This is a genomic window from Shewanella sp. Scap07, assembly GCF_013394145.1.
GTDB lineage: Bacteria > Pseudomonadota > Gammaproteobacteria > Enterobacterales > Shewanellaceae > Shewanella > Shewanella waksmanii.
The window spans coordinates 3,124,371-3,355,056 of sequence record NZ_CP041329.1 but is presented as its reverse complement, the minus strand read 5'-3'; the positions used below and the strand labels follow the sequence as shown (position 1 = coordinate 3,355,056).

General features: G+C 43.3%; 194 protein-coding genes and 1 tRNA gene (1 of these 195 running past the window's edge). 140 read left to right on the top strand and 55 right to left on the bottom strand.

Features of this window, described 5'->3' with window-relative positions:
• Window positions 1-239: 239 nt before the first annotated feature.
• The 3 genes from FLM48_RS14660 (at window position 240) to FLM48_RS14650 (ending at window position 1,460) form a co-directional block, all read left to right on the top strand.
• Window positions 240-464: a DUF3820 family protein gene (locus FLM48_RS14660; RefSeq protein WP_028771633.1), complete on the top strand. Its 225-nt coding sequence runs from the start codon at window positions 240-242 to the stop codon at window positions 462-464.
• Window positions 465-596: 132 nt separating this feature from the next.
• Window positions 597-899, top strand: coding sequence for a hypothetical protein (locus tag FLM48_RS14655; protein ID WP_028771634.1), 303 nt, complete (start codon window positions 597-599; stop codon window positions 897-899).
• A 78-nt stretch (window positions 900-977) separates the two neighbouring features.
• Window positions 978-1,460 carry a GNAT family N-acetyltransferase gene (locus FLM48_RS14650; RefSeq protein ID WP_179025143.1) on the top strand — a complete coding sequence of 161 codons (483 nt, stop codon included), beginning with the start codon at window positions 978-980 and terminating at the stop codon, window positions 1,458-1,460.
• A gap of 28 nt (window positions 1,461-1,488) precedes the next feature.
• On the opposite strand, the gene FLM48_RS14645 is transcribed toward FLM48_RS14650, so the two are convergent.
• The gene (locus tag FLM48_RS14645) at window positions 1,489-3,225 is read right to left on the bottom strand and encodes a bifunctional UDP-sugar hydrolase/5'-nucleotidase (RefSeq protein ID WP_179025142.1); all 1,737 of its coding nucleotides are present in this window, start codon (window positions 3,223-3,225) and stop codon (window positions 1,489-1,491) included.
• Between the two features lie 570 nt (window positions 3,226-3,795).
• Entirely contained in the window at window positions 3,796-4,890 is a 1,095-nt protein-coding gene (locus FLM48_RS14640; RefSeq protein WP_028771637.1) for a CNNM domain-containing protein, read from the bottom strand.
• A 285-nt stretch (window positions 4,891-5,175) separates the two neighbouring features.
• On the opposite strand from FLM48_RS14640, the gene FLM48_RS14635 reads away from it, so the two are divergent.
• The 8 genes from FLM48_RS14635 (at window position 5,176) to der (ending at window position 14,051) form a co-directional block, all read left to right on the top strand.
• On the top strand, window positions 5,176-6,297 hold the full coding sequence (locus tag FLM48_RS14635; protein WP_028771638.1) for a bifunctional tRNA (adenosine(37)-C2)-methyltransferase TrmG/ribosomal RNA large subunit methyltransferase RlmN: 1,122 nt from the start codon (window positions 5,176-5,178) through the stop codon (window positions 6,295-6,297).
• A 32-nt stretch (window positions 6,298-6,329) separates the two neighbouring features.
• A complete protein-coding gene (gene pilW, locus FLM48_RS14630) occupies window positions 6,330-7,118 on the top strand; it encodes a type IV pilus biogenesis/stability protein PilW (RefSeq protein WP_028771639.1) in 789 nt (262 codons plus the stop codon).
• The gene (locus FLM48_RS14625; protein ID WP_179025141.1) at window positions 7,118-8,104 is read left to right on the top strand and encodes a RodZ domain-containing protein; all 987 of its coding nucleotides are present in this window, start codon (window positions 7,118-7,120) and stop codon (window positions 8,102-8,104) included. Before pilW ends, FLM48_RS14625 begins: the two co-directional genes overlap by 1 nt.
• 28 nt (window positions 8,105-8,132) lie before the next feature.
• Window positions 8,133-9,248, top strand: coding sequence for a flavodoxin-dependent (E)-4-hydroxy-3-methylbut-2-enyl-diphosphate synthase (ispG, locus tag FLM48_RS14620; RefSeq protein WP_028771641.1), 1,116 nt, complete (start codon window positions 8,133-8,135; stop codon window positions 9,246-9,248).
• 139 nt (window positions 9,249-9,387) lie between these two features.
• Window positions 9,388-10,662 (top strand): histidine--tRNA ligase, encoded by a 1,275-nt coding sequence (gene hisS / locus FLM48_RS14615; RefSeq protein ID WP_179025140.1) that lies wholly within the window; start codon window positions 9,388-9,390, stop codon window positions 10,660-10,662.
• 13 nt (window positions 10,663-10,675) lie between these two features.
• Entirely contained in the window at window positions 10,676-11,287 is a 612-nt protein-coding gene (locus FLM48_RS14610) for a tetratricopeptide repeat protein (RefSeq protein WP_028771643.1), read from the top strand.
• An 11-nt stretch (window positions 11,288-11,298) separates the two neighbouring features.
• Complete coding sequence (gene bamB, locus FLM48_RS14605; protein WP_179025139.1) at window positions 11,299-12,486, top strand: outer membrane protein assembly factor BamB; 1,188 nt, start codon at window positions 11,299-11,301, stop codon at window positions 12,484-12,486.
• Between the two features lie 95 nt (window positions 12,487-12,581).
• Window positions 12,582-14,051 carry a ribosome biogenesis GTPase Der gene (gene der, locus FLM48_RS14600; RefSeq protein WP_028771645.1) on the top strand — a complete coding sequence of 490 codons (1,470 nt, stop codon included), beginning with the start codon at window positions 12,582-12,584 and terminating at the stop codon, window positions 14,049-14,051.
• Window positions 14,052-14,265: 214 nt separating this feature from the next.
• Here der and xseA read toward each other — a convergent pair whose 3' ends face one another.
• The gene (gene xseA, locus FLM48_RS14595; RefSeq protein ID WP_179025138.1) at window positions 14,266-15,594 is read right to left on the bottom strand and encodes an exodeoxyribonuclease VII large subunit; all 1,329 of its coding nucleotides are present in this window, start codon (window positions 15,592-15,594) and stop codon (window positions 14,266-14,268) included.
• Between the two features lie 119 nt (window positions 15,595-15,713).
• Here xseA and guaB point away from each other — a divergent pair, with 119 nt between their 5' ends.
• Both guaB and guaA read left to right on the top strand, forming a co-directional pair.
• Window positions 15,714-17,180 (top strand): IMP dehydrogenase, encoded by a 1,467-nt coding sequence (gene guaB / locus FLM48_RS14590; protein ID WP_028771647.1) that lies wholly within the window; start codon window positions 15,714-15,716, stop codon window positions 17,178-17,180.
• Between the two features lie 102 nt (window positions 17,181-17,282).
• Window positions 17,283-18,860 carry a glutamine-hydrolyzing GMP synthase gene (gene guaA / locus FLM48_RS14585; RefSeq protein ID WP_028771648.1) on the top strand — a complete coding sequence of 526 codons (1,578 nt, stop codon included), beginning with the start codon at window positions 17,283-17,285 and terminating at the stop codon, window positions 18,858-18,860.
• An 80-nt stretch (window positions 18,861-18,940) separates the two neighbouring features.
• Here guaA and FLM48_RS14580 read toward each other — a convergent pair whose 3' ends face one another.
• The gene (locus tag FLM48_RS14580) at window positions 18,941-19,801 is read right to left on the bottom strand and encodes a GGDEF domain-containing protein (RefSeq protein ID WP_179025137.1); all 861 of its coding nucleotides are present in this window, start codon (window positions 19,799-19,801) and stop codon (window positions 18,941-18,943) included.
• Window positions 19,802-19,922: 121 nt separating this feature from the next.
• Between FLM48_RS14580 and tadA the strand changes: the two genes are divergently transcribed.
• A complete protein-coding gene (gene tadA / locus FLM48_RS14575; RefSeq protein ID WP_179025136.1) occupies window positions 19,923-20,450 on the top strand; it encodes a tRNA adenosine(34) deaminase TadA in 528 nt (175 codons plus the stop codon).
• Window positions 20,451-20,969: 519 nt separating this feature from the next.
• On the opposite strand, the gene mltF is transcribed toward tadA, so the two are convergent.
• Window positions 20,970-22,400, bottom strand: coding sequence for a membrane-bound lytic murein transglycosylase MltF (gene mltF / locus FLM48_RS14570; protein ID WP_179025135.1), 1,431 nt, complete (start codon window positions 22,398-22,400; stop codon window positions 20,970-20,972).
• Between the two features lie 328 nt (window positions 22,401-22,728).
• Between mltF and purL the strand changes: the two genes are divergently transcribed.
• The 4 genes from purL (at window position 22,729) to cydX (ending at window position 30,692) form a co-directional block, all read left to right on the top strand.
• A complete protein-coding gene (gene purL / locus FLM48_RS14565; protein ID WP_179026382.1) occupies window positions 22,729-26,610 on the top strand; it encodes a phosphoribosylformylglycinamidine synthase in 3,882 nt (1,293 codons plus the stop codon).
• A gap of 1,238 nt (window positions 26,611-27,848) precedes the next feature.
• Window positions 27,849-29,405, top strand: coding sequence for a cytochrome ubiquinol oxidase subunit I (locus tag FLM48_RS14560; protein WP_028771653.1), 1,557 nt, complete (start codon window positions 27,849-27,851; stop codon window positions 29,403-29,405).
• 15 nt (window positions 29,406-29,420) lie between these two features.
• Window positions 29,421-30,560, top strand: a complete 1,140-nt coding sequence (cydB, locus tag FLM48_RS14555) for a cytochrome d ubiquinol oxidase subunit II (protein ID WP_028771654.1) — start codon at window positions 29,421-29,423, stop codon at window positions 30,558-30,560.
• A 15-nt stretch (window positions 30,561-30,575) separates the two neighbouring features.
• The gene (gene cydX / locus FLM48_RS14550) at window positions 30,576-30,692 is read left to right on the top strand and encodes a cytochrome bd-I oxidase subunit CydX (protein WP_179025134.1); all 117 of its coding nucleotides are present in this window, start codon (window positions 30,576-30,578) and stop codon (window positions 30,690-30,692) included.
• 838 nt (window positions 30,693-31,530) lie between these two features.
• Here cydX and FLM48_RS14545 read toward each other — a convergent pair.
• From FLM48_RS14545 to FLM48_RS14535, 3 genes are all read right to left on the bottom strand, one after another.
• Window positions 31,531-33,534: a methyl-accepting chemotaxis protein gene (locus tag FLM48_RS14545; RefSeq protein WP_179025133.1), complete on the bottom strand. Its 2,004-nt coding sequence runs from the start codon at window positions 33,532-33,534 to the stop codon at window positions 31,531-31,533.
• A gap of 206 nt (window positions 33,535-33,740) precedes the next feature.
• On the bottom strand, window positions 33,741-36,812 hold the full coding sequence (locus FLM48_RS14540) for an efflux RND transporter permease subunit (protein WP_179025132.1): 3,072 nt from the start codon (window positions 36,810-36,812) through the stop codon (window positions 33,741-33,743).
• A gap of 4 nt (window positions 36,813-36,816) precedes the next feature.
• On the bottom strand, window positions 36,817-37,929 hold the full coding sequence (locus FLM48_RS14535; RefSeq protein ID WP_179025131.1) for an efflux RND transporter periplasmic adaptor subunit: 1,113 nt from the start codon (window positions 37,927-37,929) through the stop codon (window positions 36,817-36,819).
• Between the two features lie 137 nt (window positions 37,930-38,066).
• Here FLM48_RS14535 and FLM48_RS14530 point away from each other — a divergent pair, with 137 nt between their 5' ends.
• Together FLM48_RS14530 and FLM48_RS14525 are read left to right on the top strand one after the other, a co-directional pair.
• On the top strand, window positions 38,067-38,687 hold the full coding sequence (locus FLM48_RS14530) for a TetR/AcrR family transcriptional regulator (protein WP_179025130.1): 621 nt from the start codon (window positions 38,067-38,069) through the stop codon (window positions 38,685-38,687).
• Window positions 38,688-38,864: 177 nt separating this feature from the next.
• Entirely contained in the window at window positions 38,865-39,752 is an 888-nt protein-coding gene (locus FLM48_RS14525; protein ID WP_179025129.1) for a DUF6268 family outer membrane beta-barrel protein, read from the top strand.
• Between the two features lie 47 nt (window positions 39,753-39,799).
• Here the strand turns inward: FLM48_RS14525 and FLM48_RS14520 are convergent, their stop codons facing one another.
• The 3 genes from FLM48_RS14520 to FLM48_RS14510 form a co-directional block, all read right to left on the bottom strand.
• Window positions 39,800-40,360 carry a chalcone isomerase family protein gene (locus FLM48_RS14520; protein WP_179025128.1) on the bottom strand — a complete coding sequence of 187 codons (561 nt, stop codon included), beginning with the start codon at window positions 40,358-40,360 and terminating at the stop codon, window positions 39,800-39,802.
• Window positions 40,361-40,384: 24 nt separating this feature from the next.
• Entirely contained in the window at window positions 40,385-40,864 is a 480-nt protein-coding gene (locus tag FLM48_RS14515) for a DUF2947 domain-containing protein (protein ID WP_179025127.1), read from the bottom strand.
• Window positions 40,865-40,990: 126 nt separating this feature from the next.
• Entirely contained in the window at window positions 40,991-43,483 is a 2,493-nt protein-coding gene (locus tag FLM48_RS14510; protein ID WP_179025126.1) for a 6-hydroxymethylpterin diphosphokinase MptE-like protein, read from the bottom strand.
• Between the two features lie 405 nt (window positions 43,484-43,888).
• Between FLM48_RS14510 and pseB the strand changes: the two genes are divergently transcribed.
• Together pseB and pseC are read left to right on the top strand one after the other, a co-directional pair.
• Window positions 43,889-44,890 (top strand): UDP-N-acetylglucosamine 4,6-dehydratase (inverting), encoded by a 1,002-nt coding sequence (gene pseB, locus FLM48_RS14505; RefSeq protein ID WP_179025125.1) that lies wholly within the window; start codon window positions 43,889-43,891, stop codon window positions 44,888-44,890.
• Window positions 44,887-46,038, top strand: a complete 1,152-nt coding sequence (gene pseC / locus FLM48_RS14500) for a UDP-4-amino-4,6-dideoxy-N-acetyl-beta-L-altrosamine transaminase (RefSeq protein ID WP_179025124.1) — start codon at window positions 44,887-44,889, stop codon at window positions 46,036-46,038. The genes pseB and pseC overlap by 4 nt, the downstream gene beginning before the upstream one ends.
• Here pseC and FLM48_RS14495 read toward each other — a convergent pair.
• The 13 genes from FLM48_RS14495 to FLM48_RS14435 form a co-directional block, all read right to left on the bottom strand.
• Window positions 46,025-46,621: a bifunctional 2-polyprenyl-6-hydroxyphenol methylase/3-demethylubiquinol 3-O-methyltransferase UbiG gene (locus FLM48_RS14495; protein ID WP_179025123.1), complete on the bottom strand. Its 597-nt coding sequence runs from the start codon at window positions 46,619-46,621 to the stop codon at window positions 46,025-46,027. The genes pseC and FLM48_RS14495 overlap by 14 nt on opposite strands.
• A complete protein-coding gene (locus tag FLM48_RS14490) occupies window positions 46,618-47,757 on the bottom strand; it encodes an acetyl-CoA carboxylase biotin carboxylase subunit family protein (RefSeq protein ID WP_179025122.1) in 1,140 nt (379 codons plus the stop codon). Before FLM48_RS14490 ends, FLM48_RS14495 begins: the two co-directional genes overlap by 4 nt.
• Before the next feature lie 4 nt (window positions 47,758-47,761).
• Complete coding sequence (locus FLM48_RS14485; protein ID WP_256870946.1) at window positions 47,762-49,483, bottom strand: cytidylyltransferase domain-containing protein; 1,722 nt, start codon at window positions 49,481-49,483, stop codon at window positions 47,762-47,764.
• A 4-nt stretch (window positions 49,484-49,487) separates the two neighbouring features.
• Window positions 49,488-51,416, bottom strand: coding sequence for a glycoside hydrolase (locus FLM48_RS14480; RefSeq protein WP_179025120.1), 1,929 nt, complete (start codon window positions 51,414-51,416; stop codon window positions 49,488-49,490).
• Window positions 51,409-52,635 carry an ATP-grasp domain-containing protein gene (locus FLM48_RS14475; RefSeq protein ID WP_179025119.1) on the bottom strand — a complete coding sequence of 409 codons (1,227 nt, stop codon included), beginning with the start codon at window positions 52,633-52,635 and terminating at the stop codon, window positions 51,409-51,411. Before FLM48_RS14475 ends, FLM48_RS14480 begins: the two co-directional genes overlap by 8 nt.
• A 39-nt stretch (window positions 52,636-52,674) precedes the next feature.
• Window positions 52,675-53,844: a bifunctional 2-polyprenyl-6-hydroxyphenol methylase/3-demethylubiquinol 3-O-methyltransferase UbiG gene (locus FLM48_RS14470; protein ID WP_256870945.1), complete on the bottom strand. Its 1,170-nt coding sequence runs from the start codon at window positions 53,842-53,844 to the stop codon at window positions 52,675-52,677.
• Window positions 53,841-54,944: an FkbM family methyltransferase gene (locus FLM48_RS14465; protein ID WP_179025118.1), complete on the bottom strand. Its 1,104-nt coding sequence runs from the start codon at window positions 54,942-54,944 to the stop codon at window positions 53,841-53,843. The genes FLM48_RS14470 and FLM48_RS14465 overlap by 4 nt, the downstream gene beginning before the upstream one ends.
• An 18-nt stretch (window positions 54,945-54,962) precedes the next feature.
• Window positions 54,963-55,715 (bottom strand): SDR family NAD(P)-dependent oxidoreductase, encoded by a 753-nt coding sequence (locus tag FLM48_RS14460; RefSeq protein ID WP_179025117.1) that lies wholly within the window; start codon window positions 55,713-55,715, stop codon window positions 54,963-54,965.
• The gene (locus tag FLM48_RS14455; RefSeq protein ID WP_179025116.1) at window positions 55,705-56,682 is read right to left on the bottom strand and encodes a transketolase family protein; all 978 of its coding nucleotides are present in this window, start codon (window positions 56,680-56,682) and stop codon (window positions 55,705-55,707) included. The genes FLM48_RS14460 and FLM48_RS14455 overlap by 11 nt, the downstream gene beginning before the upstream one ends.
• Entirely contained in the window at window positions 56,675-57,523 is an 849-nt protein-coding gene (locus tag FLM48_RS14450) for a transketolase (RefSeq protein WP_179025115.1), read from the bottom strand. Before FLM48_RS14450 ends, FLM48_RS14455 begins: the two co-directional genes overlap by 8 nt.
• Window positions 57,520-58,383, bottom strand: coding sequence for an N-acetylneuraminate synthase family protein (locus FLM48_RS14445; RefSeq protein WP_179025114.1), 864 nt, complete (start codon window positions 58,381-58,383; stop codon window positions 57,520-57,522). The genes FLM48_RS14450 and FLM48_RS14445 overlap by 4 nt, the downstream gene beginning before the upstream one ends.
• A gap of 78 nt (window positions 58,384-58,461) precedes the next feature.
• A complete protein-coding gene (locus FLM48_RS14440; RefSeq protein ID WP_179025113.1) occupies window positions 58,462-58,728 on the bottom strand; it encodes a hypothetical protein in 267 nt (88 codons plus the stop codon).
• A complete protein-coding gene (locus FLM48_RS14435; protein WP_179025112.1) occupies window positions 58,728-60,020 on the bottom strand; it encodes a motility associated factor glycosyltransferase family protein in 1,293 nt (430 codons plus the stop codon). Before FLM48_RS14435 ends, FLM48_RS14440 begins: the two co-directional genes overlap by 1 nt.
• A gap of 230 nt (window positions 60,021-60,250) precedes the next feature.
• On the opposite strand from FLM48_RS14435, the gene FLM48_RS14430 reads away from it, so the two are divergent.
• Window positions 60,251-61,249, top strand: a complete 999-nt coding sequence (locus FLM48_RS14430) for an NAD-dependent epimerase (RefSeq protein WP_179025111.1) — start codon at window positions 60,251-60,253, stop codon at window positions 61,247-61,249.
• Between the two features lie 57 nt (window positions 61,250-61,306).
• Here the strand turns inward: FLM48_RS14430 and FLM48_RS14425 are convergent.
• Window positions 61,307-61,382: transfer RNA gene (locus FLM48_RS14425), tRNA-Arg, on the bottom strand.
• Window positions 61,383-61,474: 92 nt separating this feature from the next.
• A complete protein-coding gene (locus tag FLM48_RS14420; RefSeq protein ID WP_179025110.1) occupies window positions 61,475-62,635 on the bottom strand; it encodes a flagellar assembly protein FlgT in 1,161 nt (386 codons plus the stop codon).
• A gap of 343 nt (window positions 62,636-62,978) precedes the next feature.
• On the opposite strand from FLM48_RS14420, the gene FLM48_RS14415 reads away from it, so the two are divergent.
• The gene (locus tag FLM48_RS14415; protein ID WP_028771677.1) at window positions 62,979-63,605 is read left to right on the top strand and encodes a FlgO family outer membrane protein; all 627 of its coding nucleotides are present in this window, start codon (window positions 62,979-62,981) and stop codon (window positions 63,603-63,605) included.
• On the top strand, window positions 63,602-64,048 hold the full coding sequence (locus tag FLM48_RS14410) for an LPP20 family lipoprotein (RefSeq protein WP_179025109.1): 447 nt from the start codon (window positions 63,602-63,604) through the stop codon (window positions 64,046-64,048). The genes FLM48_RS14415 and FLM48_RS14410 overlap by 4 nt, the downstream gene beginning before the upstream one ends.
• 130 nt (window positions 64,049-64,178) lie before the next feature.
• Here FLM48_RS14410 and FLM48_RS14405 read toward each other — a convergent pair whose 3' ends face one another.
• From FLM48_RS14405 to flgA, 3 genes are all read right to left on the bottom strand, one after another.
• Complete coding sequence (locus tag FLM48_RS14405; RefSeq protein WP_179025108.1) at window positions 64,179-64,604, bottom strand: flagella synthesis protein FlgN; 426 nt, start codon at window positions 64,602-64,604, stop codon at window positions 64,179-64,181.
• Between the two features lie 6 nt (window positions 64,605-64,610).
• The gene (flgM, locus tag FLM48_RS14400) at window positions 64,611-64,931 is read right to left on the bottom strand and encodes a flagellar biosynthesis anti-sigma factor FlgM (protein ID WP_028771680.1); all 321 of its coding nucleotides are present in this window, start codon (window positions 64,929-64,931) and stop codon (window positions 64,611-64,613) included.
• A gap of 116 nt (window positions 64,932-65,047) precedes the next feature.
• Entirely contained in the window at window positions 65,048-65,755 is a 708-nt protein-coding gene (gene flgA / locus FLM48_RS14395; protein WP_028771681.1) for a flagellar basal body P-ring formation chaperone FlgA, read from the bottom strand.
• Between the two features lie 222 nt (window positions 65,756-65,977).
• Between flgA and FLM48_RS14390 the strand changes: the two genes are divergently transcribed.
• The 50 genes from FLM48_RS14390 to FLM48_RS14145 all read left to right on the top strand — a co-directional run bounded on the left by FLM48_RS14390 (window position 65,978) and on the right by FLM48_RS14145 (window position 114,332).
• Entirely contained in the window at window positions 65,978-66,898 is a 921-nt protein-coding gene (locus tag FLM48_RS14390; RefSeq protein ID WP_028771682.1) for a chemotaxis protein CheV, read from the top strand.
• Between the two features lie 128 nt (window positions 66,899-67,026).
• Window positions 67,027-67,860 (top strand): protein-glutamate O-methyltransferase CheR, encoded by an 834-nt coding sequence (locus tag FLM48_RS14385; protein ID WP_028771683.1) that lies wholly within the window; start codon window positions 67,027-67,029, stop codon window positions 67,858-67,860.
• A gap of 144 nt (window positions 67,861-68,004) precedes the next feature.
• Window positions 68,005-68,403 (top strand): flagellar basal body rod protein FlgB, encoded by a 399-nt coding sequence (gene flgB / locus FLM48_RS14380; protein WP_179025107.1) that lies wholly within the window; start codon window positions 68,005-68,007, stop codon window positions 68,401-68,403.
• 2 nt (window positions 68,404-68,405) lie between these two features.
• Entirely contained in the window at window positions 68,406-68,825 is a 420-nt protein-coding gene (gene flgC, locus FLM48_RS14375) for a flagellar basal body rod protein FlgC (protein WP_028771685.1), read from the top strand.
• A 10-nt stretch (window positions 68,826-68,835) separates the two neighbouring features.
• Complete coding sequence (flgD, locus tag FLM48_RS14370; RefSeq protein WP_179025106.1) at window positions 68,836-69,642, top strand: flagellar hook assembly protein FlgD; 807 nt, start codon at window positions 68,836-68,838, stop codon at window positions 69,640-69,642.
• A 60-nt stretch (window positions 69,643-69,702) separates the two neighbouring features.
• Window positions 69,703-71,064 (top strand): flagellar hook protein FlgE, encoded by a 1,362-nt coding sequence (gene flgE, locus FLM48_RS14365; protein ID WP_179025105.1) that lies wholly within the window; start codon window positions 69,703-69,705, stop codon window positions 71,062-71,064.
• 196 nt (window positions 71,065-71,260) lie between these two features.
• The gene (gene flgF, locus FLM48_RS14360) at window positions 71,261-72,004 is read left to right on the top strand and encodes a flagellar basal-body rod protein FlgF (RefSeq protein WP_028771688.1); all 744 of its coding nucleotides are present in this window, start codon (window positions 71,261-71,263) and stop codon (window positions 72,002-72,004) included.
• Between the two features lie 10 nt (window positions 72,005-72,014).
• Window positions 72,015-72,803: a flagellar basal-body rod protein FlgG gene (flgG, locus tag FLM48_RS14355; protein ID WP_028771689.1), complete on the top strand. Its 789-nt coding sequence runs from the start codon at window positions 72,015-72,017 to the stop codon at window positions 72,801-72,803.
• A gap of 12 nt (window positions 72,804-72,815) precedes the next feature.
• A complete protein-coding gene (flgH, locus tag FLM48_RS14350) occupies window positions 72,816-73,493 on the top strand; it encodes a flagellar basal body L-ring protein FlgH (RefSeq protein WP_028771690.1) in 678 nt (225 codons plus the stop codon).
• Window positions 73,494-73,502: 9 nt separating this feature from the next.
• A complete protein-coding gene (locus tag FLM48_RS14345; RefSeq protein WP_179025104.1) occupies window positions 73,503-74,594 on the top strand; it encodes a flagellar basal body P-ring protein FlgI in 1,092 nt (363 codons plus the stop codon).
• 17 nt (window positions 74,595-74,611) lie between these two features.
• Complete coding sequence (gene flgJ, locus FLM48_RS14340) at window positions 74,612-75,583, top strand: flagellar assembly peptidoglycan hydrolase FlgJ (protein WP_028771692.1); 972 nt, start codon at window positions 74,612-74,614, stop codon at window positions 75,581-75,583.
• 52 nt (window positions 75,584-75,635) lie between these two features.
• Window positions 75,636-77,552, top strand: a complete 1,917-nt coding sequence (flgK, locus tag FLM48_RS14335; RefSeq protein ID WP_179025103.1) for a flagellar hook-associated protein FlgK — start codon at window positions 75,636-75,638, stop codon at window positions 77,550-77,552.
• Between the two features lie 11 nt (window positions 77,553-77,563).
• The gene (flgL, locus tag FLM48_RS14330) at window positions 77,564-78,754 is read left to right on the top strand and encodes a flagellar hook-associated protein FlgL (protein ID WP_179025102.1); all 1,191 of its coding nucleotides are present in this window, start codon (window positions 77,564-77,566) and stop codon (window positions 78,752-78,754) included.
• A gap of 84 nt (window positions 78,755-78,838) precedes the next feature.
• Window positions 78,839-79,660: a flagellin gene (locus FLM48_RS14325; protein ID WP_028771695.1), complete on the top strand. Its 822-nt coding sequence runs from the start codon at window positions 78,839-78,841 to the stop codon at window positions 79,658-79,660.
• Between the two features lie 219 nt (window positions 79,661-79,879).
• The gene (locus FLM48_RS14320) at window positions 79,880-80,698 is read left to right on the top strand and encodes a flagellin (RefSeq protein ID WP_179025101.1); all 819 of its coding nucleotides are present in this window, start codon (window positions 79,880-79,882) and stop codon (window positions 80,696-80,698) included.
• A gap of 100 nt (window positions 80,699-80,798) precedes the next feature.
• Window positions 80,799-81,194 carry a flagellar protein FlaG gene (locus FLM48_RS14315; RefSeq protein WP_179025100.1) on the top strand — a complete coding sequence of 132 codons (396 nt, stop codon included), beginning with the start codon at window positions 80,799-80,801 and terminating at the stop codon, window positions 81,192-81,194.
• A gap of 41 nt (window positions 81,195-81,235) precedes the next feature.
• Window positions 81,236-82,603, top strand: a complete 1,368-nt coding sequence (gene fliD, locus FLM48_RS14310) for a flagellar filament capping protein FliD (RefSeq protein ID WP_179025099.1) — start codon at window positions 81,236-81,238, stop codon at window positions 82,601-82,603.
• 29 nt (window positions 82,604-82,632) lie between these two features.
• A complete protein-coding gene (locus FLM48_RS14305; protein ID WP_179025098.1) occupies window positions 82,633-82,953 on the top strand; it encodes a hypothetical protein in 321 nt (106 codons plus the stop codon).
• A gap of 6 nt (window positions 82,954-82,959) precedes the next feature.
• Window positions 82,960-83,370: a flagellar export chaperone FliS gene (fliS, locus tag FLM48_RS14300; protein ID WP_179025097.1), complete on the top strand. Its 411-nt coding sequence runs from the start codon at window positions 82,960-82,962 to the stop codon at window positions 83,368-83,370.
• A gap of 257 nt (window positions 83,371-83,627) precedes the next feature.
• Window positions 83,628-85,061: a sigma-54 dependent transcriptional regulator gene (locus FLM48_RS14295; protein ID WP_179025096.1), complete on the top strand. Its 1,434-nt coding sequence runs from the start codon at window positions 83,628-83,630 to the stop codon at window positions 85,059-85,061.
• 174 nt (window positions 85,062-85,235) lie between these two features.
• On the top strand, window positions 85,236-86,315 hold the full coding sequence (locus FLM48_RS14290; protein WP_179025095.1) for a PAS domain-containing sensor histidine kinase: 1,080 nt from the start codon (window positions 85,236-85,238) through the stop codon (window positions 86,313-86,315).
• The gene (locus FLM48_RS14285) at window positions 86,308-87,654 is read left to right on the top strand and encodes a sigma-54 dependent transcriptional regulator (RefSeq protein ID WP_028771702.1); all 1,347 of its coding nucleotides are present in this window, start codon (window positions 86,308-86,310) and stop codon (window positions 87,652-87,654) included. Before FLM48_RS14290 ends, FLM48_RS14285 begins: the two co-directional genes overlap by 8 nt.
• A gap of 229 nt (window positions 87,655-87,883) precedes the next feature.
• Window positions 87,884-88,216: a flagellar hook-basal body complex protein FliE gene (gene fliE, locus FLM48_RS14280; RefSeq protein WP_028771703.1), complete on the top strand. Its 333-nt coding sequence runs from the start codon at window positions 87,884-87,886 to the stop codon at window positions 88,214-88,216.
• 74 nt (window positions 88,217-88,290) lie between these two features.
• Window positions 88,291-89,988 carry a flagellar basal-body MS-ring/collar protein FliF gene (gene fliF, locus FLM48_RS14275; protein WP_028771704.1) on the top strand — a complete coding sequence of 566 codons (1,698 nt, stop codon included), beginning with the start codon at window positions 88,291-88,293 and terminating at the stop codon, window positions 89,986-89,988.
• On the top strand, window positions 89,981-91,024 hold the full coding sequence (gene fliG / locus FLM48_RS14270) for a flagellar motor switch protein FliG (protein ID WP_028771705.1): 1,044 nt from the start codon (window positions 89,981-89,983) through the stop codon (window positions 91,022-91,024). Before fliF ends, fliG begins: the two co-directional genes overlap by 8 nt.
• A 2-nt stretch (window positions 91,025-91,026) precedes the next feature.
• Window positions 91,027-92,013: a flagellar assembly protein FliH gene (fliH, locus tag FLM48_RS14265; RefSeq protein ID WP_179025094.1), complete on the top strand. Its 987-nt coding sequence runs from the start codon at window positions 91,027-91,029 to the stop codon at window positions 92,011-92,013.
• Complete coding sequence (gene fliI, locus FLM48_RS14260; RefSeq protein WP_179025093.1) at window positions 91,994-93,334, top strand: flagellar protein export ATPase FliI; 1,341 nt, start codon at window positions 91,994-91,996, stop codon at window positions 93,332-93,334. Before fliH ends, fliI begins: the two co-directional genes overlap by 20 nt.
• Before the next feature lie 17 nt (window positions 93,335-93,351).
• On the top strand, window positions 93,352-93,798 hold the full coding sequence (gene fliJ, locus FLM48_RS14255; RefSeq protein WP_179025092.1) for a flagellar export protein FliJ: 447 nt from the start codon (window positions 93,352-93,354) through the stop codon (window positions 93,796-93,798).
• Between the two features lie 159 nt (window positions 93,799-93,957).
• Window positions 93,958-95,652, top strand: coding sequence for a flagellar hook-length control protein FliK (locus FLM48_RS14250; RefSeq protein WP_179025091.1), 1,695 nt, complete (start codon window positions 93,958-93,960; stop codon window positions 95,650-95,652).
• Window positions 95,653-95,725: 73 nt separating this feature from the next.
• A complete protein-coding gene (gene fliL / locus FLM48_RS14245; RefSeq protein WP_179025090.1) occupies window positions 95,726-96,247 on the top strand; it encodes a flagellar basal body-associated protein FliL in 522 nt (173 codons plus the stop codon).
• A gap of 37 nt (window positions 96,248-96,284) precedes the next feature.
• Window positions 96,285-97,313, top strand: coding sequence for a flagellar motor switch protein FliM (gene fliM / locus FLM48_RS14240; RefSeq protein ID WP_179025089.1), 1,029 nt, complete (start codon window positions 96,285-96,287; stop codon window positions 97,311-97,313).
• A gap of 53 nt (window positions 97,314-97,366) precedes the next feature.
• Window positions 97,367-97,750, top strand: coding sequence for a flagellar motor switch protein FliN (gene fliN, locus FLM48_RS14235; RefSeq protein WP_028771710.1), 384 nt, complete (start codon window positions 97,367-97,369; stop codon window positions 97,748-97,750).
• Between the two features lie 8 nt (window positions 97,751-97,758).
• On the top strand, window positions 97,759-98,133 hold the full coding sequence (fliO, locus tag FLM48_RS14230; protein WP_028771711.1) for a flagellar biosynthetic protein FliO: 375 nt from the start codon (window positions 97,759-97,761) through the stop codon (window positions 98,131-98,133).
• On the top strand, window positions 98,127-98,876 hold the full coding sequence (fliP, locus tag FLM48_RS14225) for a flagellar type III secretion system pore protein FliP (RefSeq protein ID WP_028771712.1): 750 nt from the start codon (window positions 98,127-98,129) through the stop codon (window positions 98,874-98,876). The genes fliO and fliP overlap by 7 nt, the downstream gene beginning before the upstream one ends.
• Before the next feature lie 8 nt (window positions 98,877-98,884).
• Window positions 98,885-99,154: a flagellar biosynthetic protein FliQ gene (locus FLM48_RS14220; RefSeq protein WP_028771713.1), complete on the top strand. Its 270-nt coding sequence runs from the start codon at window positions 98,885-98,887 to the stop codon at window positions 99,152-99,154.
• A gap of 54 nt (window positions 99,155-99,208) precedes the next feature.
• Window positions 99,209-100,006 carry a flagellar biosynthetic protein FliR gene (fliR, locus tag FLM48_RS14215; protein ID WP_028771714.1) on the top strand — a complete coding sequence of 266 codons (798 nt, stop codon included), beginning with the start codon at window positions 99,209-99,211 and terminating at the stop codon, window positions 100,004-100,006.
• Window positions 100,006-101,139, top strand: coding sequence for a flagellar biosynthesis protein FlhB (flhB, locus tag FLM48_RS14210; protein WP_179025088.1), 1,134 nt, complete (start codon window positions 100,006-100,008; stop codon window positions 101,137-101,139). The genes fliR and flhB overlap by 1 nt, the downstream gene beginning before the upstream one ends.
• A gap of 179 nt (window positions 101,140-101,318) precedes the next feature.
• Window positions 101,319-103,418, top strand: a complete 2,100-nt coding sequence (flhA, locus tag FLM48_RS14205; protein WP_028771716.1) for a flagellar biosynthesis protein FlhA — start codon at window positions 101,319-101,321, stop codon at window positions 103,416-103,418.
• Between the two features lie 11 nt (window positions 103,419-103,429).
• Complete coding sequence (gene flhF, locus FLM48_RS14200; RefSeq protein ID WP_028771717.1) at window positions 103,430-104,815, top strand: flagellar biosynthesis protein FlhF; 1,386 nt, start codon at window positions 103,430-103,432, stop codon at window positions 104,813-104,815.
• Between the two features lie 4 nt (window positions 104,816-104,819).
• A complete protein-coding gene (locus FLM48_RS14195; protein ID WP_028771718.1) occupies window positions 104,820-105,701 on the top strand; it encodes a MinD/ParA family protein in 882 nt (293 codons plus the stop codon).
• Window positions 105,694-106,413, top strand: a complete 720-nt coding sequence (locus FLM48_RS14190) for an RNA polymerase sigma factor FliA (RefSeq protein ID WP_028771719.1) — start codon at window positions 105,694-105,696, stop codon at window positions 106,411-106,413. The genes FLM48_RS14195 and FLM48_RS14190 overlap by 8 nt, the downstream gene beginning before the upstream one ends.
• 42 nt (window positions 106,414-106,455) lie before the next feature.
• Window positions 106,456-106,839 carry a chemotaxis response regulator CheY gene (cheY, locus tag FLM48_RS14185; protein WP_084632447.1) on the top strand — a complete coding sequence of 128 codons (384 nt, stop codon included), beginning with the start codon at window positions 106,456-106,458 and terminating at the stop codon, window positions 106,837-106,839.
• A 13-nt stretch (window positions 106,840-106,852) separates the two neighbouring features.
• A complete protein-coding gene (locus tag FLM48_RS14180; RefSeq protein ID WP_028771721.1) occupies window positions 106,853-107,590 on the top strand; it encodes a protein phosphatase CheZ in 738 nt (245 codons plus the stop codon).
• A gap of 15 nt (window positions 107,591-107,605) precedes the next feature.
• Complete coding sequence (locus FLM48_RS14175; RefSeq protein ID WP_179025087.1) at window positions 107,606-109,777, top strand: chemotaxis protein CheA; 2,172 nt, start codon at window positions 107,606-107,608, stop codon at window positions 109,775-109,777.
• Between the two features lie 74 nt (window positions 109,778-109,851).
• Entirely contained in the window at window positions 109,852-110,958 is a 1,107-nt protein-coding gene (locus FLM48_RS14170; protein WP_179025086.1) for a chemotaxis response regulator protein-glutamate methylesterase, read from the top strand.
• Window positions 110,959-111,058: 100 nt separating this feature from the next.
• A complete protein-coding gene (locus tag FLM48_RS14165) occupies window positions 111,059-111,496 on the top strand; it encodes a hypothetical protein (protein ID WP_179025085.1) in 438 nt (145 codons plus the stop codon).
• 58 nt (window positions 111,497-111,554) lie between these two features.
• Window positions 111,555-112,346 (top strand): ParA family protein, encoded by a 792-nt coding sequence (locus FLM48_RS14160; RefSeq protein ID WP_028771725.1) that lies wholly within the window; start codon window positions 111,555-111,557, stop codon window positions 112,344-112,346.
• Window positions 112,330-113,358 carry a chemotaxis protein CheW gene (locus FLM48_RS14155; protein WP_179025084.1) on the top strand — a complete coding sequence of 343 codons (1,029 nt, stop codon included), beginning with the start codon at window positions 112,330-112,332 and terminating at the stop codon, window positions 113,356-113,358. The genes FLM48_RS14160 and FLM48_RS14155 overlap by 17 nt, the downstream gene beginning before the upstream one ends.
• 7 nt (window positions 113,359-113,365) lie before the next feature.
• Window positions 113,366-113,860 carry a chemotaxis protein CheW gene (locus FLM48_RS14150; RefSeq protein ID WP_028771727.1) on the top strand — a complete coding sequence of 165 codons (495 nt, stop codon included), beginning with the start codon at window positions 113,366-113,368 and terminating at the stop codon, window positions 113,858-113,860.
• 34 nt (window positions 113,861-113,894) lie between these two features.
• The gene (locus FLM48_RS14145; protein WP_256870944.1) at window positions 113,895-114,332 is read left to right on the top strand and encodes a DUF2802 domain-containing protein; all 438 of its coding nucleotides are present in this window, start codon (window positions 113,895-113,897) and stop codon (window positions 114,330-114,332) included.
• A gap of 82 nt (window positions 114,333-114,414) precedes the next feature.
• On the opposite strand, the gene FLM48_RS14140 is transcribed toward FLM48_RS14145, so the two are convergent.
• Together FLM48_RS14140 and FLM48_RS14135 are read right to left on the bottom strand one after the other, a co-directional pair.
• A complete protein-coding gene (locus FLM48_RS14140) occupies window positions 114,415-114,729 on the bottom strand; it encodes an EscU/YscU/HrcU family type III secretion system export apparatus switch protein (RefSeq protein ID WP_028771729.1) in 315 nt (104 codons plus the stop codon).
• A 10-nt stretch (window positions 114,730-114,739) separates the two neighbouring features.
• Window positions 114,740-116,575 (bottom strand): flagellar hook-length control protein FliK, encoded by a 1,836-nt coding sequence (locus FLM48_RS14135; RefSeq protein WP_179025083.1) that lies wholly within the window; start codon window positions 116,573-116,575, stop codon window positions 114,740-114,742.
• A 299-nt stretch (window positions 116,576-116,874) separates the two neighbouring features.
• On the opposite strand from FLM48_RS14135, the gene FLM48_RS14130 reads away from it, so the two are divergent.
• A complete protein-coding gene (locus FLM48_RS14130) occupies window positions 116,875-117,657 on the top strand; it encodes a VacJ family lipoprotein (protein WP_028771731.1) in 783 nt (260 codons plus the stop codon).
• A 93-nt stretch (window positions 117,658-117,750) separates the two neighbouring features.
• Window positions 117,751-118,854, top strand: coding sequence for a response regulator (locus FLM48_RS14125; RefSeq protein ID WP_179025082.1), 1,104 nt, complete (start codon window positions 117,751-117,753; stop codon window positions 118,852-118,854).
• Window positions 118,855-118,987: 133 nt separating this feature from the next.
• On the opposite strand, the gene FLM48_RS14120 is transcribed toward FLM48_RS14125, so the two are convergent.
• On the bottom strand, window positions 118,988-120,457 hold the full coding sequence (locus tag FLM48_RS14120; protein WP_179025081.1) for a peptide MFS transporter: 1,470 nt from the start codon (window positions 120,455-120,457) through the stop codon (window positions 118,988-118,990).
• A gap of 892 nt (window positions 120,458-121,349) precedes the next feature.
• Here FLM48_RS14120 and FLM48_RS14115 point away from each other — a divergent pair.
• From FLM48_RS14115 to FLM48_RS13890, 46 genes are all read left to right on the top strand, one after another.
• The gene (locus FLM48_RS14115) at window positions 121,350-124,109 is read left to right on the top strand and encodes an SLBB domain-containing protein (RefSeq protein WP_179025080.1); all 2,760 of its coding nucleotides are present in this window, start codon (window positions 121,350-121,352) and stop codon (window positions 124,107-124,109) included.
• A gap of 141 nt (window positions 124,110-124,250) precedes the next feature.
• Window positions 124,251-125,234 (top strand): sugar transferase, encoded by a 984-nt coding sequence (locus tag FLM48_RS14110; protein WP_179025079.1) that lies wholly within the window; start codon window positions 124,251-124,253, stop codon window positions 125,232-125,234.
• Window positions 125,235-125,329: 95 nt separating this feature from the next.
• A complete protein-coding gene (locus FLM48_RS14105) occupies window positions 125,330-126,238 on the top strand; it encodes a Wzz/FepE/Etk N-terminal domain-containing protein (RefSeq protein WP_179025078.1) in 909 nt (302 codons plus the stop codon).
• Window positions 126,239-127,570: a hypothetical protein gene (locus FLM48_RS14100; RefSeq protein WP_179025077.1), complete on the top strand. Its 1,332-nt coding sequence runs from the start codon at window positions 126,239-126,241 to the stop codon at window positions 127,568-127,570. It abuts the gene before it with no gap.
• Between the two features lie 2 nt (window positions 127,571-127,572).
• The gene (locus FLM48_RS14095) at window positions 127,573-128,442 is read left to right on the top strand and encodes a glycosyltransferase (protein WP_218645298.1); all 870 of its coding nucleotides are present in this window, start codon (window positions 127,573-127,575) and stop codon (window positions 128,440-128,442) included.
• An 11-nt stretch (window positions 128,443-128,453) separates the two neighbouring features.
• Window positions 128,454-129,269, top strand: coding sequence for a glycosyltransferase (locus FLM48_RS14090; RefSeq protein WP_256870943.1), 816 nt, complete (start codon window positions 128,454-128,456; stop codon window positions 129,267-129,269).
• Window positions 129,270-129,280: 11 nt separating this feature from the next.
• Window positions 129,281-130,033, top strand: coding sequence for a glycosyltransferase family 2 protein (locus FLM48_RS14085; RefSeq protein WP_179025074.1), 753 nt, complete (start codon window positions 129,281-129,283; stop codon window positions 130,031-130,033).
• A 149-nt stretch (window positions 130,034-130,182) separates the two neighbouring features.
• A complete protein-coding gene (gene gspG, locus FLM48_RS14080) occupies window positions 130,183-130,584 on the top strand; it encodes a type II secretion system major pseudopilin GspG (protein WP_179025073.1) in 402 nt (133 codons plus the stop codon).
• Window positions 130,584-132,236: a GspE/PulE family protein gene (locus tag FLM48_RS14075; RefSeq protein ID WP_179026379.1), complete on the top strand. Its 1,653-nt coding sequence runs from the start codon at window positions 130,584-130,586 to the stop codon at window positions 132,234-132,236. The genes gspG and FLM48_RS14075 overlap by 1 nt, the downstream gene beginning before the upstream one ends.
• Window positions 132,236-133,438, top strand: a complete 1,203-nt coding sequence (locus FLM48_RS14070) for a type II secretion system F family protein (RefSeq protein ID WP_179025072.1) — start codon at window positions 132,236-132,238, stop codon at window positions 133,436-133,438. Before FLM48_RS14075 ends, FLM48_RS14070 begins: the two co-directional genes overlap by 1 nt.
• The gene (locus FLM48_RS14065) at window positions 133,422-133,838 is read left to right on the top strand and encodes a Tfp pilus assembly protein FimT/FimU (RefSeq protein WP_179025071.1); all 417 of its coding nucleotides are present in this window, start codon (window positions 133,422-133,424) and stop codon (window positions 133,836-133,838) included. Before FLM48_RS14070 ends, FLM48_RS14065 begins: the two co-directional genes overlap by 17 nt.
• Window positions 133,835-134,281, top strand: a complete 447-nt coding sequence (locus FLM48_RS14060) for a type II secretion system protein (RefSeq protein WP_179025070.1) — start codon at window positions 133,835-133,837, stop codon at window positions 134,279-134,281. Before FLM48_RS14065 ends, FLM48_RS14060 begins: the two co-directional genes overlap by 4 nt.
• Entirely contained in the window at window positions 134,281-134,988 is a 708-nt protein-coding gene (locus FLM48_RS14055; protein ID WP_179025069.1) for a type II secretion system protein J, read from the top strand. Before FLM48_RS14060 ends, FLM48_RS14055 begins: the two co-directional genes overlap by 1 nt.
• 1 nt (window position 134,989) lies before the next feature.
• Window positions 134,990-135,901, top strand: a complete 912-nt coding sequence (locus FLM48_RS14050; protein ID WP_179025068.1) for a general secretion pathway protein GspK — start codon at window positions 134,990-134,992, stop codon at window positions 135,899-135,901.
• A 2-nt stretch (window positions 135,902-135,903) separates the two neighbouring features.
• Entirely contained in the window at window positions 135,904-136,998 is a 1,095-nt protein-coding gene (locus FLM48_RS14045; protein WP_179025067.1) for a hypothetical protein, read from the top strand.
• Window positions 136,998-137,564 carry a hypothetical protein gene (locus FLM48_RS14040; protein WP_179025066.1) on the top strand — a complete coding sequence of 189 codons (567 nt, stop codon included), beginning with the start codon at window positions 136,998-137,000 and terminating at the stop codon, window positions 137,562-137,564. Before FLM48_RS14045 ends, FLM48_RS14040 begins: the two co-directional genes overlap by 1 nt.
• Entirely contained in the window at window positions 137,554-138,123 is a 570-nt protein-coding gene (locus tag FLM48_RS14035; RefSeq protein WP_179025065.1) for a hypothetical protein, read from the top strand. Before FLM48_RS14040 ends, FLM48_RS14035 begins: the two co-directional genes overlap by 11 nt.
• Before the next feature lie 17 nt (window positions 138,124-138,140).
• Entirely contained in the window at window positions 138,141-140,264 is a 2,124-nt protein-coding gene (locus FLM48_RS14030; protein WP_179025064.1) for a secretin N-terminal domain-containing protein, read from the top strand.
• A 403-nt stretch (window positions 140,265-140,667) separates the two neighbouring features.
• Window positions 140,668-142,119, top strand: coding sequence for a hypothetical protein (locus tag FLM48_RS14025; RefSeq protein ID WP_179025063.1), 1,452 nt, complete (start codon window positions 140,668-140,670; stop codon window positions 142,117-142,119).
• A gap of 280 nt (window positions 142,120-142,399) precedes the next feature.
• Window positions 142,400-143,491: a DegT/DnrJ/EryC1/StrS aminotransferase family protein gene (locus tag FLM48_RS14020; RefSeq protein WP_256870942.1), complete on the top strand. Its 1,092-nt coding sequence runs from the start codon at window positions 142,400-142,402 to the stop codon at window positions 143,489-143,491.
• 71 nt (window positions 143,492-143,562) lie between these two features.
• On the top strand, window positions 143,563-145,281 hold the full coding sequence (locus FLM48_RS14015; RefSeq protein WP_179025062.1) for a lipopolysaccharide assembly protein LapB: 1,719 nt from the start codon (window positions 143,563-143,565) through the stop codon (window positions 145,279-145,281).
• A 40-nt stretch (window positions 145,282-145,321) separates the two neighbouring features.
• The gene (locus FLM48_RS14010; protein ID WP_179025061.1) at window positions 145,322-145,768 is read left to right on the top strand and encodes a tetratricopeptide repeat protein; all 447 of its coding nucleotides are present in this window, start codon (window positions 145,322-145,324) and stop codon (window positions 145,766-145,768) included.
• Window positions 145,769-145,919: 151 nt separating this feature from the next.
• On the top strand, window positions 145,920-146,636 hold the full coding sequence (locus FLM48_RS14005; RefSeq protein ID WP_179026377.1) for a glycosyltransferase family 2 protein: 717 nt from the start codon (window positions 145,920-145,922) through the stop codon (window positions 146,634-146,636).
• An 11-nt stretch (window positions 146,637-146,647) separates the two neighbouring features.
• Window positions 146,648-147,010: a DUF2304 domain-containing protein gene (locus FLM48_RS14000; protein WP_179025060.1), complete on the top strand. Its 363-nt coding sequence runs from the start codon at window positions 146,648-146,650 to the stop codon at window positions 147,008-147,010.
• A 47-nt stretch (window positions 147,011-147,057) separates the two neighbouring features.
• On the top strand, window positions 147,058-148,464 hold the full coding sequence (locus tag FLM48_RS13995) for a mannose-1-phosphate guanylyltransferase/mannose-6-phosphate isomerase (RefSeq protein WP_179025059.1): 1,407 nt from the start codon (window positions 147,058-147,060) through the stop codon (window positions 148,462-148,464).
• A gap of 8 nt (window positions 148,465-148,472) precedes the next feature.
• Window positions 148,473-149,249, top strand: a complete 777-nt coding sequence (locus tag FLM48_RS13990; RefSeq protein WP_179025058.1) for an ABC transporter permease — start codon at window positions 148,473-148,475, stop codon at window positions 149,247-149,249.
• The gene (locus FLM48_RS13985; RefSeq protein ID WP_179025057.1) at window positions 149,246-149,956 is read left to right on the top strand and encodes an ABC transporter ATP-binding protein; all 711 of its coding nucleotides are present in this window, start codon (window positions 149,246-149,248) and stop codon (window positions 149,954-149,956) included. The genes FLM48_RS13990 and FLM48_RS13985 overlap by 4 nt, the downstream gene beginning before the upstream one ends.
• 11 nt (window positions 149,957-149,967) lie before the next feature.
• Window positions 149,968-151,329, top strand: a complete 1,362-nt coding sequence (locus FLM48_RS13980) for a hypothetical protein (RefSeq protein WP_179025056.1) — start codon at window positions 149,968-149,970, stop codon at window positions 151,327-151,329.
• Entirely contained in the window at window positions 151,313-152,668 is a 1,356-nt protein-coding gene (locus FLM48_RS13975; protein WP_179025055.1) for an FkbM family methyltransferase, read from the top strand. Before FLM48_RS13980 ends, FLM48_RS13975 begins: the two co-directional genes overlap by 17 nt.
• Before the next feature lie 342 nt (window positions 152,669-153,010).
• Window positions 153,011-155,773: a hypothetical protein gene (locus tag FLM48_RS13970; protein ID WP_179025054.1), complete on the top strand. Its 2,763-nt coding sequence runs from the start codon at window positions 153,011-153,013 to the stop codon at window positions 155,771-155,773.
• A 260-nt stretch (window positions 155,774-156,033) separates the two neighbouring features.
• Window positions 156,034-156,915: a sulfotransferase domain-containing protein gene (locus FLM48_RS13965; RefSeq protein WP_179025053.1), complete on the top strand. Its 882-nt coding sequence runs from the start codon at window positions 156,034-156,036 to the stop codon at window positions 156,913-156,915.
• Complete coding sequence (locus FLM48_RS13960) at window positions 156,908-158,473, top strand: hypothetical protein (protein ID WP_179025052.1); 1,566 nt, start codon at window positions 156,908-156,910, stop codon at window positions 158,471-158,473. The genes FLM48_RS13965 and FLM48_RS13960 overlap by 8 nt, the downstream gene beginning before the upstream one ends.
• 48 nt (window positions 158,474-158,521) lie before the next feature.
• On the top strand, window positions 158,522-159,505 hold the full coding sequence (locus tag FLM48_RS13955) for a hypothetical protein (RefSeq protein WP_179025051.1): 984 nt from the start codon (window positions 158,522-158,524) through the stop codon (window positions 159,503-159,505).
• Window positions 159,506-159,565: 60 nt separating this feature from the next.
• Window positions 159,566-160,174: an HAD-IB family hydrolase gene (locus tag FLM48_RS13950; RefSeq protein WP_179025050.1), complete on the top strand. Its 609-nt coding sequence runs from the start codon at window positions 159,566-159,568 to the stop codon at window positions 160,172-160,174.
• The gene (locus tag FLM48_RS13945; RefSeq protein ID WP_179025049.1) at window positions 160,159-161,028 is read left to right on the top strand and encodes a decaprenyl-phosphate phosphoribosyltransferase; all 870 of its coding nucleotides are present in this window, start codon (window positions 160,159-160,161) and stop codon (window positions 161,026-161,028) included. Before FLM48_RS13950 ends, FLM48_RS13945 begins: the two co-directional genes overlap by 16 nt.
• A 372-nt stretch (window positions 161,029-161,400) precedes the next feature.
• On the top strand, window positions 161,401-161,994 hold the full coding sequence (locus FLM48_RS13940) for a lysylphosphatidylglycerol synthase domain-containing protein (RefSeq protein ID WP_179025048.1): 594 nt from the start codon (window positions 161,401-161,403) through the stop codon (window positions 161,992-161,994).
• 49 nt (window positions 161,995-162,043) lie between these two features.
• Window positions 162,044-163,159, top strand: coding sequence for a GDP-mannose 4,6-dehydratase (gene gmd / locus FLM48_RS13935; protein ID WP_179025047.1), 1,116 nt, complete (start codon window positions 162,044-162,046; stop codon window positions 163,157-163,159).
• A gap of 80 nt (window positions 163,160-163,239) precedes the next feature.
• A complete protein-coding gene (locus FLM48_RS13930; RefSeq protein WP_179025046.1) occupies window positions 163,240-164,073 on the top strand; it encodes a hypothetical protein in 834 nt (277 codons plus the stop codon).
• A 52-nt stretch (window positions 164,074-164,125) separates the two neighbouring features.
• On the top strand, window positions 164,126-165,085 hold the full coding sequence (locus tag FLM48_RS13925; protein WP_179025045.1) for a GDP-L-fucose synthase: 960 nt from the start codon (window positions 164,126-164,128) through the stop codon (window positions 165,083-165,085).
• 13 nt (window positions 165,086-165,098) lie between these two features.
• Window positions 165,099-165,995 carry a hypothetical protein gene (locus FLM48_RS13920; RefSeq protein ID WP_179025044.1) on the top strand — a complete coding sequence of 299 codons (897 nt, stop codon included), beginning with the start codon at window positions 165,099-165,101 and terminating at the stop codon, window positions 165,993-165,995.
• Between the two features lie 112 nt (window positions 165,996-166,107).
• Entirely contained in the window at window positions 166,108-167,532 is a 1,425-nt protein-coding gene (locus FLM48_RS13915; RefSeq protein ID WP_179025043.1) for a phosphomannomutase, read from the top strand.
• A 20-nt stretch (window positions 167,533-167,552) separates the two neighbouring features.
• A complete protein-coding gene (locus tag FLM48_RS13910; protein WP_179025042.1) occupies window positions 167,553-168,014 on the top strand; it encodes a GDP-mannose mannosyl hydrolase in 462 nt (153 codons plus the stop codon).
• Between the two features lie 222 nt (window positions 168,015-168,236).
• Window positions 168,237-168,980: a hypothetical protein gene (locus tag FLM48_RS13905; RefSeq protein WP_179025041.1), complete on the top strand. Its 744-nt coding sequence runs from the start codon at window positions 168,237-168,239 to the stop codon at window positions 168,978-168,980.
• 19 nt (window positions 168,981-168,999) lie between these two features.
• Window positions 169,000-169,887, top strand: a complete 888-nt coding sequence (locus FLM48_RS13900) for a hypothetical protein (RefSeq protein ID WP_179025040.1) — start codon at window positions 169,000-169,002, stop codon at window positions 169,885-169,887.
• Complete coding sequence (locus FLM48_RS13895) at window positions 169,887-172,022, top strand: glycosyltransferase (RefSeq protein ID WP_179025039.1); 2,136 nt, start codon at window positions 169,887-169,889, stop codon at window positions 172,020-172,022. Before FLM48_RS13900 ends, FLM48_RS13895 begins: the two co-directional genes overlap by 1 nt.
• Window position 172,023: 1 nt before the next feature.
• Window positions 172,024-172,866 carry a glycosyltransferase family 2 protein gene (locus FLM48_RS13890; RefSeq protein WP_179025038.1) on the top strand — a complete coding sequence of 281 codons (843 nt, stop codon included), beginning with the start codon at window positions 172,024-172,026 and terminating at the stop codon, window positions 172,864-172,866.
• A 155-nt stretch (window positions 172,867-173,021) separates the two neighbouring features.
• Here the strand turns inward: FLM48_RS13890 and FLM48_RS13885 are convergent, their stop codons facing one another.
• Window positions 173,022-174,317, bottom strand: a complete 1,296-nt coding sequence (locus tag FLM48_RS13885) for a tail fiber domain-containing protein (protein WP_179025037.1) — start codon at window positions 174,315-174,317, stop codon at window positions 173,022-173,024.
• Window positions 174,318-174,375: 58 nt separating this feature from the next.
• A complete protein-coding gene (locus FLM48_RS13880) occupies window positions 174,376-174,819 on the bottom strand; it encodes a hypothetical protein (RefSeq protein ID WP_179025036.1) in 444 nt (147 codons plus the stop codon).
• Between the two features lie 351 nt (window positions 174,820-175,170).
• Between FLM48_RS13880 and FLM48_RS13875 the strand changes: the two genes are divergently transcribed.
• The 13 genes from FLM48_RS13875 (at window position 175,171) to rfbD (ending at window position 198,576) form a co-directional block, all read left to right on the top strand.
• Complete coding sequence (locus FLM48_RS13875) at window positions 175,171-182,493, top strand: putative Ig domain-containing protein (RefSeq protein ID WP_179025035.1); 7,323 nt, start codon at window positions 175,171-175,173, stop codon at window positions 182,491-182,493.
• A 119-nt stretch (window positions 182,494-182,612) separates the two neighbouring features.
• A complete protein-coding gene (locus tag FLM48_RS13870; RefSeq protein ID WP_179025034.1) occupies window positions 182,613-185,804 on the top strand; it encodes a CRTAC1 family protein in 3,192 nt (1,063 codons plus the stop codon).
• A gap of 14 nt (window positions 185,805-185,818) precedes the next feature.
• Entirely contained in the window at window positions 185,819-188,017 is a 2,199-nt protein-coding gene (locus FLM48_RS13865; RefSeq protein WP_179025033.1) for a DUF255 domain-containing protein, read from the top strand.
• A gap of 189 nt (window positions 188,018-188,206) precedes the next feature.
• A complete protein-coding gene (gene cysD / locus FLM48_RS13860) occupies window positions 188,207-189,112 on the top strand; it encodes a sulfate adenylyltransferase subunit CysD (protein WP_028771765.1) in 906 nt (301 codons plus the stop codon).
• A 95-nt stretch (window positions 189,113-189,207) separates the two neighbouring features.
• Window positions 189,208-190,617: a sulfate adenylyltransferase subunit CysN gene (cysN, locus tag FLM48_RS13855; RefSeq protein WP_179025032.1), complete on the top strand. Its 1,410-nt coding sequence runs from the start codon at window positions 189,208-189,210 to the stop codon at window positions 190,615-190,617.
• 154 nt (window positions 190,618-190,771) lie between these two features.
• On the top strand, window positions 190,772-192,499 hold the full coding sequence (locus FLM48_RS13850; RefSeq protein WP_179025031.1) for an SLC13 family permease: 1,728 nt from the start codon (window positions 190,772-190,774) through the stop codon (window positions 192,497-192,499).
• Window positions 192,500-192,517: 18 nt separating this feature from the next.
• Window positions 192,518-193,156 carry an adenylyl-sulfate kinase gene (cysC, locus tag FLM48_RS13845; RefSeq protein ID WP_179025030.1) on the top strand — a complete coding sequence of 213 codons (639 nt, stop codon included), beginning with the start codon at window positions 192,518-192,520 and terminating at the stop codon, window positions 193,154-193,156.
• A 49-nt stretch (window positions 193,157-193,205) separates the two neighbouring features.
• Complete coding sequence (locus FLM48_RS13840; protein ID WP_179025029.1) at window positions 193,206-194,165, top strand: DHH family phosphoesterase; 960 nt, start codon at window positions 193,206-193,208, stop codon at window positions 194,163-194,165.
• Window positions 194,166-194,189: 24 nt separating this feature from the next.
• Window positions 194,190-194,528: a hypothetical protein gene (locus FLM48_RS13835; protein ID WP_179025028.1), complete on the top strand. Its 339-nt coding sequence runs from the start codon at window positions 194,190-194,192 to the stop codon at window positions 194,526-194,528.
• Window positions 194,529-194,545: 17 nt separating this feature from the next.
• A complete protein-coding gene (locus tag FLM48_RS13830; RefSeq protein ID WP_179025027.1) occupies window positions 194,546-195,934 on the top strand; it encodes a phosphomannomutase CpsG in 1,389 nt (462 codons plus the stop codon).
• A 2-nt stretch (window positions 195,935-195,936) separates the two neighbouring features.
• A complete protein-coding gene (locus FLM48_RS13825; protein ID WP_179025026.1) occupies window positions 195,937-197,088 on the top strand; it encodes a glycosyltransferase in 1,152 nt (383 codons plus the stop codon).
• A 37-nt stretch (window positions 197,089-197,125) separates the two neighbouring features.
• Complete coding sequence (gene rfbC, locus FLM48_RS13820) at window positions 197,126-197,677, top strand: dTDP-4-dehydrorhamnose 3,5-epimerase (RefSeq protein WP_179025025.1); 552 nt, start codon at window positions 197,126-197,128, stop codon at window positions 197,675-197,677.
• A complete protein-coding gene (rfbD, locus tag FLM48_RS13815) occupies window positions 197,674-198,576 on the top strand; it encodes a dTDP-4-dehydrorhamnose reductase (RefSeq protein WP_179025024.1) in 903 nt (300 codons plus the stop codon). The genes rfbC and rfbD overlap by 4 nt, the downstream gene beginning before the upstream one ends.
• Window positions 198,577-198,583: 7 nt before the next feature.
• On the opposite strand, the gene FLM48_RS13810 is transcribed toward rfbD, so the two are convergent.
• The 6 genes from FLM48_RS13810 to FLM48_RS13785 form a co-directional block, all read right to left on the bottom strand.
• Entirely contained in the window at window positions 198,584-199,252 is a 669-nt protein-coding gene (locus FLM48_RS13810; protein WP_179025023.1) for an acetyltransferase, read from the bottom strand.
• A complete protein-coding gene (locus FLM48_RS13805) occupies window positions 199,242-201,011 on the bottom strand; it encodes an asparagine synthase-related protein (protein WP_179025022.1) in 1,770 nt (589 codons plus the stop codon). Before FLM48_RS13805 ends, FLM48_RS13810 begins: the two co-directional genes overlap by 11 nt.
• A 2-nt stretch (window positions 201,012-201,013) precedes the next feature.
• Complete coding sequence (locus FLM48_RS13800) at window positions 201,014-202,432, bottom strand: MOP flippase family protein (protein ID WP_179025021.1); 1,419 nt, start codon at window positions 202,430-202,432, stop codon at window positions 201,014-201,016.
• A gap of 3 nt (window positions 202,433-202,435) precedes the next feature.
• Window positions 202,436-203,392 (bottom strand): glucose-1-phosphate thymidylyltransferase RfbA, encoded by a 957-nt coding sequence (rfbA, locus tag FLM48_RS13795; RefSeq protein ID WP_179025020.1) that lies wholly within the window; start codon window positions 203,390-203,392, stop codon window positions 202,436-202,438.
• A gap of 66 nt (window positions 203,393-203,458) precedes the next feature.
• Complete coding sequence (gene rfbB / locus FLM48_RS13790) at window positions 203,459-204,538, bottom strand: dTDP-glucose 4,6-dehydratase (RefSeq protein ID WP_179025019.1); 1,080 nt, start codon at window positions 204,536-204,538, stop codon at window positions 203,459-203,461.
• A gap of 63 nt (window positions 204,539-204,601) precedes the next feature.
• The gene (locus FLM48_RS13785) at window positions 204,602-205,687 is read right to left on the bottom strand and encodes a TDP-N-acetylfucosamine:lipid II N-acetylfucosaminyltransferase (protein WP_179025018.1); all 1,086 of its coding nucleotides are present in this window, start codon (window positions 205,685-205,687) and stop codon (window positions 204,602-204,604) included.
• 237 nt (window positions 205,688-205,924) lie between these two features.
• Between FLM48_RS13785 and FLM48_RS13780 the strand changes: the two genes are divergently transcribed.
• A complete protein-coding gene (locus FLM48_RS13780) occupies window positions 205,925-207,091 on the top strand; it encodes a nucleotide sugar dehydrogenase (protein ID WP_179025017.1) in 1,167 nt (388 codons plus the stop codon).
• 56 nt (window positions 207,092-207,147) lie between these two features.
• Here the strand turns inward: FLM48_RS13780 and FLM48_RS13775 are convergent, their stop codons facing one another.
• From FLM48_RS13775 to FLM48_RS13720, 12 genes are all read right to left on the bottom strand, one after another.
• Window positions 207,148-208,431: a CDP-glycerol glycerophosphotransferase family protein gene (locus tag FLM48_RS13775; RefSeq protein WP_179025016.1), complete on the bottom strand. Its 1,284-nt coding sequence runs from the start codon at window positions 208,429-208,431 to the stop codon at window positions 207,148-207,150.
• 54 nt (window positions 208,432-208,485) lie between these two features.
• Window positions 208,486-208,884, bottom strand: coding sequence for a glycerol-3-phosphate cytidylyltransferase (tagD, locus tag FLM48_RS13770; RefSeq protein WP_179025015.1), 399 nt, complete (start codon window positions 208,882-208,884; stop codon window positions 208,486-208,488).
• 10 nt (window positions 208,885-208,894) lie between these two features.
• The gene (locus tag FLM48_RS13765; protein ID WP_179025014.1) at window positions 208,895-210,322 is read right to left on the bottom strand and encodes a sugar phosphate nucleotidyltransferase; all 1,428 of its coding nucleotides are present in this window, start codon (window positions 210,320-210,322) and stop codon (window positions 208,895-208,897) included.
• Window positions 210,323-210,356: 34 nt separating this feature from the next.
• Entirely contained in the window at window positions 210,357-212,321 is a 1,965-nt protein-coding gene (locus FLM48_RS13760) for an exopolysaccharide biosynthesis polyprenyl glycosylphosphotransferase (protein WP_179025013.1), read from the bottom strand.
• Between the two features lie 461 nt (window positions 212,322-212,782).
• Window positions 212,783-213,823 (bottom strand): glycosyltransferase family 2 protein, encoded by a 1,041-nt coding sequence (locus tag FLM48_RS13755; RefSeq protein ID WP_179025012.1) that lies wholly within the window; start codon window positions 213,821-213,823, stop codon window positions 212,783-212,785.
• On the bottom strand, window positions 213,813-215,141 hold the full coding sequence (locus tag FLM48_RS13750) for an oligosaccharide flippase family protein (protein ID WP_256870941.1): 1,329 nt from the start codon (window positions 215,139-215,141) through the stop codon (window positions 213,813-213,815). Before FLM48_RS13750 ends, FLM48_RS13755 begins: the two co-directional genes overlap by 11 nt.
• 130 nt (window positions 215,142-215,271) lie before the next feature.
• Window positions 215,272-216,543 (bottom strand): O-antigen ligase family protein, encoded by a 1,272-nt coding sequence (locus FLM48_RS13745; protein ID WP_179025010.1) that lies wholly within the window; start codon window positions 216,541-216,543, stop codon window positions 215,272-215,274.
• Window positions 216,498-217,913, bottom strand: a complete 1,416-nt coding sequence (locus FLM48_RS13740; protein WP_179025009.1) for an exopolysaccharide biosynthesis protein — start codon at window positions 217,911-217,913, stop codon at window positions 216,498-216,500. The genes FLM48_RS13745 and FLM48_RS13740 overlap by 46 nt, the downstream gene beginning before the upstream one ends.
• Before the next feature lie 30 nt (window positions 217,914-217,943).
• Entirely contained in the window at window positions 217,944-219,167 is a 1,224-nt protein-coding gene (locus tag FLM48_RS13735; RefSeq protein WP_179025008.1) for a polysaccharide biosynthesis/export family protein, read from the bottom strand.
• A 26-nt stretch (window positions 219,168-219,193) separates the two neighbouring features.
• On the bottom strand, window positions 219,194-219,553 hold the full coding sequence (locus FLM48_RS13730) for an STAS domain-containing protein (RefSeq protein ID WP_179025007.1): 360 nt from the start codon (window positions 219,551-219,553) through the stop codon (window positions 219,194-219,196).
• 431 nt (window positions 219,554-219,984) lie between these two features.
• Entirely contained in the window at window positions 219,985-220,374 is a 390-nt protein-coding gene (locus tag FLM48_RS13725; RefSeq protein WP_179025006.1) for an ATP-binding protein, read from the bottom strand.
• 47 nt (window positions 220,375-220,421) lie between these two features.
• Window positions 220,422-221,621, bottom strand: a complete 1,200-nt coding sequence (locus FLM48_RS13720) for a SpoIIE family protein phosphatase (protein WP_179025005.1) — start codon at window positions 221,619-221,621, stop codon at window positions 220,422-220,424.
• Window positions 221,622-221,912: 291 nt separating this feature from the next.
• Between FLM48_RS13720 and FLM48_RS13715 the strand changes: the two genes are divergently transcribed.
• Genes FLM48_RS13715 through FLM48_RS13705 form a run of 3 tightly spaced genes read left to right on the top strand, consistent with a single transcriptional unit; the run spans window position 221,913 to window position 227,707 of the window.
• Window positions 221,913-222,764, top strand: coding sequence for a phosphate/phosphite/phosphonate ABC transporter substrate-binding protein (locus tag FLM48_RS13715; RefSeq protein WP_179025004.1), 852 nt, complete (start codon window positions 221,913-221,915; stop codon window positions 222,762-222,764).
• 1 nt (window position 222,765) lies between these two features.
• Window positions 222,766-226,212 (top strand): PAS domain S-box protein, encoded by a 3,447-nt coding sequence (locus FLM48_RS13710; RefSeq protein WP_179025003.1) that lies wholly within the window; start codon window positions 222,766-222,768, stop codon window positions 226,210-226,212.
• Window positions 226,213-226,228: 16 nt separating this feature from the next.
• Window positions 226,229-227,707: a sigma-54 dependent transcriptional regulator gene (locus tag FLM48_RS13705; RefSeq protein WP_179025002.1), complete on the top strand. Its 1,479-nt coding sequence runs from the start codon at window positions 226,229-226,231 to the stop codon at window positions 227,705-227,707.
• Between the two features lie 109 nt (window positions 227,708-227,816).
• On the opposite strand, the gene FLM48_RS13700 is transcribed toward FLM48_RS13705, so the two are convergent.
• From FLM48_RS13700 to FLM48_RS13690, 3 genes are all read right to left on the bottom strand, one after another.
• Entirely contained in the window at window positions 227,817-229,283 is a 1,467-nt protein-coding gene (locus tag FLM48_RS13700) for a capsule assembly Wzi family protein (RefSeq protein WP_179025001.1), read from the bottom strand.
• A gap of 226 nt (window positions 229,284-229,509) precedes the next feature.
• Window positions 229,510-230,238, bottom strand: a complete 729-nt coding sequence (locus tag FLM48_RS13695) for a DUF6445 family protein (protein ID WP_179025000.1) — start codon at window positions 230,236-230,238, stop codon at window positions 229,510-229,512.
• Between the two features lie 47 nt (window positions 230,239-230,285).
• A protein-coding gene (locus FLM48_RS13690; protein ID WP_179024999.1) for a tryptophan halogenase family protein crosses the window boundary here: on the bottom strand, window positions 230,286-230,686 show its end. Its footprint extends 1,093 nt past the window's final position; 401 of the gene's 1,494 nt are visible here — the last part of the coding sequence; its start codon lies off the right edge, out of view; the stop codon is at window positions 230,286-230,288.

Here is a 230,686-nt window from a genome sequence, read left to right as displayed (position 1 = left end):
GTTACACCGATGTTACTGCTAAATGCTGGCTGAACTTGCCGGGTGTTTGTCGTGAAATCGCTGCTAATAATCCATTTCTTATAACCATAACCATGGTATGTGAGGTCTTGTTATATATATTTGGTATAGGTCTTAAATCAGAGCTAAGGCGAGCACACGCCAAGTTGCGACTAGCGTCAGTAAGCGCGGTGTGTTCCAATAACCCATGAGCTGATTATTGAATGTTAGGAGAGTGCTGGTTGGACGAGAAACAATTGGTTGAGGCAATCAATCAAACGATGCCCTTTGGTAAATATGCTGGACGAAAACTGCTCACTTTACCTGAACCCTATTTGGTCTGGTTCCACTCAAAAGGCTTCCCAGAAGGTAAGTTAGGTCAGCAATTGGCGTTAATGTACGAGATAAAACTCAATGGCTTGGAGCAGATGTTGCAGCCGTTGTTGAATAAAGTTCCCGACAAATAGGCACGCCTAGCAGCAAATGAGAGCTAAGTCTAAAAGTTTGCAATCAAATAGTAATTAGCTACTTTAGATAGAGATTTATTATCGAGTGCGTGCTTTAATAATTGGCAAATCTAAATCGTTAAGGAAATTGTAATGATAGCTAAATTGGTCAAACTAGCGGCTGTAGCAACGCTTGCGTTGGGTATTTCAAGTGCATGGGCTGCAGGTGTTGTTCATGAAGGTACCGTTGTCGATACCATGAACGGTGGTGGTTATACCTATGTGCAAATTAAAGATTCAGACAAGACTTTTTGGGCTGCAGGCCCACAAGTTGAGATCAGCAAAGGCGATACCGTCGTTGTTCAAGAACAGATGTGGATGAACGACTTCACCAGTAAAACGCTAGATCGTACTTTTGACGAGCTACTGTTTGTTGGTCGTATTGATAAAAAATAATCCCGAATTATTTAAAACGGCGTTAGTAGTTTACTATTAACGCCGTTTTTTTATGTGCGATAGTGACAAGGCGCAGCGATGAATTTTGAGTTAGTGGAGTTTGATAAACAGTACGCAGAGCAGATAGGCCCATTGTATCATCAGGCCGTGCACAGCTATGTGGGCGAGTTTTACACTACAGCGCAACTCAATGCTTGGTCTGCTGCACCGCGCTCAACCTATCACTGGCGCAAGCGCTTAAGCCAAACTCGTAGCTGGCTAGCAATTGTTGCTGGGCGATGCGTGGGCTTTATCAACATGGAAACCCATTTTCATTCTCGCGGTTATATCGATAGTTTGTATGTTCTACCGCAATACCAACACCAAGGCATAGCCACTGCACTTATCGTGCAGGTGCAGCAATGGGCAATTGAGCAAGGGTACCGGCAATTAACTGTCGATGCATCCGCGATGTCTAAGCCGGTGTTTATCCGTCAAGGCTTTCAACTGCATCATAGGCGTTACCAGCAAAAAAACGGTGAAGTGATTGCTGGGTTTGCACTGTATAAAAACTTAACCTGATGCGGTTATAAACCTGGTACTGAGTTAGCTAGTCGGCTAAGGAATGGCTTAAATAGTTAACCTGTGGGCTCAGTGCTTCATCAATATGTTGTTCTTGCATATAGGCGATAAATGCAGATGGCAACGTGACCCCAGCTAGCGTGCGTTGCCAGCAGGCCTTTAGCAATGGGCTATAACCTTCTTTGCCTGAGGTGGTATAGGCAGATGATACGCCATGGTAAAACTGATTGGAGTCAATCGCGAGCCACGTATCAGTTTGTTGATGACTTAGTATTTCTACTTTTACGATACGTTGGCCGATGCCTTGGCGGCCATCATAGAAATAACGCACCCCATAAGTATAAGGAAAGCTACCTGCGCCAGTGCCTGTGACACTATTGTTGGTGGCACTATTAATGGCAGATTCCAGTGCTTCAATTAAATATTGACCTTTAATGCGGTACTTAACCAAAGGCAGATCAAATGGCAAAATTCGACCTAATACATCTGCTAAGGTGAGCTGACCTTTATTTAACGACTGGCGCACGCCGCCAGCATTATGCAGTACGAAGTCGACCTTGCAATGGTGACGATGCACTTGATGGTAAATGCTCTTACAGATCCACGGTGCAATCTCACTGCCATGGGGCAGGGCTTTGCTTGGTAATCGAGTATGGACGAGATTACGTGGAATAAATCCGAGTACCTGATGCTCCATGGCATCAATTGCGGGGCGGTAATGCAGATCAATCACTTGCTGTATGTCATTACAGCTTTCATCTCCTAATAAATTAGCTTTAGCCGCTAAAAGGTCGGCCAGTTGTTGCTGCTCTAACTGGGTGACTCCTTGAGCTGATTCAGCTAAAAAGGTCTTATCCAGCATGAAGTAGTTGTCACCGGTAAGTGAGGTGACTTTGCCTTGGTTGTCAAAAATTATCTCGGCTAATCCGATGGTTTCGGCGTATTTACCCGCCTGCACAATCGGGGTGTGATTGCGTATTTCACCGTAGGGTGAGGCACTTAGGCCAAGCTCACTAAAATCGCCCTGTAGGGTGTGACTATGTCCGCCAACAATTAAGCTTATGCCGTCGACTTGTTCGGCAAGCTCGCGGTCTTGAATAATACCTAAATGGCTGAGCACGACGATGTGCTTGATATCCTGCTGGTGCAGATGCTCAATTGTTTGCCGCACCGTAGCCACGGCATTGACAAACTCGGTATCGGCATCGGGTCGAGCAATCTGTTTCATCTGATCGAGGGTAATACCGACAATCGCGAGTTGCTTATCGTAAAAAGGTTGCACAATATAGTTGGCAATACCTAGCTGCGGATCGTAGTCGTATAAGTTAGGGTGATTAGCGAGTTTATGGGCTTTAGTAGCATCTTCTGCGCTTAAGTCCATATTGCCTGCCAGCAACGGGAATTGAATATTGTTAAGAAAATCGCTTACCGGGGCATTGCCGGCATCAATTTCATGGTTACCTAAAACCATCGCATCAGGGGCCAATAAATTAAGCAGGTGAGCGTTGGCTTTACCTTTAAACTGGTTGAAGTACAAAGTGCCCTGAAAACTGTCACCGCCATGCAGAAATAGAAAGTGTTGTTGCTTCTCTTGGGCCAACTTTCGTACTTGGGCAACTTGATAGGCAATACGCGCGGCACCGCCACTATGACTATAAACTTCAAACTGCTTATCGTTTAGCTGCACATCAAACTGCACATGGTTAGGATCAAAATGTGAGTGGGTATCATTAATGTGGGCCAGTGAAAGCGAGTAAGTAGTCATAAATTGCCTCAAATAACGCGGCCGCAAAGTTTATCATAGCTTTTGGCAGCCAACCTAAGAGTTTTATACCAATCAATATAAACATTTAGTCACTCAGCGAGAATTTAGCGGTTCTGAGGTAAGGTCCTTAAATGCTCCTGCATTAATGACATTCACCACATCCATGTGGTTTGCAACGAGTGAAGAGCATAGTTATTCTACGGTTAAGCTCGTTAACACTGCATCAGAATCGCTAAAACTCGCCATTCTGGCGCGTTTTAGGCTGCCTACTTCTGCGTTGAATAATTTCACAAGGGAACAACCATTGTTTCAATCATTCGCCTTGAATTAGTTTGCCCAAAGCGCGCTGAGTAGATCAAATTCTTATACTGATTGGTATTATACCAAAAAGCATCAGATGCTAACCCAAGCTAGGTTGATTGTGCGACAAGCAAATATAGCGCCTGCAGTGGCTTGCAAAAGCACTGCCTAAACCCGAGCGTTAGCGTTTCATTTTAGCGTGCGGGTAGGGGGGCTATTGCGCTAGCAATAAAAAAGGGAGCCGCAGCTCCCTTGTTGTCAGAATAAAGACTAGCTGTCTTTTTCTGTTTGCGGTGATTCAACGTAAGAGTCAAATTCCCCGTCTGATGATAATCGAATACCTTTATGCTTCATGCGGCGTTTCCATAGCTTACGCGCCAGTTGCTGCATATCTGTCACAGGGTCGTTACTGTCGACAATTTCTAACCCAAGCAAAGATTCAATAATATCTTCTAAGGTGACAATACCTTGACCGCTGCCGTATTCATCAACAACCATTGCCATTTTGGTATTTCGCTTAATCATAAGCTCAAATAAAGGCAGAATTTTTGCCGTTTCAGGTACGACAATCAAACTGCGTTTTAAGTCCAAAATGCGGCTTTGAGGTGTTTGTCGCTCGGCCAATAGAATGTCATTGCGATTAATGAAACCGATGATATCGTCAGGTTCATTATGATAAATAGGAATCCGAGTAAAAGGTTTGGCCTTATGTAAAGTGGCAAATTCTTCCTGAGTCATGTCACTTGGCAGGCTAAACATCACGGTTCGCGGTGTCATAATTGCAGTAACAGGCATTTCTTTAACCGACAACATCTGGGTTAAAATTTGTGACTCCTGCTCATCAAGCTCGCCCGACTCTTGACCAATTTTGGCCATAGCACTCATTTCTTGGCGGATATACTGGCCTTCATCACCTTTACCCATTAATTGCGTCACTTGTTGTGACATCCAAATTAACGGTTTAGTTAGGCGCTCCATCCACATCAGAGCATAAGAGACGGTTGGCGCGAGCGAACGCCAATAGTTGGCGCCCAGTGTTTTTGGGATGATCTCTGAAAAGAATAAAATCAGAAAAGTCAGTACGCCTGAGAATACGCCAAGCATCTCATCACCAAATACTTTCGCAGCTTGCGCACCGGCAACGGCAGCACCTACGGTGTGGGCAATGGTATTGAGGGTCAAGATAGACACTAAAGGCGACTCAACATTGGCTTTTTGTCGATTTAATCGATCAGCCGCAGTGGCATTAGTTTGACCTAATGTCGCAATATAGCTTGGGGTGACAGACAGTAGAACAGCTTCAAAAACACTACAAAGAAATGATATCCCGATAGCAACAAGGATAATAACAATGAGGGTGACCATGTGGGTGGAAGAACAACTCCGAGTATCAAGCCAATATTAGCTTGATCGGATTCTATCACAGTCTCTAAAAAGTACTTAACATATTTATCGATTAAACATTATTCATCAAATGCCAATCAATAGCCCAGCTTTTATAGGCCAATATGGCAGGAAATAATCGGTAAAGCCCTAGCTTAAATATGGCTTTTACTCGGCAACCCATGTTAGCGAGATGCTAGCTATAATGAATGGGAGTCTGTATAATTCGCCGCCCTGTGGCGGGTTTTCGTGTTGAGGTTGTGCAAAATGAGTGAGAAAAAAATCAATTTATTGGATCTTGATCGTAAAGGATTAAGAGCGTTATTTACTGAAATGGGTGAAAAACCTTTTCGTGCCGATCAATTGATGAAGTGGATTTATCATTTTGGTGTTAGCGACTTCGAAGAAATGACTAACATAAACAAAGTGCTACGAGCAAAGCTTGCGGCGCGTTGTGAAATTGTCGCACCGGAAATTTCCAGCTACCAAAAGTCAAACGATGGCACCATCAAGTTTGCTATTAATGTTGGTCAAGGCCAGGAAGTCGAAACGGTTTATATTCCTGAAGAAGACCGAGCGACCTTATGTGTGTCTTCTCAAGTTGGCTGTGCACTAGAATGTACTTTCTGCTCAACTGCGCAGCAAGGTTTCAACCGTAACCTCACCGTCTCAGAAATTGTTGGCCAAGTTTGGCGAGTATCGCACTTTTTAGGTTTTCAAAAAGAGACCGGTGATCGTCCGATCTCAAATGTGGTGATGATGGGAATGGGTGAGCCGCTACTGAACCTAAATAACGTCATACCTGCTATTGATATTATGCTGGATGATTTTGGTTTCAGTTTATCTAAACGCCGCGTGACAGTATCGACCTCCGGTGTGGTGCCAGCACTTGATAAGCTAGGTGACGCGCTAGATGTGGCTTTAGCGGTAAGTATTCATGCACCGAATGACGAGCTGCGTGATGTGTTAGTGCCAGTGAATAAAAAGTATCCATTAGAGGACTTTTTAGCCGGAATTCGCCGCTACTTAGCTAAGTCAAACGCTAATCGAGGTAAAGTGACGGTGGAATATGTCATGCTCGATCATATCAATGATAGCACTGACCAAGCACACGAATTAGCTAAAGTGATGAAAGATACACCTTGTAAGATCAATCTAATTCCGTTTAACCCATACCCAGGTTCGCCTTATGGTCGTTCGTCTAATTCACGTATCGATCGTTTCTCTAAAGTACTGATGGAATACGGCTTAACGGTGATTGTACGTAAAACTCGAGGTGATGATATTGATGCCGCTTGTGGTCAGCTTGCAGGGGACATTCGCGATAGAACCAAACGTTTAGCGAAAAAACGCATGCAAGATAATCAAATATCGGTCACAATAAACTAACTCATTGTATCTTAAGTTAGATAGGCCCACTGATGAACCTAAGTGTGCAAAAATTATCTGTTATTGTTGCCCTGTCATCGGTACTGATGACGGGTTGTGTCACCGAACGCACTTATAGCGGTACTGATGTGCCCGTCACAGAGCGTGAGTTTGATAATTCCGCCGCTGCGAGACAACGGGTACAATTGGGCTTGATGTACCTTCAAAAAGGTAACAGCGAACAGGCTAAGTATAATTTAGATAAAGCCGAAGAGTTTGCTCCTAACCTTGAAGATGTACATGTGGCTATGGCGTATTACTACCAATCTGTCGGAGAACTTGAGCTGACAGAGAAGGCATATCGTCGTGCGATCAATGCCAGTGATGCGACGGGCGACTCAATGAACAACTTTGGCGTATTTTTATGCCAGCAAGAAAAGTATGCCGAGTCAGAACGAATGTTTCTGCGCGCGGTCAAAATGCCTAAGTACACCCGTTCCGCTTCAAGTTATGAAAACTTGGGCATATGTAGTCGAAAATCCGGTGACTTAGACAAAGCACAACAATATTTCGGTATGGCGCTGAAGTACGACCCACGAAGAAGTGTTTCTTTGTTGGAGCTAACCGAGATAGAACTTGAGCTACAGAATTATCAGCAAGCTAAACAGGGACTCGCACGCTACCACCGTGTAATACCTGAGTCCGCAGAGAGTTTAGCTTTAGGAATTGAAATTGAGCATGGCCTAAACGATACGGAAGCCGCGCGTAAATTTGGTATTTTACTCCTGGCAAAATTTCCAGCATCTGAAGAGGCTAAGCAATATCGAGCAAGTATGCACTAATGACAGATAAACAGATCGATATGCTAGATGACAAAGCCGAAGCCACTGATACGTTGACCATCGGCGAGGTGCTGGCGGCTGCACGAAACCAAAAGAGCTTGTCGATAGAGCAAGTTGCTAAATCACTGAATCTTCGACCTGGCATAGTTAAAGGAATCGAAGACAATGACTTTGATGACATGGGATCAACCATTTATGTCAAAGGGTATATTAAAAACTACGCTCGACTAGTTTGCGCAGAGCAAACCGTGGTCGATCAATGTGTCGCCAAGCAGTTCCCGCCTATCGCCGACCCAGAAATGCAAAGCTTTTCTCGCAAAACTAGCCGTCAGGCCCGTGATGGCCGTTTTATGCTGGTGACCTACCTTATCGTTGCCATATTACTGGCACTGCTTGTGCTTTGGTGGGTGCAAAAATCTAATATGCTGTCCGGTATCGATTTCTCCAAGCCAACCGTTGAAGAAGTTGCTGAGATTAATGCCCAAGACACAACTGACCCGCAAATGCCAGCAGAAGGTATGCAGCATGCCAGTATCACGCCTAATGCATTTGACATAGTAGAACAAGTGGCCGCAGGCAGCGACGCCACTGAAGCCGATGATGCAGCAATGTCAAATGACAGCGCAGTGCAAATGGCAACTCAAGATGTTGCCGCTCAGGATGCAGCCCCTTCACAACAAGCGACTCATCAAGATGCTGAGCAATCAGCGGCCAGCCAGATCGCAATGAGTGATAGCTCATTGGGGCAGTTGAGCCTAGTACTTGATGGTGACTGCTGGATCCAGGTAAAAGATGCCCAAGGCAAGGTGCTGATTAACGATTTAAAATTGGCTGGCAGTGAACACAATGTCAGCGGACAAGCGCCATTTAATATTACTTTAGGTGCACCACAAGTTGTGCAGTTAAAATTAAACGATCAGCCGGTAAATTTGGCGCAATATCCAAGTGGGCGTGTCGCGCGCTTAACCTTGCCAAATGTGCAGTAGAGCTTGATTGAAATAGAGTAAATTGATCATGTATAACGAATCCCCCATTATCCGCCGACCATCCACTCGTATATACGTTGGTGACGTCCCTATCGGTGACGGTGCGCCTATTGCTGTGCAGTCGATGACGAACACCCGTACTACCGACGTGGCAGCAACGGTCGCTCAAATTAAGTCTTTAGAGAATGTTGGTGCTGATCTCGTTAGGGTTTCTGTGCCAACGATGGACGCCGCTGAAGCGTTTAAGTTAATCAAGCAGCAAACCAATATTCCATTGATTGCCGATATTCATTTTGATTATCGAATCGCGTTGAAGGTTGCCGAGTATGGCGTTGACTGTTTGCGCATCAATCCCGGTAATATCGGTAATGAAGAGCGTATTCGCAGCGTTGTTGAATGTGCGAGAGACAAAAATATCCCTATTCGTATTGGGGTTAACGGCGGTTCATTAGAGAAAGATCTAATGGACAAGTACAAAGAGCCGACGCCTGAAGCACTGCTTGAATCAGCGATGCGCCATGTGGATATTTTAGATAGGCTCAACTTCGATCAGTTTAAAGTCAGTGTTAAAGCATCCGATGTGTTTTTAGCGGTAGAGTCCTATCGTTTATTGGCAAAACAGATCAAGCAGCCTTTGCATTTAGGTATTACCGAGGCTGGTGGTGCACGCGCAGGTTCGGTGAAGTCTGCTGTTGGTCTCGGGATGTTATTGGCTGAAGGTATAGGTGACACACTGCGTATCTCTCTCGCGGCCGATCCGGTTGAAGAGATTAAAGTGGGTTTTGATATCTTAAAGTCACTGCGTATTCGCTCCCGTGGGATTAACTTTATTGCTTGCCCCTCTTGTTCTCGTCAAGAATTTGATGTGATTGCGACAGTCAATGAATTAGAGCAGCGCCTTGAAGATGTGGTGACGCCGATGGATGTGTCGATTATTGGCTGCGTAGTTAACGGCCCAGGTGAAGCGCTAGTATCAGATATTGGCCTTACTGGTGGTAATCGTAAGAGCGGTTATTACGACGACGGTGTTCGCCAGAAAGAACGTTTTGATAACGACAACATTGTTGATTCGTTAGAAGCAAAGATTCGCGCCAAGGTCGCTATGATCGATGAGCGTATTCCTGCTAAGGATATTTCTAAGTAATACGCCTGCGAGTCACCGCCCAATTATTTGCAGTGGTGGCTAGCGATACTGGCGTACAAGCCAGTTTTGCGTTTAGTATTGAAGCGCCTATAATGCGGGGCGCTTTTTATTTTTTAGTTTAAGTCGGATGAGTCATAACGTGGCAAAACAGATCCAAGCGATTCGCGGAATGAATGACATTCTGCCCACTCAAAGCCCTTTGTGGCAAAAGTTAGAAACAGTATTGCGTGAAACCGTAGCATCTTATGGCTACAGTGAAATTCGCACGCCAATTGTTGAAAGTACCGACCTTTTCAAACGCTCTATTGGTGAAGTGACCGATATTGTCGAAAAAGAGATGTATACCTTTGAAGATCGTAACGGTGACTATTTAACCTTACGCCCAGAAGGTACCGCATCGACCGTGCGTGCCGGTAACGAACATGGCTTGCTTTATAATCAAGAGCAAAGATTATGGTACATGGGCCCCATGTTCCGCCACGAGCGTCCTCAGAAAGGGCGTTACCGCCAGTTCCACCAGTTTGGTGTAGAAATCTACGGTATTCCAAGTGCAGACATGGACGCAGAAGTGCTGATGATGTCCGCGCGGTTATGGCAAACGCTCGGGATCACCGACCATGTGACGCTAGAGCTCAATACTTTGGGCGATCCGCAAGAGCGCAGTGTTTATCGTGATGCATTAATTGCCTTTCTTGAGCAGCATCAAGATGTTCTTGATGAAGATGCTAAGCGTCGTATGTACACTAACCCGCTGCGTGTACTTGATACCAAAAATGCAGAAATTCAAGCAGTGTTGGTAGATGCACCAGCGCTAGATGATTATCTCGGTGAAGAAACCAAAGCGCATTTTGCACATTTATGTGAACTACTTGACGCTGTTGGCATCCAATACAAAATCAATCCACGTCTAGTGCGCGGTTTAGATTACTATAACCGCACGGTATTTGAGTGGGTGACTGACAGTCTGGGTGCTCAAGGTACTGTGTTGGCAGGTGGTCGCTACGATGGCCTTGTTGGCCAGCTTGGTGGTAAAGATACCCCAGCCGTTGGTTTTGCCATGGGGCTTGAGCGCATTGTATTGATGCTTGAGACTCTATCTTTAACTGACGATGTTAAAGGTCCTGTCGATGTTTATGTGACTGCGATGGGTGATGCTTGTAAGGTTGAAGCGATAAAAATTGCTCAAAGCTTGCGTGATGCATTACCAACACTTAAGGTAATGAGCCATTGCGGTGGTGGTAACTTTAAGAAACAGATGAAACGCGCAGATAAAAGCGGTGCCCAGGTGGCATTGGTGATTGGTGAAAACGAATTAGCCAACAACCAAGTCGCACTTAAATACTTGCGTGAAGATAAAGAACAACAATTAGTTGCACGTGATGCGTTGGCAACTCATTTAGCAGAACTGATTTAAAGGGGAAGTATACGTGGAAATTTATAGCACAGAAGAACAACAAGTCGATGCTATCAAACAGTTCTGGAAAGATTATGGCACCTCAATCATTGGTGGTGCGGTCATAGGCTTTGGTGGCCTATATGGCTGGAACTATTATTCAGATCATCAAGTCGCGCAAGCGCAAGCAGCGTCAGAAGCGTTTCAAGCTGCCAGTGTTAACTCAGCTTCTATGCTAACAGCTGCTGAGAGTTTTGCTAAAAATCACTCTCAGCAAGGCTACCAGTCTTTGCTTGACCTATTAGTGGCAAAAGCGGCTGTAGACGCGGGTGAGCTAGGTAAAGCAGAAGAGGCGCTTAAACGTGTGTTAGCTGCCAAACCTGAAGAGAGCTTAGTGATGGTAGCAACACTGCGTCTTGCACGTGTTCAAGCTGAGCAAGGTCAATTGGCGACTGCAATCACCACATTAGACTCAGTATCAGCACCTTCATTTGCGGCTCAACGTGATGAGCTTAAAGGTGACTTTTTAGTGCGTCAGGGTGACGCTGATAAAGCAAAATCTGTCTACCAAGCTGCGATTGATAATGGCGGTTTGACAACTAGCCCAGCATTGCAAATGAAGCTTGATAATCTGAACAAGGCATAAGGAAGCTGCCCATGAAGTCTTGGTGTAAAACGCTGCTTGCCTGCGGATTAAGTATCGGCCTGTTATCGGCTTGTTCTTCAAGTGATGTTGAAGAGGAAGTGGTCAGTGAATTAACGGAAATCGAAGCGACTGTTTTCCCTGAGATAAGTTGGAGCACTCAGGTAGGCGAAGGAGTAGGTGATTATTACTCTAACCTTCGTCCAACCGTACGCTATGACAAACTATATGTTGCCGATCGTTTTGGCGAAATCGTTGCCTTTGATGAGGCCACAGGTGAGAGAGTGTGGAGCAAGGACATTAGCTCTGCATTTAAAGATAACCTGTTAGCTAAAAATAAAGGTGCGCGTTTAGCTGCCGGTGTGACGGTCGCAAGAAACACCGTGTTTATTGGCGGTGAAAGCGGCTTATTTGGCGCACTTGATGCTGAAACCGGTGAAACCAAATGGCATGTGATGGCCAGTGGTGAGCTGCTTTCGCCACCAACAGTGGGTGATGATGTTGTTGTGGTCAATACCGGTTCAGGCAATCTTGAAGCGTTCAATATTGACGATGGCGAGAAGTTATGGACCTATGAAACTAAGCTGCCTACGTTAACCTTACGCGGTACAGGTTCTGCCAGCTACGAAGCGGGTGGGTTCTTTGTTGGTACTGCAGAAGGCAAAATTGCGGTTGTGATCAAAGACAATGGCCAAGCAGCATGGGAGCAAGCGGTATATACCCCAACGGGTGGCAATGAGTTTACGCGCATGGCCGATGTTGATATGCAACCGCTAATCCTAGGTGAGAACCTCTATGCGGTCAGCTATAATGGCAACTTAGTGTCAATGGAGCTTCGTTCAGGCCGTGTAGTTTGGACGCGTAAGTATTCAAGCTTTAATGAGCTAGCAATGTCAGGTTTGAACTTGATTTTAGTTGACGATCATAGCCGAGTTTATGCAGTAGATAGACGTAACGGTCTAGAGTCTTGGAGTAATACTGAGCTGACTAACCGTGGTTTAACGTCAGCTGCGGCTTATAAAGATTATATTGTAGTGGGTGACTTTGAAGGTTACTTACATTTCCTTGAACGCGCTACTGGTAAAATAGTTGGCCGTATTCAAGTAGACAGTTCTGGACTGTTCACCCAGCCGGTTGTTGTAGATGATCGCATCTATTTACAGACGCGGGACGGAAAAGTCGCTAGAATAACGCTCCCTTAAAATAAGCGGATTAGGTTTTAAAACCCCTAGACGTTTGTTCTGGGGGTTTTTTATTTTTGATATTCAGTAAGTTTTGTAGAATTAGAGGCAAGAAAATGATTCCAGTAGTGGCCCTAGTAGGTCGACCAAACGTAGGTAAGTCGACGCTATTTAATCGACTGACACGTACTCGTGATGCACTTGTTGCAGACTACCCAGGACTTACTCGGGATCGTAAGTATGGCCGAGCTCATCTTTCAGGTTATGAGTTTATTGTTGTTGATACTGGTGGTATTGATGGCACAGAAGAAGGCATTGAAACGCGGATGGCGGAGCAATCACTTGCTGCCATTGAAGAAGCGGATGTGGTGTTGTTCTTAACCGATGCACGCGCGGGCCTAACCGCGGCAGATGAAGCTATCGCTGAGCATCTACGCCGCCGCGAGAAAGTCACCTTTGTGGTTGCCAATAAAGTTGATGGCATCGATGCTGATTCAGCCTGTGCTGAGTTTTGGGCGTTAGGCCTAGGTGAAGTCTACCAAATGGCCGCTTCGCAAGGCCGCGGCGTAACCAACATGATTGAGTACGCGCTAACACCTTATGCCGAAGCCATGGGGATTAAGCGTGAAGATGAAGGTGAAGAGCAAGCGGACGAGCGCGAATATACCGAAGAAGAAGCGGAAGCTGAACAGCAGCGCTTGCAAGACTTGCCAATTAAGTTAGCCATTATCGGTAAGCCTAATGTCGGTAAATCAACGCTAACGAATCGTATTTTAGGTGAAGAACGTGTCGTGGTTTATGATGCGCCTGGCACCACCCGTGACAGTATTTATATTCCGCTTGAGCGTGATGGCCAAGAGTACGTCATTATCGATACTGCTGGGGTACGTCGTCGCAGTAAGGTACATGAAACCGTTGAAAAGTTTTCGGTGATTAAAACGCTTAAGGCGGTAGAAGACGCCAACGTGGTACTGCTAATTGTTGATGCCCGTGAAGGCATTGCGGAACAAGATTTAGGATTACTGGGCTTTGCACTTAATGCTGGGCGTGCGTTAGTGATTGCGGTTAACAAGTGGGATGGTATTGACCAAGAGGTTAAAGAGCGTGTTAAGAGCGAACTTGATCGTCGTCTTGGCTTTATCGACTTTGCCCGCATTCACTTTATTTCAGCGCTACACGGCACTGGCGTAGGACACTTATTTGAGTCAGTCCAAGAAGCTTACGAGAGCGCCACTCGCCGCGTGAGCACTTCTATGCTGACCCGTATTATGCAGATGGCGCAAGACGATCATCAGCCACCGCTGGTTAATGGCCGTCGTGTGAAACTCAAATACGCCCATGCGGGGGGTTATAACCCACCCATAGTGGTTGTGCATGGTAACCAAGTTAAGAAGCTACCAGACTCTTACAAGCGCTTTATGATGAATTACTATCGTCGTTCACTAAAAGTGATGGGGACACCTATTCAGGTGCGCTTCCAAGAAGGTGGTAACCCATTTGAAGGGATGAACACCAAAAAGCTGACTGTGAGCCAAGAGCGTCGTCGTAAACGCATGATGAGCCACATCAAGGATAAGAAGAAGTAATTACTTCGCTATTACCATTAAAAAAGCCAGCTATGTAGCTGGCTTTTTGTTGTCTGATGCACGGCGTTTAAATATCGTTCAGTAGCGAGTTGCTTGTCGTTCTATATTGTATTAAAAGTCCATTGCTTGATTGAATTATCCTATGAAAGCGACTCAATCTAGACTCACTTTCTAATTCATTGCGATGAATCCACTACCGTTTGCAGCCCGGCAGCTACTGAACTTTAGATGTCACTTTACCTTTAAGTAATGTGGTGGTGATGATATCGCCACTGACCACCTCGTTACTGTCTTGCAGCACCTTGCCTTGGCTGTCTTGGCTGATACTGTAACCTCGGCTTAGGGTCGCTAGTGGACTGACCGCTTCCAATTGATGTGCCGCTGTTTGGATCTGCAGCTGTTTGTCCTTCATATGCTGAGTCAGCGCTTTATTTAAACGTGTAGATAAAGTCGCTAGCTGTGTTTGTGCTTGATCAAGTTGATAACTTGGGCTCTGGTTATTGAGGCGTAAACTCAAATTTTGCTGCTTAAGGGTTAGGCTATGTATTTGGCTTTGTAAGGCGTTGGTGAGCCTAAGCTGCATTTCATCAAAGGTCTGTTCATATTGCTGCAAGCGCCTTTTTGGGTCCTGCCGCGTAAGTCGATGCTCAAGGGTACTAGCACGCTGGGCTTGGCGCAGTTGATAATGCTGCCAAGCTTGGGCAAGTTGACGTTGTTTGTTGCCTAAGTGTTGGGCTTTGTTATCCGCATCTGCAGACAGTAGCTCTGCACCTGCTGACGGGGTAGGGGCTCGCAAGTCGGCCACAAAGTCGCTAATGGTGTGGTCGACTTCATGACCGACGGCACTGACCACCGGAATACCGCTGTTATAAATAGTGTGAGCGAGGGCTTCACTGTTAAAGCACCATAAATCTTCTAACGAGCCACCGCCGCGGGTAACAAGCAGCACATCAACTTCGTGGCGTTGATTGGCGGTGTTAATAGCGCGGCAAATGTCTTTATCGGCGTCAGCGCCTTGCACAGCAGTTGGGTAGATAATCACTTCAACAGAAGCGTCGCGCCTTGCAAGTACATGTAAAATATCTTTAATTGCGGCGCCCGTGGGTGAGGTGACGACGCCGATACGGGTGATACTGCTGGGCAGGGGGCGTTTGGTGTCCATGGCAAATAAGCCTTCGGCAGCCAGTTTCATTTTCAACGCTTCGTATTGCTGGGCTAACAGACCATCACCTGCTGGCAGCATGGACTCAATGATTAGCTGATAATCGCCGCGGGGCTCGTAAACACTGATAGCCCCTTTAACCAATACTTGCTGACCATTGGCCGGTCTAAAAGTGACGCTTCGATTGCGGCCTTTAAACATGGCTGAGCGTATTTGCGCATGACTATCTTTTAAGGTTAGATACCAATGCCCTGATGCCGGTGATGCAAAATTCGATATTTCAGCTTCTAACCAGACTTTACCCAGCTCACCTTCCAGAAGTTGTCTGACTTCACCATTGAGGCGAGACACGGTGTAAACATTATTTTTCGGCATTTTCATAAGAATTTTGCATCTAAAGCGACTTTTTTCCTATTTTCCATTTACCAAGCCCAATATGCAAGGTATAATCCCGCCGCAATATTTTACCTCTTATCACACCTACATGGGGAGATGTTGCCATGCTACGCCTAAAAAAAGAAGCACTTACCTTTGATGATGTATTGCTTGTCCCTGCACACTCGACTGTACTCCCTAACACTGCTGTTCTTAAGACTCGTTTAACCAAAAAGATCGAACTAAATATGCCTATTGTTTCGGCCGCGATGGATACCGTGACTGAAGCACGCTTAGCTATCGCTATGGCGCAAGAAGGCGGTATTGGTTTTATCCATAAAAACATGAGCATTGAGCAGCAAGCCGAGGAAGTTCGCCAAGTAAAAATCTATGAAGCGGGTATCGTTCAACAGCCAGTGACTGTGACGCCGACAACCACGCTAGAAGATTTAAAAATTCTCACTAAGAAAAATGGCTTTGCCGGCTACCCAGTCGTCAATGAAGCTAATGAACTAGTGGGTATTATTACTGGCCGTGACGTGCGCTTTATCACTGATTGGAGTCGTACTGTTGATCAAGTGATGACCCCAAAAGATCGTTTAGTGACTGTGTCTGAAGGCACGCCATTGGACGAAGTGCAAAAGTTAATGCACGCCCACCGTGTTGAAAAAGTATTGGTTGTAGACGATAACTTTAAGCTTAAAGGGCTTATCACGGTTAAAGATTTCCAAAAAGCCGAGCGTAAACCAAACGCATGTAAAGATGAGTTAGGTCGCTTACGTGTTGGTGCAGCAGTTGGTGCCGGTGCCGGTAATGAAGAACGTGTCGATGCCCTCGTTAAAGCGGGTATTGACGTGTTATTGATTGATTCTTCTCACGGTCACTCAGAAGGTGTATTACAGCGTATTCGTGATACACGTGCTAAATACCCAGAGCTGCAAATTGTTGGCGGTAACGTTGCTACCGCAGAAGGTGCATTAGCGTTGGTAGAAGCCGGTGTTGACGCGGTTAAAGTGGGTATTGGTCCTGGCTCTATTTGTACTACTCGTATTGTCACCGGTGTGGGTGTACCGCAAATTACCGCCGTATCTGATGCCGCAGCAGCGGTAAAAGATTTAGGTATTCCAGTCATTGCCGATGGTGGCATTCGCTTCTCTGGTGATTTAGCCAAAGCTTTGGCGGCTGGCGCATCATGCATTATGGCTGGTTCTATGTTTGCCGGTACCGATGAAGCGCCAGGTGAAACTGAACTTTATAACGGCCGTGCTTACAAATCATACCGTGGTATGGGCTCACTAGGCGCCATGACTCAAGGTTCATCAGACCGCTATTTCCAAAGCGATAATGCGGCTGACAAACTTGTTCCTGAAGGGATTGAAGGTCGCGTACCTTACAAAGGTAAGCTGAAAGAGATCATCCATCAGCATATGGGCGGTTTACGTTCTTGCATGGGCTTGACGGGTTGTCCGACAATCAAAGACCTAAACGAGAAAGCGGAATTTGTTAAAGTGACTTCAGCAGGTATGGGCGAATCCCACGTACATGATGTCACCATCAGCAAAGAAGCGCCTAACTACCGTAGCGGTTCTTAATTTGCATTGGGCGACACTGAGTGTCGCCCAATTTGTATCTTTATGGTGATGACCCATCGCCATAATTGACCAATTAGTAAGACTAAAGATAAAAGGTTATCCATGAGCAATATTCATGATCATAAGATCCTCATTCTTGATTTTGGATCTCAGTACACGCAATTGATTGCCCGCCGAATTCGTGAAATCGGTGTCTACTGTGAATTGTGGGCGTGGGACGTATCTGAAGAACAGATTAAAGGGTTCGCACCTAACGGCATTATTCTTGCCGGCGGACCAGAAAGTGTAACCGCTGCTAATTCACCTCGTGCGCCTGAGTACGTTTTTAATGCAGGCGTACCTGTATTGGGTATCTGTTATGGCATGCAAACCATGTCAGAGCAGTTGGGTGGTAAAGTTATCCAAGGTGTGGGTGAAGGCGAGTTTGGTTACGCTCAAGTTGAGGTACAAACTGAGTCAGCCTTGTTTAAAGCCATTGAAGATGCGGTAAGCCCTGCGGGCAAACCACTACTTGATGTGTGGATGAGCCATGGTGATAAAGTCTCTGAAATTCCAGCGGGCTTTGTGGCAGTTGCCAATACCGATACTTGTCCTTTCGCGGCAATGGCCAATGAAGATAAGCAGTTCTATGGTGTGCAATTCCACCCAGAGGTGACACATACTCGCCAGGGTAAGCGTATGCTTGAGCATTTTGCTTTGGATATTTGTCAATGTGAAGCCAATTGGAAACCCGCTTCAATTATCGATGATGCCATTGAGCGCTTGAAGCAGCAAATTGGCGACGATGAAGTGATTCTAGGTTTGTCAGGTGGCGTCGATTCATCAGTAGTGGCGATGCTATTACATCGTGCTATTGGCGATAAGCTGACCTGTGTGTTTGTCGACAATGGCCTGCTACGCCTGAATGAAGCGGACCAAGTGTTGGAAATGTTCGGTGACCATTTTGGATTGAACATTGTACATGTTGATGCTGAAAATCGCTTCTTAGATGCGTTGGCGGGCGAAGCCGAACCAGAAGCTAAACGTAAGATCATCGGCCATGTATTCGTGGATATCTTCGATGAAGAGTCGAAGAAATGCGTTAATGCTAAATGGCTAGCACAAGGTACAATTTATCCTGATGTGATTGAGTCTGCGGGCAGTGCCACGGGTAAAGCGCATGTTATTAAGTCTCACCATAATGTGGGTGGCTTACCTGATGATATGGAGTTAGGCCTAGTTGAGCCACTACGTGAACTGTTTAAAGATGAAGTACGTAAAATTGGTTTAGAGCTTGGTTTGCCATACAACATGCTTTATCGCCACCCATTCCCAGGACCGGGTCTTGGTGTACGTGTACTTGGTGAAGTGAAAAAAGAGTACTGCGATTTACTTCGCCGTGCTGATGCTATTTTCATTGAAGAGCTTCATAAAGCTGAGCTATACCATAAAGTGAGTCAAGCCTTTACCGTATTCCTACCGGTGCGTTCGGTGGGTGTGATGGGTGATGGCCGTAAGTATGACTGGGTTGTGTCTTTACGTGCTGTTGAAACGATTGACTTCATGACTGCCCATTGGGCGCATCTGCCATATGACTTCCTCGGCAGAGTCTCAAATCGTATCATCAACGAAATCGATGGTATTTCTCGTGTGGTTTACGATATCTCTGGTAAGCCGCCTGCGACCATTGAGTGGGAATAATCATATAAGCAATTAAAAAGGGGCATTAGCCCCTTTTTTTATGAGCGGCATTATTGAGTCTCGATGTCGCACCAACCTAATCAGATGATCGATATTTGATTGTGACCTGATTGCTGCGCATGATAGAGCGCATTTTCTACCAGCTTGATATTGTCTTCTACCGCTAAGTGTTGTCCTGTTGCTGCACCAATACATACCGTTACTGAAATCAGCGTATTCGCCGGGGTAAACACCGATGACTCCATATGTTGGGCAATATGCTGAGCCAATTTGGTGACATGCTGTTTGTCTGTCAGCGGATAGAGCAGTAAAAATTCATCATCACTCCAGCGGCCAATGTCACTGTTATCTGGTTGTAGCGCTTGTAGCTCTTGATAAATCAAACACACCAACTTGTCCCCTAACGCATAGCCATAACTGCGGGTGATCTGTTTGAAGTGGTCGATACTCATCACCATGATAGTAAGAGGGCGCTGCTGTTGTTCAGCGTTGGCTAGTTTCTTTAATATCCCTTGTCGATTGAGCGCCTGGGTTAGTGGGTCTTGCTGTGACTGTTGCTCTAATTTTGATATTTGTTGTTGGTAGTGTTGGGTCCAATTGATGATACCCAGTAACGTCAAAATTAAGCCAAGCGTTATTAGCATATCTTCAGTTAAATCAATCGAGCGATGTTCAATCATCAACAGATCATCTAGTGCATTTAACCAAGTACCATAAAATAGCAAGATGAAACCGAAGAGTAATGGCAAGTAGATAAAGGTTTGCGCTTTTGTGCGTTCGATATAAAACATCAAAATGGCACAGATCAAACTGCGAACTATCTCACTACTGAGTTCAATAGTATGGGGGCTAGTATTGGTGCTAGTAGACAAAATAAGTAAACCAGAAAATAAAGCGGCGACTAATAGCGCCATCAGTTGATTGGCAAATCTTGGTAGCACTATTACGCTCTCTAACGGTGGTTATTATTATCAGTATAGTCACTAAATCATTATCGTAGCCTTTGCTTATGGTAATATTGCCGCAGTATTTGCGAGCCCATTTTAATAGTTACTATCGAATATGAATCAGAGCCCAGTCTTTAGTGAAGAATTCACTCAGATAGAAAAAGATCAATACTTTATGGCGCTGGCCATGGAGCAGGCCAATGAGGCCGAAGCGCGCGGTGAGGTGCCGGTAGGCGCGGTGTTGGTTAAAGATAATGAGGTGATTGCAACGGGATATAACTTGAGCATTAGCCATCATGATCCGTGTGCCCATGCCGAAATTGATTGCATAAAAGCGGCGGGCAAAGTGCTGAGCAATTACCGACTGCTAGACACTACCTTGTATGTCACTTTGGAGCCTTGTGCAATGTGCGCCGGGGCAATGGTACATGCTCGAATTAAGCGATTAGTATTTGGGGCAACGGATCAGAAAACGGGTGCAGCGGGAACAGTATTAGATCTTGTGCGTCAGAGCAATTTTAATCATCAATTGGAAGTCACATCCGGCGTATTGGCTGACGCGTGTGCTGAGCAATTAAGTAGTTTTTTTCGTCGTCGACGCAAAGAGAAAAAAGCCTTAAAGGCGGCAGCTAAAAATGCCTGATTGCGGTGGTCACTTTGGCAACGGTTCTGAGGGGATAACTAGGTAGAGCATGACCCCATCCTTGCCAGATCATATGCTCTACTTGTGTTGCTGGTATTATTCCGAAGGCTTAATAAAAACAAAGAACTGTTTTTGACGATTAAGGGTTCGTTGGTGGCGATTTTTCATCTGGGTTCGGCGACGAGAAGCCATATTATTTAAGGTTTTTCTACGCATATTATCCTCCAATTAAAATACCCTTATAGCTGCACTTATCGCAGCGATTTGCCAGGGTATTCACGGCCGCATTATAGCGACATCCATTGCTAATGATACGTGCTCGGGTTCACAATTTACAGCTAATATAGTGAGTCCATACATATTAGATTGCCGCTACTGGCTAGCTTAGTTGAATCTGATGACGAAATTGTGACGTTGTATCGATTATGTGCAGATTTGACCTTGAGCCAGATCCTGAGCCACATCAAAATCACAAAGCCATTTAGCCCAATACTATGAGCGATGTATGTACTTAGTGAGTTATTGAGGTTGAGCGCCAACTAACTCTGAGTCCGAAGCTGAGTCTGCCGTTTGTGTATCGGTTGCATTAGGTACAGATTCAAGCTGTTGGTTCTGGTTGTCTATCCACACTAAGGTGTCGTAGTAACGGCGAATACTGTCTACGTAATGCACCGCTTCGTTACCTCGAGCATAACCATAGCGGGTTTTTTGATAGTACTTGCGCTTGTGCAATAAAGGCAGCACCTGTTTTAAATCGCGCCAAGCACTGGGGTTTAATCCCATGCCTTGGGCTAGGCGTCGGGCGTCTTCAACATGGCCATAGCCAATATTGTATGAGGCTAAGGCAAACCACATTCGCTGGTTCTCGGGAATTGAATCCGGTAGACGCTTAAGTATATCGTTAAGGTATTTAGCACCACCTTTAATACTTTGCATGGGGTCAAGGCGATTACTAATGCCCACTTGTTTAGCAGTAGGCAGTGTTAGCATCATCAAACCGCGGACGCCAGTGGGCGAACGTGCGTTTGGATTCCAGTGGGATTCTTGATAAGCGGTGGCGGCTAGTTTACGCCAGTCAATATCGCCGGCATATTTGATAAACTGGTCTTTGTATTTTGGTAATTTACTATCAATTGCCCGTAAAAAGGCGCGGGTATCAACATAATCAAACCGCTTAACATGAGCAAAATACTTTTCATTGAGGTGGGCTAAGGTACCGGCTAGGCGCTCTCCATGCCAAAAGCTGAGCAAATCACTCATTAACTTGTCGCTATTTTGTGACGGTAATAACCAGACTACCGGTTGTTTCTCTCTTAGTACGGGGCCGGGGCGTAGTTCCGGCATAAAGCGACGACTGATCTCAAAGGTGGTTGAATCGGCAATGGTATAGCTGATTTCATCGCGGGCTATCATACCCAGTAGTTCTTCACTGTCTTTGTCTGACTCTTGATTCCAAACCAGTTCGGGGTAGAGCTTTTGTAAGTTGGCCAGTGTTTCAACAAAGGATGAGTCGCTGATCACTGTTATGACATCGTCTAACTCGGAGATATCTTTAGGCGCGCGGGTTCCCTGTTTATAGACCAGCAGTTGATTGACATAATATAACGGTGGGCCTAACCGAAAATGTTGGCGACGATGGTCGGTATCGGTTAAACCGGCAGCAAGTAGGTCCACTTCGCCATTGTTCAGCGCAGCGTACAGCTCGCCAATATTACCGTAAGCTTTCATGTTGAGCTCTAAACCAAGATAGTGAGCAAACTTGCTTGCCATCTCATAATCAAAACCCGCTTCACCTTGACCTGTTGTGACAAAAATTTGCGAGCCATATAGGGTGCCGACGTTGAGGTGGGTTTTGATGGCGGGTTCAACTTGCTTTGCTGATTCCACAACCACAGGCTGGCAGGCTGCCAGTAACAAAATGGTGGTGAGAATTAGCAAGAGTTTTTTCATTAAATTAGTGTCTTATCAATGGTTTTTATTGAGCCCAGCGGTGAATTATATCACAGCTTATCGCAACTCAATAATTGCCTATTAGTCCCTGACGCAGCGGCTTATCCTTTGCCTAAGCTGACAACAATCTCAGCTCTAATTATGTGCCATAAATGTTGAGTTAACCGAGATTGTTTGTCAATTGATGGTTTTTTTTATTCGCTGACCTTTTTTTATGACAGGAAACTTTGTTTTGAGGTTAGAACACGGGTGATTTGTCGGTGACATTTCCCTATAATAGCGCCCAGATCTGACCCTGCAATTATAATTTATAAGGTGAATAGACGTGATGGAGATCATCCGCGGAGCCCCAGCATTATCAGCGTTTAGAGTTCAAAAGCTTATGGAAGCATGTAAAAGTGCTGATTTGCCAGTAACTGATATCTACGCTGAGTTTATCCATTTAGCTGATTTAACTGAATCTTTAGAGGAAAATGAGCAGCAACAACTTGCCAAGTTGCTGACTTACGGACCTGCGATTGAAGCTCATGCACCAGCCGGTGCGCTTTATTTCGTGACCCCTCGCCCTGGCACTATCTCTCCTTGGTCGTCAAAAGCTACCGACATCGCCCATAACTGTGGTCTGGACAAAGTAAAACGTCTTGAGCGCGGTGTTGCATACTATGTGCAAGGTGAGGCGTTGAGCGCTGAGCAACAGCAAGTCCTCAATGGATTGCTGCATGACCGCATGGTTGAAGTGATTTTACCTGAGTTTGAACAAGCGGCTGTGCTGTTTGCGCGCACAGAGCCAGCTAAGTTCATCAGCGTGAATGTGTTAGGTGAAGGTAAGCGTGCCTTAGAGCAGGCGAATGTTGAATTGGGTTTAGCGTTAGCACCTGATGAAATCGACTACTTGGTAGAGAACTTTGTTCGCCTTGGTCGTAACCCCAACGATGTTGAATTAATGATGTTCGCTCAGGCTAACTCTGAGCATTGCCGTCACAAAATCTTTAATGCAGATTGGACAATTGATGGTGAAGTACAGCCAAAGTCATTGTTCAAAATGATTAAAAACACCTTTGAGAAAACGCCTGAGCATGTGTTGTCAGCGTATAAAGATAACGCCGCCGTAATGGAAGGTAGTGTCGCAGGGCGCTTCTTCCCAGAGCAAGACGGTGTGTATGCTTATCACACTGAACCCATGCATATTTTGATGAAGGTCGAGACTCATAACCACCCAACGGCTATTAGTCCGTATCCTGGTGCAGCAACCGGTTCAGGCGGTGAAATCCGCGATGAAGGGGCAACAGGTCGTGGTTCTAAACCTAAAGCGGGTTTAACTGGCTTTAGTGTCTCCAATCTAAAAATCCCAGGTTTTGTTCAACCTTGGGAAGGGGATTATGGCAAGCCAGATCGCATTGTTAACGCATTAGATATTATGACCGAAGGCCCACTTGGTGGCGCGGCATTTAACAATGAGTTCGGTCGTCCAGCATTATTAGGTTATTTCCGTACCTATGAGCAGGAAGTCAGCAGCCACAATGGCGTTGAGATGCGCGGTTATCACAAGCCAATCATGTTGGCGGGTGGTTTAGGTAATATTCGCGAAGAGCATGTACAAAAAGGCGAGATTACCGTCGGTGCGAAGCTTATCGTATTAGGCGGCCCTGCCATGAACATCGGTCTAGGTGGCGGCGCGGCTTCTTCTATGGCATCGGGTCAATCAAGCGAAGATTTAGATTTTGCTTCAGTGCAGCGTGAAAATCCAGAGATGGAGCGTCGCTGTCAAGAGGTAATCGATCGCTGTTGGCAGATGGGTGATGATAACCCTATTCAGTTTATCCATGATGTCGGTGCAGGCGGATTATCCAATGCCTTCCCTGAGCTGGTAGACGATGGTGAGCGTGGTGGTAAGTTTGAGCTACGTAATGTGCCTTCTGATGAGCCAGGCATGAGCCCACTAGAGATTTGGTGTAATGAATCACAAGAGCGCTATGTGATGTCAGTAGCACCAGAAAACCTTGATACATTTACTGCTATCTGTGAGCGTGAACGCGCACCATTTGCGGTTGTCGGTGTGGCAACAGAAGAACGTCACCTGTCATTAAGCGATGAGCACTTTGACAACAAGCCGATTGATTTACCACTTGAAGTGCTGTTAGGTAAAGCGCCCAAGATGAGCCGTGATGTTGTGTCTGCTAAAGCACAGTCACCGGCACTTGATCAAACTCAGGTCGATATTAAAGACGCAGTACGCCGAGTGTTACGTCTTCCTACTGTCGCTGAGAAAACCTTCCTTATTACCATTGGCGATCGTAGTGTGACCGGTTTAGTTAACCGCGATCAAATGGTCGGCCCATGGCAAGTCCCTGTTGCAGATTGCGCGGTAACCGCTTCGAGTTTTGACTCGTACACCGGTGAAGCCATGTCGATGGGTGAGCGTACCCCATTAGCACTACTCGATTTCGGTGCATCGGCACGTATGGCGGTGGCAGAATCAATTTTAAACATTGCAGGTACTGACATTGGTGCACTTAAACGCATTAAGTTGTCAGCTAACTGGATGTCAGCAGCAGGTCACCCTGGTGAAGACGCTGGCCTTTACGAGGCTGTAAAAGCCGTCGGTGAAGAGCTATGTCCAGAGCTAGATCTAACCATCCCTGTTGGCAAAGATTCAATGTCGATGAAAACAGCTTGGCAAGACCAATGTGTTGACAAAACGGTGACGTCACCAATGTCATTGGTGATTACTGCATTTGGCGCGGTTCAAGACATTCGTAATACCGTTACCCCTGAGCTTCGCAGCGATAAAGGTGACACTGAACTGCTACTGGTTGACTTAGGCAATGGCAAAAACCGCATGGGTGGCTCGGCACTGGCTCAAGTTTATGGTGAGCTAGGTGATACAGCGCCGGATCTAGATAGCGCAACGCAGTTACGTGGCTTCTTTGAAGTGATGCAGCCGCTAGTCGCTAACCGTGATGTGATTGCTTACCACGACCGCAGTGACGGTGGCTTGTTTACCACTCTAGTGGAAATGGCCTTTGCTGGTAATGTTGGTTTAGATATCAATTTGGCAAGCTTATCAGGCACGGCTGTTGAGCAACTGTTTAACGAAGAGTTAGGCGGTGTGCTGCAAGTATCGAAAGATAAAGCCGCTGCTATTAGTGCATTGTTCAGTGACGCTGGTGTGACTGTTCACCAAATTGGTTCGCTAGTCGCAGGAGACACCATCACTATTAAAGATGGTCAGCAATCTTTATTGTCTGAGTCGCGTACAGAGCTACGTACCATCTGGGCTGAAACGACCTATCGTATGCAAGCGCTACGTGATAACCCAGAATGTGCCAAAGAAGAGTTTGAGTTAAAGCAAGATCCGCAAGAGCCTGGTTTAACGGTTGATTTGACCTTTGACCCGAGTGAGGACATTGCAGCACCTTACATTCTTAAAGGTGCAGCGCCGAAGATGGCGATTTTACGCGAGCAGGGCGTTAACTCTCATTTAGAGATGGCGGCGGCATTTGATCGTGCGGGCTTTGAAAGTCGTGATGTGCACATGAGTGACGTGCTCAGCGGTCGCATTAGCCTCGATGACTTCCAAGGCCTCGCGGCATGTGGTGGTTTCTCTTACGGTGACGTACTTGGCGCTGGTGAAGGTTGGGCTAAATCGATTCTATTTAATGCCCGTGCTCGAGAGCAGTTTACTCGTTTCTTTGAGCGTGAAGACAGCTTCTCTTTGGGTGTGTGTAATGGTTGCCAAATGTTGTCAAACCTTAAAGATATCATTCCAGGTACCGCACATTGGCCACACTTCGTCACTAACCGCTCAGAGCGTTTTGAAGCGCGCTTTAGTTTAGTTGAAGTGCAGAAGAGCCCATCATTGTTCTTCCAAGGCATGGAAGGCTCTAGAATGCCGATTGCTGTTTCTCATGGTGAAGGCCGTGCTGAATTTAGCTCGAGCAGCGCTCAAGCTGCTGCAGAAGCATCTGGTACCATAGCACTGCGATATGTTGATGGTAATGGTCAAATAGCCACTAAGTATCCACAAAACCCCAATGGTTCACCGAATGCATTGAGTGGCATTTGTAGTGAAGATGGTCGAGTGACGATTATGATGCCACACCCGGAGCGTGTTTTCAGAACGGTTGCTAACTCATGGCACCCTGACGAGTGGGGAGAGGATAGCCCATGGATGCGTATGTTCCGCAACGTGCGTGCTAATTTAGGCTAGTTTTAACCTACTAAAACGTTTTGGTTTTGCAACGGGCTTCGAAATTTCGAAGCCCGTTTTTTATTGCCTGAAATTTGTAATTAATTACGCTTTTGAACCAACTAGTTAGCTGGTTCCTTTTTGATTAGTCTTTACTGAAACGAAGCAAAACACGGCTTTTATAGTCATCAGCACTCAAACCAACAATACTGCGGGTTTATTAATGTAAAGAAGTTAGAGCCGCACGCAAGGATTTATTAAGCTATGCTAAATTAGCGTGTTGTTGATAAGTGGTTTTCTAAGGCAATGAGGTAATAAAAAGCCGCTTTAACTGCTAAGAGCTAAAGCGGCGGTTTTGCGCTAACAAAACTTTCAATTGGGTCTATCTTGCTGTTATTACAGCTCGCGAGCGGTATAAAGCTCAACGAAAGTACGCTTGTAACGGTTAACCAGACGATCGAATAAGTTTTTCATAGTATGTCTCCACAAAGTTAAAGGTCATGTAAGCGGAGTGAGGTTGTCCGGGCTACGACACCGGGTTTGTTAAACCGTCTCCTTAACACAGGAGCTATATTAAAGTTTTGTTTGCCAGGTAACAAACGAGAAAAATTGTATGTTGTCATTATTAATTCTAATGCTTTACGTTGGTGTTAAAGTGATCTGCATGTTCAAATTTTAATTAAAGCGCTGTTTTTAATGCTGTTTTTATTTGTTTGTTTTTTGTTGCGTATTAATATAACTAGCCTTGAAAATAGATATGGTTTTATTTTTTGCGTTTGATGAGGCAATTTGTGATTTTAAGGTGACTATTTTAGTTGTTTACCTTGCAAAGGTCGCACCTATCATGAAATGGCTTGCTTTGCAATAAGGTCGTAGGGGGAAGTGTGCCCAATCCCTCAAAACCCATTATCCGCGCGGTGTTTGATTGATTTGAATCAAATTACAATGGTATAAATTGATAGTGAAATTAAAGTTTGTTAACCACAAGCTACTGAGAAATAAAGATTTGTTGTTTTTGTTATGACACGCCGAATGTTAGGTGTCACAGAATTAACAGGTTGTGTGACACAGGTCTCATTGGCGGGTTGTTTTATCACGAATGATGTAATTTCGCGACGAAAGATAGAAAATGTAAATTTAACCGTTTGCTGAATGAAGATGAGGCAAACACTTTAAAAATAAAATTCCTAATTAGGCATTTTTCATAGTTGATGGGGATCTAACTATGAAAAGTGACAGTAGCACCTAAGGAGTCACTGATGATCTTAGAAGAGGTTGTAGAGTTATCGCGCTTGCAGTTTGCGTTGACCGCTATGTATCACTTCCTATTTGTACCCTTAACACTGGGATTGGCCTTTTTGCTTGCCATCATGGAATCGCTCTATGTGATGACAGATAAGCAAATCTATAAGGACATGACCAAGTTTTGGGGTAAGTTGTTTGGTATTAACTTCGCGCTAGGTGTCACCACCGGTTTGGCGATGGAGTTCCAGTTCGGTACAAACTGGTCTTATTATTCTCACTATGTTGGCGACATCTTCGGCGCGCCTCTTGCTATTGAAGGCCTGATGGCATTCTTCTTAGAGTCGACCTTAGTAGGTATGTTCTTCTTCGGTTGGGATCGCTTCAGCAAGCGTCAGCATCTAGCGGTTACTTGGTTAGTTGCCCTAGGCTCTAACATGTCAGCATTGTGGATTCTAGTGGCAAACGGTTGGATGCAAAACCCAATTGGCTCTGTGTTTAACTATGAAACCATGCGTATGGAAATGACTAGCTTCGGTGAGGTGTTATTTAACCCTGTTGCCCAAGTTAAGTTTGTTCATACTGTAGCGTCAGGTTACGTTGCTGGTGCAATGTTCGTGCTATCAATCAGTGCTTACTACATTTTGAAAAAGCGTGACTTACCTTTTGCTCGTCGCTCATTCGCGATTGCAGCAAGTTTTGGTATGGCGTCAATTTTATCCGTTATCGTACTAGGTGATGAGTCAGGCTATAAAGTGGGTGAAGCGCAACGCGTTAAACTGGCTGCAATTGAAGCTGAATGGCATACAGAACCTGCTCCAGCCGGATTTACTGTGGTAGGTATGCCTAACAGTGAAACGATGCACAACGATTATGCAATCAAGATTCCATATGCAATGGGTATTATTGCTACCCGTTCATTGGATGAAGAGGTCACCGGTATTATTGACCTTATCGATGAGCATGAGGTGCGCATTCGTAACGGTATGGAAGCCTATGCGATGTTAACTGAACTACGTGCGGGTAACGAGACTCCTGAATTGCGTGCCGCTTTTGAAGAAGCGAAAGTTGACCTAGGTTACGGCTTGCTACTTAAACGTTATACCTCTGATGTTGTCGATGCGACAGAAGAGCAGATTAAAGCGGCTGCCAAAGACTCTATTCCTTCGGTTGCACCACTATTCTGGTCGTTCCGTGTGATGGTAGGTCTTGGTGTGATTATGCTGTTCGTCTTTGCTGCGGCATTCTGGCAAAGCACACGTCATAAGATTGATGAAAAACCATGGGTATTGAAAGCTGCACTATATAGCTTGCCATTACCGTGGATTGCGATTGAATGTGGTTGGTTTGTGGCCGAGTATGGTCGTCAACCATGGACGATTTCAGAAGTTCTGCCGACATTCATGTCAGCGTCTAGCCTAACTGTTAGCGACTTGTGGTTCAGTATTATCACTATCACGCTGTTCTACTCAGTACTATTGGTTATTGAGCTGTTCCTAATGATTAAGTTTGCTAAGCAAGGTCCAAGTTGCTTGAAGACTGGCCGTTATCATTTTGAAAAGCTAGACGCCTAAACAGGAGATCTGATTATGTTTGATTATGAAGTATTAAGATTTATCTGGTGGGCGCTGATTGGCGTGCTCTTTATCGGCTTTGCCGTGACAGATGGCTTTGATATGGGAGTGGGTGCGCTACTACCGATTATCGGTAAAGATGACACTGAACGCCGTATCATGATTAACTCGATTGCCCCGCACTGGGACGGTAACCAAGTTTGGTTAATCACCGCTGGTGGTGCATTGTTCGCTGCATGGCCAATGGTGTACGCCGTGTCATTCTCGGGCTTTTATGTTGCGATGATGCTGGTACTGTTTGCCTTGTTCTTGCGCCCGGTTGGATTCGACTATCGTTCTAAGATTGAAGATCCAAGATGGCGTAAAGCGTGGGATTGGGCGCTATTTGTCGGTGGCTTTGTGCCTCCACTTATCATCGGTGTTGCATTTGGTAACCTACTTCAAGGTGTGCCGTTTAACTTCGATGAGTACTTACGTGCTTATTACCACGGTGGCCTGATTGGTCTACTGAATCCATTTGGATTATTAGCAGGCCTTGTGAGCGTGAGCATGTTCATCATGCAAGGTGGCGCTTGGCTGCAAATGAAGACCGAAGGTGAGCTGCGCGAACGTGCTGCGATGGCAACTAAAGTTGCTGCTGGTCTATTGTTTGCCTTGTTTGCTGCTGCGGGTGTTTGGTTAGCTAACGGTATTGATGGTTATGTGATCACCTCTGCGATTGATACCGCAGGTGCATCAAACCCAGCGCTTAAGACAGTAGCAGTTGAATCAGGTGCATGGCTTGCTAACTACGACAAGTACCCAATCACTATGCTGTTCCCTGTGATTGGTTTAGCGATGCCATTGCTTGTACTCGCGAGCAGCCAGTTTAACCGTAGTGGTTTTGCATTCTTCTTTAGTTCGCTAGCAGTAGCGGGTGTGATTCTAACTTGTGGTGCAGCAATGTTCCCATTCGTTATGCCTTCATCTCTTGAGCCAAACATCAGTTTGACTATGTGGGATGCAACGGCAAGTCACATGACGCTAACGGTAATGACTTGGGCTGCAATCATCTTTGTACCAATCGTACTTAGCTACACGATTTGGACCTACTTGAAGATGTTTGGTCGCCTAACGCGTAACTACATTGAAAATAACAAGACGTCACTGTACTAATAAGGAGCCCTTACTATGTGGTATTTTGCTTGGATATTAGGTATTTTGCTGGCGTGTTCTTTCGGGATTATCAACGCTCTATGGCTTGAAAATACTGAAAATATGGACCGAGATTCAGAAGCTGATAAGTAATCTGACCTAGTCCGAAAAAGCCCTAACTGGTTCAGTTAGGGCTTTTTTATTGGCACAATGAGTCACTCGTTACACGACTCTCTATGCTGGTGTTGTAGCAGAAACAACAAGCATTGCAGTTATACCAATCAGTATAAGAATTTGATCTACTCAGCGCGCTTTGGGCAAACTAATTCAAGGCGAATGATTGAAACAATGGTTGTTCCCTTGTGAAATTATTCAACGCAGAAGTAGGCAGCCTAAAACGCGCCAGAATGGCGAGTTTTAGCGATTCTGATGCTGTGCTAACGAGCTTAACCGTAGAATAACTATGCTCTTCACTCGTTGCAAACCACATGGATGTGGTGAATGTCATTAATGCAGGAGCATTTAAGGACCTTACCTCAGAACCGCTAAACTCTCGCTGAGTGACTAAATGTTTATACTGATTGGTATTATTCTCACGCCAGTTGCCAGTGTATTTATTGGCGCTAAAAGCGCACATTAAGTAGTTATCATAGCTAAGGTAATTGGCAGATTGATTTGACCTTGTTTCACGCCTAATTATGTTCACGCGCTTCGGCTTTCCTTGAACCACCTTTCCTTGAACCATCTTTCCTTGAACCATCTTTCCTTGAGCCAGACTATCTTTGAACAATGTATCCTTGAACCCCATTTTTCTTGAACCATAGATTGCCTGCAAAGCCATTGCGGCGTTGTGACTAAGATTATTTAGAGAGGTGGGAAAATCATTAGCAGTGGGCTAAAGGCTGCGGAGCGGGTATTAAAAAGGCTTGAAGTCAACTTCAAGCCTTTAAGGGCAAACCTGTAGCAATGCGCATACACATGCGCATATTATCTAGGCTTTAAATACGCTAATTTTCTCTTTTAGCTCTTTGGCTAATTCTGATAGTTCGAGTGCAGCATCCACCGTTGAACCTGCGCGCTGTTCACCGTCTCGGGCGAGCTCGGTGATTTGATGCAAGTTACGGGTAATTTCATCAGCTACGGCGCTTTGCTGTTCAGTCGCACTGGCAATGCTGCTTGAAGAAATAGCAAGTTCGCCAATGCTGTGGGTAATATGATCCAGCTGCTCGCTAGCTTCCTCCCCTTGAGTGGCTGACTCATTGCCCAATTGATGGCTTTGCCCCATCTGATCGGCGGTCACCTTGATTTGCGATTGCAGCTGGGTGATTGTTTGGCCAATTTCTGAAATTGATGTCTGGGTGCGCTGTGCTAACGTGCGTACCTCATCGGCCACCACGGCAAAACCTCTTCCTTGCTCTCCCGCTCGTGCGGCTTCAATCGCTGCGTTGAGGGCCAGTAAGTTGGTTTGCTCGGCAATCGAATTAATCACTTCGGTCACTTGGCTAATTGCTTCACTTTCTTTACTGACATTTTCTACGCTTAGGTGACTATCATTGAGCTGTTGGCTTAGCTTGCCCAGCCCTTCGACCACGAGTGCTAATTGGCTGTGACCTTCACGTGATGCGGTATCAACCTGTTGGCTCTTGTTAGCACCTTCACTGGCGTGGGTGGCGACATCTCGTATCGATGTCGACATCTCTTCAATTGCGGTAGCGATTTGATCAGTTTGTGCCATTAGCGATTGCGCTTCTTCACCGTTAAGCTTGGCAATTTCTTGCGCTTCGCTGGCTCGTTGTTCCAATCTTGTGACAGATTGGCCAAGGGCAGTGATGAGCTGGCGCAGTCCGTCGGCCATTTGTGAGGTGCTGATGGTGATCTTGTCCACCTCATTTTGACTGTTGCTATCGGGTTGCGCAAACTGCTGTGACAAGTCACCGCGACCGAGTTTATCGAGTTGCTGCTGCAATACCCGCAGTGGCCTAAGTGCCTTAAGCAGTACAAAAGACAACATTAATGTAATGATGATAATGCCAAACACCGCGACAGCTGCATTAATACTCAAAAGCTTTAAGCTCTCTTCTTTTAACTCAGCCACTTTAGTTTGACCCACTAATACCCAGTTCCACCCTGGAATAGTGAGGCTATAGGCATACATGTCATCCCCTTGTGGGTTTGGGTATTGCCACGAGCCTTGATTGGTGTTGGCCTGCTGTTGATTAAGGCCGTTAAGTACCTGAGCCGTTACCGGCGTACCAAATTCATATTGAGGGTGAGAGACAATACTTTGATCGATTGCGCGTATAAGCATAAACAACCCAGACTCTTCAAGGGTTAAGCTGTTCATGGATTGTCTTAGTTCAACTAAGGAGTCGGTAATATCAAAGCCGATGTACAAAATACCTATCACATTGCCCTCAGGCCCTGTAATGGGGCGGTAGACGGTCATATAGTCTTTACCGAATAGATGGGCATAGCCTTCGTACACATCGCCTCGCATTAAGGCATTATAACCTGGGTGTTTTTGCCCTAAGTAGGTGCCCAGTGCCCGTTTACCATCGGCCTTTTTCAGTGAGGTTGAGATGCGCAGAAAGTCATCGCCATCTTTAACAAAAACCGTAGCTGTACCACCGGTAATATTTGAGTATCTGTCTACTTTACTTTTTGACGCGTTAATTTGTTCACGTTCATGGGCAAGAGCCGGGGTAGGCTTACCGAGTACTCTAACTGTTTTGTCCGGTAGCCTAAATTGTCCAGGGTACATTCCCCGTAATACGTCGGCATTACGGCGAGCAATGGCCAGCAGACTGCTGTATTGCAGTTCTATCAAGTCAGCAGTGCTTTGCATTTGGTCGTGCATCGCCGAAATGCCTTTTTCCTCAAGCACTTTAGCGGCGGTAAAATAGGAGATACTGCCTAACACACTGAACACGACAATCGTTAGCAGCAGTGAGAGCACACCAATCTGCTTGGCAATTGGCCAGTTTTTATAATTCATTGCGGTTCATCCATTACTCATTTTTATTGTGCGATTAATGTATATCAAATTGTGATTAAATTAATTGATATAGGTCTAAGGTAAGGCGACAAATAAAAGTGAATACTTAGGTCATGTTGATTTGTTGTTTGTGGTCAAACAATATCTTAGCGATGAAAAAATGGTGTCTTGACTGTGATTATGCAGCCAAGACACCGAAGGGTTGATTAGGCTATGTTAGGTTGCTGCTGCTGTTGTGGGCAGCGAGGTTTCATGATGAGTTTGTACATTGTTGGCACCCAAATGAGTGACAGTAAGGTTGTCAGCAACGTTCCTCCGGCAATGGCAATGGCGAAAGGTGGCCAGAAACCACCGCCGGCAATGATTAGTGGTAAGAAACCGCCAATGGTAGTAATGGTAGTGGACCCTATGTGTCTGCCACAACTGCTAACGACATCAACAATGGCTTCAACACTGCTTTGCCGCGCATTGGGCTGATCTTCTAGCTCGGCTAAAATGACAATGGCAGCATTAATGGCTAACCCCATCAGGCCAAGTAAACCGATGATAACGGTAAAACCAAACGGGTAACCGAACACATAGACTGCGAGCAACCCTAAGCCTGTCGATTGGAATGCACTGGCTAGGATGATGGCTGTCAGTCTAAATGAGTTAAATGATAGAACGATGGTGGCCAACAACAGGGTCATTACCAGCACAATGTTTGACAACAAGTTACCTACTGCTTCATCACGTTTTGCGCTTTCACCACCGACCTCAATGTGATATCCCGGCGGCAGTGCTAACGCATTGAGCCTTTCCTGAACATCATTGAGCACAGTTTGTGGTAATACACCGGCAGCAATATAGGCCTCAACGGTATTGACCCGCTGCCCATCACGGCGGGGTATGGCTCCGCGACTCACTTCTATTTGGCTACTCGCGAGCGCGGAAAGCGGAATGCCGTGGCCACTGCTGCTGAGTAAGCTAATGTCGCTCAGGTTGGTTTGTTGCTCGCGAGTGACATCGTCAACCCGCACCCTAATCGGCAGTGACTCAGTTTGTTCTAAAATGCTGCCGCCGTTGACACCTGTGGTCGCCATTTGTATTTGCTGTGCAATATCAGTGAGCGTTAAGCCACTCATCATACTGGCATCTTCATTGACCTGAAACCATACTTTTGGCGCGCCAGCACTGAGGGTGGAGCGAGTATGGATAACATCATTCGTTTGCGCCAGAATGCGCCGCACTTCGTCACCAATGATCCGCAGTTGTTCAAGGTTAGGGCCATAAACACGTAGCTCAACTGGGGCATTAAATGGCGGGCCTTGCTCTAGTTTTCGAACTAAAATTTGCGCGCCGCTGAAGTGCTTATCCAAGGTATTTTGCAGCTGGGGGATCAAGGCATTGGCGCGGTCAAAATCAGTCACTTTCACCATTGCTTGAGCATAGTGGGCCGCACCTTGTTGACGTTGTAACAGGTTGTAGTAAAACGAGGGCGCATTGCCGCCGACCACCCAGTCGATACGTTCAACACCCGCTTGCTCGCGAATGTGTTGGTCGACATCCAGTACCATGTTTTTGGTATTAGTGATGCTGGAGTAGGGGGGTAAATAGACTTCAACCTGAAACATGTCGCGATCGCTTGGCGGGAAAAACTGCTCCGTCATCTGCCCTGAAGCGATAAATCCGGCGATAGGCAGTGTTCCTATGACTAATCCCGCTAAAAGAGGACGCTTTAACGCCAAGGTTAATGAGCGTCTAAACGCGTTGCTCACCACTGGCAGATCAATACCTTTTTGATACCAGTGTTGGCCTTCACCGTCAGAGCCAAAGCGCCCGGCCAGACCGGCAATGAGCGTGTGTGAGATAAGGTAAGAACCGAGTAATGCAAACATCACAGAGATGGCAATGCCACCTACAAACTCACCCGCCGCACCTGGCATTAATACAATAGGCGCAAACGCCAACATTGTGGTGATAGTGGAGCCCGCCAATGGCAACCAGAAATGCTTTAGTGTATCGCCAACGGCTTGTAATTTGTTAAGCCCTTGGGCGCGCCGCTGTGCAATGGCATCAACAATCACAATGGCGTTATCCACCATGATACCTAATGCAACGACAAGACCCGTGACTGACATTTGGTGGATCGGCAAGTTGACGTACTTCATACAGGTGAGCGTAAACAGCGCCGTTAGCGGTAAAGAGATGGCGACGATCACCGCATTTCTTAAGCCTAAGGTCAGCATCAATACTAACAAAATGATAATGAAGCCCATGAGTAGGCTACCGATAAGATCGGTTAAACGCACCGTGGTATAACTTTCTTGGTCAAACAGCCACTGCACTTCGATATTGGCGGGAAAGCTTGCCTGAAGCTCAGTCACAACACTGTCGATACGGGCTAGCCATTTATCAATCCGGGTATCGCTGAGCATGCGCGCCGACACCATCACACCCGGTTCGCGCTCAATGAGGGCGAGGGAGTTGACCGGTGTTTTGGGTTGGCGGCTGACGGCGGCAACATCTGCTAATCTAACGATTTGGCCGCTAGCGTCGACTTTCAGTGGGACCTGACCTACGCGGGTGATGGAGTCGAGTTCACCCGAAACCTCGACTAACGCGCGGAAATGATTATTGCTTAGCTCTCCTGCTGATATTTTTGAATCCGCATTAGCTAGAATTTGTGCAACCGCTGCAGGTGACAGACCGATTTGATTGACTCGCTGCCCATCTAATTGCACGAGGATTTCTTCTTCTGGGGCGCCATATAGCTTGACGAAGTCGGTGCCTGAAACCAACCTTAGCCGGCTCTGCAGCTCTTTGGCGTAGCGGTTTAAGATATCTGTACGTACTTCGCCACCACCTTTCCACACTAAGCCCAGAATGGCAGTATTGGCATAGCCTAATTGATCATCTAATAGGCTATTTTGGGCGCTGGTGGGCAATTGCGCACGGCCGTCGCTGACAAGATCTCTGGCCCGTGACCATACCGAATCCGTGTCGATGATATTATCTTTAAGTTCGAGAGTAATGACTGAAATCCCTGGACGGGAAGTTGACTGCACTAACTTAAGTTCTTCTAAACGTCTAAGTTGCTCTTCAAGCACTTCAGTAACCAATGCTTCAACACGTTCTGCAGAGGCACCAGGATACTGAGTGATCACCGTGGCGAAACGGTTGGTGATCTCAGGATCTTCCATGCGAGGTAAACTAGAGATGGCGCCTAAACCGGCCACAATCAATAGTGCGATGGCTAAGCTGGCAAGGCGAGCGTTTTCGACCAATGACTTTACCATGGGGTTACCTCGCCGCTGTTGCTGTGGTCGTAATGACTTGCTGACCAACCACGAGCTTGTGTAATCCACCACTGACAAATTGTTCGTTGTTATTCACCGCACCGACAATAAATGCTTGATCGTCGCGGGTATAAACAATCTCGACATCGCGTCGCTCAACTACCAATTTACCGTCACTATTAGGTTGCAGTACATACAGATTCCACAACCCCCTTAGACCGTCTGTCAATGCCGAGATTGGCACCCAAAATCCCGCTTGTTCAACGGCCTTTTGGTAGTGTAAATAGGCTAGCTCCCCGTTTATGACTTTTGCATCTTGAGGCAATAACAGCCTTAAGGGGACGGTACGGGTAATGGGGTTAACCTCTGCGCCTATACCGGCAATGGTGGCTTGGAATTGTTGCTTACCAACGGAGATAGGCAATTGGGTACCGTTGCTGAGCGTTTGAGCGATGTTAACCGTCACGCCTACGTTTGCTTGGGGGTTATTGTCTTCTACTAGTACAAATATCGGTGAGCCTGCAGTAACCACCTCGCCAAGGTTGTTGCTGCGCTTGGCAATGGTGCCACTAAATGGGGCTATTAAACGTGATTTTTCGATACGCAGTGTATTAGCTTGTAGCGAAGCATTAAGGCGACTTTTCGCCGCTTTCAAGCTGTTTAACTGACCCTTTAGTTCATCTAAGGTTTGGTCGGATGCGTAACCTTGTTTTTTGAGTTCCAAACTCCGATTTAAGGTACTTTGTGCGAGTTCGAGATCGGCGTCATTCTGATTCAGACTCGCAAGTAGCTCCTGTTTTTCAGCCTCTAAAAGTACGGTGTCGAGCTCGGCGAGTAACTGGCCTTTAGCAACACTATCACCACTGTCAACAGCAAGCCGCTTTATCTTACCCGCAAGCTCAAACCCGACACCGGTAGTGTTACCGGCGCGAATACTACCGGTAAAGGTTTGTGTCGCTTGATAGTGGTCAACTAATTTAAGCGTCTGACTGCTTACGCTAGGGTAGGTTAGCGCACTTGTTTCTGTTGCAACGTCCTGTTGGCATGCACTTAACAAACCCACTAAAACGAGTACGGTCATCGTTTTCTGCATTGGGCCTACTGCGAAAATTGTCATGTGTTGTACTTCCGTTGTTTAAGATAAGTTGTAAAACAGTTAAACTAGACTTGCGAGTCTAGATTAATAAAACTGGACTGTCTAGTCTAGTTTTTGTAAAGTTGTTACGAAAAATAACGATAAAAGAGCTAAACCATATGCCGACAACTGTTCAACCTTTAAGTCGTAGTGAAAAAAAGCGCGCTCAAGTACTTGAGTCTGCAATAGAACTTTTTTGTGCGCAGGGGTTTCCTAATACCAGCATGGATGAAGTGGCTAAACACGCCGGTGTGTCTAAACAAACTGTTTACTCACATTTTGGCAGTAAAGATGATCTGTTTATTGCATCAATCACCTCGAAATGTGTCGTGCATAACATGACCGAAGGTGCGTTTGTTGAGTTAGAAAATCCTGAAGCTGCGTTAATAGATTTTGGTATCCATTTTAACGAGATGATTGTTAGCCCAGAGGCCATTACGGTATTTCGCGCCTGTGTTGCCCAACATGAAACCCACCCAGAAGTCTCAGAACTATTTTATGATGCCGGCCCAGAGAATTTACTGGGCCTGCTTGCAGACTATCTACAACGTATTCAAGCACGAGGCGAGTTTGATTTTGGCAATCATCGTCACGCCGCGGTGAGATTGTGTTTAATGCTCTACGGTGAAATGAGACTAAAACTCGAATTAGGGCTAGATACTGCAGGTTTGGAAAATGAACAATCCGACTATGTTAAGGATACTATTAGGATGTTCTTACGCGCCTACCGTGTGGGTTAATCTGCGCCGGTATCCTCCTTGCTGATACATCAGTGAATAATGTTTAGCAAATTGTCACACAAAGGTGATCGACTTCAACTTGGCTTTCGTACATTATGCAACAATAACAATATCGTCCGTTGTTGATCACTCAATAAGTTAAGCGTCGGACACCTATTTTTCGCTAATGGAGTTAGCATGAACTTTGTTAAATTAAGTACTGTTGTGGTTGCATCGTCTTTGCTGTCAGCTCCTAGTTATGCTGCCGGTAAACCTTACTCTCCTTTCAGTGTGTCAGTATCGCGAATTTCTACCTTTGAAGCAGATGTCGGTGACCAAGGTCAAAATCTGCAGCGGGATACTTGGTTGCTGGGGGCAAAAACCGGTATTCCGATCAATCGTCAATGGTCTATTGGATTGAACGTTAATTACGACAAGCTCAACTTTGACTGGGCACAGAACAATCAAACCTTGTTTGCCAATAATATTGCGCCTTGGGGAGATGTTGACCGTTATGGGGCAGGGCTCTCTTTAATGTATCGACCCAATGCCCAGTGGATGTTCATGCTGGCGCCTAAGCTGCAGTATGCCTATGCCGATGGTGCATCGTCTTCTAATGCGCAAAGCTATGGTGTCGTTGCATCGGGTATGTATCGTTTTGGAAATGGCAACTTGCTGGGTTTGGGGGTGGCTTACCTTAATGATATCTCTGAAGTTCGTACTGTGCCTTACCTCGCCGTGAATTGGCAGATATCTGAACAGTTGAAGCTTAGTAACCCTTTTAGTGCCGGTTTTAGTGGGCCTGCGGGTTTAGAATTGAGTTATCAATTTACCGACACGATCGATATGGGTTTTGGCGCATCTAAACGTACTCAACGCTTTTTAGTCGCCGATGACGAACAGACAATTGAGATAGATGAGTGGGTCAGCTTCTTGCGTGCCGGTTGGGCGGTCACAGATTCGCTAATGTTAAATGGCTATGCAGGTTACTATTTCAACAGTGAAATGGAGCTCAATAGTCCAGAAATCGTGGAAGAGATTGATAATCAGACAGCGCTGGCGCTGGCGTTAGAATACAAATTTTAAACTCGTGCCCCAGTTATTTGGCTGGGGCAGTATTTAAGTTAATTGGCTTATTGACCCAACATTGCCTTTTTAAGGCTCTTCTGCGCAGGTTGGTCACCCAACCAAATTTTCAGTAGTGCTTGACGGAATGCTTCTCCGCTAATGGTGTCTTGTGCCTGGCCGTTCTTATATGCCGTGACTCCAGTTTGCTTTTGTGCCAATAAAGTAAACTGATCATTTTGTTTTATTTCATCGGAAAATAGCGCCATAAAGGCATCAATCTGTGGCTGAATGGCCTGGGTATCACCATCGGTTGCATCATCAAAACCTTCGATGATGGCTGCCTTCATTTTATCACTAGTGATCATACCTGAGGTGATATTGAGCCGCACTGCGACACTGGGCTGTGCCAGAATATCGTCAAGTTGCTGACTTGGCTGCGACAGGTATAGGCTGCCAACATAAAGATCGATAAAAAACTTGCTGCGAACACCCGCACCATTTAACACAAGCGTGTCTTGTGCTGGCTTAATATTATCAGCGATTTCAATACCGCTAACCGTGGTGGCTTGTGCAGGTATTGCTAGCAGACACGCTGCAGCGAATATACTGGTTTTGAGGGACTTCATATAACCTCTTTAAATAATTATGGCTTAACCGCGTGAGCCAACTTGATATTGACCAGACTGATGGAATATCGCCGCCTGTTTCTTCTTTGGCGAGATAAGCAAAGGACCGTCATCAAAAAACAAGAAGCACTTCCAGTTGCGCGCAAATACACCCCAAGTTGTTTCTATGACTTGATACTTTTCATAGCAAAAATAGACCGGTGCTTCTTCTAGCCAGTCAAAATGTAGCTGCAAAATTTCTGGCATGGATGAATCTTCACTGTCCCACGCACTTTGCCAATGGTCTGTTTCACTCCAGGCATCGCCTTTTGCAGCCCAGTCACCCTTAGCAAATTGTTCGCTACGGCTGCTGCGGTTACTAATCCACTTGTTCCAAACTTCCATCGACGATTTTTGATCTAATGGTTTGATGAGTGCCTTATCGGCCTCAGAGACAGGAAGATCTTTGTGATTAAAAATCCATTTGCGTTTGTATTGTTCAAGGGGAAGGTAGGTGTGTGCCACAATGCCTCAAAGGTAAAAAATGAATGACCCGCGCATTATAACCCCAGCCAATATATGAATGCGAGTATTGTCATAAAGGTCAATCAAACAGGGCGAAAGATAGTCCATCTTTCACCCTGATACTGGCTATCCGCCTACCTGTTGTAAATAATTTTTAGCGGCGTAGTTGTCCGGGTCGATATCGAGCACCTGTAGGAAGCAGGACTTAGCGCCATCAATTTGGCCAACCTCGGCTAAGAAAATACCTAACTTCAGTGTTACCGGAATGTCCTGAGGGTATTTGTCCAAATAGTCTAGATAGACCTCGAGCGCTTCTTGGGGTCTTTCTGCCAGTCGTAAACTATGCGCGTATAGTGGCAGGTATTCATCACTGAACTTTGTTAGTGCTGGGTAATGTTGTAATGCGGACTCTAAATCGCTGAGTTTGAGGCTTAATTGCACAATTTGTTTGAGCTCCTCTTCGTGGCGATCTGATTCAGGCGTTTGCATTACCGCTGTCAACGCCTGTGCGTTGTCGCCTTCTAGCGTGTATTGATAACTCAGAGCGAGATTATGCAAGCGTGCCACAAGCAGATCACTATCGATGAAAGGCGCGGTATATTGTGCCATCTTTGAGATGCCTAACAGGTGCTTAGTTAGCATCAAGGTTTGTAGCTTAAACTGGGCTTTATCTAAGGCTCTAACCTGCTTATCTTCTGGTGTATTGATGTACGCTTTAACAATAAACAGGTCTAGATAATCTTGCTGGCACTGCGCCAAATTAGCCTTATCAGTACTTGAGAGTTGCTCATATTTTTCAGGATTACGTTGCTGCCAAATGAGTGCGCGGCCGCAAAGATCATTTTCACGCCAATATTTAATCAATTCATCTAAATTTGGACTGCTTGAGAATTCTGCTGTTCGCATTGCTAATAGGGTTAAAGCTTGCTCGACATGGTCTAGTATTTCATTACCCATATCCTTAAAAGCATTGTAGTAAATGCGGGTTCTAGCGTTAATTTCTTCTTGGGTCCAGTCACTGCCTTCATCCATCGATTTGGTCGACAGAAAGTGACTGAACTCATAGTAACCATAAAACTTTATTAGTGCAGAAAGGCTACTGTATTGGTTATTCAAAGACGCTTCAATTTTCTCAAGTTTGTTAGCAAACTTTGCTACTTTTTCATTACTGTTTATGTTTTTTTCTATTTTATCGATTAGGTGAAGTGCATCAGAGTTTTTCTCAATGAGTGCGTTGAGCTTCTTGCGGGTGGTGATTAGTTGATCGCTAGCGTGACTTAGTGATTGCAGGTATTCTTCGTTACTACAATGGTGCTGGCTAGGACTGAGTAGGGCTCGATGCTCGGTACTAATTCGATTAAGCTTTATGTCCGTTGCAGCTTGATATATTACTCCAGGAATTTTAGCGGCATTTTTTGATAAATTAATATAGGTTGGATTACTATTATCTCTTACCTGTTCGGCGATTGACTCTGCTGCGCCCAGAAGTTGTATCGGGGTTTCTGCCATCTCTCCGGAATAGGTTTCGACCCATTCATACATAGTGCCAATATTGGGGCCTAAACTTGCGCCATAGGTTCCTGATGTATGGCTAACGCCAGCTTGCGAATGACAAAAGTCAGCGCCTAACATCAGAATTTTTTCAAACCCCATTTCAATCGCAATCTCTAACGCGGCGTTGGTCACTGTGGGTCCCATGGAACGAACATTGTCGTTAGCGGCCGAGCTAATCCAAGGGTATTTGGTTCCTGTATACAGCACACTTCCACCCCATTGCCCCAAAATAAGCGGCGTGACATGGTAAGAGCAGATAAGCAAAGATTGCGCAGGAAGGGACATGAGGTCTTTATTGACATCAAAGCTCACCGCTTGCGGATCGACTGATACAATAATGTCTGGCTTAATTGCCAATGTTTGCAATTTTCCAACAATACGCGAAACGGCGATAATGACTAAATTGGCTGCATTTTCTTTCAACCAAGCCACTTCGTCATCTAAAGAGGGGCCCGCTCCTAAAATAAGACAAGTTTTGCCAATAAATTTTTGCTTAAGTACACTTGCGGGTCTGTTGGTTTCCGCCATGTTTTTTAGTTGAGTCTTCACGAAAGACTTTTGAGAGAAGCCAATACTCTGCTCGAAGAACTCTTGCTTAAGCGTATTGTCTACGCTGGCATATAAAATGGTGTAGCTTTCTAGGTGGTTACTCTCAACGGCTAAGGAACGGTGTAATCTAAACTGTTGTTTAACGATATAGAGATTAAATTGGGGTTCTTTGATCAGGTCCGCGAATTCATCAAAGCTAACCACATGAATCATTTCTTGTTGTTCAGCTGGGATATCAATAGTTAACATCGACAAAACAGTATCGGATTCAACAAAAACATATTTGCTATTTTCGGTCGCTAAGCTGTTCATCACAAAGTTGGCAAATAGGCCTGAGTCTAGCCCAACAATGATGTGCAGCGTATCTTCGATTGAGAATGATGTCTTAAATTTGTTGTTGTAGAGAGTGGTAGAGTCGATTTTTTCGAATGTTTTTCGATTTACGCTGGGTAAATAGTATTCGTTAAATTGACTGACAGCGAATGTGCTGGCTATCTCGGTCTGATTGTTTAGCATTTTACCCTCTACGATGGCTTGTCGAAATGTCTGTCAAAAAAATGGCACTGTAAGTACTTATTAGGTTCATTTCTTTTGTATTCAGACAAATGCGATTTTCATGCCATCACTTATAGCATATATCAGTGATTGAGCGAAAAAATGCGCAAATAATCGGGTTCATCGGCTTTCTATACAAATAATGTTAGACATCGAGCATTAAGTTACTAAAATTGAAAGTATTTATAATAATAACCAGCTAGACATTGCCACTGCGTGATATTCAACAAGTTTGATTCAAGCACGAAAGGTCAGTATGGTGTAAAAATTGCTTTAATGTAGAGAGTGCGGCGTTAAAGAGCAAATTATCAACAGCGCTGATTAAGTTTTATTATGCGTTGTAGCGAGTGGGAATATGGAGAGTACATGTTTGACAATAAATCAATTTTAATAACAGGCGGCACCGGTTCGTTTGGTCAAAAATACACCAAGACTATTCTCGCTAGATATAAGCCCAAGCGCTTAATTATCTTATCCAGGGACGAACTAAAGCAATACGAAATGCAGCAAGTTTTTGATGATCCATGCATGCGTTATTTTATCGGTGACGTGCGTGATGGTGACAGGCTAATGCAGGCGTTTAAAGATGTGGATTACGTCATCCATGCTGCGGCAATCAAGCAAGTGCCTGCTGCAGAATACAACCCAATGGAATGTATTAAGACCAATATTCATGGTGCAGAAAACGTTATCAGAGCGGCGATTGCTAATAATGTTGAAAAGGTTATTGCACTCTCTACCGACAAAGCAGCAAACCCAATTAACTTATATGGCGCCACTAAGCTTGCATCGGATAAGCTTTTTGTAGCGGCCAATAATATAGTCGGTTCAGGCAAAACTCGCTTTGCCGCCGTGCGTTACGGCAACGTAGTCGGCTCTAGAGGCTCTGTTGTGCCTCTGTTCAAGCAAATGATAGCCAATGGCGCCACTTCGCTACCTATTACTCACCCTGATATGACCCGCTTTTGGATCACTTTGCAAGATGGAGTTAATTTTGTATTGAAGAATTTTTCTCGCATGCAAGGCGGGGAAATTTTTGTTCCCAAAATTCCATCGGTAAAAATAACCGATATTGCTCAGGCTTACGCCCCCAATCTGCAACAAGAAATTATCGGTATTCGTCCTGGTGAAAAAATGCATGAGATCATGTGCCCAGCAGATGATTCACATCATACTTTAATATTTGACGACCACTTTGTGATTACACCCAGTATCCGATTTTATGGTGGGGATATTGATTACACCACCAATAAACTCGGTGAAAAAGGGCAGCTGGTCAGTGAAGGGTTTGATTTTAACTCAGGCAGCAACACGCATTTTCTAAGTGTCGAAGAGATACTTGCGTTAGATGAGATCCAAGAGCAGTGATTTTGTACGGTCAGCAAGACATTAACCAACTCGATATCGACTCAGTCGTTGATGTGTTGCAGTCTGACTTTTTGACTCAAGGCGCTAAAGTACCGCAATTTGAACAAGCAATTTGTGATTATACTAAGGCGAAATATGCGGTTGCGGTCAATAGCGCGACTTCAGCATTACATATTGCTTGCTTAGCGTTAGGTGTGAGCAATGGCGATAGCGTATGGACCTCGCCGATAACCTTTGTTGCGTCTGCAAATTGTGCACTTTACTGTGGCGCCAGTGTAGATTTTGTCGATATTGATATTAACACCGGCAACCTATGCCCAGATGCGCTTGCCGTTAAACTTGCAGCAGCAAACCAAACAGGAACCTTGCCCAAAGTTGTCATTGCCGTACATCTTGCCGGTCATAGCTGTGATATGGCTAAGTTAGCCTTATTAGCTGACCAGTATGGTTTTGACATTATCGAGGATGCATCACATGCTATTGGTGGTGATTACGGTTCAGAGAAAATTGGCGCGTGTCAGTACAGTAAAGTTTGCATATTCAGTTTTCACCCGGTAAAAATTATCACTACCGCAGAGGGCGGCGTCGCTACCACTCAAGATAGCGATCTTGCAGAGAAAATGGCGATGTTACGCAGTCATGGCGTGACCAAAGAACCTACGCAACTGCTGCGACCTGATGAAGGTGAATGGTATTACGAACAGCATCATTTGGGTTTTAATTACCGGATGACGGAGTTGCAGGCAGCACTAGGGATAACGCAATTGGGGCGCCTAGATGATTTTGTGGCTACCCGTAACCAAATTGCCCAAGCTTATGATGCTGGCCTAGATGCTAAACATATTTTCACCGTAAAACCAATTACCTCATCCCAAAGTGCATATCACTTGCAGATCGTGCGTTTGCTGAATTTTCAACAACGCAAACAGGTGTTCAACAAAATGAGAGAGAAGGGGATACAAGTGCACGTGCATTATTACCCTGTTCACTTGCAGCCCTTTTATTTGAAATTGGGATTTCAAAGCGGTGACTTTCCGCAAGCTGAAGCATTTTATCAGCAGATCCTTACCTTACCACTTCATCCAAATCTCAATGCTTCAGAGGTTGATTTTATTATTGCAGAACTTAATCAGCTCACGTCGATTTAACTGCTCTTAGCCAATAATAAGATTCAGTTTTGTTGTCGCTGATAAATTGATCGGTAACTTTGCCTATTGAGGTAATTTCAAATCCGCTCGCTACCATTAAGCTTTCTACTTGCTGCTGAGTAAAATAGTTTCTCACAGCGTCCACGGTTTCCCTTTTATCATCGTTGGAACTAAAAGAGATGACTATTGAAGCATTATCAGATAACACTCGATTTATCTCTTTAAGGGTGTTTTCTGGCTTAGTGAGGTAGTGCATCAAGCCCCAGCAGACTACCAAATCAAAGTGATTGCTTTTAAGCATAGGCAGGCCGGCAGCAATGTCTGTACAAATGAGGCGTTCAGTAGCGATACCATACAAGTTATGCACTAGTTTTAGTGCATTAGGGCTTTGGTCTATTGCTGTGATATCGCCAAAGCCTAGCTCATGTAACGCCCGCGTATTTCGACCTTCACCACAGCCTAGATCTAGCACTCTCGCTTGCTTAGTCAAAGACGATTTGGATACGAGTCTGACCACATTTATATCAGGCCAAACTAAGGGGGCTTTGGTGCGAACATCTTGGTAGTGAAGATCCCATTTCATATTGATGTGTCTCTGTTGGTAATTGAGATATTTTCTTGTTGTGTCAGACAGGTTAGATATTGACTTAAGGCTTGCTGACTATCAAATTCGATAATTAAGTATTGGTCATTGTCTACTTTAATTACAGATTCAGGCACTGATATAGAAAGCGCATAGTGATTGATTTTTTCTTTGAATATGATCATTGCAGGCTTGGTTACGCCTTTGCAAGGTTTAGGCAGCTGATTGAGAGATAATGAAATATTGTTTTCAAAAATGTCGTAGCCATCGGTGACATAAGGAAGAAAGACATCATTAACTAGGTCACCACCGATTTCTGCGTGGATTTCATATATTTTGGCTGTCTTTTGTACATCATCATATTTCATTGCTGTTTGAAAGAAGCCATGTTGTACATTGAGCTGCTGGTGAAATTTGGAAAATGTTGCTTGAATGATGCTATCTAGACTACTGTCGGGTGTATACCATCCTATACCGTCAAAGTGAGGCGCACCCGTTGATAGCTCCCCTAAAGTCATCACGTGGTGTACTTCTCCATTGAAGACAAAGTCAATAGAGCCCACGTCAGCTCCGATTAAATACTCTTCAACATTAACACTACCATCCACAGAGACATGACTTGCATCGGCAATGGCGGTCTTTAGCTGTTCATGGTCGTGGCATGTTGACATCGCGGCGTGAGATACCGCTGTAAATGCAGGTTTGACAAAGACTGGTAGGGGGATATTGTCTAGTTGTTCAGTGGTAAATAGCTGAGGAGCAGGAATGCCTAACTGGTTACATTTAACCATTAGGCGCTCTTTATGGATCAGAGTCTGGCTGAGTTCAACATTCATCCCTGGTAGCTTATATGCTTGAGCAACTTTGGCGCAGGTTTGCACTGGAATACCTGTCGATCTTGTGAGCACAGCAACAAGCTCAATATCCAGTTGCTGTAATCTATCGACAAGCGCTTTGTCGTCATGGCTACTGATGTTCAAGAAGATATCTGATGCGTACTTACCCTCAGCGTCAGGGTTGTTATCACAAGAAATAACCTTATAACCATAAGCCTTTATGGCATTGATAAGTGGTAGCTGATTTTTACCAGCGCCGATGCTCATAATATAGCTGTTGTGTATGGATGATGTTTTCACTGGTTCACCTACTGACTGAATTATTGACGAGTTTTAGGTGGTGTGCGACATGTTGGCATAAACGTTCGAGTCCAACCTTTGGCTTGAGCAGTTGAACCGCATTTTTACGCATAGCGTCGAATTGCTCAGGGTGTTGAGTCACCGCTGCCATTTGCTGCTCTAGATTATCGAAGTTTGTTGTAATACAGCAATGCTGCTCAGCAAGTTTTGCTAGTTCTTCATCACTGCAAATGTGTTGTACCGGCAAGAGTAATACTGAGTTACCACTGCAGAGGCTTTCGAATAGCGACAAACCATAACAACTAAATATGAATTTTGACTGCGCGATCAGTTCCGGCAGATTTTTGGGGTTTTTATGTATATGCCAACGCGAGTTGCGGTCAATTTTTGGATCAGGTGCTAAGGGGCCCTGCACCCAATGTAGTGCCGTGTCTGTGTTAACGACGGATTCAATCAAGGCGGGCAGATACTCACCATAACCTAAAGCATCGCTTCCGCCAGTAATGACGAGCAATTGATTTTGTGGTGTGACAGTTGCGGGACTCGAAAGCAAAAAATGATCCCAACCAAAGCTTATTTTAGGGTGCGATGATCGGCAATAAAAAGAGGGTATAAACAATTCATCAACATCATCAATAATATCAACGAGTTTATCTATAGCTAAAATGCGAAGGTCAGTGGCTTGCCTACGTGCCTTAAGGGTTAGCTGCAGCTGGTTAATATTGATAAATCCTGGATGAAAATCCAAAATCCATAATGGATTATCATCACAATCCATCTGTTTCAACATTGCGTTTAAGTCTGGATACCAACTTGTATTGCTATTGATTTGAAACCCCGGCATTGGCGAACCGACAATATGCAGCTCGACGCCTAAGCCCAAGTTTTCTTTGAGGGATTCAGCAATTGATTGGCAGCGCTTAAAATGGCCAATACCTATTTCGGCACTGAGGTGGGTGTATATACTGACTTTCTTGTAAGTTATATCTGGCTTTTTCTGTACAACATGTTGATTAATGCTGCTCAATTCTGGGTTCGCAAGTAGCTGGTTTTGTACCCATTTTAAATCGACGATACTGCTTTGGTCATTTTCAGCGTACCAAGCCGTATACACCTGCTGCATAAACTCATAATCAGCTTGGGTATCGACTGATATTCGATGTTTGACACTGGAAAAGTCGTCGCAATCATCGATTGCAAGTCGCTGCAGTACTGGATTGATTTTATCACCGTAGCCAACATGTTCTCGTGACATTGAGCATTGGCTTACCGCCATCAATTTTTGCCAACCTTGTCGGCTGTAAAATCCCATACCTTCATGAATGGTATCGACAGACTCTTTCATTATTAGGCTGTCGGAGTCTGGGGAAGCGGCAAGCAACGACAACGCGTGATCGATAAATCTGGGCTCGACCAATGGACAGTCACCGCAGATATAAGTGATAAAGTCGGGATTGTGCTCAGCAATCACGCGATCAATTCTGCCCATTAAATCATTAACATCGCCATTAAACCTTACCACAGGGACAAGCGATGCGACTGATTCAGCCAAAGGCAAATTGAAGTCATCTGCGGTGGTCGCTAAAACAATCCCATCCAGTGTCTGGCATCTTTGCAAGCGGCTAATCAGTCGATGGATCAGTGGTTCACCAGCAAGAGAGAGTAGGTGTTTTTTCGGCAATCTACTCGAGTTTAGTCTAGCGCCTATTATTGCTATCGATTTCACGTATTCAATCCTCGGCGATATTACTGGTTGGGGAAAGCGTGTAGCTAAAGCTTGGTAAGTAGCCACCAGGCTTTAAGGTTTCATCAGCTTCTATTAGTGAGAACCATAACCGATTTAAGTATTTACCATTAATTTTCTTACTGGAAACCATTGGCAGCGCGGCACACAAACTGGGCTGCCAACAGATGCGGACACCGTTATTGCTGTTACCAAACAACACTTCACCGGTTGTTGCACCAAGCGCACTATTGGATGACACAATCGAGGACACGGGTTTGCCGTGATCGATGTCTTCGGCGGCGATAAAGTGTTCTCTATCCGCGCCCCCATTGTGGGCGGCAAACCAGCATGGTTCTTCGCTATTAAGCAAGGTAATGTAACCCAGGCGTAGCGATGCTTCTGGGCGACTGTTTTGCTCGAAAGCAAACCCACATTGGACTGTTTGGCCCTCGAGTCGGTACCATTTGTTCAAGCGACCATTGGCGGTACCGAGTGATACTCTGATTATCAAAGCGTCGTTATCTGCTTCAAATTGCCATGAGGTTTTTGCTAGATCTGTGACTCTATCGCGCTGCCTAAATCGCTCCAGCACGAGATGATTGGAATAAAAATCTGCGCCGAAACTGATATGGTCGAAGTGTCCATGGGTTAGGGTACCACTGACAGGTATGAAACTATGGTCACTAAAAGCTAAAGACTCAATGGTCATACCGCGATTAGCATTAAAAGTAATATGCAGGTTCGCCGATCTAATCGAGAGTTTGTTTCGCTGTTCATCATGGGATATTTGGTAAAGCTGATGTGAATTCACCGCCGTATATTGCGGTAAGGTATAACTGTTTGCTGCCGGAATACTCGCGATAAGCTGTTCATAGCGCTTGGCGGTAAGGTGAGTTCTGTAGTCGCTGGCCCATAATCGACATAGCGCTCGCCACTGAGCATCACTGCATTGTTGTTGGTCAATAAGCTCATCATATTTTGCGAAGCAGTGGGAGTTTAATCGTAAGTCATCTCTGCCGCTTAAAGCCCAACGTGTCACATTGTATTTTGCTTGTTTTTTTACTGATATGGGGTGGGCTGGCACCGCGATATGCAATTGATTGTTTTTATCACAATCTTCTAAAGTATCGACAGGAAGCACCCAGCGGTATTTTGGGTTTGCTAATAATGAGCAACATAGTGTTTCGATACGTTGCCATTCTTGGTGTGAATGCCGCTCTTCTGTTTTATAGCGGCCTGGACGGTAGTCAAATATCTCCGCATCACTGCCGTATATTGGGAAAGTTTGGCAGTTGGTCGTTATCGCTTGTGCTAAGTAAGCAAGGTAGTCTTCTTCAATCATTTCGCCATGGGCAAAGCGTTGAAACTTTTGAAACGCGATAGCTTGATTCCAAACTACTTTGATTTTCCTGCCTTGTGCGCTGATTGCATGTTGGGGGCGATTTTGCAGTTCTGATGGCCAGTTCGGATTATGAGAATAGGGGTTATCCCACTCCAACACTACCGCATCGAAGCCCGTATCAATGTAAGCATCTAACAAACCCGCCGAGACTGCCTGTTCATTGATATAGGCGAGTTTGGGTGTAACACCTAGTAGTTGCTGATAATATTGTTGACCAAGCCTCAGGTTTTGCTGGTTAACCTCAAAAGGGATCAGCGGCCCAATAATCTGACTATCGCCGCTAGCAATTAATTCACAAATCTGCTCAGCCAATAACTTGCGAAACTTATTGACCCACAACGGATCGATACCATTAATGCGCTCAAGAGTGTACGCCGTCAGCTCAATGCCTATTGGCAGTTGGTACTTTTCTATAAGATTAAGTAACGGCCAATAGCATTGATTAATCACTTCACAGTGTGTGCTTTCATCGAGTGATGAAAAAGCTAAGTTTAAATGGAAGACTGCATAAATTTTACATGGCTTATCCATGGCGATATTCAACCTCTATTTTGGCGAGAGAGGCGTTAGCTCGATGTATCGCTTCATCTTTAGTTGCGCCAGTACTAATCACAAACCCTGACCGCAATGTATGGTTTGCCAGTGCTTGTATTGTGTCGCCAGGTTGAATAAACACTGACAATAGCTCCACGCCATCACTTTGTGCGGCTTCTTCTATGTGATGTACTTGGTTTACAACGCCAGGGTTGAGATCTAAATACCTAATGGCAACTGCACGTTGATGCTTAGGGGTGACATCCTCAGTCTTAAGTCGTTGACCAAGGGCAAGTTTAATTGCTTGCTCGATAAAATTAACTCCGGTCGCCAATGGGATTTGAGTGGTTGAAAAATAGCCGCCAGAAAGGCGCCCTGCAATTTCAATCACTTTGGCTCCCGATGGCGTTAACACCATATCGCCTTTAGCCACACCACTGCTTATCCCTAAGGCTTTTGCTGCCGCTTCAACGGTGGTGGTGATTTGACCTTGTTCATTATCAGAAAGGTGACTCGGGGAATCGCCACCATTTTCTATCATGTAAGGCTTGGTTCTTGGTAACCATTCATAGTTGCGGTCAGAAAAACCTAATGTGTAGCAGGTGCCGTCATCAATTAGGGTCTCTGTGCTGACTTGTGGCCCGGTTAAGTACTCTTCAACCATCACCCGCTGTGTTGGTGACTCTTTTTGAGCTTGATAAAATGCCGAGGCGAGTTGCGTTTCGGACTCAATAAGCTGCACCCCGCGCGCACCACGACTATCTACTGGCTTGATGATAAAAGGGTAACCCCATTTAGCAGCCAGTTCATTCAGGGCCAGCAAAGAGTCAATAGCAGCAAATGCTGGGATGGGGATATCCATTTGTAGCAGGCGTTGTTTCATCAATAACTTATCTGCCACTAAGTGGGCTGACTCGATGCTTAGTCCCGGTAACTTAAGTTTGTCAGCGACACAGGCGACACTAAGCGGTACATCAGAGCACATGGCAATAACGCCATCGATGGTTTTGCCTTTAAGTACGAGTTCAGCGGCTTTTTCTGCGATTTGTGGGCCATCGTATGTACTGATGACGATTGGAGTATCGGCATATTTAAAGCCTGGAGCGGTAGGGTTTCCATCCACTACAATCAGCTCAAGGTTCATCTCCTTGGCAATTTTTATTCCTTCACAGGCTTCTATGCCTGCACCAATTATTAGGAGAGTCTTTTTGCTCATCTATAATCACTTAGTCGTTGTTAACTATTTATCGAAAAATTAGTTTGTTTGATTGTGGAGCCTGAGGGTTTGGACTCCTATGTCTCTTAGCCAGGATAACGCGTTATAAATTTCCCGCTGCGATGCATAAGAGGAAATGATCACCGTATCACCGGCTTGCCAATCGATATCTTTAGGTGCTCGACATGTCCAATCTCCTTGAATCACTCCCCATTTTAATGGTGAGGTATCGGTAAGCCCTGTGATAGAACATGTATCCAGTAGGTTAGTATTTGCTACCAACTGACAAGTATGGATACCTGCGCCCCATAGGTAGACATTACCGGATATTTTAGCTGAGATATTGTCGACGCACTGCTGCCAATAGGCGACCTCTTTCTGACGGTATTCTTGTACTAATTGTTTGTTAGTACGGTACTGATTTTGAAATTCTGGATAGTGCTGCTGTGGTTTTGTACTGGCTAGCACACCTATGACAGGCGCTAAGTTACTATTAAAATGTTCCACGGCAGAAACAGGCCAGTAGCCGATGTCGGTAAGTGATTTGATTAAGTTTTCACGGGTATAGTGATTGATATGTTCAAACGCGAAGAACCCAGGACATAGGCTTGATACGTTAGCCATGTATGGCACTTCGACATAGATGAAACCCTGCGGTAAGTCTTGTTGGATTTCATAGCATTTTTTCAGTACTGCCTGAGGCGTATACAAGTGCTCAAGTACATGAGTCATTAATATAAGTTCATAAGAATCAGTGGTTTCAAAGTCTTCAGCACTCGTATTTATACTATTAATGTCATACAGGCGTTTGGCGATTTCGACCGATGCTTTACCAGGCTCAATGCCCAAGACTTGCTCGACGCCTGCTGCTTCAAACCGAGACAAAGTATAGCCATCAGAACTGCCAATTTGCAGTGCACTCGTGGGAAGCTTGCCGATACCTCTTGTGATGAACTGAATCTGCTCATCGACATCGCGGGTTTTTGACGGTGTAGGTAGTTCTTTTCTGCCAGGGTTAGTATAAACCGCTATCGAATTATAGAAGGTCATCATCTCTTCAAAGCGCACCGTTGGACTTTGACAAACAGAGCCGCAATCTGGGCAGATCGAAAAACCGATTTCCGTAGGAGCTAATCCCGGCAAAGACCAGTTGCTGGTGTATATATTCTCAACTTCCGAGCCACAGAGAAAACAATTCCTAATCATCATCGACCTTCCACACTGGCATAAATGACAGATTCAATCAGCTGCTGTGAGTGATGAGTAAAGTAAAATTGGTAATTAGGGTTAATCTCGCTCACGGCGGCAAGAATTTCCCAAATATGATTAGGTTCGTGATATGCGCTAAATGCTAACTTAGGGCTATGTTCTTTGAGTATATTTTTTGCACCTTCAATAACTTGAAGTTCAGCTCCTTCAACATCCAATTTGATGAATGTTGGCGTAATATTCATTTTTTTACTGTAGCTATCTAAGTCAATGGCATTGACCTTGATTGACTGTTCTGCTTCGGTGACGTCATCACTGACTCTCGACTGCATAGAATGTACCGCATCATTCGAGCATAGGAACTCAAGGGTTTGTTCTTGACTCCAGAGTGCTAACTGATTGGTGAACGCCGCGGTAATCTTATGCTCTTCGATGGCTTGATTGAGCTTGCTAAAGTTGCTCTCATCCGGTTCAAAGCTATGAACTTGAATCTGGTCACCAAACGTGTGCTTGAGAGATAATAAGGTGTCTCCCTGCCAGGCTCCGCCATCGATATAAACTTCACTTTCAGCAGGCAGGGCCTGTGGGCACAAATAGTGGTCGTGCTGCGGCACGCTAAGCTCAAGCGGATCGAACGTTTGTCGATATCTAATACAGCCTAGGTAGGCAATTAAATCGTCACCCGAAAGATGTTGTTTGCCATAATTTAATGCAGCTTGGACATCAAAATGTTTATGGTCGAAATGATTCTTCCAGCGGGGATAGTCAACGCAAAAACTAAAATCAAAGTATTGTAGGTTTTGTGCCTTTAGCTGCTTAGCAATATCTCTCGCCCAATAACTAGCGATTAATACCGTATGCTTATCCTGATAAATTTTGTCTGCAGAATAGACCGGTTTGCCCGAAAATTGAGTGCCATTTTTTGCTGGATCGTTGTCAACATAGTAAAGCACATTGACGTCAAACTGCCGCAGGACTTCGGTCACATAAAGCGCTGCTTGACTGGCGCCAAACACAACCACTTCATCAAATGAGTTCAACAACTCATCAGCATTTGGCCAGCTGTCAGTTTGTACTATTTTTTCGAGCAAAAGATTCATAGTGCTTCCTTGTATCATTTAGCCGAAATACATGCCGCCGTTTACATTTAGTGTTTGTCCCGTTAGATAAGCAGACTTATCGGAGCACAAAAATTCGATAGTCTCGGCGACTTCATTGACTGTGGCTAAGCGCTGCGCCGGAATATTTTTTACCTTCTCTTTGCCAGCATCAGTTTGTAGCTCATTAGCTGACATTTCTGTACCCACCAAGCCGATAGCAACGGCTGTGGTCACTACACCGTCTTTAGAATATATTTTTGCCAACGATTGGGTCAGGTTGATTAGTGCCGCTTTAGACGCTGCATAATGCACTTGGTTAAAGCCACCCCATTGACCACCAATAGAAGTGATATTGATTATTCTTCCCCAGTGGTTTTCTCGCATAGGGGCCAAAACTTCTTGGGCGGCAATAAAAGGGCCTTGTAAGTTAATCGCCATCATCTGTTGCCAATCATCATCGGTAATGGTGTCAAATGGTTTTTCTTGGGCGATAGCCCCATTGTTGATGAGAATAGAAACAGGTTTATCGAAATGGCGAGTGAGTTTATCGATTGCGCCACGTATTTGCTTACGATCTTGATAGTCGAGCTTGACGGTGATTGACTTGCCACCGGCATTTTCAATCTCTGCTTGTACTGTTTTAGCTTTATGTTCATTACTGCAATAGCCAATACCCACTTCGTAGCCAAGTGCTGCCAAATGTTTTGCTGTTGCCGAGCCGACGCCACCGGAGGCACCGGTTATCAAAACGAGCTTATTATTATTTATCATTGTGGCTCAGTAACTCCTCATAAACTGATTTAGCGGACTTGAATATCCCATCGGCATCAATGCCATACTTTGCGGCTAATTCATCAGGCTCACCAGAGCAACCTATGACATCGTTAACCCCTAATCGAGTCAGTGGTGCATTTGGACGCTGACTTAATACCTCTGCAACAGCACTGCCTAAACCGCCATAAATGTTATGGTCTTCGCAGCTAATAATGGCTTTTGTCTCTAATGAGGCTTGCCATATTAGTTCTTTATCAATTGGCTTAATGCTGGGCATGTGTATAACGCGTGTCGATATACCAATATCTTCAAGTGCTTTGGCCGCAGAAAGAGCACGATGAGTCGTTACGCCGCAAGAAATCAGCGTGATGTCATCGCCTGAATTAAGGACTTTTCCTTTACCAATCACAAACTCAGGTTCTGATACATATACGCTTGGGCAAGGGCTTCTACCTGTGCGCATATATGCGGGGCCATCATAATTTGCTAATGCCTTGGTAGCGGCTTCAACTTCTAATGCATCACAAGGAGACAGTACCACCATGCCGGGTAAAGAACGCATACAGGCAATATCTTCTAGACACTGCGCAGATGCACCGTCAGGTCCAACGTCTAAGCCTGGGTGGCTTGCTATGAGCTTTACATTTTTGTTCGAATAGGCGACAGATAGTCTAATTTGTTCAAGTCCGCGTAGCATGAATACGGCAAAGGTAGTGACAAAGGGTTTAAAGCCGCTATGGGCCATTCCTGCCGCGACACTCACCATGTTTTGCTCGGCGATACCGCATTGAACAAACCTATCTGGATGGCTACTTCTAAAGTTATGTGCGCCGGTGCCGCCAGCAACATCGGCATCAAGTACGATAATTTGTGGATCGTTATCGGCAACTTTTGCTATGGCAATGCCGAATGCTTCGCGTAATGAGTCTGATTGTTGTCCGACAAGTGTAGGAGTATTAGACATTTTCATATTCCTTAATCTCTTGTGCAGAACAACCAAGTGCGAGCATGGCATCTTTGTACTGTTTATCAGTTAAGGTAACACTGCCGTGCCACAACGGAATGTCTTCCATAAAATCAACGCCTTTTCCTTTGATTGTATGGGCAATAATGACCATAGGGGATTGAGTTTCATTGTGTTTACTTGCGTGCAAATGCTGCTGTAGGGCATCAATGTCATGGCCATCAACCTCAACGACTTGCCAGCCAAATGCTCGCCACTTATCAGCTAATGGCTCTAAAGCGCAGATGTCATCGTTGCGCGCATCACTTTGCAATTTGTTGTAATCAACAATTGCAGTTAAGTTATTCAATTTATGATGAGCGGCAAACATCGCAGCTTCCCATACTTGGCCTTCTTGCATTTCACCGTCACCAAGTAGTGCGAATACATGTTGCGCGCTGTTTAGTAATTTCTGAGACTTTGCTATACCTGTAGCGACTGAAATACCTTGTCCAAGTGAGCCTGTGCTGACCTCAACCCAAGGCAAGTGGGTCACATCCGGGTGGCCTTGAAAACTAGAATCTATTTTTCTTAGACCCTTAAGTTGCGCACGTTCACATAAACCTTTGCTTGCAGCAACAGCGTACAATGCTGGCGCAGCGTGGCCTTTAGATAAAATGAAAAAGTCATCACTGTAACTGCCAAGTCGTTTCTCTACCGGAGCGAGTACGTCATGAAACAGTACGGTAAGTATATCGACGCATGAAAGTACACCGCCGGGGTGACCTGATTTGGCGTGGTAGATTGACCAAATGGCATCTTTGCGGATTTGACTCGCTAAAGTGTCGAGTTGGTGACTCATGATTTAAATCCTTCTCTTATATTTTTTAGTGGCCTAAGGCCATCAATAGGATCGGCGCGCCAATCTCTATCTGGAGCTTCACTTGGCACAAATTGTTTGTGAGATTCACCGTCAATAATACGACTTAATTTGCTATCGGCAATTATCGGGGCTATTTGTGCTGGCAACCAACAGTGTCCCGCCGCATACTCAGCGCCGGTTTCGTCTAAATCGATATGAAACTCTATGCAATCTGCTTGCCATCTATGAACTGCTCTGTGCAGTACGGCTGGCGATACGCTGTGATCGGACCAACCGACCTTAACGCCATAACGTTGGCGGAAAGTCTCAAGTACCGCTAAATTACAATCTTTAGCCGGTGTGGGATAAGCTGATACGCAATGTAACAGGGTAATGTCTTGGCATCCCGCACGCTTTAACACATCAATGGCATGGTCAATTTCTTCGATTGTGGCCATTCCACTGGAAATCACAACAGGTTTTGATGTCTTTGCACAAGAGATGAGAAGGTCATCCCAAAGTAGCTCGTAAGAGGCAATTTTGAAGAAGCTGACGAATGGCGCTAGCTCTTTTACTGCGTCGAGATAAAAAGGTGTGCAGGCAAACTGAATATTATTCTTATCGCAAGCGGCTTTCAGTTCTGGTAAGAAATCGGTTGGTAGTTCCCAATCTTTGCGCCTTCTGTGCTCTTCGCTTTTTTCTAGAATTTGCGGTGCAAATAGCTGGTCTATTTTAAACAGCTGAAACTTGACAGCTTGGCAACCAATCTTTGCTGCAGTTTCAATAAATTGGATGCACCTTTGCAGATCGCGGTGGTGATTGCTTGAAACTTCAGCAATAAATAGCGGTATTGAATTCATAATGACCTTTGGAGACCTTAGTTTACTTTAACTATCGCCCTGAGTAGGAAAAACTGAACTAAAACTTTTCACGCCTAGCTAGTGTTGTGAGTTTGAGCTAATAAAGGCAGTAAGCTCAAATTCCAATATGTCGGCGAGGCCGAGCCAATCATGATTTTCTTGGGCGGTTATCATTTCTGGCATGATTTGCATTATCTGATCGAAACTGGGATGACCGTTGAGTTGTTCAATAAGGGTTAGGCATTGCTTTAGCTTTCTCGCGCCGTAAGCTTCTTGAGCTAAACGGTAGTGATGCGCGGCTTCAACTAGCAGGGTGGTGAGTTGAGACATTTGGTTGTTGTTCACTATAAGCACTCTCTATATTGACAGCCATTGATGTTAGCGCCGTCTTTACTTGCTTGGTAAAACGTGACGCTGGGTGTAGCGCGAATGTAATGCTCAAGGCCTAATAAGTACGCTCTAAAATTAAGATTGGTGGTAACCTTTTGATTATGACCATTCAATACCCAGTGCTTATGACTTTTGGGGTGAGACCCTAGCTGGCCTTGGTTCCAATAGGTGTGAGTCTTATTATTTGGGAAGCTAAAATCGCAGCCAAATAAAGTCAGTTCGTTAACTTGCATTTTCACCGCTAAATCAATGGCTGGATGGATCACGCTACCATTGGCAAATAGCCGGATTTTTGGCCATTGTTGGCTTATTTCATCATAGGCCACATGCGTAGCATAGGCGGCGTACTTCTCCCCAGGCCAACTCTCAATGATTTCGTTACCAATAGTGGGGAAATAAACTAACTTAACATCATCAGGAAGAGGCTGGGGTAAATGCTGCTTGAGGATATTCTTATCAATACTGACAACAATATCCGGCTTTATTCCGTTGAGTAAAAGCGGTAGCAGTGCGGTATCTACGCAGATAATAAGTTGCTTTGTTAAATGGCGCTGCTCACTTTGCTCTTTTAGGTAGCGAAAGTGTGTTTCGAGTGTTGGGCCTGAACCAATCACTAATGCGCTGTCATATTGTTGCTTTCCAATCAAAACAGCCGCACTTTCATCCCTTGCCAGTACCGATTTATTGGATGCTATACGAGCGGCGAAATCAGGATCGTTCTTATGATTATTACTGGCAAAGTGACGATTTATCTCGTAACTGAGGTAATTTCGCAGTGACGCGTGTTGCTCATCGGCTAAGACAAGATCGGGGGCTAGCGCAATGTGAGGGCTGGCAAGTTTATGTTGGTCTGGACCATGCTCTGTCAATGTGACTTTAGGATGCGACAACCACTCACTTTGATCTGTGTACGACAGCAGTAGCGACAGCAAGGCTAAATTCAATGGATAAATAGTAATGGAGCGAATTTGGTCAATATCGATTAATAGACTCGGGACATCCCCCATTCCGATACCGTAAAGATATAGCTCAGTAGCATCAGCGGGGTATTGGTTTATCAACAGTTCTGCTTCATGAAATCTGTCATGGCGGCTGCTCAGTTGAATATTGTCGACACTGATGGTTTGAGTGTTACCCTCAACAAGGTTTGGGCTGAGATGAGCAACGGAAGTGTTTCTGAGTTTTGCGGCTAGTTGTGGCCACCGCTTATCGATGATGGACAGGTTTAAATCAAAAAGCTCAGTCATCTAGTATCCCTGTAAACTGCGGCACAGCGCCAGCATGGTAGCAGTTAATATACAAGAGTAATAAATAAGTTGAAAGCCAAAATCTGAGCGCTCAAGACTGTACTTTTTTAATTTAAATTTTAAATAGTTATACGGTTGATGCTGATTTGAGCAATGTCAGGTTTAAGATTGATAGATGGAGTTGCTTCTTGTAGCCTACTGACATTAGTTTGGGGTAAATAAAGGTTTGTATGAAATATTTAGTGACTGGAGCGGCGGGTTTTATAGGTAATGCTGTTTGCTTGCGTCTTTGCGAACAGGGTGCTGATGTCATAGGAATTGATAATCTTAATAGCTATTACGACGTATCTTTAAAACTTGACCGATTAAAAAGAGTCGAAAACTATCCCAGTTTTCAATTCCTTAAAGTTGATATTTTTAATCGACAAGAAGTTGCTGAGTTGTTTGAAACCGAGAAATTTGACTACGTTATACACCTTGGTGCGCAAGCTGGCGTGAGGTATTCAATTGATAATCCTCACACTTATGCCGACACAAACCTCATTGGTCATATTAATATATTAGAAGGTTGTCGAAACAATCAAATCAAGCATTTGATCTATGCTTCAAGCAGCTCCGTGTATGGACTCAATGACAAGCAGCCTTTTTTAGAAAGCGACCCCGTGGATCATCCTATTTCCCTGTATGCGGCTTCAAAAAGGGCGAATGAGTTAATCTCACATACTTACTCTCATTTATATAGTCTACCCACTACAGGCTTAAGATTTTTTACTGTCTATGGTCCTTGGGGAAGGCCTGATATGGCACCGTTTAAATTTGCCAAAGCGATTTCAACTGGTAAAACTATTGATGTCTATAACTTCGGTGAGATGTCGAGGGACTTTACTTATATTGATGATATTGTTGAAGGTATTATGAAAGTGCTGGTGTTAGCACCTACTGGCGAAAAAAGTGAAACTGGTCAGCCTAACGTTAGTTCCGCTCCCTATGCGATTTATAATATTGGCAATGGTTCGCCGGTAAAGCTAATGGACTTTATTGCCTGTCTAGAAAAAGAGTTTGGTATTGAAGCGGCGAAGAACTTTATGGAGCAGCAGCCAGGAGATGTGACCGCAACTTGGGCATCAACCGAAGCACTTACAAAAGCGACTGGATACCGACCAAAGACGTCAATAGCGGAAGGCGTTAAACAGTTTGTATCTTGGTACAAGCAATACTACGACCTGTAAATATGGCAGCAGCAAAACCGGATAGAGGTGGTAGCCTGCGAACTAAGCGATTAAAACTGGTCTCCCCACAGGGACTCGAACCCCGATCGATCGCTTAGGAGGCGACTGCTCTATCCTGTTGAGCTATAGGGAGACGCCAGTGATTATACTGGTTTTACTCTAGATGAAAAGAGCTGGTTAAAGCGCTTTAAATAGAGTTGCTTAATTCCTATACGACCTGTTGTGCTATTGCTTGATTGCCAGGTCGTTAATTTGAATATTCAAAGAAGCATTTTGCCCTTGAAGTAATGCAGTAGCACTTTCTTCAGTAACTTGGTCAATGCTAATCGATGCGCGGCTTTGGCCAGCTATCGCACGCATTTTATCAAGTCTGTCAGGCATGTTTTGTTGTAATACCAACTGAAACTCATCGCCAACTTTGATGCCATGGCGGCGGCCCAAATTGATGATAATACGATCATGCTGTTTGGCGACTATTTGACCGAGAAGTGGGCGGCAATTTAGAATTTTATCGATATCTTCACTAGCTTGGACTAAGATGTTTTCAATATTTTTGCCATAACTTGATGACCAAAAAATATTACTATTAGACGGCACTGTAAGCTGTTTTTTAAACTCCCACGGCGCCGGCGAATTGTATAACTCACTCCAGATCATCTCACCACTGATACCATGGTATAGCGACAGCTTGAGTTGGAACTGGCGCTGAGGGTCATCACTTATCATGCCAAACAAACTTGTTTCCGGTGGGGCGGTAGAGATGTCGATGATCTCTGGCAACAATAAGTATTGGCTGTCGGTAATTTCGCTTAACCAAGTGGGCAAGCGATAGCCTCTTATGTCGATTAAAGCCTGTTCGATATCTAGGCGTTCACTGGCATGAACATGGGGGAAACTGGCTTTACCATGACGCTCAATAACTTGGCCGAGTCTTTCTGATAGGTGACGCTCAAAGTGGCCGATATTGCCGTAACGTAGCTGCTCACGATGGTGCAGTTGCGCTTGCGGGACCAATATAGACGCTTTCAGTGACTCGTTAGTGCACTGGCTGCTTGCTCCATTGTTGACGTCTGCGCGTATGTTAACCATTAAGCGGTCACCAACAACACGCTCGCTAACGAGTTCCACTTGAGTAATATTAATCGATTGATCCATCGAGAATTGATCTTTTACTAGCCGACCGTTTTCAATTCGTTGACTGCTAGAAAAGCTACCGCCAGATCGTAAGCTCACATAGCTGAGGGCTTGATGAATGGCCTCTTCTCGTGCTTGAGTCACATTGTTGTTGATGATCTTTGCTTCGCCTTGTGCATCAACCCATGCAGCGAATGTGGGCATTAAACTGCCACTTAGTATCAACAACACGCCCCATATTAATCGATTCATTTGGTTGTCCAGTTAGCCATAATCTGTATTAACGTTAAATCTTGCCAGTGCCACTTTTATGGCGAATTTGGCAATGTTTATTGTTTGCATAAAATAATTAGCAATTATCGTGCCTGCTTTCGAGCTTATCGCTTTTAAAATTTATACTTAGATAATGTCTTGAGGTTAAAGTTCTTCGTTTCTAAGCCGATAATACAAAAGCAAGTGAGTCATTCTGAATCAATTGGCGTAAATTTTGCTCACTTTCCTACTAACTGTCAGTTTTTGGGCTAAATATCCGATAAAAAACGGACGCAACTGTTTAGCATTTATATTTGTTTAATCGAATTTTCAAGGTATTAACATGCGATTAGCAGCGGTATTATCAGTTTTTCTTGTGCTGGGTGGGTGTGCCAGTACAAGTGATGACATGCAGGGGCAACTCGCTGACGGCAACCATTTGCCGTCAACCTCGGCGGTCAATCATTTAGCGTTGCAGATTAGCAATGAGCTGGTTAAGCAAAATGATGCACTATTGCCAACGCAACCTTTACTAGTGGCAACACCAGTGATGTTAGAGAGCTTACAAGGTTCCAATGAGCTAGGTCTGCAGTTACAACAAGGCCTAATTGCGGCAATGCATTCACACCAGTTTAATTTGGTAGATATTAATGTGGCACAGAACATTCGGGTGACCCCTGAAGGGGATTTTTTGCTGACCCGCGATTGGCAGCAATTACCAACTGACTTGCCGGTTGAGCATGTATTGGTGTCGACAATGACGAAAACTACCCAAGGAGTGATCGTCAACAGCCGCATTGTGAATGTAACCAATAATCGTGTGGTGTCAGCCTCGCAAGCCAGTTATGAGCTTGAAGCATTAACGAGCGTTGCTAAACCCTCAGAGAAAGTCTATTCAGAAGGCGGCATGTTGTATCGTCATAGCGAAATGGGTCAAGGCAAAGTCAGCCTGATAGGAGAGCAGCAATGAGAATACTGTTATTGTTGGGCGCCTTGTTGATAGGTGGGTGTGCTCAAAATGATCGCTACATTCAGTGGGAAACCGAAGCGCCGACCAGCTTTCCTAAGATTACTGCCATAGGCTATGCTCCTTTGGCTACTCAGCCTGCGACAGAGCAGTCCCAGAAAGTACTGATGGCGATGCAAGCGTCCAAGATAGCGGCATATAGAGAATTGGCTGAGCAAGTGTATGGTCAGCAACTATCTGCTTCTAGTCAAGTTAACGATTGGATGCTAACGAGCGATGATATCCAGGCCTCTGTTTCTGGGGTGATTCGCGGTGCACGAGTGGTGAAAAGCTACCCGGCAGGTGAACACTACGTTACTGAGCTTGAATTAGATTTTGAGCAAGTTTGGGCCTTGTATCAGCAGCATAACCGCCCTCAAAAAGTGAAAGAAGTGACTTACTTTTAGTTTTATTGAAAGACCTAGGTTCATTAAAAGACGTTGATAAACCGGCATAGACTGCCTGAAAACTGGTGAGAATGGATCAAACACGAAAAAAGCCATCAATGATGGCTTTTTTCGTGGCTGTTGTACAAGATTAGGCTTTTAAGTCATTGCCCAATGTGGCAATAGTCGATGTTTGCCCTTTTCCATCGTAGGTTAAGCTTGATGAGTTTCTTGAGGCATGTAGTGCTTGAGTAAAGCGGCTAACGCTGGCCATACAGTGGTCAATTAACGTCGCATTCTCACTATTAAGTTGTTGACACTCATTTAAACAAGTTTGAGCGGTAGCGACTTTACTCGCTAGCTCGGGATTGCTTTTGAGCTGGGCGACGTCAGGGTGGGCCGATAACGACATATCATTGGCTTTGATCTCATTGAGCAAGTCTGACTTTTTACCTGCTAAGTCCAACAGTTCATCTGCACTTTGGTTGATGAGAGCTTGTTTTTCTTGCTCGGTCACTGCTTTTAAGTTTGCCAATAATGCTAATTGTTTATCAATTAAGTCGTTAATCGGGCTCATAGTATCCTAGCTTAATTCATTGAGTTCGTTCTCGAACTGTTCAATATTACTGGCCAGTTTTTCAGCATCAATCTTATAGCGGCCTTCTGCGATGGCAGCTTTAATCTCTTCTACTTTTTTACTGTCCACTTCTGGAATATCGTTTAATTTAGATTGCACATTTTGCAACTGCTGCGCTTGCGAGGTGATCGACACCGAATCGCTTTTAGTTGCTGCGCCACCATTACTGGCAGTTTGAGGTGCAGAAGTTGCGCCACTTTTACCGCCTGTTGGTGTCGTAATTCGGTTGTTAGTTCCTGTATTTACATGCTTTATATCAATAGCCATTGTGAGTTCCAACTTGTATAAATGAGATCAACATACCTGTCTATCGGCCTGCATTTCTAAAGCTTTAGCTGAAGATGTGCAATTATTATAATTTTTTTGCTAGCAGATTTCACGACTTACATACGTACCTCAACTTCGCCTACACCAATTACCCTCGCATTGACTTTTTTATTGGAATGGCTGTTGCGAATTCTAATCCGGTCGCCCAAATTTCCATCCCTCAGTGCTTCACCCACGGTTTTAATTTCAAAGTTTGCCGTTTTGGCATAGATAGAGACCGTATCGCCTTTGCAGACAAAACATAAGTTATCGGTAAAAAGTGGCTGGTTCATGCTAATACGCCGTTTCACTCGGGTACCGACAACCAGTGCGGTATCGTCAAACTGTTGACCACGAAGCTGACTTTGCTCGATATATTCAATGCCCACTGCACTCGATGAGATCACATCACCAGGGCCTAGTGTTTCGGTGGCTACGACTACAGGGTAGAGAATGTCTACTCTGACAGAAATAAATATTTGCCATGGATACGCCATTTGTGGCGTCTCGCAGCTTATCTTAATGGTGTTATTACGTTTTATGGCGCGAGTGGTCGCGAGTTCAGCATTCACAGGGCCTATACACAGTGGTGGACTTAATCGGGTATCAAGGTTTTGCGGCGTGATGGATACCTTGGCATGGGGCGGAACATCAATATTATCTTCAATTATGCCTATAGCTAATTGGGAAATGGTCGATAGAGAAGGGGTATGCGGTTTTACCTCGGCACTCAGGTGCCAAGGTAACAGTAAAATGATGAAAAAGTACGCTAAATTTACTTTCATAATGAATAGACTAGCTTGATCAGCTAGATTACACCTATACTTTCGTTGTGACCTGATACTGACATCAATTAATAAAACAAAAATAGCGTCAGAAGTTTGACAAAATATCGGTCAGGTTGTCATATAAAGTAGATAAAGCAATTAGTATGCCTATACTCAAGTTACGCGAGAGATTTTTAGGTCAGCATTCACCACGCCGGGAAGGCAACAAGGCAAGGCATTATGTCGAATATTCTTGAATCGGTTAATAAACGTACTCAATTAGTTGGTCAGAACCGCTTAGAGTTACTGCTGTTTAAATTAAACGGTCGCCAACGTTTTGGTATTAACGTCTTTAAAGTTAAAGAAGTATTGCAGTGTCCACCACTGACGGGATTACCTAAACTCAATACTTTTGTTCGTGGTGTGGCTCACATTCGTGGCAAGACGATTTCGGTGATTGATTTGAGTGCTGCTACAGGTGGGCGCCCAATAGAAAACACGGAAGGATGCTTCATCATTATTTCTGAGTATAACCGCAGTGTACAAGGCTTTTTGGTCAGCTCGGTAGAGCGGATCATCAATATGAATTGGGAAGCTATCATGCCGCCGCCACAGGGCGCAGGTCGTTATTCTTACTTAACCGCGGTGACTGAAATTGAAGGTGAGTTGGTCGAGATATTGGATGTTGAAAAAATCCTCGATGAGATCTCGCCGGTGAAAACCCAAATCAGTAAAGAGGTTGATGAGCAGTTAACAATTGATAGAGAGCAGCATTACCATATTATGGTCATTGATGACTCAGCTGTGGCGCGTAAACAGATCATCAGGGCACTTGAGTCTTTGAGTTTGCAAATTGATACAGCAAAAGATGGCCGTGAAGCGTTAGATAAACTGACCGCAGTTGCAGCTGAAATGGATAATGTGGCCACAGAAATCCCACTCATTATCTCTGATATTGAAATGCCCGAAATGGATGGGTACACACTGACCGCTGAGATTCGCGATAACCCAAAACTTAAAGACATTAAAGTGGTTCTACACACGTCGTTAAGTGGGGTATTTAATCAGGCTATGGTTGAAAAAGTGGGTGCTAATGACTTCATTGCCAAATTTAACCCAGATGAACTTGCCGCAGCAGTAAACAAACATTTAAGTTTATAACTGCAAATTGATATAAGATGCACTTTTTATCTTGTATCAGACAGTTAGCTAATGTATAAAGCTGCGCTGCCATTTACTTGCTATAGTGTATGTTGTAGCTGATTTTAATTTAATATTGGGATGCCACGGTGCCGAATAAATCACTCGCTGAAGCGGAATACAATCAATTCAGATTATTTCTGGAGCAACACAGCGGTATTGTGCTGGGTGACAATAAACAATATTTAGTTCGTAGCCGGTTGGCGCCATTGATGGGCAAATATAATTTGCCGTCATTGTCTGAGGTGGTGAAGCATTCAATGAAGCCAACCGAGCGGCAATTGCGTGCAGAAGTGATTGACGCGATGACGACCAATGAAACCTTATGGTTCCGCGATCGTTATCCGTTTGAATTGCTAGGCAACACGCTGTTACCTGAATATAGCCGCCTTGGTCGACCGTTAAAAATATGGTCAGCGGCGTGCTCATCAGGCCAAGAACCGTATTCATTGGCGATGACCATTCTGGAATATCAGCAAAAACGCCCTGGCACTCTGCCGGGAAGCGCATCCATATTAGCAACAGATTTGTCACCTTCTATGCTAGAAAAGTGTAAAAGCGGCGAATACGACAGCTTGGCTTTGGGGCGTGGTTTGTCAGAGGAAAGAAAGCGTCAGTTTTTTGATGCGACAGCCAATAGCACTATGACCATTAAGCCTAACGTCAAGCGCTTGGTGAATTTTCGAGCACATAACTTGCTTGAGAGTTATACCTTGTTAGGCAAGTTTGACATTATTTTTTGCCGTAATGTGCTGATCTATTTTGCACCAGAGGCAAAGGCAAAAATCTTGCGGCAATTTGCTGCCGCTTTAAATCCAAAAGGCATTTTATTTTTGGGCGCATCCGAGTCTATTGCTGGTTTAACTGAAGAATTTGATATGGTGCGGTGCAACCCAGGGATTTATTACCAAAAGCGTAATTAAGCAGACATTTACTGCCATTTCATTGCCTAAAAATGCCAACCATTGTGTTGGCATTTTCGTTTAACTCACTTCTGTTACTCTCCTCTTGTTTTTTTTGGCACAACTATTGCTTTATTTATTGCATCTATTTGAGGAGGCAATTTTATGGCGATCAGTTTTGACAAAGCGTTGGGGGTTCATCAATACACATTGGGAGTGCGCTCTCAACGTGCTCAGGTGATCTCATCAAACATAGCGAATGCCGATACACCTCACTATAAAGCACAAGACATTGACTTTGATAAGGCGATGCAATCAGCACGTTCAAATCAAAGTGGCCTAGCAATGAGCGAAACCAATAGTAAGCACTTTGATTTAAAAGCATTGACCCAACAGCATGTTGCTTATCGAGTGCCTAATCAGCCTGATACAGGTGATGGCAATACCGTTGATGTGCAACAGGAAAAATCTGAATTTATGCAAAATGCTTTGGAATACCAAATGTCGCTTGGATTTCTCGATAGTAAGTTTTCCGGCCTTAAAAAAGCCCTGAGAGGAAGTTAATTATGAGCTTATTCGATATTTTTAATGTGGCCGGCTCAGGCATGTCAGCGCAATCGGTCCGATTGAATACAACGGCAAGTAATATTGCTAATGCTGATGCGGTTTCTAGCAGTGTTGAAGGCACTTACCGAGCAAGACACCCCATTTTTGAAGCAGAGATGGCGAAAGCCACTCACCAGCAACAAGCGACTACTTCAGTGAAAGTCGCAGGCATTGTAGAAAGTGATATGCCGTTGCAAAAAGAATTCTCACCTTCTCACCCTATGGCTGACGCAGATGGTTTTATCTATAAGCCCAATGTCAATGTGATGGAGGAGATGGCGAATATGATTTCAGCGTCACGGTCTTATCAGATGAATGTGCAAGTGGCAGATGCGGCAAAGTCGATGTTGCAACAAACACTACGTATTGGCAAACAGTAGGAGGTAAGCAGTGAGCCTCATTAATCCGTTAACTAATCAACCGCTGTCGAGTCAATCAACGGCAGACAAGACGATAGCGCCGGCACAAGCGACTAGTGATATTGGTAGTGCCAGTGCATCGGCTCAAACTCAGACTGAGCTAACAGGTAATCCATTCCTTGATGGCATTCGACTACCAGAAGAGTCGTCAATTCCAGAAGCCAACAGCCAGGAATTGACCCAAGAAGACTTTTTCTCGTTACTCAGTCAGCAGTTATCGATGCAAGACCCATTTAAGCCAGTTGATAACGATCAGATGATTGCGCAAATGGCCTCATTCTCTACGGTAGATGGTATCAATAACCTTAATGAAGAGATTGTAAACCTTAATACCGTCATGACATCGAGTCAGGCGTTGCAGGCGTCAGGGTTGGTCGGCCAGAAAGTACTGATTCCGTCAGATACTGGTCATATTTCAGCTGAGGATCCAAGCCTAAAAGGTATTGTCAGTACGCCAGAGCCTATAGAAAGTATTACGGTACGAATTGAAGATGAGAAAGGTCAGCTAGTTAAGACTTATACCGTAGATGGCAGTGCCGGCGGCAATATTGATGTGGCTTGGGATGGCCTAGACAAGAATGGTGAGCCTGTTGCTAGTGGTAATTACTCCATTAAAGCGACAGGACGAGTTGATGGCGAGAATCAAGATTTGCCAGTCTCAACCTATGCACACGTAACCAGTGTGTCACTCGGAACAGCAAGCACAGGTGCCATCTTAAATTTAAGAGGTATCGGTGGCATTAAGCTCGGTGATGTTTTGGCAGTGTCTGAAACTTAACATTTGGGCAGATTTGGCTTTAAGCCTAATTTATACAGAATTTTATGATAGGGGTGAACTATGTCGTTTAACATTGCATTGAGTGGGATCGCCGCGGCTCAAAAAGATCTAAATACTACGGCTAATAATATTTCCAACGTTAATACTGTTGGCTTTAAAGAGTCACGTGCTGAGTTTGCAGATGTGTATGCCAACTCAATTTTTGCCAATAGTAAAACGGCTGTGGGTGGCGGTGCAACGACTACACAAGTTGCCCAGCAATTTCATCAAGGCAGTTTGCAGTTTACTAATAACGCACTTGATATGGCCATCAATGGTGGTGGCTTTTTCGTTACCTCATCAGAACTAGGCTCACAAGATCATAGTTACACACGAGCTGGTGCTTTTAAGGTGGACGCGGATAGCTATTTGGTTGACTCTGCGGGTAACTTTTTACAAACCTTCCCGGTTGATGCCGACGGTAACTCTACATCAGTGAGTTTAACGACTACGCAACCCGTCAAAATTCCTGACACTGCAGGTAGTCCACAGATGTCAGAAAATGTTGGCTTGCAAATGAACTTAAATGCCGGCGAAGCGACATTAGACCCAGCAAATTTTGATCCTAACGATCCCGATACCTATAACAATTCTACTTCGGTCACCATGTATGACTCACTTGGCGAGCCGCACATTATGACGACCTATTTTGTGCGTCCGCCAGAAGCGGCCTATACCGGTGAAAGTAACTGGGTGGCATTTTATGCTGTTGATGGCCAACAAGTTGATTTAGCCGGTCCAGCGGGTACTTATCAAACAGATACCAATGGTGATGGCACCCCAGATGGTACTGGCAGTGCGACCAATGCGGGTGGTTGGAAAGGTGCAGTATTAACCTTTAACGACACAGGCGCCTACACCGGTAGTGACCCTGCTGTGATAACCACTGAAGAGCTAGGTGTTAATGGTGCTAACGTATTAGGCCCTGGTGCCGATGGTACGCAAACATTGACGGTTAACTTCAATAATCCAACACAGTATGCATCACCATTTGAAGTCACTGAATTGACTCAGGACGGTACCACAGTTGGACGTTTGACCAATGTGGAAGTGGGCGCTGATGGTCTAATTAATGCCAGTTACAGTAACGGCTCGACCGTGCCGCTAGCACGTGTTGCGCTGGCGCGTTTTTCTAATGAGCAAGGCCTAACCCAAGTCGGTAATACTTCTTGGAAAGCCAGTTTGGATTCAGGCCCTGCACTAGCGGGTGAAGCTAACAGTGGTACATTTGGTAGTATTCGCTCATCGGCACTTGAACAATCCAATGTTGATTTGACGACAGAGTTAGTTGATTTGATTTCAGCGCAGCGCAACTTCCAAGCAAACTCACGTACTTTGGAAGTTAACAATACCCTCCAACAAACCGTGTTGCAGATCCGCTAGATTTTATTAAGGTGTTGCCGATGGCGGCAACACCTTGCCTCCTGCTATTGCCTTCCTTTTTGTGATACCCCTTCAATGGTTTAACCGCTTGATTTTAAAAAACTCGCCAGCGCCAAAATTATGAACATTTATTGGCACGAAGTTTGCTTTTAACTTGTTAATAGAAGTTTAAGTTGAAAGATTGACGGAGCTGCAAGTGGATAAATTACTCTACGTCGCCATGAGTGGCGCTAAGCAGAATATGAATTCGCTCGCTGTGCGAGCTAACAACCTTGCCAATGCAAATACTGATGGCTTTAAAGCTGATCTTGAACAGGCTCGCACTATGCAGGCTTTCGGTGAAGGCTTGCCAACTCGTGTATTTGCGATGACAGAGAACCCTTCTGCCAATTTTGCAAGTGGTCCAATTAAAACCACTGGCCGTGATCTTGACATTGCAGTAGCAGGTGAGGGCTGGATAGCGGTACAAGGTGCTGATGGTGGAGAAGCCTATACCCGCTCCGGTAGCTTAAGTTTTGACTCTACAGGTCTGTTGTCAAACAACCGTGGTAACCCTGTCATGGGGGATGCTGGACCCATAGTGTTGCCACTGCCAATTGAAAAAGTTGAGATTGCCCAAGATGGCACAATCTCGGTCAGACCATTGGGTTCAACTGCTGAGGTTATTGAAGAGGTTGGCCGCATAAAGCTAGTGAGTCCAGGCAACGAGAATTTAATGCGTGGTGAAGACGGATTATTTAGACAGATATCCGGTGAAATCGCGCCCGCTAACCCCTTTGTTTCAGTAGAGAGCGGTGCTATCGAGGGCAGCAATGTCAATGCTGTTGAAGAGATGGTCTCGCTGATTGACATGCAACGTCAATTTGAGATGCAGGTCAAGATGATGAAAACCGCAGAAGAAACCGATCAGGCTTCTTCAACATTAATGCGCATTAGCTAGGAGAAAGAGTATGCATCCCGCGTTATGGATAAGTAAGACTGGTCTTGATGCCCAGCAAACCGATATTTCGGTCATATCAAACAACGTCGCTAATGCCAGCACTGTTGGTTATAAGAAAAGCCGCGCTGTATTTGAAGATTTACTGTACCAAACTGTCAATCAAGCTGGCGGCATAAGTGCCTCAAATACCAAATTGCCGAACGGCCTAAATATTGGCGCCGGCACCAAGGTGGTCGCCACTCAAAAGATGTTTACCCAAGGCAACATGCTGACCACCGATAACTCGCTGGATTTAATGGTAGAAGGCCCAGGCTTTTTTGAAGTGCAGTTACCCGACGGCACAGCCGCTTATACCCGTAATGGCCAGTTTACCCTTGATGACACCGGGCAAATAGTCACGCCAGGTTCAGGGTATGTGGTACAGCCGCCCATTACCATTCCCGATGATGCCATTAGCATCACTGTGTCGGCGGAAGGCGAGGTGTCAGTGAAAACCCCTGGCACTGCAGATAACCAAGTTGTGGGTGAGCTGAGTATGACGGATTTCATCAATCCAAGTGGCTTAGATCCGATGGGACAAAATTTATATTTAGAGACCGGTGCGAGCGGTACGCCAATTCAAGGCACGGCTTCACTGGATGGCATGGGCGCGATTCGTCAAGGTGCGCTAGAAACTTCTAACGTCAATGTAACGGAAGAGCTGGTGAACCTAATTGAAAGTCAACGCATTTACGAGATGAACTCTAAGGTTATCTCTGCCGTTGACCAGATGCTCTCTTATGTTAACCAGAATCTGTAAACGGAGGCATTGATGAATAAATTACTGATATGTCTAACCGCTGCTGCAATTTTGGCAGGTTGCAGTTCATCGAATACTAAGCCTATTCCAGATGACCCGTATTATGCGCCGGTTTACCCGGAAGCACCGCCAACTAAAATCGCAGCCACTGGCTCAGTTTATCAAGATAGCCAAGCTTCAAGCCTGTATTCAGACATTAAAGCACTGAAAGTTGGTGACATCATTACTGTAATTTTGATGGAAGAGACGCAAGCGAGTAAAAGCGCTAACAACGAAATCAAGAAGGGAACTGACCTGACGTTAGACCCCATATATGCGGGCGGTGGCAATATAACGATTGGCGGTCAGCCAATTGATTTGCGTTACAAAGACAGTATGAATACCAAGCGTGAGTCCGACGCCGACCAAAGTAATAGCTTGTCTGGCAGTATTTCAGCCAACGTGATGCAAGTGCTCAATAACGGTAACTTAGTTATTCGTGGCGAAAAATGGATCAGCATCAATAATGGTGACGAATTTGTTCGTCTAACCGGTGTCGTGCGCTCGCAAGATATTCGTCCAGACAACACGATTGACTCTCCGCGCGTAGCTAATGCGCGCATCCAATACAGCGGTACCGGCACATTTGCTGATGTGCAGAAAGTCGGCTGGCTTAGCTCATTCTTTATGGGTAGCTGGTGGCCTTTCTAAGGAGTTCACATGAAGATTAAACTGTTTTTTACCGTCGTCTTACTATTGGTAGCAAATCTTAGCTACGCGCAGCGTATTAAAGATATTGCCAATGTACAGGGCGTGCGTAATAACCAATTGATTGGTTATGGTTTGGTAGTGGGTTTGCCCGGTACAGGGGAAAAAACACGTTATACCGAGCAAACCTTTAAAACGATGTTGAAGAACTTTGGTATCAACCTACCTGACAACTTTCGCCCTAAAATCAAAAATATCGCGGTAGTGGCAGTACATGCTGATATGCCGCCTTTTATCAAGCCGGGTCAAACTCTTGACGTAACGGTATCGAGCTTGGGTGAAGCTAAGAGTTTACGCGGTGGCACACTGCTGCAAACATTCCTAAAAGGGGTAGACGGCAACGTATATGCCATTGCCCAAGGCAGTTTGGTGGTCAGTGGCTTTAGCGCTGAAGGTCTTGATGGCTCGAAGGTGATTCAAAATACCCCAACGGTTGGACGTGTACCTAATGGCGCAATTGTTGAGCGAACCGTTGCTACGCCGTTTTCAACGGGCGACCACTTGACCTTTAATTTACGCCGGGCTGATTTCTCAACCGCGAAAAGGTTGGCCGACGCAATCAATGAGTTACTTGGCCCAGGCATGGCTAGACCACTAGATGCATCATCTGTGCAAGTCAGTGCCCCTCGTGATGTATCTCAGCGTGTTTCGTTTTTAGCGACATTAGAAAACATTCAGGTTGAGCCTGCTGCTGAGTCCGCCAAAGTGATTGTTAACTCTCGTACCGGCACCATTGTCGTCGGTCAAGACGTACGTTTGCTGCCTGCGGCGGTTACCCATGGTGGCTTAACCGTGACCATTGCAGAAGCAACCCAGGTCTCGCAGCCTAATCCGTTTGCTGGTGGTGATACCGTGGTAACCAGTGATACCACGATTGATGTGGCTGAAGAAGATAATCGCATGTTCTTGTTCAATCCTGGCACAACATTAGATGAGTTAGTCAGAGCAGTAAATTTAGTGGGAGCAGCACCGTCAGATGTGCTTGCTATTCTTGAAGCGCTAAAAATGGCAGGCGCTTTGCATGGTGAACTTATCATCATCTAAATTTTGTCGGTATTGAAATGGATAAGCTATCAAACTCATCGCACTTTCTGGACATTGGCGGCCTAGATTCACTGCGCGCCAAAGCCCAGAAGGACGATCAAGCAGCGCTAAAGGAAGTTGCCCAGCAGTTTGAAGGCATATTCGTACAGATGTTGATGAAAAGCATGCGTGATGCCAATGCGGTCTTTGAATCTGACAGTCCGATGAATAGCCAGTACACCAAGTTTTATGAGCAAATGCATGACCAACAAATGTCGGTCAATCTGTCAGATAAGGGCATGCTTGGCTTAGCGGATTTAATGGTTCAACAGTTGTCTCCAGGTACAAGTGATGTTACCCCTGCTTCGGTATTGCGCGGTGATATGGCGTCACCTGTTAGTCAGAGCAAGCCTGCACATCTCAGTCAGCAAATGCAGCAGTCATCGTCGGCAATGCCAACACTGGATGACATTGTTAGCGGCAAGAGTTTGCCTTCTGAAGTGGCGCGTAGCGGGACACACTTTAACGACCAACAAGATTTTATTCGCCAGTTATATCCCCATGCAGAAACAGCGGCAGCCAAGCTGGGAACCACACCAGAAGTACTCATTGCCCAGTCAGCACTTGAAACCGGTTGGGGACAAAAGGTGATTCAGGCCAAAGATGGCCAGCCAAGTAACAACTTATTCAACATTAAAGCGGATAAACGTTGGCAAGGTGATAAAGCGGCAGTGAATACGCTCGAATTTGAACAAGGCATTGCAGTGCAGCAACGGGCTGATTTTCGCGTTTACGATGATATCAAGCAGAGTTTCGATGATTTTGTTTCGTTTATTTCTGATGGGCCGCGTTATCAAAAAGCACTAGAAAAAGCCGCGAACCCGTCAGATTTCATTCAAGGGTTACAAGATGCAGGGTATGCAACAGACCCTAAATATGCCGAAAAAGTGATGCGAGTGATGCAGTCCATAGGTAAGGATGTGTCAGTTAGCTTAGGAGGAGGTCAGTAATGTTAATCAGATGTCGTTGTGACCAACTTGAACATTTAACGAGGGTTAGCTGATGTCGATGGATCTACTAAATATTGCTAGAACTGGCGTATTGGCATCGCAATCGCAGCTGGCCGTCACCAGTAATAACATTACCAATGCCAATACCGAAGGTTATCACCGTCAGGTAGCGCATCAGTCAAGCCTTGATACCCAAAGAATGGGTAACAGTTACTTTGGCGCTGGTACCTACATCTCAGATGTAAAACGTATATATAACGAGTATGCGTCTCGTGAGTTACGTATTGGTCAGACGGCCATGAGTCAAGCGCAAGCTACCGATATTAAGATGAGCGAGATGGACCAGCTATTCTCGCAAATAGGTAAGTCTATCCCACAAGGGTTAAGCGATCTATTTGCTGGGCTTAATAGCTTAGCGGATCTACCTGATGATTTAGGTATCCGTGGTAGCGTATTAGGCAATGCCGATCAAATAGCATCGGCGCTAAATCAGATGCAGTCACACCTTGATGGTCAAATGTCTCAAACTAATGACCAGATAGCGGCAATTACAGACCGAATTAACGAAATTAGCACCGAGCTTGGCCATATCAACCAAGAGTTGATGAAGTCGCAGGGTCAAGATATGGGGTTACTTGATCAACAAGATGCGCTAATTAAAGAGTTGAGTGAATATGGTCAGGTGAATGTGATTCCGCTGGAGTCTGGCGCTAAAAGCATCATGCTAGGTGGCTCGGTGATGTTGGTATCTGGCCAGGTTTCAATGCAAATGAGCACCACAACGGGTGACCCTTATCCCGGTGAGCTGCGGATTCAAACTTCGTCAGGCGCTCAAAACCTCGTTGTTGACCCATCTAAAATGGGGGGCAGTTTAGGGGCTTTATTCCAATTTAGAGATGAGACCTTGATACCCGCCCAGCTTGAGGTGAATCAGCTTGCACTGGGCGTCGCTGATGCATTTAACCAAGCACAGCAAGATGGCTTTGATCTCTATGGTGAAGTGGGAGAAAATATCTTTGTTGACATTAATGACCCCTCAATGGCTAACGGCCGCGTGGGCGCTTATGGCAATAACACCGGCAACGCGGCGTTGAGAGTTAATATAGATGACGTTGGAGCGTTAACAGGTTCAAGTTATGAGCTGTCGTTTACTGCGCCATCGACCTATGAGTTAAAGGACAATGTTTCTGGTGCGGTTACGCCACTGACGTTAGTGGGTAGCGAACTTCAAGGTGGCGATGGTTTCACTTTGCATATTGACTCGGGTGCCTTGGCCTCTGGCGATCGATTTGAAATCCGTCCTACCTCTGGTGCAGCATCAGGTATTGCGGTTGAGATGACCGATGCTAAAAAGCTGGCGGCGGCAGGCCCAACAATTAGCGCTGATGCAGCTAACTCCGGCAATACAGATGTCAAAATGGTTAGCATTGATGATCGTAACGCTGCCAACTTTCCAGTGACAGGTTCTGAGCTGACCTTTGAGATAAATACCACCACCAATACCTTTGAAGTATTCGATGCAAACGGGACATCATTGGGTGCGCCAGCTGCTTATACGCCGCCGAATATCAGTGCTTATGGTTTTACCTTTGAAGTTGAGTCAACCGCAGGTGCTACCGATCGATTTACTTTTGATTTGTCTTTTGCACCTGGTGACAACAGCAATGCTGTTGCCATGGCTGGCCTAAGTGATTCTAAAATAATGAATAACGGCACATCGACGCTCAGTGATGTATATGAGCAGACCAAATTATCCATTGGCGGCAAAGCCAAAGCTGCCCAGGTTGCACTGGGCTCCGCTGAAGCGGTGTACACCCAAGCGTACAACCGTGTACAGAGTGAGTCGGGGGTCAACCTTGATGAAGAAGCAGCCAATCTAATGCGTTTTCAACAAGCCTATCAAGCGTCTGCAAGGATCATGACTACGGCCAATGAAATCTTCAATACTTTATTTAGTTCGGTGCGTTAGGAGTTAGTGGTATGAGAATTTCAACAGCGCAGATGTTTACACAAAATATTAACGGTATTTTGGATAGACAAACCTCAACAAGCAAGATCATCGAACAGATCTCTAGTGGTAAGCGAGTGAATACCGCCGGCGACGATCCTGTCGCGGCAATTGGTATCGACAACCTTAATCAGCAAAATGCGCTAGTTGATCAGTATATGAAGAACATTGACTACGCGACCGGTCGGCTTAGTTTGACTGAAAGCAAGCTTGGTAGTGCGGAAACACTGGCAACTTCAGTGCGCGAACAAGTATTACGGGCAGTAAATGGTGGTCTTTCTGATTCCGAGCGGCAAATGGTTGCCGATGAACTCAAGGGAACCCTTGAAGAGTTACTTGCCATCGCTAATACCAAAGACGAATCAGGTAACTATATGTTTGCCGGTTATGAAACTGGTAAGCAACCCTTTGAGTTCGATGCGGCAGGTCAGATGGTGTATGCCGGTGATAGTGGTGTACGTGATGCGATTATCGCCTCTGGAGTGGTCGTTGGCAACAATGTTCCTGGCGATCAGGCTTTTATGAACGCACCAGGAGGATTGGGTGATTTTCGTGTCAACTATTTGGCATCTCAAGTGGGTGATTTCAATGTAGAAAGCGCTGAGATCGTCGATCCTCTGACTTATGTAGAAGATGATTACACTTTTAACATGGTGGGCACGAGCTTAGAGGTCAGAGATTCCAGTAATGCCTTAGTGACAACAGTACCTGCGTTTGATCCCACTAATCCGGTTAGCTTTAACGGTATTGAAGTCAAACTCGATGGTACGCCCGCTGCTGGCGATAGTTTCAGCATCAGCCCGCAAGATTCGGTCAGCATTTTTGACTCCATCAATGAAGCAATAACCTTACTAGAAGATCCTAATAAGATAAACACGGCTCAAGGTAAAGCGGAACTGGCACAGATATTGAATGATGTTGATAGCGGCATAAATCAGATCAGTATTGCCCGTGGCGTATCAGGAAATAGTTTAAAGAGTCTTGAAAGCCACAGTTCGACACACGTTGAAGAGAAGCTGGTCAATAGCTCTGCGTTATCAATGTTAGAAGACCTTGATTACGCCTCCGCAATCACGGAGCTAGAGAAGCAACAACTGGCACTTAATGCGGTATCAAGTGTGTTTACAAAAGTGGGTTCAACGACCCTGTTTGATTATATCTAACTGATGCTTATCGGTTAACAATTTAACTGTTTAATTTAGCCAAGCTCGAAGTCTTGGCAGTGCAACCAAGAAGAGGAAAACACAATGGCTATTAATGTAAATACCAATGTCACGTCAATGAAGGCGCAAAAGAACTTAAATATGTCAACGCAAAACTTGGCAACGTCAATGGAACGTTTATCAAGTGGTCTACGTATTAATAGTGCTAAAGATGATGCGGCAGGTTTGGCGATTTCTAACCGCCTGAACTCACAGGTTCGTGGTTTAGAAGTGGGTATGCGTAACGCTAACGATGCGATTTCAATTGCACAGATTTCTGAAGGTGCGATGCAAGAGCAAACCAACATGCTACAGCGTATGCGTGACTTGGCGATTCAATCTGAAAACGGTGCCAACAGTACTGCTGATTTACAAGCATTGAAAGATGAGATGGATCAGCTAGCACTTGAGATCACCGCAATTGGTAACAGTACTGCATTTGGTGATACCAAATTGCTAACAGGTGATTTCTCTGCGGGTAAACTATTCCAAGTAGGCCACCAAGATGGTGAGGATGTCACTATTTCGGTCGGTACACTTAATGCGCAAGTTTTATCGGTAGGCGCGCTGACGGTACTCACCAGTGCTGGCCGTAACTCGGCAATTGGTAAGATTGATGACGCCATCAAGGTCATTGACACCCAACGTGCTAAGTTAGGTGCGGTGCAGAACCGTTTAGCACATAACATTAGTAACAGTGCCAACACTCAAGCTAACGTTGCCGACGCGAAAAGCCGAATTGTAGATGTGGATTTTGCCAAAGAGACATCAACAATGACCAAAAACCAGGTACTACAACAGACAGGTTCAGCGATGTTGGCACAGGCGAATCAGTTGCCACAAGTTGCATTATCGTTACTTGGCTAAGAAAATATTGCCTAAAGTTTGTGCGCAACGCTCATGTTGTGCACAAACCCTATTTAAAAATAATATCAAATTCAGTTGGTTAATTGAATTTGATATTTTTTTTAAAAAAAAGCTAAAGATATGAAATCCTCTGCCGTTAAATTTACTGTAACCAATTAGCTCAGCCTGGCTTAAGCAGACAGGCATTAGTTTTAAGTCAGGTATTAAGAGGAACAGATTATGGCTATTACAGTAAACACTAACGTTACTTCTCTAAAAGCACAGAAGAACTTGAACGCATCTAGTAGTAATCTTGCGACTTCTATGGAGCGTCTATCAAGTGGTTTACGTATTAACAGTGCGAAAGACGATGCGGCAGGTCTTGCAATTTCTAACCGCTTGAACTCACAGGTTCGTGGTCTTGAAGTGGGTATGCGTAACGCCAACGATGCGATTTCAATTGCGCAAATCTCTGAAGGTGCGATGCAAGAGCAAACCAACATGCTGCAACGTATGCGTGACTTGACCATTCAGTCAGAAAACGGCGCGAACAGTACTGCAGATTTACAAGCACTTAAAGATGAAATGGATCAGTTAGCGCTAGAAATCACAGCGATTGGTACTAACACTGCATTTGGTGATACTAAATTGCTTAATGGTGATTTCTCTGCGGGTAAGTCTTTCCAAGTAGGTCACCAAAATGGTGAAGACATTAAGGTGTCTGTTGGTAAATCTGATGCTGCTTCATTGTCTGTTGGTTCACTTACCGTATTGACGTCAGCTGGTCGCTCTACAGCACTTGCTAAAATTGATGCTGCGATTTCCACTATTGATACAAGTCGTGCAAAATTAGGTGCAGTACAAAACCGTCTATCGCACAACATTAGTAACAGTGCTAATACGCAAGCAAACGTTGCCGATGCTAAGAGTCGTATTGTGGATGTGGATTTCGCCAAAGAAACTTCTACAATGACCAAGAACCAAGTATTGCAACAAACGGGTTCAGCGATGTTGGCTCAAGCTAACCAGCTCCCTCAAGTGGCGCTATCTTTACTATAATATAGGGTATTGATAAGCTAATTTGACCAAACAAGGGAGGTTCGGCGACGAGTCTCCCTTTGTTGTATTTTAAGGATAATGATTAACGTGGGGGTGTAGTATGGTGACGGATATGAATTTGGTAACTCAATCCAATGCCGCAACTGCTAAGATAGATATAGGAACCACACCTATAAAACCTACAGCAGCAAAGGATGCTGAGCTGGATAGAACATCTGTGATTCAAGCGGTTGAAGAAAGCGAAAAAACAGCCAAAACAGAGGAAGAACCTACTAGCGAACAGATGCAGAAATTAGTTGATGATATGTCAACCATGATGGCTGTGATGCGCAAAGGGTTAGCATTTAAGGTTGATGAAAATTCTGGCACAAATATTGTTAGTGTCATGGACATTGAGTCAGGTGATGTGATTCGTCAAATTCCTAACGAAGAAGCGCTTAAATTAGCGCAAAAACTAACGGAAGTGACGGGTCTGTTAATGAAAACCGAGGCGTAAACACGGTTGTCGGTATTAAAATAGTTTAAGTAGAGGTTTTTATGGCATTAACAGCAACGGGTATAGGTTCAGGGCTCGACATTAACACCATTGTCGGTGTGCTGGTCGATGCTGAAAAAGTCCCTAAAGAAGCTATTTTTGATCAAAAAGAAGCGACTATTGATGCCAAAGTGTCTGCTATTGGGACACTGAAAAGTGTTCTATCGTCATTCCAAGATGCTTTGGAGAAGCTCAAAGATGGTGGCAGCCTTAATCAAAGAACGGTATCAACTGGCGATAGCCTCTATTTAAGCGCTACTGCGGATAAAACGGCGACTACAGGATCGTACAATATCCAAGTTGAACAATTGGCAACAGCACATAAAGTTGCCGGCGCATTTACCGCAGATAAGACCGCTGCGGTAGGAGAAGGTAGCCTAGATTTTACCGTCAATGGTGAGTCATTTACTGTTGATGTTGGTGCGACCGATTCCCTTGAAGATATTGCTAAAAATATTAATGATTCTTCTGAAAATGTGGGTGTTACAGCGACAATTGTTACAACCAACTCGGGAAGCCGCTTAGTACTAAGCTCAGATACCGAAGGCCCAGACAATCAGATTACCGTTGGCGCCACAGATACTGCTGGAACCGGCCTTAACGATATGTTTGGCGGTACCAACTTAACAGAAGTTCAGGCCGCGCAAGAGTCAATTATCCATGTTGACGGCCAACAGCTTAATTCACAAACCAATGAAATTACCGGCGCGATTGCTGGTGTTACCTTGAACCTGACGGACGCCGATGTCAATAAAACCACTACGCTGAAAATTGAACAAGATGATGAAGCGGTAAAAGAGAATGTTCAGGGGTTTGTTGATGCTTACAACAGCTTGATGAGCTCTATTGATAAGCTCTCTTCTTATGATGCTGAAAAAGAAGAGGCTGCAGCTCTGCAAGGCGATTCTATGATTCGCTCTTTAGAATCGCAGATGCGCAATATGATCAGTACTCGTGTCGATGTCGACGGTACTAGTGTTGCGCTTTATGATATTGGTATTGAGGCTGATCGATACGGGAAGTTGAGCGTTGATTCAGCAAAGCTTGATGAAGTGATTAAGAATGACATGGCAAGCATTGAAGGACTGTTTGCTACTGAAACGACTGGCTTGGCCAATCGATTGGACGAGCTCAGTGAGGGCTATGTCAAAACCGGTGGTTTAATTGATTCTCGCAATAACGCGTATACCAGTGACAAAAAACGACTTGATAGCGATCGTGAGGCGTTTGCATTGAAAATGGAAATGCTTGAAGCTAGGCTGTTTAAACAGTTCAATGCGATGGACTTGGTAGTTGGACAATTAAATCAGCAAGCTTCCGGTATAGTAAACGGCTTAAATTCATTACCAGGCGTTATTAGTAACTCATAAGCCTAGGTTGTGAGACAGGAGTTGTATCGTTGCAAACCATAGAACAAGTTAATAATGCAGTATCAGATACCTTGGTTAAGTTAGAAGCCCTACCTGCAGAAGATGAAGCAACTGATAAGTTGGTATCAGATTTGCAAGAGTTGATTGCAAAGCGTCAACTTTTACTCGATGGCTTGTTGTTAGCCCCAAAAGATGAAGACCGAGAGCAATTAGAGCTGCAACTGAAATTGACTCGGGGTTTTGAAGTGCAGGCAAAAGCTGTACTTCAACATCGGCAGGAATTGCTTCACATCGGCCGTAAAAGTAAACGTCAACTTAATGTTTATAAGTCTATAGATTCTAATAGGTAGGTGTGTATGAGAAGGTCATTACAGTCATATCGAAAGGTATCGGTGGAGAGCGAAATATCTGTAGCTTCACCCCATCGTATTATCCAAATGATGTTTGAAGGCGCACTGCAGCGTCTAGCTCAAGGTCGCTATGCTATCGAACAAAATGATGTGACCAACAAAGGTATTTATATTGGTAAAGCCATTGGCATCATTACCGGTTTAAATAACAGCTTGAACATGGATGAAGGTGGAGAAATCGCCAACAACTTAAGCGATTTGTATGACTTTATGCTTCGTAGAATCTCTGAAGCGAATATGAATAATGATGTACAAGCTATTGATGATGTCAGTGAGATTCTCCGTAATATCAAAGAAGGTTGGGATGCGATTCCTAGCGACCAACACCACATGGCGTCTCAGTCTGAGGCTATTTAGCCCCGCAGCAATCACCTTTGGAGTCTTGGCAGGTGTCAAACATTTGGCATCTGCTGCTGCATACGTTGAGATTTTGAGCTAAAATCATGAGAGTTCGGCATAAAATGCAACTGAGGCTTGCTAATAGCTTGCCGATAATACACTATTCCTCATGGTAGTCGTTTATCGGAATGTTTAAGTAAGACTACTTTCAGCTTTTAGGCAACGAACACTAATAATTAATGCGAATAATACTGAGCGCTTTACGGCCTTCTTAAATGATGCAAATAGATCAACGAATTCTCATTGTAGGTAGTCAATCAGAGCGAATAAATCGCTTATCATGTGTATTTGAGTTTCTTGGTGAACAAGTAGACTTAATTGCCGTCGATAAACTTGAAGCGCGATTACAAGATGCTCGTTACCGCGCCTTGGTGATTACCTCTGATGCCCAAACTAAAACTCTGATCCAATCCATTGCTGCGTCTATCCCGTGGCAACCTGTACTGGTTATGGGACCGGCTGAAGATATTGGTGCATCTAATATTCTGGGCTTTATTGAAGAGCCTCTCAATTATCCTCAATTGACTGAACTGCTGCATTTTTGTCAGGTGTTTGGTCAAGCTAAACGACCCGATATCCCGACTAGCGGTAATCAAACAAAGCTGTTTCGCAGTCTAGTTGGTCGCAGTGAGGGGATTGCCAATGTTCGCCACCTTATCAGCCAAGTATCGGCATCTGATGCCACAGTTTTGATTCTAGGTCAGTCTGGAACAGGTAAAGAAGTGGTTGCGCGCAACATGCATTATCTCTCAGAGCGCCGAGAAGGCCCCTTTATTCCTGTTAACTGCGGTGCTATTCCACCAGAGTTACTTGAAAGTGAGCTGTTTGGTCATGAGAAAGGCTCCTTTACCGGTGCAATTAGTGCTCGTAAAGGTCGTTTTGAATTGGCTGAAAAAGGGACACTCTTTTTAGATGAAATAGGTGATATGCCGCTGCAAATGCAGGTTAAGCTATTACGTGTTTTGCAAGAAAGAACCTTTGAGCGCGTCGGGGGCAATCGTTCTATTAGTGCCGATGTACGCGTAGTAGCGGCAACTCATCGCGATTTAGAAGAGATGATTGAAAAAGGAGATTTTAGGGAAGATTTATATTATCGCCTTAATGTCTTCCCAATTGAAATGCCCGCGCTTTGTGAGCGTAAAGATGACATCCCACTGCTGTTGCAAGAGTTAGTTAGCCGAGTTTATAACGAAGGCCGCGGTAAGGTACGATTTACCCAGCGTGCTATTGAATCACTAAAAGAACATGAGTGGTCAGGCAACGTTCGAGAACTGTCTAATTTGGTTGAGCGTTTAACCATTTTATATCCAGGTGGTCTCGTCGACGTTAATGATTTACCGATGAAGTATCGACACATTGATGTACCTGAATATGAAGTGCAGGTCAGTGAAGAAGAGCTCGAGCGCGAAGCGCTGGCGTCAATCTTCAACGATGAAGAGCCGGTAGATATTCCAGAAACACGTTTCCCGAGTGAACTTCCTCCGGAAGGGGTTAATCTAAAAGATCTATTGGCAGAGCTTGAAATCGATATGATTCGTCAGGCGTTAGATCAGCAAGACAATGTTGTCGCCAGAGCTGCAGAAATGCTCGGTATTCGCCGTACAACATTAGTTGAGAAAATGCGTAAGTATGGCATGAGTAAAGATTAGCTGTAACACACCTCAATAAAGCCTCTTGTTGTTTTTACAACTGGAGGCTTTGTCATTTCTAGGGGCTAATTTGTTTAAAAAGCCCTTTTTGACTTATCTCCTTGAATTAGTTTTATAGCATTGGCCTGATATATGCATTAACCCCGTTAGCAGCAATATTTTGACGGAGTTTTTATGTTGGCGACACAATATGTATCAGAGCAGTCCTCCCCTGAGCAATCGGTGGTGCGTGCTGTTGCAAACAGTGACAATGCCAATGCATCCAGTCGAATGGATCATATTTTACAAGCCATGCCATCAGGTGTGGTGATCATTAATGGTGACGGTGTCGTAACACAGGCCAATCCTGTGGCGGTGCAACTGCTTGGCCAACCACTTGAAGGGTTACGCTGGATACAAGTCATCAACCGAGCGTTTTCGCCGCAAGATGATGATGGTCATGAGGTGTCATTAAAAAATGGCCGCCGAGTGAAATTAGCGATTACGCCTCTAACGCCCGAGCCGGGGCAATTGATTGTCCTGACCGACCTGACTGAAACCCGCTTATTGCAGAAGAATGTGTCACACATGCAGCGTTTATCAGCGCTTGGAAAAATGGTGGCGACCTTAGCGCATCAAGTCAGGACGCCATTGTCTGCTGCTTTGTTATACGCATCCAACCTTGGCAGCAATAAACTTGATCAGCGCGGACGTGAGCGCTTTCAAGGCAAATTGGTTGACCGACTCAACGAATTAGAGCAGCAGGTCAACGACATGTTGATGATGGCCAAAGGGCGCCAACAAGAGCAGATGGTCCCTGTGCTAATGAGTGATGTCGTTGCCAGTGTCGTGGCTAATTGTGAACCTATTGCGGAAAAAAAATCTTGTCAGTTGACCTTGCTGGGTGATGGTGAGCATTTGGTGAGCGCCAATGTTTCTACTCTTAGCTCAGCGGTAAATAATCTCGTGATTAATAGCATTGAAGCCGGCGCCAATCGCATTGCTTTGCAAGTTACCCTTGAGAAGCAACATGTCAGTTTACATGTCATAGATAACGGCAAGGGCTTAGATTCTGCCATGCAAAAGCAAGTGTTAGAGCCTTTTTATACGACCAAATCACAAGGTACAGGTTTAGGCCTTGCGGTAGTGCAGTCGGTGGTATCGAATCACGACGGCAAGTTTGATTTTCACTGCGTTAAAGGTAAGGGCTGTAAAGCCAGTATAATTTTACCCTTGCTGAGCAACATAGGTACTGAGGAGGGAGCTCATGTCTGAAGGTAGGATTCTGTTGGTCGAAGACGACTGCGCCTTAAGAGAAGCACTGGTTGACACTTTGTTGTTAGCACAATATCAGTGTGATGACGTTGGCTCTGCAGAAGAAGCCATCGTCGCCCTCAAAGCGCAGTGTTATGATTTAGTGGTCAGTGACGTTCAAATGGAGGGCATTGGCGGCATAGGCTTGCTGCAGTACTTACAGCAGCATCATAGCCAACTGCCGATGTTGTTGATGACGGCTTATGCCACGATTGATAATGCGGTGAATGCTATCAAACAGGGGGCGGTTGACTACCTCGCCAAACCGTTTGCGCCAGAGGTATTACTTAACCAAGTCTCCCGTTATATTAAACCTGCACTGGTGGTTGATAGCCCGGTTGTCGCTGATGAAAAAAGCCTTAACTTGCTTGCCTTAGCGCGCAAGGTTGCTGCATCAGATGCATCAGTGATGATTATGGGGCCCAGTGGGTCAGGTAAAGAGGTCTTAGCACGCTTTATTCATCAAAATAGCCCTCGCCATCAAGCGCCTTTTGTGGCGATAAACTGTGCAGCAATACCTGAAAATATGCTTGAAGCGACCCTTTTTGGCTATGAAAAAGGCGCATTTACAGGCGCTGTGCAAGCTTGCCCTGGTAAATTTGAACAAGCACAAGGCGGCACCTTGTTGCTCGATGAGATATCAGAGATGGATTTGGGCTTACAAGCTAAGCTTTTACGAGTTCTCCAAGAGCGTGAAGTTGAGCGTCTTGGTGGCAGAAAGACCATTAAATTGGATGTTCGAGTACTCGCGACCTCCAATAGGGATCTTAAAGCGGCTGCTGCTAACGGTGAGTTTCGAGAAGATCTGTTTTATCGAATAAATGTGTTTCCACTCACTTGGCCTGCGCTGAATCAGCGACCTGCGGATATTTTACCGTTAGCGCGACATCTGTTACAGCGCCATGCGGAGCGAAGTGGAGTCACCACAGTGCCGCAACTTGATGACGCAGCGAGTCGCCGCTTGTTGACCCATCGCTGGCCGGGTAATGTGCGTGAATTAGATAATGTGATTCAACGGGCATTGATTTTACATAGTGGTGAAGCGATCACTTTGGCCGATATTGTGCTAGATAGCCAAGATAGTGAGCTTGATATTCACTTTGATGCGCCGCACCCAGTGCCCGAGGCTGAAGGATTGGGCGATGAGCTAAAAGCCAAAGAGCACGTCATTATCCTTGAGACATTGACTCAGTGTAATGGTAGTCGTAAAGCGGTGGCGGAAAAACTGGGCATTAGTGCCAGAACGCTGCGCTACAAAATGGCTAAAATGCGCGACATGGGCATTCAAATCCCGGCTTAAAATTGCTATCGACATCATGATGCCCAATACCGAGTCGTAAACTGACGAGGTTAGGTATCATGATGTTTTTGTGTGTCATTAGCGCTTAAATCTACTTTCGCTGTTTTAGTGAACAGTTAAACCTCATTAATCCTACAATTGATTCATTCATTCTAAAGTTGGCAAGCTAATTGCTTTATTGATTACTAACAATCAAGTTTCGTCAAAAACACGACGATGGGAGCTTAGTATGCAGATCGGTGCCAATTCATTATTCCAAGAAATGCAGTCTTTAAGTGGTGAAATTAAACCTTCAGGTATGTCGACAGGCATCACTCAGCAGGTAAACAACACCAGTGGCAGTGACTTTGGGCAGCTGCTATCTCAAGCCGTGGGCACTGTCGGCGAGTTACAATCCAACGCCGCTTCTTTGGCGACTCGGTTAGATATGGGCGACAGTACCGTGACCTTGTCTGATACTGTGATTGCCAGAGAAAAGTCGAGTGTTGCTTTTGAAGCAACAGTACAAGTCAGAAATAAACTTGTTGAAGCCTATAAAGAGATAATGAGTATGCCTGTATAAGGCGGCACTCATTGATTTTCAAAGCATTGCAATAAATTAATTAGAAAGAGCAGGTATCTATCGTGAGTACGGATATGGTGGTAGGCAACAACGCTGGCACAGCAGACACGACCTTGGCTGGTGGCGTTCAAGAAGAGCATAAACCAGGCGGCATTGGCGGCTTTGGTGGCGTAGATATGCTCCGTCAGATCACAATGATTCTAGCGCTTGCTATCTGTTTGGCGCTTGCAGTATTTGTCATGCTCTGGGCTCAGGAGCCTGAATATCGTCCGCTCGGGAAAATGGATACCCAAGAGATGGTTCAAGTACTCGATGTACTGGACAAGAACAAGGTTAAGTACCAAATCGATGTAGATGTGATTAAGGTTGCTGAAGATCGCTATCAAGATGTCAAAATGATGCTCAGCCGAGCAGGACTTGATAACAATGAAGCGGCTAATGACTATTTAAATCAGAATAGTGGTTTTGGTGTATCGCAGCGCATGGAGCAAGCTCGTCTTAAGCATAGCCAAGAACAAAACCTAGCTCGAACGATTGAAGAGTTACGCAGTATTACCCGTGCCAAAGTGATCTTGGCCATTCCAAAAGAAAATGTTTTTGCTAGAAATCGCTCTAAGCCAAGTGCAACTGTGGTTGTGAGCACGCGCCGCGCAGGGCTTGGGCAAGAAGAAGTTGATTCAATTGTTGATATCGTGGCGTCAGCAGTGCAAGGGCTAGAGCCAGCGCGCGTGACGGTCACCGACGCAAACGGCCGCCTATTAAATTCTGGCAGTCAAACTGCCGTATCAGCAAGAGCACGTCGTGAGCTAGAAATTGTTCAGCAAAAAGAAGCGGAATACCGCAACAAAGTTGAATCTATTCTGATGCCCATTTTAGGCCCCGAGAATTTTACCTCGCAAGTTGATGTCAACATGGACTTCACAGCGGTAGAGCAAACAGCCAAGCGTTATAACCCCGATCTGCCAGCGATTCGCAGTGAGATGACCGTTGAGAATAATGCCAACGGCGGCACCATTGGCGGAATTCCTGGCGCGCTGACTAATCAGCCACCTATGGAGTCAAATATTCCACAGGACGCGCTTAATCAAGACCAAGCGGCTGAAAGTACAGGTAGTAGCCATCGAGAAGCAACACGAAATTATGAGCTTGATACCACCATTAGCCATACCCGTCAGCAAGTTGGCGTGGTGCGTCGAGTGAGTGTTTCGGTCGCGGTGGACTTTAAAACCGGCGCTGCGGGTGAAGAAGGACAAGTAAATCGTGTTCCGCGCACAGAGCAAGAGTTGGCAAATATCCGTCGACTGCTAGAAGGCGCGGTTGGGTTTAACGGCCAACGCGGTGACATGATTGAAGTAGTTACGGTACCGTTTATGGACCAGCTTATTGAAGAAGTCCCGGCACCTGAAATGTGGGAGCAGCCATGGTTCTGGCGAGCTGCGCGTCTATTGATGGGGGGCTTGGTGATTCTGGCGCTGATTATCTTTGTCGTTAGACCTATGCTTAAGCGCCTTATTTATCCTGACTCAGAGAAAATGCCTGATGAACCTAGCTTAGGCGACGAGTTAGCAGAAATTGAAGATCAATATGCAGCCGATACACTGGGTATGTTGAACCGTCCAGAAGCGGAGTACAGCTACGCAGATGACGGGTCAATTTTAATACCAGATCTTCATAAAGATGATGATATGATTAAAGCAATACGAGCACTAGTGGCGAATGAGCCTGAACTATCGACGCAAGTCGTGAAAGGTTGGTTACAAGACAATGAGTGAAGAAACGGGTGAACTAACAGTTGCAGCAGGATTTAATACCGACGATTTAACCGGTATTGAAAAGACCGCAATTTTACTGCTGAGCTTGAGCGAAGCTGATGCCGCGTCAATTTTGAAACACTTAGAGCCTAAGCAGGTGCAAAAAGTGGGCATGGCGATGGCGGCGATGCAAGACTTTGGTCAAGAGAAAGTGATTGGCGTTCACAAGCTGTTTCTTGACGAAGTACAAAAGTATTCATCCATTGGTTTCAACAGTGAAGAGTTTGTTAGAAAAGCACTGACTGCTGCACTTGGTGAGGATAAAGCAGGCAACTTAATTGAGCAGATCATCATGGGTGGCGGGGCCAAAGGCCTTGAGTCATTGAAATGGATGGATGCGAGACAGGTTGCCACGATAATCCAGAATGAGCATCCACAAATTCAAACTATCGTACTGTCATACCTAGAACCAGATCAGGCAGCTGAGATTTTTGCTCAAGCGCCAGAAAATACCCGTTTAGACTTAATGATGCGTATAGCCAACCTTGAAGAAGTTCAGCCAGCAGCTTTGCAAGAATTGAATGATATCATGGAGAAACAGTTTGCTGGTCAAGGTGGCGCGCAAGCGGCCAAGATGGGTGGCCTGAAAGCGGCTGCTAATATCATGAACTACTTAGATACTGGCGTAGAAAGTCAATTGATGGAAACCATGCGTGAGTCTGATGAAGAGATGGCGCAACAGATCCAAGACTTGATGTTTGTGTTCGAGAACTTAGCCGATGTTGATGATCTCGGTATTCAAGTCTTGCTGCGTGAAGTACAGCAAGATGTATTAATGAAGGCGCTTAAAGGCGCTGATGATCAGCTTAAAGATAAGATTTTGGGCAACATGTCTAAGCGTGCAGCCGAACTGCTTAAAGATGATTTAGAAGCGATGGGGCCAATCCGTATCAGTGAAGTGGAAGTGGCGCAGAAAGAGATCCTATCGATTGCGCGTCGTCTCAGTGATGCCGGTGAAATCATGCTCGGCGGTGGTGGCGGAGAAGAGTTCTTATAATTATGGCCAATGACGACGATAAAGCAGCTAAATCAGCCAGCGTGTCTCAAGATGATGGTGAGTTTCATCATTGGCATATACCGGATGTTACTCAGCAGATCCCAGCCGATACATTAAATGCTTTTGGGCGCCGCGACGCAGTAAGAGAAGTCGTTGAAGAGCCTGAGGCAATTAAGCCACCGACACTTGCGGAAATAGAACAGATTCGCGCTGAAGCTGAACAAGCTGGCTTTACTGAAGGTGCAGAAAAAGGTCACGCTGAGGGGCTAGAACAAGGCCGTTTAACTGGGCTCGAAGAAGGTCATCAACAAGGCTTTGAGCAAGGCAAAGAGCAAGGCTTGCAGGAAGGACTTAATCAGGCAAGTCAGCTTATCGAGCAGTTTAACCATATTATTGAACAGTTTGCAGCGCCACTGAGTTTGCTTGATACTGAAATTGAGTTAGAGATGGTTAACCTGAGCCGGGCTTTGGCTCGCTCAGTGATTGGACATGAACTAACTACTCACCCTGAACATGTGCTGGCGGCTTTACGTCATGGTGTTGACTCCCTACCGATAAAAGATCAAAACATCAATATCCGCTTACATCCAGATGATCTTGCCATCGTCAATACCCTGTATGAGCAAGCGCAATTAGATAAGAATCGTTGGCAGCTTGAAGCTGATCCAAGCTTATCTGCGGGGGATTGCGTGATTGATAGTCAACGCAGCAGTGTAGATATGCGTTTGCAAACTCGCATGGACTCGGTGCTAAGTGATGTTGATGGCCATTTAGAAAGATTACAAAAAGAGCAACAGGCTAAGCTTGATGCACTTGCAAAACCCAGTGCAGAGCAACATGAAGCTGAAGTAAATCACGCCGAAATGACTGCTCAAGAGCCCGTGCCCGCCGAGCAAACTGAAGTCGACCAAGCGGGTGTTGAGCCGGTGTCAGCCGAATCAGCAACGACTGATACAGTGGAAAATCCTGATGAAAGCCCGTCAGCTTAATCTTCTTAACCAGCTTAAAAACTACACGGCTAAAGTACCACACTTTATGCCGGAGGCAAGTGGTCAGCTAGTCAGAGTTGTGGGGTTAACGCTAGAAGCATCGGGTTGCCGAGCGTCTGTTGGCAGTTTGTGCAGCATAGAAACCATCACTGGTGATCTGGTTGCTGAAGTCATTGGATTTGATGATAAATTGCTCTACTTGATGCCCATTGAGGAACTCAGTGGGGTATTGCCTGGCGCCAAAGTTACCCCACTAGGTGAGCAAGCTGGTATTCCTGTTGGGTTATCGCTACTCGGACGAGTCTTAGATGGCAACGGCCAACCGCTTGATGGCGCCGGTGCACTGCATACAGAGCAGCATGCTCCACGTCAATCTACCGCCATTAATCCGCTCGCGCGGCGGGCGATCACCCAACCGCTGGATGTTGGCGTGCGCGCCATTAATGCGATGCTAACCGTGGGCAAAGGCCAACGTATGGGTCTGTTTGCGGGTTCGGGTGTCGGTAAAAGTGTGCTGCTAGGCATGATGACTCGCGGTACCACCGCAGACATTATTGTGGTTGGCTTAGTAGGTGAACGTGGCCGCGAGGTGAAAGAGTTCATTGAAGAGATTTTGGGGGAACAAGGTCGCGCTCGCTCTGTTGTTGTCGCAGCGCCTGCCGATACCTCGCCGCTGATGCGATTAAGAGCCTGTGAAACCTCAACTCGCATCGCAGAGTACTTTCGTGACCTGGGTTATAACGTGTTATTACTGATGGATAGTTTGACGCGCTACGCCCAGGCGCAACGTGAAATTGCCTTAGCAGTGGGCGAGCCACCTGCGACCAAAGGTTATCCGCCATCGGTTTTTGCAAAACTGCCTAAACTGGTTGAGCGTGCAGGTAACGGCGGTGGCAAGCAGGGCTCCATCACCGCATTTTATACCGTATTAACCGAAGGTGATGATTTGCAAGATCCAATTGCCGATGCCGCAAGGGCAATCTTAGATGGCCATATCGTATTGTCGCGTACTCTAGCTGACTCCGGTCATTATCCAGCCATTGATGTTGAAGCTTCAATTAGTCGTGTTGCGCCGATGGTGATCAGCGCTGAGCATTTAGAAGCGATGCGAAAAGTGAAACAAGTGTATTCACTGTATCAACAGAATAAAGATCTTATCTCAATTGGGGCCTACACTCAGGGAAGTGATCCTCGTATTGATAATGCCATACGTTTACAACCGGCAATGAATGCGTTTCTACGTCAAACTATGAAAGAAGCGATAACCTTTGATAGTAGTGAGTTAATGCTCAACCAACTAGGAGCGCAGTGCCAGGCATAGGGCATTACGAATAATTGATGGCCAAACCCGATCCGCTGCATACGGTATTAAAGCTCGCTAGCGAAGCAGAAGATCAAGCTGCTTTGCAGTTAAAAAGCGCGAGGCTTGATCTACAAAAATCTCAGGCGCAACTAAGCGCTTTGCAAAATTACCGTTTAGATTACATGAAGCAGATGGAAGGTCAGCAGGGTCAGCAAATCAGCGCCAGCTACTATCATCAATTTCATCAGTTTGTTCGTCAAATCGATGATGCCATCACTAAGCAGCACCTTGGGGTGGCTGAGGCCAACAAACAAGTGACCTATCGACAAAATCATTGGCAAGAGAAACAACAGAAACGTAAAGCGGTAGAGCTACTGTTAGAAAAGAAAGCGATGCAGGCCGCAACAAAAGCCCATAAAGCAGAGCAAAAAATGTTTGATGAATTTGCATCTCAGCAATATTTTAGACAATCTCGCCGTTAATCTACTTTTATTTCCCCAGCCTCAATATTCTATCGCCTCTATGCTTTCAAGTGGCACCATAATTGCAATGGTTTATACCAATAACTCCCAATCTGTATGGGTTTTTGACACTGTAAGCTGAACTGCAGTTCGTCATCGTGTAACGTCTGCGGAGGAACCATGACCCAAATGAACAATATTTTGCTGGCTAAATCTGACACCAAAAGCGATGTGGGATCAGACAGCCAATCCATCAAATCTAACAGCCTGCTGAGCAGTGATGCGACGGGAGAGGCCACTAAGCAAACGAAAAATAACGACTTTTCCTTTGCGATGGAACAAGCCGCAAAAGGCGAGAGTAAAATGCCGACTAGGCAAACTGTCACTGCCGTTGAGAGTAAGCAACCTGAATCGACTAAAGCCGAGACAGATGAAGTTGTGGTGGACAATGAGCAATTTAATAGCGATGACTCTGCAGATATTGACCTAGTACTGTCTCAAATTAATTTAGCCAACGCTGTAGCAGAAGAGTCTTTGCCAGATGATAGCGGCGAATCATTGCCGCTTGATGATGGGGAGGATTTGTTTGTGTCGCAGCAGGTTATTGATAGCGGCAAACAATTACAGAGCGATGAGGAATTGCTTACGTTAGTTTCTATGCAAACAGGCATGTCGAAACAAGAGCTTATTGCCCTTCCGCCTAAAGATTTTCTGCAGTTAGTAAGTCAAATAGGGACTGAAGATAAGCCAATTATACAAGCCACTGAGCTGACTAATCTGGTTCAAAATGCAACGGAACCCCAAGCAAAATCGAATTTAACCGTTGAAGAACAACAAAAGCTCCATGCTGCACAACTATTAGCTGTAGAGGAATTAAAGCGACAAGGGCATGCAGCGGATAAAAGCACCTTAGCAGCTGATGTCGATCCCAAGACCAAATCAGATGCAAGCGTGCTTGCACAAGCGACAGGCTTGGCATCAGAAAAAAATGTTGATGCCAAAGTTCTAGACAAGCATGCGGTGAGTCAGGTTAATCAGTCAGCTGTCGGCGTTGAAAAAACTGCCGCTGCCGGGGGGTCTTCTACGGCACCATCAGCATCAATAAAGAATATATTGGGTGAAGATACTAGCAAAGGGGTAACAGCCAGCAATTCTGCTACCTCAAGTAGCGACGATGTGAGCATTAAAAAAGTCGCAGCGTTAAGTAATAGCAATGTATCATCAGGCGAACTTCAAGCTGCAATGCAATTAAAAGATGCCAAGTTAGCCGTCAGTCTGAATGCCAATGGTAGTCTAGACAATAGTGCTATTGCTGAGGCAAAAGATACCACTAGTACTCACTCAATCTCAGCTGAGCAAAAAGCTAACCCATTGTTTACCGCGACCCAGCAGATCAATCGTAATGAAGTGGCGCAAATTCAAGTTTCTATAAGAAGTCAGCATGAAGGCGCCCAGCAGATGCAGGATATGATTCAAAAATTCAGTCCAGTAATGCGCCAGCAGCTAGTGACTATGGTCAGCCAGGGGATTCAGCATGCCGAAATCCGGCTAGATCCGCCCGAGCTTGGGCAAATGATGGTAAGAATTCAGGTTCAGGGCGATCAGACTCAGGTGCAATTCCAGGTGGCTCAGCATCAAACAAGAGATATCGTTGAGCAGGCCTTACCCAGACTAAGAGAGATGCTGGCTGAGCAAGGAATGCAATTAACCGACAGTGATGTATCTCAACAGCAGCAGGGCGAGGAAGGTGCTGATGGCGAGCAAGGTCAAAATGGCTTGCTAGGGAATGAAATGGATGAAAATACAGCAGAAGAAACTCTTTTGGCGGCGAATCAAGCAACTACTTATCAATCGGGTATAGATTATTACGCATAAGCAGGTAACCTATAGAGATTAAGGTTGAGCAATAAGTTCAAACCCGTGAGGGATGATTGATAGGGGAATTGAGATGGCCGAAGAAGAATCACTAGAGTTAGAAGATAGCGAAGCGCCCAAAAGCAAAAAGAAAATTATCATTTTTGCCGTGATAGGATTGGTTTTGGCGCTGGTTATTGCTGGGGCTTTGTGGTTTTTCCTTAGTGGTGATGATGAAGCGGCAGCAGCTGTAGGTAGCGACGAGGCTGTGGAGCAGGTTGAAGAAGTCAATCAAGGCGAAGCGTTCTATGTGGCGATGCCAAGGCCGTTCGTGTTCAATTTACCTGGAAAAACTCGCTCGCGGTTAGTGGAAATCAAAGTGCAGATGATGGTGAGGGGCGCAGATGATGACGTACTCATTAAGAAGCACATTCCACTTATAGAAGATGCGCTGTTAACCACTTTTAGTGGTTCGGATGAACAAAAACTTAGCTCGCTTGCGGGTAAAGATGAATTGCGTCAGTTGGCATTGCTGAATGTGCAAAATACATTGCAACCGGTGACAGGGCGTAAAGTGGTAGAGAAAGTATTATTTACTGGTTTTGTAATGCAGTAATTGATGAATGCATTATGTGGATAAATAAGGCTCTAATGTGAGTGATTTATTAAGTCAAGACGAAATTGATGCGCTGCTGCATGGTGTTGATGACGTAGAAGAGGAAGATACGGGTGATGGCAGTTTAGATGCGCGCTCCTATGATTTCTCTTCCCAAGACCGAATTGTTCGTGGTCGTATGCCTACGTTGGAAATCGTTAACGAACGATTTGCGCGGCATTTGCGCATCAGCATGTTTAATATGATGCGCCGCGCTGCAGAGGTATCGATCAATGGCGTTCAAATGCTCAAGTTCGGCGAATATGTACATACCTTGTTTGTACCGACCAGCCTCAATATGGTTAGATTTAGTCCGTTAAAAGGTACCGCGTTGATCACGATGGAAGCTAGGCTAGTTTTCATTTTAGTGGACAATTTTTTTGGTGGTGACGGGCGTTTTCACGCCAAGATTGAGGGCCGTGAGTTTACCCCTACCGAAAGACGTATTGTGCAACTGCTGCTAAAAATCATCTTTGAAGATTACAAAGATGCATGGGCACCGGTTATGGACGTAGAGTTTGATTATTTAGATTCAGAAGTTAACCCGGCGATGGCGAACATTGTTAGCCCGACAGAAGTTGTTGTTGTCAGCTCATTTCATATTGAAGTTGATGGTGGTGGAGGCGATTTCCATATTACGATGCCGTACTCCATGATTGAACCCATTAGGGAGCTGCTAGATGCCGGTGTGCAAAGTGATACTCAAGATACCGACATGCGCTGGTCACAAGCATTAAAAGATGAAATCATGGATGTCGAAGTCGGTATTGATGCCACTGTGGTAGAGCATGAAATCACGCTTAAACAAGTGATGGAGTTAAAAGCTGGCGATGTCATTCCAGTGGAAATGCCTGAGCATATCGTGATGCGAGTAGAAGATTTACCGACTTATCGGTGTAAGTTAGGCCGAAGTCGAGAAAACTTAGCATTAAGCGTAAGTTCAAAAATCCCACGGCCAGAGACCGTTAAATCTGAGTTACAGTTGGTCACGCGTAAAGGTAAAGCGCGTGAGAGACAAGAAATCTAAATTATAGTATGGCGCTTAAAAATCAGCGACATAAGTAAAAAAGGTAAGTAAACATGAGTACAGAAGATACAGGTGATGATTGGGCTGCTGCAATGGCAGAGCAAGCAATAGAGGAAGCGCAGGCTGTTGAGCTCGATGAGCTTGCTAATGAGTCAGCGCCTTTGTCAGAAGATGATGCTGCTAAGCTCGACGCGATTATGGATATCCCGGTGACTATTTCCATGGAAGTTGGTCGCAGTTTTATTAGCATTCGTAACTTATTGCAGTTAAACCAAGGTTCAGTTGTGGAGCTTGATCGTGTTGCCGGTGAGCCCCTTGATGTGATGGTGAACGGTACATTAATCGCTCATGGTGAAGTGGTGGTTGTGAATGACAAGTTTGGTATCCGACTTACAGATGTGATTAGCCAAACAGAGCGCATTAAAAAATTAAAGTGAGGCGTTAAATGAGTATTTCATCATGGGCTGTGACCACAGTAAGTGCCGCAGCTCCTGCCACACTGGAAAAAGAGCCGGCAATCACCACCATGGCCAATATGCTGGGTGGTTTAATCGTTGTTTTAGTGATAATTTTTGTTTTGGCTTATATTGTAAAGCGCTTGAAGCTGGTACCCACTAGCCACGGTGCATTAAAAACAATTGCGGTAACACCTTTAGGTCAACGAGAAAAAATGGTGTTGGTTGAAGTCGATGGCCAGCAATATTTACTTGGGGTGACGCCGCAACAAGTAAACCTGATTGATAAGTTGGAACATCCTGTACATATTGAGCAAGAATCTTTTGCCAGCCGATTAAGACAAGCGAAGTCATCACAATCATGAAATGGATACTGATAACGTTAGGGATTATAGCATTTAGCCTGTCAGGTCAGGTGAGTGCACAAGAGGGTATTTTGCCTGCAGTGACAGTGACTACCGGTCCTGATGGTTCAGCGCAATACTCGGTGACTATGCAGATATTGTTGCTGATGACCGCACTCAGCTTTTTGCCCGCGATGGTCATTATGCTGACGTCATTCACCCGTATTATTGTCGTGTTATCTATTCTACGCCAAGCAATTGGCTTGCAACAAACCCCTTCAAATCAAGTGCTAATTGGTATGAGTCTCTTTATGACTTTTTTCATCATGGCGCCGGTATTTGATAGGATTTATTCTGAAGCGGTCACGCCTTATATGAATGAATCAATGAATATCGAGCAGGCCTTTGATTCGGGCAAAGGGCCTTTGAAAGAGTTCATGCTGGCACAAACGCGGCTTACCGATTTGGAAACTTTCATTGAAATTTCCGGTTATCAAAATATCAATGAGCCTGAAGATGCGCCTATGAGTGTGCTCATCCCTGCGTTTATTACCAGCGAATTGAAAACGGCGTTTCAAATCGGATTCATGCTTTTCGTGCCGTTTTTGGTATTGGACTTAGTGGTGGCGAGTATTTTGATGGCTATGGGTATGATGATGTTGTCGCCGATGATCGTATCTTTGCCCTTTAAGATCATGCTGTTTGTTCTTGTGGACGGCTGGAGCCTGGTAATGGGCACGCTGGCTAATAGTTTCGGGGTTTAAGGAATGCTATGACACCTGAAGCACTGATTGATATTTTCCGTGAAGCACTATCGGTCATTGTGACCATCGTATCGATGATCATTGTTCCCGGCCTCATTGTCGGGTTAGTGGTTGCGGTATTTCAGGCTGCAACGTCAATTAACGAACAAACATTAAGTTTTTTACCCCGTCTGCTGACGACTTTATTTGCCCTGATGATCCTCGGTCATTTGCTGGTTCAGACCATGATGGAGTTCTTTTTTGAGATGGTCAACATGATACCCATCGTGGTTGGCTAATGCTATGTCTTACATTGGCTTAGCTCGTGTAGTCGCACATGGAGGCAGTGGATAGTGGAAATACTCATGTCTACTATTATGCAAACCATCGCCGGTTATATGTGGCCATTTTTTCGTGTATCGAGCATGCTGATGGTGATGGCGGTTTTTGGAGCGAATACCACTCCGGCGCGAGTGAGACTCTTACTCGCTGTCGCGATTACTTTTGCCATTGCCCCGGTTTTACCACCGGTAGAGAATACCGAACTATTCGCATTGAGCGCCGTGTTTGTTACCGCGCAACAGATCTTGATTGGCGTCGCAATGGGGTTTGTTACTTTATTGGTTATGCAAACGTTCGTGCTAACTGGCCAAATCATTGGTATGCAAACCAGTTTGGGTTTTGCCTCTATGGTTGATCCAGGCTCAGGTCAACAAACACCGGTTATTGGTAACTTTTTTTTGTTATTGACCACCATGATATTTTTGGCGGTCGATGGTCACCTCACTTTAATTAGAATGCTTGTCGCCAGCTTTGATACCATTCCTGTTTCAGCACAAGGAATTGCGGTAAGCAGTTATAGAATGTTGGCTGAATTTGGCGGTTACATGTTTGGCGCGGCGTTAACGATGTCAATTTCCGCTATTGTGGCATTACTGCTGATTAACCTCTCTTTTGGCGTGATGACCAGAGCGTCACCACAACTTAACATTTTTGCCATTGGCTTCCCGGTAACTATGGTTAGCGGATTACTCATTTTATGGCTTACCTTAACGCCAATAATGGCGCATTTCGATGATGTCTGGACCGCAGCACAAATTTTATTGTGCAACTTAGTCGGGCTGCAATGTCGCGTTGATGGGAGTTTCTGATGGCTGAGAACGATAGCAGTCAAGAAAAAACAGAAGAGGCTACCGCCAGGCGACAGCAACAAGCTCGAGAAAAAGGCCAGGTTGCACGCTCAAAAGAATTAGGGACGTCCGCAGTATTGATGGCGGCAGCGGTGGGTTTTGCGATGCTAGGCCCAGGGCTGGCAACCGCGCTACACAGTCTAATGGAAAATCTGTTTATCATGGACCGTGCTGAAATCTATGATACCAACTCAATGTTTTTGGTGTGGGAGCTAGTGGGTCAAGAGCTAGCTGTACCGATGTTGACCTTGATATTGTTTATGGCGTTGGTGGCATTTATTGGCAATATTGTCCTTGGGGGAATTACCTTCTCAGTCAAAGCATTTATGCCAAAAACCAGTAAGATGAATCCGATGTCGGGCTTCAAACGTATGTTTGGTGTGCAAGCACTGGTGGAGCTGACAAAAGGCATTGCCAAGTTTTCTGTTGTGGCAGCAATGGCTTATTTTCTTCTTAGCTATTACTTCAATGATATTTTGACTTTATCTCAGGGATATTTACCCTCCAATGTGTACGATGCCTTAGATTTACTAATATGGATGTTTATTGTTCTTTGCTCCTCTACTGTGATTATTGTGATAATCGATGTGCCTTTTCAGATATGGAATCACAGTAAACAGCTGAGAATGACCAAGCAAGAGGTCAAAGATGAATATAAAGACACCGAAGGTAAGCCCGAAGTAAAAGGCCGTATTAGGCAACTGCAACATGAGATGGCCCAGCGCCGGATGATGGCGGAAGTCCCCAATGCTGATGTGATTGTGGTTAACCCAGAGCATTATGCCGTTGCGGTAAAGTATGATGCAGTAAAAGCGACAGCACCGTTTGTCGTGGCTAAAGGCGTGGATGATGTTGCCTTTAAAATTAGGGAGATCGCTCGAGAGCATGAAGTCGCCATTGTCTCTGCACCGCCTTTAGCCCGAGCTATTTTTCATACCACCAAGATAGATCAAGAAATCCCTGAGGGGTTGTTTACTGCCGTTGCCCAAGTATTGGCGTATGTTTTCCAGCTAAGGCAATTTCAAAAGCATGGTGGTAAGCGACCCACGCCCGTGCCGCTTAATCAACCAATCCCCGACGAACTCAAACACTAGCTCGCCAACTTGTTTTGTACAATTGTTGTTCAAATGTATCTTTATTTTAAAACAGTCACTTATTTGTTTTTTTAAATGTAATTTACCGCAATCAACAGGTATAATTTGCTTCTGTGTCCCCAGGTTGGCTTGAAACTTGCTGAATCAGGGTTAGATGTCAAAGTTTGGACGCTTGGTGAATGGATCTTAAAGCTGGCTTAGGTCAAATAAAACAAATAAAACCCGCAACATTTAAAGGTGTGGGTACACCAATTCTCGTATTAGCTGCGTTGGCAATGATCGTACTGCCAATGCCTGCATTCCTGTTGGATATTCTATTTTCGTTTAATATCGCGCTAGCGTTAGTGGTATTGCTGGTCGCCATTTATACCGATAGACCGTTAGATTTCGCTGCGTTCCCCAGTGTGCTTTTAGTTGCAACGTTATTGCGTCTGGCGCTTAACGTCGCTTCAACCCGTGTCGTGCTACTTGAAGGGCACAATGGCGGTGATGCAGCTGGTAAGGTCATTGAAGCATTTGGTAGTGTGGTTATTGGTGGTAATTATGCCGTTGGTCTCGTGGTGTTTTTAATTCTGATTATTATTAACTTTGCGGTAGTAACCAAAGGTGCCGGTCGTATTTCTGAGGTAAGTGCTCGCTTTACACTCGATGCCATGCCTGGTAAGCAAATGGCAATTGATGCTGACTTGAATGCCGGGATATTAAACCAAGAACAAGCACGAGTACGCCGAGCGGAAGTGACCAAAGAAGCCGATTTCTATGGTGCAATGGATGGTGCGTCAAAGTTTGTAAAAGGGGATGCTATTGCCGGTATTCTTATTCTGGTAATTAACATACTGGGTGGCTTTGTCATCGGTATGGTTCAACATGATTTGGATTTCTCTTCAGCGATTGAGATATACACCTTGCTGACCATTGGTGACGGCTTAGTGGCGCAGATCCCAGGTTTATTGCTATCTATTGCAGCTGCCTTAATGGTGACCCGACAAAATGAATCTGGTGATATGGGCCAGATGATGATGAGTCAGATGTTCGATAATCCTAAGTCTCTGGCGATTGCTGCCGGCGTCCTGTTGATTATGGGTATTGTTCCGGGCATGCCACATTTTGCATTTCTTTCTTTTGGCGTTATCACAGCAGCCGCTGCTTATTACATCTACCGTAAAAAGGAAAAAGAGCGTGAAACTGCCTTAGAGCTGGCCAAAACGGCGCCAGCCACACCAGCAGATGCTAAACCTAAAGAGCTTAGCTGGGATGATGTGCAGCACGTTGACACTATTGGACTTGAAGTTGGCTATCGTTTGATTCCTTTGGTTGATAAGGGTCAAGGTGGCGAACTGCTGAGTCGGATAAAAGGTGTGCGTAAGAAGCTGTCACAAGAGTTGGGCTTCTTGGTGCCTGCTGTACATATTCGCGACAATTTAGACTTAGCACCCAATATGTACCGTATCTCATTGATGGGCGTAGCTTCAGGTGAAGCAGAAATTCGACATGATTGTGAGTTGGCGATTAATCCCGGTCAAGTTTATGGCAGTTTAGATGGTGTAGCGACAACAGATCCCGCCTTTGGTCTAGAAGCCGTGTGGATTGCGCCAGAGCTGCGTGAACATGCGCAGACGCTAGGTTATACCGTAGTTGATGCGGCAACGGTGGTGGCGACACATTTAAGCCAGCTTCTCACTAATAACGCCTCTAAGCTACTGGGTTATGAGGAAGTGCAGCAGTTGATGGATATGTTGGCTAAACACTCGCCCAAATTGGTTGACGGTTTCATCCCTGATGTGATGCCTTTAGGCACCGTGGTCAAGGTGATGCAAAACTTGCTTAATGAAGGTGTGTCCATCCGCGATATGAAGACAATAGTACAAACCTTGTTAGAGTACGGCACTAAGAGTACCGACACTGAAGTACTAACCGCTGCGGTACGCATTGCGTTGAAGCGTATGATTGTTCAAGAAATTAGTGGGCCAGAGGAAGAGATCCCCGTCATAACTTTGGCGCCAGAGTTGGAACAGATGTTGCATCAGTCTATGCAAGCAACGGGCGGCGAAGGTCCAAACATTGAACCTAGCCTGGCGGAGCGGATGCAAAAGTCATTATTAGATGCATCACAGCGCCAAGAAATGGTGGGTCAACCTGCTATTTTGCTCACATCAGGTATGCTGCGTTCAACATTATCGCGCTTTGTAAAGCATACTATTCCAAATCTCAGGGTGATCTCCTATCAAGAGGTACCTGATGAAAAGCAAATACGTATTGTATCTGCGGTTGGTCAGTAGAGGGTTTGTAAGTGAAAATTAAACGATTTCTGGCAAAAGACATGCGCACAGCGCTAGCACAGGTTAAAGAAACACTGGGTTCAGACGCGGTGATCATGTCCAATAAGAAAGTCACTGGCGGCATCGAAATTGTGGCTGCAGTCGACTACGATGAGCCCAAGCCTCAAACGCAAGCCAAACCTGCTGCTCAACCTGCTTTTATGAATCTGGCAGAAGAGAAGGTTTCTATTGGGCAAAAACCTGCGGTCAAAGCTGAGTCTAAAGCGAAACCCACGCCACCGGCAGACTCTTTACAAGCACTATTAGAGCGTCAACAGAGCCGCGTCAATCAGCATGTTGGTAAAATTGACGAAGAGCTGGATATGCCTGAATGGGCTAAGGGATTAAGTGCCGCTGTTGAAGAGACTAAACCGCATCAGCCAAAACTTGATGAAACGCGCTATGTCAGCAAACCCCAGTCTAAAGATAACAGTCAAGAATTTGAATTGATGCGCGAGGAGCTTGCGTCATTGCGAGACTTGCTGACGCACCAAGTGACATCTTTGATGTCTGAGCAGAAAAAACGCACCGACCCTGTTGGCGCAATGCTTGAGAGCCGATTATTAGAGGCGGAGTTTTCCGTTGACGTTGCTAAGAAGCTATCAGCACTCAGTGAGCACTACCAACCGGCTGATCTTGTCCGTACTTTGCCACAAAGTTTAGCAAATATGCTAGACAATCAAGGTGATGATATAGTTAGGCAAGGTGGTGTTGTAGCTTTCGTTGGCCCAACAGGGGTAGGGAAAACTACTAGTGTTGCCAAATTAGCGGCGCGATTCGCTGCAAAACATGGTTCAGATCAAGTCGCATTGATTACAACGGACCATTATCGAATTGGAGCCTTTGAGCAATTGGCAACCTATGGCAAAATAATGGGGTGCCCGGTTAAACAGGCCCACGATCTTAATGAATTAGAACAGATACTTTATCAATATCGTAATCGCAAGCTAGTATTGATAGATACCGCTGGTATGAGTCAACGAGATGTGCGACTTTTTCAGCAACTAGATAATTTAGCAGCAAATAGCAGATTACCTATTCGAAGTTATCTGGTACTGTCGTCTACAAGCCAGCGACGTGTGCTCGAAGACGCTGTAAAACAATTTACGAGAATACCGCTATCAGGAGCGGTATTAACCAAACTCGATGAGTCGGTTTCGCTAGCACCAGCATTAAGCGTATTGATTCAAAGTGGGTTACCATTAAGTTATGTGACAGATGGCCAGCGAGTGCCAGAAGATATGCAAGTGGCCGACACTTTGGCTTTAGCCAATAAAGCACTGTCTGTTTTAGATAAGAAAGAACGACCTGTACAACACATTGAACGGTCTGAAGAAAGGACCTATGCATTTGAGTAAAGCAATGACTCGGGATCAAGCAAGCGGTTTACGTATTATGAATCAACCATATAACGAAAAAGTAAAAGTAATAGCCGTAACCGGTGGTAAAGGCGGCGTGGGTAAAACCAGTGTCTCTATTAATACAGCGGTGTCGTTAGCAGAAAAAGGCAAGCGCGTGCTTGTACTAGATGCTGACTTGGGCCTGGCAAATGTCGATGTCATGTTAGGTTTGAGGGCTGAGCGCAATTTATCCCATGTGTTATCGGGTGATGCTGAGCTAGACGACATTATCGTACGAGGTCCTAAAGGCATTGGCATTGTCCCTGCAACGTCTGGCACGCAAGCCATGGTTGAGCTAACACCTGCTCAGCACGCGGGATTAATCCGAGCATTCAGCGAAATGCGCACTCAATTTGATGTGCTCATAGTTGATACTGCAGCAGGGATCTCAGACATGGTTCTGAGTTTCTCTCGGGCCTCTCAAGATGTGTTAGTCGTGGTGTGCGATGAGCCTACCTCGATTACTGATGCCTATGCGTTGATAAAAATCTTAAGCCGAGAGCATGGTGTATTTAGATTTAAAATTGTTGCCAATATGGTAAGAAGTTTGCGCGAGGGCATGGAACTTTTTGCTAAGCTCAGTAAAGTAACTGATAGATTCTTGGATGTGGCTTTAGAACTGGTCGCCACGATTCCGTTTGATGAAAACTTACGTAAATCAGTGCGGAAACAAAAATTGATTGTCGAAGCTTTTCCTAAGTCACCGGCAGCCATTGCATATCATGGTCTAGCGAACAAAATTATTAGCTGGCCCATTCCGCAACAACCTGGTGGTCATTTAGAGTTTTTCGTTGAGCGATTAGTACAGCGCCCTGAGTACCAAGAGGACCGTGCGAGTGAGTAAAGCCGCTGCGTATACTTGTTTGGATAATAAGACGTCTATCGTAGAACAGTATGCACCGTTGGTTAAGAGAATTGCCCACCATTTGATGGCAAGATTGCCTGCTTCAGTGCAACTCGACGATTTATTGCAAGCAGGCATGATGGGCCTACTTGAAGCTTCGACTAAGTTCGATGGTAGCAAAGGCGCTAAGTTTGAAACGTTTGCTGGCATCCGTATTCGTGGCTCGATGTTAGATGAAATTCGCCGTGGTGATTGGGTTCCTCGGTCTGTACACCGTAATCAACGCCGTGTCGCTCAAGTCATTGATGAGCTAGAACAAGAGCTTGGTCGCGATGCTAAAGATCATGAAATAGCAGAAAGACTTGATATGTCTTTAGATGAATACCATCATATTCTTAATGATGTCTCAGTTGGCAAAGTCGTTGGTATTGAAGATCTAGGTGTATCGGTCGATGTAATATCACAAGAAGATAAAACAGACGATGATGCTTTCGATTCTTTAGCAAAAGAAGAGTTTCATACTGCGCTGGTGGAAGCAATTAAGTTGTTACCCGAAAGAGATGGATTAGTTTTGTCGCTATACTATGACGAAGCGTTAAATTTAAAAGAGATTGGTGCAATTCTAGATGTTAGTGAATCTCGTGTTAGCCAGATACATAGTCAGGCGATGTTGAGATTAAAAGCTAAACTAAAGCATTGGACCAAAACATAATAAATATTAGAGCAATATAATAACCGTTCCGTGGAGGAAACCTTGGACAAGAATATGAAGATTCTCGTCGTTGATGACTTTTCAACAATGAGACGCATCATCAAGAACTTGTTAAGAGACTTGGGGTTTAACAACACCCAGGAAGCAGACGATGGCTCAACAGCATTACCTATGCTGCAAAAGGGCGATTTTGACTTTGTTGTAACAGATTGGAATATGCCTGGTATGCAAGGTATTGATCTTCTAAAAGCCATTCGTGCCGATGAAGAACTGAAAAACATTCCTGTGCTAATGGTTACAGCTGAAGCTAAGCGCGAGCAAATTATTGCTGCGGCTCAAGCGGGTGTGAACGGCTATGTCGTTAAGCCATTTACCGCTGCGACTCTTAAAGAGAAATTAGACAAAATTTTCGAGCGACTTGGTTAAACAAGGTTGAGCTATGCAGGCACAAACGTCGGGGTTAATAACCCTAGAACAAGCTCAAAAACTCGTTGAATTACTTGAGTCTAATGAGCAAGAGCAAGCTGACGAAATTGTCAGGGAGCTAGCAAGTCCGATTCAAAAAGAGTTGTTTGATGAAGTTGGTCGATTAACCCGCCAACTTCACAGCGCGATTGTCGATTTCCAAGTGGATAGTCGTCTGGTAGAACTGGCCAACAGTGAAATTCCAGATGCGAAAGAGCGCTTGAACTATGTCATCGATATGACAGAGCAGGCTGCCAATAAGACGATGGATGCAGTTGAAGAGTCTTTGCCGCTTGCTGATGCGCTAACAAGTAATGTTCAAGCAGTAAAACCTTCATGGGATCGCTTAATGAAGCGTGATTTGGAACTGCATGAATTTAAGGCATTGTGCCACGACGTACAGCAATTTATAGAACGCAGTGAAGCAGATTCTAATCGATTAAAAGAATTGCTGAATAACATTCTATTGGCGCAAGATTTCCAAGATTTGACCGGGCAGATGATTCGTCGAGTCATCGAACTTGTTCGCGAAGTAGAAAATAACTTAGTGTCGATGTTAACTGTATTTGGTGAGCAGCCTGACACCGAAAACGAACAACTAAAAGATAAGAATGTAGAGGCCGAAGGCCCAATAATGAACGCTGAGCAGCGGGATGATGTAGTGACAGGGCAAGATGAAGTCGATGACCTGTTGTCGAGCTTAGGGTTCTAATTAGGAGTCAAGTTAATGTCATTTGATGTTGATGAAGAGATACTGCAGGACTTTTTGATCGAAGCGGGTGAGATACTTGAGCTTCTTTCTGAGCAATTAGTAACACTTGAGAATAACCCTGATGATACTGAATTGCTCAATGCAATCTTCAGGGGGTTCCATACCGTTAAAGGTGGTGCAGGCTTTTTGAGTCTAACCCCTATGGTTGACGTATGCCACGAGGCAGAAAACACCTTTGATTTGCTAAGAACAGGCAAACGTAGCGTTTCTGCGGAATTAATGGACGTCATTCTTCAAGCTGTTGACTCAATCAACTCAATGTTCGCTCAAACGCAGGCGGGAGAGCAACAAGACCCAGCAGAACCTGAGCTATTAGCAAACCTTAAGTTACTCAGTGCTGGCGAGCTATTGCCATCGGAAGGTGGTGCAGTTGAGGCAGCCCTAGTAGAAACTGTTGTAGAAGAGGTTGTAGTTGAGCCTGAAGCGCCCGCAGCGGTTGAGTCTATTGCCGGCGATGGCAGCATTGATGACATTGACGAATCTGAGTTTGAAGCCTTACTTGATGCATTACATGGTAATGGTCAAGGCCCATCGGCTTCGCCAAACACTGCACCTGAACAGCCAAGCACGGCCGCAGCCAGTGATGATATTACTGATGATGAGTTTGAATCGCTACTGGATGAATTGCACGGCTCTGGTCAATTCAAAAGTGCTGCACAATCAGCGCCAGAAGAAAAAGTAGCGCAACCAGCAGTTGATTCTGATGATATTTCAGACGATGAGTTTGAGCGTTTACTTGATGAACTACATGGCTCAGGGGCAGGGCCTGGCGCATCTGCTGAAAAAGCCGCGCCAGCGGTTAAGCCCGCAGCGCCCAAGCCTGCCGCCCCTAAAGCTGCACCAGCTGCGCCATCACCCGCACCAAAACCTGCTGCCAAACCCGTAGCCAAGGCGCCAGCTGCAAAAGAAAAAGCTGCAGGCAAAGCGCCTGCTGCAAATATGCCGCAAGCAGAAACCACAGTGCGTGTTGATACCGCAAGACTTGACCAAATCATGAACATGGTAGGTGAGTTAGTCTTGGTGCGTAATCGATTATTGAGTTTGGGTATTTCTCGTGATGACGAGGATATGTCTAAAGCGCTCGCAAACCTAGATTTAGTGACTGCCGACCTACAAGGTGCGGTAATGAAAACACGTATGCAACCGATCAAAAAAGTATTTGGTCGTTTCCCACGAGTGGTACGTGATTTAGCGAGAAGTTTAAGTAAAGAAATTGACCTACGAATGATTGGTGAAGACACCGATCTAGATAAAAATCTCGTAGAAGCATTAGCCGATCCTTTGGTTCACTTAGTGAGAAACTCTGTGGATCACGGTATCGAAATGCCTGATGAGCGAGAAGCTAACGGTAAAGAACGTACCGGTACTATTACGCTTTCTGCAAGTCAGGAAGGCGATCATATTCTGCTTAAAATCGAAGATGATGGCGCGGGAATGGATCCTGAAAAGCTCAAGCAAATAGCCATCAGCCGCGGTGTGTTAGATGAAGATGCAGCCGCTAGGATGTCAGATGCTGAAGCGTATAACCTTATTTTTGCTCCAGGTTTCTCCACTAAGGTAGAAATTTCGGATATTTCCGGCCGTGGTGTGGGCATGGATGTGGTTAAGACCCGTATTGCTCAGCTTAACGGTACGATTCATATTGACTCGCTTAGAGGGAAAGGCACGCGGTTAGAGATTAAAGTGCCGCTAACATTAGCCATCATGCCAACATTGATGGTTGAAGTCGCCGAGCAAGTATTTGCCTTGCCACTATCTAGTGTGAGTGAGATTTTCCATTTAGATTTAACTAAAACTAACATTGTTGACGGCCAGTTAACCGTGATTGTTCGGGATAAAGCGGTACCGTTATTCTATTTAGAGCATTGGCTAAGCCGCAAGCCCGAGACTTTCGCCCATGGCGAGAAAGCGCATGGACATGTCGTAATCGTCCAGTTGGGCACCATGCAAATAGGGTTTGTTGTTGATTCGCTTATTGGCCAAGAAGAAGTGGTGATCAAACCACTTGGTACATTGCTGCACGGGACTCCAGGTATGGCAGGTGCAACCATAACATCAGATGGTGGTATTGCACTTATTCTTGATGTTCCGGGTTTGCTAAAGCACTACGCAAAAAATAAGAAGTAATTTAATTGGCACCCAGCTTTTAGCTGGGTGGCCCTGAGAAGTCAAAGATTGCGTGGCTTGTTAAAGGATAATTGATGGGTGTAAAAGTATTAGTTGTAGATGATTCGAGCTTTTTTCGACGCCGAGTCAGTGAAATTGTCAGCAAAGACCCAGACCTAGAAGTGATTGGTACGGCAGCTAATGGTGCCGAAGCCGTAAAGCTAGCCGCTCAGTTGAAACCGCAAGTGATTACCATGGATATCGAAATGCCAGTGATGGATGGTATCACTGCAGTTCGAGAAATCATGGCAACCACTCCTACGCCTATCTTAATGTTCTCTTCATTAACGCATGATGGCGCAAAAGCCACATTGGATGCGTTAGAAGCTGGTGCATTAGATTTCTTGCCGAAACGTTTTGAAGATATCGCCACCAATAAAGATGACGCAATAAAGCTGCTTCAACAACGTGTTAAAGCGTTGGGGCGACGTCGAATTTTCAGACCGATAGCACCTCGTACCACAACGCCTAAACCTGTAGCTCCTGCGGCACGTTCCACTATCCCTGAGCGAGAGCGAACTGTTCCTGCAACTCAGCGTTCAAAAGCAGTATTAAGAGCTAGCGGTAAAAAGTACAAACTGCTTGCGATTGGTACTTCCACTGGCGGTCCTGTTGCATTACAGCGAATTTTGACGCAGTTACCAGCAAACTATCCACATCCCATATTGTTAGTACAGCATATGCCCGCAGCTTTTACTCCGGCTTTCGCTGCGCGTTTAAACGGATTGTGCAAAATCAATGTTAAAGAAGCGCAGTCGGGTGATCAGTTGCAAGCTGGATGTGCTTATCTTGCGCCCGGTGGAATGCAGATGATGTTAGATCGCGGTGGCAGTTATGGGCGTATCAAAGTGGTTGCCGGTAGCGCTGATATGAATTACAAGCCTTGCGTCGATATTACCTTTGCATCGGCATCAAAGCTGGTCGGTGGCGATGTATTGGCCGTCGTATTAACCGGAATGGGCGCAGATGGCAGGGAAGGGGCGCGAATGTTAAAGAGCGCCGGGGCGACAATTTGGGCCCAAGATGAAGCCAGTTGTGTGGTGTATGGCATGCCACAAGCAGTGGCATCGGCAGGGTTATCGAGTCAGTCAATTGCCTTGGATGATATGGCTGACGCAATCTTGAGAGAGTCTGGTGGTTAGAGAGCGTCGAAAAAGTAATACTAAATATTTGTTGGTATTATTTTTAATGTGCATTGCGCTGTTTGCTGTGACTAGTTTATATCTTGAGCAGCGCAATTCGATGGCACTATTGAATGCGCAGATTCAAGAGTTGCAAAAGAATCAAGTGTTGCTGATGGTTCCAGAAGAGCACTCACAAGCTTTGGCTAAATGGATGCAAGACAACCCTAATGCGACCGAATTACTGTTAGAACAAGTTAATCCTGGCTCTGAGGCTCGTGTTGCCATTGGACCTGGCGTAACAGAAGTTAAGCATGCAGATCATGAAGTAGGGATTGAAGCCAAAACGATTGACGAGACTGAGGTGGCTTATCCGGCTAGAGTTGCTCCGCAAGCGGTTGAGAAGCAACTTAGTGAACCAGTGGAACAAAAGCCAGCGACAAAAGACAGTGATACTTCCGAAATTGGCACAACCACTTTGTCGGAAGATGATGAAGGGGTAAAAGTGATTAGTCTGCCCCACGGCGGGATTAGAATCACTACCCGAGAAGACAACTAAATTTCTTTAGTCTTTTTGACTAGTTAGATGATTTATATCATCAGGTAAGGGAACATTTTTGAAAATCTGGACTATCGCGAATCAAAAGGGTGGGGTTGGCAAAACAACGACAGTTGCCAGCTTAGCTGGTGCGCTGGCGAAGCGTGGTAAGCGAGTGTTGATGATCGATACTGATCCCCATGCATCGTTAGGTTATTACTTAGGCATAGACTCTGAAGAAGTAACCGGTTCGCTGTATGAATTGTTTTTATCACATAAAACCATGAACAAGGCGCAAGTAGAACAACATATTGTCTCCACTAAGGTAGAAGGTATTGATTTACTTCCCTCTACCATGGCCTTAGCGACGTTAGACCGCTCCCTTGGTCATCAAGATGGCATGGGACTGATACTGACAAAACTATTGGCGTTAGTAGAACAACAGTACGATGTGGCCATTATTGACTGCCCACCCGTATTAGGAGTGTTGATGGTGAATGCATTGGCGGCCAGTCAGCACATTATCGTCCCCGTACAGACAGAGTTCTTGGCGATAAAAGGTTTGGACCGCATGGTGAAAACGATGACGCTGATGGGTCGGTCCAAGAATATTCAATATAGCTATACCATTATTCCAACTATGTATGATCGCCGTACCAAAGCATCATCTGCTGCACTGCAGCAGTTAGGCAAAGATTACCCTCAGGTGTTGTGGCAGGATATTATTCCAGTCGATACAAAATTTCGTGATGCCAGTTTAGCTCACCTCCCAGCATCACATTATGCCCCCCATACACGTGGTGTTAAGGCCTATAATCGATTGCTGGATTACTTGCTAACCAAGGAGTTTGCCCATGTCAAACTCAGTTGATGAGGCAGTTTTTGATTACTTTTCTATACTATTGAATGACAAAGAAGAAAAGCAGCCGAAGAAGCCAGATCCTAGCCATGATTCACAAATTAGTGTAGCAAGCGATAATAATGATAAAAATACTGTCATAGAACAGCCTGTTGGTGAAAAACGCGATGGGCAAATGCGAAGTGACATTGTTGCTGAAAAAGCCGTAGAACATCGTGATATAGCAGCGCCGGTGAAAATTACAGCCCCACAAGTACAGCCTCAACGTAATAGAGACAGTATTTCAGCAAAAGAATATAAAGAGGCGGTCGATACCAAGGCACTGGAGCAATTACTCGCATCGGTTAATAGTGATGACGATAATGCTAAACAAAAAGTGGCGGCGGCCGCTAAAACCATAACAGTCAATGACGTTAAGCCAAAAATTGTTGAGCCTAACGTTGATAAAGTCAAAGAGCCACAGCCAGTTGAAACAGTTTCACCGGTTCAAGAGGTTGTCGTTGAGACCGCACCCGCAACACAAGTCGGTAGTGCGCCGCCGGCAGCGACAGAAGACTTGATTGAAAAGTTAGATGATGAGTTTCAGGTGTTGTTTTTCAAAGTGGCAGGGTTGACCCTTGCAGTGCCATTAGTCAGCTTAGGCGGAATTGTTAAGTTGCAGCGGGTTAATCACATTATGGGACGGCCTAGCTGGTACCATGGTGTACAGGCACACCGAAATTCCCAGCTGAATGTGGTGGATACTTGTGCTTGGGTCATGCCAGAAAAGTATGACGAAAACTTAAAAAACAGTGTAGATTATCAATACGTTGTTGTTTTAGAAGACAGTAATTGGGGGTTAACTTGTGAGTCACTAGTTAACTCCGTGAGAATTCTAAAATCTGAGGTTAACTGGCGGACTAAGCCAGGTAAAAGGCCTTGGTTAGCGGGTGTAGTGAAAGAGCAAATGTGTGGCATACTTCATGTGCAAGCCCTCATTGAGCTATTAAATTTAGGTTTAGGTAGTCAGGACGCGATTGACTGAGGTATTTATGACAGATGCAAGCAACGTAGCAGCAGTAGCTGCAGGCAAAGATGATGAAGTTTTGCAGTGGGTGACATTTAGACTAGACAATGAGACTTATGGTATCAATGTCATGCAGGTGCAAGAGGTACTTCGGTATACTGAAATTGCCCCTGTTCCAGGTGCGCCGCACTATGTACTGGGTATTATTAATTTACGTGGTAATGTGGTCACCGTTATTGATACACGCTCACGCTTTGGTTTGATGTCATCTGAAGTCGATGACTCAACCCGAATTGTTATTATTGAAGCTGAAAAGCAAGTGATCGGTATTTTGGTTGATAGTGTTGCTGAGGTGGTTTACTTACGCGGCTCTGAAATCGACAATGCGCCGAACGTGGGGACAGAGGAAAGTGCTAAGTTTATTCAGGGCGTAAGCAACCGCGATGATGAGCTGTTAATATTAGTTGATTTAGACAAGCTGCTTTCAGACGAAGAGTGGATGGAATTGTCGCAGTTGTAGTCGTGTTGCCCCTTAGACCACTAAGGGGGTCACTGTGGTTAATAGCTTTTATGATTGGACGGGATTGCGCGAAGTGAATGAAATTTTGATTGCCGCGTTACTGTATGTGATTGCTTGTCTTGGCTTGGTGTTATATCAGCAAAAACAAACGGCAAAATTGCGAACTAAAATTGAAGCGTTAACCACGTTAGTTAAAGAAAGTGACCGCCAACGAGAAGCAGTAAAGCGTGAACTACAGGAATTACGTAGTGGCACCATTGGCGTTGGCAGACGTATGCTGGAACTTGAAAAACGAGTGATTAAGCAAGATGCGAGGATTGATGAGTCGAATCAGCAAGACCCTCAAGCTAGGCTTTATTCTCGTGCCATGAAAATGGTTGACTTAGGCGCTGGCGTTGAAGAACTTGTACGTGAATGCGAACTACCAAAAGCTGAAGCTGAATTGTTATTACGTTTGCATGGTAAAAGCTAACCGCGTTAAGACTCCATAACGCGAAGGAAGATTATCCACTAGGTCAGCAATAGCGCTAGGTTCCTTTCGCCGCAGAGGAACCTTAAACTTGCTCGATGATTTTTTGATGTAAATTGTTCCAGTTCTCGGGATACTTACCATCTAACAGATAAGTAAAAGCGATGAGTTCTGCTATTAGCACATAAAGTTGTTTGGGAATCTCTTCTCCTAGCTCGAGTTTTTGTAAAAATGCACTGAGGTTAGCATCTTTATGTATAAATATGCCTGCTTCTTCTGCAAGTGCGATAATTTCATCTGCCAGTAATCCCTCACCCTGCGCAGTTACCTTTGGGGCATTGCTTCCATCATAGCTCAGGGCTGTGGCATGGGTACTTTTCTGATTAGTATGCTCTGTCATTACTATGTTCCTATGCTTTTATTTTCACGAGGTAATGATCACCAGGAAGTAAGGTGACGGGAATTTCAGCCTGTTTCGCAGTTATGTTTGTTTCAGTAAAGCCTACTTGGGTCAGTTTTTCTTCTAACGCTTGAAGGTGTTTTTCAATCTTACTCAACAAGCTTTGGGTGTCTGAATTTATAGTGAGGGTGAGTTTATTGGCCTCGACTTGGGCTTTAATCAACATACCGCCATTTGTTAAGCTAAATTTGAGTTGTAAGCGCCACGCTGCGGCTAAAGAGCCATCTTCATTCTTTTCCTGTTCAAACTGACCTTCTAATTCTTCAAATCGATCATCGATTTTGTAAGGTAGGCTAAACAGCCAACTAGTCGTTTGCGAGGAGTCGGAGCTTGCTTGCTGGAACAAGCTGATATTAGACAGTAACCGTGTGACTAGTTCACTTGATTGACTTCTCTCTAAGATTGACAACAAACTATTAGATAACTGCAATTTAGCACCAAGTAGCTCAACTTGTAGAGCTAACTTTGTGCTTGGTTGAGTTGATGTCGACAAAGCTTTTTGGCCCAACAACAATTTAAATAAGATGCTTAAGGAGCTATTTTGGCTGTTGACGGGCTCGCTCGTAGGCAGGTTTGGCGAAAAAGCCTTTACCCCATCTAATAACTCTGTTTTTAGAGTATTAGGCAGCGCAAGCATAGACAGCGCTCGTGGTGACAACATTGGTAAAAATTTCAGTAGGCTTGGCTGAGTCATTTTCGTTAAAGCGGGTTGTTCCGGTGGCTTATTGAGAGCCACTGTTTCTAGGCTGTGCTTTAAGCCTCTGTGCTGTGGAGTTAACACTGGCTCAGATTTGTTTTGTATTGATGAAGCAATTTCAGGGGCTATAGTTGCTTTTGGGGCGCTTACCGGCGACTTATCAATTCGCACCTCAACTAATTTATCACTTGTGGGAAGCGTTATGTTTTTATTCAACAGTACTGCTGGTTTGTTCAAAAGTGATTCAGCAGTGAATTTTAGCGGCGGCATGGCGACTTTTGATGTGCTAGTTACTAACTGAGTCTGATTCTGTCCATCGGCTTTCCCAGACAACATGATGCCGTCGCCCTTAGGAAGAGTTTTAGGGAGCGGATTGACAGCGCCGGGCTGCAGACTACTCAAAGGCTGACTGAATATTTTTAATAACTGAGTGAATAGGACGGCAGAGTTTGGCTTGGCTATGACTTGTGTGCTGCTAGTATTGTCTGATGCCAGCTTTTCTGTTGGTTGAGTATAAGCTGTTAACTGAATTGGCCGATTAAATAAGATTGGTGATAGCGCAAGTTGCAGCTTATTGTTTTGCGCGATAATAGATACTCGGTATTCGCCATCACGTACCATTTGCTTAGGTAAAGGTAAGCTAACATCACTATTTATTATCAACTTACCGTTAGCTACTGTTGCATCGGCCAGGTAGTAGCCTTTTGGTTGAGCGGCCAAACTTAAAAGCCGATCTAGTGGTAAGTGTTTACTTACTATCAATTGTTTCAGAACCTGGGGTAGGTCTGTGGTAGCTGTTTTGCCGAATATGCTGAGGTCGGCTGAAACCGGTACGGATTTGTTTTGCTGATGCTCTAGACTTTGCGGAGCGGAAAGTAAAAAGCTTAATTGGCTTAAGTTCAGCTTTAACAGGGCTTGAGCCAGCTGCTTATCTTGAATGACATAGCGTTTGTCATTGATCCACAAGCTATCTTTAGTCTGCTGGTCAAAGCGAATATTGCTGGTCGTGACTGTAGATAAGATGTCGCTGCTGGCTTTTACATCTTTGCTTAATGAACGATCGTTTAGATTGTCTAGGTATATTATCAATGTGTTTTATTCGCTTTGGTTAAGAAATAAATCTGGTTTACAAGCGGTCTTATGATCTGACCCTCTAGCTTAATCGTAAAATTGCTAAGCTTAATACTTATGTATCGACAATCAACGCTTAAAGTTAAATCACGCTCGATAGATTATGAATATTTTACAATTATATTATTGACCGGAGGATTTTGCTGAGTATCCTTAGCCCTCTGAAAGGAAAATCAAACTATGCAGTCTAGTATTAGCATCAAGGTTCGCTTCGCTATCATGCGTACTCAGTCACAATACTGGATAGATAAGGTTGTATGAAAATGAAATGGACTGTCGCTGTTTTCACAATGCTGTATTCATCACTAGCGCTCGCTAGCGATGAGGTTAAAAAGCCAGATGTGATTGACACCCACCAAGAAGTTCAAGTTGTCTATAACGATCCAAGAGACCCTTTAGAAGGGTTTAACCGTGCGATGTGGGATTTCAATTACCTTTTTATGGACCGATATTTCTATCGACCGATCGCACATGGGTACAACGATTATATCCCTAGTCCGGTTAAAACCGGTGTCGATAACTTTGTCCATAACTTTGAAGAGCCTAGCGCTATGGTCAATAACACTCTGCAAGGTAAGTGGATGTGGGCAGCGAATGCGGGGGGACGCTTTACCATCAATACTACGCTTGGTTTATTTGGCGTTATTGATGTTGCCAATATGATGGGAATGCCACGTAAACAAGATGACTTTAACGAAGTCCTTGGTTACTACGGTGTGCCTAATGGTCCCTATTTTATGGCACCTTTTTTAGGTCCTTATGTGACTAGGGAGCTAGCATCTGATTGGGTTGATGATCTGTACTTTCCGCTATCAGAGCTTACCTTCTGGCAATCACTTCTAAAATGGGGATTGAAAAATCTGCATAAACGGTCAACAGCAATCGATCAAGAAAGGCTAGTGGATAATGCGTTAGACCCCTACACTTTTGTTAAAGAAGCCTACTTTCAGTATATGGATTACAAAGTGTATGACGGTGATGTCCCCATTGTAGAAGAAGACGATGAGTTATTAGACGAGTACCTTGATGAATTAGACTGATTAGCTGCTATGCTATAAGTAGATTACCCATAGAGCCCATATGCCCTCCAAATCACAAATATAATAAGTAGAGGGCTGCATACAGGAGTCAATATGGCGCTAGAAGGTGTTGATGTTTTACTTGTCGAGGATGACCCCGTTTTTCGTCAAATCGTGGCGGCGTTCTTAGTTAATCGCGGTGCAGAAGTGACTGAGGCCGAAGATGGGCAAAGCGGACTAGATAAGTTTAATCAAGCAAAGTTTGATGTGGTGCTAGCAGATTTGAGCATGCCCATATTGGGTGGGTTGGAGATGCTGCGGCAAATGATGAACCGGGGAGTAAAAGTACCGGCTATTGTCATCTCTGCTAACCATGTCATGGCCGATGTTGTAGAGGCACTGCGATTAGGTGCATCAGATTATTTAGTTAAACCGGTTGGCGATCTTTATCAGATTGAAAACGCCATAGTTCAATGTTTGAATTTTCAAACTCAGCCTGATGTACAGTTGGCTGAATTAGACGAGCTATCCTATCAAGAGTTAGAGCAGAACTTAGTTTTGTTGGAGCAAAATGCAGAGGCTGCAAAAAGTGTGCAGCAGCAGTTGTTTCCCCCTTCAGAAATAACCTATCCCAAAGCGACTGTCGATTACAGTTTGTTCAAAAATGACAATGTGAGTGCTTATTTTATCGATAGCGCCAGTATTGATGAGCAGCATATTGTGGTTTATATGGCGCAATTTCACCCCCATGACAATCGCTGTGCGTTTGCCAGTGTATTGCTTAAGAGCTTTGTTGACCAAAAGATAAGGCTGTACAGGGAAGGGAGCTCTAGTTCTGTTATTGAGCCGTTTAATATGCTCAGTTATCTTAATGATAAAATGAGCAAGTCTGGTTTAGATATCTATGTTGATATTGTCTATATTGTCGTTGAATTGAGCCTGTACCGCGCTTCAATAGCCAAAGCAGGCAAAGGCTTGCGTACCTATGTCCGTAACCAGCAAGGGTTAATGCCGCTCATTTTAGCTGATTCGCTACAGTTAGGCATATTAGAGTGGGGGCAACCGAGTATGCAGCATCGCAACTTAATGCCGGGCGAAAGCCTTTGTATCACTTCAAATACACAGCAGCATAAGGCGATGTTGTTAGCCAATCAGTTTAGTGGGTTAGAGTATCAAACCGAGGTTTCACCAGGTGGGTTTGTACAGCTCTCTTTCTGAAGAGAGTTCAACACTGTATCGAATACTTCGGTAACAGTTAAGTAAAGAGTTGCTCGCGAATTTACTTAAGCAACGGATAGAAAAAAGCCTCTCACTATTGGAGAGGCTTTTTTATTTGCAAAACAGGGAACTACTAGCGCTTAATCGCTTCGTGTTCAGCTGTTACTGCAATTTCTTCTTCAAGCTTTTGCTCTTCAGTATGATGACCATCTTCCGCACCGTGCATCCAGTCAACTAGCTTATCAGCCATGAAGTACAAGATAACACCTGAAATACCGGCGGTGATGGCAATACCAGCGAAAATTGACATCGCATTAGCAAGTTGCTCCTCTTTCGCGCCACCATGACCAATGAATGAGCCAACGATACCACCAATCTTGTTTGCTGCGGCAACAAATAGGAACCAAGCACCCATCATTAGTGATGCAATACGTAGAGGAGCCAGTTTGGTCACCATAGACAGACCGATAGGAGATAAACAAAGCTCACCCATAGTGTGGAAGAAATAAGCACCCACTAACCACCACATGCTTGACTTGGCATTAGCGTCGCCACCCATTTCTAGTACCGCGCCAATCATGAATAGGAAACCAATACCGAGTAAAACTAGACCCATTGCAAATTTAACTGGCGAATTAGGCTCGTTTTTACCTAAGCGAATCCAAATCGAAGCAACTACAGGCGCAAAAATAACAATGAACATCGCGTTCAATGATTGGAACCAAGTCGTTGGTACTTCCCAGCCGCCAATCATACGGTCGGTGAAGTCATTGGTGAATAGGTTCATCAAGCCACCGGCTTGCTCAAAACCAGCCCAGAAAATGATGGTGAATAGACCCATGATCATAATTACTTTAATTCGATCACGTTCAATTTTAGTCAGTGGCTCTTTGCGCACTTCACCTTTCGCTTCAGCTTTTGCTTTTTCGATTTGAGCTGCTGGGGTACGACCAATGTCGCCAAGAAGACGCTGAGCGAACAGGAACTGGATGATTAACGACAGCACCATACCGATACCAGCACAGATGAAGCCAGCTTGGAAGTTACCATCAAAGTAAGCCACCACAGAACCTACGATGATACCCGATAAGAATGCACCAACGTTGATACCCATATAGAAGATAGTAAATGCACCATCACGACGATGATCGCCTTCTTCGTATAAGTCACCCACCATAGTAGAGATGTTTGGCTTGAATAGGCCGTTACCGATAATCAATACACCTAGACCGATGTAGAAAACCTCAGTTTCCATGCCTTGAACCCAGGCGTGTGGTGTACCAAGAATAAACTGGCCAGCCGCCATTAACGCACCACCGATGATGATGGCCTTACGTTGACCTAGGTATGCATCAGCTAGCCAACCACCAATAAGTGGGGTTAAATAGACAAGACCTGTGAATGTACCATATAAAGAAAGGGCATCGGCTTGGGTCCAACCTAGACCGTGACCACCTTGCGATTGAACTGCGTCAACGAGATAAAGCACCAAAATGGCGCGCATCGCGTAGTAACTGAATCGTTCCCATAATTCTGTTGTAAAAAGAAGGAACAATCCCTTCGGATGTCCGAGCATCGTCCCTTGGGGTTTTGCTGCGCTCATTAAGTCTTCCACCTTAAGCTTGTGATTGTCTGCGTGAGATCACGTCAGAAAATATGTTGTGCGAATATTTTTAAGTTTCAACAACCTGTACAAAAAATCATTATGGTGTTGTTTTTTAAGCAACTTTAGCTTGTTTTTTGTTACGCGATTGTTGATTGATTTTGTTATATTTTAATATTTGGCGCAGAAAACACGCCGAAACCCATCTTATATACCTTTTTAATTGGACTAAAGTCAATTCTGGCAGCTTAAATGTTGACAAAATAGCCTGTTTCGGGTGTAAACCATTAGTTGAGGTTTAGTCAAGCAAACGACCGGAGCCCCCTACAGCATGTTGGCTGGGTATCGGTATCGACTATTGGACTGTTTTTGAATTTCATAAGACAACCAAAAGCGCGATATGGATTTACGGGCGTATGTACGGATTGTTTGAATTCTTTCTAGTGAATTAGCGGAACTGTTTTACTCAACAGTGAACAGTGTAAGCACTTCTTTTGGTTTTTTTAATACTTAGTGTCTGTCCAGCCTTTATTGACGAGAGACTAACTTACATTTTGTTTGGTGACTTTCGGTACCGCATTGCTTTGCCTATTAAATTGCATACTCGTTTGTTTTCTATGACTGCCTACTGTTTTGGGGCTTTATCCATATTGTTAATAGGCTGTTATGCTGGCTGAGCCGTTGAATCTTCTACTGTACTGCAAAAAAATAATGCGTATAATCTAGCGATTAAATGTAAGGATGCTGGTCTGTAAAAGATGTTGTTGACCTATATGAGTAATGGAATTAGCTAGTTCTAATATTTTCCAATCGTATTGTGTAGTGATTTTCTTGCCTAATTCAGGTTAGTTATAGTTCTAAAAGTATAAAGTTAAGTCTTGGAGAGTTATCGGTGTTAGTAAAATTCAAACAAGTTATGCTAACGGGGTTAGCATTATTCTGTGTGTTTATAGGCAGCGTCTATGCAGCAACCCCCTCTCCACAAATGATTGAACAATTTAAAAAACTACCAAAAGCTGAACAAGAGCGGGTGGCGAGACAATATGGACTGGATCCAGCTCAAATGAACTCTGGGCAATCTAGCCAAATGGCTTCTGAGCCATTCGTTATCAACCCCAGAGAAGTTGAAGATGAAAAGGCCGAAGAATACCGTCAACAGCAACTGCTTGTAGAAGAGGTAGCTCAATTTTTAAAAGACCAAAAAGCACAGGATACTAAGAAGTTACAACCATATGGGTATGACTTATTTGCCGGTGAGCCTACAACTTTTGCGCCGGTAACAGATATCCCAATCCCAAGCGAATATTTAGTTGGTCCTGGAGACAACATCAAGGTTCAACTCTACGGTAAAGAAAACCGTGAGTATGACTTGGTGATAAGTCGTGATGGTAATATTCAGTTTCCAGAGCTTGGGCCTATTTCTGTGTCTGGATTGAAATTTGAAGATTTGAGAAAGACCCTATCAGACCGTATTCGGCAGCAAATGATTGGTGTTGAATCGAATATCACCATGGGTGAACTCAGATCTATAAGAGTGTTTGTTGCTGGTGATGCATATAAGCCGGGATCATATACGGTCTCAAGTTTATCGACTATTACTCAGGCATTATTTGTTGCTGGTGGAATAGCAGAAATTGGTTCACTGCGTAACATTCAGCTCAAACGTAACGGCAAGCTAATTGGCAGTCTGGATCTATATGATCTGTTAATGCGTGGTGATGCTTCGAAAGATTTACGTCTAAGATCTGGTGATGTTGTCTTCATTCCCTCGGTAGGTGGATTAGTCTCAGTAGATGGAGAAGTAAGACGTCCTGCGATTTATGAACTTAAGGGCTCAGAGACAATTGGTGACGTTGTTGATATGGCTGGTGGGCTCACTGGTGGGGCTTATCCTCAAAGTAGCAGTGTAGAGCGGTTCACCAATCAGGGACTAAAATCAATAAAGACATTAGATCTGTCAAGCTCTACTGGAAGAAATGCGCCAGCAAGAGCTGGTGATATTGTCAAAGTTAAATCTTCATCATTGCAGTTTCAAGATGCGATAACAGTATTAGGAGCCGTAGTTAGGCCTGGTCGTTATCAGTGGCATCAAGGCATCCGCGTAAGTCAATTATTGCCTTCAGTTTGGGGAGACTTAACTTCCTCGGTTGATCTTAACTACGCGATTGTTGTGCGGGAAATTAACCGACATGGTGATATCGAAGTCCACCAGTTCTCACCCAAAAAAGCCATCATTGATAGAGCTGCGAGTGATGATATCGTCCTCGAGCCGCGGGATAACCTGTTATTCTTTAATTTTAGGGATGATGCGCAAAATCGTTTCGAATTAAATTCTCTTGTTAGAGAGCGAGTCGAAAAAGTTGTTCAATTAGTAGGTGATAGCTCATTATCAAAAGATCTTTTCAAGGCGGGTTTTTCTCAATTAGAAAACCAAAGGTTAAAGAACAGAAGTCAACTTGGTGGTGTTGTTGTAGCTAAAGAGCAACAGCAAGATGACGAAGCTTTGGCGATAAAAGGCGAAGTTAATCGCATGATGGCTAATCTATTTGACGATCCTGAACTCATTAAACTGAGTGGATTGATGAATAGAGCAGAGTTACTATATCCAATTATTATGCAGCTTAATCATCAAAGTCGCTCAGGTGACGAAGTAAAAGTTGTTGCAATTAAAGGCCAAGTTTATAACGAAGGGATGTACCCCTTATCCGTAAATGCCAAAGTCAGTGAAATAGTCAGCGCAGCGGGCGGGCTAAAAGAAGGTGCTTATACGGCAAGGGCTGAATTAACCCGTACAGTGACTTTAACTTCTGGTTCAAGTATAAAGCATGAAAATGTCGACTTACAGGCAGCGCTCAATGGTGAAAGTAGCGCCAACCTTAAGCTTCAGGGACGAGATATTTTGACTGTAATGACGACGCCAGAGTGGCAGGAGAACAAATCAGTTGAAATACGTGGAGAGGTGCGTTTCCCTGGTATCTATAACATTCGCCGGGGTGAGACACTAAAAGACGTACTAGAGAGAGCGGGTGGTTTTACTGAATATGCTTATCTACCATCGTCTGTTTTTGTACGTGAATCAGTGAGATTACAAGAACAGCTAGAAATCAAAAAGCTGGCTGACCAGTTACGCAGGGATATTGCCACTCGTGGTGTATCTAAAGACGGCGATGTGGTTAATTATTCCGATGCTCAACTTATGTTGACAGATCTAGAGAATATTGAAGCGGTTGGACGCTTGGTCGTTGATTTGTCAGCAATTTCAGTTGGGATTGAAAAAGCAGACTTACAGTTAGAAGATTCAGACGTGTTATACGTCCCATCTACTAAACAGACTATTGCTGTTATGGGTGAGGTTCAATATGCAGCAACGCATCGATTTAAAGATGGGTTAACGATTGACCAGTATCTAAATATGTCTGGTGGAATGCGTGAAAGGGCCGACGAAGGTAGAACTTATGTTATTAAAGCCAATGGCTCGGTTATGCTGCCAAAGCGCTCAATGTGGTTTAGTAGTGAAGATAGTTTACAGCCAGGTGACACGATTATTGTACCGCTGGATACAGAATATAAAGATAATCTAGCACTTTGGACCCAGGTGACTAGTATTATCTATAACACAGCGGTGGCGTTTGCTACGGTTGCCAACCTTTAACTGGGTTAATCTAGCGACCTTAAACCTAGTAGTTCTCTTTTTTTAGGCCGCAGAATTAAAACATTCTGCGGCAATATCCAAACAAGCAAGGTAATTTATGGCTACGCATTTAACTTTAAAACAATTGACTGTGGTGGCTCAATGGACATGAAGATAGAAGAATCAGTTCAAAGCAACGCATTCGAAGTTAAGCCAGTTAATCGAATTAAGTCGAAAGGTAAAGCACTCACCCAAAATATTATTTATGTCTATTGTCCAGCAGGTAAAGAAGCAGAAATTGCTGATATCGTGAAGGATTATGATTTTGATATTGTTGTAAATGACTATGAACTTGAGAATTACGACAAAAAAGTCATATGCCACTATGAGAGCTCGAGTCTTAATAAGCAACAGCGGGGCTTTTTGGTTAAAGCTACCGAGTTAGGTGCTTGGGTAGAGCCTCTAGTGAGCTATTTAGACACACGCTTGGGGTATACTGAAGTACACCTACTACATAGTGGATACTTTTTACATCAAAAAGCCTTTTCGATCCTTTCAACAAAACGGACTCAATTGGCAAAGCGCGTCATTGATTTACTTGCTGCTGCCATACTAAGCTTAATCGCTTTACCTGTTTGCTTGATTACTGCTATAGCGATTAAAGTTGAAAGCAAGGGACCCATTTTGTATCGTCAAAAAAGAGTTGGTCAGTACAATGATGAGTTTGAAGTGATTAAATTTCGTTCTATGTGTACTGATGCTGAAAAGTCAGGAGCACAGTGGGCAATAAAAAATGATAGTCGTGTGACTAAAGTCGGCAAGTTTATACGCAAAACACGGATAGACGAATTGCCACAGATCATCAATATCCTTAAAGGTGAAATGTCAATTATTGGTCCACGGCCTGAGAGAGAAGTGTTCATTTCTGACCTTGAAAAATCTATCCCATATTACCGATTTCGCCACGCTGTAAAGCCAGGTGTGACGGGGTTAGCGCAGGTAAGTTATCCTTATGGCGCATCAATAGAAGATGCAGTTTGGAAGCACAAGTATGACATCTATTACATTAAACACCATAGTACCTTCCTAGATATCAAAATCCTGTTAAAAACAGTCAAAGTTGTATTGTTTGGTGCAGGACGTTAAGCGATATCATTTAGGTAGAGCATCTATATAGTTTATTGAAAATAAATTGAATTTTCAGCCTGTTCTTATTTAGGTCTTAGTTAGTTGAATAAATAATGCAAAAGCAAGAATTTGAAATCGATATTAAAGAACTTTTCTCTTCACTATTAGCCCAGAAATGGTTGATCGTAATAATTACATCTGCGTTTGCAATTGGGTCAGTTTTATTCGCCTTATCTAAACCAAATGTGTTTAAAGCAGAGGTGTTGCTTGCCCCTGTTTCTGAGGACTCTCAAATTTCGACAGCAGCGTCGCAATTAGGTGGGATAGCCGCGATGGCGGGTTTCAATATTGGCGCTAGTCAAGGAAGCTCACGTTTGGATTTGGCGCTTGAAACTTTGAAGTCGAGAACGTTTACAAAGAACTTTATCGAAAATAGAGAGATTTTAGTCCCGCTAATGGCTATGGAAAAATGGGATAGTAGTAGTGGAACCATTGTGATTAACCCAGATATTTATGATGTCGACGAAATGGTTTGGGTAAGAGAAGTTGATGAAGGTAAGTCTTCGGTACCCACAGCATGGGAAGCATATAAAGAGTTTAATTTACTCGTAGAATATGAAAAAAATCCGTCAAACGGTTTTGTTCGGTTGTCGGTGAGTTCAGAATCTCCAGTTCTTGCTCAGCAATGGGCTAAGTGGCTGGTTGAAGATATTAACACTTGGATCAAAAAAGAAGATGTTCAAGAGTTTGAAGCAAATATCTCGTATATACAGCAAAAAATTAGCGAAACTAAGATTTCCGAAATGCAAAGAGTTTTCTATCAGCTTATTGAGGAACAAACTAAAAAATTGATGCTAGCTGAAGTACAGGAAGAGTATGTCTTCAAAGTTATAGATCCTGCCGTAGTCCCAGAGGAGAAAGCTGCACCGAGTAGAGCATTGATATGTGTTTTAGGGAGCTTTTTAGGTGGTTTCTTAGCTATATTTATCGCTCTAATTAGACACATATTAATTAGAAAGTAAATGCGCTTACCACGTTACCTGTCCAAAAAGAATATCTTGACGGGCTTTATGGTCATGTTCATGGCTATAGGGCCATTTTCCGTTACTGAATTTAATAAGATTAATATTTTATTAATATTTTTTGCCTCAAGTATAACTATTTTTCTTTGTTTACTACTTGGTGGGAAGATTAAGCTGCTCAAATTTTCCACAATACCTAGTTCGCTATATCTTTTTAGTTTTATAGTTTCGCTCTTTGCAATTATCCTTACTCGAGAGCAACTTACCGGCGAGTTTGTTAGTTCTGTTATTTTTGGCAGAATTTTTACTTTTGTTACGGTTATTTTTACGATGATGATTATTAACTCCTGGTTAGCTTATGCTGACGAGTCAGAGTTAATTAGATCACTTAAGGTAGCTTTTTTTACCGGTTTACTATTTGTTTTGCTTGGGCATTGGCAGTTTGTAGGCAATATGCTTGGTTTCCCCTTCTTTATCGAAACACGTGACTGGATGCATGGAGTGCCAAGTGCAATTAGAAGTGTTGTGCCCAAAAGGTTGACATCGATCGCTGAGGAACCTAATTATTTATCTCCATTGTTAATTGAGTTTCTATTGTTAAGTAGTGTTTTAATTGCATCTTCAAAGAAAAAGCTTTTTGCATATTTTTTAGGTGGATTTGTTGTCGTTTTTTCATTTTCTGGCGGGGTTTATGTCAATATGATGCTCATATTGATTATTATCGGCGCTCTCTCCTTGTATAGAAGTTTGGTTAGCGGATATTTAAAAGGTAAAGATATACTCTTTATTATATTGGCATTGCTAGGATTAGGTATTTTACTTTCTGTAGGGGATATTCTACTAGAATTTCTGTATTACAAGTTTCAAGGTGAGGCAGCCGGTAAGTCTGCTAGGAGTCAGTTTCTTTCTTCCTTAGGGATACTTATTTCTCAGAGCAGCTTTTTAGAGTTGTTGGTAGGTCACGGTATGGCAACTATGTCGGTATTACCGGAATTTGGCCTTGCTAAGGAAGAATTTCTTTTTAGAATTACAAATAATTTTTATTTAGATATGATTTGGGAAGGAGGATTTATAGGTCTAGCCTGTATTATATTTTTCCTAGGTTATCTAATTTATTTTGGCCTCAAAAATTATCTTTTTAATAAATATTATGAATTGGGGCTTTTATTAAGCTTGCACCTTTCAATTACGTGCTTGTATCGTTCAGAATATCTCAGCCCTCACTTTCTTTGGGTTGTTTCTTTGATTTTCATTTGCTATCGGATTGGTATGTTTCAAACAGCAAGGGACTATAATTCTAAAGAAGACTCTAAAAATTTTTCAAAGGTCTAATGATGAAATTAGTATCGGTATATATAATTACGCAAAATCGTAGTTCTTTATTGAAGCGAGCAATTGAATCTGTTTTTAGTCAAGACTATTCCGCTTTAGAGGTGATAGTGGTGGATGATGCCTCCACTGATGACACACAAGAATTAGTTGAACAATTACTAAAGAATTATGATTTTAAATATCTTAGGAATGAAATCATATCCGGTGCATGCTTTTCTCGGAATAAAGCTATACAACAGGCTACAGGGCACTATATCACAGGTTTAGATGACGACGATTTTTTTTGCAAAACAAGGGTTTCAGATTTAGTTGCGGCCTATAGAGATGAGTACGCTTTTGTATGTGCTAATGTGCAAGAACTGATGCCAGACGGTAAAAGGATAGATAGAAGTTATGGATTTGAGTCAGGAGAGTTCGGCTTAGAACAGATGTATAACTATAACCTAGCTGGTAACCAGGTATTAACGACAAAAACCAAATTTGAACAGATTGGTGGTTTCGATGTCAACATGCCAGCATTTCAAGACTATGACACTTGGGTTAGATTGTTACTACACACACCTAAAGCCCTGAAAATAGCTGCATGTAATTATGTTTTGGAAAAAGGGCATGGAGGGGAGCGAATATCCTCCAGTAGTAGTAGAAAGCTTTTGGGTTTTAAACGCTTTATAGAAAAAAATAAGAATTCGATGTCAAGTCAGCAGCTTAAATCTATGAACATCATGGAACATAAAATATCAGGGGCTCATTTTGGTTTAAGAACACTATTGAAAAATGTACATTCTAAAAATTATAAGTCAGCTTTAAATTTGTACATCGTAGATAACTTTCCAATTATAAAGAATTTTTATGACAGTCTGAAGAAGAGTTGAGTGAATATTATATGACTTGTGCAACGCTTTCAGTTCTAGTATCGACATATAATGCAAGGTTGTTGATGCTAGATAGTGTGTTATTGGAAGAGAATCCTCTTATTCATTACATAATAGTTCATCAACATACTGATGGTGTTGATTATAGTAATTATGTTAGCAAGTTGAATAGCACTCGGTCAGATGTGACTTATATTCAATCTTTTTCTAAAGGTGTAACAAAAAGCCGAAATATTGCACTTTCAAAAGTTGAAAGTGAATATGGCTTGTTCATGGACGATGATGTAGAACTCCCAATGGATTTATTTAGCACAATAATAGAGAGTTTCAAAGTGCGACCTGAGTGTAGTGTTTTAACCTTTCAGGCCGCAGAGATCGGCAATGTTCAGTTACTTAAAGATTACAGTGAGAAGCAGGCGATACACAACCGTTTGTCTATATTGAAAGTCGGCACAATAGAAGTGGCGTTTAGAGTTAGTGATGTAAGAGCAAGTGATGTTAAGTTTCCTGAGTATCTAGGGGCTGGTACAAATTTACCTGCCTGTGATGAGCCTGTTTTTTTGGCTAGGTTAATGTCAAAAGGATTAAAAATAGGTTACATGCCACTTATAATTGCGCATCACCCTAAACTTTCTTCTGGTAAAGTATTTGAAGATGAAAGCTCGCTGGTTTGTAGAGGGGTTGCATTCAGAGACATTTTTGGCAACATGGCTGCAATTCCTATGCTTTTTTTATTTTACTTGAAAAACCGCAAAAAGTTTAAGTTACGGAACCGATCGGCTTTTTTGTCTTTATATAAAGGGTACTTAAAAACTAACTTTAATTAGTTTGCTTTATTATGAAAAATGAACATCTAGTTTCAATTATTACGCCGTCGTTTAATTGTAGTAAATCTATTGCTAAAACGATTGATTCAGTACTTGGTCAAAGTTATCAAAATTGGGAAATGCTGATTGCCGATGATTGCTCAGGTGATGCTACGTGTGAAGTGATTCAACAGTATGTTGATATGGACACGCGCATTAAGCTGATTAAGAGAGAATGGAATGCAGGGCCAGCCGTAACTAGGAACAGAGCTATTCAAGCTGCAAAAGGCCGTTTTATTGCTTTTTTAGATGCAGACGATACTTGGCACAAAGACAAGTTGGAAAAGCAAATTAAATTTATGCTTGATCGTCAGGTTACGCTGTCTTATACCGGCTACGAGCGAATTCATGAAGATGGACGTAAGCTGGGTACTATGACTGTCCCCTCATCTGTTTGCTATCACGATATTTTGAAAACCAATAGTATTGGCTGTTTAACGGCTTGCTACGATAGTTTGCAGTTGGGTAAAGTTTATATGCCTAACATTGCCAAAAGGCAAGATTTAGCTTTGTGGCTAAGAATTCTCAAAAAGACTGATCGGGCTTATGGTATTCAGGAGAGTTTGGCCGATTATTATGTTGGTGTTTCCTCTGTGTCAGCAAACAAGGTAATCGCAGCTAAATATCAGTGGAGAGTGTATAGAGAAATTGAAAAACTAGGGTTAATTCAGTCGCTATACTACTTTTTTTCATACGCCTTTCAGGCGGTAAAGAACCGACTATAAACTCGTATCAAAAGGTCAACACTTACTGCTGAAATTCATCCAAGTATTTACATAACATATGGTGCAACACATTATATGCCTTCAAGTATTGCCGATGTGCCAACAAGATTGATAGTATCCACAACACTTAAATTTTTGGTGACTAAAAAATGAAGCAAAAAAGCAAACGTGGTTTTACTCTAATTGAACTGCTTATCGTAATCGTCATTATTGGTCTGTTAGCCTCTCTGGTGGCCCCGGCGATGTTTTCTAAGGTCAGCTCATCTCAAAAGAAAACTGCAGCGGCACAGATGCAAATGTTTGAAACAGCACTTGATACTTTTCGTTTAGATAACGGGGATTACCCAGATACGTTAGAAGAGTTACGCAAAAGCGACAAACCAACTTGGGATGGTCCTTATTTACCAAAAGATCTACCCTTAGACCCATGGGGCAACCCTTATGCTTACAAGAAACCTGGAGAAGATGGTAAGGCATATTTTCTAGCTTCTTATGGTAAAGACGGCCAACCTGGTGGTGAGGGCGATAATGAGGATATCGTACATAAATGATGACCTTGCCAGAGTTGCTTTCTACCGAGTTTCAAATTACTGATGGTGACCTAGATAAGTCTTTGAAGTACCAGGCTAAATATGGTGGTCATTTAGAGCAAATACTGGTCAACTTGGGCAGTTTGCCAGAAGATAGTTTACCTGAGGTTTACAGTCGTTATTTTCAACTGCCGGAATTAGATATTACAGAGTGGTTAGAGGCTGAAGTACCAGACATTGAGCCAGAAACGTTTTCGTTGTTAGAAGCAGCATGCTGGAGTTTGTTAGCTGTAGAGGGAGAACGTTGGACTTTTGCCGCTAAATATCCGTTAGATCTGTCTGTTAATGAGTTTATTCGTCGATTTAATATAGAAGCTAATATCATTATTGGTACTGAAGCGGATATACAGACGCTCAACAGAAAGTTCAATTTGAATGCAACAGCAGATAATGATGATGCAATAATTGGTGATGAGGAAGAGCGTCTACGTGAGTTGGCGTCTGAAGCTCCTACAGTAAACTTGCTTAACTCTCTGATTTCAAGGGGGTTAAGGCAAGGTGCATCCGATATGCATTTAGAACCATTTCAAGGAAGATACCGAGTTAGGTATCGAATAGATGGTGTCTTGCATGAAGTCGAACGCCTAGCGCCAAGAATGCAATTACCTATTGTAACCCGTTTGAAAATATTGTCAGGTATGGACATCGCGGAACGTCGTCGTCCTCAAGATGGTAAGATAGCAATGAAAATTGCAAACCAAGAACTTGATATTCGTGTCTCTGCACTCCCTTTGAACGAAGGCGAAAGCGTGGTCATGCGCTTTTTACGTAAAGAGTCGGTTAAATATGACATGGAAGTACTTGGGTTAGCTGATGATGTTCAGAATTACGTTAATCAGGATTTGGCTAAAACTGCCGGAGTTATCTTACTTACTGGCCCTACAGGTAGTGGTAAAACAACGACTTTATATACCTTTCTCAATGAACTGAATGATGATGATGTCAAAATTATCACGTTAGAAGATCCTGTGGAGTACCAGTTAGAAGGTATCAATCAGGTGCAAGTAAACAGTGATATTGGTTTTGATTTTTCTGCCGGTTTGAGAAGCATCGTACGTCAAGATCCCGATATTATTATGTTGGGTGAAATTCGAGATAAAGAAACAGCGCGTATTGCAATGCAGTCTGCATTGACTGGGCACTTGGTTTTTTCGACAGTCCATACAAATGATGCAGCGAGTGCATATACGCGTTTGCTAGATTTAGGTGTAGATGAGTTTTTACTTAACGCAGCTTTGATTTCTATTGTCGCGCAGCGTTTAGCACGACGCACGTGTGAGCATTGCGCTGCGGAAGATCCTGAATCAGCGCAACTGATAGCAAAGTATGATTTAGATAAACTCGCAACAAAGTTTAATTTATCTAAGCCCAGTTTAGTAAAAGGGATGGGTTGTGATGCATGCGGTCATACTGGTTATAAAGGGCGCATAGCAGTAAATGAGTACCTGCGATGCGATGAAGAAATTATGAAGTTACCAAAAGACTCTGATTTTATTGCTAAAGCAAGGCAGCATAATAGTGCCAGTGGCAGGCGAAACCTATTAGAGGACGGTTTTTATAAAGCGTTACTAGGGCAAACCACTGTAGAAGAAGTGTTGCGAGTGGCTGGCTAATGAAAGTGTATACGTACAAGGCTTATGACAAAGCAGGGGCTAGGCTCGATGGTCAGCTGGAAGCCATTGATAAGCAGGCTGCGATTAACCAGATTAAAGCGCTAGGCCTGCTTGCTTCTGAAGTTGTTGAGAATAAAGAGTCTGCAGCGTCGATCTTTTCTTCTTCTAAAAAGGTTTCTTTGGCTGATTTGGAATTCCTGACAGCAGAGTTGAGCTTGTTGCTGTCAAGTGGAGTTAGAATTGACAAAGGGCTAGATATCATTAAGCGCTCTAAAGCCCAACCAGCTTTGGTGAAATTGTTAAGTGATATCAGCAGCTCAATATCTAAAGGGCAAAGTCTTTCGGAAGCTCTTAAGGCCCATGATGATGTTTTTGACCCGCTTTATATCAACTTAGTTGAGCTTGGAGAAGCATCAGGTAATCTTCCTGAAATTTTTGCCAAGTTAGCAGAGGACTTAAAATTTAGGCGTGATTTACAACGAAAAATCATCTCATCTTTGACCTACCCGTTTGTCATTTTAGCCGTTTGTATTTTATGTATTGTATTTATTTTCAACTTTATTGTCCCAAAGCTGTCAGTGTTATTTACAGATCCTGAGACTCTGCCCTGGTATACGCAAGCTCTCTTAGGATTAAGCAACTGGATGCAGGAGTATCAGGTATTCATGGCTATTGGTATAGTAGCCGGCGGGTTTTCATTGGTACACTTATTTAAGCAACCAAACTTTTTGAAAGTTTGGCAAGAGACATTGCTTAAAATTCCAGGGTTGGCTAATTCGGTATTGGTGACCGAACGAATTAGATTTAACAGTGCTTTGGCCATGATGTTGCAGGCTGGCCTACCGATAGATAAAGCGCTTTTTCTCGCAAAAGGTAATATCAAGAACCAGGTGCTACAACGCGAGATGGAAATTGTCCGAAGCAAGGTTAAACATGGACACAGCCTATCACCCTCATTAAAGCAAACCTCGTTATTTCCTGATTTTTACATTTCGCTGCTAGAAGTAGGTGAAGAGTCAGGTAATTTATCAAAAGTTTTTGATGAAATAGCTAACCGAAGTAGACAGGAGTTTGAGTCTTGGACTGAGAAAATGACCACGCTTATTGAGCCACTATTGATTCTGTTTATGGGGGGGATCGTGGGCGGTGTCGTCGTGGTTATGTTGATGAGCATGGTTGCAGTGAATGATGTTGGCTTCTAGACCTAAAACCAACGGTTTTACACTTATAGAGTTGATAGTAGTGTTGGTTATCATGGGTACACTATTAAGCTTGGTTGGCCCTTTAGCGGTTCGAAATGTAGATAAAATGAATGTCCGAACTGAAGAAATGCAGTTCAAAAATTGGCTGGATAAAGTGTCGTATACTGCTTTCAATCGCGGGCAGCCACTTTTGGTATCGCTTGAGGGCAGAATTGCTTCGGCGAACATAGTCGGCGAGAAAGAAGTTATTGTTGACGAAATTCAGTTTGCTTCATTGTTTTTTCAGCCGCAAATGATTGCCTTGAACAAAAATGGCTTCTATTCAAAGACCCAAGCGACGTACCAACTAGGAGCAGAACGCTATGCAATCGAACTTAGTTTTGTAGGGTCTGCTGAGTGAAGAGCTTTAACTTAAATTCCAAGCAACAAGGTTTTACCCTGATGGAGGTGCTTGTTGCTGGCTTTATTATGTTTTTGGTTATTGCAACCACAACCCTAATTTATCGAGGCGCTGTACTTTCAAGTCATAAGGCTGAAAGAAGCATCTATATTAATGGTCTTGTGCCAGTAATCGCTGACACAATACAAGCGGAAATACGTCTGAAAGGGCAAGGGAACGTTGAAGAGTTATCTGGAAACGCTAGTATGGGAGAAGCAGACTACAGTTGGACAGCTAAAATGATAGATTTTCAAGCTGCCCCGCCGCAAATGTTGCCAGAAGCAGGATTATCTGTAGACCAGAACAAGCGTTTCAAGTTGTGGCAAGTCGAATTAGACGCCAGTTATAAGGAATACGAACGTCAATACCGATACGTTGAATTTAGCTGGAACCTAGAGCCTTAATGAAGCCTTATAAACAACTTCAAAGAGGGTTTACCTTAATAGAATTGCTCATTTCAACCGCACTCCTCAGTTTAGTGCTGTTCATCGCAAGTTATAGTTATAGTTTGTTTAGTAACAGGTGGCAAAGTGAGTTGGGTAACTACCAAGAAACTGCTGCTTTCGTAAAGAATGTTGAGCTGAGTAGACGAGTACTTCAAAGCACTATTCCATTGGTAATCAGTAAAGCCGATTCTAAAAAAGGGCTCTACTTTGTTGGTGGTGCTGATAGCATACTAGCGGTAAGTCAATATGGTGTTTTTGGTGATGAAGGGGTTATTTATAGATTATCAATCGAGAAGTCTCCGGAAAACCCTCAAGTAAAGCAATTGGTATACCGAGAGGTGAACGCCAATAGTATAGTCCTGTCCGAACCAAATCAGAGTTTTCAGTTTACTCATAAGATAGTGGTTATTGATAACGTAACTGATGCAGAGTTTCAATATTTTGGATGGGCGACGTTGAATGATAAGACAGTGCAAATGTCTGGTATCGGAAAAGCAGATAAATCGTGGCACAAAACATATGATGCAGTAAGAACTGGTCTGTTTCCAGAAGCCGCGAGATTGGTTGTTCGTTATCAGGCAAAAGATGCTAGAGTGGTTTCGATATCATTTAATGCTAGCTATGCTTCACACCCAGAAAGGGGTTTAGAGATACCTGGACAATAATATGCGTATCAAATCTTCGTTCCGTCAAAAGTTTATAGAATTAAAGCATACTAAACAGAAAGGTATTGCTTTACTTCAGGTATTGTTAATTAGCGCAATTATTTCTATTTTAGCGTTATATCTCACTATTACAGCAAGGCAGCAGGTTTCTGTTGCACAAACAGCTAATGATAGGGTGTTAGCAGGTTTATTAGTTCGTTCAGCTGAATCGAGGGTGTTGTTCGAAATGTTGACTAAAGAGTCCGTAGAGAGCCAACTATATCCGTTACCTGAAGGTTACAATTTTTATGCACACCCTATTGCGATCGATAAGCACACTCAAGTTGAAATACAGGATGTCGCGGGGCTATTGAGTGTAAGGTTTCCAGACCAGACATTACTTAGGCGAACTATCCAAAACCTTGGCGGCACGGCAGATGTTGCTAGTACAGTGACCGATAGCTTACTTGATTGGCAAGACGAAGATGATTTAAAACGACTCAATGGAGCAGAAGCTGGAGACTACGATATTGGGCCTCGAAATTCAGCAATTACATTAAAGTCTGAAGTCCGTTTAGTTAAAGGTGTGGATGATCAATTATGGCGCGAACTTAAACCCTTGTTAACTGTGCCCCGTGTCAGCTATTTTAATCCAATGGTGGCGCCAGAACCCATTTTGTCCGCATTTTTGAATAGCGATGTAAAGGATATTCTTGAATTGCGGAAAAATGGTGCATTAAATCGTGGAGAATTTAGTCAGCTAACTGGAGTGTATGATCAAGAGGGGATTATTTTGTCAAAAAGTGACTTATTTCGTCTCAATATTGAGGTAAACTACGGCGAAGCAAGAATGAGCAAAAAAATGACAGTGAGATTAAGACCATATGCAAAAGCAGATGGAACGGTAGTGGATAGGATAGCTTCAAATTGGTAATAATGAATAGACTTAAAGCACTTTCCAAAAAGTCCCTAGGACTTTTAGGTATAGGGTACCTTGATACTAAACTTTATCGTTTGGTTGATATTGCAGATGGCCAATTTAAGTGGCAGGAAGCGCCTGTAAACTTTAAACCCAACGTATTGATTCTATCTAGGCAGCACTACCAGGAATCTTGCAAGCAATATCCTATTGAGAACAAATCTGAGGTCAAGAAGCTAATTCGGCTTGAGTTATCGGCGAATGAAGGTACATCTCAATTTGTAACTTATAAAGCACAGGACAGCAAAACCGCTAGTAATCAATGGATGCTAAGTGACGTATACTTAGGGGCAAAGTTCGTATTACCTGAATCATTCTTGATCGGTGCCAAACAACCGCACTTTAAAGTTACCGAACTTCAAAATGAAGAAAGTCAGTTTTATATTGTCAATACGCCAAAGGGGATCATATCAACCGTAAAAGGCGGTTTGATAAATAATGTAAATGCTTTCTCAATGGCTTCGGGTGTAAGTGTCGATCAAACTATCAACTCTATGTCATTCGAACAGTTTGCCAATTTCACTGCTGCAGAGTTGCCACAGTTGCTGATTCAATATGGTAGCCAATTCTTTGTTAAACAAGATTCAAATCTTGACGTACAAGATTTGGTTAAACCCGTTTTTTTAACGCTGGGCGCATCGCTTACCCTGTATTTACTGATTGGTAGCGCTTATCTTGAACTTCAATCTTATCGAATTACATCACAAATCGAAAGTAACTCTTCTCAAGTTAATCGAGCGTTGAATATTCAAAATGAATATAACCAGTTAACAGAAAAATTGTTACGTCAACAAGATTTTATTGAATCTCAAGCAGTTAAAACCTCATTTTGGTTGGTGCTGGAGCCTTTATTACAACAAGCAAAGTTCAGAACAATTCGATACAGAAACGATAGATACATTATTAATGGTGAAACTAAGCAAGCAACAAAGCTTCTGGATATGTTGATCCAAGACCCATTAGTGACGGATGCTAAGTTCGATAGTCAAATCCGCAAAAGTCGCAATAATGAGGTGTTTACTATTAGTTTTCGCCTTAGTGGGGCTAGTTAATGGAAATTTTTAAAGAGAAGCCCTATTTATTATTTTTGCTTGCTGGTTTAGTTTTTGCGCGGTTTGTATGTGTGCCAATTATAGAATGGCAAAACGAGCAGAAAGCGTCACTCGTCTTAGAAAGTAAGCGGGTTATGAAAGCAGAACAGGCTATGGCGAATGAGCAGAAAATTGAGCCCCTGTTGCCGAAGTTACGTGCATTAGTTAAGGCCAACAGGGACAGGTTGTATCCGTTTCAGGCAGAGAATCAATTTAAGTTAAAAAATCAACAAGATTTAGAGGCTCTGATCGAGAAGTATGCGCTTAGCGTGACAGGCATCGGCTGGTTGGCTACAAAGCAAGTCAATGAATACAACTTAACGCTTTATCAATTGCAAGTACGCTTCAAGGGTGATGGGGTAAAGTTTCCAAGTCTAATGGCTGAAATCGAGTCTCAAGCACAATGGGTTGAGGTCGATGATTTTGTATTTGCGTTTAGGCGCCAATCAACGACTCGTATTGGTGATGCTAATGGTCAGATTACGCTCAATTATTATATGAACAATGAGGCTGCCAATGCTAACTAAAATAGTCGCACATGCGCACTTCAAGTTTATAATAGCGGCTTTTTCTGTTGCCAGTGTTGGAGCTGCTTATGATTTTTCTGATAGAGTTTGGGTGCCAACTTCGACATCGAATGCAGCCGTAGAGTACGGTTTTGCTAACGACGCAGATCTATTGCCTTCATATACTGAAGAAGAAAAAGCTGTGTTGATTGAAGCGTTCGAAAAATATGATTATCGTGCTAGGGCAAAAGCGGAAGAAGCAGCTAAAGCGTTAAGTAAGGTAGTTGATCAAGGTACCCAGGTAAACGTAGAGATACCTGATATTGACACGCAGCAAGGTGAGCTGTTGAGTCTTTATACCAAAACGTCAAAGTTGAGCTTAAAAGCGGTCATTAATGAAACCACCAATTTTGCGTTGATAAAACAACAGTCTCACGAAGGCAAAAATACCAAGTGGTTAAAACTCGAGCAAGGGCAGAGCTTCGAAGGGTTCACCGTGTCTCAACTAAGTCATACATCAATTAAGTTAACCCGTGGTGAACAGGTTATCCAATTAATGATGTACAAAAGAAATTCATAATTATGGGTGTGTTTGCAATGCGTAAAAATTTCTGTTTATCTATCATCGCAGCGGCTGTTCTGTCGGGCTGTAGCACACTCCCTACCGAGCCATACCCCTATGACACTTCATACCTAGAAGGGGAAGCAACGGAGAAGGAACAGAATGTAGACTATCAACAAGGGCTGAATGAGCCTGATATTGATCAACCATCAATCAGTTATAAAAAACTGCCATCGATGAAAACTGACCGAACAGCAAACACTACAGAGTTGGATTTAACCAAACAGTTTAGTGATACTGAAAAAGTCACCATTTCGGCAGATGCTTTGCCGCTTAATCAGTTTTTGCATTACGTCCTGGGTGAAGTCCTAGAAGTGAGTTATATCTTGGACAATAACTCTAAAGCCGACAGTAAAGGTGTGACGCTTAATATTCGCAAACCCATTACAAAGCGTAAATTGTTTACGCTGGTTGATGAGCTGTTAGTCGATGGAGGCTATCAACTTTATTTTAAGGATGATCTGTTTTACGTAAATAAGCAGGACCAACAAGGTTCAAGCAATAGAATATTCGGCTTTGGTCGTGAGTTAACTGATGTGCCGCGCACATCAGTAGATATCACTCAAATTGTTCCGCTTAACTTTCCGCTTAAATCGGGTTTCCATTTGACTATACAGCAATTGGCCAATGTTCAAGTGGGCGTCGATTATGATCAGAATAGTGTCACTCTAACTGGACGCAGACCAGAAATCCTTAAAGCGATGGAGTTTATTCATTTAGTTGATGCGCCTTTGTTTAGAGATAGGCAAGTGACTTTATATCGCTCAACTTTCGTTCCTGCAGACGAACTTGCAGAAAACCTATCAAATGTACTTAATAATGAAGGCATCACAGTAAAAGGTGATAAGCCAAGTGGCAATGCTGTAACGGTATTGCCAATTGAACGTATTTCGTCGGTGATCCTTTTCGCTAATGATTATAGTTTATTAAAAAGAGCAGGTTTTTGGTTAAGCAAACTAGATCAACCCTCGATGATCGAAGAAAACCAATACTTTACATACATACCACAGTTTGCTCGTGCCAGTGATATTGCAGAAAGTCTTGAACCACTTTTATCAGGTACTTCGGCAAATAGAAGAGAGTCGGTCAATAACACGGTTGGTGAGACATCTGCGCAAACTAAAGGTAAGCCAAATCAAAGTAGCGGTGCAATAGGTAATGATAAAGTCAAATTAGTAGTAGATGTTAGGTCGAACGCATTGATTGCGCAAACCACGGGATTAGAGTACCAGCGTTTACTGCCATTGATTAAGCGCATGGATGTCATGCCTAAGCAAGTCATGCTTGAAGTTATGATTGCAGAAGTGACCTTGACTGATGTATTTAAGCAAGGCGTTGAATTTGCTTTTAGTAGTGGTGACTTAAGTATAAGTACAAAAGGTTCGTTTGGCGTTGAGAAAATTGGTGGCATGTCATTTGGACTTAAAGGGGCTGATGGTGAGATATTAGCTAACTTTTTGGAGACCAACAGTCACGTAAACGTACTTTCACGACCTAGTGTTGTTGTTAGGGATGGTGCAAGTGCCGCAATGAATGTTGGTACCGATATTCCTGTTGTGGGGGAAACTACCTCAGATCCTGACGGCGATAGACAGACGACATCAATTCAATATCGAAAAACCGGTGTGCAGTTAACGGTTACCCCGACAGTGAATAGCCAAGGGGTTGTTATTATGGAAATCAATCAATCTATCAGTAACCAAGCAAATACTGAAACCGTATCTGATTCACCAGCCATCTTTGAACGTATGATTAACACTGAAGTCGTAGCCAATAGTGGTCAAGCCGTTATTTTAGGTGGCCTCATCAGTGAAAATTCAAGTTATTCAGAATCCAAAGTTCCTTGGCTCGGTGATTTACCGTTGCTGGGTGGCTTGTTTAGAAGTAACAATGATGAAGTGGTCAAAACAGAACTAATTGTAATGGTAACTCCTAGAATCATTGAAGCTTCCAATGAGTGGGATGATATTAAGTCTTCATTTACAAGCCAGATGCAAGCACTTGATCCTCGCTCTATTGTCAATGGTGAGCCTACTTCAATGACAAAACTTGAAAGTTCAGCGACAGAAAAACCAATAACAGTTGAAATGAACAATTAACAATTAGGTGTTTTCGCGATTAATAAAGGCGTCGGCAGGGCTGTTTTGCAATCTATTGATACAGTCGGCGCGAAGATGTTTTAACTTGAGTAAATCACTTGGTTGTTTGTTGTCAAAATGTTGCTCTGCTTTGCTGGCTAGATTTGCGTTGGTAATTGTTTGAAAAGCCAGCTTTTAAAGTTCAAAGCCCTTGATGTTGTATGGTTTTGTCATATATTTGACTGTCGGGATTGTAAATGCAATGTAAATTGTCTCGCTTATAATTTGCACAATGTTGACTGTTGTCAACTTTTTCAATCTATTAGGCTTGACACAAATGGTAGCCACCCATAGAATCTTAACTGGTTAGGTCGCTTAGGATTTTAGGCGACGGCCTCTAAAGGCGACCATAATCGGAACACAAATGAAGAGTAAGAAGACTTACCTTCTGTTTCATGAAACTTCAAAGGATATAAAAATGTTGAAAAAAACGCTTATCGCACTAGCAGTAGCTTCTGTTGCAACCGCAGCTTCTGCAGCTGACGTTACAGATACAGCATCAGCTCTTCTTTCTAAGCAAGGCGCTGTAAACACTGCTAACGTTCAAATCGGTAACGCTGCAAGCGTTGGTGATGCAGCTGGTGATGTACTAGTAAGCTTGGAAGCTGAGTACAAGCCAGACGATCTACTATACTTTGATTTCGTTGGTGGTGATGTTGACCTAACAGCTAGCGTTATCACAACTGATGTTCAGTTGTTCGCTGCTCCAGCTGATGGTGGCGCATTGCTTGGTACTATGGTTCTAGGTCTACTACCTAGCTCTACTAAAAACCAACTAGTTATGCGTGTTACTTCTTTGGATTACATCAATTCAAATGACCCTCTAAACACAACTAAATACGGTAAGTTAGTTGTTAATGGTCTTACTTTTAAGACTACTAGCATCCTTTCTTCTGGTAAAACGACTCTAGATTACCGCGCAGAAACTTCTACTGGTATCGAAATCGATGCAGGTAAAGATTCAGCAACTATTATCTTTGAAGCTAAAGACCAGTTTGCTGCTGCTGTAACTCATGACCTAGACGCAACTATTGACGTGAACGAACAGCGTCTTAAGTTTGTTGGTACTGGCGTTACTGCATATGAAGACGTAGTTACTGTTGAAACTACTGAAAATGCGGCTCCAACTGGTAAAGTTTGGGCACTGCCTGCAACTGCTACTAAGTCTGACTACGTTATCCACGGTGACTTCTCTTTCCTAGGCGAAGCTAACGATAGCGGTATCATTACTACTAGCAACGTTACTTCTTCTGCTGATGCAGCTCCAAAAGTATACGCAGACAAGATTGTAACTACTTACGCTGGTTTGACAGCTAACACCATTACTATCGACATTTCTGGCGAAACTTCTGGTGTTGCTGATAAAGCTCTTTCTCCACAAGAGTTCACTGCCACTACTACTGTAGCTTACACAGATTTCTCATCTGCAGCTGGTTCAGTTATCCTTCAGGATAAAGCTGATGCGGGCGCTTGGGGTCTAAATGGTGCAATCATTCACGTACCATTCATGCCTTTCCGTGACGGTTATTCTCCAATCGTTTCAGTATCTAACACTTCTAACCAAGATGGTGACATCGAAGTATTAGTATACGCTAAGAACGATGCAGATTGGGTTGAGCCAACATCTTACATGCTTAACACTACAGCTATCGCTGATGCAATGACTAACATCACTCCTGAGCTTCAAAGCCTAGGTATCAATGGTGACGTAGCATTTGACGTAATCGTTAATGCTCCTAAGCAGTCTATCGCTGTTAACGCATTGTACTTCAACGAAGGCGACCGTGCAGTTCTAGAGACTCACAGCCGTAACTAATATCATTTGATATTATAAAAAAAGCAGGCTACGGTCTGCTTTTTTATTGGCCGTCTGATATGCGGTTACACACCTAAAGGCATGTTCAGGCCATATTTTGTGACTCGGTAAACCTTATTTCTTAAGCACCAACAATCTTTTCCCGCACTTGTTTTTCTGTGGATCTTTAGGCGTGTTGAGCTTTCTGCCGTGATGGATGGCTAGTTTGCCAAAAATATAGATTCTTTTGCTGGGTTTTAATCTGTTAGAATTAACCTATTGCTTTCTACTGTATTTAATCATGGCTATCAGATTTCCTATCGTAAGACCCGTATTACCCGCTATCGACGTTTACCAGAAACATGTTCAAGCGGTTTTTGACTCTAGGTGGTTGACGAATTCTGGTCCTTTGCATCAAAGCCTCGAGCAGCGTCTAGCGGAGTATTTAGGTGTTGAGCACCTTATGTTAGTTGCAAATGGCACATTAGCGCTTCAAGTGGCCTATCAGGCTTTAGGGGTAGCAAATAGCACTAAGCCTGTATTGACGACGCCATTTTCTTTTGCTGCAACGGCTTCATCCATTGCCTGGCATGGACTACAGTGTGAGTTTGTCGATATTAATCAATCTAGTCTTAATATTGCGCCTGAACTGTTGAAACCTGAACAGGTTGATGCCGCCTCCGCAATTGTTGCAACACACGTGTTTGGTAACCCGTGTGAAGTCGAAGCGATTGCGAGTAAGACTGCAGGGCGGGATTTGAAAGTTATTTACGATGCAGCGCACGCTTTTAACTGTCGTTTAAATGATGAATCGATACTTAACTGGGGGGATGCTAGCACCTTAAGTCTGCACGCGACAAAAATTTTCCATTGTGTCGAAGGTGGAGCGATTGTTTTTAAGGAGCTAGATGATTTGCTGCGCGCACGAGAAATGATTAACTTCGGTTTTAATAAGTATCAATATCCAGAACAGCTTGGCATTAATGCCAAAATGAGTGAGATGCACGCAGCTATGGGGTTGAGCTTGCTTGACACTATTGATGATATTCAAGCGCAACGTATTGAAGCCGTGAGCACATATCAAACAGAACTAGCGAATGAATTTGAGTTTCAACATTGGGTCGATGGCAGTTCAAATAATGGTGCTTACATGCCGGTGTTATGTAGGTCAGAGCAACAATTGTTAAAATTGATGGAAAACTTGTTAGCGTCAGGAGTACAAACTCGGCGATATTTCTATCCAAGTTTGTCTGAAGTGGCTTGCTATGGGCATAGAGGTGATACTCCTCTAGCAAACGAAATCAGCCGCAGAGTATTATGTTTACCTTTGTATGGTGATTTGACCGTAGAAGAAGTTAAACAGATTTGTCAGCTAGTAAAAGAAGCGCTGTGAAAAATAGATCTCCAATTTGATCAACGTTGGTCAGATTAGGCATTTAAATTAAAGGTGTTAAAGAGGGCTAAATGGTGCTAAATAGAAATCTAACAGCTTGGCAGTTGTCTAGTTTGTTCTTTTTAACTCTTGTTTGCTATTTTATTACGCTAAAAGTGCCCTTTTATCTAGATGATGCCTCATCAATAAGCGACAACATGCATATACTGGGTTTGCCGGTAGTTGAAGTGTTTAAACTTTATGGAATGCGGGGGGTCGCTTACGCTTCATTTGCGGTTAATTATCAGGCCACAGGTCTTGATGTTAGTGGTTTTCATATCACTAATATTGGGGTTCATTTTTTAAGCGCAAGCTTTGTTTATTTGCTGACTAAAGAGTGTTGTAGAGCTCAACAATTGCCTTCAACTTGGCTACCTTTCATTGTGGCGATGTTTTTTGTTTGCCATCCGTTACATACCCAAGCGGTGACTTACATCGTACAACGCATTGCCTCTTTGGCCGGGCTATTTTATTTTTCTGCATTGTATTTTTATCTTTTGCTAAGACGCAGCTCTATCCGAAGCCAATATATTTGTTATGGTTTTTTAACTTTGGCAGCTATGCTTCTTGCATTTTTTACCAAGCAAAATACCATCGTTTTACCTCTGTCAATCTTATTGCTTGAACTGCTTGTGGTGTGCAGAATACCTAATCGTTACCAGGTGGTTTCGATTGCGGGTTTAGTTAGCGCGGTGGTCTTGGCGTTACTTGCATTGACAAGTGATGACTTTCAGAGTTTTTTAGTTTGGCTCGATGCCTATACCCGAGAAACGGCTGATATCAGCCGATTGGCATATTTTGAAACACAGATAAGAGTCGTTGGAGAATACATACAGCGTTTTTTCGTACCCATTAATCTGCAACTGGAGTACACGACGCCTGTTTATTCAGGAAGTTTTCAGCAGGTTTCAGGTTACCTTTGGCTGCATATTGGTATATTGACCATAGCGCTACTGGCGTCTAGGAAAGTGCCATTAGCGACTTTCGGTATCCTTTTTTATTACAGTGCTCACATTGTAGAGTCTAGCTTTATTCCTATCAGCGATGTGGCTTTTGATCACCGAACTTACATACCTAATTTTGGCCTTATACTTGCTGTCGTTATTGGAAGCTATTACCTGTTAAAGAAAGCTGGGGCGAATAAGCCTGTGTTTGTTGTGCCCGTGGTAATTGTGATGTTGATAGCTACAACTATGACCATTCAAAGAAACCGCTTGTGGCTCGACCCGATGGCCTTTTACAAATATGAATTAGCTATCTCGACAAATAAAGCCCGAGTTCATAATGCCTTGGCCCAGTTGTATATGGATGAAGAGCAGTGGAAAGAGGCAAGTGAACACTTTGAACAAGCCGTGGTTTTGACCGAAGATGATGAAATGCGACCGTTATTTATCAGTAATTATATTGCTGCTGTAAAGAATGACGGTAATGTGGCTCAGGCTATAGCACTTACCGAAAAGTACTTACCCGTCGTTAATAGTAACCAAGCTCGTAAGCAGTTACTAACTAACCTAGGGTTTATGTACATCCAAAAACGAGAAGCTTCGAATGCCTTCAATGCTTTTAAGCGCGTAATGACTATGGACAGGCGGCCACCGCCCAATGAAGCTAATTTGGGTATGGCTCTGGCGTTGTGGGCACTAAAGCGGCAGGACCAAGCTAAAATTTACTTGCAGCGCACTATTTCCAATGATCCCAAAAACGACTATGCTAAGCAGCTCCTTGAAAAGCTCATTGCACAAGGGTTTTAGGTGTATTTTTGTTCGAATTTAATAGGTGAGATTCAGCGTTATGTTTAAAGTTTATGCATTTTTAGTTACTTTGCTACTTACCCTTGTAACTGGCCATGTTAATGCGGCTTCCGAGTATGAACAAGCCATAGCGGCAGCGAATGAGGGAAATTACAAGGCTGCTTACCAAGTAGCATCAATGCTTGATAATGGACGCCATGTAGATGAAGACAAAGTGGCTGCAATCGAATGGTATACAAAATCTGCTAGAATGGGGTATTCACAAGCTCAAAGCATGTTAGGTTTTAAATATGCGATGGGAACAGGCGTTGAAAAAGATATGAAAACCGCTTACGCCTGGTTTAGTGTAGCACTGAGTAACGGCCACGAAATATCTGAGCAGTACCAACAAAAGGCGGCGAAAGATTTATCAGCCAAAGAATTAGAAGTAGCAAAAGATATGGCGGAAAAGTGGTCTGCAGCCTACAAGGTATCTAAAGTGGACTAGCATGGCAGTTTAATGAAAAAAGGGTCAAATTGTTGGCCCTTTTTTTATGAAAAAGTGTTATGTTAGCAATATTAATTTTAATGTAATGCTAATAAGCTTTTGCGATACAAAAAGTAATCAGGTTTAAGCATTCTATAAGTAGGTAGATAACATTAAGCGCGCTATCGTTATACCAGCCTATAATGAGGAAACAACGATAGGCCAAGTCCTAGATTCCTTATTGGACTTTAAGCTGTATCAAATTATTGTCATCGATGATGGCAGCACAGACAATACCGCTACGATCGTGCAGCAGTACCCACATGTCGTCCTTTTATCATTAGCTACTAATTTAGGGGCGTGGAAAGCCATGCAAACAGGTATCAGGTATTGCTATGTCAATGATTATGACCGAGTGATTACTTTCGATGCTGATGGACAGCATTTACCCAACTCGATAACGCAATTAGTTGCAGCGCAGAGCTTAAGCGATGATGATGTGGTAATTGGTTCTTGTATTCAAAGGGGAAGTGGTGCCAGGCACGTTGCTTGGAGATTATTTCGGGCTTTGTCATGTATCGATGTTGCCGATTTAACTTCTGGTTTACGAATATATAGTCGTGCTGCGATTGCTATTCTGAGCAGTAGAGAAGCCACGCTATTAGAGTACCAAGATGTTGGGGTGTTATTGATGCTTAAAACATTCGGCTTGTCACTCAGTGAGGTTCAGGTTGAAATGCTTCCTAGGGAAGATGGTATATCGAGAATATTCCACTCTTGGGGAGCCGTGTGTTATTACATGACACACACAACTTTACTCTGCCTAAGTAAGGTTAAACTAAGTAATGAATTTGCCTATCAAAAGGCATTAAATAACTATAACGACTAGGCCAGATTTCAGTGCAACATTATCAAATTTTCTCCGCTATCATTTCCATCGTTTTTTTCGTAACTGCGATTTATTTAGTAAGAAGGGATACTATTCTTCCTAGTTCAGCGATTCGCTGGACTTTACTTTCAATCATTATTTTGATTATTGGCACTTTTCCTCAACTGACTGATTTAGCAGCAGAACAATTGGGTGTCGGCTATGCCCCTATAATCCCGGTTATCATGGCTTGCATTATTCTTTTGTTAAAGGCGTTACTAAGTGATGTCGCAAGAGCGAAGGACAGGGTAAAACTTGAACGATTAATGCAACGGGTTGCATTGCTTGAGCAAAGAATAAATGAACGTTCGCGCTCTGATATCAATGAAAAATAACAGAATGTTCTACTGTAACTATGTAGATAAAAAATTAAGGTAATTAAATGGACAATAGCGTTTATCCAGTGATACTTTCTGGCGGCTCAGGGACAAGATTGTGGCCTTTATCTCGTAAACATTATCCCAAGCAATTACTGCGCTTAACGAGTGCCTACACTATGCTGCAGGAAACTGCATTGAGACTGACGAAGTTTGCGAGCCCTATAACAGTTTGCAATGAATCTCACCGCTTTATGGTCGCGGAACAGTTACAAGAGGTAGCAATAGAGCCGTCAGCCATTATCTTAGAACCCGTAGCGCGCAATACTGCGCCAGCGATCGCCTTATCAGCGTTTGCTGCCCTGGCTAAAAATGCAGAAGCAGCTTTGGTTGTTTTACCTGCAGATCATGTAATTGAAGATGTCGAGGCATTTCAAGATGCAGTAGACCGAGCCGTTGAAGTCGCGAGGGATGGATCACTAGTTACATTTGGCATTATTCCCACAGCGCCGGAAACGGGTTATGGCTATATCCAAGGAACTAGCGACACAATTGAGCTTTCAGCTATTGCCCAATTTGTAGAGAAACCAGATAGTGCCACCGCAGAAAGGTATGTGAATAGTGGTAAATTTTTCTGGAATAGCGGCATGTTTGTTTTTAAGGCCCGTGCGTTTTTAGATGAATTAAAAAAGTATAATGAACCAATGTATCAAGCAGTAAGTGAAGCTTGGAATAATAGTCAAGGAGATTTAGATTTTGTAAGGGTTGATAAACAAGCCTTCGCTAAATCACCTGATGATTCGATAGACTATGCCGTGATGGAAAAGACCGAAAAGGGAATGGTGCTCCCCATCGATGTAGGTTGGAGTGATGTAGGGTCGTTCTCTGCCCTATGGGAAGTATTAGACAAAGACCAATATGGCAATGTTAGCTTGGGTGACGTAAAGAGCATAGATTCAAGCAACTGCTTAGTGCAGTCAGAAAACCAATTTGTTGCCACCATTGGGGTCAAAGATCTAGTGGTAATAGGCACCAAGGATTCGATTCTAGTTGCCCATAAAGACCATGTTCAGCAGGTTAAAGACGTAGTAGAGCACCTTAAAACTTCGAAACGTTCCGAACACTTGTTACATAGAGAAGTCTATAGACCTTGGGGCAGCTATGATTCAATAGAAGAAGGCCATCGCTTTCAAGTTAAGCGTATTGTGGTTAAACCTGGTGCTTCCCTATCATTGCAAATGCACCATCATCGCGCTGAGCACTGGATTGTCGTTTCTGGTACGGCTTTGGTTGAGGTTAGTGGTAAAGAAATATTATTAGCTGAAAACGAATCTGTATACATACCTTTAGGCGCAACACATCGATTAACCAATCCCGGCAAGATCAAGCTTGAGCTCATTGAGGTTCAAAGTGGATCTTATTTGGGTGAAGATGACATTGTTAGACTAGAAGATAAATTTGGTCGTTGTTAAGGTGTTAAATGGACCGTTCTTATAGACAGTTGTGGGAAGTGTATTTTACTCAACTGGTTTTTAATTTAAAAACTGAAACTCGCAAAACATATCTAAACTACCTTTGGTGGATACTAGAGCCAGCAATGATATCAGGTGTGTTTTACTTGGTTTTTGCGGTGTTTTTGAATCGTGGAACAGATGATTTTTTACTGTTTTTATTATGCGGTAAAATACCTTTTTTGTGGTTTTCTAAAACAGTAAGTAATGCATCCAATGCTATTGTGCAGGGAAAAGGTCTAATACACCAAATGGTAATACCTAAGGCCTATTTTCCATCACTTATCATTGGGCAAGACTTTGTGAAACAGCTATTTGTTTTCCTATTTCTCTTTGTGTTTATCATTATTTTAGGTGGCGAGTTCACGTTGAATTGGTTGTACGTGGTGCCAGTTATAGTGTCTCAGTTATTACTGATCACTGCTTGTGCTTTTGTAGCGGCCGCAATTACACCGTTTATACCAGATTTTAGGTTTATTATATCAACTGGCATGATGATGTTAATGTTTGGTTCTGGTATATTTTATAGTTATGAAGATGTCATTCTAAAAGAGCATCAAGAGCTTTTTTTGTTAAACCCACTGGCAAATTTGCTCAAAAATTATCGTGAAGTGTTATTGGAAAATATTGCGCCCGATTTTGATGCACTTGGGCTAATTTGTCTTGGCAGTGCAGTGATCATAATGTTGATGTTAATGTGGTTTAAAAAGCATGATTCTACTTATGCAAGGGTGATTGTTCAATGAGTAATAACACCTGTGCAATTGAACTTCAAAACGTTTCGCTTTCGTATAGAACACGATTAGCGTTTTTTAAACACGCTGAATTTAAGGCGCTTGACCAAGTTTCATTTACAGTAAAAAAAGGCGAAACCTTTGGGATTATTGGTAACAATGGTAGTGGCAAATCAACGCTGTTAAAAGTGCTTGCAGGTATCTATACCCCTGACGGTGGGCAAGTTGTCCGGCATTGCAAGACAGCCTCCTTGTTATCGTTAGGTTTAGGCTTTAACAACGAGCTTACTGGTCGGGAAAACGCTGTTGTTTCGGCAATGCTCAATGGCGCGTCAAAGCAGCATGCTATGGACTTCATCAAAGAGGTGATTGAATTTTCTGAGTTGAGTGATAGCATCGACAAGCCGGTTAAAACATACTCATCAGGGATGAGAGCGAGGCTAGGTTTTTCAGTCGCTTTACATAACAAAGTTGACTTATTGCTTATTGATGAAGTTTTAGGGGTTGGTGATTCTGAATTTAGGATTAAGGCTGAAGCGGCGATGCTGAGCAAGTTAAATTCAGAGCAAACCGTTATTTTTGTATCGCACAGTGCGGGACAAGTAAAGAAGCTTTGCCAAAACAGTATTTGGTTAGATAAAGGTCGTGTAAGAGCAAGTGGTAATACCAACGATGTATTTGTTCAATATCAAGCAGAAAAAAGATCGAAAACAAATTAAAGGCGTCAAAAATGCAGCGTAGCAACCAAAATACCGAAGCAGAGTTAGAGCTAGCATTATTGCAAATTGCGCAATTGCAAGAAGAACTTGAGTATTACTATATAGAATATAATAGGTTAAAAGAGGTGGGCGGACAGGTTTCACCTTTAATTGAAAGCTCCCCTGCGATGGACCTTTTGCGCAAAGCACGAAACAATGACCATGAATACCTATTATCTTCAGACTGTAGCTTTGCTGATAAATTAAAAGCTAGAATCGCTAACCTTGAAAAAATAAATCGACAACAAGCAAAAGAAATAGATCATTTTGAAATGTCGCTAGAAACTGACAGTCAATGTAATCAAGAACAAAATAGTAAAAATAGTCAGCTTGAAGGGGAGTTTAAGACATCAGAAGTAAGGCTCGATAGCCATAAACCAAAAAGTGGCTCAGATAGAGAAATATTTGAGCAAGAAAAAGCCGGGCTTGCTTCTCAAGTAAGTCAATTACAGTCAGAAAACGAACTAAACCTAATGCATGTAGCGCAGCTGCAAGAAGAATTAGAAACTTTTCGCTGTATGAAGCTTCAAAATAGCGACGTGCTCGAGATTGAGAATAGTAAGTTAGAAGGTGAATTAAAGCGTTTACAATCCAAGCACAATGTACTTGAAGACACAAAGCTGCAACTATTCGAACAGCATAGTGAACTTTCAAATGAAACCAATGAACTAAAGCAAAAAATTGAACAAGTAGAAGCCGAAAGGGCGACCTTTAAGACCCAGTTGAAACAGCAAAAGCAAGAGTGGGAAGAAATGCACCTTACTCTTGAGTCAAACTATTTTCATTTGAAAAAACAATTTGAAAAACTGCAAATAGAGAATAACTCTATTCACTCTTTAAATGCTGCATTGGAAACTGAAGTTGCTACTTATGTTGATGAGTCAGAATCACTTAAAAGTACCATTGTTGGGCTTCAAATAGAACTAGATGAAAATAAGTTAACAGCAGCTAGCATCGCAGAACTAGAATCTCGCTACTCGAATCTAGAATCCGAAAACGCTCAACTAATACAGAAAATGGAATTATTGGAAGAGCAAGCATCAAATCAACAAGCTGAACACCAGCTACAGCTCGGCAAGAGCGCTGAAGAACTCGCAAGCAGTGTTGGCGAAAAAGCTGAATTTGAGCAAAGCTTAGTTAAATTAGAAAGCGAAGTCGTAAGCCTACGAGCGCAAAATAAGGAAATTCAGATCCTCAATGAGAGAAACGCTCAGTTAGAGAAAGACAATCAAGAGTTGAATTATCGTCAAACTGTTCTAGACACTGAAATTACTAAAGCTGAAACCCAACTTGAATTCATTAAAGATGTGGTGATTCGTGAAAAGTCATTCTAAGCCCAATAAGCGTAAGGCTGATAGAGGTCGTAAAAAAACGCCAGTTAAATCTCAAAGTATTTTTGTCGATGCCTCGGCTAATCGAGAGTCAGTGAAAGGGCATACCATTAATGATTATGATCCACATTGTTTGTCGCAGGCCAAAACGCACTGGTATTTTGGGCAATGGCAGGCGTTAGCTGAACTGGACATAGCTCCGTTAGCCAACAACCCTGAACTAGCAACGATTGTTGCGATTAAAGCGGCCGCTTATCAACAGCTTGACGATATTGATAACTGTAAAAAATACATCGCTCTGGCTCGGTCAATGGGGTGTGAAAGCACGTTGATTAACAAACTACTTATTTCAGGAGTAAGTAATACGCTAGGTAAAGTGGCGGCGCTTAACAAGGATGATAAAAAGGCTATTCAATACTTTGAAGCCGCGGTATCACTTCATGGCGCCAATCCAGAACAAAAATTGGCTAGACATGCTCGAATAGTTAAAGAACTCGCAAGCATTGGGTTGATGCCCCAAGCAGCAAAGTTTATAGATGATATGAAATCTGAATTGTCCGCTACCTCACAAAGGCCTGCTGATTATAAAGCTCATGTAAAAGTGCTAGAGTCGGAAATAGAAATTATTAATCATGAATTGACCCTAGCTTATCAAAAGTCGCAACTTTATAACTCTAAAGAGAGAGTTTCACAACTTGATGGCTCAGCAGATTGGCTCGAAAATTTGAAGAGAAAGTCACCATCACAACTAGGGCAAGATTTATGGGTACTAGAGCAAGTCGACTATAAACGTAATGGTTTTTTTGTTGAGTTTGGTGCGACCGATGGTGTATTGCTGAGTAACAGCTTCCTGCTTGAAAAAGAGTTTGGCTGGAATGGTTTGTGTGCTGAACCTAACCCTAAGTATTTTAAACAATTGCAAGTTAATAGAGGCTGTATTGTTAGTAATGATTGTATAGGTGATGTGACAGGCAGTGAGGTTGAGTTTGTTTTAGCAAATGAATATGGAGGGATAGCAAATTTTGCTACAGCTGGTGTGCATAAAGAAAAGGTTGAAGCCTACGAGCAGCAAAGTCAAAAAGTAAGATTGGAAACAATATCTCTTCATGACTTTTTAATCAAACACAACGCGCCTAAGACTATCGACTACATGAGTATTGATACTGAAGGTTCTGAATATTCAATACTTGCTGAATTTCCATTTGATCATTGGAAAGTCAAACTCTTTTCTATAGAGCATAATTTCGAGGCGCAACGCGACCAGATTTATAAACTACTTACCTCAAAAGGTTATAGACGTATTGAAAATCAATGGGATGATTTTTACATTTTAGGCAGATAGTAAATGCAAATGATAAAGAAAGATTAATAAAATTAGTTTGTGAACTAGATTGTCTATGTTTGCTAGTAAGGATAGAAAGTGAAATGGATTGTGTTTAATAGGTAAATTGAGATAATTATAGGGCCGCGAATTATTTGTGATTTTTTAATCATTTAAAACTCTTAATAAAATTAAACATTAAGAGCTTTATAAAAGGTAACTTTGATATCCTGTTGATTTTGCTCGAGTTATTTGTGTTTTATGAATATCACGAACGAATCACCCCTAGATAAAGGTCAAATAGTAAACACGTTGCAGCATTTCATAAACAGTTTTTGAAAATAATTTGATTAGTGGTAAAACATGGAAAAAGATATCAGTGTGATCGTCCTTGGCACACAATGGAATAATCAGGAAATAAAAAAAACACTAGACTCAGTAATGTCGTTAAAGCAACATTCAAATTACAGTTTAGAGTGTTTGCTGGTCGAGGGTCTTGCAAGAAGTGTTGATGTTAATCAATTGAATTTCGAAGCTATCGAGGAGTTGCCCGAGATAGTATCTGAATATCTACAATATGATGACTTTAATTATTATGTAGACCACTTTGCTGTAGGTGATTTCCTTAAACGTGTTCTAAGGGTAGCCCAAGGTAAATACTTTATTTTGTTACGTGAAGGCGATGAAATTGGTTTAAGTAAAACTTTAGAACCAATCGAGTTCAATAGCCCTATTTACCTTATACCTCAAGTAAATAATCCTGACCTGTTCTCTTTGTTTAACCGCACTGTCGAGATGCAAAATAGTGACGAGTTAATAGCAAAAGAAGTCTTAGCTCTTAACTTTTTATCTTATGATGGTGCGTTTGCAATCAACAAAGAATTAGCGGTTAAGCACATTAATAAAGTCCCGCAATTAGAGAACGAATGTTTCTTTTCGATAATTAACCATCTTGTCTGGTTACTAAGCTTAACTCAATCTACTCAGATTAAGCTTTCTCGCTCTATCGCTATTTCACCTGTAACTAACAACTTTGAACAGCATTGGAACGCTATCCAAACATTTGCAGTGGAATACCTCAACTATCTTGTTAATGAACAGAGCATTGAAGCCGAAAGCAAGGCAATAGTACTAAATTATATTCGGAAAATTAACGAAACAGTTAAAAAGGGAATCAAAAACTATTTTGAGAGCGATAACGACCCTGCCGAGCGCGAGCTATATTTCTCGCTTAGAGGTCTAATAGAAGAAGTAAACGCAATTCAAGTTAATTTTCCTTGTAATATTAAAAGTGATTTAAGCAAAAAAATTAAAGTGAGTTTGGTTTCTTCGCTGTTCAGAGGTCAAAAATATCTTTATTCTTTTTTGCTAAACTTGCTTGACTTAGAACAAGGCGAAGAGCAAGAGCTTTTAATTGTTTCGCCAGAGTTGAACTTGCTGCAAGATCTTGTACTTACATCAGCAAGTAATAAATTTAACAAGATCAAAGTTTTTGCATTAAGTGAAGACCCTGGCATTTATAACTGTTGGAATTACGCTATAAAGCAGGCCCAGGGTGAATATGTTTCAAACGCAAACTTGGACGACAGAAGGCACAAGAGCCATGTTGCTGAATTGACCAAGTTGCTGGATGAGACTGCTGCCAAAGTTGCTGGGACCGGGATTGCAGTTACAGAAGACGCTAAACAATTATACCCAACCGAGTACTCTGTTACTGACTTGATAATTCATTTCTCCGGTGAAGTTTGGTACCTTGAAAGTGGTGATACACCGTTTGCCTATAAAAACCTTAATGATTTTTTTGTGATAGAAAATAGTGAACTTAAGCAATGTATGAATTATGCGCACTGTATGCCAATGTGGCGCAAAGACATACATGAACAGTTTGGCTATTTTGATGAAGAACAATTTGGTACGTATGCAGATTTTGCCTTGTGGTTGCAGTTACTAGCAGCGGGTGAAAAATATGTTCACCTTAACAAAAACTTGGGCTTGTACCTAATAGATCAGAATTCTCATAACCGTAGGAATAATAACTCTGAGCAATGGCTATCGATGGTGAAACCACATTTGCCTGAAGGAGTAAAACATGGTGTTCCAGAGCATGTTGGCAAGTGTGAATTTGAATTATCTATTGGACAGTATAACGGTAAATTAAATTTTGGTACTCAGTTTGAAAAAAATTATGGTAACCACCGCTCTGGCTGGAGCTATGCTATCGCCGGTTTGGTACAGCATCACGAAGCTACCGCACCAGTTTACGTTGATACATTTATTGAACGTAAGTTTGTATGGGGGGGGGAGCATGGTGAAGCATGCAGCAATGAGCCTATGCCATACGATAAGCCATGGATAGGTTTTATTCATGTGCCACCGTTTGTACCATCTTGGTTTCAGTTTGAGCAGAGTAACCAGCAAATTTTCTCGACTGATTTATGGAAAAAAAGCCTACCACACTGTAAAGGCTTAATTTGTTTAACGGAATACCATAAAAAGGCGCTTGAAGAGTACTTAAAGCCAGAATTCCCAATTAGCGTATTAAAACACCCGACAGAGTTTCCTGAAAATTCTTTTAGTATTGATAAATATCGAGCTAATGCGACGAAACGAATTGTTCAAATTGGCTGGTGGTTAAGAAAGCTAAATGCAATTGGTTATATTGACGTAAAGGATCATACGCCAACTTTGCTTGGGTCTTCGGATTGGTCAAAGAATATTATTCAATATGCTGAGCGACGCTACTTTGGTTTGAAAGAACCAATTACCTTTAAAAATGTCGATATTATCGATTTTTTAGATAACGACAATTACGATCAGCTTTTAACTGAGAACATAGTCTTTATTGACTTTTATGATACTTCAGCTAATAACGCTGTTATTGAATGTATAGCACGGGCTACACCAATTGTTGTTTGTCGCCATCCTGCAGTAGAAGAGTATTTGGGAGAAGATTACCCACTATTTTATGATTCTCCAAATGAGATTTCGGGTTTAGTTACTGATAATTTAGTGGCAGCAGCTCATGAGCATATGAAAAGTAATCCAATTAGAGAAAAGTTGACCTTAGAGTCATTTATTAAAGATTTTGGGGAATGTGAGGTTGTTAAAAATGCGATTGGTCAATGATGAAAGTAAGCTTGAAAAACTAAGAAAAGATCGAATTTATAATTTGAGAAAAGTATATTTCCGCCATAATGCCAAAAGTGGTTTTAATCAGCTAAAAAGTGCAGCTAGCAAAGTTGACTGGGGTTACTACAATTTGTAGGTCTACAGAAAAATAACGAGCATATAGGTATGACTATTCTAGTCTGGTAGGAATGGCGTTCTGTAAAGGGCGAATCAACCTGTCGTGAAGCAACTTAATTCATAGAGATTATTGAAATAAAATGAAAATTGATTTTTGTATTATTGGAGCACCCAAGTGCGGAACAACATCGCTAGCTTACTTTTTGAGCAAAAATCCACAGGTTGACTTTTGTAAGATAAAAGAGCCTTTTTATTTTAATCAACAGTCGCCTAAATTTAATGGTGTTAAATCAGCAAAAAAATTTGAAAAACTATTTAGAAATGATGGAGGCCTTAAGGGAGAAGGGTCTACATGGTACTTGTATTCCGAGGATGCAATCGAAAATATCTTAAAACACAATCCTAGCGCCAAATTTATTGTTTGTGTAAGAGATATTGTTGATGCTGTTGTATCTTGGCACGGGCATATGAGGCTGGTCGGCGCTGAGCCTGAGCCTGATTTTGTAAAAGCATGGCAACGAGAGCCTTCTGAAATATTAAAAACAAGGGTCTATGGGACTAATGAAGTTCTCAACTATAGAAAGTTATTTAAACTAGGAACTCAGGTATCTAAATTACTGAGCAAGGTAGACTCTACTCAGGTGCATTTTATATCTTTCAATGATTTAGTGCAGAATACTGGGAAATGTTATCAATCAACTTTAGAGTTTTTAGGGCTGGAAGATGACGGAAGAACTGAATTTCCAATTAAGTATCCTAGAGTTGATACTAAAAGCTCGATTGTTCGCTATCTTGGTTCGTCCATTAGTTATCAACAGCGTATTTATTTGACATCGGTTGCTATCAAGGCTGGAGTGGATCTTTATGATCTCTATTTTAAGTTTAATACTTCAGTAGCATCTAGACCATTCATTAATGAAAAGCTCAGGGAAGAATTGAACTCATATTTTAGTGATGAGCTGAAACTATTACATAAATATACTGAGATTGATGTTGTTAGAGGACAGTATAAAAATGTTTGATAAATTAAAACTGTGCAGGGAATTCTCCGTAGAAAACAAGATTTTAATAATGTTGTTATTAGTCCCATTGCTGCTGCATATAACCACGGTGTTTTTTCTATCAATTGAGATACCTATAAAGCACTATGTGTTTTCAATTGCTTGCATTATAGTTATTTTCTTAGGCCGCCTAATGTGGGGGCGGGATAGCTATTTAATTACTTTGATCACTTCATTGCTTTTGACTCTATGCCTAGTGTTCGCTATTTATATTCAAGATTTTAATTTTGATTCACGTGCTTATCACTTACCCGCTTCCATTCAAATACTGGAGGGTTGGAATCCTGTCAAAGAAATTGAAGCCCCTGTGATAAACCTACTACAAATAGAGTCATTCCCAAAAGGTCAGTGGTATGTGAATGCAGCTTCTATAGGTTTTTTTGACTCCATAGAGGCTGGAAAGTTCACCCATGTTTTGTATGTGTTTAGTTGTTTATTCTTTTTGTACTTTGTTTGTAGGAAGTTAGGTCGGGGGATATTTTTTTCTGGTTTTGTTTCTATAGTGGGAGCACTTAACCCTGTGGCTCTAGCACAATTAGGTGCTAATCACGTAGATGGACCAGTGGGATCATTGTTGACGATATTATTAGTTGGAATGTATAGCCAAATAAGAAGTAAAAAAACTTTAGAAGAGTTTTTAATAATGATAATAGCATCAATATTGCTGGCTTCAATTAAGACTACCGCACTAATTTATGTTTGCTTGTTTTGGTTTACGTTTTTTTGTGTTGACCTATTTAGAACTGAGCAAATTAAAAAACATGTGATTACATGGTGTAAGTTGGGTCTACCTCTTGTTGCGTTTGTGATTCTAATTAATTGGAATCCCTATGTGACCAATACAATACTCAAAGGCAACCCTATATTCCCTGTTTTAAGTGAGACAAGTATTCTGAAGAGACCATATTTAGATGAGGTGAATCGTTTTGAATCATTTCTTATTTCACATACATCTGCCCCAGTGATGCTATCAGCGAACAGCGGAAGCATAACAGAGCAGTGGAGAAGTCCTTATCAATGGGAAAATATAAAAAATAATTATTTTAACCCCACATTGGGACGAACAATTGGAGCATTCGGCCCTTTTTGGATAGTTTTATTCCTAGTATCGCTTTCTTGTCTAATTAGGTCATCGTTCGCATTTAAATCAGTAATATTTTTTACTCTATTTATAACATTTATACATTCAGAAGGGTGGCATGCCCGATACGTGCCATTCTTATGGGCGGTCGCCCCTTTGCTAATGCTAGAAAGTAGCTTCTGGAAGAAAAGCCAATATCAATATATTTTTGGGTTTATAGCAACTATTAGCCTAGCCACCTTCTTAGTTAGCTGGCCAAGCCCAGTATCTAAAACGAAAAGTTACCTAAATTCATTTAATTTACTAATGAATGAATCGGAAATTGAAGATAGTCACAAAATTAATAGCTTTAAGTCAAGTTATTATGATAACAGTGGAATTTTGGATAGAAATTTTGAATTTACTGAAGCTAAAAGGATTCAATATTTACGAAAATAAAAAATATTAGTTATTCGTAATGTAAGTGATTTGAGGTTTAGGAATGAAATGAAGGCTATTTTACATATTGGCACGGAAAAAACGGGTACTACCACAATTCAAGGGTATTTGAGCAAAAATATAGAAAAATTTAGAGAAAACGGGATACTTGTGCCTCGTACTGTTGGTTATCCAAATAATCTAATAGTTCCTGTTTTATGCTATAAGGAGTGGAGAAACGACGATCTTTCATCCTTTGCACAAAATATGTTTGAAACCAACAACTATTCTATATTTAGAGAAAAAGTAGTGAAGAGTTTAAGGGAAGAAATAAACAACTCTGGCTGCTCTACTGTTTTGTTTAGTTCTGAGCACTTGCAGTCACGTTTGATTTCTGTTGAAGATGTTTCTGTTTTGAAGGAACTTTTATTTGACCTCGGTTTTCAAGAAATAAAAATATTAATTTACTTAAGAGACCCGGCGCAAATTGGGCAGTCGCTATTCTCTACCGCAATTAAATGCGGGGCAGTTCTTGAACAGCAGCCATTGCCGAACACTCCGTATTTTAAGAACGTTTGTCACCATAAAAATACACTTATTCGTTGGCAAAGCGTATTTGGAAAGGCTTCAATCGATGTGCGTATTTTTGATAAGGCAGAGCTGTACGGTAATGATCTTATTCTAGACTTTTTGCGTGCGTTGGAAATACCTGAATATTTTGATAACGATGTAAGAATAAAAGATAGGAATAGATCTATATCTCGTCATGGGTTGGATGTTCTTTCACGACTAAACCAAACTTATGGTGCTCCATCTAACGAACTTATCGATTTTATGGAGACCTATTTCTCACAGCGTCCATATAGAATGTCTCTAAAAGACTATTTGATATATGTGGATTTTTTTATAGAATCAAATGAGTGGGTTAGAAAACACTATTTCCCTGAAAAAGAAGTACTTTTCCCTAGCAAGACATTACTTAATGAAGATGAAAGTGAGAATAATTATTTTGATGAGTTATGTAGGCTTATACATGAACTTACAAAGGCTTGAGTAAGTCATGCATAGTAATTTAAGTTGTTAAATGGTGATGCTTTTTTAAAGTGGGTACCTATGTCTAAAATAGTATTTTTTGATTTTGATGGGACTATAACCCAGCGAGACACACTAATTCCATTTGTTATCAAATCCTTAGGGTTTAAGGGGGTTGTGTTAACTTGTGCTATTGCAATATTTGTGATTTTAGCGAAGCTTAAGGTGTTAAATGCAGGAAGAGTTAAAGAAAAGTATTTGAATTGGTGTTTTCGTGGCTTTGCTAAAGAGAAATTAGATCGTTTAGCGGAAAGTTATGCTACTGAATTCAGTCATTCGCTATTTAACATGTCAGCTTTAGAACTGATTTCAAGCTTTAAAGCGCAAAATTTTGTGTGTGTAGTTGTTACTGCTTCTCCATCATTTTATGTCGAAAAAGTGATCAAGGAATTTGGTTTTGATACAGTAATTGGAACTAACTTAGACTTTAATGAGCAGGGAATTTTTGAGGGTAGCTTCATAGGTAGAAATTGTAATGGGCAGGAAAAGGTAAGGAGGATTTTGAATGAATATGACCTAAAGGATTTTGACATTGTTTATGCTTATGGAAATAGTAGTGGGGATATTCCTATGCTGAGACTAGCAGATGAAGCTTTTATGAGGGAAGGAAATAAATGGTTAAAGCATTAATAAACATTAGCAGGCCAAAGCAGTGGATAAAAAATATCTTCGTTTTTGTAGGTGTGTTTTTTTCACATTCTTTTAGTAATATTGAATTATTGAAAGATTCTTTATGGATATTTGTGGCCTTTATTTGTGCTTCTATAGCGGTCTACTCGTTGAATGATATAGTTGATATCGAAAAAGATAAAGTTCATCCAAAGAAAAAACTGAGGCCATTACCTTCGGGTGCCTTATCAAAAGAAGTCGCGGGGTTATTTTGTGTCTTCTGTGCTTGCGCAGCGCTGATAATTTCATTCAAAGTGTCAGTTGTTGCATGTGTAATTACCGGCACTTATATGATTTTAAATATAGCTTATTCTTTTTTTCTTAAGTCAGTGGTTATTATCGACGTTATGGTAATTGCTTTTGGTTTTTTACTTAGAGTTTTCTCTGGGACCTATGGATTGGAGATACCGCCCTCATCTTGGTTGTTGATTTGCTCCTTGTCGCTTACACTATTTTTAGGTTTCAATAAAAGATATTCAGAGTTTTGTAGTCAGCCGAATGACAAATCATCTTCAAGACCCGTTTTGGAAAAATATGATCGAAAAATTCTGGAGCACGCTGTAACTATCTGTAGCACATTATCTCTAATGTCTTATGCGTTATATACGTTAGATCAACAGACTATAGAAAAGTTTGGTTCGGATTATTTGTTTTTCACGTTTATACCAGTATTCTACTGCATTATGCGTTATCAGTTGATAGTGGAGAGAGGGAGTGGAGGACAGGACCCATCTTCTATTGTTCTTACCGACAAAGGAATATTACTCGGTGGGATATCGTGGTTAGCTATGTATATCCTGCTCAAGACCATCTGAGTGTAGAGTTAAATGAGTAGATATAAAGTTTTACAGTTTTTACTATTGAGTATTATAACTGCAGGGACAATCTATTTTATATGGGGTTTTCTAAATCAAGTAGATATTAATATGCTTAAAGTCCTACCTCCCTTAAAGTCATTGATTTTAGGAGGGTCTCTGTTGTTATTCATGATTTTTATGCGCTTCATTAAATGGAGAATGTTCTTACCAGAATATATACGGCGAGATAGCATTTCGAAGCTATTTTTAATTTTCCTGTCGGGTTTGGCTTTTACTTTTACGCCTGTCTCTTATACACATCTGACGCTGCCGACGAACTCTAGGGTGTAGATCTCGGATATATTAAAAATATCGTCGGCAGCGTCAGATGTGTATAAGAGACAGCACAAAATAGGTATAAAGATTTTTTTAGCAGACAGGTTTACAGATCTGTTATCTGTTTGCTTTTTAGCATTGATTACTCTTATTTTTGTTTCGCGTTTATCGATTTTACATGTAGGGATAGCCTTAACTTTTTTACTAAGTTTAATGGTTTTGTTTTTGTTTAACAGGCTTAAATTTAAAGCGTTAATAGAATCAAAGTTTGTTAACTATGAATTCTCATTTGATTATTGGGGTAGGGCAATTGTATTAGGCTGTTTTGTATGGTGTCTGCCAGCGGTTTTTATGGCTATCCTCTTGGATAGTTCTGATACTTATAATAAGGTGGTTTCTAGTATTTTCGCTAATAGTATCGCGATAATTTCTGGTCTTTTTAGCATACTTCCAGCTGGCTTTGGAACTTTTGAAGCAGCGATTATTCATTCCATGAAAACACTTGGCTTTAGTCTTGAAGGTGTTTTGCATAGTTTATTGTATATGCGAATAATGTTTGTTGGGGGCAGTACTGTTTTGGGCTTGCTAGCTATTTCAATAATACAGTTTTTTTACAAAAATTTTAATGAAGAACATTCGACAACGTAAATTGTTAGAGTTATATATCTTTATATTAATAATCTTTAGGTAGTTAATTTTGAAAAAAGCATTGATCACCGGCGTTACCGGTCAGGACGGCTCATACTTAGCCGAATTTTTATTGGAAAAAGGGTATGAAGTTCATGGTATTAAACGCCGCGCCTCACTTTTCAATACTGGGCGTATAGACCATATTTATGAAGACCCACATAACGATAATCCTAAGTTTCACCTTCATTATGGTGATTTGACTGATTCATCCAACTTGATTCGTATAATGAAAGAAGTGGAGCCTGATGAAGTTTATAACCTTGGTGCACAGTCTCATGTTGCTGTTTCCTTTGAAGCGCCCGAGTACACAGCCGATGTTGATGCGCTAGGCACCTTGCGTTTACTCGAAGCCATTCGTTTTTTAGGGCTAGAAAAAAAGACCAAGTTTTACCAAGCGTCTACGTCTGAGCTTTATGGCGAAGTAAGAGAAATTCCACAGAAAGAAACTACACCCTTCCATCCCCGTTCTCCTTACGCTGTTGCTAAGATGTATGCTTACTGGATCGCAGTAAATTATCGTGAGTCTTACGGGATTTATGCGTGTAATGGCATTTTGTTTAACCATGAATCTCCGCGCCGTGGTGAAACCTTTGTTACTCGCAAGATTACCCGGGCAATCGCCAATATTGCACAGGGGTTAGAGCCTTGCTTGTATCTAGGTAACATGGATGCGTTGCGAGATTGGGGTCATGCGAAGGACTATGTGCGTATGCAGTGGATGATGCTTCAGCAAGATACACCTGAGGATTTCGTTATTGCTACGGGCAAACAAATTTCTGTACGTGAATTTGTGCGTATGTCTGCGGCTGAGGCGGGTATTACACTCGAATTTAGTGGTGACGGTGTTGAAGAAACTGCGACTGTTACTGCAGTAGAAGGTGACAATGCACCAGGTGTTAAAGTTGGTGATGTGATAGTGAAAGTTGACCCGCGCTACTTCCGTCCTGCTGAAGTTGAAACTTTGCTTGGTGACCCAACTAAGGCGAAAGAAAAGCTTGGCTGGGTACCAGAAATCACCGTGGAAGAAATGTGCGCGGAGATGGTACAACACGACCTAGATAAAGCCAAGCAACATGCCATTTTGAAAAGTCATGGCTACAAGGTTGCAGTTGCAAAAGAATAGAGAGCATCAAGTATTAGCAGAGTATTCTTAAAGGCATATTTGGTAACGACTAACACTTTTTTTGGATGAAGCATAATCATATGGATAAAGCAAAAGCTAACGACTTTTATGGCCGATTTAGAGAGATTGTTTCAGATCCTTTAAACTTGCTAATAGAAAGATGCCCTAATGCAGGCTTTGTAAATGGCGAATACGTTTATCTTCACAATGGCATAAAGGTACCGTTTAAAGGACCTTTATCCTATTATGATGATTTTAGTCAAATCTTAGTGATTAATCGAGGTGTACATGAACCTGTAGAGGAGTATGTATTCCAACAGGTCATGAAGGTTATCAATGTAGCAAAGCCGACTATGTTAGAGCTGGGTGCGTATTGGGGGCACTATTCATTGTGGATGAAGCAGTGCCACCCCAATTCATCTGTATATTTGGTTGAATCTGACGCCAGTAACTTAGCAGCAGGTAAAAACAACTTTATCGCTAATGGACAAGAAGGTCATTTCATTGAGGCTTTTGTGGGTCATGGGCACTTTAATGTTGATGATTATTTGTCTAGTAAAACTGGTCCACTAACTATATTACATAGTGATATACAGGGGTACGAAGTTGAGATGTTGAAAGATGCATCAAGAAGCTTACGAGAGCACTTGGTGGATTACATCTTTCTATCAACTCATAGCCAACAACTGCATCAAGAGTCGTTAAGTTTGCTTGCCGACTATGGTTATCGTATTGAAGTCTCTTCAGACTTTACACATGAAACAACGTCATTTGATGGGTTTATTTTTGCTAGCAGCCCTACAGTTAAAGCGGTTTTTAAGTATCTAAACCCACTTGGTCGGGCTGATATTATTCATAGTGATTCTTGTAGGTTATTAGAGTCTGTTGTTCGTATCAAACAAATCCATCAATAGTTTTATGTTTTTGTCTTAAGTTGGCAAAGATGGTTTAAAAGTAGGGTTGTAAATGAAAAAAGTATATGTAGCTGGTCATAGAGGTATGGTTGGCTCTGCAATCGTCAAACAACTAGAGTTGCAAAACGATGTAGAGTTAATTGTACGTACCAGAGAAGAGCTTGATCTAACCAATCAGCAAGCTGTACGAGCTTTTTTTGAAAAAGAGAGTATTAGTGAAGTATATTTAGCCGCTGCAAAGGTGGGTGGCATTCATGCTAACAACGTTTTTCCTGCAGATTTTATTTATGAAAATCTGATGATTGAATGCAATATTATCCATGCTGCGCATGTATGTGGTGTACAAAAGCTATTGTTTTTAGGCTCATCTTGCATTTACCCTAAGTTGGCAGCACAACCCATGAGCGAATCGACACTATTAACCGGTACGTTAGAGCCGACTAATGAGCCCTACGCGCTGGCTAAAATTGCCGGTATCAAGCTGTGTGAAAGTTATAATCGCCAACATGGACGAGATTATCGTTCTGTAATGCCGACTAATTTGTACGGGCCGCATGATAATTTCCACCCTGAAAACTCTCATGTCATCCCGGCCTTATTACGCCGTTTTCACGAAGCCAAGGTTCGTGGTGATTCAGAGGTGGTGGCGTGGGGGAGCGGTACGCCCATGCGAGAGTTTTTACATGTTGATGATATGGCTGCAGCATCAATTCATGTGATGGAGTTGGATAAAGAGACATATGATGAAAACACTGAGCCAATGCTGAGTCATATTAATGTAGGTACGGGTGTAGATTGCACTATTCGTGAATTGACCGAAACGGTTGCCAAGGTCGTCGGATTTGAAGGTAAAATTATTTGGGATACTTCGAAACCAGATGGAGCACCACGTAAGTTAATGAGTGTTAAGCGACTTGCTGATTTAGGTTGGCAATATAGCTTTTCTTTGCAAGAGGGCTTAGCAGACGCTTATCAATGGTTTTTAGAAAACCAAGATAAGTGTAGGGGTTAAATACAGCGCCGATATGAATGGAATAAGTGGTGAGGCGCGGTTAACGATTCATATCGGCATGCCGAAAACAGCAACAACCAGTATTCAACGTGCGTTGTTTAAAAATAGTGAGTTGTTATTAAGCCAAGGTATAGACTACTGCCCAGAGCTATGCGGTATAGGGATGTTTGATAATGCCGCTGCACATCATGCTATAGCTACCTACTTATGTAACCCCTCGGCTTGGAATTATCAACAAATAGATGAAACATTAATTGAACGCGCGTTCCGCAAACCTGGTGAGTTGTTGATTAGTTCAGAAGGTTTTAGTATTGCGAATGAGAAGCAAATAAATCTACTAACACATAAATGGAAAGCGCCCGAAAGTCGAAGGGTTGTTATCGTTGTTCGTGATGAGTTCAGTTATATTAAGTCGTTGTGGATGCAAGCGATCAAAACGGGTCATCACTTATTAACCTTCAAACAGTTCTACTTAAACTATAAGAAAAGCAGAAAGCCAATATCAACTCGTCTTGGTCCCTGGCGCAACTGCGGGTATGAAATTAAGGCACTAAGGTACGAAAGTTTGATTTCTAAGGAGCAAGATGTCGCATTAGCCTTTGTCTCCGCATTGTATAACATATCACTCGAAGATAATTGGCTGTTAACTAAAAGAGCTAATGTTTCGCCTTCTTTTGCATGCGTTGATAATTATCGTAGTGTGATGGATTTATTGCTCCCCCAAAGTGCAAAGCAATATTTTTGCAATAATTTGCATCCCCATAAGCGTATAAAAATTCATGATTTTTATTGTGGGATAGGTTTACTTAACAAATGGCAATCATACTTTTCAAAAAGCGATGACTTAGCGTTTGTTAAACAGGATTTATCTGCTTTACCCAGTATTTACGATATTGATTTAGAATATTGATTTATTGAGACGAAGAGTATGTGATAGTACTTTTTGCGTTGCTAGGGTTTTGATTCAGTGCCATTTTCTCTAAAGTTAGCGACGTAGTTTGTTAGGAGGTTTTGAGGTAGTTATGTATAACAGTATTAAAGTTATCAGTGAAAGTGGTGTGCAATTTGGTACGAGTGGTGCAAGGGGGTTGGTGACACAATTTTCTTCTCCAGTATGTGCGGCTTTCGCCCACGCATTTATTGATGTAATGAAGCGTAACTTTGAGTTCAAACAACTTGCTTTGGCCATTGATAACCGCCCTAGCAGTTATGCAATGGCCATCGCATGCGCCAATGCATGTTTGCAGGTTGGTATCGAGCCCGTTTATTACGGTGTGATCCCTACACCAGCGCTTGCGTATAAATCGATGCAAGATAATATGCCGTGTATCATGATAACCGGCAGCCATATTCCTTTTGATCGTAACGGCCTTAAGTTTTATCGCCCCGATGGGGAAATATCTAAGGCTGACGAAAAAGCAATTGTATCAGCTGATATCGATTTTGACATTAACAGTCATATAGCTGAGTTGCCCGTTTGTGAGGGGGCAAAGTTAGCTTACATCGAACGGTATACGTCTTTGTTTTCAAAAGACGCGCTTGCAGGCAAAAGCATTGGTATTTATGAGCATTCTAGTGCTGGTCGAGATCTTTACGCTGACATATTTTCGAGCCTTGGGGCTGAGGTTACCTCGTTAGGCCGTACGAACGAATTTATACCGATTGACACCGAAGCGGTAGCAAAAGAAGACGATAAAAGAGCACGTAGTTGGTCAACACAGTATGGTTTTGATGCAATATTTTCAACCGATGGTGATGGTGATAGGCCCCTAATTGCTGATGAAAAAGGACATTGGCTTCGTGGTGATATTTTAGGGTTATTGTGTGCAAAAGCGATTAAGTCCGGTGCAGTTGTCGTCCCAGTTAGTTGTAATACGGCGATAGAAACAAGTCAGTGTTTTAATCATGTCGAGCGGACGCGTATCGGCTCACCCTATGTTATTGCCGAGTTTACTGAGCTTGCTAATAAATTTAACAGTGTTTCAGGCTTTGAAGCAAACGGTGGTTTTTTGTTGGCGAGTGACATTGAAGTAAATGGTCAGTCGTTAAAAGCACTGCCGACAAGAGATGCAGTGTTGCCTGCCATTATGTTATTAGCCTCAGCTAACAAACAACCTGTCTCTGCACTTGTAGGCGAGTTACCTAAACGTTTTACAGCCAGTGATCGTATTCAAAACTTCGCTACCGAGAAAAGCTTGCAAGTATTATCTTATGGCTTATCAAATCCTGAGCAATTAGTTGAACAGCTAGGTTTTGATGGGTACAGCATTAGTAAACTCGACTCTACGGATGGCTTACGTATCACCTTGGATAATGACTCAATTATTCATCTACGACCATCCGGAAATGCGCCCGAACTACGCTGTTATGCTGAAGCTGAAAGTATAATTGAAGCTGAAAGACTCGTTGCTCAAAGTTTGTCTAAAGTACAGCATATACAGCTGTAATATCAAGAAGTGATGACAGTATGTATTTGGACGAGCAGACATTTAAGATGATCATTGATTCTACCCCATTAGTTTCTATTGATTTGTTAATTAAAAATAGTGAAGGAAAGTACTTACTTGGCTACCGCAATAACCGACCTGCAAAAGGGTTTTGGTTTGTACCCGGTGGACGAATTTTAAAGGATGAAAGCATAGATAGTGCTTTTACAAGGCTATGTAAAAATGAGCTGATGATTGATATCGACATGCAGCAAGCACATCTTATTGGCGTGTTTGATCACTTTTACGATGATTGTGTATTTGGTAAGGGTGTGAGCACTCATTATGTTGTTTTAGGTTACCAGTTAGATATTAACCTTGATATCGGTGCTTTACCAAAGGAGCAACATAACCGTTATGCGTGGTTCAGTAAACAAGCAATGTTGAATAGAGAGGATGTTCATATGCACAGCAAATGGTATCTTGAGCCTCTAAGCCGTTAAGTAGGTTCTACTTTAATTCGATCATAATCCATAACGAAAAGCATCAATACTTTTGGTACTTGAATAGGTACAATGACTTGTATTTTATCTCCAAAATTTAGCTGCTAAGTGGAAAACGCTAAGCCTTAATTGTTGAACATTAGTTAGTTGGACAGTGGCTTACTCGTGTTCACTAGCATTTCAATTGGTCTTTAACCGTAATCAACATAGGTTTTATTAGTCATGTCAGTACAACATGAAGAGCATAATGAACTCATAGAAGATATTTGTTACCTAGAGCACCTTATTAGTGCTGAAAAGCAAGATATTAAAGCAAGAATGCTCGCAAGAATTGGCAACGCAGATTCTATAGAAGATAAGGTCGATGTACTTAGCGATGAGATAGCACATACATTGGCTACAATGTCTGCACGAATCCAAATTGTGGAAAAAACACTAGTTTCTGGGACAGGCTTGCAGCCCATCAAGGCTGGGGGTGAAGCTACTGCCGGTTTTAACGTTGAGCCTGGGCGCCCACGGGCTAAGGTAGATTTATTGGAAACGGTTAAGTTATCCATAGCAGATATTGCCAAGCGAAATAACTTGTACGGCTTGCAACATGATTCAAAAGGTCTTCCTTTTTGTGCAATCCGCCCAGATACGGAAATCAATTTTGTACTGCCTGTGGCTCGAAATAAAACGCAGACACTCGCTGTCAATTTGCTTGGTGAGTCAGATGAATCATTGATGAAGAAAGTTGAGTTTTCGATTGATGGTCATCAGCTACCGCATAAACTAAAGATTGTTGAGGGAACTCTTCGCCTTATTTGTTATTTACCTCGTAGTAAAACTAAAAATAAAACCTATGTCTCAATTGTTTTCCCTAAAGCGACTGCCGATGCTGACTATATAGTGAAGCTTTCAGATGTAAATTGTGTGCCCAAATTGTCTGTTGTTGATTACTTGAAAAAACAAGCCAAGCGCTAACGCAAAGGCGAAGAGTATTATGTTAAAAAATGCAGTGAGCTTCATTAAACGTAGAATAACCAAGCAGGAAAGATCACAATATCTAAATTCGTTTATCGAGCAATGCTTGTTGGACGCCAGCGGTAATAGCAGAATGCTTGCTAAAGGCCGAATTGCTGAGGCGGATGCCAATATGTTGATTTCGTTTCCGCGTAGCGGTAATGGTTGGGTGAGAATTGTGTTAGGTGTATACCATGCTATTGCGAGTGATAAGCATTTTAGCCTAGCAGAGCTTTCTCAGTTTAAAACTTATTCTTTGTTTGATAAAACGGGCATTAAAACCAGTGTTTTTGGTTTAAAGGAAGAAAAGGAAATCCCTTTGGATTTCTATATTCCTGATTTATATCAATATGATAGGTTAAAGCGGAAACGACAAGAATTTCTTACACCTTCAATAGTTGATGTTACTACATTACCTATTTATAAAACCCACCATCTTTGCCCCTTCGGTGCATCATATCAATCAATCGGCATAATAGTGCGGGAACCAGAAGCAAGCGTTTTATCGGCATCATTGCTAATGGAGCCGGACTTACTTTCGATGAGTGATGCAGAGATTCACGAAATTGTTAGCTATTATCTCTCTGCATATATTAAGTACTTGGATAATTACCAGCAACTCTATCACGCAGGGAAAGTGAATTTGATATTTCACGACACGGTTGTCGATGATCTAACTGCTTGGATCACTAAAATGTATCCAGCAAGTGATAAAAGAGACGTTAAAAGTACATTGTCGGCTATCGTGACCAAGTTTCCATTAAGATCAGGATTTAACAAAGAGATTAAGTCGAGAGTCGACTTAACATTGTTTGCAGATTACCAGAAGGCAGTGGAGTTGTTTACGACTCTGCAAGGGGAAGGTTAATGGCTATTTTTCAGTGGCCAAAAATTTCGGTAATTACTCCATCATATAATCAAGGTGAGTATATAGAGCAGACTATTTTGTCTGTTTTGGATCAAGAGTATCCAAATTTAGAGTATATCATCATAGATGGTGGTTCTGATGATGAAACCGTATCAGTCATTAGGAAGTATCAATCACAAATAAGCTATTGGGTGAGTGAGCAAGATCGCGGACAAAGCCATGCAATTAACAAAGGCTTTCAACGAGCATCAGGAGATATTTATTGCTGGTTAAATAGCGATGATCAGTTTGCACCGAATGCGCTAAAGACGGTAGCACTGGCTTTTATGGAAAAGCAAGTTGATATGGTCGCGGGCATTTGTGAAGTTTATCAAGATGACAAGCTAGTGCATCGCCACTTTACATCTTGTGCTGACGGGGTATTACCTCTAAATGATATACTTGATTTAGACAACGGCTGGAATGCCGGACAGTTCTTCTATCAGCCAGAAGTGTTTTTTAGCCGTGAAATATGGCTACGTGCTGGGGGGCATGTGAATGAGTCTTGCTATTACAGTATGGACTATGAGTTGTGGTGTCGTTTTGCTCTAAATCGCGCTGAATTGGTGGGTATTGGCGTACCACTTGTTCATTTTAGAACGCATGAGCAACAAAAAACTGCAGATGAGCAGGCATTCAAGCAAGAGTTAGTCAGTGTACGCGATAAATTTATCGATGATAATGATATCGAGTGGAAGGGAAGTAAACGCCCAAGGGTCAATTGGGGTATTAAGTTAAAAGTGGCCTTTGTTAACGATTTAGGCTACAAATTCGGCGCCGGTGTTGCCCAACTTCGCATAGCTGGTGCGTTTGATCTTGCGCAGCAACAAACAGCTGTGTTTGACTTACTAAACTACCAACAAGCTGATGGCAGCTTTACCAATCTATTTGAGAGTATCGAACGCTTCGATCCAGATTTGATTATTTTTGGTAACTTACATGCTGTGACACCTGATAATATCTCCGTACTTCAAGTACTTGAAAAGCTCTACTCATGCTATTGGGTGACTCATGATTTTTGGCTGTTATCTGGTAGGTGTCCGTACCCAATGCAATGTGAACAAATACTTTCAGGCTGCAATCATACTTGTCCAACAAAAGAGCAGTATCCTCAAGTAGCCGAGAGCAACATCTCGAAGTCTTGGTTTGATAAACACCGATTTCTTGAGCAAGCGCAGCACTTTAATATACTTGCTAATTCTAAGTGGGCCCAACAGCAGTTCAAAAAAAGTATCAATAATAGCCAGGTGCCTATTTCTACATTTCGCCTTGGAGCACCCGTAGAAATATTTTTACCGCAAGATAAGTTGGCTGCGAAACAGGAAGTTAGGGGCGCTCCAGAATCATTCACTATAGCTTTTAGCGTATCCTCATTAAGTGATGAGCGAAAAGGCGGATCTATATTGCTCGAAGCGCTTAGTTCTCTTAGTGAGCATGATATAACAGTATTACTTATTGGCAGAATGGACATTGAGTGGCAACTGGATAATGTCAACGTTATCTCTTTAGGTTACGTTGATGATGTTAAAAAGCTCACTACAGCGCTTTGTGCCGCGGATGTATACGTTGGGCCAAGTTCAGCAGAGACGTTTGGGCAGGTGTTTGTTGAGGCGGCTTTGTGTGGGACACCTAGTATTGGCTTTAGTGGCAGTGGTGTTGACGATGCGATCATTGATGGTATTACTGGTTTAAAAGTAAATCATTATGATTATCAATCCTTAGCAGAGGCATTGGTTAAGATTAAAACAGATCACCAGTTAAGAGACACTATAAGCGAATTGGCTCCATTATACGCGCGGGCGTTTTTTTCATTAGAAGCTAGCTATCGTAGTATTTTCAATGTGCTAGACTGCCATGGCCACATAGACCGTACTAAGGCGCCTCATAAAATAAGCTTTTCTGCAACCAGTGAACTAGTGAGCTTTGGAACAAAAGGGTGGGTTTCGTTGCCAATTCTGGCACGTATCAATTGCCAGCTAAAATTATGCTTTAACCTAGGGATAGGTTTGTTTTCACCTAAGTTTACGGCAAAAGTTCGCAAAGCTCTACCTAATTGGTTGGAAAGAAAGCTTATGCAGTGGCTGTTAGGGCGTTAAGATGAGGCCACTAATACATACTCAACTAGCATCACAAGGTGATCAGCGAGGCGAGAAGTACGCAAACCAAGTCACAGAGTTATCCATAGAGCCGGGTCAAGAAGCTCGGCCGCTTATCACTGTTGTTGTGCCGTCTTTTAATCAAGGCCAGTTCCTAGAGGCTGCATTGTTATCAATATTTGAGCAAAACCTTCCAATTGAGGTATTTGTTATGGATGGGGGGTCAACAGACAACTCGATAGAAGTGATTAAGCGTTACGAGGATCAGTTAACCGGCTGGCGTAGCCACAAGGATGATGGCCAATCAGCGGCTATTAATGAAGGTGTTGCGCTAGGTAGCGCGCCTTATGTTTGTTGGCTAAATTCTGATGATTTTTATTACCCAAATGCGCTTCATTCGCTTTATAACCGGATAGCGTTCTCAAATGCGCCTTTTGTATATGGTAAATGTTGGACGACATCAGAGAATGGCACCAAGACAGTGCCGTATTTAACTTTACCCTTTATTGGCTATTTGTTTGCTAATTATTGCTTTGTTTGTCAGCCAGGTACTTTGATTCGGCGCAGTGATTGGGAGCGTGTATCAGGTTTAGATGAGAAGCTGCAAATGGCAATGGATTACCAATTATGGTGGAAGTTAGTTAATCTGGCGGGAAAACCTGATTATTGTAAAGAGTTTGTCGCCGCAACACGCTCACATGAGAATACAAAGACACATAATAACGGTCGACTGCATTACCAAGAGTCGATGACGGTAGTTAAACAGTATTGGGGGCGTGTACCGTTGAAATGGTTCATAACATTGCCCTTAATGAATTTACTGAGAAGATTGAGGGTTATATAAATTAGTTTCAGTATTTATCATCATCACCAAGCGTTTGAATAGGTGAACGGCAGCAATACTGAAGAAAATACTTTTTAATTATTGGTGGTTGCTTTAAATTAATTAGGAGGGGCCTCGCCCCTCCTTTAACCTAGTAAAATTGGCTACCACTTGGCTTACTTTTGCGCCTCCAATTTAGCTAGCCTTGCTTCAAGAGCTTTTATTTGGGCATCTTTTTCCATTGTTAACTCATATAAAGCCTTTGAAGCAGCTAATGATACACCAGCAGAATCGACAGCTGATATATGTTTGTCGCTATCTCCTAAACCAAAGAGTTGGTAAAACTGTTGTGCCATCGGTCCCATATGGACATTATCAGTATTTTGTGACTTGTAATTCCAAGTTGAAATACTTAGCTTAGCGAGAGCCTGTAAAACACTTGATGAGTCCACATTAACGAAGTTTTCTTTCTTATTAACATCGGAAGTTAGCAAAACATTGTTAGCTGTTACGTCACCTTTCATTTTTAGGTTACCTGAACCGTCTACAGTTAGCACAATTTGCGCAGTACCGTCTGCATTGGTTGAAAGTGTAAAGGTGTTATCCGGTGAGCGATTACCTATGTGCCACTGAGTATTATTATCTGTGTTGCTGTAGGTAACAAAGTTGCTGCCTTTATTACTCATAACGATAGGTTGAGCGTGAATGGAGGCTGCATTCGTGTTATTTAATGCTAGTAAAGTATCTGTGCCAGTAGGATCCCAGCCAGCGTGATTGTAATTGGCTGTAATCTTGCCATTAGTTACCAATAAATCACCGCTTTCAATATCCAATGCTGCATCAGGAGAGGCATCACCCAAGCCTATATCCCCGTCAGTATCGATATACAATGAATTTTGAGGCGCACCAGGTCTAATTCGAAATGGCAGGCTTGAGCCGTTAGTCGCATCTCGAATAAAGAAGTTGGTTTCATTACTTGCCACATCCCAAATTTGTGGTGTGAAGCCCGAGCTGCCATCTTGTTCTAAGCGTAAAGTTGGAGAATCACCAGACTTTATATGTAACTCTACAAGCGGGGTATTGGTGCCAAGGCCAACGTTTCCGCTACTATCTAAGTAAAGAGCGTGGTTAGGTGAGCCGGCTTCAACCGTAAATGGGACTCTTCCGCCGTCTATATCGTCAATCGAGAATTTATTTGCGCCACCATTGGAACTATCATTCGCTGTTAACTGCCAATCGTTAGAAGGAAAACTTGCACTGGCACTAGTGTCTTGAAACTTTATACGTACATTGTTTTCTTTCAATCTTATCGTATCAAAACCAAAAGATTCACCATTCACACAATCTTGGCCTACACAATTGCTTCCATTGATAATTAAGTCATCTAGAATCACTTGGTCTGCTAACGTCGTCGAAGAGATTGCAAGAGTAAGTGGCAACAGGGTGAGTGCGCCTAGTTTTATATAATTCATGGTCTGTTACCTTAGTTTTTCTTACTGCTTGGTGAGTTTTATTATTGGTTGCTAACACTTAATGGTTAGCGTTGTTACTGCTTGGGCTAATGAGCTCATTTTCAGCGGTTGTCGCTAGAAACTCATTATCTTTGACATTAAAGTGGCCGCTTTTTACTTCCACTTTACCTAGATTTCTGACGGCATTTTCACGCCCTGTTTTACTATCTGTAATAAATTCAACTCCGCCATTGTTGGCGTATTGAATTTCATACTTGTAGTGACCATCAGCAAGGTCACCTAGTTTGTCAAAATCGAGTTCTGCTTCTTTAGTATCTATCAGCAGTTGGTTTTGGTAACCATTCGGTCCAGAAATTGTTACAGTCGCGATGTCGTATTCAAACTCATAGACATCGATATCGAGTTCACTGGCACTTGCAACAATCGACTTGTCAGCCGCAAATACTGAATGACTAATACAGAGCATTGATATTGCTAAAGCAGCTAATACAGAATTATTCATATTTCTACCTTAAATAGACGAATAGGTTAATTTTAACCAATGTGCAACATATTGCAAAGCTTTGTGTCAAAAAACTGGCATTGGTAAAACCAGTTGAAATATTAATTCTCAAAGTCATTATTGTGGTTTTAATGTCGCCCAACGATGAGCGCAACTTAAGTTGTTGTATTTTCTGAGTTTACACCTTGGTTGCATTGTGGTTCGTTTCACTTATTACCTTAATAACCGCTAATATAATAGTACCATAATCTCTACACACTTTTGAAAAAACTGTTACTATTATGTTTCAGGTGTGTTGGTTAAAATGCGAGCTGAATAAGTACTTTGCAGTATTTTATAAAGGATATTTCGATGATTGGTTTATTTGATAGTGTAAAGTGTGGCCAGGGGTTACCAAGACTAGTGATTAGCTCTGTTTTGCTTTTTTTTGCGACTTCTACTTGGGCTAATTCTGATGACATTAGCTTAAGCTCTGCAGTGACTAATAGCAGTGTCGCTGACGGCAATATAAGTACAGTTACCTACACGGTAACGACTATGAATGGCCAAAATGCCACTGACATCGAATTTTTAGCTAATTTACCAGCAGGCCATTTGATTGCCACAGAGCCTTTTGCAACCACAACATGTACTGATGGTAGCTTCACTGCTGCCGCGGGTACCAGTTCGTTTTCGGCTTCTAATTATCGCTTGGGTTCAGACAGTAGCTGTACGTTCTCATTTAATGTTGAGGTGACGCAAACTGGCAATATTGTCAGCACAGCATTTAATTCAAGTTTAGGGACCTCTGCCGATACTTCTGAAACGATTACAGTAGATACTGACTCGGTAAAAGTGAGTTTATCTGCATCGCCGGCGCTTATCTCTGTCGGTAATATTAGCACCTTACATTTTGACTTCGATAATCCATCAGCGTCCATGGTATTTAGTTTTAGCGCTAAAGTAGACTTGCCGATTGGGTTAACTATCGCTCCTAACCCTAATTTTACCCAAGATTGTTTATCACCATTTACACTTTCTGAGGCTGCCGGAGCGAGCTCTATCTCGCTATCTAGTGGCGCTGTTGGGGCTTCGGCTGCATGTAGACTATCGATCGATGTTCTTGCTGACCGAGCGGGGGATTTTGATATACAAACGGGCGTTATTTCGACATTTACTCCTAACAAAACGATCGGTAAAGCAAGTGCTAACCTCGTTGCCAAACGTGAATTTGTTAATTTAGTCTTTGAACCACTACTTGTGCAGCCTAGTGGTAGTGCTGATTTAAACGTAACAATCACTAACTTCAACCGCAGCTTCGCAGCGTCAGATATTACTTTTACTAATAATCTACTGGTTTCAGATGACCCGGATGCACCGGCTACTACGGTGCAATTATCAGCATCAGCAACGCCTATTGCTGATGTTTGTGGTGCAGGCTCTACGTTGTCTGGGTCGCAAACGATAACATTGTTAGGTGCTCAGCTTGGCGTGGGAGAGTCATGTACGTTTACCGTACCCGTCAGCGTTCCCGCGGACGCTATTAGTGGTTTTTATCTTAATAAGGTCACTGGCGTATCAGCCATGGTTGATGGTCAAGTAGAGATATTTCCAGATGTGACTAATGGTTTGAGTATTTCTAATGCACCAGCACTCAGTATGCAGGTGTTAACCGCGCCGTTTACAGCTAAAGATGATGTGACGCTGCGTTATAATTTGGAGAATATAGACGCGGATAATACCGCATCAGCTATCAGTTTTGCTACTCGTTTAGGCGGAACTGAAGTGATTAACCCCGCTGCAGTAACGCTGCCCGCAAGTGGGTTTTGTGGCGCAGGTTCAAGTGCGTCCTTGTTTATTAATTCTGATATTTGGTATTTGAATGTATCCAATGCAAGTTTAGCTGGAGGCGCAAATTGTAGTTTTGATCTGATTGTTGCTTTAGCTGATGATGTAAGATCTGGTGAATACAGCTATAGTGCTGAAACAATTTCAGCAACCATAAACGCTGATACGGTCACTAGTGGTAATCCGTCAGCGAGCGTAGCCTTTAATGTAGAATCTGCGCCGCGATTATCACTGTCATTTGTCGATGATGTGGTCACACCTGGGGCGGCAGCTGAATTAAAAGTTCGTCTGCATGCGAGTGATGGTAGCAGTGCAGATGCCAGTAACGTTGGTTTTACGCTCGATTTAAACAGTGGCTTTGCAGGTCTTGTTGCGACAGGTTTGCCAAGCAATGATGTATGTGGCTCTGGCTCATCAATTAGCGGCGTAAGCACACTTAGTTTTAGTGGAGGGACGGTGGCTCCAGGCGAGGATTGTGAGTTTACTGTTCCCTTACAATTACCCTCTGATACAGTTGGTTCCTACACGTTAACAAGTTCAGAAGTAGCGGCAACCATTGCTGGCAGCGCAGTAAATTCACCACTATCTTCAACATCACTCACTGTATCCGGTTTGTCATTTACCAAAAGCTTTGTGACCAATCCAGTGAGAGTCGGTACGGCTGGTACCAATGTAGATTTAACCTACCTTCTCACTAATGCGGTAGGAGCTGATGATGCGACTAGTATTAACTTCACCGAATCTTTTAGCAATACCGCCTCTGGAATTACCATAGTTTCAGCCGACCAAAGCGCTTTTTGTGGTGCAGGTTCGTCTGCTGTTGCTGCTGGCTTTTTGTTGGCTGTAAATGATGTGGAAGTGAATAACGGATCTCAATGTGCTTTCACCGTTACGCTTAATATCCCTAATACCGTAGCGTCTGGGAGTTACCTTTCACTTTCTAGCAGTTTAACTGCAAACGTGGGTGGGGGACCTGAAGTGCTGTCCCCCGCGGCAGATTTCCTGCAGGTCGACGAGCTGTCAGTGGCTACCTCTATTGACGTTACTAGCCCAACATCCGCTAGTACTATTAACTATGTAGTGAGCTTTTCTACAGATGTGGCTAATTTCGATATTACAGATATTAGTGTGATTAACGGTTCTCTTGCAAACTTTGCTGGTAGCGGAGCGGACTATAGTGTCGAAGTTACGCCTTTGGCTGATGGTGACGTTACGCTGAGCATCGCAGCAGATGTTGCAGATGATGCGGTTGACGCCACCGTTAAAAATATCGCTTCGCAAGCGACTGTATTTGAATATCAGACAGCACCGCTAATACCAACGCCGAGTTTAACACTAGGTGATCCTTCTGTCATTCTTACTAATGCTGGCCCAGTAACGTTTGATATTAGTTATTTAGACGCTGAACAAGTTAACCTTACAGCTGCAGATGTCACGTTAAATCGCACTGGTGATGCAAACGCTGATGTCTCGATTTTAAATGGTGACTCAACAAGCGCACAAGTTAGTTTATCAAACTTAAGTGGTGAAGGCTCAATTGGGATTTCAATTGCTGAAGGTACCGCGAGGTTTAGTACCAATCAGGCTCCAGCTGCAGGGCCAAGTAATGTCTTTGCTGTTGATACCAGTGCTCCTTCCGTTTCCTTGAGTGCAGCAAGTGGCATTCAGTCAGCAGATTTCGTCGTAGATATAGCATTTAGCGAAAATATGTTGGGGTTTGACCAAAGCGATATTGCAGTCACAAATGGTGCGCTTTCAAACTTTGTGGTTACCGATGCGCAAAATTATCAGGTAACCGTGAGCGCCTCAGGGACATTAGATGTCACGTTAAGTATTGCTGCAAATTCGGCGGCAGATTCGGCTACAAATGGTAATACGGTTTCCAATACATTGGTTGTTAGTTATGACGATGAATACCCATCGGCAACAATTACTGGTCCGGTGGGAACAACTGATGCAGCCTTTACTGCCAATATTATCTTTAGTGAAAATGTCACCGGTTTTGATGTGACAGATATAAACATAGTTAATGCAGGGTTAGGTTCGTTCACAATTAGTGACGCAGCGAATTATAGTGTACTTGTTACGCCAACAACTCAGGGAGATGTCACTCTAAATATTGCTGCAAACTTAGCTGTTGACGGTGCAAATAATGGCAATACTGCTGCAATCGAATACCTAGTTAATTACGATTTTAATGATGCTCCCGTGATTTCAGGTGCCCCTGATGTTTCGGTATTTGAAGATGCGGGCTACAATTTTACGCCCACAGCGAGTGATGCTGATACTTTAGATACATTAACTTTTAGTATCGTAAATAAACCAACTTGGGCGAGTTTTAGTAATACGGACGGTACCTTATCTGGAACGCCTTCCAATGATGATGTAGGTACAACATCCTCTATTGTCATCACAGTTTCAGATGGGGCATTAACTACAGATCTAGCGGCATTTGATATTGAGGTTGTCAATAGTAATGATGCACCTCTTATATCAGGAACGCCAGCATCGACGATTAATCAAGACGTTGCATACAGTTTTACACCGACAAGTAGTGATGATGATGTCGGTGATACTCTAGTGTTTAATGTTGTAAATAAGCCTGATTGGGCCACATTTAGTAGCACAGACGGTACGTTGTCAGGTGTACCTAACAATACCGACGTTGGTATCACTAGTGGAATAGTCATTTCGGTTACTGATGGTACAGTGGTTAGTTCCTTGCCGAGCTTCAACATTACCGTCGTTAACGCTAATGATGCTCCTACAATATCAGGTAACCCAGCAACTTCAGTAAGTCAAGGAAGTGATTATAGCTTTACGCCAGTAGCGACAGATATTGATAGCGCTGATGTGTTGAGCTTTAGTATTGTGAATAAACCTGAATGGGCGACTTTTAGCTCAGCTGATGGAACATTAAGTGGTAGCCCTGGCAATGAGGATATAGGGACGACTTCCGGTATTATTATTTCAGTGTCAGATGGCACGGTTTCCGTACCATTACCCGCCTTTAGCATTATCGTGATTAACGTTAACGATGCTCCAGTGATTTCAGGCTCGCCAAGTACGATGGTGAGCGCGGGCAATAGCTATAGCTTCATGCCAGAGGCGTCTGATGCCGATGCGGGTGATAGCCTGAACTTTAGCATTATTAACAAACCGAGCTGGGCATCATTTGATACAAATAGCGGCGCGTTAACCGGTATGCCGAGTAGCGCAGATATAGGTATCACTAGCGGTATTGTAATTTCAGTTTCCGATGGCGTGGAGAGCACAGCTTTAGCCGCTTTTGATATCGAAGTTGTTAATGTTAACGATGCGCCTGACATATCCGGCGTGCCTGCAAACAGTGTACTAGAAGGAGAACTGTATAGCTTTACTCCTACGGTTACAGATGCTGATGAAAACGAGCAACTAACATTTAGTATTGTCAACAAACCGTTATGGGCGATGTTTGATACCCAGTTAGGGACGTTATCTGGTACACCTAGCAACAATGATGTGGGGCAATCCTCAGATATTCAAATAACAGTGACTGACAAAGCTGGCGAGAGTGACTCTTTAGCACCATTTAGTATTGAAGTGATCAATGTCAATAACGCGCCGATATTTACCTCATCACCGGTCACTGAAATTGTTGCCGAGCAAGCCTATCAATACCAATTGACGGCTGAGGATGTGGATATCGCACATACCTTGAGCTTTAGTTTGGTGTCTGGACCGCAGTGGTTGACGATTAGTAATAGTGGTCTAGTTGAAGGTACTGCCCCAGCCGAAAGTATTGGTGAGAGCTTTGCGGTTGTAGTTGGTGTCACCGACGGTCAAATTGATAGCGCAGTATTACAACAATACACGTTAAGGGTCATTGCACCCGGTAATACCGAATTAACGGCCAGTTTATACTTCTCTCCCGCACCGGTAGCGCCTGAGCAGGCTGTAAGCTTGATTGTTGAACTTAACAATACTGGTCTAGCGGATGCGGAATCAGTGACAGCAAATGTGACTTTGTCTGATGACTTGATAATATCCACTGTTCCTTCTCAGTGTAGCAGTGAGGAGCAAGTTATTAGCTGTCAGTTAACTGAGTCGATAGCATCAACCGAGCAGTTTACTGCAACGATAGCGGTTGTTGCAGGCGGGCAATCGGGCTTTGACAGTGCAGAGCTATTGGCTAGCGCCAGCAACGTCGAGGCAGCGGTTTCAGCACAAGCACAACTATTGGTGGCTGAATCGTTAGCAACGATACCAGGGGAGGTGTTATCCAGTAGTCCGGTGGAAATTGGGTACGCAGTTGATATTAATGCTGACGGACTAACCGACTTAGTGAGCTATAACAAAGTCGCTGGCGACATTGAAATATGGCTAAACAATGGTCTTGGCCAGTTGCTGTTAGATAAGGCAATGGCGGCTGACTCTGCAATTAGCGCTTTGCTTGTAGCAGATATTGACGGAGATGGTCATCGCGACGTGATAACGACGGGTGGCTTATCTGGAAGTAATCTAGTGTATCTTCTTGATGGTAGCCAAGCGCTTATCGGCCAAGAGGTTGTTGATGCTGTTGATGCCGACATCGCGGTGGTTACTGATTTATTTGGTAATGGTGATAAGCAGCTCATTTTGGCTGGCATATATCAAACAGAAATCGCAATTTACTCTGGTATAGGCAGTGGTAATACAAGCGTTGAACTTGTTAACTTTTTCGAGTTGGCTCAATTATCGAGTGAGGTCTCTAGTCAATTCTCTAATCAAGCCTTTAATCAAGTAACAAGTAGTGAAGATGTAGGAGCAGCAATTACTAGTGATATAGAGTCAGCAGCAGATTCACATACCGAATCTACTGAGGCAGTCGGTATATCAAGCATTGATGTGGTTGAGATTAATGGCCAAGCCCAACTGTTATTGTCGAGTACGAGTTCTGAGCCGGTGTTGGTGGCGGCAATGGTAGATGGCTGGCAGGCAACCATGGTCAATGGTTTACCTCAAGGTATTGAGAAGCTGCTGACCGCTGATATTGATGGCAATAGTGCCATTGACGGATTCATCTATCATGATGGAGCCTGGTCATTGGTCATCGACTTGTTATCGGATATGTCACAAGTCAGTACTGTGAATTTACCTCAAGCCAACAAGATACTTGTTGCTGATTTGCAAGGTGACGGCACTATTGAGTTGCTGTTTGTGACGTCTCAAGGCGTGAGCATTTGGCATTACTACAGTGTGAATGATATTCGTGTTAGCCCTAGTGTGATTGGTGGTGCCGATATCGCTGAGGTTTTGTTGGTCGATGTAGATTCAGATGGTGACTTGGATGTGGTGACGTTGGACGCGCAGCAAGGCATGAGTTTATGGTTCTTAACTAGTGAAGCCTATTTTGGCGCGCAAGAAGTTGATGTGAGCCTATTTGCCCAAGCACCTAATTTCCCGCAAACAGATAAAGCCGGGCCAGTAGAGTTCATTGTTAGCAATGTTTCCTTGGGAGATGCTAGCCAAGTTGTATTAACCGTTGCAGCCGATTCTGGTATTACATTGAGCCAGTTGCCCAATGGTTGTAGCTTAGCGAATAACGGCATGGTGTGTAATGTGGGTCAGTTAAACGCAACAGAGCAACATGCGATTACCGTCTGGATCACTACAGCCAATGCTGGGAGCTATACACTCACAGGTATGATTGATTCAGCGGAAGCAGACACTAATTCACAAAATGACAGTGTCACCGTTAATCTTGTTGTTCCTGAGCAAGCTGAACAAAGTAGCAGTAGCGGTGCTTTGGCGTGGTACTTAGTGGTACTACTTAGCTTACTTGCCTTGTATCGTTCCAATCTAGTTAGGCGAGCTAAAATTCGATAGACAGGGCAGATAGATGCCGATATCTTCAAGATATCGGCATTTTTCGATTTGGTAGAGAGTAATTCAGTTTTAAATCAATAAAATAATGATATGTCATAACAATGGCAATGGAGATAGGCATGCGCTTGTTAAACTATGGAATTGGATCCGCTGTTAGTTTTACACCAAAATTAAAGCTAAAGCGCTTAGCGTTAAGTAGTTTACTTATCGCCACTTTTACAAACGGCGCATTGGCCAACACCGAATTTGAATTTGCGCCAATTGACGATGGTATTTTGAAACTAATGGGTCAGTTAGAAACTGACAAAGACCCTAAGTGCCATGCGACGGCAACAAGGTTAGAAGGGCTGATATATGGAACGCCCTTAGCCGAGCAAGCAAGATACAGTAAAACTGAATACCAAAAACAGCTAGTAAAATTCATTTGGACTGAAGCGGCAAAACGCTATCCTCAGCAAGATCCTCTCACAAAATCGTCGGTGTCTGAGGCCACTGCCCAGCTATTTACCACAACCTTAGTTAACGGCTCTGTGCCTCAATGGCAGGTGAAGTTAGGCCAGCAGCAGGTAATTATCACTGAGCGTGATCAGCAACATTATGGCTCAATAGCTTACACATTAAGAGCGATGCTCGCGGTGCAGCAAGATGTTTTATTGGATTTTGACTTAGCACTTCCTGAACTATCAGATGAGGCGGCGAATTATATTACTCAGCAAGTTGATTTAGTCACCTTATCATTACTTAAATTAGCAGATGAAAGTGCTCGTGCTGAGGATCAATACGAAGTAAGTGCTAACCATATTGATCGCAGCTGGTTAGCACTGTTTCCAGATTTAGATGTCTCACAAGATCAGCAAGCAACCTCTCAAATACCGGTACAAAATAACACTAAACGTCAGTCTGGTTTATTGATGCCGTTGGTAGAGCAAAAAATTGCAGCTTTCGCCCAATATAATGATGTTAATCAAACACTATTTATTCGTAACCTACAGGTCTATTTTGCCAAATTAGCAATGCCCGAGAGCGAGCAAGCTAAGGCGAGTTTCAAACAATATTTCATTGAGGCGATGATCGCATTTTCGGGTACGCTTTACTTAAACGCGCAAGCCTATGCTCAGCAAACTAAGGGAATTACCATTAAAGAAGCAGATGTTGCTGCGGCGCTGCACAGTGTTCTGCCCCATGATGTCAATGAATATGAAGACGTGATTTTTTATCCGAAATATGCAAAAGATAAGCAAGTGATCATTGAATCTTATGATATGGATGCATTTCGTGATTCAGGTTTGCATTGGGTCTATTTTAAAGAGGCGCTCAATGATGCCAATGACATGATTAAGTTAGAAGCTGACCCCTTTGCGGCAGAGTTATTAAGCGAAGCAATTGCTCACTATGGCGTTCTATTATTACGTGAAGCTGGTACGATTGGCAAGGCGAACCAGCAACAACACTTGTCTGCAGAGTTGGTTGCACAAAGCTACCAACAGATTGACAGCAATATCACTGCGCATACTAAATATCAGCCAGATGAAAGTTTACAGGCGACCATTGTGTCTGCCGACAATAGCAAGACAAAAGATAAAGGTGATGTTCAGTTTTTTGAAAATGTGTCAGTGCAGCAAAATTTTGAAGTAGAGCATCGTTCCTCTGATTGGTTGAGTCGTCAATTACGCAGCTATTTAGAAAAAGATGTGGATACAGGCATTATCACTATTCCGCCAGCATTTGGTGGCAGTGGCATCGCCGCTGAAGATATTAATGGTGATGGACTCACGGATTTGCTGGTGCTTAGTGGTTTAGGCAACAAGCTATTTTTTAATACGGGTAAAGGGTTAGTCGATGTAACCAAAGAATCAGGCTTAGTAAATGTGAGTCGCCGACAAGGTTCCAGCAACAGTGCTGGAGAGCCTAGGCAGCCGCTGATTGCCGACTGGGACAACGATGGCGACCAAGATATTATCATTACTTATGTTGACGAGTTGCACCATGTATACCGAAATGATGGCACGGGTAAATTTGAAGACATCAGTACTGCGACTAATTTAGGTGGTATAGGCGCTGTTGGGGGCCCGGCAACGACTGTTGATGTAAATAACGATGGCCTATTAGATGTTTATATTCAGTATTTTGGCAATTATTTAAAAGGTGATTTACCAACGCTCAAGCGCCGCAACGATAATGGTGGCGAGAATGTACTGTTTATCAACAAAGGTAATTTCAAGTTTGAGCAAGCAGATAAGGCGTTAGGTGCCAACAATAACGGTTGGGGCCAAGCGGTGACCCACGCAGACTTAAACATGGATGGTTGGCAAGATTTGATTGTCGGCAACGATTTCGGTGTCAATGCCTATTATATCAATCAGCAAGGTAAAGGGTTTAGGGATTATGCCGCCAATATTGGTACTAATAAGCCATCTTATACTATGAATTTGAGTTTAAGTGACTTAAACCGTGATGGTATTGCCGATGTTTATGTCTCTAATATTGTGACAATGAATAAAGATCAAAAATACGTATTGCCGAGTGAAGATACCACTGCCGAGTTTAACCCCGATAAGTTAGCCAATATGCGTGTTGTAGAGGGTAACGATCTATTCTTGTCGGCGAAAAATGAAAAAGGTGCACTAAAGTATCAGCACAGCGATTCGGTTGGACGAGGCTATTCAACGACAGGTTGGGCGTGGGATGCGGATTTTTTTGATGTGGACAATGATGGCGATGACGACCTTTATGTACTAAATGGTATGAACGATTACTATGTCTACTCGAAAAAGAACCCTTATTATACTGACCCTATGAGTGGAGAATCAGTTAGTGTGGACTTTCCTGATGCAGCGAAGGCGAGCAATGTATTTTTTATTAACAGCAATGGCAAACTCAACAATGTTTCGGCATTAAGCGGCCTTGATTTTATTGGTAACTCGCGTGCGGCGACATACTTAGATTTGGACAGCGATGGCGATTTAGATGTAGCGGTAAATAACTATCATGATACCGCGCAACTGTTTGCAAATCAGGCGCAAAAGCTCAGTAACAACTGGCTGAAGATTACCTTAGAAGGTTCTCCTCAAAATGGTGTTAACCGAGACGCAATTGGCGCACAAATTATTGTGACAACTGCAAGTGACGGTTACACATGGCGTCAAGTAAACGGTAGCCAAGGCTATATGTCTGTGCACCCGAAAGAACAGCATATTGGTTTAGGTAAAGCGCATCAGGCTAAGGTCAGTATTATTTGGCCAAATGGTAAGCGTCAGCACTTTGATAATGTGGATGCCAATCAAAGTTACATGATCTCTTACCCTAAATAGCCAGTGATGTAACGATGAAACGACTATTACATTGGGCCAAAGTGGTGTGTTTTGTTACGCTGCTTTTGGTTTCATTTGTAGCAAGTGCTACATCAGCTGAAAAACCAGCAAAACTCGAAGTTTATAATGAACTTAAATCTTGGTTGGTTGAGCAACATGTGATTGACACTGTTAGCGTTGTGCCGCCGTATTTGAACAACCTCATTTATGCAAACTCACCCTATCTCATTAGTCATGCATTACAACCGATCGATTGGCAAGAATGGCGTCCAGCGTTTGAAACCGGAAGCAATGACGATAAGTTACTGTTTATTTCTATTGGCTATTCAACTTGTCATTGGTGCCATGTCATGGCACAAGAGAGTTTCAGTAGTACTGAAGTTGCTGCAGTACTCAATGAAAGTTATGTCAGCGTTAAGGTCGATAGAGAGCAGTGGCCTTTAGTGGATACCCATTTTAAGTCTGCGTTAGAAGCAATGAAAGGTGAGGCTGGCTGGCCTATTAATGCCATTTTAACGCCGGATGGAAAACTAATTTGGATTGACTCCTATTTAGACAAACAATCTTTTACCAAGGTGCTGATTGGTTTAGCTAAGCGCTGGCAAACAAAGCCATCCGCAGTACAGGGGCTTGCTAAACGTGTTGAACAAAAACTTCTGCTTGATAAGCCGCCAGTCTCTAGTCGCAATAGTGTGCAATTGTCATCGAGCCAATGGCGTGAGGTCTTACCCAGGATTCACGCTGACATTAGTTCAGGGTTGGCTAAAGATCAACAAGCTGGTGGACCACGATTTTTCAGGGCTTATTGGCTGTTGGGCCTACTTGAACAGTACTTACGGCAACGAGACCTTGCAATTTTGCATCAAGTTCAAAACCACGTAGATGCAGTTATCGTCAGTCCAACTTATGATGCCATTGAAGGCGGTTTTCACCGCTACGCGGTTGATGGCGATTGGCAAGTGCCTCACTTTGAGAAAATGCTCTACACCCAAGCGAATATGTTGCGAGTATTGGCCAAGCTTTACGCTATCACAAAGCAAGCACGGTATAAGATAGCGATTTTGCAAACGGTTGAATGGACGGAGCGTTGGTTAAACCAACAAGCTGGCATGGGCTCTGCTGTATCGGCGTTATCTGAAGGGCTAGAAGGCACGTATTACCAACTCGCAGCCACTGAGCGTAGCAAAATCAACTATTCTGCTGATTGGCCACAAAGTGCTACTGTAAAAGCCTTACGACAAGCAAGAGCACAAAGAGTTAAGCCAGCTGTTGATGAGAAGGTTATTCTAAGTTGGAACAGTGCATATGTGGTCGCCCTGCTTGAGGCATATCAAGCTACCCAGTTGCAATCATTGTTAGATAAGGCCTTCGTTGTCTCAGATAAACTATGGCGCCATTTTGTCGATGAGGATCAAATCTATCGAAGCTCGTTTGCAGGTAGGGCTGCGATAAAAGCGGAGGCTGAAGATCTCGCCTGGTTCGCTAAGTCACAATTGATGTTGAGTTTCTACTCTCCTTTTATGATAGAAGAGCAAGACACAAGCTCTGCTAAGACAAAAAAAGATAGTCCCTATTATCGAGGGCAATTTTTGCTTAATAGACTGGTAGCAAGTATCGAAACTCCCGCTGCACTAGATAGAGTTATTAATCTCAATCGTGATGGCGAGATGCCTTCTGTACGCTCGGTAGCGTTTTCAGCCTTAACTTTAGGCTATAACCTCAGTCAGAAAAGGCAATACAAACAGTTTGCTAAGTCGGTAGGCGCATTAAGTGTAAATTGGCAGAGACAATTGGTTAATGAATATTCATTTGTGGTTCATCAGGCCAATGTTCTTGATGCCGTAAGTATTGGGCAAGCCAGTTTTGCGCGGGGGAACGGTAGGGTCATTGCAAGTGAAAAATCTAATTCTGTAGTGCTAAATTTTGAAATGGCCGCAGGTTGGCATATTAATGCTCACCAGATTGATAATCGCAGGCTGATCGCTACAGAGGTCAGTATTGAATCTGCAGATGAAATATTGACCTATCCGAATGCTATAGAAAAAAAGCTTGGCTTTGATAATCAAGTTTTACAGCTCTATGAAGGCAATTTCACTATAGCCGCGATGATACTAGAAGGTCAGAACTTTACCGGTGAAGTGAACCTAACTTTGCAAGCATGTTCCGATAAATTGTGTTTGCTTCCAGAAACCATAAAAATTCATGTTTTGTAAATTGGTTATTGAATATTTCTAACTGACTTTTCCTATTAACTAAGACAAAAACCAATTTGTTATCATTTTTTGTTATATATTCCTTAATGATTATAACTTTTAAATGTTTGTGTTGATGGTATGATGTAACGCAAATTTGAGGACTACCTCGAGTCATTGTCTTCGTTTAGTTTGGATACGGAACTCACTATGTCAGTAAATCTTACCCATTTAAAACAGTTAGAAGCTGAATCTATACAGATCATGCGTGAAGTCGCAGCCGAATTTGATAACCCGGTTATGCTCTACTCAGTCGGAAAAGACTCTTCAGTGCTGTTGCACTTAGCTAGAAAAGCATTTTATCCAGGTAAAATCCCTTTTCCATTGATGCATGTCGATACTAACTGGAAATTCAAAGAGATGATTGCTTTTCGCGATCAGATGGCTGAAAAGTACGGGTTTGATCTTATTGTGCATAAGAATCCCCGTGGTTTAGAAATGGGCGTTGGCCCATTTACTCACGGTAGTGCCAAGCATACCGACATAATGAAAACCGAAGGGCTAAAACAAGCGTTAGACAAGTATGGTTTTGATGCCGCATTTGGCGGTGCAAGGCGTGATGAAGAAAAATCGCGTGCAAAAGAGCGAGTGTACTCGTTCAGAGACAGTAAGCATCGTTGGGATCCTAAAAACCAACGCCCAGAGCTTTGGAATATCTACAATGGTAAGGTCGATAAAGGCGAGAGTATTCGTGTATTTCCTTTGTCTAACTGGACGGAGCTAGATATTTGGCAGTACATCTATTTAGAAAACATCGAGATCCCATCGCTTTATCTAGCTAAACCGCGCCCAGTTGTTGAGCGCGATGGTACTTTGATTATGGTAGACGATGAACGTATGCCGATTGAAGCGGATGATGTTGTTGAGCAAAAAATGGTTAGGTTCCGCACTTTAGGTTGTTACCCATTGACCGGCGCAGTTGAATCTGAGGCGACTACACTGCCAGAGATTATTCAGGAAATGCTGCTGTGTACAACATCAGAGCGTCAAGGACGTGTCATTGATAATGACTCAGCGGGTTCGATGGAGAAAAAGAAAATTGAAGGCTATTTCTAGAGCCTGAGGTGTTTCTCAAAACCAAATCATTTCATTCTAAATAATAGTACAAGCTTGCTGGCACTAATTGAGTGCAGCGAGTTAGAGGGATAAACATGAGCGCGAGTGCCAATTTAATAGCATCTGACATTGAAGCTTATTTAAAAGTACATGAAAATAAGGATATGCTGCGGGTTCTTACTTGTGGCAGTGTCGATGATGGTAAGTCTACCTTGATCGGCCGCTTGTTATATGACAGCAAAATGATTTTTGAAGATCAGATGGCTGCGATAGAGAAAGATTCAAAACGATTTAATACCACGGATGAGGCTTTTGATTTAGCTTTGTTGGTTGATGGTCTGCAGTCTGAGCGAGAGCAGGGAATCACCATCGATGTTGCTTATCGTTATTTTGCAACTGAACAGCGCAAATTTATCATCGCTGATACCCCTGGTCACGAGCAATATACTCGCAATATGGCCACCGGTGCTTCAACTTCAGATTTGGCTATTATCCTGATTGATGCTCGCCATGGTGTACAGGTTCAGACTCGACGTCATAGTTTCATCTGCTCGCAACTTGGTATTAAACACGTTGTGATAGCGATCAATAAGATGGATGCGGTTGACTACGATCAATCTGTTTATCAAAAAATCAAGCAAGATTACCGTGAGTTTGCCGAGTCATTGGCATTTGAAGACGTGCGTTTTGTGCCTATTTCAGCGCTAAAAGGCGACAATGTCGTTAATGAAAGCGAAAACATGAAATGGTATCCAGGCAGCACTTTGCTTAAATTGCTCAATACTGTTTCAGTTGCTCAAGATACTAGCGCGTCTTTCCGTTTCCAAGTGCAGTACGTTAATCGTCCGAATCTTGATTTCCGTGGCTTCTGTGGAACCATTGCCTCCGGAGATATTAGGGTCGGTGACACCGTCGTTTCTTTGCCTTCTGGTAAAGAAAGTAAGATCAAGTCAATTGTCACTTTTGACGGTGAGCTTGAAAAAGCCTCTGTCGGCATGGCTGTAACATTGACATTAGCAGACGAGATTGATGTCAGCCGCGGTGATATGTTGGTGAGACCACATGATCAACCCGCGTCGTCGAGCCACCTAGAAGCTGATGTGGTATGGATGGCCGAGGAGCCGCTGCAGTTAGACCGAGAGTACGCAATTAAAGTTGGTAGTAAGGCCGTATATGGTTATGCTGATGCCATCAATCACAAAGTTGATGTTAATACGCTTGAAAAGCATGATGCGCAACAATTAGCACTGAATGAAATGGGCAACTGCCACTTTACGGTAACGGCACCTATTCAATTTGACGCTTATGGTGAGAACCGTGCCACCGGCGCATTTATCATTATCGATCGCCTAACTAATGTGACAGTCGGTGCCGGCATGATACGCGGTGCCATTGATGGTACGACTAAACCTCAGCATGAGTATTCAGAGTTTGAACTTGAAATGAACGCTCTTGTGCGTAAGCACTTCCCACATTGGGGAGCTAAAGATATTTCTAGAACATAACGATTGCTGAGTCTAGAAAGTCACTATGTAGTGTTATTAAACACTATGAAAAACAAAGTCGCTTATAGTAATCTGAGGATCTATTGTAAGCGGCTTTTATTTTGTTACTTTAGTAACTTGTAAGTCATGAACTTTTGTTCTGTTGGTTGGTGCGATGTCTATTGAGACTATCTCTACTGTTGCGATATTTATATTAACGATTATAGGGTTAATACGCTTTCAGCGAAAACCCGCAGCGGTGCTCGGCTGTGCTTTGTTGGCATTATCGGTATTGGGCTTGGTGACACAGCAACAACTGTTGAGTAGTATGGTCAATCCTGGTTTAGTTACCTTGATCCTACTTATATTGTGCTCCTTTGCGCTGGAAAAAACCCGCTTGTTACGAGTGATTGCTGCAAAGGTTATTGTTAAATCCTACCATTCTACGTGGCTGCGTTTATTTGGTATTACGGCAATATGCTCAGCTTTTCTTAACAATACGGCTGTCGTGGCCACGCTAATATCTCCAATACGCAATAATCCGCACCACGGTGCTAGCAAACTACTGTTACCGCTCTCTTATGCAGCCATATTAGGTGGTACGTTAACCCTGATCGGTACCTCGACTAATCTGATCGTAAACAGTCTCTTTATTGATGCCACAGGTGATGGACTTGCCTTTTTCTCATTTACGATATTGGGCTGTTTTTTAGTGGTTGGTTGCGGGTTAACTTTAGCCCTGACTAGTCGTTGGTTACCCAACGTTACAACCAATGAGCTGGATTACAAAGGGTATTTTATTGACGCTAAAGTTAAAGCAGGTTCGGAGCTGATTGGCAGATCCGTTGAATCAAACGGCTTGCGTCATCTTGAGTCATTGTTTTTAGTCGAAGTGGTACGAGAAGGTCGCTTAATCACGCCAGTAAGCCCAAGCGAGATTTTACAAGAAGCTGATAGACTCGTATTTAGTGGCGATATTACCAAGGTTATGCAGATTTCGCAGTTCTCAGGGTTAGAGTTATTTGCGGACAAAAATGGACTGCTCGGCACTAACCTCAATGAAGTTGTCGTTAAAGAAGAGAGTGTGTTGGTGGGTCGAACTCTGAAAACCTCGGGGTTTCGAGCGCTGTTTGATGCCGCTGTTGTGGCTATTAGCCGAGATGGCGCGCAAGTTTCAGGTAAGCTGGGTGAAGTGGTGATCAAAGCGGGCGACTTTTTAGTGCTGGCTGTAGGTGATGACTTTAGTACTCGGCGCAACTTAACTAAGAATTTCATCTTACTCAGTGGTGTCGCGCCAGAAACCCGCATTAGCGGCCCGAAAGCGTGGTTGGCGACAGCCGGCTTCATTGGCGTTATTGCCTTAAGTGCACTTGGGCTCATTGATATGTTACTTGGGCTTTTGGCTTTGTTTGGTGCGCTAATTTTTAGTGGCAGCTTAAATACCAATGAAGTGATTCGACGTTTCCCTGTCGATATCTGGGTGGTAGTCACCTCTGCGATATTGATGTCGCAGGCGTTGGTTAATGCTGGAGTGGATGTTGCCATTGCACAGTGGGTTGCAGGGTTTACCGACTTAGGTCATGTGTATATGGCATTGATCTTGGTGTACCTATTGACTTGGATTTTGACCGAGCTAGTCACTAACAATGCAGCGGCGGCGTTGATGTTTCCTATAGCATACAGTATTGCACTTGGTTTTGGGGTTGATGTGATGCCGTTTGTTATGACCGTAGCTTTTGCGGCGAGCGGTAGTTTTATTAGCCCTTACGGGTATCAAACTAATTTGATGGTGTTTAACGCTGGTCAATATCGATTGATTGATTTTATTAAAGTCGGTGCTCCAGTGAGCTTGGTTTATGCGCTCATTGTGATTATTGGCGTACCGATTCTATTTCCATTTTAAAGCATTATAAGGATTGTTATGGCTGATACGCCTTACAAAGAGGTTGCTGATGTAACGAGCAAATCATCAGATGTGATGTGGCACAAAGCAGATGTCTCATCGACTGATAGACAAGAGCTGAATAAACAAAAGCCCGCAGTTCTTTGGTACACAGGGTTAAGTGGATCGGGCAAATCGACCGTTGCGAATGCCGTTGATCGCAAGTTGTTTGAGCGCGGCTGCCATACCTATGTGCTCGATGGTGACAACGTTCGCCATGGTCTTAATGGTGACTTGGGCTTTAGTGATAAAGATAGAGTTGAGAACATTAGGCGGATTGGCGAAGTCGCTAAGCTGTTTGTCGATGCAGGTCTGATTGTCTCAACTGCCTTTATCTCACCATTTAGAGCTGATAGAGAAATGGTGAGAGAGCTACTTGAGGTCAGTCAGTTTATTGAAGTTTTTATTGATACTCCTATTGAAGTGTGCGAAAGCCGAGATCCGAAAGGCTTGTATAAGAAAGCACGTGCAGGTGAAATAAAGCACTTTACCGGTATTGATTCTGCCTATGAAGCTCCGCAAAATGCGGACATTCATGTTAGAACTGATGATCAGTCAATCGAAGCATGTGCAGATCAAGTGGTGGATTTGCTGTTGTCTAAACACTATATCGCGTAGTCAAACTAAAATTGAGCCGGCATGATTCGCGTACAAAAAAGGAAGTAGCATGATTTTTGATGTATTTAATGGCGACGCTGATGGCATTTTATCGCTGTTACAGCTAAGGAAAGCTAACCCACAAGACTCTAAGCTGATAACTGGGGTCAAGCGGGATATCTCGTTGTTAAAAAAAGTATCACTTGATCAAGCAAGCCATGTCAACGTACTTGATATTTCTATGGAAAAGAATGTCTTAGCATTAACAGAGTTACTTGAGAAAGAGATCCCTGTGTTTTATGCAGACCACCATCGAAGTGGAGACATCCCGGCATCCTCATTGTTGCAGGCCCATATTGACCCACATCCTAATACTTGCACGGCGCTGATTATAGATAACATTTTGTCGGGAGAATATCATTTATGGGCGATAGCGGCCGCTTTTGGCGACAATTTAAATTCCCGTGCTTTTCAACTAGCGAAAGAGCGCGGATTATCTGAGGTACAGGCTAAGTTATTGCAAGAGTTAGGTGTATTGATTAACTACAATGGCTATGGTGCATCGGTTGCAGATTTACATTATGATCCAGCAGAATTATTTCGGCTGTTGATGACATATGATTCACCGTTCGATGTGATTGATGATGACAGTTCACCGTTTAATGTACTTAAAAGTGCCTACAGTGATGACATCACGAGAGCAAGATCGGAGAAACCACAGCATAACTCTGATATTCTTATGGTTACCGAGTTACCAAATAGTGCTTGGGCAAGAAGGGTTAGTGGTGTATTTGGCAATATGCTTGCTAATGAGTCACCCAATAAAGCTCACGCTGTACTTACCAAAAATTTAGACGGTGACACTTATACGGTTTCTTTGCGTGCACCATTAAACAATAAGCAAGGTGCGGGCGATATTTGTGCTTCTTTCGCTACTGGCGGGGGGCGAGCAGCAGCTGCAGGTATTAATGCGCTACCTATTAATCTTCTCTCTGAATTTATCGATACCGTAGAGGGGGGTTATCGTTAAACTGAATTTATTAAATGAGAAAAGATGTTAGCAGATAAGCTTAAATACTTTTTAGAGACTTCTGCGCCGATTTTGTTCCAAGAGTATAACGTCGGTGCCGACTTAAGTCTTATTTCCGAACAATTTGACGAACTGGCAATTGCCTACTTGGCCACCATGGAGGATAGCTACCCTATTCTGACAACAGGTATTGCAAATGAAGAACTGCAGCGTTGGGGGCCGTATTGGGAGCTATTGGGCCCATATGTATGTGCTGATACCAATGAGTTTATTGTTGGTTTAGCGTTGCGTTCTGTTAATACTATATATCTTCATGCCTCCTACATACCTCGAACCCATCAATACATAGTTCAATCGAATTGATTAAAAAGAGAATATACATGTCAGATACCCTTTCTTGTTTTAAAGCTTACGATATTCGTGGTCAATTGGGCTCTGAATTAGATAAAGATATTGCTTATAGAATTGGCCGTGCCTTCGGCGAATTGTTGGTAAAAGAAGGGGGAGCGCCATGTTCCAAAACCGTTGTTGTTGGTGGAGATATCCGCCATAGCTCTGAAGAGTTAAAGCTGGCATTAGCTGATGGTTTGATGGACTCAAGCGTTAATGTAATTGATATAGGTATGACGGGCACTGAGGAGATCTATTTTGCTACTCATCATTTGCAGTTAGCAGGAGGTGTGGAAGTGACCGCGAGCCACAATCCTATCGACTACAATGGTATGAAATTAGTCAGAGAGCATGCAAAGCCCGTTAGTGGTGATACAGGACTTTTTGAAATTAAGCACTTAGCCGAGCTAAATGATTTTAGAAGTGACTTACCAAAAGGTAGCTATGAGCAGTATTCCAACTTGAGCGCGTATGTTGAGCACCTTTTGACCTATATTGATAATGCGAAAATAAAGCCTTTGAGGTTGGTGGTTAATTCCGGTAATGGCGCAGCTGGCCATGTCGTCGATGAGCTTGAATCAGCGTTTAGCAGATTCAATGTGCCTATCGAGTTCATTAAAGTACATCACGATGCCGATGGTGATTTTCCAAATGGCATCCCAAATCCATTACTGCCTGAATGTCGAGCAGATACATCCAAAGCAGTGATTGAATATAGAGCAGATTTTGGTATTGCCTGGGATGGAGATTTTGATCGGTGTTTTTTGTTTGATGAATCGGGCGAATTTATTGAAGGTTATTACATTGTGGGTTTGTTGGCTGAAGCCTTTTTACAGAAAAGACCATCTGAGAAAATTATTCATGATCCAAGATTGACTTGGAATACCATAGATATGGTTGAAGCCAATGGCGGTACAGCGGTAATGTCAAAAACGGGACATGCTTTCATTAAAGAACGCATGCGAAAGGAAGATGCTATATATGGTGGTGAGATGAGCGCTCATCATTATTTTAGGGATTTTGCATACTGCGATAGTGGGATGATTCCTTGGCTACTGATTGCCGAGCTTTTATGTGTTAAAGGCAAACCGCTATCTGAGTTAGTTAAGGAAAGGATTGCAGCATTTCCTTCACCTGGAGAGATTAACTCAATAGTTGATGATGCAGATGTTGCGATTGAGCGCGTGTTGGCGAGATACCGCAATGACGCATGTTTGTTAGATGGAACCGATGGCATAAGCTTAGAGTTTGATATTTGGCGTTTTAATCTGCGAAAGTCGAACACTGAACCTTTGTTGAGACTAAATATTGAATCGCGCGGTGATCGACAACTATTGAAAGCAAAAACCAATGAATTGTTAAGGCTAATTCGTCAGTAATTATGAAATCTATTTTACATATTGGTAAGTTCTATCCGCCATTTTTTGGTGGGATAGAGAACTTTATGGCCGAGCTATTACCTGCTTGTCAACAATTGGGCACCAAACAGTCGGCCTTAGTGCATAATACTGAGCTTATTCGCTCTGTCGAGGAGATAGATGGAGTAACAATTTATCGTTCAGCACGCCTAGGTCTGCTGATGTTCGCACCGATAAGCCCTTGGTTCTTGTCTGATCTTCATAGCGCAATGGATGAACAAACTCCCGATATATTGCATATCCATATGCCTAACTTATCTGCTTTTTGGTTGCTTCTCAGCCATAAAGCCAGAAAAGTCCCTTGGATTGTACATTGGCACGCTGATGTAGTTGGAGATAGGCCTAAGTGGTTTATAAAGTTGTTTTATCCGTTTTATCGTGTTTTTGAAAGAGCGATATTAAAGCGGGCAAAAATGGTTATTTGTACTTCCCCCCACTATAGAGATTCAAGTTCTCCTTTGTTGTCATATTCAGACAAGCTATGCGTGGTTCCTTTAGGTTTACATGCTGTATCGCCTGCTGAGAACAATTCATCAGTGGTATGTAGAGCTGCTAGCCCAATTATTAAGGTGCTTGTGGTCGGCCGATTGTCTTATTACAAAGGGCATAGTGTATTGTTTTCGGCACTGTCTGAATTACCAGTCGAGTTGCGCAAAAAAGTCGAAGTAAAAGTTGTTGGTATTGGTGAGCTCGAACAGCAATTAAGCGATATGTTAAAAAGTCTGGAGTTGGATAATGTTACCATGCTAGGTCAGGTTTCTAGTGAAGAGATTAATCCACTCTATGACTGGTGTGATCTAATTTGTTTACCCTCAATAGAAAGAACTGAAGCTTTTGGTTTAGTTATCTTAGAAGCAGCTAGGCAATCCAAACCTGCGCTAGTAACTGATGTTCACGGTTCTGGTATGAGCTGGGTGGTCGAGGATAAAAGTACAGGCTGGGTTGTTGAATCCAATAATGCTGATGCATTGTCCAGTCAATTGACTGAAATAATTCAGCAGCCAGGGCAGTGTATTACATTTGGAGGCTTAGCATATAAACGGTTTGCGAAAAAGTTTAGTATTAACTCGGTGGCGCAAGAGATCACCGATGTTTATTATTCGTGCTCATTATAAACAACAGATATTTAGTCTATCAGCCAGTTATTAATTTATGAACTTTATCAGTACAGAAATTGAGGATGTAAAACTCATTGAACCCATTGTTCATAGCGATGAGCGTGGGTACTTTATGGAGGTTTTCGATGAAAGTGAGTTTCGTCAACAATGTGGGAATTATATCTTTATTAGAGAAAATCAAAGTTTGTCATCGCAAAATGTCTTGCGCGGATTGCACTATCAGACTCAGCATACTCAAGGAAAGTTGATTAGAGTTGTTCGGGGTCAAGTATTTGATGTTGCAGTAGATATTCGTGATGGTTCTCCCACATATGGGCAATGGGTAGGCCATATTCTATCTGAGGTTAATAAACTGCAACTATGGGTCCCACCTGGTTTTGCTCATGGCTTCTATGTCATGTCGTCTTTAGCCGAGGTTGTGTATAAATGTACAGACAAATACGATCCAAGTTCAGAAGTGTCTATTAGTTGGAAAGACCCTGAAATAGCAATAAAATGGCCGTTTTCTGATGATCATGAGCCTATTCTCTCTGTTAGAGATAGCAACGCTCAGTCTTTCGCTGACGCTAAAAAGTTATTTCTATGATAAAAGTAATGGTAACTGGTAAGTGCGGAATGTTGGCCCGAGAGTTAGCCTATACGCTAATTGGTGATGTTGAAAGTATATTTCTTGATTCTAATAAACTTGATGTTACAGATGTGAAGCAAGTGAGAACACAGATAAAACATCACCAACCAGATATTATTATCAATTGTGCTGCTTATACTTCGGTTGAGAATGCAGAAAAGCAAGCTGAGTTAGCATACACAGTTAATGAGAGAGGGGCGAGCAATCTTGCATACGTATGCGCAGAACAGAATTTATTCTTAATACATATATCTACTGACTATGTATTTTCAGGAGAAAAGGGTAAGCCATATTATCCGAGTGATGAACCTAAGCCTGTCAATGTATATGGAGCCTCTAAATTAGCTGGTGAGCACAGAGTTATTGAACGGATGTCTAAAAATGTGCTCATTATTAGAACTTCTTGGCTGTATTCTGAGTTTGGCAACAACTTTGTTAATACGATGCTTAGTCGAATGCAAAAGTGTCAGTCACTTACTGTAGTTGATGATCAATTTGGTAGCCCAACTTGGGCTCGAGGTTTGGCTGAATTTATATGGACGTATATCAAAACTATTTCAAAACTATCAACCTCAGAGCATTGCAGCTCACAGATTATTCATTGGACTGATTTAGGAGTGACCAGTTGGTATGAATTTGCTTTGGTTATTCAGCAACAAGCTTTATTTCTAGGCTTGATTCATGGGCGGGTTGAGATTAGACCGATAGACTCTGCAAGCAGTCCTTTTAAAGCTCGTAGACCTAAAAACTCGACTCTAGGGCACACCAAAGGAAGTACTCAGCTTTTATTGACTCAGCAGCATTGGCAAGTGCAATTGCAACAGATGTTGAGCGAAATGAAAAATAATCGATCGTAGAATTCGGTCACTTTAAATATTTGCTACCTAATACCCGTTTAGATATGGCTTTTGCCGGTGTGCCTACAGCTAATTGATTGCTCTCGATATTGCTAATGACGGTACTTCCAGCCCCTATCAAACAGTTTTCCCCTATTGTTACCTTCTCGATTATTACAGCTCCTGCACCAACAACAGAGAATTGCTTTACACGTACTGAGCCACAGAGTGTCGCGCCCGGTGATGTACTCGCGAAGTTGTCAATTATACAGTCGTGGTCAATGCTTGAGCCATGGTTTACTACAACGTGCTCCTTAATGACAGCAGAGGGACCGATACAGGCATTTGCCATTATAATACTGCCACTAGCAATATGAGCATGTTTACTTACAGTAGCATTGCGATGAACGATAGATATAAAATTAATATTTATACTAAACTTCTTCAATTTTTCTAATATGTTATAACGGCTATAATTGTCACCGATTGCAAGAAACAGGTTAAGTGGTTGTTGTTGAATAACTAGTGAGGGAATATCATTCACTTTACCGACTATAGGATAATTTAAGCTCATATCATGTTGACTTTTAAAGTCATCAATTAGGCCTGCAATAAGGTATTGCTCAGTTGATTCTATCGCATCAATTACAACTTTTGCATGGCCGCCACTACCGATGATATAAACCTTAGGCTTCATCTAAGTTCCTATATTTTTCAATTTGATTTAGATAAATAGAAAACGTTAGTAAAGCTCCGATGTTTTCTGCATTATTGGGTTTATTTTTATAAAAATTAGCCAATTGGGATCTGATCAGCCCCTCAGGTACATACTTATGGATTGGTGAGTTCTGTTGCAGCAAGAGTTTATCTATTTTATTTTTAAACTCAGGCTTTTGCATCCAATCCGTATAAGCTGTGTAGTTTTTCTTATAGTTGATCTTTCTAAATATGCTGTAAGCGAGTCCAGACAATGGGCTTGACTTAATGAGGTTGATTAGTTTTCTCTTCAACGGTACCTCATGCATACTGCTATCGTTTTGGCGTTCAATAGAGATTGGTTTTCCTGTTTGCTGCCAAGGAATACTCTCAAAGTACTCAGGGTAGTACTTTAACAACATTGCATTGTAAATACAGCTATTGGCTCTGAATGAGTCGGGTAATGAATAGCAAAAATCGAGTAAGTCAGTATCCATAAAAGGCTTTAAGTTATGTAATTGGCTGCTTAATAGATCTGTTCCAGTCGCTATAAAGCGAACCCCACGGTTATAGATTAGTGCAGGATCATGTTTACATTTGCCAAAATAGTTTGGGTTGATGTCAATTAAAGACCCAAGGGCAGGGTAGCGCTCTGTTATAATGGGCTCGGAGATACCTTGGTCTAAATGATTATTGAGTAAGTAACTGCCGCCTAAAACTGCGTCTCCTAGATACCCATTTAACAAATAATTACTATCTAGGGTGATTTCTTTTACCGATCCTAAGGCATGCATATGAAGTACATTGAACATGCCATCGGTTTGCCAGATACCAGACTCTCTTCCTTCGAACCAGTTTTCATGACTGATGGTTCTCAGTGTATTCTCTACTTTTGCTACTTTGGCTACTGTTTTGGCAATGATAGCGTCGTCGCAGTCAGGATTACCAAAAGTAAATGTTGTAATTTGTCCGCTAAAATGCTTTTTTGCTGCAGCTAGGATAACTCTGGAGTCTAAGCCTCCACTTAATGTCACAGCTAAGTTTGGTTGTTTTATGTAGCTTAAGCACCTGCGCATAGCATTATCGAAGTGAAGATATAGTTTATCAGTTGCTTCTTCAAAACTAATCTCATGGTCGATACTGATGGCTGCCCAACTCCAATATTGTGACTTGATTATTTTTCCAGTGTTCAGGTCTACTTCGCAAAGAGTGGCAGGCGGAATGCGCTTAATACCTTCAAACCAAGTCTGTTGATTAAGCATATGGCCTAATTGGCAGAATATTTCTACTGCTTGTGCATCAATAGTAAGTGCGATTTTATTGTTTAATATTAAAGACTTTATCTCCGAAGAAAAGCCTTGAAATTGGCTGTCATGTTCTGCAATGTAAAGTGGCTTTATGCCATAGCGGTCGCATGCAAGTGATAATGACTGTTTTACCTTGTCATAAATAAGAATAGAGAAATAGCCATTTGCCTGTGCTAAACTTTCAGCTAGTTGACCATTTTTGTATGCTTCTAAAAGTACTTGTAGCGGATTATCGCTGTCTTGGTTATTGAACGAAAACAAATCGCCTATAAGTGTAATTAGGTATTGTTCAGTTTCTAGATATTGATAGCCGATGTCTGTTTTGATGGCGCTGATTTGTAATTGTAATTTTTCGTCTTGAAACTCTTTAACTGCTTTATTAGACAGTAAAGTGAAAGAGTTGGCACCAAAAGAAGTTATATGCTCACCGATAAAACCTGTTAGTCCTGGCATAATTATCTATTCCTTATCTCTTGAACTGTCTTTTTAACAATGGGGACCAACATCAGTGTGTACGTGATAACAAGCAGAACTATTTCTGTGATATCCGTGACATTGGGTAACAATAAGTGGCAAATCGACACAAATATGAGTGAAAGGGTACAAAGTACAATAGATTGCTTGAAAGCACTTAAGAACCTTCTAAGTGATAACTTCCCAACTGGCTTAACAAGGACGAGCCAGTGGGCAAAAAATAGAATGACTTGTTGAGCTACCAACGCTTTGACAATCCATTCTAAACCAAACGGAAAGCTAACGATTACGACCGCAGGACGTGTAATGGTGACTACAATATTCCACCAAAATGCCCGTTTTACCTCTCCTGTAGCCCTAAGCATTGCCCCTACAGGGTTAATCAATGAGATAAATAGCATGTACACAGCAAGCCAGCGTAACAATTCGGCATACTCCGCCCATTCTGCTCCAAACACTACTCCTAATATGGTTCCTGGGTATAGCATAAAAGCCAGATAAAGTGGCAAATTCAATAGACTTAAAACTCTAAGAATTTGCCAGTATATATCCGCAATAGCATGTTGATCCTTATAATGAGACATTAATGGGAATGTTACCTTATGTACCACAGGATTAATGAGTTGCATTGCAGGTCTAAATACCAAAGCTTTGATGTAAGAATATACTCCTAAAGACTCGGCTCCCATAAGTTTCCCTATTAAAAGCTGATCAAACTGGGCACTCATAAAGTTGATACATGCTTCACTTGCTTGATAAAAGCCATATTTGATAGGTTCTTTAATCGACTTCCAGTCTAAAGTCGAAAAATTTGGTAACCTAGTTTTGCTCAATGATATAATTAGTAGCCCTAAAACGCTGGCTGCAATCAGTTGGCTAATGACAATTGCTGACATTCGCATATCGTAGTTTAGACATAAGATGAGTGATAAAAAGCCAATAAGTGCGGCAATTGTTTCAGCTTTAGCCAATAAATTAAATTTAAAATTCTGTTGTAATAATGCCATTGGTTGCTGAAACAAGCTTCTTATAAAAAACACGGGAGATAAGGCAATGAGAAGCTGAACTAAGTCAGGCATTTCAAAAAAAATGCTGATCGGTATTGATAGCAACAACACAACTAAAGTGAGCGATAAACCAAACCCGATATTTATCAGATAGAGCGAATTAAGTTGTGTTTTACTTAGATTTTTAAAATAAATAATCGCATTAGATAGGCCCGCATCTCCAAAAATTTGTGCAAAACCAACAACCAAGTTTACGATAGCTAAAACACCTAGTTCAGTTGGCGTTAAGTAACGTGCGACGATAAGAAGTTGGGCAACCTGAAGGACCGCTCTAAATAAAGTTGAACCGGCAGTCCAAGAAACTCCCTTAGCTGCCGTTTTAGCTATGTTCATTGGCTAGTTCACAGGTTGATAGAAAGGGTCATCAATAACCTGTAAAAGGTATTTTCCGTAGCCGCTTTTTAGTTGTTCATTGGCTAGTTTGATTAATTGTTGCTTGTTAATAAAGCCCCTGCGATAAGCAACTTCTTCAGGGCAGGCCACTTTCAAGCCTTGGCTTCTTTCAATTGTAGCTATTAACTGGGTTGCCTCGGCTAAACTATCGTGAGTGCCAGTATCAAGCCAAGCTGTACCACGCCCCATCATTTCCAGGAAAAGTTGATTGTTATTTAGGTAAACTCTATTTAAGTCAGTTATTTCTAGTTCACCGCGCTCAGAAGGTGTCAGTTTTTTAGCATATTCAACAGCATGCTTATCAAAAAAGTATAGTCCAGTGAGAGCATAGTTAGATTTAGGTTTTAGTGGTTTCTCTTCTACTGAAATAACTTTTAGATGAGTGTCAAACTCTACGATTCCATATCGCTCTGGATCGGCGACATGATAACCAAATACAGTTGCTCCTTCTAACCTATCATTGGCACTCTTTAACACATTGGAGAAGTCCCTAGCATAGAAAATGTTATCTCCTAGTATAAGGGCGCAAGGAGATTCCTGTAGGAAATCCTCTCCAATAGTTAATGCTTCCGCTAACCCGTTAGGTTCGGCTTGAATGGCAAACTGTATGTCGATTCCCCATTGATTACCATTGCCGAGCAAGTCGATAAATTGAGGTTGATCTTTAGCCGTAGTGATAATCAGAATTTCATCGATACCTGCAAGCATTAAAGTAGAAAGCGGATAATAAATCATAGGCTTATCATAAACAGGTACTAGTTGTTTACTTATTGCTCTCGTTATTGGATATAGTCTAGTACCTGAACCACCGGCGAGAATGATGCCTTTACGCTTTTCAGTCACGTTATTTAACCTGTTAGTATTATTGCTAGTTTTATAAAAATATTGCTGTAAACTCATCGGATACACTAGGCAAGCTACTTAGTGCAACTGTAGCTAAGTATATACGACATCGGAGTTGATAGCTTAATTTAGACCCAAGCGTTCCCCTTGATATGAGCCATCCAGAATAGCTGTATACCAAGCTTCATTGTCTAAATACCATTGTACAGTTTTTCGAATTCCTGATTCAAATGTCTCTTTCGGCTGCCAATTCAAATCATTGGCAATTTTTGAAGCATCAATCGCGTATCTAACATCATGACCTGGTCGGTCTGCTACATAGGTTATTAAATCAGAAAAATTACCAGTAGCGCCATTCACAACAGATAACGGCTTGTCAGTAATGAGTTCGTCCAGTATTGAACAAATACACTGAACTACTTCTAAATTGGTTTTCTCATTGAACCCGCCAATATTGTAGGTTTCTGCTACCTTGCCTTCACTGACTACTTTATATAGCGCTCTTGCGTGATCTTCCACATACAGCCAGTCACGGATTTGCTGGCCATTACCGTAGATGGGGAGAGGTTTACCTGCTAATGCGTTTATGATGATTAAAGGAATCAGTTTTTCGGGAAAATGAAATGGACCATAGTTATTTGAACAGTTGGTTATAATAACCGGTAAGCCATAGGTACGCTGCCATGCTCTAACCAAATGGTCAGAACTTGCTTTAGACGCAGAATAAGGCGAGCTAGGGTCGTATGATGTCGACTCAGTAAATAGATCGTCGGTGTTACCTAAGTCGCCATAGACTTCATCTGTCGAAATGTGGTGGAAACGAAAATTATTTTTTTGTTCTTCGCTACTTGTTAGCCAATACTGCCTAGCCACTTCGAGTAAAGTGTAGGTTCCGACAATATTGGTTTGAATAAATTCTGACGGCCCATCAATAGAACGATCTACGTGTGACTCCGCTGCTAAATGCATCACGATGTCAGGTTGATGTTCTTTGAACGCCGACTCCATAGCAGACATATCACAGATATCAGCTTGGATAAAAGTGTAGTTTTCTTTATTTTCGATACTTTGTAATGAGCTTAAGTTTCCTGCATAGGTTAACTTATCAACATTAACGACCTTATTATTGGCTTCGTTAACCAAGTAACGTACAAGTGCACTGCCGATAAAGCCTGCACCGCCAGTGATAAGGATTGTTTTCATTTTGTTATCCATATACTTAAATAGCTGAATAAAGTGCGCTGATTATACCACCTATAAAGCAGATTACAGGCGACTTTGTGTCAATTTGTCGAAGAAGTTGCTCCACTTAGGTGCTAAGGCAGCTTCAGTAAAGTTATCAAGCAGTATTTGCTGGTTTTTTAACTGAGTTTTTGGACTAACTTGCCGCAGCTGCTCTACGCTTTGCTGACTAAGATCATCAATAGAGCCAATAGTAAAATGATAGCTTTTGAAGTTCTCATAAGTACTCGTTGAAGACTTAAGGAATAATTGTTTACCATGCAGCATCATATAATAGGCAACATACAAACCTTGTTGACGGTCGTGAGCGAACACAGTGATATCAATACGGGCTAATAGTTTGTCATATTCGGCTTTTGATAACATTGATTGTATCGGTATGAATTTATGGCCGAAAATCGCTTTCCCTTGCTCTATCACCGTTTCTATGTATTCGTCTGTGCCTGCGTAGTTAAGCGGCATGATTAGTTCGATATCCTCATTGCTTAAGTGAGCAACACTGGCTAATAACTCTGAATGGTTATTACTTTTTGCCGCAGAGTTCCCTAACATAATGCTCAATGGACCGTCAGTTTGAACGGGAAGAGTCTCTGGTGGGCTGACTTCTACCAAGGGGTAAGGTAAAGTTTCAACTTTCTTGCGGCCAAAAGTATGTTGTATTAGCTTTCCATCACCGGGATTTAGTGATTTAACAAAATGCATTCGTCGGCAAGCGAGTACATGGGCGCTTTTAGCTATCACTTCTCTAAAGGTGCGGCTTTTACCCAAATATTGATAAGTATCAGCTCCCCAACTAACCCAGCTACAACGTTTAAGTAGCTTGGTGAAGTTTAAATGTAAGCACAGTGTTCGGTTGTGTAGGCTATGAAATATAAACTCTGATTTTGCATTTTCTCGCTGCATTAGTTTAATGAGTTGCTCAGAGTTGCAATAGAATTCCGTGTTGAATCCACACACAGCCAATTGTTCAGCATTTTCGCGATCGCTTGTTTCATTTTTACTGCTTTCAATGAATACCTTATGGTCATTCTTTACACTACAGTAAGCTTTGAAAAAACCCATAAAATTATGATAATGATGAGGAATATTTTCAAAAATATGGATTATCATTGGTTTGCCTATGGGACTGCGAAATCGTTGAGTTTTTCAAAGTGGCGTATAATGCCACAACTAGCACGCTGATGGGTACTGATTTTGTGATAGGGCTTGCGGCAGAACGTGCTAAGTGGTTGAGATTAGGCCACGTTAAAAAATATAATTAATAAGGCTATAATTTTGACATAGTCATCGAAGACTTTGGTGCGAGGTAATGGTAATGTACGCGTTTTTAGTTTTAGAGGAATAACAATGAAAGTCGCGATTGCTGGTACGGGGTACGTTGGATTGTCCAATGCAGTGTTGCTTGCTCAGCATAATACAGTGGTGGCAGTAGATATTGTTGATGATAAAGTAAATCTAATCAATCAAAAGGTTTCTCCCATTTCAGATGATGAAATCGAGCAATTCTTAGTCGAAAAGTCACTAAACCTTATCGCGACCACTGATAAGGCGCTGGCATATAAAGATGCAGATTACGTTGTTATTGCGACACCGACTGATTATGACCCTGAAACTAATTTCTTTAATACGGCCTCAGTAGAGTCAGTCATAGCCGATGTAATTGAGATAAACCCTGATGCGGTAATGGTCATAAAGTCAACAGTACCTGTTGGCTATACTCAGACAGTAATAGATAAGTTTCAAAGTAACAATATTATTTTTAGTCCTGAGTTCTTAAGAGAAGGCCGAGCGTTATACGATAATTTACACCCATCGAGAATCATAATTGGTGAACGTTCTGAACGTGCTCAGGTGTTTGCAAATCTTCTCGCTGAAGCAGCGATTAAACAGGACATTGAGGTGTTATTTACTGACTCGACTGAGGCTGAAGCGATAAAGCTCTTTTCTAATACGTATTTGGCCATGAGAGTTGCTTACTTTAATGAACTTGATACTTACGCTGAAACTCATGGATTAGATACTAAGCAAATAATTCAAGGTGTGGGCCTAGATCCTAGAATAGGTAGCCATTATAACAACCCTTCGTTCGGATATGGGGGTTACTGTTTACCTAAGGACACTAAACAGCTAAGAGCTAACTATGCTGATGTACCTAACAGTTTGATTGGCGCGATTGTTGAAGCGAATACTACCCGTAAGGACTTTATCGCTGATTCTATATTGAAGAAATCGCCTAATGTTGTTGGGATATATCGACTGATTATGAAGTCAGGTTCTGATAATTTTAGAGCGTCTTCTATTCAAGGAATTATGAAGCGAATTAAAGCGAAGGGCATTGAGGTTGTTGTCTATGAACCGGCATTGCAACAAGACGAATTTTTCCATTCAAAGGTGGTTAACAATGTCGATGAGTTTAAAGCAATGGCTGATGTGATAGTTTCTAATCGTATGGTTGATGAGCTTAATGATGTTGCAGATAAAGTTTATACCCGTGATTTATTTGGCAGTGATTAATACATAAAGTTACTCCACTTTACTCGACATTTGCGGTAAAAGCTTTTTGATAGCTTTTACCGCACAGTATTGTATGTTCGATTAACCATTGTAGTTTTAGCGCTGGTAGTTTCTGTTATCCATTGTTCTAATGTATTGAAACTTGGCTTTTCTTGCTTATCCCAGAACCACCGTTTTAACCTCTCATAATCTTGCTTTTCCTGCCAAGACAACGCTGTGAAATCACTGTCCAAGCAGACCTGTAGCTGTTTAAAATTGGTTAATCTCCATCTATTGTCGCTATCGCTAATGAGTGGCAAACTTTGGGCGTAATCATAGTGGCTGCGTTGGCTACTAACGCCTTGTGTTGCTGTTTGTTCATTGTCAAAACAGTAAAACCGAAAAGGGGTGTTGTTGGGCAGGACATCGATGAATAAAGATGAGCTGTCTGTGATCAGCAAATCTATCTGTTTTAGTACATCATAGACATCATCGCGTTCAGATATATCAATGATATTTGCTATCGATTGTAATCCCTTGGCTAAATGGGCTTCATTGGGGTGAAAGCGAATCAATAGTAACTGATTATTACGCTGAAGCTGCGCCGACAATGCTTGCCAGTTAAAGCCTGCATCATAGGGAGAAACATTAGTTTGAGTAGCAGTTAGGCCACTGTCTCTCCATGTGGGCGCATATAGAATCACCTTTTGATATGACCCATTAAATAGCTTTGACAAGTCAGTTTGGCGATGAGGGTAGCAGGCATAAAAATCGCTGCGCGGGTTGCTGCAGAGTAATGTCTCGCTTTTGGTTAGTTTAAATGCCGACGTAAACAGTGATTGTACTTGCTCCGATGGGCACAACATCACATCAGGTTTAATATACTCTTGATAGTACTTTACCGATTTAAGCCATTTTTGCATGGGCTGCTGGCTATGATACACCTCATACAAAGGTCCTTGGTCGATATCAAATTCAATTTTTTTCAGTGGACTACCGTGCCAAAGGTTAGTCTTTATCGCGCCGCCGTGAGTGTAGCGGTTAATGTCACCAACATAACTGCTGTAGAAATAGAACTTAGCGGTTAACGAGTGATAAATCCCTGGTAATGACCATCGATGATAGGCTTCGTAGCCTTTGGCGTTGAGTTGTTCTAGTACTTGATTGTCAGCACTTATCCAGATAGCACGCATAAAGCCATTGAGTTGCCAGTGCAAGAATAAGTACTTACTGTTGTCAGCGAACTTATTCTTATAGCAACCAAATACGGCTTTGTGTTGCCGAGTGAGCAAACCACAGAGCACTTCACAAATCTTGGCGATTAGCCCTTTTATATATGACATTGCGTGTGTTTGCTTCATCGTTTTTCTCCGGTCATTGCCAGCATTTGGCTATTCTGGTTGGATATGAGTTGTCTAGTGATGCTGTTGTTGGCTTAAGTCCACCTTGATGTCAGTGGTCGAAATTTCATCGGTACGGGCAAGGTAAACAACTTGGCAATGTTGCTTTAGATGGTCAAAGTGACCCTGCCAATCATCTCCCATGGCGAATATATCGATATGATGGGTGGCAATATCTGCCACTTTTTGCTGCCAGTGGTTTTCGGCGATGACATGATCAACATATTTGCACGCGTCAACTATTTCGACCCGCTGGGCGTAGCTAAAAAAAGCCGCCTTACCTTTTAAGGCATTAAATTCATCCGTAGACACCGCTACAATTAACTTGTCACCCATTGCGCGTAATCGTTTAAGTAGTCGCACGTGGCCATAATGAAATAGATCAAATGTGCCGTAGGTTATGATAGTTTTCATCTCTTTTCTCCTAGTGAGACAAGCCACTTGTTAGCCCAAAAGATTGTTTAAGCGTACTCATAATCAAATGTGAGTATTTACGAGTATTGGGATCGCGAGTGAATGACATCTCCACTAAACGGCGTTCCTCTTCTGGGGCATTATTTGGCAGTAGCAGCTGCACAGGCCCGAACACGCCGCGAGTTTGAGGTTTGTGTGTTTGTGTATTTTGGCTTGGCGCGTGATGATTGCTGGCGCTGGCACCAAATAGGGCGAGTCTGCCGCTAACGACATGTCGCAATTGAGGTAATATTGATAGCAAGCGATTGTTGAGGTTAAGGCGCCAGCTTAGCAGTGGGTTACCCTGATTATCGGTGAGCTCATCGGCTATAAAGGCACGACCTGGGTGGCGTAACAGACTCGCTATACTCAAGATGAGTGTTAGCAATACAATGATTGGTGCGCTCAATAGTACAGCGAGTCTTAGCCATGGATTGGGTTGGTTAGATTGGGTTGTTGCCTGCAAATCATTAGCAGCCAGCAAACTAGGATCATCAACCTCGATGTGCCCGCCGTTATCAAGGTTAATGAGTAAATTTTTGCTAACAATCACATTGTTAAGTTCCAGCCCTTCACCTACATAGGTGTTAGGCAGTATCACACAATTGTTAAGTATGGAGTTAGCGCCCACTAGGCAGTGGTCACCAATCACCGCGGTGTTGTTGATTACGACGCTAGCATCCAGCCAGCTTTTCGCAGCCACTAACCCCATTGCTGCTCGCATTGATTGCCTATCTAATTGCACTTTTTCACCAAGAAAAAAGCCGCCTAATTGTTGGTTTTCAACAAACAACTCACTTGGAGATATCCCCTTTATTTCACCTTGAACTAGCTTGAGGTTGGCTTGGTGGTAGTTTTGCAGGCTATCTAAATGAAAATTGTGACCGTGTAGAACCAGTGTGACCGCATCGTTATGGCTTTGGTCTTGAGTTAATGGCCAGTTCAGTTCATCAATAAACGGGATAGCGGCTGGCAGCAACATCATGCCAGCGCTAATGCCCTGCATTTTGGCTTGTACATAGGCGTCAGGGAAGCGGGCCGAGAATTCGACAAATTTTTCCACGCAGGGGCTGCGCAGCATATCACCGCGGATTATCAACGTAGGTTGGTCTCGGCTGATTGTCAGGCGGTTAAGTGTGTCGAGCGTGTTCTCTTCTGGCTTTGATAGGAAGTACTCAATGTTTACCCCCCAGCGTAGTCCTTGTTGTAAGTATTGCTCTATCTCCTTGGCGTCTGTAGAGATAATCATTTTGATGTTTTTTATGCCGGCACCGGCAAGATCTTCGAGGGTGTATTCAATCACTCGCTTACTGCCGACATTGAGCATCGCCGGGCTGTAATGGTGATTTAACGGAGTAAGTTCAGATCCGCTTCTATTGGCTAGTATGATGGCTTGCATAATATCGTCCTTATACACGTAGAGTGTTAAACCGTTAGTAAGCACCGCGGGCAGTGAGTACCGCAGGGATCGTTTTTAATAGCAGACTGATATCGGCAGTCAGTGACTGTTGGTAGATATAATCAATGTCTAGCTGTACTTGTTTATCGAATGGGATGTCAGACCGGCCACTGACCTGCCAGATACAGGTAATACCTGGCTTGATATTCAATCGTCTGCGTTGATGTTGGCTATATTGCTCCACTTCAGATAGCAGTGCAGGTCTAGGGCCGACCAGCGACATATCCCCTTTAAGTACATTCCACAGTTGCGGCAATTCATCGATAGACGCCTTACGGATAAAGCGGCCGACACGAGTGATACGCGGGTCCTGTTTCATTTTAAATGTGACGCCACCTTGCATTTCATTTTGCGCTTGCAGCTTTTGTAAGCGCTGCTGCGCGTCGGTGTACATAGAGCGAAATTTCCACATTTTGAATGGCAGGTTATGTTTGCCTGCTCGTTGCTGGCTAAAAAATACCGCCCCTGGTGATTCAATTCTGATGAGCATGAAAACCAGCATGAATAAGGGAGACAGCAGTAATAGTGCGATGCTGGCTACCACAACATCTACAATACGCTTAGCAACAATATTTAGCCTTAGCGCTAATTTATGGGTGACTCGGGTTAATACCGCCTTTTGGTAAGCCAAGTCTTGGCTGGCTAAACGGTGTGCCAACCCTTGTGTCGACAATGCTCTTTGGCTTGGGGGGGTCTGCGCAGCCTTACCAGCACCTTGCTGCTTTAGGTAGCGATTAACCCGATAAAGAAACAGTGGATTACCAATAATATAACGGCGCCACATGCGTTTTGGCTCGGCGAGCAATCTGCATATCCACTCCATTCCCATTTGTCTTACCCACATTGGCGCGCGTTTTATACGATTTGAATAAAAGTCAAATAATCCACCCACGCCCATAGCCACACCGACTTGAAGCTCACTCTGGTGTTTCTGTAACCAAAGTTCCTGCATTGGCGCACCCATGGCGACCAGCAGCACAGCGGCGCCGGATTGGTTAATTTTATCTATCACAGATTGATTGAGTTGCTTATCAGCTAAGTAGCCATGATGAGTGCCTGCAACCTTCAGGTTTGGAAACTGTTGCTGCATATTTTGTGCAGTTTGTTCAGCAATACCCGGGCGGCCACCCAATAAGAATATGGCCAGGCCTTGTTCCGCCATTTGTTGACATAGCAACGGGAACATATCGGTACCGTTAACATTGTCTTTTAAACTGATCCCTGCTTGTTTGGCCGCTAAACGCATTCCTAATCCATCGGCAAATACTTGCTTACATGTTTCAAGTGATGAGCGGTATGTGTCATTGTCAAAGGCGATGTTCATGCAATCAGCATTAACAAAAGCGTAGCGAGAGACGTGGGTGTTGTCAGTCGCAGCGCTCATTACCTGCGTGAGCATGTCATCCATACTGACGTTGTTGATGCGGGCACCAAATAACTCAAAGGTTTCACTTTGCGGCAAATTCGATTGACTGCCTAACGCGGTGATAATCGTTATCCGAGCCAGTGCCAGTAGGTAACTTAACGCGCTGCTGTGGGCGTCAATCAATGCTTGTTGTTGGCATTGGAAATTAAGCCCCATTTTTTGGTGAGCGTCGTTGAAGCTGATGAATCCGGGTTTTAGGGTTACCACGGTGCCAGACTCGAAACTAAAACGCTGCGGTGAGCCTAGGAGGTTTAGCTTGCCACTTACCACCTGCAACAACTCTGGTAGGCGTGAGAATATATTGTCACCAGCTAAGCGGTGCACTATGAGTAATTGTTGCTGCTGATCTAACAGCTCAATACGCTCGAACGCAGCGCGTAGGCGCAATTTTTGGATAAGAGAGAAAATCGCAATGATAGGGGCGCTGAGGATCAGCAGTGATAACGCGATGATAATGTCAATGCAGCGGATCAGCATAGTCGTTGTCGTATGCTTGATTTGGCTTCGATTCATATTCAGCTCCTAGATTAGTTGCGATAGACTTAAACTGTCGTCACGGTTTCTTAAATCTAATAGATACATAGCAGGAGCTGTGCCAATATTTTATTTGTATTAATTACAGTGTCTTATAATAAAGTGGTGGTGAGCAACTAGGGGTAATTTGCAGATTGCAAAGCGGTTTGCATTGTGAAGACGACAACGGAAATTAATCAGGGCAGATGAAGGACAGCCTTGCTTCAACAACCTCATGTGGTGTCAATAAGCTGAGGCGAACAAAGCTCATCCTTATCACTTCTCAAGTTTACTGCTATAACAAATCGTGTATTAAATCGGGCGCAGCGATTGCGCGGTGTCACAGCAGCTAAATACCGCTGGGCGATACGGGTTAATTTAGCTGTTTTTGATGTCAATCGCTGCGGCGACAAACGCTTTAACCTGGTGATTAGCGTTTCTTGCTGGCTTTGGCATAACAATCAGTACTGTGACGCTCGTACACCATCGCGACCAATGACCCATCGCTGTCTTACCCCTATGCAGTACTGGCCGATTTTGGCACAGGTATTAAATACACTTTTAGGCAGTACATAAAGCAGATAAGCGGCGCTAAACGTCACCACAGTGCGACCAGTCTCTTCCATTAGTAATGCTGGGGACTGGGCGATGGCTTTATTTATCATCTCTTTAGCCGTTGTCCCTTGACCACTGCGTACTGCCTGTCTCGCCAAGTACCTAAGTTGATAAGCACGGGCCTTACTCTCATGCTGCTGCAATAATTTAGGCGCGAAAATGCGGGCTTTATCAATCATCTTTTCCCAGGATGCCAGTTGCTTGTTGACGTCTGAGGATAGCCCTTCAGGGTTAAGACGGTAGTAGGTGAGTGGCTGTGGAATACCGGCCATCTGCCATTTTGTGGTCGCTATCATTCTTAACCAACACTCAATATCTTCAGATTGACGGAAGGTCTCATCAAAATAACAGCTATGGTCGCTCGCATGACTATAAGATTGGAAGCGAATATCATTGAGCGCCGCTCGCCTGATCACGGGCGCGGAGCCATTGCCAACAGGATTACGACATAGCAATACTTCAGCGCTGATATTGTTGAGCTGAGGCATCTGGAAAATGGCAGTCATAGTGCCATCATGTTGCATAAAAGCACTGCGAGAAAAGCTAATTCCGACCTTAGGGTTAGCATTCAGGTGATCAACGTGCAGTCGCAGTTTGTCTTGGTGCCATTGATCATCAGAGTCAATAAAGGCGACATAATGGCCGATAGCGTGACGAATACCAGTATTACGCGCTGCCGCTAAGCCCTTATTGTGCTTATGATTGATAATTCTAATGCGACTGTCATGGATAGCTTGGCAAATTGCCAGACTATTATCCGTTGCACAGTCATTTACCAAGATTAGTTCAAAATTGTCGTAACTTTGATTGAGTACTGACTCAATGGCACTTTTTACAAAGTGTTGCACGTTATAAACCGGCATAACTACAGATACTTTAATATTCATAATGTGCCTCCCGAGGCGATTTTTTTACTCGGTTTGCGCGAGTAGGTTGTAGAGTTTGATAGATGTAAAAGCTGAAAAGTGGCATGGCGATTAAATGCAGCAACAGTATGGCGAGCGCAATCATCAATAGGCCAAAGTAGCTGGCAATCACAATGGCGATGGTGAGCGCTGCTGTGAAACCCAAGTTGTAAATCAAGTTGAGTTTACTGCGGCCCATACTAATCAATAGCTGGCTGGTGGCTTCACCCAGCGGGCGAAATAAACCACTTAGGCACAGAAGTATAAAAATGGGTAAAGCACCGGCATCGACCCATTGCGAGCCATAAATAAAGGGCACGTATAACGGCGCTAGCACAGCTTGCAGTCCAATAATTGGTAGGGCTATCATAAAGATAAGTTTCAATGAGCTGACATATTGCTCACTACGTTTGTCAGTGGGCGCTTCGCATAGATTTGAATAAAGCGCCGTACCGTAGCTTTGTACTAAGCCAAGGCTAATGCCTAAACTGGCATTGAATGCAAAAAAGTAAACACCTAGTGCTTCGACTCCTAGCAAGTAGCCAACTAGCAAGTAATCAATATTCTGTCGCATAGCGATACTCAGATCAGCCAATCCGACCTGAATGCCAGGTGTACTCAATCGCCCTAGTGCACGGGCAGATTGTGGTGGGTAATTGATAACGGTTGCACGGCGGTGAATAGCAACCCAAATCAGCACCACAAGCACTTTAGGGATGATGATGGCCCAGATCCCAAGGCCGAGTAATGCCAGTGTCCCCGTGAGTAAACTGTCAAAAATGGTTTGCCATAGCACGGCGCTACCCACTACACGCATATTGTTTTCTTTGAGGTTTTTAGCGGCATGTAACATGCCTAGCGGCAGCAACAGATAGCTAGATGCCATTACCATCATCGGCAGTATTAGCTCACTTTGTTGATAGTAACTGGCAATCGGCACACTCAGTATCGCCATCAGTAAAAAAGCGCCAACGCAGGCTATCCAATTGAGTTGATTCGCACTGCGCTGTGAGGTATTAAACTCGCTATCTGGCATGGCAATCAACATTGCGGAACTTATTCGCTTAGTTGGCGTATGGATGAGTTCAAAGCAAGTGAGAATGATGGCGACTTGGCCAAAGATTTCTGGTGTGAGTAGTCGCGCAATGATGATGCTGGAGCCTAAACGTACTATGCGTCCGAGTACTTGGGCTGAGCCTAGCCAAAAAATACCTTTGCTGAGCTTATGGCTTATGATGGTTTTTAGCGCTTGTTTTAATGCCTGCATAGCACACCCTAAACTGGTTTCAAGCAATGACATATTGCTTGTTTACTGTTTAGTTACAGGAATCGTGCCAATTAATTAGGTTTTTATATGTTATTGTTTGTTATGTTTATTTTTATAAATTAACTATAGGGAGGTTGCATATTCGCATTTTGCAATGACGTAACTAGGCATTTTGCTTTGCGTTGATATTACGTTGGCTTTGTTGTTTCAAAGCAATACCCATCACTAATAGTCCCGGCCAAAACAGGTAGGCTAGAATTTCTAAATTCTCACCAAAGGTATAGAGCATTAACATCAGCAAAATGGCCAAGCCGACACGACTGAGTGGCAAGCTAAAGCTATGCCGTAAGAAGCTTAGCGCTGTCACTAACATTGCGACAGCGAGCGCGACTGCGCCGACAGCGCCTTTGACAAACAGTAGCCCATACCAAGTGTGATGAGAGCCAATGGGCATGTACTCAACTAAGTGAGGGCCACGCTCAACGATACCGTGTCCCCACCAGATGGCCTCATTTGACCAGCGCTCAATCGCAATATGGGCGAGCTCTTCACGCACTCTAGTGGAGCCAGCCCGTGCGGCTTTGATTGCCAATATGCTGTACTCAATTTTATCGATGATCTGGCTACCAAACAGGCTAGCAATAAGTATCACTGGGCTGGCAATGATATATAGCCATGGCTGTTTGTAGTAACGCCAAAAAGTAAAGTAGGCCAACAAAAAGAGGTAGCAGGCGATAGCCAATCTCGATTGCGAGATGAGTATCATCACCAGTGATCCCGCAAGCCCATAGCATTTGAATTTAATGGACCGCTCTTGCAGCGCAAAAATGGTGAATAAATTTCCCAGCATACCTAATGCGGGGGCCCAAGGCGTAAACAGCCGCCACCTTGGCAAACCGCTGCCAGGATCAATTTCATATAAGCTGACACTGAAAAACTCTGGCCCCGGCCCACCTATGATGCTGGTTGGCGACACATACAGTGTTTCCGGTAAACGCAGTAACCACGCGATGAGGAATAAAGGCAGTAAGATTAGTGTATGCTTGCATACCTGACAGCAGGCGCGGTAGATAAGTTCAGCGCGAATGTTAAGCATGCCTAACAGTGGAAAAATCGCTAATAACGCCCAACCCTTCGCCCATCCGATACTCGACTTAATCAGTTTAGCGGTGCCCAATTGGTAATCTAAGTGGGCCACGACAAGTGCAATAAGCATGATAAACATGGCCACACACCAAATTTTAGTGGCCAAATGGGCTTGGTAACTGATGTGATCAAACGTATAGCGTTTGATGGTTTTAAGTAGCAACACCCAAGCGATGACGGGGGCAATAATATAAACCGCCCCCAATAACCAAAATAGGTAGGTACAGCTAATACTGTACCAAACTATTTTTTCGTCACTATTTTGCGCAGTATAGGTTTGCGTATCCATGCGATTCCTAATCCGGTGATCATCATAAACGAGCTCACTAGTCCGCCTAGTATGGCAAGAATGGCAGCCATTTTACTAGGCTGCTCTGCCAAACTTGGCGCAGACAGCAGTTGTACCATAGGGTAAGCAGAATATATGTCAGCTTTACCGACATCCATCTTAGCTAACGCTGAGGTAAATACAGCGGTAGCGACTTGATGTTGGCGGTGTAGGTCTTCTAGCTTCGCTGCATCGTCATTACTGTGTTTTAAGCGTTCATCCCATTGATTAATTTGCAGATCCAATGCTGCTATTTCTTGGGTTAAGCCATTGGTTTGAGCAGCAGTTGCAAGAAGCTGCTGCATGAGCTCCGCCCGCATATCAATGTCATCGGCAGAGAGCTTTAACATGAGATCTTGGTCTGCATAGCCGAGCAAACTTTGGCTGCGCTTGGTCATAGCTGCTAATAGCGTTGCTTGTTGCTGCTTTTGGGTTAGTACCTGCGGGTGTTTAGCACCGTAGCGGCCACTGATTTCGGCCAGTGTCGAGGTTGCATGGCTATAAACAACCAGCAATTGTTGGTACAACTGATCATTTTTTAACTTAAGTGTGTCTGCAGCTTGCTGCGGGCTTAGTGCTAACTGGCTTTGAATCGTCTGTTGACTGGCTTTGATGCCCTGCAGTTTTGCCACCAAGTTGACGCGATTGTGACGCAAGCGCTCTATGGTAAGGGCTAACTCTTTAAACTGATCCAATGACACTAAGCCTATTTTTGACTGAAAAGCTAATATGTTCTTTTGGCTGTGGTTAACCTTATCGGCAAAGCCTTCGATGCCCATTTTGATGCCATTTTCTCGTTGGCGGCTTTCATCGGCTCGTAGTGAGCTCAATAGTGACTGTAAGCTGCGGTATAGTGCCCATGCACGCTCCTGAGCTTTTACAGGGTCATCGCTCTTAAGGCTAAATTGCATAATACCGGTCTGGCTTGGCAGTTTAAGTTTAGGTTTGCCAAGTTCACTGGGCTTAATCTCAAGCGCTTTTGCGGCAAGTGACATGACATTATCGCTGGTGGATAGCGCTTTGTAGTTTTGACGCGGATCGATAGCAGAGCTCGAATAAGGCGAATTGGCAGCACTATTGGCTTGTCCTATGCTGTCTAAACTCACAGTCGCACCCGCGCCAACGCCAGGTAATATTAGGGTCCATTTGCTTTCATATCGTTTAGGGCTAAGAACGATTGCGATAATCACTACAAGCCAAATGGCCACTATGCTGGTAAGCCCAACTTTAAGATAAAGGTTGCGGCGTTGCTGCGGATCTAAACTGGTGCCATTAACTACAGCACGAGTGAGCCAGCGTAATGAAGTTGGGACATGCTCTGAATTAGCCATAGTAGTCACCTTTACCCTTTACCCTTTACCCTAAAGGGCATTCCAAAGTGTGGCGGGCAGTAAAATATCTGTGAAAGTTCGCGCAATCTCTCTGATGTTGGTGATGCGAGAATCGTAGCAGGCTAAGCCATCACCTGGCAGTAAAATGGGGTTCACCTTGCTTTGATAAGAATTAGCGATCAGGTTGTTAATTGAGCGCTCAACCACATCCATCTGTTGCGTGATGGGGTTTTTAGTGATTAGCAATACATGGCGATCGGCATTAGTGGTGTTGGCGCCGCCCACACAGTTAGCGCCGATTGCGCCGCTAAGTAACCTAGTGCCGTAAGGAAAACGTGTCGCTTCGGTATCAACCGCTGATTGCGAGTTACTACTGGCCGGCTGAGTTAAGTTTGAGATGAACACACGAATACCAGGTATCGTGATTTGTGAGGGGCGCGCAAGTTCATCATTAAAGTGAGCGGTTTGTGGCACATGAATGTGATCACCGGCAACCAAATTAAAATGCGGTACCGATTGGCCTGTTAGAAACCCGGTTAGATCGACGTTGAAGCGTTGGTTGTTACGACTGACAATCACTCGAGTGATATCGGCATCAGGGCGTACCCCACCAGAAGATCTTAACGCTGCAGCTAGGCTACGCTCACTGGCTAAATCCCCGCTAAATTGTTCATGTTCGTCCGCCATTTGAATTTCAGATTTTTTATTGATGAGTCGGATCCCCGGCTCGTACACAGCCCCTGAAATCCGTACTTCAATTGCGCCCCATTTTAGCGGTACTATGCTGACTCGCACAGCGTGAGCATGCATTAATTGCTCAGATATCAAGGTGTCACTGACTGCATTTTTAAGTTGCTCTAGGCTTAAGCCTTTGGCTTTTATTGCCGGTAGATAGGGCAGATAGATGTAACCGTCAGGGTTAACTTCAACTTGACCGCTGAAGTCATCACCATGCAGCACTTCCACATTTAAGCGATCGCCGCTGGCTAAGGCGACTTGTTGCATGGTCAACAAGCTTGCATCTTGCAGGCTGGGATGGCCTTTTTCATTGTTTACCATTAGCTGCGCATCATAGGGTTGATGGCGAATATAGGGGGTTTGATTGCTGTAGTAATGACATTGCTGACTTTGAGGCTTATTGGCATCTTGGTGACACAATGACTTTTCTTCTGTGTGCAGAGGAGTGACGCAACCGCCCAATAACAAGGTTGCGCCTAGTATTGCTGTTTGTATTCCACCAAGTTGATTACGCATAGTCATGTACTCCCTATAATGAACGGCTAGTGACTTGAAACGGTTGAGGGTGAGCACACATGTTCAATAGCTGAATGCTTGTTCTCAAAAATGGTGAATATTTGGTGTAGTTGCGTCAGCTCAATTAGCGCGCGAACGCCATTGGTGGGTGATAGCAATACCACTTCACCGGCCGTTTTATCTGCCACCTTGAGAGCTGAGATCAAAATTGATAGGCCGCTTGAGTCGATGTACTCAACCTCATGGAGATCGACAATCAGACGATTAGTCCCAGACTCTAATTGGCGGGTGAGAGCAGCGCGTAGCGTTGGGGTTTGTGACATCACCACTTGCTTAGGTAAAGTCACTAGACAGGCATTATTATGGGGTAATGGCGAGAATTTCATGTTGAACTCCGTAGGCCTTAGCCAGTGATTAAGCGTTATTCGCTGTTGTTTGACTAAGACATCTGCAGTCATTGTGCCAACTTTTAAATTGTTGTTATTATTGGTTTTATTGGTTTGGTTAGGGTGATGCAGAGACCTGGGAGCATGTTGCAATTGCAATCTGAGCATCGTTTTCGCAATTTGCAATCATGGTAAATGGTCAGAAAAGTAGCGGAATGCTATTAAAAGGGACGCTTTGCTATCACTTTACTGAACTGCTTAACGTTAGGTGGTAGAAAATTCACTCAAGCGGTACAACAGGTAAAGGGTTGTGATGCCAACTAAAGCTCAGTAAATGGTTGAGCTTTAGTTAGCACTAAGAAATCGGCATGAAACTGGCCATGGTACTGGCAATAGTATTGGCAATAGTACTGGTGTAAGTGACAAGGTATTTAGTGTCGCAGCAGCGATAGCCGTAGATGGGTGCCTGCAACACTGGCTTGAACTCTGACTTGATCCATCCAGTTTTGCATAATCCATAAGCCCCTGCCTGTTAAAGAAAGCGGTGGTGGGCAGCTTGGTTTTTGCGGCTCAATAAAGGGGCTGTTATCTAACAGATCGATGGTCACCTTATCACGTTCACAACGGATAATGAGACTGACTTTTGCTAAGTCCACTTGGCTGTGCTGCGCTATATTGGCAACAGCTTCCAAAATACAAGTGACAATCTTAAAACGCTGCCCGGCAATCACGCTGTTTTGCAGCAGAAATTGGTCGAGTTCAGTGCAGAAGTGTTGGCTGTCTATCGCACTTTGGCTGAGATTAAACTGTAAGCTATTCATCGTCTTTCCTCATTCTATTGGCTAGGTGCTCATGCACAAAACAGCGTTCAATGAGCGTGCTGAGTTTGGGTAGAGATAATCATCATTGATATATCATCTTGAATGTTTTGCTGTTGCCATAAATTAACCGCATGGCGTAAGTGATTAAGTAAGCCTGCTGGCGTCATGGTAATGGCTTGTTGACACAAGCGTTTTACTCGCTGCAGCCCAAACTCGCCAAATTTGGGATGAACACATTCATACAGGCCGTCGGAAAATAACATCAGGCTTTCGTTTGGACTTAAGGTGAATGTATTAAAGCGATATTGGGTGCCGCTTTTGATACCAATGGGCAGCTGATTATCCAGCGGCGCCTGAGATACGCGCTGTTTGCCGAGCACAATGGCCCGTGGGTGACCGGCATTGGTCATACGACATTCTCCAGTGCGAGTGTTGGCAATACCAATTGCTAGGGTTGCAAAGCGGCCTAAATCTTCGGGATCGGAGAAGTTATCATTGAGGCTTTGGGCGATAACGGCAGGATCATAGCCATCCCAGGGGCATTGTGGACTACTCAGTTGCTGGGCTAGAGTAAAACTCTGCATTGCCGCTGCCACACCATGTCCAGTGACATCAAGCAGGTAGAAGCCGATGTGTGATGGGTCAATCTCAAAACATTGGAAAATATCGCCAGCTAAATCTTGGGCGGGGTCAAATGTTGACGCGATGGACCAATCAGCCAGATTTTGGCTATTGTCTGGCAACAAGGCTTGCTGTAACAAGCTGGCCGAGTGCAGCTCTTGGCGGATCTGCTGTAGGTAAGCTTGCTCTTTATCTAAGCTCCGAGCGAGTTGTTGATTCCGCTCAGCTAAACACTGTTGCTGATTGATTATTCGTTGTGCGGCCAATAGCCTGACTTTCAAAATGGCCGGATTAAATGGCTTAGTGAGAAAGTCGTCGGCGCCGGCTTCAATACCGGCTACCGTATGCTTAGCTTGGTTATTGCCCGTGAGCAAGATGATGTAGGGTGGGTTGGCTAAGGTTTTGAGCTGTTGTGCCAATTGTGGCCCCGACATGCCCGGCATGCACCAGTCACTAATGACAATGTCAAAATGATGCTGTTTTATTAGCGCTAATGCCTGCTCAGCGCAGCTGCAGGTTTGCACTTGAAAGCCCAATGCACTGACCACATGCTTAATGTAATACATATCAGTAGGGCTATCTTCTACCAGTAATAACTTGTGCGGTTGGCTGTGTATTGAATCCATTATGTCTAGGCCTTTATGTTTGCGGCTGTAGACAGGCCATTCAACTGTTATGCCAAATTGTGTAATTTGGATGTAATAATTTACTTATCAATAGCTTAGTGGGTTCTATCTTTACCGTGATGCAGAAAAGCAGTGGCAGTAGTTGCATTATGCAAATCGCTAATCCATATTGGGAATGGCATCGTGTTGTACTATATATCTGATAATGCGACTGTTTATCTCCGCATTCATGTCGTCTGCGGCGTATGCTTAGCCGATACTGTGAGGCGAATTAGCTAAAGGGACGTACATATGACTAAAAGCATAGGATATGGGCTAATGTTGTGCCTGTTACTGCTGCCAACTGTGTCAGCAAATCAGCAGCTTAAACAGGAAAAACCCCGTTTAGTTTTTGGTGTGGTACCGCAGCAAGCTGCCAGTACGTTGGCCAGAAAGTGGGCGCCTTTACTCGATGAGCTTTCAACACAATTACCTTACCAATTGCAATTTGCAACCGCACCCGATATTCCCACTTTTGAGCAACGCTTGGCCGATGGCGTATATGATGTGGCGTACATGAATCCCTACCACTACGTGGTCTTTCATCAGCCACCTACTGAGTATACGGCTCTGGCCAAAGAGAAAAACAAACGCCTAGCCGGCATCATTGTGGTTGGCAAAGACAGTGGCATTGATTCAATTAACCAACTTAATGGTGCCCAAGTTGCTTTTCCTGCTCCGGCAGCATTTGCTGCCAGTATTATTCCTCGGGCCAGTTTGGCCAAAGCAAGCATTGTGATAACACCTAAATATGTAGGCTCGCATGATTCAGTCTACCTGGCGGTAGCGCAAGGGTTGGTGAGCGCTGGTGGGGGAGTGATGCGTACCTTTAACAATATGCCAGATAACGTGCGCGATAAATTGAAGATTTTGTGGCAGACCCAGGGCTACACCCCACATGCTTTTGCAACCCATCACAGGGTTTCACCTGCGCAGCGACAAGCTTTACTTGAGGCCTTGACCGCTAAGGAAAACCAGCAGCGTTTGGCACCACTGCTTGGGCAGTTAGGCTTTAAGTCCTTTAGCGGCGCTAAAGACAGCGATTGGGATGATGTGCGAGCGCTGTCGTTAGGTGAATTGACCATGCCATTGCAAGGAAACTGACATGTCATTTCGACTGAAAACCGTATTGGGCATTGCGCTCATTGAGGGGGTGCTGTTGATGCTATTGGTATACACCAGCATTAACTACCTCAAAGAAGCCAATGATACTGAAGTTGAGCGTCGTGCTTTTGTGATAGGCGAACTGTTTGCTGCGGCGACTAAAGATGCTGTGATAAGCAGTGACATTTCAACACTGCAAGAACTCAGCCGGGAGTTGATAGCGAAAACCGGTGTGCAACAAGTTAAGGTTTATGACCGCTCAAGTCTACTGTATCAATCGGGCATTGACTCAGATACGCTATCGTCTACTCAGGTAGCGGCTCCGGCCGACAAAAACCAAGGCAAAGTGCTTAATGTCAGCGCAGAGATAACGGAAGCCGGCTATCAATTTGGCCGTGTGGAGCTGAGTATAAAAAGTAGTGGGTTTGGTACTTTTATCAATGATGCCAGGCAGCATATTTTGTCCATTGCCGCATTGGAAATGTTGCTAGTAGCACTATTTTCATGGCTGCTTGGGATCTACCTTACTCGTAATTTGAGTGCACTGAAAGCCGCTGCCAATCGCATCCTCGCCGGAGAAAAAGGGGTGACGGTGCCGGTAAATAACCATGATGAGATAGGTCAGGTTACCCGGGTGTTCAACGAGATGGTACAAACTGTAGATGCCAATCAAACCGCTTTGGAAAATGCCAATACCCAACTGACAACCATTTTAGAGACCGCGGTTGATGGTTTTATTATCATTGATACCCACGGCATCATTGTTGAAGCTAATCAAGCATTACTGACGTTATTTGGTTACCAGGCATCGGAGTTAATTGGTAAACGCGTAGCCTCGTTAACCCCTTCAGTTAACCGTCCACAATATGAGCAGAATCTACAACAGTTTATCAGTTCTAGCCGGCAACGATTAAGCGTTCGCCCACAAGAGGTGACAGCGCAAACCCAATTAGGTGCGCAGTTTCCTATTCACTTAAGCATCTCAAAAATGGTGGTGAACGGTCAGACAAGCTTATTGGGGTTAATCAAAGATCTCACCGAGATAAAGAAAAGTGAGCAAGCGGCTCAGCGTACGGAGTCTATTTTACTGGCGACATTAGAAGCCAGTGAAGATGCGCTGGTGACGATTGATATCAGCGGCAGTATTGAGCAGTTCAATGATGCCGCATGTTCGCTGTTTGGTTATACCGAGCGTCAAGCGAAAGGGCAATTAATGGGAGATTTGCTGTTCGCAGGACAAGATAGAAATAACTTTAACCAAGGTTTGCAAGAGTTTCGCTTAACCGGCGATGCACCGGGTATTGGGCGGCAAATGACACTGGTAGCCAAAACAAGCGCAGATTTGAGTCTACCTGTCGAGCTGAAAATGGTGCCAGTTCAGTTGGGTGATGAAGTGTTGCTCACCGCTTATATTCACGATATTTCCAGCCGTATCGCTTATGAGCACCAGCTGACTCAAGCCAAAGAACAAGCCGAGGCAGGTAGCCAAGCAAAATCGCGCTTTTTGGCAACAATGAGTCATGAAATTCGCTCGCCACTCAATGCGGTGCTGGGCAGTGTTGACTTGATGCTTGAATCTCAGCTTAATCATGAACAACGCATTTATGCCAACACCGCCAAAGAGGCCGGTACGGCATTACTGAGTACCATCAATGACATCTTGGACTTTTCTAAGATTGAAGCTGGGCAGATGTCGCTGCAAATGCAACGATTTTCGCCAGCTGATGTGGTGGCTCAGGTGCTGCAAATCTTGGCGCCCAAAGCACAGATAAAACAAGTGCAATTGGCATCGTTTATTAACCGCAATGTCCCTGATAACTTAGTTGGCGACCAGCAAAAGTTACGCCAAGTGCTGCACAATTTGGTCGACAATGCGATCAAGTTTTCTGACTCTGGTTGTATTACGGTAGAAATGTGGATTCCCGATGGCCACGTTGATGAATGCGAATTACATTGCGCCGTTACCGATCAGGGAATTGGCATCAGCCAAGCCGCGCAAAGTAAACTATTTAAGGAGTTTAGCCAAGTACACGACACCCACAGCACCAATTATGCCGGTACCGGTTTGGGGCTTGCGATCTGCAATGAGTTGGTGAACATTATGCAAGGAAGCATTCAACTGAGCAGCCAACTCGGCCACGGTGCGTGTTTTCGTTTTAGTGTTAAGATGCAGCGCAGCGATACAGACCCCTATGTGTTGCATTCCTTGCCGGCACACTGCCGTGTGTTGCTTATTCATCCTAATGACACCTATAGCCAATTAGTGCGTAAACAGTACAACCAATATGGCGTGCAAACTCAAATTTCTAGCTCGATAGATGTTGTACGGCAAGGCTTACAAGTGCGGGGCCGCTTTAATTTGGTGCTCATCGATGATAGCTATTTAGCTGAGCTGGATCTGGCTAGTGTGCAAATACTCAAACGAGATTTTTTACATGAAGATGGCTTGCTAGCGGTCATGTTGTCTGCATTAGCTTCACAAGAAATTGAAAATCTCAAAGCAATTCATGTCGAGCAATTTGTGACTAAACCATTAAGTCGAGAAATGTTACTTGGGCTGCTCAGTGGGGATTCAAGTTCAACCACAACGACCAAAGATGATGTCGAAGTAGAGCCATTGGCCACCGTTATCAATGCCCGGTTATTGTTAGCTGAAGACAGTCCATCGAATCAGTTAGTTGCTGGAGCGATGCTGACAAAAATGGGCTATGAAGTGGAATTTGCTAACAATGGCATTGAAGCGGTACAAATGGCAGCCGACAGTCACTATGATTTAATCTTAATGGACATGCGTATGCCACGCATGGACGGCCTGCAGGCCGCAGAGCAAATTTTGTTGGCGGCGCCAAACCAAGTCATTATCGCTATGACAGCCAATGTTCAGCAAGAAGATATGGACCAATGTTTTAATGTCGGCATGAAAGATTTTGTCGCCAAGCCGGTTAACCGCACTCAGCTGTTAGCAACGGTTAAAAAATGGTTGGAGATTCGTCCTGAACCCATTGCAAATCAAGATAATGCTGATAGTTTGGCAGAAGCAGCTAAAATTGAAGTAAGCCCCAGTGCTACACAAGATAATACTCAGGCAGTAATGATGGAAAATAAGCAGAATTTGATTGATGAGCAAGTGATAGCCGAATTAGAGTCAGTATTAGGGGCGGAGTCCTTGCAACAGATGCTGCAGGTTTTTCTTAATGAAACAGAGCAGCGACTTGATGATATTCAACGCTTAAGTGATGAAGATAACCACAGCGCCATTGCTGATGAAGCGCATACCTTAAAAAGCAGTGCGGGCAGTTTCGGTGCGCAGGCACTGTTTGAAGCGGCCAAACAACTTGAACATTTAGCACAGTCAAGTGATGTCAAAGTGATTACTGCTGAAGTGGCAAAGACTCTGGCACTAGGGGCACAAACATGCGCTCAACTCAAGCAGCGAATCACATCGTAAATAGGGATATTTAGCTATGGATAAAACAACAAACTTTACTGCCCTGCTGGTTGAAGACAGTTTATCTTTAGGGGCCCTGTACACGGAATACCTACGCGCTGAAGGTGCCAGAGTCACTCAGGTTAATCATGGTGCCGATGCGCTAGCTGAACTTGAGAGTTGGCAGCCTGATTTATTGGTGCTGGATATTAAGCTGCCAGACATGTCGGGAATGGATATTTTACAACAAGCTCAACAGCGCTATCCCGATACGATAGTGGTGATGATCACCGCTCACGGTTCAATTGATATTGCCGTCGACGCCATGCGTTTGGGTGCTTTTGATTTTTTAGTTAAACCGTTTGATGCCAAGCGTTTATCGATCACCGTGCGCAATGCCATGAAACAACGGCAATTGGTCAGCCTAGTCACTAACTATGAGCGCAGTTTACCTAAAGCCAATTATATGGGGTTTATAGGTGATTCGTTGGCAATGCAAACCGTGTACAAGACCATTGACTGTGTGGCTAACAGTAAAGCATCGGTATTCATAGTGGGTGAGAGTGGCACCGGCAAAGAGGTCTGCGCCCATGCGATACATCATGCTGGCCAGCGTAAAGATAAGCCATTTATTGCGCTTAACTGTGCATCGATTCCAAAAGACCTGATTGAAAGTGAGATTTTTGGCCATACCAAAGGGGCGTTTACCGGGGCGGTTGCTAACCGAGACGGCGCAGCAAGTCGAGCCCACGGAGGGACCCTGTTTCTGGATGAAATCTGCGAGATGGATTTAGAGCTGCAAAGTAAGTTGCTGCGCTTTATTCAAACCGGGGTATTTCAAAAGGTGGGGGGGACCAAAGAAGAAAGTGTTGATGTGCGTTTTGTCAGTGCCACTAACCGTGCCCCTTGGGAAGAAGTGAAGCTGGGGCGTTTTCGCGAAGATCTATTTTACCGATTACATGTTATCCCTATTGAGTTACCGCCATTAAAGGCGCGCGGTAATGATGTGTTGCTGTTAGCGGAGAAATTGCTAATGGAATACAGTAATGAGGAAGGCAAGGCATTTAAGAGCTTTAGCGATGAGGTCAAGCAGGTGTTGCTGCGCTACGATTGGCCAGGTAATGTGCGTCAGTTACAAAATACGATTAGGCAGATGGTGGTGCTAAATCAAGGCGAAGTCGTTGAATTGTCAATGTTACCGGTACAGCTGTCTCAATCCAGTCATTCTGCCAAGGTGCCTGCTCACGTCAGTGCTATATCAGCTACTGCACAAGTCACCATGAGCGAACCCCAAGCTGGTAATCATCAGCTGGCAGATAACTGTACTACTGATGAGCCAGCGGGAGAGATTATTCCCTTATGGATGTCAGAAAAGCGAACCATTGAAGCGGCGATTGCCAGCTGCGATGGCAATGTCCCCAAAGCTGCGGCATTGCTTGATATTAGTGCGTCGACCATTTATCGCAAAAGACAGAGCTGGGAAGAGATGGAGCAAGCGTCACTCGAGTCAGTTTAAAGCGACAAGGGATATTGAACGGCAACCGCGTTTTCAATATCCCCACCTGAGTTCGCCTTAAGTAGGTTGGCCGCTTTGGTATCGCGCTATTTAAAAACCAGCGATACCGCTAAAAAGCACGTTCCCATACGGCATATACCGTACCGTCCCAATCATTACCGCCTGCATGGACAAATTCACTGTAACTGAGGGTGCCGCCTAATTTTAGGGTACCTTGATAGAATGGACGGTGATAGCTGCTATCTAATTGATATACACGTTCGTATTCACCGGGCGAAACGGGGTTACCACCGGTTTCATAAGGCACATCAGTTCCATCAGTATTTAATCTTAACCAGCGGACTTTATTGGTTAATGTCTGGCCGTTTCCTAACTGTGTAATACCGCCAATGACCAATGTTTCTGAGTCATTATCATAGGTGCTGCCTAAGCTTTTGCCGTAGTAGCGATAGCCTGATTGATAAAACTCATGTTCGTACATGCAGTTGTAAATATTGGGGTCAACTCCACAAGCCACTTTCGTATCTGAGTATTCAATAAAAACTCGGGTGTTAAGCGGAGCAATAACAAAATCGATGCCCCCAAGGTTAGCGGCATTAATCAGCTTATTCTTGCCATTATGATAGTCTTCATGGATACGCTCATAATAGATGCCATAGGGCACACCAAAAGCGGTGTCTGACCAACGAAAATCATAGCCCGCTAACATGTTTTCTTGGCCGTTTTCTAAATCCGATTCAGTACCGCCGCCGTTGAACAGCCCATCCCACCAGTCACTTAGGCTATTGCCATAGCCATCACCGCCCCACTGCATCGTCCATGAAAAGCCTACCTCTAATTTTTCTATAGGGCGTAAGGTTGCCCGAGCGCCCCAGTGTTTAGTGTCGGCAACATAGCGATCGCTTTCCATTTGACTAAAAGCGGTGGTGAAGGTCCAAGGACCGACCCAGCTTAACCATGGCGTTTCAAACCCTTGGCTGTTATTGCGGCTAAAGGTGATGCCTGGCATAGGTCTAGCATTGGTGGTTTGAATCAAGCCGGTGTCCCAACCTGGCCCCCAATATTTCTGTTGCGCACCATAGCTTACAATCCAGTTACCTACCATAACGGCAGCGAAGCTATTGTCTAATCGGGCACTGTTACCATCAATAGGATCGTAGTGGTAGCTTGCTTCAACTCGGCCACTAAACCAATCTTGAGTGACTTCGGCGCTAATGCTGCTTTCTGCTTTATCGCGGTAGTCGTTGCCAAAGCCTATAAAGCGGGCGTTGTCTGAGGCCGCTGCGATACTGACTTCGGCGTTGAAGCCTTGGTGATCATGCTTGTGCGCTGCCATAATTCGCTGGTAAGCATCGGCTTGCACTGGGTTTAGCTGACTAAGCTCAGTGGCATCAAGATCGGCTTTAATACCACTCCACATCAATGGGTAAGTATTGACAGGTTGAACTATGACTCCGGTATCAGCGAGTAGCTGAATATCTGCGCGTAATGCTAAATCGGTCGGCTCAATCCACCAAGCTGCCTGGGCCGAATGACTACAGATACACAGTAAACTGACTAACAGCGGTTTTTTCATATTTCCCCCTCGTAATTTAAGCCGCTATTTTAGAGCTTTACCTGGAAGAAAACAGCAGGACTTTCACCCATTTAGGCAGTTATTTTACAGATTGCCACTGTGATTGTTGCAACTGCTTGGCGTTTGTAGTTGTTGGGTTGTGCTGGCGTGCGAAGGTTGCTGTGAAGGTGTGTTATTTTGGTTGCGTCACCGGGACGCCCTACGATTAACTGTGTTTGATTTGTGGTTAGGGAGCCACAAAGTCGACAAAGATATTGGCGGTGAGTCTGCCGGTTTGCGGGTTATCGTCGATATCAGTGTCATTATTGACGATAACACTGTGTAGTAAGTTGCCTGGATAGATAACCAATCGGTTGGCGCGATAACTGAGTTGCTCATAAAGGTAATATTGCTGGTCACTTTCGACAAAATAGCCCGGTTTAGGTTGACCATAGGTATTAACGTGGTGCTGCGCCGCGCTAAAGTAGTCATCGCTACGTTTAGGGTTAATGCGCTCAAAGCCGCTAGGAATATGCCTAAACAGACCTGTATCGCCATGAGGCCCATCATTTAGGTAGTGTAAAATGGCAAAGTAATAGGGATTGAGCGTGTCGAAATGCGGCATGCGTTGCAGCGACTTTAGTTGTTCTGGCTGGTGGCTTATCAAGGAAAAACAGTAGTTTTGCGGTTGCAGTTGGCGCTGAGGCGGTATGTTGTAAACCTGATAAATCGTTTTATATACCGCATTTAGTACGCTTATCACATAAGGCTTTGGCAGGGGAGTGCGTACGCCTGGGTAATATGAGCTGGCATCACAATCAAATTTGCCCTGTTGGCAAGCGTAGTTTTTCACCGCATCGCAATTAACCCCAAAGTCATCAATAATGATCACTGGGGTTTGCTCTTGACCGACTTTTATTACTTGTAGTTTAAAGTCTTGATTAACTTGAAACTGCTTAGATTGAGTCTCTACCACCTTCACTCCCACGATAAAATCAGCTTAGTTTATTGGGCATTAATTGATCACATATTTGCCGACTTACAATAACGCTGAATAAAGTCGTAATGGTCAGGAAAATTATCAACTTGCTTAGAAACATTAGCCTTGATAGTGCTTAGAAAGTGCGCCAACTCTTCATCTGACATGGTATCGACAATTGGGTGGTATTGCTCAGGCATTAAACCTTGACCTATCATAACCTGTACCCACGAGGTTTCTCCAAACAGCTCGCCATCTTTTTTAAACATCCGTGCAGCCGCTTTAAAGTGGTCCATGCGATGTTTTAAGGTGTCAGGGATGTCCATATTTTTGCAATAGCGCCAAAACGGTGTGTCGGTGCGCTCTGTTAGGTGGTAGTGCAAGATAATAAAGTCACGGATGTTGTCACATTCAAACTTAGTTTGCGCGTTGAACTCATCGACAT

Excerpts from the sequence above, each read along its gene's own strand:
- FLM48_RS14655 (WP_028771634.1), top strand. The coding sequence starts at position 597 with ATGATAGCTAAATTGGTCAAACTAGCGGCTGTAGCAACGCTTGCGTTG.
- FLM48_RS14650 (WP_179025143.1), top strand. The coding sequence starts at position 978 with ATGAATTTTGAGTTAGTGGAGTTTGATAAACAGTACGCAGAGCAGATA.
- FLM48_RS14645 (WP_179025142.1), bottom strand. The coding sequence starts at position 3,225 with ATGACTACTTACTCGCTTTCACTGGCCCACATTAATGATACCCACTCA.
- FLM48_RS14640 (WP_028771637.1), bottom strand. The coding sequence starts at position 4,890 with ATGGTCACCCTCATTGTTATTATCCTTGTTGCTATCGGGATATCATTT.
- FLM48_RS14635 (WP_028771638.1), top strand. The coding sequence starts at position 5,176 with ATGAGTGAGAAAAAAATCAATTTATTGGATCTTGATCGTAAAGGATTA.
- pilW (WP_028771639.1), top strand. The coding sequence starts at position 6,330 with ATGAACCTAAGTGTGCAAAAATTATCTGTTATTGTTGCCCTGTCATCG.
- FLM48_RS14625 (WP_179025141.1), top strand. The coding sequence starts at position 7,118 with ATGACAGATAAACAGATCGATATGCTAGATGACAAAGCCGAAGCCACT.
- ispG (WP_028771641.1), top strand. The coding sequence starts at position 8,133 with ATGTATAACGAATCCCCCATTATCCGCCGACCATCCACTCGTATATAC.
- bamB (WP_179025139.1), top strand. The coding sequence starts at position 11,299 with ATGAAGTCTTGGTGTAAAACGCTGCTTGCCTGCGGATTAAGTATCGGC.
- der (WP_028771645.1), top strand. The coding sequence starts at position 12,582 with ATGATTCCAGTAGTGGCCCTAGTAGGTCGACCAAACGTAGGTAAGTCG.
- xseA (WP_179025138.1), bottom strand. The coding sequence starts at position 15,594 with ATGAAAATGCCGAAAAATAATGTTTACACCGTGTCTCGCCTCAATGGT.
- guaB (WP_028771647.1), top strand. The coding sequence starts at position 15,714 with ATGCTACGCCTAAAAAAAGAAGCACTTACCTTTGATGATGTATTGCTT.
- guaA (WP_028771648.1), top strand. The coding sequence starts at position 17,283 with ATGAGCAATATTCATGATCATAAGATCCTCATTCTTGATTTTGGATCT.
- tadA (WP_179025136.1), top strand. The coding sequence starts at position 19,923 with ATGAATCAGAGCCCAGTCTTTAGTGAAGAATTCACTCAGATAGAAAAA.
- mltF (WP_179025135.1), bottom strand. The coding sequence starts at position 22,400 with ATGAAAAAACTCTTGCTAATTCTCACCACCATTTTGTTACTGGCAGCC.
- purL (WP_179026382.1), top strand. The coding sequence starts at position 22,729 with ATGGAGATCATCCGCGGAGCCCCAGCATTATCAGCGTTTAGAGTTCAA.
- FLM48_RS14560 (WP_028771653.1), top strand. The coding sequence starts at position 27,849 with ATGATCTTAGAAGAGGTTGTAGAGTTATCGCGCTTGCAGTTTGCGTTG.
- cydB (WP_028771654.1), top strand. The coding sequence starts at position 29,421 with ATGTTTGATTATGAAGTATTAAGATTTATCTGGTGGGCGCTGATTGGC.
- cydX (WP_179025134.1), top strand. The coding sequence starts at position 30,576 with ATGTGGTATTTTGCTTGGATATTAGGTATTTTGCTGGCGTGTTCTTTC.
- FLM48_RS14545 (WP_179025133.1), bottom strand. The coding sequence starts at position 33,534 with ATGAATTATAAAAACTGGCCAATTGCCAAGCAGATTGGTGTGCTCTCA.
- FLM48_RS14540 (WP_179025132.1), bottom strand. The coding sequence starts at position 36,812 with ATGGTAAAGTCATTGGTCGAAAACGCTCGCCTTGCCAGCTTAGCCATC.
- FLM48_RS14535 (WP_179025131.1), bottom strand. The coding sequence starts at position 37,929 with ATGACAATTTTCGCAGTAGGCCCAATGCAGAAAACGATGACCGTACTC.
- FLM48_RS14530 (WP_179025130.1), top strand. The coding sequence starts at position 38,067 with ATGCCGACAACTGTTCAACCTTTAAGTCGTAGTGAAAAAAAGCGCGCT.
- FLM48_RS14525 (WP_179025129.1), top strand. The coding sequence starts at position 38,865 with ATGAACTTTGTTAAATTAAGTACTGTTGTGGTTGCATCGTCTTTGCTG.
- FLM48_RS14520 (WP_179025128.1), bottom strand. The coding sequence starts at position 40,360 with ATGAAGTCCCTCAAAACCAGTATATTCGCTGCAGCGTGTCTGCTAGCA.
- FLM48_RS14510 (WP_179025126.1), bottom strand. The coding sequence starts at position 43,483 with ATGCTAAACAATCAGACCGAGATAGCCAGCACATTCGCTGTCAGTCAA.
- pseB (WP_179025125.1), top strand. The coding sequence starts at position 43,889 with ATGTTTGACAATAAATCAATTTTAATAACAGGCGGCACCGGTTCGTTT.
- FLM48_RS14495 (WP_179025123.1), bottom strand. The coding sequence starts at position 46,621 with ATGAAATGGGATCTTCACTACCAAGATGTTCGCACCAAAGCCCCCTTA.
- FLM48_RS14480 (WP_179025120.1), bottom strand. The coding sequence starts at position 51,416 with ATGGATAAGCCATGTAAAATTTATGCAGTCTTCCATTTAAACTTAGCT.
- FLM48_RS14475 (WP_179025119.1), bottom strand. The coding sequence starts at position 52,635 with ATGAGCAAAAAGACTCTCCTAATAATTGGTGCAGGCATAGAAGCCTGT.
- FLM48_RS14470 (WP_256870945.1), bottom strand. The coding sequence starts at position 53,844 with ATGATGATTAGGAATTGTTTTCTCTGTGGCTCGGAAGTTGAGAATATA.
- FLM48_RS14465 (WP_179025118.1), bottom strand. The coding sequence starts at position 54,944 with ATGAATCTTTTGCTCGAAAAAATAGTACAAACTGACAGCTGGCCAAAT.
- FLM48_RS14460 (WP_179025117.1), bottom strand. The coding sequence starts at position 55,715 with ATGATAAATAATAATAAGCTCGTTTTGATAACCGGTGCCTCCGGTGGC.
- FLM48_RS14455 (WP_179025116.1), bottom strand. The coding sequence starts at position 56,682 with ATGTCTAATACTCCTACACTTGTCGGACAACAATCAGACTCATTACGC.
- FLM48_RS14450 (WP_179025115.1), bottom strand. The coding sequence starts at position 57,523 with ATGAGTCACCAACTCGACACTTTAGCGAGTCAAATCCGCAAAGATGCC.
- FLM48_RS14445 (WP_179025114.1), bottom strand. The coding sequence starts at position 58,383 with ATGAATTCAATACCGCTATTTATTGCTGAAGTTTCAAGCAATCACCAC.
- FLM48_RS14435 (WP_179025112.1), bottom strand. The coding sequence starts at position 60,020 with ATGACTGAGCTTTTTGATTTAAACCTGTCCATCATCGATAAGCGGTGG.
- FLM48_RS14430 (WP_179025111.1), top strand. The coding sequence starts at position 60,251 with ATGAAATATTTAGTGACTGGAGCGGCGGGTTTTATAGGTAATGCTGTT.
- FLM48_RS14420 (WP_179025110.1), bottom strand. The coding sequence starts at position 62,635 with ATGAATCGATTAATATGGGGCGTGTTGTTGATACTAAGTGGCAGTTTA.
- FLM48_RS14415 (WP_028771677.1), top strand. The coding sequence starts at position 62,979 with ATGCGATTAGCAGCGGTATTATCAGTTTTTCTTGTGCTGGGTGGGTGT.
- FLM48_RS14410 (WP_179025109.1), top strand. The coding sequence starts at position 63,602 with ATGAGAATACTGTTATTGTTGGGCGCCTTGTTGATAGGTGGGTGTGCT.
- FLM48_RS14405 (WP_179025108.1), bottom strand. The coding sequence starts at position 64,604 with ATGAGCCCGATTAACGACTTAATTGATAAACAATTAGCATTATTGGCA.
- flgM (WP_028771680.1), bottom strand. The coding sequence starts at position 64,931 with ATGGCTATTGATATAAAGCATGTAAATACAGGAACTAACAACCGAATT.
- flgA (WP_028771681.1), bottom strand. The coding sequence starts at position 65,755 with ATGAAAGTAAATTTAGCGTACTTTTTCATCATTTTACTGTTACCTTGG.
- FLM48_RS14390 (WP_028771682.1), top strand. The coding sequence starts at position 65,978 with ATGTCGAATATTCTTGAATCGGTTAATAAACGTACTCAATTAGTTGGT.
- flgB (WP_179025107.1), top strand. The coding sequence starts at position 68,005 with ATGGCGATCAGTTTTGACAAAGCGTTGGGGGTTCATCAATACACATTG.
- flgC (WP_028771685.1), top strand. The coding sequence starts at position 68,406 with ATGAGCTTATTCGATATTTTTAATGTGGCCGGCTCAGGCATGTCAGCG.
- flgE (WP_179025105.1), top strand. The coding sequence starts at position 69,703 with ATGTCGTTTAACATTGCATTGAGTGGGATCGCCGCGGCTCAAAAAGAT.
- flgG (WP_028771689.1), top strand. The coding sequence starts at position 72,015 with ATGCATCCCGCGTTATGGATAAGTAAGACTGGTCTTGATGCCCAGCAA.
- flgH (WP_028771690.1), top strand. The coding sequence starts at position 72,816 with ATGAATAAATTACTGATATGTCTAACCGCTGCTGCAATTTTGGCAGGT.
- FLM48_RS14345 (WP_179025104.1), top strand. The coding sequence starts at position 73,503 with ATGAAGATTAAACTGTTTTTTACCGTCGTCTTACTATTGGTAGCAAAT.
- flgJ (WP_028771692.1), top strand. The coding sequence starts at position 74,612 with ATGGATAAGCTATCAAACTCATCGCACTTTCTGGACATTGGCGGCCTA.
- flgK (WP_179025103.1), top strand. The coding sequence starts at position 75,636 with ATGTCGATGGATCTACTAAATATTGCTAGAACTGGCGTATTGGCATCG.
- flgL (WP_179025102.1), top strand. The coding sequence starts at position 77,564 with ATGAGAATTTCAACAGCGCAGATGTTTACACAAAATATTAACGGTATT.
- FLM48_RS14325 (WP_028771695.1), top strand. The coding sequence starts at position 78,839 with ATGGCTATTAATGTAAATACCAATGTCACGTCAATGAAGGCGCAAAAG.
- FLM48_RS14320 (WP_179025101.1), top strand. The coding sequence starts at position 79,880 with ATGGCTATTACAGTAAACACTAACGTTACTTCTCTAAAAGCACAGAAG.
- FLM48_RS14315 (WP_179025100.1), top strand. The coding sequence starts at position 80,799 with ATGGTGACGGATATGAATTTGGTAACTCAATCCAATGCCGCAACTGCT.
- fliD (WP_179025099.1), top strand. The coding sequence starts at position 81,236 with ATGGCATTAACAGCAACGGGTATAGGTTCAGGGCTCGACATTAACACC.
- fliS (WP_179025097.1), top strand. The coding sequence starts at position 82,960 with ATGAGAAGGTCATTACAGTCATATCGAAAGGTATCGGTGGAGAGCGAA.
- FLM48_RS14295 (WP_179025096.1), top strand. The coding sequence starts at position 83,628 with ATGATGCAAATAGATCAACGAATTCTCATTGTAGGTAGTCAATCAGAG.
- FLM48_RS14290 (WP_179025095.1), top strand. The coding sequence starts at position 85,236 with ATGTTGGCGACACAATATGTATCAGAGCAGTCCTCCCCTGAGCAATCG.
- FLM48_RS14285 (WP_028771702.1), top strand. The coding sequence starts at position 86,308 with ATGTCTGAAGGTAGGATTCTGTTGGTCGAAGACGACTGCGCCTTAAGA.
- fliE (WP_028771703.1), top strand. The coding sequence starts at position 87,884 with ATGCAGATCGGTGCCAATTCATTATTCCAAGAAATGCAGTCTTTAAGT.
- fliF (WP_028771704.1), top strand. The coding sequence starts at position 88,291 with ATGGTGGTAGGCAACAACGCTGGCACAGCAGACACGACCTTGGCTGGT.
- fliG (WP_028771705.1), top strand. The coding sequence starts at position 89,981 with ATGAGTGAAGAAACGGGTGAACTAACAGTTGCAGCAGGATTTAATACC.
- fliH (WP_179025094.1), top strand. The coding sequence starts at position 91,027 with ATGGCCAATGACGACGATAAAGCAGCTAAATCAGCCAGCGTGTCTCAA.
- fliI (WP_179025093.1), top strand. The coding sequence starts at position 91,994 with ATGAAAGCCCGTCAGCTTAATCTTCTTAACCAGCTTAAAAACTACACG.
- fliJ (WP_179025092.1), top strand. The coding sequence starts at position 93,352 with ATGGCCAAACCCGATCCGCTGCATACGGTATTAAAGCTCGCTAGCGAA.
- FLM48_RS14250 (WP_179025091.1), top strand. The coding sequence starts at position 93,958 with ATGACCCAAATGAACAATATTTTGCTGGCTAAATCTGACACCAAAAGC.
- fliL (WP_179025090.1), top strand. The coding sequence starts at position 95,726 with ATGGCCGAAGAAGAATCACTAGAGTTAGAAGATAGCGAAGCGCCCAAA.
- fliN (WP_028771710.1), top strand. The coding sequence starts at position 97,367 with ATGAGTACAGAAGATACAGGTGATGATTGGGCTGCTGCAATGGCAGAG.
- fliO (WP_028771711.1), top strand. The coding sequence starts at position 97,759 with ATGAGTATTTCATCATGGGCTGTGACCACAGTAAGTGCCGCAGCTCCT.
- FLM48_RS14220 (WP_028771713.1), top strand. The coding sequence starts at position 98,885 with ATGACACCTGAAGCACTGATTGATATTTTCCGTGAAGCACTATCGGTC.
- flhB (WP_179025088.1), top strand. The coding sequence starts at position 100,006 with ATGGCTGAGAACGATAGCAGTCAAGAAAAAACAGAAGAGGCTACCGCC.
- flhA (WP_028771716.1), top strand. The coding sequence starts at position 101,319 with ATGGATCTTAAAGCTGGCTTAGGTCAAATAAAACAAATAAAACCCGCA.
- FLM48_RS14195 (WP_028771718.1), top strand. The coding sequence starts at position 104,820 with ATGACTCGGGATCAAGCAAGCGGTTTACGTATTATGAATCAACCATAT.
- FLM48_RS14180 (WP_028771721.1), top strand. The coding sequence starts at position 106,853 with ATGCAGGCACAAACGTCGGGGTTAATAACCCTAGAACAAGCTCAAAAA.
- FLM48_RS14175 (WP_179025087.1), top strand. The coding sequence starts at position 107,606 with ATGTCATTTGATGTTGATGAAGAGATACTGCAGGACTTTTTGATCGAA.
- FLM48_RS14170 (WP_179025086.1), top strand. The coding sequence starts at position 109,852 with ATGGGTGTAAAAGTATTAGTTGTAGATGATTCGAGCTTTTTTCGACGC.
- FLM48_RS14165 (WP_179025085.1), top strand. The coding sequence starts at position 111,059 with ATGGCACTATTGAATGCGCAGATTCAAGAGTTGCAAAAGAATCAAGTG.
- FLM48_RS14155 (WP_179025084.1), top strand. The coding sequence starts at position 112,330 with ATGTCAAACTCAGTTGATGAGGCAGTTTTTGATTACTTTTCTATACTA.
- FLM48_RS14150 (WP_028771727.1), top strand. The coding sequence starts at position 113,366 with ATGACAGATGCAAGCAACGTAGCAGCAGTAGCTGCAGGCAAAGATGAT.
- FLM48_RS14140 (WP_028771729.1), bottom strand. The coding sequence starts at position 114,729 with ATGACAGAGCATACTAATCAGAAAAGTACCCATGCCACAGCCCTGAGC.
- FLM48_RS14130 (WP_028771731.1), top strand. The coding sequence starts at position 116,875 with ATGAAAATGAAATGGACTGTCGCTGTTTTCACAATGCTGTATTCATCA.
- FLM48_RS14125 (WP_179025082.1), top strand. The coding sequence starts at position 117,751 with ATGGCGCTAGAAGGTGTTGATGTTTTACTTGTCGAGGATGACCCCGTT.
- FLM48_RS14120 (WP_179025081.1), bottom strand. The coding sequence starts at position 120,457 with ATGAGCGCAGCAAAACCCCAAGGGACGATGCTCGGACATCCGAAGGGA.
- FLM48_RS14110 (WP_179025079.1), top strand. The coding sequence starts at position 124,251 with ATGGACATGAAGATAGAAGAATCAGTTCAAAGCAACGCATTCGAAGTT.
- FLM48_RS14105 (WP_179025078.1), top strand. The coding sequence starts at position 125,330 with ATGCAAAAGCAAGAATTTGAAATCGATATTAAAGAACTTTTCTCTTCA.
- FLM48_RS14100 (WP_179025077.1), top strand. The coding sequence starts at position 126,239 with ATGCGCTTACCACGTTACCTGTCCAAAAAGAATATCTTGACGGGCTTT.
- FLM48_RS14095 (WP_218645298.1), top strand. The coding sequence starts at position 127,573 with ATGAAATTAGTATCGGTATATATAATTACGCAAAATCGTAGTTCTTTA.
- FLM48_RS14090 (WP_256870943.1), top strand. The coding sequence starts at position 128,454 with ATGACTTGTGCAACGCTTTCAGTTCTAGTATCGACATATAATGCAAGG.
- FLM48_RS14085 (WP_179025074.1), top strand. The coding sequence starts at position 129,281 with ATGAAAAATGAACATCTAGTTTCAATTATTACGCCGTCGTTTAATTGT.
- gspG (WP_179025073.1), top strand. The coding sequence starts at position 130,183 with ATGAAGCAAAAAAGCAAACGTGGTTTTACTCTAATTGAACTGCTTATC.
- FLM48_RS14075 (WP_179026379.1), top strand. The coding sequence starts at position 130,584 with ATGACCTTGCCAGAGTTGCTTTCTACCGAGTTTCAAATTACTGATGGT.
- FLM48_RS14070 (WP_179025072.1), top strand. The coding sequence starts at position 132,236 with ATGAAAGTGTATACGTACAAGGCTTATGACAAAGCAGGGGCTAGGCTC.
- FLM48_RS14065 (WP_179025071.1), top strand. The coding sequence starts at position 133,422 with ATGATGTTGGCTTCTAGACCTAAAACCAACGGTTTTACACTTATAGAG.
- FLM48_RS14055 (WP_179025069.1), top strand. The coding sequence starts at position 134,281 with ATGAAGCCTTATAAACAACTTCAAAGAGGGTTTACCTTAATAGAATTG.
- FLM48_RS14050 (WP_179025068.1), top strand. The coding sequence starts at position 134,990 with ATGCGTATCAAATCTTCGTTCCGTCAAAAGTTTATAGAATTAAAGCAT.
- FLM48_RS14045 (WP_179025067.1), top strand. The coding sequence starts at position 135,904 with ATGAATAGACTTAAAGCACTTTCCAAAAAGTCCCTAGGACTTTTAGGT.
- FLM48_RS14040 (WP_179025066.1), top strand. The coding sequence starts at position 136,998 with ATGGAAATTTTTAAAGAGAAGCCCTATTTATTATTTTTGCTTGCTGGT.
- FLM48_RS14035 (WP_179025065.1), top strand. The coding sequence starts at position 137,554 with ATGCTAACTAAAATAGTCGCACATGCGCACTTCAAGTTTATAATAGCG.
- FLM48_RS14030 (WP_179025064.1), top strand. The coding sequence starts at position 138,141 with ATGCGTAAAAATTTCTGTTTATCTATCATCGCAGCGGCTGTTCTGTCG.
- FLM48_RS14025 (WP_179025063.1), top strand. The coding sequence starts at position 140,668 with ATGAAGAGTAAGAAGACTTACCTTCTGTTTCATGAAACTTCAAAGGAT.
- FLM48_RS14020 (WP_256870942.1), top strand. The coding sequence starts at position 142,400 with ATGGCTATCAGATTTCCTATCGTAAGACCCGTATTACCCGCTATCGAC.
- FLM48_RS14015 (WP_179025062.1), top strand. The coding sequence starts at position 143,563 with ATGGTGCTAAATAGAAATCTAACAGCTTGGCAGTTGTCTAGTTTGTTC.
- FLM48_RS14010 (WP_179025061.1), top strand. The coding sequence starts at position 145,322 with ATGTTTAAAGTTTATGCATTTTTAGTTACTTTGCTACTTACCCTTGTA.
- FLM48_RS13995 (WP_179025059.1), top strand. The coding sequence starts at position 147,058 with ATGGACAATAGCGTTTATCCAGTGATACTTTCTGGCGGCTCAGGGACA.
- FLM48_RS13990 (WP_179025058.1), top strand. The coding sequence starts at position 148,473 with ATGGACCGTTCTTATAGACAGTTGTGGGAAGTGTATTTTACTCAACTG.
- FLM48_RS13985 (WP_179025057.1), top strand. The coding sequence starts at position 149,246 with ATGAGTAATAACACCTGTGCAATTGAACTTCAAAACGTTTCGCTTTCG.
- FLM48_RS13980 (WP_179025056.1), top strand. The coding sequence starts at position 149,968 with ATGCAGCGTAGCAACCAAAATACCGAAGCAGAGTTAGAGCTAGCATTA.
- FLM48_RS13970 (WP_179025054.1), top strand. The coding sequence starts at position 153,011 with ATGGAAAAAGATATCAGTGTGATCGTCCTTGGCACACAATGGAATAAT.
- FLM48_RS13965 (WP_179025053.1), top strand. The coding sequence starts at position 156,034 with ATGAAAATTGATTTTTGTATTATTGGAGCACCCAAGTGCGGAACAACA.
- FLM48_RS13960 (WP_179025052.1), top strand. The coding sequence starts at position 156,908 with ATGTTTGATAAATTAAAACTGTGCAGGGAATTCTCCGTAGAAAACAAG.
- FLM48_RS13955 (WP_179025051.1), top strand. The coding sequence starts at position 158,522 with ATGAAGGCTATTTTACATATTGGCACGGAAAAAACGGGTACTACCACA.
- FLM48_RS13950 (WP_179025050.1), top strand. The coding sequence starts at position 159,566 with ATGTCTAAAATAGTATTTTTTGATTTTGATGGGACTATAACCCAGCGA.
- FLM48_RS13945 (WP_179025049.1), top strand. The coding sequence starts at position 160,159 with ATGGTTAAAGCATTAATAAACATTAGCAGGCCAAAGCAGTGGATAAAA.
- FLM48_RS13930 (WP_179025046.1), top strand. The coding sequence starts at position 163,240 with ATGGATAAAGCAAAAGCTAACGACTTTTATGGCCGATTTAGAGAGATT.
- FLM48_RS13925 (WP_179025045.1), top strand. The coding sequence starts at position 164,126 with ATGAAAAAAGTATATGTAGCTGGTCATAGAGGTATGGTTGGCTCTGCA.
- FLM48_RS13920 (WP_179025044.1), top strand. The coding sequence starts at position 165,099 with ATGAATGGAATAAGTGGTGAGGCGCGGTTAACGATTCATATCGGCATG.
- FLM48_RS13915 (WP_179025043.1), top strand. The coding sequence starts at position 166,108 with ATGTATAACAGTATTAAAGTTATCAGTGAAAGTGGTGTGCAATTTGGT.
- FLM48_RS13910 (WP_179025042.1), top strand. The coding sequence starts at position 167,553 with ATGTATTTGGACGAGCAGACATTTAAGATGATCATTGATTCTACCCCA.
- FLM48_RS13905 (WP_179025041.1), top strand. The coding sequence starts at position 168,237 with ATGTCAGTACAACATGAAGAGCATAATGAACTCATAGAAGATATTTGT.
- FLM48_RS13900 (WP_179025040.1), top strand. The coding sequence starts at position 169,000 with ATGTTAAAAAATGCAGTGAGCTTCATTAAACGTAGAATAACCAAGCAG.
- FLM48_RS13895 (WP_179025039.1), top strand. The coding sequence starts at position 169,887 with ATGGCTATTTTTCAGTGGCCAAAAATTTCGGTAATTACTCCATCATAT.
- FLM48_RS13890 (WP_179025038.1), top strand. The coding sequence starts at position 172,024 with ATGAGGCCACTAATACATACTCAACTAGCATCACAAGGTGATCAGCGA.
- FLM48_RS13885 (WP_179025037.1), bottom strand. The coding sequence starts at position 174,317 with ATGAATTATATAAAACTAGGCGCACTCACCCTGTTGCCACTTACTCTT.
- FLM48_RS13880 (WP_179025036.1), bottom strand. The coding sequence starts at position 174,819 with ATGAATAATTCTGTATTAGCTGCTTTAGCAATATCAATGCTCTGTATT.
- FLM48_RS13875 (WP_179025035.1), top strand. The coding sequence starts at position 175,171 with ATGATTGGTTTATTTGATAGTGTAAAGTGTGGCCAGGGGTTACCAAGA.
- FLM48_RS13870 (WP_179025034.1), top strand. The coding sequence starts at position 182,613 with ATGCGCTTGTTAAACTATGGAATTGGATCCGCTGTTAGTTTTACACCA.
- FLM48_RS13865 (WP_179025033.1), top strand. The coding sequence starts at position 185,819 with ATGAAACGACTATTACATTGGGCCAAAGTGGTGTGTTTTGTTACGCTG.
- cysD (WP_028771765.1), top strand. The coding sequence starts at position 188,207 with ATGTCAGTAAATCTTACCCATTTAAAACAGTTAGAAGCTGAATCTATA.
- cysN (WP_179025032.1), top strand. The coding sequence starts at position 189,208 with ATGAGCGCGAGTGCCAATTTAATAGCATCTGACATTGAAGCTTATTTA.
- FLM48_RS13850 (WP_179025031.1), top strand. The coding sequence starts at position 190,772 with ATGTCTATTGAGACTATCTCTACTGTTGCGATATTTATATTAACGATT.
- cysC (WP_179025030.1), top strand. The coding sequence starts at position 192,518 with ATGGCTGATACGCCTTACAAAGAGGTTGCTGATGTAACGAGCAAATCA.
- FLM48_RS13840 (WP_179025029.1), top strand. The coding sequence starts at position 193,206 with ATGATTTTTGATGTATTTAATGGCGACGCTGATGGCATTTTATCGCTG.
- FLM48_RS13835 (WP_179025028.1), top strand. The coding sequence starts at position 194,190 with ATGTTAGCAGATAAGCTTAAATACTTTTTAGAGACTTCTGCGCCGATT.
- FLM48_RS13830 (WP_179025027.1), top strand. The coding sequence starts at position 194,546 with ATGTCAGATACCCTTTCTTGTTTTAAAGCTTACGATATTCGTGGTCAA.
- FLM48_RS13825 (WP_179025026.1), top strand. The coding sequence starts at position 195,937 with ATGAAATCTATTTTACATATTGGTAAGTTCTATCCGCCATTTTTTGGT.
- rfbC (WP_179025025.1), top strand. The coding sequence starts at position 197,126 with ATGAACTTTATCAGTACAGAAATTGAGGATGTAAAACTCATTGAACCC.
- rfbD (WP_179025024.1), top strand. The coding sequence starts at position 197,674 with ATGATAAAAGTAATGGTAACTGGTAAGTGCGGAATGTTGGCCCGAGAG.
- FLM48_RS13810 (WP_179025023.1), bottom strand. The coding sequence starts at position 199,252 with ATGAAGCCTAAGGTTTATATCATCGGTAGTGGCGGCCATGCAAAAGTT.
- FLM48_RS13805 (WP_179025022.1), bottom strand. The coding sequence starts at position 201,011 with ATGCCAGGACTAACAGGTTTTATCGGTGAGCATATAACTTCTTTTGGT.
- FLM48_RS13800 (WP_179025021.1), bottom strand. The coding sequence starts at position 202,432 with ATGAACATAGCTAAAACGGCAGCTAAGGGAGTTTCTTGGACTGCCGGT.
- rfbA (WP_179025020.1), bottom strand. The coding sequence starts at position 203,392 with ATGAGTTTACAGCAATATTTTTATAAAACTAGCAATAATACTAACAGG.
- rfbB (WP_179025019.1), bottom strand. The coding sequence starts at position 204,538 with ATGAAAACAATCCTTATCACTGGCGGTGCAGGCTTTATCGGCAGTGCA.
- FLM48_RS13785 (WP_179025018.1), bottom strand. The coding sequence starts at position 205,687 with ATGATAATCCATATTTTTGAAAATATTCCTCATCATTATCATAATTTT.
- FLM48_RS13780 (WP_179025017.1), top strand. The coding sequence starts at position 205,925 with ATGAAAGTCGCGATTGCTGGTACGGGGTACGTTGGATTGTCCAATGCA.
- FLM48_RS13775 (WP_179025016.1), bottom strand. The coding sequence starts at position 208,431 with ATGAAGCAAACACACGCAATGTCATATATAAAAGGGCTAATCGCCAAG.
- tagD (WP_179025015.1), bottom strand. The coding sequence starts at position 208,884 with ATGAAAACTATCATAACCTACGGCACATTTGATCTATTTCATTATGGC.
- FLM48_RS13765 (WP_179025014.1), bottom strand. The coding sequence starts at position 210,322 with ATGCAAGCCATCATACTAGCCAATAGAAGCGGATCTGAACTTACTCCG.
- FLM48_RS13760 (WP_179025013.1), bottom strand. The coding sequence starts at position 212,321 with ATGAATCGAAGCCAAATCAAGCATACGACAACGACTATGCTGATCCGC.
- FLM48_RS13755 (WP_179025012.1), bottom strand. The coding sequence starts at position 213,823 with ATGAATATTAAAGTATCTGTAGTTATGCCGGTTTATAACGTGCAACAC.
- FLM48_RS13750 (WP_256870941.1), bottom strand. The coding sequence starts at position 215,141 with ATGTCATTGCTTGAAACCAGTTTAGGGTGTGCTATGCAGGCATTAAAA.
- FLM48_RS13745 (WP_179025010.1), bottom strand. The coding sequence starts at position 216,543 with ATGGATACGCAAACCTATACTGCGCAAAATAGTGACGAAAAAATAGTT.
- FLM48_RS13740 (WP_179025009.1), bottom strand. The coding sequence starts at position 217,913 with ATGGCTAATTCAGAGCATGTCCCAACTTCATTACGCTGGCTCACTCGT.
- FLM48_RS13735 (WP_179025008.1), bottom strand. The coding sequence starts at position 219,167 with ATGCGTAATCAACTTGGTGGAATACAAACAGCAATACTAGGCGCAACC.
- FLM48_RS13730 (WP_179025007.1), bottom strand. The coding sequence starts at position 219,553 with ATGAAATTCTCGCCATTACCCCATAATAATGCCTGTCTAGTGACTTTA.
- FLM48_RS13725 (WP_179025006.1), bottom strand. The coding sequence starts at position 220,374 with ATGAATAGCTTACAGTTTAATCTCAGCCAAAGTGCGATAGACAGCCAA.
- FLM48_RS13720 (WP_179025005.1), bottom strand. The coding sequence starts at position 221,621 with ATGGATTCAATACACAGCCAACCGCACAAGTTATTACTGGTAGAAGAT.
- FLM48_RS13715 (WP_179025004.1), top strand. The coding sequence starts at position 221,913 with ATGACTAAAAGCATAGGATATGGGCTAATGTTGTGCCTGTTACTGCTG.
- FLM48_RS13710 (WP_179025003.1), top strand. The coding sequence starts at position 222,766 with ATGTCATTTCGACTGAAAACCGTATTGGGCATTGCGCTCATTGAGGGG.
- FLM48_RS13705 (WP_179025002.1), top strand. The coding sequence starts at position 226,229 with ATGGATAAAACAACAAACTTTACTGCCCTGCTGGTTGAAGACAGTTTA.
- FLM48_RS13700 (WP_179025001.1), bottom strand. The coding sequence starts at position 229,283 with ATGAAAAAACCGCTGTTAGTCAGTTTACTGTGTATCTGTAGTCATTCG.